The organism is Cobetia sp. PDI-12MA (assembly GCF_059507695.1).
Window position 1 is genome coordinate 1,605,027 of sequence record NZ_CM183351.1, and the last position, 229,587, is coordinate 1,834,613.

The following is a 229,587-nucleotide window of genomic DNA, read 5'->3' on the forward strand; positions in this document are numbered from 1 at the left end:
ATCTATATTTATCGCCGAGATTCAATGTTTGGTGCTGCCATCAAGAAGGACATTTGGATCAACGGTGACTGTATTGGTGAAACAGCCCCTGGGATCTTCTTCTATGAGCAAGTAAAAGGTGGCGAAGACTACGAAATATCGACTGAGTCTGAGTTTTCCCCTAACGCTTTGAACTTGGCTGTTCAGCCTGGTGCAAACTACTACATAGAGCAGTACATGAAGATTGGCATGTTTGTCGGTGGCGCTAATTTACGCGTGGTGGATGCTGATGAAGGTATGACCGAAGTGAGTAATCTGGATATGGCTGCCAAGGGTAACTGTAGCTAGATCACCTTTATCATGCGAACAGTGCTATATTATTAGTTATAGTTGTAGAGTACTTGGATTATAGGTGTTGCACCTGTTAATGGCGTTAAATATGTAGGAGTGTTTAATCACATGGCCAGTCTTTAGATGATATAAGAATGGTTGCTGTAATGGCACTGTCGATGACAGTGCCTTTTTTGTACTCAATCGTTCTTGATACTGTTCCAGTACTAGAGCCTCGGATAGACAAGTCCAGGAAGCATCTCCTCTAGCAACATGGCAGCGTGCATCACTTTCATGTCCTGGAATTTTCCTCCTACCAGATGCAGTCCGACAGGCAGCCCATTGTCATCCAATCCGCAGGGGAGTGATGCCGCGGGTTGTTGGGTCAGGTTGAAGGGGTAGCTGAACGGCGTCCAGTCCATCCAGTCAGTGTATTTCTCGCAGGGTGGGACGTTGTGCCCGGCGGCAAAGGGTGAAATGGGCAGGGTGGGGGTAACAAGCAGATCCCATTGCTCGTGGAAGGACTGCATGTGTGCGCAAAGTGCAGTCCGCTCTCGTCTTGCCGCCAGATACTGCGACAAGGAAATGTTGCTCCCTCGCTCTGCAATGTCCAGCAAGCCCGGGTCCATTTGCTTTCGCTGGCTCTCGGTCATCTTTTCGACCACCTGGGTGGCTCCCGCGAACCACAAGGTGTTGAAGATATCGAGGGGGCAGGCAAACCCGGGGTCTATCTCGATGACGTCAGCGCCCAGTCTCGAGAATAGAGCGACCGCTTCGTCCACTCGCAGGCGTATGTCCTGCGCAACGTCGACATACCCAAGTGTCGGGCTGTAAGCGATTTTCCATCCCTCAAGAGATAGCGGGGGTGGCGCCTTCCAATCGATGCCATGCGGGTTGCCGAGCAACCCGTCTCGGGCATCCGGTCTTGCCATGCTGGCAAGCATCAGGGCGCTATCGGATGCTGCCCGCGTCATCGGCCCCAGGTGTGAGAGGGTCGACATGGCACTGGTCGGCCACTGGGGAATCCAGCCAAACGTGGGTTTCAGGCCGAAGGTGCCGGTAAAGCTGCAGGGAATGCGGATCGAGCCACCCGCATCACTTCCCTGATGGAGCATGCCAAGATTCAGTGCAGCGGCTGCTCCAGCTCCACCCGAGGATCCACCGGAGGTCAGGTCGGTATTCCAGGGATTGCGTGTCACGCCGTGCAGTGGGTTGTCCGTCACTCCCTTCCAGCCATATTCCGGCGAGGCTGTCTTGCCGAGAAAGACGGCGCCTGCCCTGCGAAGGCTCGCGGCGACGGGGGCATCGACGTCACTGCCTCCGTCTGGTGATGTGGTGGCGGAGCCGTATCGGGTCGGCATGCCCCGGGACAGCGTCAGGTCCTTGAGGGTTGTCGGTACACCGTCCAGCGGCCCGCAAGGTGTGCCCTTCATCCAGCGGGCTTCGGCGTCTTTCGCCGCCTTCATTGCCCCATCATGGGCAATGTGCACGAAGGCATTGACCTTGGGATTGAGCGTATCGATACGTTCCAGACAGTCCCGGGTAAGCTCGACAGGGGAGAGCTCGCCTTGGCGAAATAGCGTCAGGGCATCAGTGGCGGTCAATTCAGATAAATGCGTGGGAAAAGAAGCTGGGGTCATGTCAGATCCTGTCCATTGGCTATCAAGTGCTGGCTATCAGGTGTTGTGATCACGTGTTTGCACGTGGGACGTTCTTGGCAAGTGAGATGTGCTCGGCAATGAAAAGGGCCTGCGCAATGCAGGCCCTTGTCGCTGGTCAGCGGGCTTCGATCACCTGAGGTGAGGGAGCTACATCATCTTCCAGCTGCTCCGGGTGATATTCCGCGGTGTAATCCCGACGCGCCTTGGCGAAGCGTTCCACCACCTCGGCATCCTTGCGCTGCAAGGCGAGGCTGAGGATGACGAAGGCTGACGCATTGAGGATCAGGCCCCAGATACCGGCATGCAGGCCAAGCGGGTTGCTGACACTGGCACCGTAGGATAGCCAGAGGACGGTCACGATGCCCAGAATCAGGCCCCAGAAGGCCGCTTGCGGGTGGGCCTTGCGCCAGGTGATGGCGCCCAGTGTCGGCACGATCAGCTGAGCGGTGCCCGCCAGTGCCGCGATCCCGATGGTGACAAGCAGTCCCGGTACGGTCAGTGCCAGGATGTAGGCCGCCAGAGAGAAGCCGACCAGGGACAGGCGACCGATATGGACGATGCGTTCCTGATTCGCCTGCGGGTTCACGTAGCGCTTGTAGATATCCATGGTGACGACGGTCGATACCGCATGAATCTGGGAGTTGGCCGTGGACATCGCCGCTGCCGCGCCAGCCGCCATGATCAGCGATGCCAGCAGGTAGGGCGCATAGTTCATCAGCATGACGGGCAGGATCTGGTCAGCATTCTCCAGGCCAGGCTCCAGCAGTACGCCGGTATAGCCCGTCAGTACCGAGCCGAAGTAGGCGAAGGCGGCGAGCCCCAGCAGGAAGGGCATCAAGCCGAACAGCTTGCCGCTTTTCACCGAATACATGCGCAGCCAGATCTGGGGACCCATGAAGGCGCCGATCGCCACGATCACGAACAGCGAAAACCACATGGAGTAGCCCATGTTGCCATTCGGCCCCGGTAGCGTCAGATGCGCGGGCGAGTCGCTGGCAAGCTGAGCGAACATGCTGGCCGGGCCACCTGCCTGGCCGGCGATGTAGTAGCCCGCATACATCATGCCGAAGAACAGCAGCGCCCCGTAGATCACATCTGTCCAGGCGATGGCGCGAATTCCGCCGACCCACACATAGACGATGATGATGAAGTAGAACAGCAGTGCGGCCAGCCAGAAGGGCACGACGCCCCCGGAGGCGACTTCGATCAGGTAAGCGCCGCCTGTCAGCTGGATCTGCAGATACGGCACGGTAAAGATCAGCGTGATGACGGCGACGAGGATTCTGAGGGCTTCACTGTTGTAGAAGTCGCCCATCAGGTCTGACGGCGTCAGGTAGTCGAAGCGCTTGCCGAGATACCAGACGCGCTTACCTACCCAGTAGTACATGAAGCCGAAGAGCAGGTTCCACGCAAGTGCGGTGAGATAGATCGGGCCACTGGTGTAGAAGGTGGCATTCGATCCCAGGAAGGCAAAGGCGCTCCACCAGGTGGCCGCCACCGTGAAGAATACGGCAATGCTGCCCATGGCCCGCCCCTGAACGAAGAAGTCTTCGCTGGTCGTCTGGGACTTGCGGGCCGAGACGAGCCCGACGATCAAGGGAATGATCATGAAGGCCGCGATGATCAAGATGCTTCCAGTCATGGTGAGCTCCTCAGCGCTTGCCGCCGGTGGAAGGGGCTCTGGCGCTACCCCAGTTGGTCAGGTAGGCATACAGGAACACGGCGGTGAGGAAGCCCCACCACACCAGGTTCCAGACGAGGAAGAACGGAACTCCCATCACCATGGGCTCGATCTTGTTGGCCATCAGCATCAATGGACTCTCGAGCATCAAGAATCCCAGCAGCATGCTGCCGTAGATGGCGACCTTGCGGGTCGTGAAGCGCTTTCTCATTGCATTCCCCTTTATTGTGGTTGGTGGGGCGTGTTGTGACCTGTCGTGGACAACGACAGGGGGCCAAGCATGGCAATGCATCAATTATTGTATTTATGCGTATAAATTAACCAATAGGTGACAATCCCCCTACCGTCAAGAAAGTCATGGCGTTTCGCTTTTCGCCTCACCCGCGACGCAGGCCCCCAAAATCTGGATAATGGCGGCCATCGCGTAGCCGTCTGACTGGCGTGCTGGCGCCCACACTCTTCACAGCGGTGTATCGTTCATGGAAATCAAGGTCAACTTTCTCGACAACCTGAGGCTCGAGGCGAAATTCGACGACTTCACGGTCATCACCGATCAGCCCATCCGTTACAAGGGTGATGGGTCGGCGCCGAGCCCGTTCGACTACTTCCTGGCCTCGTCGGCGCTGTGCGCGGCGTACTTCGTGAAGGTGTACTGCGTGGCGCGGGACATCCCGACCGAGAACATCCGCCTGTCGCAGAACAACATCGTCGACCCGGAGAATCGCTACAACCAGATCTTCAAGATCCAGGTGGAGCTGCCGGAAGACCTCTCCGACAAGGACCGTCAGGGCATCCTGCGCTCCATCGAGCGTTGTACGGTGAAGAAGGTCGTCCAGACCGGCCCGGGCTTCGAGATCGAGACGGTCGATAACCTCGACGAGGACGCCCAAGCATTGCTGATGGCGGAGCCGCCGGAAGGGCAGAGCACCTGGATCGAAGGCAAGGACCTGCCGCTGGAGCAGACCATCGCCAACATGACGGGCCTGCTGAATGATCTCGGCATGAAGATCGAGATCGCCTCCTGGCGCAACATCGTGCCGCACGTCTGGTCGCTGCACATTCGTGATGCCGCCTCGCCGATGTGCTTCACCAACGGCAAGGGCTCGACCAAGGAGAGCGCGCTGTGCTCGGCACTGGGCGAGTTCATCGAGCGCCTGAGCTGCAACTTCTTCTACAACGACCAGTTCTTCGGCGAAGCCATCGCTGACAGCGAGTTCGTGCACTACCCGAACGAGAAATGGTTCCAGCCGGGCCCGAACGACGAGATCCCGGAAGGCGTGCTGGATGACTACTGCCTGGAGATCTTCAATCCGGACGGCGAGCTGGGTGGCTCCAATCTGATCGACACCAATTCCGGGCGTGCGGATCGTGGCATCGTTTCCCTGCCGTTCACTCGCCGTTCGGACGGTGAGACGATCTACTTCCCGTCCAACCTGATCGAGAATCTGTATCTCAGCAACGGCATGAGCGCCGGCAATACTCTGCCGGAAGCCCAGGTGCAGTGTCTGTCCGAGATCTTCGAGCGTGCCGTGAAGCGCGAGATTCTCGAGCAGGAACTGACCCTGCCGGACGTGCCGCAGGAGGTGCTGGCCAAGTATCCGGAAATCGTCGAAGGCATCGAGGCATTGGAAGCCCAGGGCTTCCCGATTCTGGTCAAGGACGCCTCGCTGGGCGGCCAGTTCCCGGTGGCCTGCGTCACGCTGATGAACCCGAAGACCGGCGGTGTCTTCGCCTCCTTCGGCGCGCACCCGAGCTTTGAAGTCGCCATCGAGCGCAGCCTGACCGAACTGATGCAGGGCCGCAGCTTCGAGGGGCTCAACGACTTCATGCCGCCGACCTTCAACTCGCTGGCCGTGTCCGAGCCGAACAACTTCGTCGAGCACTTCATCGACTCCTCGGGCCTGGTCTCCTGGCGTTTCTTCAGCTCCAAGACCGATATCGAGTTCGTCGAGTGGGACTTCTCCGGCAGCAATGAAGAAGAAGTCGCCAACCTGTTCGGCATCCTCGATGAGATCGGCAAGGAGGCTTACATGGCGGTGCACGAGGATCTCGGCGCGCCGGTGTGCCGTATCCTGGTGCCGGGCTATTCCGAGGTCTATCCGGTCGAGGACCTGGTGTGGGACAACACCAACATGGCGCTGGATTACCGCGAGGACATCCTCAATCTGCATCGTCTCGATGATGAGCAGCTGGCGGACCTGGGCGAGCGTCTCGAAGAGAGCCAGCTTGATGAGCACATGGACATCAAGACGCTGATCGGCATCGAGTTCGACGAGAACACCATCTGGGGCCAGCTGACGATTCTCGAGCTGAAACTGATGATCAACCTCGCGCTGGGTCAGCACGAGGACGCGCTGGATCGCGTCGAGATGTTCCTGCAGTACAACGACAACACCGTCGTGCGCGGCCTCTATTATCAGGCCATGAAGGCGGTGCTGGAGATCACGCTGGATGACGAGCTGGAACTCGAGGACTACCTCTACAACTTCCGCCGCATGTTCGGCGAAGACACCATGGCTGCCGTGGTGGGCTCCGTGCAGGGCGAGGTGCGCTTCCATGGTCTGGAGCCGACCAACATGCAGCTGGAAGGATTGGATCGCCACCTGCGTCTGATCGAAAGCTACCAGAAGCTGCACGCCCATCGTGCTGCCTTGGCGGCCGAGCAGGCCTGATGCTCGCCTGCTGAGTCCTGTGGCATGACCTGTGGCATGAAAAGAACGGCCCCTCACTGGATGGTGAGGGGCCGTTTTCGTTTCCGGGGGCTTGCGTACGCGTACCAGTGGCTCAGGACAGTACCTTCTGATCCTCTGCCAGACGCTGACAACACGCGATGATCTGCTCCCTGATCCAGCGGTGCGCCGGGTCCTTCTGATAGCGGCGATGCCAGCTCAGATGGAAGGGGAAGGCGGCCAAGGCCACGGGTGGCGGCACGAGAGTGACGGCGAACTGACGACAGAAATGCTGGCACAGTCCGGTGGGCAGGCTCGCGATCAACGGCGAGCGTTCCAGCAGAGAGGGCACGGCCATGAAGTAGGTGACCGCCAGGGCCACCTCACGCTTGAGCCCCTGACCCTCGAGCTGCTTGAAGATGCCGCTTTTCAGGCGGGCATGCGGTTGAACCAGCACATGGGCGTGGTGCTCGAAATCCGCCTTTGTCATGCGGCCTTCATCATCCAGACGCTCCAATAGCGGATGTCCGTTGCCGACCAAACAGTCGATGCCTTCCGTGATCACCTCCCTGACCACCAGATTCTCGGGCGGATCGACCTGACGCCCGAAGGCGAGGTCCGTCGTGCCGCTCATCACGCCGGCTTCGCTCATGTCCTGCGAGAGACGGCGCACCTGGAGGGTGATGCCCGGCGCCTGTTCACGCAGGATCGTCGCCAGTTGCGGCAGTATCAGTACCTCGAAGTAATCGTTGGCGGCGATCTCGAAATGACGGCTTTCGGTGGTGTGGTCGAAGTGCCGCTCGCTGTTGATCAGACCATCGAGGTCGGTCAGCGCCGCCTCGATGGTCGGGAACAGGTGGTCGGCCTTCTCGGTAGGGCGCATGCGCTGGCGGTCGCGGATGAACAGCGGATCATTGAACAGCTCGCGCAGCCTGGAGAGCGCCGCGCTCACCGAGGGCTGACTCAGGTGCAGACGCTCGCCGGCGCGCGTGACGTTCTGCTCGAGATACAGCGCATGGAAGGTGCGCAGGAGGTTGAGGTCGTAGTTGAGCTTCATGATGACTACCAGAGCAGGCGGAGTGTCGCGGCTGCACTCGGGCGAGTGAGCACTATTTGTCTGGATGATAGCAGCTATCTGTACTATCGATTATCACGATGGCAAGTTCAGGCGGTAGGGTAGTAATCAGAACACGACGAGTGATCCAAGCGACCCACAGGAGTGAGCCATGAGTGATGTGAAGCGGACGCAAGCCGAAGAGGAAAAGATCGTGCTGATCACCGGCGCCTCAAGCGGTATCGGTGAGGCCACCGCGCGCACACTGGTGAAGGCCGGGCACAAGGTCGTCGCGACCGCCCGTCGCAAGGAGCGTCTCGATGCGCTGGTCGAGGAACTGGGCAGCGACAAGGTGCTGGCGATTGCCGCCGATGCTACGGACTACGATCAGCTTGCCAAGGTCGTCGAGCAGGCCATCGCCCAGCATGGCCGTCTGGATGTGGCGTTCGCCAACGCCGGTACCGGCGTCAGCCAGGCAGGCACCGAGAACGGTGATCCCGAGGAGTGGAAGCGAGTCATCGACATCAACATCAATGCGCTGCTGTGGACCGCCCACGCGACCCTGCCGCACCTGAGAGAGAGCAAGGGCCACTTCATCCTCACCAGTTCCGTGGCCGGCCGCGCCAATCATGCGGGCTCTATTTACAGCTCCAGCAAGTGGTTTGCCTACGGCTTTGGCCAGAACCTGGCGATGGAAATGGCCGAGTGGCAAGGCCGCTGCACCACCATTACCCCAGGCATGGTCAATACCGCCTTCTTCGACCAGCCCAAGCCGGACAAGCTGGACCCGCAGGATGTGGCGGATGCCGTGCTCTACGCCATCAGTGCCTCGCCGCGAGCCAATATCCGCGAAGTGCATCTGATGCCGACCTATTGAGCCGGTTGCCGGCATGCGGGTTGGCGAGTGAATGGGTCGATGAGCACGCTGGTGCAAGATAACTAATTGTGTGTGCGATAGTGGCTATCCGGACTATCGATTATGACGATGGTGGCGTGAGCAGTAAGCTTCATTCAACACAGGGCGAGCATCACTTGGTGGCCATCACGTGGTGACCATAACGTGGTGAGCATCACGTCGCCGACATCTTTCGTGAAGTAACCGTTGCGGGCTATCCCGCACGTTGAGGAGAGCATCATGAGCAAGGTTCTGGTAGTAGTGACATCCCACGATACGCTGGGTGATACGGGCAAGAAGACAGGCTTCTGGCTGGAAGAGCTGGCGGCTCCCTACTATGTCATGAAGGACGCCGGCATCGAGGTGACGCTGGCCTCTCCCAAGGGCGGTCAACCGCCGCTGGATCCGGCCAGTGAGGCCGAGGACTTCCAGACCGACGCCACGCGTCGTTTCGATCAGGATGAGGCTGCCAAGCAAGACCTCGCCACCACCGCCGTGCTGGCGGATATGAAGGTCGAAGACTTCGACGCCATCTTCTACCCGGGTGGCCACGGCCCGCTGTGGGATCTGACCAACGACGCGGATTCCATCCGTCTGATCGAGCAGTTCCATGCGGCTGGCAAGCCGGTCAGCTCCGTCTGCCACGCCCCGGCAGTGCTGTTGAACGCCCGCAAGCCTGACGGCACTCCCTTCGTGGACGGCGTGCGTGTCACCGGCTTCACCAATGGTGAAGAAGAAGGCGTCGGCCTCACCAATGTTGTGCCGTTCCTGGTCGAAGATGCCCTGCAGCAGAAAGGCGGCATCTATGAGAAGAAGGCCGATTTCACCTCCTTCGCGATTCAGGATGGCCTGATCATCACCGGTCAGAATCCGATGTCCTCCGAAGGTGTTGCTGAGCTGCTTATCGACAGCCTCAAGAAGTAAATCGTGCTAGTTCAGGCAGCATGAAAAACCCCGCGACCGGGTCACCGGTCGCGGGGTTTTCGTCTTTCAGGTGGCGGGTCTCAGCTGCGCCCGTCTGGTTCTGTAGAATGAGTCAGTCGCCTGATTTAGTAGAATGAGTCAGTAGAACGAGCCAATCGCCATCAGCCATTCGAGGCTTTCGCTGCCCGCGCAAGCTGGGTTACGTAGGCATCGAGCACTTCCGGCATCGATAGCGGTGTCGGGTTGGCCGCCGTGCCCATCGGGTCATTCTCCAGCAGGATAACCCTGTCGTTGCTGAAGGTGGGCAGGTCATTGTCCGCGAGGTGCTGGTTGAGGCGTTCAATCAGCGCTTGGCCGCCATAGGTCAGGATGATATCGACGTCGGCCAACTCCGCCAGTTGTTGCGGGGGCACTCGCCCGCCAATCTTGCCGTCGCTGGCACTTGCCGTCACGAAGGACGGTGAGGTCATTCCCAGCTCGGTAAGAAAGCGTACCCGAGTATCGTTGTCGTTGTAGAAGGCGATCAGGGTCGGGTCTTCAGGGTCGATATAGCGCAGGGTGATGGCCGACTTGCCCTTGATCTCCGGGTGGGTGGCGATGTTATCGGCGACCTGTGCCTCGAGACGCTCGATCAGCGCTTCCCCTTCCGCGGCCATGCCCATGCCGGCACTGTCGAGGCGAATCATGTCGCGCCAGCTGGAAGACCAGCGCGGCCCCGGGCGCGCCACGACCGGCGCGATCTTGCTGAGCTTGGCGTAATCGTCTTCGCTCAATCCTGAATAGGCGGCGAGGATGACGTCCGGCTGGCTGGCGGCCACGGCATCGAAATCGAGGGTCTTGCCCTGATCGAAGAGATTGGCTGAGTCGGCCCCCAGCGCTTCCAGGCGCGCCTTGACCCACGGCATCATGCCGTCACCATCATCATCCCCGAAGTCCTGACGGGGGAAGCCGACCGGCACCACGCCCAGTGCCAACGGCACTTCATGATTGGCCCAGGCGACGGTGGCGATACGTTGCGGCTTGTTCTCGATGACGGTGGTACCGAAGGCATGTTCGATCGTGAGCGGATACTGCGCCGTTGCCTCGGCGGAGGCGGCAGATGATCTGGCAGATGATGTGTGCGCAGTCGCTGATTCGTGTGCCTGTACGGCAGGCGTGAAGCAGGCGGCCATGACGGTGGTCAGGCCGATGGCGCAGGAAAGTCGCGTGAGTCGCAAGGGAGACTCCTTGTGTGATCGGCTGGCGGCAGACGCCGCTGGCCAGAGATGAGATGACAGCCCCTGGCGGGGAGGGGCTGTCAGTGGTTTGGCAAGCGTTACGTGTGGAGACGAGTGTCCTGTCGACAGGGCGGGCCCGTGCTCAGAAGTCGTAGGTCATGCTCAGCAGCGCACTGCGCGGTGCGCCGTACAGGTACTGGCTGTAGAAGCCCTGCTGCGTGTAGTACTCCTCATCCAGGAGGTTGGACACGTTGAGCTGGGTGCTGAAGTTGTCATTGAAGCGATAGCGCGCCATGGCGTTGGCGAGGAAGACATCGCCCTGGCCGACCTTCTCGGTACCGCTGGGCGTGTCGGTATCCTTGTAGGTATCACCCTGCCAGGTGCCACCAGCGCCCAGCGTCAGACGCGACCAGTCGCCGGGCAGCTGCCAGGTGGCGTAGACCTTGGCCTGCTGGCGCGGATAGCTGGTATTGAGCTGGGTGCCATCAGAGTCCTCGGCGTCCACCAGTGCGTAGCTGGCGGAGAGATTGATGCCCGGCGCGATTTCACCGGCCACTTCCAGCTCGAAGCCTTCGACCACGGCGCCGTCGGACTCGGTGTAGGCCTGATCGGTGGTGCCGGCGACATAGACGCCTGGTATCTCGACGGCCAGATTGTCCTGCTCGCTGCGGAAGACGGCGAAGGACACGTCAGCGCGGTCTTCGAACAACGCCGCCTTCAGGCCCGCTTCATAGCTGGTGCCCTCGAGCGGGTCGAGCAGGGCGCCATCGGGGGCACGTTCGCTCTGGGTGTTGAAGATCTGCGTGTAGCTGGTATAGGCGGTGAGGTTGTCGGTAATGTCGACGATCAGGCCGGCATAGGGCGTGAACTCGTCGTTGTATTCATAGCTGCGTTCGCCACGGTAGTCCTGGTCGATCTCCCAGTCGGTCAGGCGGGCGCCGATGATCAGGTGCACGGGGTCGGCCAGCGAGAAGCGCGTCACGGCGTAGAAACCGCTCTGCTCGGTTTCGGTGTCGTCGGTCAGGCCCCATTCGCCCCATTCCGGCTCGGCCAGCGCCGGGTCATCGCGATCGGTGAAGCTGCCCAGCGCCGGCACGGCGCTCGCCGGGGTGCGGCTCCAGATCTCGTACTCTTCCTTGAGCTGCATGTAGCCAAAGCCCAGCTGGTGCTCACGACCGAGCAGCTCGAAGGGACCCTCGGCGCTCAGATTCAGGTTCTTCTGGGTGCGATCACCGCGATAGTCGACCAGATACGAGGTCGTCGGTACCTGACGATTGCTGTCGTAGTAGAGGATGCCATTGTCACGATCCACATAGCCGCCACGGTAGTTGTAGGTCAGCCCATAGTTGGCATCACCATGACTGTAGGCGGCGGTCGCCTTCCAGCCGTTGGCGAAGTAGTGGGTCAGGTCGGCGAAGCCGCGCGTGTTCTCGGTGAAGAAGTGCGCCCATTCGGTATTGTTGGCGACCGACTGGTCGAAGTCGGTGCGCGTGCCGTCGGTGTAGTAGAGCGGCACGCCCAGATAGGCGCCATCCTGGTCATAGCGCTGATACTCGACCCCGACGTTCAGCTCGGTGTCAGGCGTCAATTCGGCGGCGATCACCCCGTAGAGGGTCTCGCGGTCATTCTCGACATCATCCATGAAGCTGTCGGAGCGGTCCTTGGCGGCCACGAAGCGCACGCCAACCTTGCCGGCATCATCCAGCGGCGTGCTGACATCCACCACGCCACGTCGTCGGTCCCAGCTGCCGACAGCGCCTGTCACGCTGGCCGCGGCTTCGTCCAGCGGCTTCTTGCGCACGAAGTTGACGGTGGCGGACGGATCGCCGACGCCTGTCATCAGGCCGGTGGCCCCGCGGACTACCTCGACGCGATCATAGATGGCGGTGTCCCACTCGGCGTCGCCGAACGGCCAGAAGCTGCTGGTGTTGCTCTGTTGGCCATCGAACTGGAAATTGCGGATGGTATAGCCGCGCGACTGGAAGCTGGCGCGGGTACCGTCCAGGCGATTGGAGGACACGCCCGGCAGGCGGTTGATCGCCTCCGTGGTGCTGGTCAGCGCCTCATCATCCATCTGCTGGCGGGTCAGAAAGCTGACAGACTGGGGTGTCTCGCGTGGCGACAGGGTCAAGCCATTGGCGCTGGTGCTGGAGTCGACCGTATACGCCTGAGTCTCTTCCGTGGTGCCGCCTTGCGCCTCACCGACGATGGTCATCGCCTCAAGCGTGCGAGTCTCATCCGCAACGGCGGTGGCACTGAGCAGTGAAGAGGTCGCGAGCGCGATGGAGAGGGCAAGTGGCGAGCGAGTGAAACCTGGACGGCGGAGTGAGTGAGCCAAGACTGCGTTCCCTAGTTGTTTATAATAATCATTATTATTTACCCGCTGGCGGCACTTTTGCTTTGCGAAATGCCAGACATACTTTGCGGGATGCCAAGAATGAAGATTTCGGGGAACTTCATGAGCCCGGCATGGTGCTATCGGGCGATGGGGCTGATCACGTGGCAGGACAGAACCGCTACCCGCTGACATGTACGAGCCCCATATTCGGGCCGCGCGTTCGATATATTCAGGCCACGCACGCAAGCGTCATACCGAAACGCCCCGCGACCGTTCATCCGGTCGCGGGGCGTTTCGTTTCAGATCTGTCGCTCTTTGTCTTGTGGTTGTCCCGTCCTGAATATAGTTGACACGTTCTGACCTATCTTTAGGGTGTAGTGGTCAAGTGCTTTTGGCCACCGAGCTTTGAGCATTCCAGTAGTTCTTTTCTGCCAAATTCGGCGGTATCCCATCGTTATGCTTGTGCGGCCGGAGGCTGCTGTAGTAACCGATCATATAATCAGTGACAGATCGCTTCGCCGCAGCAACATCGGGATAGCCGATCTCTGGTATCCATTCCGTTTTCAGGCTTCTGAAGAAGCGCTCTGTTGGGGCATTGTCCCAGCCATTGCCACGGCGACTGAGACTCAGTGTCATTCGGTAGCGCCAGAGCATCTGCCGGAATGCCCGGCTGGTGTACTGGCAACCCTGATCCGAATGAAACAGGATATTCCGTGGCTCTCCACGCGATTCGTAGGCCATGGTCAGCGCTTTCTTTACCAGCTCCGTGTTCGGCGATAGGGACAATGCCCACCCCACGGGTTTACGAGCATACAAGTCGATGACCACTGCCAGATAAGCCCAGCGTGCCCCTGTCCAAATATAGGTAATGTCGCCGGTCCATACCTGATTGGGCTGCTTTACATCGAACTCCCGATCAAGAACATTCGGTATATCCAGGTGTGGCTGATCAGCCTTCTTGTAGGCGTGCCTCGGCGGCTGCGAACTCATCAGCCCCAGCTGCTTCATCCGCCTGCTGGCCCGATAACGACTCAACTGTATTCCTGCCTGCGTGACCATTTTTGCAATGCTACGAGCGCCGGCAGAGCCGTTACAGACGGTATGCGCCTCGGCAACCTGATCCAGCAGCTTCTGCTCAGTCTCACAAGGTCTTCTATCCCGACTACGCCAAGCCCGGTAGCTACTGCGATGCACCCCAAACACCTGACACAAGTGCTGCACCGCGTAGCTCTCTTCAAGTCGCTCGATTATCGAGAATTGCTCAGGGAGTCCGACATCAAGAGAGCGGTAGCCTTTTTTAATATTGCCTTCTCTTCTTCCACTCGCCGCAGCTTGCGCTTCAGTTCCTGGATCTCACGCTGTTCCGGCGTCAGAGCCTCACCTTTCAGCGGCGCCTTGCCTGCCCGCTCAGCGCGAAGCCTGCGAACCCAATATTCCATGGTGGATTTGCCAACCCCCATGGCCTCACACGCCGCCTTCTGCGTGTAGCCCTGGTCGACCACGAGCTGGGCCGCTTCCAAGCGAAATTCCGGGCTAAACGTTCTCTTCTTCGTCATCATCTGCACCTGATTGTCTCTGTGAGCCATCATACACTCAAAGTCAGGTGGCCAGATTCACTGTGCCACTACAGGTCCGTGAGTCGATTGATATCTATAACCAGGCACGGCCTCACTTGGCCTTGAAATACAAAACGCCCGATGCGGTGCATCGAGCGTTTTGAGTTCCCAAAGTGTCAACCTATTTCAGGACTAGACAGTCGCGTAGCGCTTGGGTCAGTGGCTGCGCGTCAGACGAGTGGCCAGCCACCAGCCCAGCAGCATCGTCACCAGAAAGCCCGCCAATGGCAGACTCATGGCGCTGCTGGAGACGATGGCAGGCCCGGGGCAGTAACCGCTTAGCCCCCAACCGATACCGAACAGGGCCGCGCCGAGCAGCAGGCGGCCATCGATATCGCGACGCGTGGGCAGCTGGAAGCGCTCGCCCAGCAGGGGAGTGCCACGCCGCCAGACGAGGCGATAGCCGAGGAAGGTGGTGATGACGGCGCCGCCCAACACGAAGATCAGCGTGGGGTCCCAGTCTCCGGCCACGTCGAGAAAGCCGACCACGCGCGCGGGGTCGGTCATGCCGCTGAGTGTCAGCCCGAGGCTGAAGACCAGCCCGGTAAGAAAGCCGATGACCGTTTTCATGGTGTCTCCCCCAGTAGATTTTGGCTCACGAACACCGTCAGCATGGCCACAGCCACGAACACCACTGTGGCTACCAGCGAGCGGGGGGAGAGACGCGCGATACCGCAGACGCCATGACCACTGGTACAGCCGCCGCCGATGCCTGTTCCGATACCCACCAGCAGACCGGCGAACATCATGCTCAGCACCCCGCTGGCGGGATTGCCGATCAGCGTATCCGTGCTTGCGGCCACATTGCCCCAGTCGAGATTGAGCAGCAAAAGCACCATCGGGCCGCTGATCAACCCGAGCACGAAGGCGAGACGCCAGCGGCGGTCCGGGCCTGGTTCCAGCAGCGCGCCGCGCGTGATGCCACTGATACCGGCGATACGTCCCAGAAAGGCCATCAGCATCACTGCCGAAAGACCGATCAGGACGCCACCGGCGAGTCCTTTCATGCTGCTTATCATGTCCATGTCGTTCATCCTCATGTCGCGATCATCCTGCGGTGCGTCGATGATATGCTCGTGGCTGGCGAGCGCCAACCGGCTGTCTGGCCACTTGGCTGTACGACAAGGACGCCGACCTTTCGATTGAGGGCACCGCAGGAGCACCATGAACGAACTGACCCAACGCCTGCGCACCTTTCTCAAGGTGGCGGAGCATCATAGTTTCAATGTAGCGGCGCGAGAGCTGGATATCGCCAGTTCCACGGCGACGCGTCACGTCAATCATCTGGAGCGCCAGCTGGGCGAGCCGCTGCTGGTGCGCACCACGCGCCATGTACGGCTGTCGCCGGCCGGCGAGCGCGCCCTGATCCGCTTTCGCGCCATTCTGGCCGAGGTGGACCAGCTGGAGGATGAGCTGGAGACGCTGAGTGAGCGGGTCGCGGGGCCGCTGCGCATCTCGGTGCCGTGGCGCTATTCACGTCTCTATCTGGCGCCGCTGGTGAGCGAGTTCATGCAGTGCTATCCCGAGGTGGCGCTGGATATCGTCAGCAGCGACCAGCGGGTGGACCTGGTCGAGGACCACTTCGACGTGGCCCTGCGCATCGGCCATCTGGAAGATTCGAGCCTGATCGCGCGCCATATCAGTGATCAGCGCTTCGTGCTGGCTGCCGCGCCGGCCTACCTCGCCGCCCAGCCACCTATCCATCAGCCACAGGACCTGGAGCAGCACCGTCTGCTGACCTTCAGCTATACCACCGCCAATCATCACTGGCGGCTGGTGCAGGGCGATCGGGAGCATCGCATCTCGGTGCGCGCCCGCGCGCTGCGCACCAACAATGCCGACATTCTCACCCAGGCGGCGCTTGGGGGTGCCGGTGTGGTGGTACAGCCGCTCTGGGCCATTCGAGAAGAGCTGGCAAGTGGCCGCCTGCTGCCGGTGCTGGAGGACTTTCAGGTCACCTCATCGGATTTCGACACCGGTATCCACGTCGTCTTCGCGCGCGAGAATCAGCACAACCCGCGCGTACGTGCCTGGGTCGACTTCCTGCTTGCCCGCCGCGAGCGGCTGTCCTGCTGACAAGCCTTCTGAATGGCACGCAGGAAAACACGAAGGGCCCGGTCTCGAGAGATCGGGCCCTTCGTGTTTTCAGGCTGCGCGCTGGGCACCTACCAGGCGGTACCTACCAAGCGGCGCCTAGCCACTGATGCTCAGGCAGCCATCAGTAGAGGATATCGCTGCGGATGATGTACTTGGCACCGTCGCGGATCGGCTCGCTGGCATGCACGCAGTGCTGCGGATGCGACCCATGCGGGAAGCACAGTACGCCGCCCTTGGGCGTGGAGACCGAGACCTTCTGGATATCATCCTGCGACTGGGCCGGCTTGCCTGGGTCACGACGGCTGACCAGAAACTCGGTGCGCCCGCCGGTATAGCCATCGCTGAGGAAGATGAGGAAGGTGTACTGGCTCATCAGGCCCGGATAGGCGTCCTGGACGATCTCGCCATTGATGACGCGACTGCCCGGCCAGGCACCATCGGTGTGCGGCTTGAAGAAGTCGCCGGCCTCGTAGCGATAGACACGAAAGCGCGCATTGATGCCCTTGGCGCCTTCGCCCTGGATCTGCTCGGTCACCAGCGGCGCCGAGCGCTGCCAGATGACCTGATCGACCGCTTCACTGACGACCCAGTTGACGTTGTGGTTGTGGCGTACCGACCGCGGCAGGGAGACGGGCGCATCTTCCTCGAAGCCCATTTCCTCCAGGGCGGCGACGAAGTTGTCGGCCTCGGCGGGTGTCAGCACATTGAGCAGCTGGAAGGCACCCGGGACTCCCTCGACTTCCTGACGGACCACCTCTGGTGTCGCGTCGGCCTCAAAGAGATCAGACACGTCGCCGTTGTCGGTCCAGATGGGCAGGGGCGTGGGAGAGAAGCCGCGTTCGTGGCGGACGACATGGAAAGACAAGCTCATGGCAAAGCTCCTGAATGACGAAGAATGTGTGACGAGAACCTGGTGGCCGCCAAGCGGTGGCCGCCAGGCCTGCAAGGAGGGAGGCCTGGACGACGGTCATCTGGCGGCGAGTGCCGATAAGGTCGTGAGAGCGGCGAGAGGGGTAGCTACCCGGATGGGCCAGGTGTCTGCCATCTCGACCGCGGCGCTCAGTCGCCACCGACCAGTCTTTATCGACCAGCTGTTATCACCCAGCGGCCGTGACACCTCAGTCGGGATAGCGGACCAATACCCGCGTCTCGAGACTGGTGCGTGTCGGCGCATCGTCGGGCGTATCGAGCAGCTCGGCCGCGGTATGCGCGACCGGCGGCTTGCCGGCGCTGTCGAAGGCATTGAAGACGATGGCTTCGTCGGGGCGCATCTCGGAGGCGAAGTACCAGCGGTGAGCCGGATTGTGCACGAGGCCCTGGATCTGGCCGCAGCGGTCCGGATAGAGAATGTCGATGTTGACCCAGTCCTCGTGTTGCACGCTCTGGGTATCGGCGAAGGCCAGCGGGTCACGTGCGACTGCCTGCTCGACCGGCTGCCAGACATTGACGATGCCGTAGTGGCCGCTCAGCCACTGCTCCGCCTGCTCGGGCGGGAGCAGGTCGCGCACGCGCTGCGGGCCAGAACGCGGCGAGTAGTCGACATGCACATGCTGCGCCGGCACGCGCTCACCCTCGAAGCCGCGCAGGGTGTGGTCGAACACCTGCACTTCACTGACGCCGAGCTGCTGCTTGAGCAATGCCTCGATGGCCGGTGTGTGCAGGCGATCGCGCACCTTGGCATCGCGTACATCGACGGCAAGCTCGGGTGTGTCGAGAAACAGTAGCCCCTGGCAGGCGAAGCTGGGCGGTGTGGCGCGCAGGTCCTGCAGCCTGACGCCGCGGCGGTCGTGCTCCGGCTCGATGCGGCGACCAGTCTCGCCGTTCGGGTCCACCTTGATCTGCAGGCCTTCTGGGCGGTCGAGCTGATAATTGACGAACGCCATGCGGGTAGGGACGGGCGCTGACATGAACGAGACCTCCTTCACGATGGGTTGTCAGAGGATGCCGCAGGGACAGGCACTCAGGCGGGTGCCTGCGGTGCCGAGTCCGGGAGGCTGGTTCACGAGGCTAGTGCACTGGCGCGGGCAGAAAAAGACGCCGGGCGGCAATTGGTTATTGCACAAATGGCAATAATCAGCCGCCGACCGATCCTCAATGCCCGCCGGACAGGTGCAGACCGGCGATGGACAGCACGATGACGCCGATGCAGGCCATGCGGCGAAACGAGAAGTGCTCGCGCCAGAACAACACGCCAATGATGGCGCTGACCACGGTCCCGATGCCGGAGAACACGGCGTAGGCGATGCCCAGACTGATGGTGTCCATGGCCAGATACAGCAGGCTCAAGGAGGAGCTGAAGCCCAGCGCGACCAGCAACACGCCCATGCGGCGATGCTGATTGGCGTACTGGTTGAAACCGGTGACGCCGACGACTTCACAGCAGCCGGCGGCGATCAGATAGACCCAATCCATGGCGTCACTCCTGGTCATTCACTGAGGGTGGTCTGCGGTGTGGCACTCGCGCGAGGCAGCTTGTCGGCAGGCGCGCTGGGAGCCGTCTTGAGCACGATGATGCCGATCAGCATCAGCACCACGAAGCCCAGCGTGGACCACTGGAATTCGAGATCGAAGAACAGCAGGTCAGCGACCACTGTCCCCACCGTGCCCAGGCCGACGAAGATGGCGTAGGTGGTGCTGGCGGGCAGTGTCTTGGCGATCTGGGTGACCAGACTCAGGCTGATGATGACCAGCAGCATCGTCAGTGCCCATTCCAGCGGGCTGTCGGCGACCTTCAGGCCCGTGGCCCAGCCGATTTCGCACAGGGTCGAGATCAGGAAGTAGAGCGCGATGCGCATGAAGATCGGGCGTCCTTGTGAAGTGTCGGGAAAATGAGGCGTTCAATCGCCAGCGAAAGACGTGCGTTGCATGAAAGCGGGGCTATATGAGTTTTTGTTGATGTTTAGATTCAGGAAAAGGCGGAGTTAGCCCCTCCGCCTGGTGCCTGGCAAGTCGTTGGTACAGCCTCGTCTGACTTGCCTCCCCGTGAACAGAAGCTCTTGCGAACAGTGACCAGAACGCGTCAGGAGACCAGCGGCGTAGTCGTCGCCTGAAGGTCTGATTCCGCTTCGGATGGCGTCTCGGCCCCGGCAGGCTGGGCCAGGTAGGCTTCCAGCGAGTCATCCATCGCTTCAAGCCACGGCGTGTGATGCTTGGGTACCAGGGTGCCGGTCATCAAGGAGCGATAGCCGTGATCGCGGAAGGTCATGATGTTCTCGTGCTTGTGATGCTCCCATTCCAGGAAGGTACGATTCACGCCATCGATATCGAAGCTCGGGTAGTCGGTCTCCTCGATCAGCGATTTCACGTAATCGCCCTGGAAGAGAATCATGTCCTCATCACTCTCCAGCGTTTCCTCGCGGGCACGCCACGCCAGACTGTCTTCACGCATCGCGTCCCGTGACGGCAGGGGCAGGGTGCCGAGAATCGCATCACGCACCCACCAGGCCTGGGCATCGAACATGTTGAAGGTGTACCACTGGTCCTGCATGCCGAGATAGAACAGGCGCGGATTCTCTTCCCACACCACCCCCTTGTAGAGCCCCAGCGGCCACATGCGGTTCTGGGTCTTGAGGCGCAGCGACTCCTCGAGGAACGGGAAGTGGTGCAGATAGCCGGTGCACAGGATGATGGCATCGACGCGCTTGTGGCTGCCGTCACTGAAATAGGCGGTATCGCGATCGACCTTCACCAGCAGCGGCTTCTCTTCCCAGTTATCCGGCCACTTGAAGCCCATCGGCGCGGTGCGATAGCTGGTGGTGATGCTGCGCGCACCATACTTGTAGCACTGTGAGCCGATGTCCTCGGCGGAATAGCTGCTGCCGAGCAACAGCAGGTCCTTGCCCTTGAATTCCAGTGCATCACGGAATTCATGGGCATGTAGAATGCGCCCATTGAAGTTCGAGAAACCGGGGAATTCCGGCACATTGGGCGTCGAGAAATGTCCGGAGGCCACGATGACGTGATCAAACTGCTCCTGAACGACCGTATCGGCCTGCAGGTCATGGACACTGACGGTAAATTGCTCGCGGGTGTCGTCAAAGCTGACGTGGCGCACCGGGCAGTTGAAGCGGATATACTTGCGCACGCCTGCCTTCTCGACCCGACCCTTGATGTAGTCGAAGATCACCGCACGTGGCGGGTACGAGGCGATCGGGTGACCGAAATGTTCCTCGAAGGAATAATCCGCGAATTCCAGGCACTCCTTGGGGCCATTGAACCACAGATAGCGGTACATGTTGCCATGAACGGGTTCGCCGTTCTGATCTAGACCGGTGCGCCAGCTTTAATTCCACAGGCCGCCCCAGTCGCTCTGCTTTTCAAAACAGACTATCTCGGGAATGTCGATACCCTTGTCAGCGGCAGATTGAAAGGCGCGCAGCTGTGCCAGGCCACTCGGCCCTGCGCCAATGATCGCAATGCGTTTTGTCATGGGTATTTCCTGTTGAGACTGTGATGAGGTGTCTTGTTCAGTGATTTTCGTGTTGCATCATGTCATGTTGACGACATGATTTTTCCTATGTAGTTGTTGCGATAATAATAAAGGTTATCCAGCGCAGGGTTGGCATGGAAAGGTGATGAGTCCACTGGAATAGCCGCCCGTCATTTCGCTGATCCTGAATGCGTAAGCCATATTTCTCTTGCCTTGATAGTAAGCTAGGGCTCGCGAAACGTGAGGTATCCTCGCAGAAATGATGCGCCATCTCAAATGTGACTCATTGATTCCTGGTAGGTAAAGTGTACGCGATAATGAGAATATTTAGACTTTGATTGTATAGTTTTTGAGAATGTGTCTTTTCATGGCGGCCATTGTTGATGAAGTGATCTATCGGCTGATGGCTAATGATTAGATTCTACAAAATTTTGATTTTAAAGGGTTTTTATATATTGTTTGTTGTTTGTCTTGATCTGTTCTGCCCTATTTTCTGTGTGGAAAGAAAAGAGGATTGCCGTATTGCAGTGCTGATTCGAAGGTGAATGCCTTTCTGTCTATTCAAGACGTGCTAACTCAAGCGGGTAGTGGAATGAAATGATCTATTGGTCAAGAAGATTGGCGCTCATGATTTGGAGGTCTGGGGTAAGTAGGGTGTGAGATAGATGGAAAATAGGGCAGGTTAGTGAGTGGTGTATGTATGAAGAAAGAACAGGGATCAGGAGGGAAAAGGGCGCCAGATTAGCAAATGATTCTCTCTGGAGGATTTGCTGGGGCGCTGAAGGATTTTCTAGTGGATCTGCTGGACTATTCGCAGAATATTCGCTCACCAGACCAACGATGAGGGGAGAGGCGAAGGTTGATCACTCTGCATGTCGAAAGGGCGTATACTGCTCAGGTGATGGAGAAGCTACAGGAGAAGACACCATGACTCACAAGCGCAAGGTGCAGGACAACGCGCTCAAGGCGGTGCTGCGTACCCCGATGTTCAAGCAACGCGTGGTAAAGGCGCGCAAGGGAAAGGGCAGCTATCAGCGCCAGGGCAAGTTGCAGGGAAACAGGGGCGGCAGTGAAGCGCCTTCAGTCAGTGTGCACCACGCTGCCTGAAGACGCTTCATTGGTGTGGTTTCCCACGACCTGACTTGCATCACTGCAAGGGACTGAAACATGAACGCCGCAGCGTCAGCGCTGCGGCGTTTTGCGTCTGTCCTACTGAAAACGTCTCAGCTCGAGAAGTGCTCGTTCCAGGCCTCGGCGCGCGCGGCGTCGCGGGCTTCATAGTCGGCCAGCACCGTCTCCAGTTCGCCCAGTGATTCATGCTCACGATCCTCACCCAGCTGAGTCAGGCGCAAGGTATACCAGGCTGTCACCCCGCCTTCAGGTGGCGCGCTGAAACGGGGAAATTCTGGTGCGGGGCATTCTCCGGTTTGCCAGAGGGCGGGCAGTGATGGGTGTAGCGCCAACGGGCGGGCCAGGCCGACAAGGTCGACGGCTCCCTGTGCCACGGCGTCTTCGGCTTGGGCGAGTGTCTTGAAGCCGCCGGTCGCCATCAGGGGCAGGGTTGTCGCCTCGCGTGCACGCTTGGCGAATTCGACGAAGTAGGGGCCGCTGGCACTGGCATCTGACGCCGAGCTGGCGCCGGGGAAGTAGGTGCCACCACTGATGTCGATCAGATCGATGGGCAGTTCATCGAGTGCCGCTATCACCTGCAACGCTTCGGACTCCTCGAAACCGCCTTGCAGTTGGTCGCTGGAGTTGAGTTTCACCATGACTGGGTAGTCGTGGCCGACGGCCTCACGCACGGCAATGATCACTTCACGCATCAGCCGCATGCGGTTGTCGAGGCTACCGCCGTAGTCATCCGTGCGCTGATTGAAGAGGGGAGACAGAAACTGGCTGAGCAGGAAGCCGTGTGCCGCATGCACCTGTAGCCCGCCAAACCCGGCGTCACAGGCCAGGCGCGCCGTCGTTGCCATGGCCGCGGGCAATGCCTTGATGGCCTCCAGGCTCATGGCTTCGCAACGTAGCCCGGGAATATCCAGTGCACTGGGGCCATGCGCCGTGCTGGTCGGTGGGTAGGCCATCGCACCGGCGTGGCCAAGCTGCAGCCAGAGGTCTGCACCGTGCTGTTGACCGCGCTGGGCCAGTTGCGTGAAGGCCGCGAGATCGGACTGCGCGTTGAGCACCAGATTGCCGGGTTTCTCGGCGTGGTGGTGGTCAGGCTGTACCTCACCGATAAGCGACGCCGCCACGCCACCCTCTGCCCAGCGCTCGTAAAGGCGCAGCTGTGCTTCACTGGGGTGCCCCGTGCCATCGCCGAGAGAATCCGACATCGCAGCCTTGACGATTCGGTTGGCGAGCATTCGGCCGCTTGGCAGCGTGAAGGGCGTGAACAGGACGGAGGCTGTCGGCTGGTCTGTCATGGGGGATGTCTCGTTGGGGACTGAATCTGGCTCATAAGGAACAGATGTCATGATGGCATGCGCAGTGTCTGGTGATAATCCGTTGTCTGTGCACAGTATTCGTGAGCAAATGGAACATATGAAACCGCATACGGACCTCGACATCTTTCACGCCGTCGTCGACGCCGGCACCTTCACCGGGGCGGCGCGCCAGCTTGGCATTACCCACTCCGCGATCAGCAAGCGCATTGCGCAGCTGGAACAGCGCCTTGGTGCCCAGCTGTTGATTCGCTCCACTCGGCAGATGCGCTTGAGTGAAGCGGGGCAGCTCTATGCCCTGGAGACGCGTGAGCTGCAGGAGCGCCTGCACAATGTCGAGCAGGAGATTGCCGAAGGCAGCGGCGCACTCAAGGGGCGTATTCGCCTCTCGTGTTCCCATGCATTGGGCAAGCGGCAGGTGATGCCCCTGCTCTTGCGCTTCATGGAGCGTTATCCCGAGGTGATCGTGGACCTGACGCTGTCGGACGCAGTGGTCGACCTTGTCCATGAAGGGATGGATCTGGCGATCCGCAGCACCGCACAGCCCGAGCCCGGCCTGATCGCCAGGCGGTTGGCCACCAATCATCGCGTCATCTGTGCATCGCCGGACTATCTGGCAAGCCATGGCACGCCGCGCTCAGTACCGGAGCTGGCGGAGCATGTCAGCCTGATCCTGAATCTCCCCGGCGGCTTCAATGCCTGGGGACTCACGTCGTTGCCCGACATGCGTTGTGGCTTCCTCTCCAATTCTCTGGAAACGCTGCACGCCGCCTGTCTGGGCAGCCGCGGCATTGCCTGTCTGCCGCACTATCTCATTGCCGATGACCTCGCTTCCGGGCGCTTGATCCCGCTGCTGGAAGACGTACGTGGGGACGGCGCAGATACCAGCCTCTATATCGTCCGCCCGGAGACGTCGATTCTTCCTCGGCGAGTGAGGGTGCTGATGGATGCCTTGATAGAGGGCTTTGAAACCGGCTAGAAGGCGATTGCCAAGACCATGACGTATCTGGGGATCATCAGGGTCAATATATGACATATTATCTCCAAGAGAGATAACAGGATTTCAGTGACGTACATCATGGAGTGATACATGTCACAGATAGGACGCAATAGATTGGCGGTACTTATTGATGCTGACAATGCGCAGGCTGCTATCTGCGAAGCGCTGCTGGCAGAGATTTCAAAGCTGGGGGTCAGCACCATCAAGCGGGCTTACGGAGACTGGACGACGCCGAATCTTGCGCCATGGAAAGAGCATCTTCTGCGTCATGCCATTCATCCGGTTCAGCAGTTCAGCTATACCCAGGGCAAGAATGCAACTGACTCTGCGTTGATCATCGATGCCATGGACTTGCTGTACTCGGGGAACGTGGAGGGATTCTGCCTTATCTCTTCGGACAGCGACTTTACGCGCCTCGCGGCTCGTTTGAGAGAGAGCGGCATGCTGGTGTATGGCTTCGGCGAAGATAAGACACCTCAGCCATTCGTGTCTGCGTGTGACACGTTCATCTACAGCGAAGGACTGCGAAAGGTGGCTGAGAAGCCTGTCCCGGCCATGCCAGTCAGCAAATCAGCCGCTGAGCCGGTAGCGCTCGTCAAGCCGACCAAGGCACAGAGGCAGTTGAGGTCGCATATCTTGAATGCGGTGAATGAACTGCAACAAGTTGATGGTTGGGCTCCTTTGTCAGCAGTTGGTGGATATCTAAAGAAGAAGATGCCCGACTTGAAACCGTCTGATCATGGTGCCAGCAAGCTTGGGGCGATGATTCAGAAACTGGATTATCTAGATGTATGCCGTAGGCCTGTTAAAGGGGGAAGTATGCATTTCTATATCCGGAAAAAGGTTAGCCGGCCTGCAAAGGTCAGCTGATCAGGCAATCTCTAGCTAGTCAGTCACACAAGCCGATGAATAATAATCAGCGGGTCTTTCCAGATAATGAGCAGTCGTCGCTTTACTCAGCCGCCATCATTCGCTCCTACAGCCCATCCTTGAGCAGGCTGCGCTGGTGCTTAAGCTGGTGCATGGCGTCATCGCTGATCGGCGATCATCGACTTCCAGGGCATGAATCTCGGTGTCTATGCGGGTATACGCTTCCGCGATGCGGGCAAACCCTTCATTGCCATTGATCAGGCGCAGGATGAGTTCACGTTGCTGTGGGAAGTCGTTGCACAGGGAGTGGTCATCGATATGCATGGTATGGCTCCGAAATAGGGGTGGGAGAATCCAAAAATAGGGAGTGTTGCTACTCCCCGAAAGGGCATCCTTGCTTACGTTGCAGGACGTATTCTCAAACGATGGACTGGACGTCGATCACGATCTGGTCCCAGTTGCGCTGGGCGGTCATGTCGTTTTCGACATCGCTGTCATAGGCATTCTGGAAGCGCTTGATGGCGGCGGTCTGGCTGGTGGCCTGATAGAGCCAATAGGCTTCTTCCTTCAAGGCGTCTTCGATGGGCTTGTCGATGGAGGCATAGACGGCCTGTTTGCAGGCGTTGATGGCGGCTGATGGCCACAAGGAGATTCGCTCGGCCAGCGAGTCGACGAAGGGCCCGATCTCCTGCGGGTCCAGCGCACGATTGATGGTGCCGTATTCGGCGGCCTGATCGGCATCGAAGTCCTTGGCGCTGAGGATGATTTCCAGCGCTCGACCAAGGCCTGCCTGACGTGCCATGCGTGAGGCACCACCCCCGCAGGGCAGAATGCCCATCGCGACTTCCATCTGCATGAAACGGGCCTTGCCACGTGCGGCGAATCGCATGTCACAGGCCAGGGCAAATTCGTGACCATCGCCGCGGGCAAAACCCTCGATCTTGGCGATGGTCGCCTGGGGCAGGCGGCTTACGCGCTCGAGGACCACCTGCAGGTCCAGCAGCTTGACCTCACCCTGGTGAACCGCATGAGTCGACATGTCCTTGAGAAAGTCCACGTCGGCATGGGCGACAAAGATCTCTGGATGGGCTGACTGGAAGACCACCACCTTAATGTCGCTGTCTCGCTCGAGCTTCTGCGACAGCATGGTCAGGTCGGCCAGCATGGGAATGTCCTGAATATTGACCGGCGGATAATCGAAGGTCACATACAGAATGGCGCCTTTCTGTTCAGCCCGGAACGTCGTAAATTCCTTGTATATCATTATGTTATCTCGGTTCGTTCGCTGCCCGTCGTGTGTAATTAACGTTAGCACCGCGCCCGGGGATTGATTACCGAGATTGGAAGAAAGAAATTATTCGATTGCTTGAGAGTGGATATTCGCAAGAGGAATCAAGTGGTTATCGGGCAGCTTCAACAAGCGACAATAAAAAAAGTCCCGCGATAGTCGTGTCTGGCCACGACTTTCACGGGACTTTTGCCTACGAGAGGGTCACAAGCGTGAAGGGATGAGCCTAGCCCTTGCTGTCGTCGGCACTTTTGGCAGGCCCTTTGGCAGAGCTCGCGTCTTTATCGGACCGCTCGTGGACGGGTAAAGCACCTTCTTCAGGGCCGGCTTCATCACCCGGGGCAGTGTCCTCACCTGTAGCCGTTGCAGCGGAAGGCTGAGCGTTTGAGGTGTTGGCACCGATACGCTTAGTCCATCGCTGGCGGGCAAAGCGGCGCAGATTGGCCACGTTGTCCGTCTCGTCGATGATGTCTTCACCCAGGATCGTCTCCATCACGTCTTCCAGCGTGATGACACCCAACCAGTTGCCGAGGTTGTCGTAGACCACGCACAGATGCTGGCGTTCGCGCTGCATGAGTCCAAAGGCATGTTCGACGTTGTCTTCGGCGTGCAGCTCGCTGATCGGGCGCATCAGGTCCTTGAGCGGCGTAGTGGGCTCTGCCTGATGGGCATCTGCCCGGTGGATCATGCCCAGTGTTCGTTCATCGGTGGTCATCACCGGGTAGCGGCTGAAGGGCCAGATCGTCAGCTGGTCATTGAATTCGGCCACGCTCATCTCGGGACTGACCGTCTGGCAGACAGGGCGCGGCGTCAGCACGTCACGCACCTTCATCTCATGCAGATTGAGGATGTTGGTGATGACGCGCTGTTCATCGTTTTCCAGGGCTTTCTTGTCGAGCCCCATCTGGGCCAGTGCCTTGATCTCGCCACGTACATCGATGTCATGGGCATCCTTGCCGATGCGCGAGGTGATCAACTCCGACAGCCAGATCAGCGGCTTGAGCGCGATGACCATGGCATTGAGCACGCCGGGCAGCATCGGCGACAGCTGACGCCAATAGGTGGCACCGATGGTCTTGGGGATGATTTCCGAGGCCACCAGGATCAGCAGCGTCATCACCGCTGAGGCCACGCCCACCCAGGCTTCCCCGAAGACGACTGATACCTGCGCGCCCACCCCCGTGGCACCGACGGTATGCGCGATGGTATTGAGCGTCAGGATGGCGGCCAGTGGCTTGTCGATATTGTCCTTGAGCTTGGCCAGAGCGGCGTGGCGCTTGGGGTGCTGGTCTCTCAGGCTGGCCACATAGCTGGGGGAGAGCGACAGCAGCGCCGCCTCGAGCACGGAGCAGATGAATGAGATGCCAATCGCGATGGCGGCAAACAGGATCAACAGAAACATGAGGCGTGCTCCTTGGGGGAAAGGCATCCATTAGTGACATAAGGCGCAGCACTGTCAAACCCGTGAATTCTCGCAGGGTTTTCAGCCTGCTGGCCAATCTTGCCAGCCTGTGCCGCAAAGTGCCGTTGACTCGAGGGATGCAAGAGGGCTGTAAGAGGGCTGGAAGAGAGAACAGGGCTTTACATGAGACAAGATGCAATACTTATATGATAATGAGATTGTTTTGCTTTCGATATTCATTGTATTTTGTGAACGCAAGCCGCGGCCTGGCGTGGCCGCTGAGTGGCACCGTGCGCCCTTTCAGCCGTCAGTGCGACCCGCAGCAGGCGGCAGGCCTTCACCAGGATTCACCTTGCAGGGATTTGCAGCGTCATGTCACAGCCGCTTGGAGACATAGCCGACAGTCGGGCCACTCGCCGCGTTATGGCCTCACCTCAACAGCGCCCTTCATCGCTCAGCGAGCGGCGAGGCTGGCGAGCGGCGAATTATCCGTATTGCGAGGGGCAGGTGCAGAACCTGCATCCCTGGCGGGATGCGCATCTGACGCTGTGTGATCTAGAGGTGTCACGCGCCTATCACGGCCAACATCAGTTTCATGAGGGCCTTTATCTCTGCCTGGTGCTGGAAGGGCGACTGACACTATCAGGCCTGGACGGCGCGGGGATCGACTTGTCCGCGGGGCAAGGGGGGATCTTTCGCCCGGCGAGAACGCAGTCTGCGCCGCCGACGCTTAAGAGCTATCACCCTCAAGGCCGCCTGCGCTGTATCAGCTTGCATCTGGAGGGCGAGGCCAGCCAGTCCCTGCAGGTACGGCGGGGTCTGGCGAACTGGGATGCATTGCCGTGCGCGCGTCATTCCCAGCCGCTGGGCTGGACGCCGGGGCGCTGGCTTCATCAGCAACTGGATGAGCGTGTCAGAGCCCCTGATGGTGAGGGCCCACAACGAGAGTGCGAGATGCCAACGACCCCCGCCTGCGAGGGGGAGATGATGGAGTGGCAGGGGATAGCGCTGCAGTTGCTGGGGGCGGCACTCAAGCGCCGCGCTGGTGAGGCACAGGAGGTGCCTGCGTTCTCCGCAGCCCCCGCAGCCCCCGCAGCCCCCGCAGCCCCCGCAGCCCCCGCACCCCCCGCACCCCCTGCATCGCCATTAGTGTCCCCATCGCGCCCCCACGGCGCCTGTCGACATCTGGAGGCGGTGCGCCAGCGTCTTGCCGCCGTGCCGCATGGCACACACTCGCTGGAGGAACTGGCGCGGCTGGCCTGCATGAGCCCCTCCGGCTTGCGCCACAAGTTTCGCCAGACCTTCGGGCAGTCACTGGGCAGTTATCAGCGTGAATGTCGCATGCGGTGTGCCGAGCAGGCTCTGCGGCGCGGGGTGAGCATTCAGCAGGTGGCGCATCAGGTGGGGTATGCCCATGCCTGCAACTTCGCCACGGCCTACCGGCGTCATTTCGGGGTGTCGCCACAGGCGGCACGAGCCAGGTTTCATCGCGTCGATTGAGCCGTGATGGCGGCGAGCATCTGACAATGGGCTTGGGGTTGTCACAATATGCAAGCGGGCACCCAATGGGTGCCCGCTTGCATATGTCGTACTCGAGTGCTGCATTGTGCTTATGATGCAGTTGGCCTTACAGGAAGGGAATCATCGGCAGCACCACGTCATCCAGCAGACCCGTCGGGTAGTGCAGGTTCATCGCCGCCTGCATGCCGAGCAGGAAGACTGCCACGCCCAGCGCGAAGAGCCCTGCGAACAGCGGCGACTTGCGCGCGATGGTGAGCTGGAAGCCCAGGCAGAACAGCACGGCGGTGGAGACGAAGCCCAGCAGCGCACTGACGCCGATCAGCACGAAGAAGCCAAGTACCACACCCACTGCCTTGAAGGCCGGTTGCTTGACGAGAATCATGCCGCGACGCCAGCCGTTGAAGACCACGGCGATCACCGAGAGCAGCGTGATGAAGGCGGCCAGCGTCGGGAAGGCCTTGCCCAGCGGCATCAGGTCCTTGACGTCATAGAGCGCCCACAGGGCGGCTGCGCCCATCATCAACAGCAGCAGGAAGTCGACGCCACCGAAGCCACGCGATTCCAGCACATCCTCTTCCGGCGACGGCGCGGTCTCGACCACCTCATGGGTCTGGCGACGACGCATGATCGCCTTGCGGATCACCGGCAGGAAGAAGGCCAGCAGGATCAGGCCGAGGATGATCAGTACGCCCGGACGCAGGAAGGCTTCGGCGCCGTGGAACTGCATGCTCTGATAGAAGTAGTTCTCGGCGCCCGGTGCCAGCACGAAGCCGATCAGGAAGGCCGGACGCGACCAGCCAGCACTCTTGAACAGCACACCGATCATGCCGATCATGCCCAGCGCGGCCCAGTCACCCAGCGAGCGGCTGGCCTGATAGGCAGCGAACAGGATCAGCACGGTGATGGCAGGGGCCAGAATGGCGAAGGGTACACGCGTCAGCTGCGCGACCGGACGCGCTAGCATCAGACACAGGCCCGCGCCCAGGATATTGGCCAGCGCCAAAGACCAGATGATGGTGTAGGTCATGTCCAGATTGGTGGTGATCATCGACACGCCAGGTTCCAGGCCCAGCAGCAACAGCCCGCCCAGGAAGACCGCCGCCGTGCCGGAGCCTGGCACCCCGAACAGCAGTGTCGGCACCATGGCACCACAGGCGCAGGCATTGTTGGCGGATTCCGGCGCGATGACGCCGCGGACGTCGCCCTTGCCGAACTGGCTCGGGTCCTTGGCGGTCTTGACCGCGAAGCCGTAGGTGATCCAGTCGACTACGGAACCCGCCAGACCCGGAATGGTCCCGATCAGGCTGCCGATACCGGCACAGCGCGCGACCAGCCACTTGTTCTTGACCACATCCTTGATGCCGGCAGACCAGCCCTTGCCCAGGTCGGTGTTGCCGTTCTTGGCGATACTGCCACGTCCCAGCAGCAGCTCGACGATTTCCGGCAGGGCGAAGATGCCCAGACCCAGCACGATCAGCGGCACGCCGTCGTACAGGTAGTCGATATCCAGGTTCATGCGGTACTCGCCGGTCGCCGGTGCGGCGCCGATGGCACCGACCAGCAGGCCGAGGCCGCAGGCTGCGGTGCCCTTGAACAGGTTCTTGCCCGACAACACCGCCACCATCGTCAGACCCAGCAAGGTCAACACGAACAATTCGGCTGACGAGAAGGCCAGTACGAGGGGACGTGCGACGAGGATGAAGCCGGTCAGGATGATGGCACCGATCACGCCACCACACAGGGAAGACAGGAAGGCACTGGTCAGCGCGCGGGCTGCCTGGCCCTTCTTGGCCAGCGGGAAGCCATCCAGCACCGTGGCTTGCGACGCGCTGGAACCGGGAATGCCCATCAGGACAGAGGCGAAGGTATCGCCGGTAGGAATGACCGCGACCATGCCCATCAGCATGCCCAAGGCGTAACCCGGGTCCAGACCATAGAGGAAGGGCAGCAGCAGGGCCATGCCGGCGATGCCGCCCAGGCCGGGAATGATACCGACCAGCAGGCCGACGAAGATGCCGATCATCATGAACAGCAGATGCGTCAGCGTGAAGACGTGTCCAATGCTGGACAGGAGAGTGTCGATCATGGCGTTACTCAACCTCTTGTTCTTCTCTAGATGCTTCTCTAACACTCAGAGGCGGTGCCGGGGAGAGCATGGTGAGGCAGGGAGTGAAAGGCTCACGGGGCTGCTGGTCGGCAGCCCCGTGAGTGGGTCCCCATCACACCCGGGGGGCAGACCGTTACGGGTGTGATTGCGCGCCTCAACGAGATTGCAGGCGGATATTGTGGCGTTCCATCAGCCAGTTCTTGACCCATTCGTGCTCGGCTTCGCTCAGCTGCATGGCTTTCTGAAGCTGGGTCGCGGCGGCCTTGCCGACCATCAGGCCATAGGGCCCGACCTTCTCGGCGGCCTCCTTGAGGAACTCGGGGTCCTTGGCCAGATCACGTGCGGCCTGGCGGTAAAGCTCCAGCAGCTCCGGGTCCACGTCCTTCGGCACCAGCAGCATCTTCTGCATGGCGTAACCGGAGGCGAAGAACTTGTGGAAGATCTGGTAGGCCTCGTCGTCACGTGAATGGCCTTCCTGGGCCAGATACAGTTCGGAGAAGGTCGGCAGGTCCGGGAAGGACGGATCGCGCTCGATACGGCCTTCGTCATCCATCACGCCAAGGCTGAACAGCGGTACGGCCTGGCCGGCATCGACCAGCGGCGTGACGTTGCTCTTGTAGGCGGAGGTGGTCTGGAAATCGAGGGCGACTTCGCCACGTTCGAAGGCCAGACGGCCTTCACCACGGCTCTTCATGCCGAAGACCGGGTCGACCTGGAACTCGAGCAGATCGAAGGCCATCAGCACCGGCATCTCGAGCCCGGTCGGGTTCTGGCCGGCGAACTTCACTTCCTGGGAGGCGAGGGCCTCGAGCGCACTGGCGCTGTCCTTGCCCAGCGAGCTTGAGGCGTAGACGACACCCCCTGTCGGTGCGGCGAAGATCGGCTCCCAGTCGGCATAGTCATAGCGCACGCGCCGGTCGCGCAGCATGGCCGGATACTGGGTAGAGGCCGAGGTGACGACCATCTCGTCGCCGTCATCGCCGGCACGCTTGCTGAAGAGGTTGACGCCGGTGATGGAACCACCGCCCGGGACGTTGTCGATGACGACAGCCGGGTTGCCCGGCAGGTCCCTGGTCACCCAGTTGGACATGAAGCGTGCCCAGACATCCGTGCCGCCCCCGACACCGAACGGGACGGTCCAGGTCAGGGTGTCAGGGACTTCCGCTGCGGCGTGAACGGCTGAGGACAGTGGCATCAGGCCCATGACGGGCAACATGAAGGCCAATGCGGTGGTACGGGCATGACGCTTGAGGGTCTGGCGCTTGGGGGTAGACACGATGAGGGACATGGTCTGACTCCTGATTATTGTTGGAATGCGTTGTCGATCAGTGATGCGCTATCTGCATGGCGGCGCAGTCAGGCTATTTCGTTTAGCGAAAATTCATTGTAAATCAATATACTGCAGTACCTGCTCGTTGCCTGTTGACGAACTCTTCGCCTCTGGCGCTTGCCAGTGCGGTCGTCTGGCGTGTCATGCACGCCCAGGCATCTCCACCGAGTCGGGGAGGTTCAAGAACACCTCGCCACTCATGATCTTGCGTGCCGTGCGCAGCAGAGACACGCGGCTGGGGGTCATCGGGTCGGCATTGGCATGCTCGACCTCGACATCCAGAAATCCGGCGGGATGTTCCAGATGGACGTTTGCCGCTAGGCCATCCGGTGCCAGAGTGCCGGCTGCGAGTGCCACACGATTGGCTAGGGTGCCCGGGATGCTGGTCGCAACGGCCAGTGTGATGGCCCCCGTGACGGCCAGGGCACCATGGCAGCGGTGCGGCACGAAATAACGGGCGCACAGAGTACCGTCCTGAGTGCGCGGGGCGGAGAGAATTACCGGCTTGGGCAGCACCGAGCCGCTGACGTCGCCCATGCCCATCAACTCTCCCGCCTTGAGGCGAATCTGCTCGAGGCGTGCCATCGCCTCGCGGTTGGCGTCCATCTCGGCCGGCGCTTCGTTGCCTGCCCAGCCCAGACTTGCCGCTTCGATCAGTACCACCGGCGTGGCGGAGTCGAGGCAGGTCACCTCGACGCCATCGATCACGTCGACGATCTGGCCGCTGGGTAGCAACTTGCCTGTCTTGGCACCCACCGCGCCGAGGAAGCCCAGCTTGATGGCACTGCCGGCGCCGGGCACACCACTGATGCGCGTGTCACCCTGGTAGGCCACCGCGGCGTCGGGCGTCGGCACCTGGCTGTCGATCAGCGTGTGGGTATTGAGGTTATGAATCCGCAGACGCGTCAGGTCACCCTGCGGCGCGATCATGCCGGTCTCGATGGCGTAGGGGCCGACGGCGGCCAGCATGTTGCCGCAGTTGGGCGAGAAGTCGACCTTGTCGCCTTCTACGTCGACCTGAGCGAACAGGTAATCGACATCAGCCTTAGGATGACTGGGCGGGCCGACGAGGGCGACCTTGCTGGTCAACGAATTGCCACCGCCCAGACCATCGATCTGCAATGCGTGACCGGAGCCCATGACCTGACGCAGAACTTCGCGACGGCCTTCGTCATCGGCGGGAAGGTGATCCAGACGCAGGAAGGGACCCCGAGAGGTACCGCCACGTAGGATCATGCAAGGAAGTGAATGCATCATGTTGGAACGCGCTCCTGTCTGTTTGCGCCTTCGTGAAGCATCACAGCCGATGATCTATGCATCAAATGCAAATAAACCCTATACTGTCGTCATTATGCGCATTAATCCGAAAAGTGAACCAATAAGGTGGTTGCATGCATAGATTGGAGTTTCTGGATCTGTCGGCGTTCGTCGAGGTCGCCGAGAATCATTCCTTCAATGAGGCGGCAGTAAGGCTGCATATTTCGCAGCCGGCATTGTCGCGCCGTATCCAGAAACTGGAGGAGGTTCTGGGCGCCAAGGTGCTGGAGCGCACTACGCGAAGAAGTCGTTTGACGCCCATTGGGCGTGATTTCCTGCCCAAAGCCCGCAAGTTGCTCGAAGATTATGAGTCGTCTCTGGTCGGCGTGCGCGAGCTTGCCACCCATCGCAAGGGGGTGCTGACCATCGCCTGCCTGCCCACGGCAGCCTTCTACTTCCTGCCCAGTGTGGTGCGGGAATTCAATACCGCCTATCCCGGTATCCGGATTCGTATCCTGGATGTCAGTGCCAATGAAGGGGTCGAAAGGGTGGTTTCAGGGGAGGCAGACTTTGGTATCAACATGGTCAGTGCCCACCATCCGGCGGTAGATTTCACCTCCATCTATCGTGATCCCTTCGTGCTGGCCCTGCGTCGTGACCATCCTCTTGCACAGAAACAGCACGTGGAATGGGGCGATCTGGATGATGTGCGCCTGATCACGGTCTCGCGTGACAGCGGCAACCGCATTCTGCTCGACAACACTCTGCTGTCCGCCGGCCTGCATCTGGATGGCTTCTATGAGGTGCAGCATCTCTCGACGTCACTGGGTCTGGTCGAGAGCGGGCTGGGCGTCGCCATCCTGCCGTCGATGGCCATGCCGGGGCCGGAACACGAGGTGTTGTGTCAGCGTGAACTGCCCGAACCTCGTATCGACCGTACCATTGGGCTATTGCGACGGCGTGGTGAGTCCCTGTCGCCGATCGCGGAACTGTTCATCGAGATTCTGCTCAAGCGCTGGAACTGAGTCGCTCGTCTGGGGCGAAGAGGGCTAAGGTCAGGGTAGGCAGGAGTGCGGTGGACAGGGTCGCAATGTACAGAGCCATAATTGAGAGCAGAGTGGCAGGCACCTCTCGCTAGGGTTGGCGTGGCGTGGCCTAGTATATAAGATGGTTGTGTATAAGACATTCATGTTTCACGGAAAGGCCGATGAAACCGTCTTGATGTCGCGTGATCAGCTGCCGTCGGGCGCCGGTGAGGTTCTTCTTCTCATCGCTTGTCCCTGCGGCCATTGATGACGTGGCGTCTTGCCTAACACAAGGATGTACATGCCCATGAGTACCCGCATAGCCACTCACGCTACCTCTCGTCAGACGGCCCTCGCGCTGGGTCTGGCAATCGGGCTCGGCAGCGCGCTGCCTGTCAGCGCAGACGAGCCGATGGCTGCCGATGACACGGACAAGCGCGCACCGCAGGGTGAACATACGCTCAAGCGTGCCCAGCTGGTCAGCTTGATCGAACAGGGCCGGCAGGAGCTGGCGACGGACTTCAATGGCTTTCTGACACAGGTTGCCGAACGCAATTCGCAGGGCACAGCCGTTAGGGCCGCCATCGAGCAGTATCAGGCCGGTGAGACGCTTGAGGGCGATGCCTTCGTCAACATCTATCGTCTGCTGGGGGTCTACAACCGTCTGCAGTACGGCGATGACGTCCAGGCGCTGCTCAAGGAAATGGTCGCGATCCCGACCGCCAAGGTGGGGGAGAAGCCGCAATTCGAGAACCCGGAAATCGCGCGCTTCGGTGAGTTGATCAAGGCGCGCGCCGAGGCGTTCGGCCTGACGTTCCGTAACGTTGACAATCGCGTCTTCGAGGTTGAGCTTGAGGGAACTGGCGATGACGTGTTCGGCATTCTGACCCACGGCGATGTGGTGCCGGCAGGCGAGGAGGGCTGGACACTCGACGACGGTACCCATCTCGATCCGTTCGCGATGACCGAGATCGACGGCAAGCTCTACGGGCGCGGTACCGAAGATGACAAGGCCTCGATCGCCGCGGCGCTGTATGCCATGAAGTCGCTCAAGGAGAATGAGGTGCCGCTCAAGCGCACCATTCGCCTGATGATCGAGACCACGGAAGAGACCGGCGGTGATGGCTTCGAGTACTACAAAGCCAGAAATGACCTGCCGGAATACAACATCGTGCTCGATAGCGGTTATCCGGCGATCACGGCCGAGAATGGTTTCGGCACCATCGATGCGCGCTTCCCCTTGACGCCTAAGGCGGGCGAGGCGTCATCTGATCAGGCAGTCGACGCTCTGCCGACGATCACCGACTTCAAGGGCGGCCTGGCGACCAACCAGATTCCGGAGCGCTCCACCGCCACGCTGCACGCGGCTGATGCAGCGGGCGCCAAGGCGCTCAGCCACAAGCTTGAGACGCTCGGCAGCCGCTACGTCAAGGAGCATGGCCAGGACTTCAGCGTCGCCAGTGAAGTGGAAGGCGAAGAGGTCAGCGTGACGGTGACCGGCAAGTCGGCCCACTCCTCGGCGCCGGCCAACGGCGTCAATCCTGTCACACGGCTGGCGGGCCTGCTCGCCACCTCCGGCATCGATTTCCATGACAATGCCTATGAGGATGCCATCCATTACCTGAACGACAATTATGGTCTGGACTATCATGGCAAGCAGCTTGGCATCGCGTATTCCCATGATTTCATGGGGCCGCTCAAGGTGACGCCGACTTTCTTTGCCAAGGAGGACGATGCGCTGCGGGTCGCGGTCAATGTGCGTGCGCCCGCCGGCGAGAAATCACCTGAGGAATTGAGCCAGACGATTCAGGAAAAGCTGAACGCCTACGCCAGCGAGCAGGGCATGGACATGACGCTGAACGTTGAGATTCGTGACTGGATGCTGCGTGATCCCAGCGGTGCCTGGCTGCAGACGCTGCTCAATATCTTCGGGGATACCACCGGCATTGAGGCCGAGCCGCGTTCCTCCGCGGGCAGTACGACCGCCAAGCTGTTGCCTAATGCGATCAATTTCGGCCCCTCCATGCCGGGCGAGACCTATACCGGGCATACCTCTGAGGAGTTCAAGCGGGTCGATAATCTGATGCTCGACATCCAGATGTTTACCGAAATGATGGCGCGCATCGGCAATCAGGATTCGCTCAAGTAATTCCGGTATCGCTAGTCCGCCGGCGTCTATGTCGTCCGGGGGAGTGCTCGCGCCAGTTGTTGCCATTCATCGATGACGCCACGAATGCAGTGCTCGGTGAGGTAATGGCTGGCGCGTTCACGCACATGTGCGATCAGCTGATCTTGGCTCAGCTCGCTGGACCAGTCTTCGCCGTGGTGCCCGTTATCCCTGGTCTCGCAGTTGAGCGATAGCCATTTGGCGCACCAGCTGAGTGACCAGAGCCACATGGCGCGTCTCGCCTGCAGCAGTGTCTGACTGTCATGGAGTGCGGGGGCGGCACTCGTCGCCATCATCTGCTGACACCAATGACGATAGGCGTCGGCGACTTGCTCTGGCGTGAGGATGGCATGACTGGCGACATCCCAGGTCGTGGAGGTGTAGAGGGTGGCATGGGCGAGATCAAATCCCGGCAAGCCATAGCGGCACTTCTCGAGATCCACCAGTACCGCACGTGGGGGCGCGGAACCCGAGCGGTCTTCCTCGATGAGAAAGTTGCCGGGGTGGGCGTCGAAACTGATCAGGCTGATGACAGCAGGGGCCTGCTGCGCAGCGATGAAGACCCTCAGTGCCTGCAACTCGCTTTCGATCAATCGGTGACCCTCCTGGGTCAGGCCGGCGCTTTCCAGGTAGCGGCATTGGTGTTCGATCTCGTCGAGCATGGACTGCCATGGGCAGTCAGGTGCCGACAGAGGCGCACGCTTGTGCACGGCTGGCAGCGGTAAGGAGTGAATGCTGGCCAGAGCTTCAGTAATGGCGCGGAGATCTTCCGGCAGTCTGGCTGCGCGGCCCGCTATGGCTTCCACCAGCAGGCCGCCGCGTGGCAGAGCAGGCTGAGGCGCAAGGGCGCCCTCTAGCCGTGGGGTGTGATGGCTGGGCTGACAGCGCTCGAAACATGCTGCCTGGTAGGCAAGATTCTCGGTGGCCGAGAGGCGCATCTGACTCTGCTTGGGCAAGCGGGCGATCCACTCCTGCGCCTCGTCATGGCGCGCAGGGAGCAGTTCGAGACGAAAGTGGGCGTGCGCCAGGCCACTGTCGGGCAATGGCCGAATGGCGGAGGTGGCGATGCCGGCGTGATCGAGCGCCACCTCCAGGCCGTTGCGCAAACTGGCCAAATGCGCGCAGGCGTGCGTGTCTTGTGATGCAGGGGTAGCGGCTGCCATGGAAGCTCCCGGTCTTCATGTGACCCAGTGTGGCCACTTTGCATGTTGTTAAGCAGCATGACAGCCGTATGGATTCATGTCGCGCTGAAGGGCTCGGCGGGATGCGCCGTCGGGTGGGCATCCATATAGGCAGCGGCAGCCCGCAGCAGTCGCACGTCATCGTGCTTGCCACCTGCCAACTGAAAGCCGACGGGCAGTCCCTGAGACGTGAAGCCACAGGGCACCGACGCTGCAGGTTGGCCGCTCAGGTTGAAGGGATAGGAGAACGGTGCCCATTCCTCCCAGTCGTGCATCTGGCTATCCGGGGGTACCTGATGATTCAACGCGAAGGGGGTGACGGCGACGCTGGGAGTCAGCAATAGATGGAAATCCTGATTGAATTTCTCCAGCGCCTGGGTGATCCGGTAGCGCTCCTCAAGCGCCTTGAAGAGATCCAGCGACGACCATTCACGTGCACACATGGCATTCTCGACCAGCCCGGGATCGAGCTGTTCACGTTGCTGAGTATCGCAGTCATCCCAGAGCCCCAGTGAGGCGGTGAACCAAATCTTGCGAAACGTCTCGAAGCTTGTCTCGACCGGAGGGTCGACTGCCACGATGTCCGCGCCAAGGTTCGCCAGTCGCTGTGCGGCGCGCTCCACCAGGCTTGCGATCTCGGGGTCGACCTCGACATGCCCTAAACATGGCGAGTAGGCGATGCGAAGTCCTGCCAGTGACTTGCCGATATCCGCGCCCCAGTCCTCGGGTTGGCCGCGATTGGCGTAAGGGTCCTGGGCATCATGACGGCCGATCACATTTAACATGGCGGCGGCGTCACGGGGGTTGCGGGTCAAGGGGCCGATGCTGGACAGAAAGGCAGCCTTGGAGGGCGGCCACTGCGGTGTCCAGCCGAAGGTGGGTTTGAAGCCGAAGATGCCACTGAAGGCGGCGGGGATGCGGATCGATCCACCGGAGTCACCGCCCTGATGCAGCACGCCCAGGTTCAGGGCGGCGGCAGTAGCCGCGCCACCGGAAGAGCCGCCGGGCGTCAGTGTGGTATTCCAGGCATTGCTGGTGGTGCCATGCACGAGGTTGTCGGTGACAGCCTTCCAGCCGAACTCGGGGGTGTTGGTCTTGCCCAGTAGAATCGCGCCTGCCTCACGCAAGCGCCTGACCGGCGGCGCATCCTGCTGGCATGTCGTAGCCGGTGTGATCAGGGAGCCTGCTCTCGCCGGCATGCCGGCAACATCTGTCAGGCCTTTCAGTGAGGTCGGAATGCCATCGAGTGGACTCAATGGCTTGCCGGCCTGCCAGCGCTGCGTGGATTCACGCGCCTCCTTCAGCGCCGTGTCATGTGCGACATGTACATAGGCATTGACAAGCGGGTTGAGTCGCTCGATACGATCGAGCACCGCTCGGGTTACCTGTAACGGGTCGAACTCACCGCGTTGGTACCCGTGTGCCAGTTGCTCGGCGTCCAGCGCTGTCAGGTCATCCTTGGCATTATGGGGCGAAAGATGTTGAGGAAATTCGACGTCACGCATGGCGGCTCTCCCGCATTTGGATGGCGATATTATTGTGGGTCGTTGGCGATAGTCTGCTCGATGCCCGGAGGCGTTCTCGCGGAGAACGGCTATCTGCCTCTCCTGCATGGCCTTGGGTCAGAGAGGGCAAACTCAAGGCATCGTGAGGTTGAAAAGGGCGAAGGGGGACCGCATGGCTCATGGAGAGTGACAGCAAGCGGCATGGTCGAGCGCATGGCAGCCGATCATGGTTCACGATATTCGCCCAGAGGGAGGACAATCATGCCAGCCAAGTCCAAGGCACAGCAGATGGCAGCCGGGGCAGCACTGTCAGCACGTCGTGGTGAGCAGAAGGTCAGCGAGCTGGACGGGGCCGCTCGCTCGATGTATGACTCCATGAGTGAAGAGGAGCTCGAGAAGATGGCTTCGACATCACGCGAAGACAAGCCGCGACACGACAACCAGAGCTGATCACCAGGGGATGCCTATCGCGGCTTCCTGGCGCGATAGCTGAAACGACAAGGCGCCTAGCAATCAGTTGCCAGGCGCCTTGTCGTGGGGGAGTACCTTTTCGTGTAGCTGATTCACTGCGACCTAGCCTCAGCGGCTGTCGTTCAGGCTTTCCTGCGGCGGCTGGTGGGACTCGCTGTCAGGTGGTGTCGGGCCACCGTTGGCCTTGGGGCTGACATCGGGCAGCGGAATCTCTGCGCGTTTCTGGCGGCGCTCCTCGGTGCTGATGCCCAGGCGCTCATCACGACGCTTCATCAGTTCCTCATCGATCTGACCATCACGGGTGAAGGCCATCATCAGCTGCGGGATACCGTAGGGGAAATCGTCGCGGTCGATCTGCCAGGTGTGGAAGGTCTTGCCGTAGGTGGTGACGAGGTCTTCGAAGTAGCTGCGCTCCGCCAGTTCCGGAATCCCCGGGGCCACTAGGATCCCGGACTTTACTTCATAGTGATGGCTGTGCCAGAGGGGCTTTTCTTCCTCGGGCAGCTGCTCGTAGCGCTCGGCGCTGATGATGTATTCGATCCCGATCAAGCGGGCATCACTGCGATTGGAATCGAAGATCACGCATTGGTGCAGATCATGTTCCAGGTGGATGCAGAAGTGGCTGGCCTCCACCTGACGCCCCATGTCATCGGCATAATGGTGGAAGCCGTTGAGGTAGGTACTCATCGCTTCCATCGGATATTTGCGCTGCATGACCTGCGAGGCCGCATCGAGCACCTGATGCTTCAGCGGGTGGCCGCTGCTGACCTTGCGAGCACTGTTGAGGCGCCGGCCCAGAAAGAAGGCGGTCGCCGCGGCGGCGCCGGCCAGAAGGCCCGTGCCGAAGCCGGACGAGTGTGAGGGATGTGAGCATGTGCGGGAATGGCGATGACGCATACTTCCTCCTGCATGGGTGTCTTGATAAGGCAAGAATTCCTGTCATGACGTTGCCATTGCAGTGCATTACCCTTGAGCGCGTCAAGTCGCCTACCGACAGACATGGCTCGGGAAATCCTCGCTCATGTCTGCTGCAGAGTGTCGGGATTGCTTTTCAGTTTTCTGCCCTCATCAATGAGAGATATCACTTCTTGTGGCCGCTCTATGCCTTGCGCGACAAGGTGTCTTGTTCATCACGTGTTTCTGCCATCTTTTCTCGAATTGGAGCTCGCATGAAGCAACTTATCTTTGATTGTGACGGTGTATTGGTGGATAGCGAGATCATCGCTGATGGCGTGCTCAAGGAGAAGCTTCCCGTCTGGCTGCCAGACCTGGGGAGTGCAGAGCAGATCGAGCATGAGCTGGACCGCTGCCTGGGCATGATGACGCGCGATATCCTGCTGGATCTGGAAGCGCGCAGTCAGCACACGCTGCCCGTGGATGCGCTCGACCAGGTGCGCCATCTCGTCGATGCCCGACTGGCCGACTCGCTCAAGGCCATGCCCGGGGTGCGCGAGATGCTGGAATGGATCCGCGATCAGCGTCTACCGCTGGCGATCGTGTCCAACAGTTCTGAGCAGCGCATGAAGATCAATCTCGAGAGCTCGGGGCTGCGCGGCATTCTCGATGAGATTGCCGCGGCCAATGGCGACGAGCAGCTGCCGATCTTCACCTCCGATGAGGTCATGAACCCCAAGCCGGCACCAGACCTCTATCTGCTCGCCCTCAAGACGCTGGGACGCTCCGCCGAGGAATGTCTGGTAGTCGAAGACAGCCGCACGGGAATGCAGGCAGCCGTGGCCGCAGGTCTCAAGGTTGTCGGCCATCTGGGTGCCAGTCACATTCCGCCGGGCCACGCCGAGGTGCTGCGGACCACAGGCGCCTGGCAGGTCATGAAACACTGGGATGAATTCAGCCGCCTTTGCGCTGACGCCGGTTTCGTGGCCAATGAAGAAGCCGTCAGCCACTGAGGTGTTGCACTGATATGTGCGTTGACCATTCAGCTGGCATGTCCTGAAAGACGAGTGCTGATCACGTGGTTTCCTGATTCTTGTCATCGGTGAACAGCTTCATCGATGACAAGTCATCATTTCCTGTCACAGGCCCTCTCGTAAGCCCTGTCACGAGGCCAAGACTTGTCCTCGCCTCATCTGATCTTGCGTCATTTCCTCGAGTTTTTCCTGCTGTTAGACAATTTTGCAAACTATCGGTATTTTTACGTGATTCGCGTTATTTATCGTTACCTATGCGCTGTCATGGGTAACTAATACCTGGGTTGCCTGATGATCAATGCATTCATTCGAAGCGATACTTTCGAGAACAAGGGCAATTGGCTGCGCAAGCATATTGCGTGGTTCAGCCATCGCTACAATGCGCATTATGGAATCGCGCAGCTGTCGCCACAGAGCCCACGTTATCAGGTAGCCCGGGATTCACTTGCAGAGCTGCAGCGTGCGGCGTCACTCGGGTCCACCCCGGGAACGCCGGCGACTCAGTCACAAGCCCAACCCAAGATCATCTGGATGTACTGGGATGCTCCGCTGGAATCAGCGCCGGAAGTCGTTCGCCTGAGCGTCAGCTCGTGGCAGGCGCTGAATCCAGACTACGAAGTGCGCCTGCTCAGTGATGACAATATTCAGCAGGTACTTGGCTTTGATTTCCTTGCTGCCTTCGAGCTGTCGACAGTCAGGTTGAACCCCGCCATCAAGGCGGACGTATTGCGGTTGTATCTATTGAGTCGCTACGGGGGAGTCTGGGCTGACAGCACGACGTTCTGCCTGACGCCATTGTCGCAGTGGTTGCCTGTGGCACTGGGTGAACTGGGCTTTTTCACTTTTCGTCAAAGCAAGGCGCCCGCCAGGCCGATGGAGGTCTGGTTCATTGCGGCAGTGCAAGGGCGGGAAATCGTGACCCACACATTGGGCCTGTTTCTGGAGCATCTTTTCTTGCCACGGCGCAGTGCGATCTTCATTTCCAATCGTGCCAAGAATCACGCGAAGCTGGGGGTCGGTCGCCAACATCCTGAGCTGCTCTATGCGGATTTTGTCCGCCGTGCCGAGCGCTTTGGCTTCATGCCGTATTTCTCGTTCAGCTATTATCTCAATGACAGCTTGCGGGAATACCTGACCTCGGCGGATATCGAGCGCTTCATGTCGCTCGAGAATCGCTACGTCGGGAATGGAGAAGAATTTGAAGCATTCCAGGAGGCGCTGGTATCCAAGCAGACCTATAAACGAGATTACCAACAGCGTCCCGTATTTCTGAAGCGCAAGGACTACCTTCTGTCTCTGCTGGCTGACACCAAGGAGGCTGACGCTCGTGTCAGCGTGAGCTCTGTTTCAGCGTGAAGATTGGCTGGATACGATTCTGTCTAGAGAATGTTGGCTAGAGAAACTTCTGGATAGAGTGAGTGCTGAATGGAGTAAAAGGAAAAGAGCCTGTGGCCATTGGCTGCAGGCTCTTTTGGCTTGTCATCCGCCTCCCCGTCATTTGAAGGTCTTCAGCCTGATGGCCTCTCGCCGAGGTGCCTGTGTACTTGAAGTCGCAGGCTCTGACTTCCCTTGCATCGTGAGGCTGTTCCTCACTTGAAACAGATGCGCGTGCCCCAGGCGAGCAGTTCTTCCTGATTGAGGCTGCGAGATTCGACCCCGATCATTTCATCTCCCCATTGATCTGCCCAGGTCAGCACGCCGTGGCTGATGCCGCGTGCTCCCATCAAGTCGCGTATCTCACCGGTGCCCTTGAACCAGAGCGCGCTGTGGTCGTTGCGCGTCAGGTCCGAGATGCCGTGGCAATGATGAATCCTCACCTTGTAGATACCATCCAGTGACATGACCTCGACCACTGGCACCATTCCTTGTTGCAGTGCTCGTGCCAGCGACTCGAGTGTCATGCTGGTCGCGTCCTGGTGGGCGATCGACTGCTCGGCAACGGGACTCTGGTGCAGCGGAGTAGCAGACGACGCGTGAGTGGGGGTCACAGCGGTACGTGGCTGGTGTGTTGCAGTAGTGGGGGCAGGCATCGGGGATGTCCTCAGTGGTACGTCATGTCGGTGGTGAGTCGAGATTTATAACTATCGTACAAGTAATGTAGAGGTTGTCCTGCGATCTCGCCATCGTGGCTGGCAGGCCAGCTTGCCTGAGCTTTCTCGGCTTCCTGCTCTCTCGCCGCGTCCTTCCAAGGCCTGCACTGTCCTCCCACAGCCTGCACTGTCCTTTCAAAACCGGCTTTGTCCTCCCACGCGGAGGCTGTAGCTCGGCGGGAACAGGCGCCTGCCTCTATAAGCAGTGACAAATTTTCCTGTGTTGCTGGCGTCGCCTGCCCTTGAAGTTCTGGGGAATCAGGTTCATGTCTAGAAGGCACTGCGAATATTCGTTGGCGATACGCTACTCGTTTCTCGCTGGTGCGCGATCCACCTCACCGCTGTCACAGCTCACAGGGAGTAGCGATTTATGACATCTGGAGGAAAGCGCGTATTCAGCGCGTCGGTCATCATCATTCTGGGGCTGGTCGCATTGGGGGCAGGATTCCCCACCCGTTTCGGTGAATTGGCAGATCAGGCGCTCGGCGCCGTGACCAGCATGTTCGGCTGGTTCTATCTGATATCCGTCTTTGGTTTCGTGATCTTTCTCATCAGCCTCGCGTTGAGCAAGTACGGCAAGATCCGGCTCGGCCCGCAGGACAGCCGGCCTTCCTATACCTTCTTTTCCTGGGTCAGCATGCTGTTGGCAGCAGGGTTCGGCGTCGGGCTGGTGTTCTATGGCATGGCGGAACCCATGCAGCACTATCTGAAGCCACCGTTCGCCGATATGCCGGGTGAGACGCCCGAGTCTGCGCGCTATGCCATTCAATATGCCTTCTTCAACTGGGGCGTCCATCAGTGGGCTGCCTTCTCGGTGGTTGGCCTGATCATTGCCTATTTCCAGTTCCGCAAGGGACAGGCGGGGCTGGTGTCCTCGGTGCTGTCTTCCGTGACGGCCAAGCACCCCAAGGCACGCCGCTACGGCCCGGTGCTGGATGTCTTTGCAGTGGTGGCGACCGTGATGGGGGTTGCGACATCGCTGGGTCTGGGCGTGTTGCAGATGAATGGGGGGCTGCACTTCGTCTTCGGCGTGGAAGAGGGCTGGCAATGGCAGTTCATCATCATGGGCGTGATGTTCTGTGCCTACATGGCCTCGACTTGGTCCGGGCTCGACAAGGGCATCAAGCGCCTGTCCAACCTCAACATGAGCATCTGCATCGCGCTGATGCTCTATGTGCTGTTCACTGGCTCGACACTGGATATCCTCAAGACGATCACCCTGGGCATCGGCGATTATCTGCAGAACTTCATCGGCATGAGCCTGCGCATGTCGCCCTATGACGGCAATGATTGGAACAGCTCTTGGACCGTTTTCTACTGGGCATGGGTCATTGCCTGGTCACCCTTCGTCGGGACCTTCGTCGCGCGTGTCTCGCGTGGCCGAACCATCAAGGAATATGTGGTGGGCGTGCTGATCGTGCCGCCGCTGCTGGCGTGCCTGTGGATCGGCGTCTTCGGTGGTGCTGCGATCAATATGGAGTTGGCCGGTGATGCCGGTCTGGCGGCCGCGACGGATGCCAACATCACGTCTGCCTTGTTCGAGATGTTCGATCTGATGCCCTTCAGCAGCGTGCTGTCGGTGGTCGCGATCATGCTGATCTTCATCTTCCTGGTGACCTCTGCCGATTCGGCGTCCTACATCGTGGCGCAGATGACCGACGGCGGCTCGATCAATCCGCCGCTCTACAAGCGTATCGCTTGGGGCGTGCTGATCGCGGCCATCTGCTTGACGCTGATCTCGACGGGCGGTCTTAAGGGCTTGCAGTCAGCCTCGGTACTCTCGGCCTTGCCGTTCACCTTCATCATCTACGGGATGATCGTGGTGCTGGTGAAGGAGCTGCGGGCTGATCGTCGCCAGATGCTCAGTCAGCTGTATCGCCGTCATGGTGAGACACCGGTCGGTGCGGATATCTTCGAGGCTGACAGCCTGGCCGAGGAAGATCGCATCCGCCGTGCGCCGGACGTCAAGAATCGTCGCGTGAACCCGCGCGACCATCATTGAGCCGAGTCGAGGCATGAACTTATCGTTTTGAGCTCATCGCCTTGAGTTCATCGCCTTGAGTTCATCGTTTTAAGATCATCGCTTTCAGCTCATGACGTCAATGCGTGGCTTCACGGCAGGCTCAGAACGACAAGACGCCGCTCACAGGAGATGTGAGCGGCGTCTTGTCTTGGAAAGTCAGTCAGCGTGAAGGGGCTCACGTCATTGACTGGCGGCCGGCGTCCGGCGGCCGGCGACCTCGGCGAGTATCTCGTAGCTCTTCAGGCGGTCGGCATGCTCATAGAAGTCCGAGTTGAACATCAATTCGTCGGCCTGGGTCACCTCCAGCAGATGCTCGAGTTCGCTGCGAATGCGCTCAGGCCCGCCGATGATGGCAGCAGCCAGATTCTGGCCGACCATGGCTTCCTCGCGTGCTGACCAGTCCAGTGTCTCGCGTGGGGGCAGGGCGCGCGTGCTCTTGCCACGGATCAGATTGAGGAATTTCTGTTGCTGGGTGCTGGCCAGGAAGTGGGCGCGTTCATCGCTGTCGGCGGCGATCAGTGGCAGGCCGAGCATCACGTAGGGCGCGTCCAGCACCTCGGAGGGCGTGAAGTTCTCGCGATAGAGCTTGATGGCCTCCAGCATGTAGCCGGGGGCGAACTGACCGGCGAAGGCGAAGGGCAGGCCTTTTTTCGCTGCCAGGCGTGCGCTGTAGTCGCTGGAACCCAATAGCCACAGGGGAACATGAGTGCCTTGCCCCGGCATGGCCTTGACGCGCTGACCGGGTGAGGCCTCGCCCAGATACTGCTCGAGTTCGGCCAGCCGCTGGGGGAAGTCATTCACGCCGGCGGAAGGGTCGCGCCGCATCGCCTGCATGGTGATGCCATCCGAGCCCGGCGCGCGGCCAAGTCCGAGATCGATCCTGTCAGGGTAGAGCGTGGCCAGGGTGCCGAACTGTTCCGCCACCACCAGCGGGGGGTGATTGGGCAGCATGATGCCGCCCGAGCCGACCCGCAGGCGGGAGGTCTTGCCCGCCACATGGCCGATCAGCACCGAGGTGGCGGCACTTGCGATGCCATCGATGTTGTGATGCTCGGCCAGCCACAGGCGATGAAAGCCCAGCGCTTCGACATGCTGGGCGAGACTGACGCTATTGTGGAAGGTTTCAGCAACACTGCCGGTATCGCGAATGGGGGCAAGGTCCAGCACCGAGAGCGGGATCGTGCCCAGGCGTGAGGTAGGGGCTGTCGTCATGTGCGCTCCTGATAGCGAGTTGGCGTGCAGAGAGCAGCTGGGGCGTGGCCCCTATAGGCATGTAGCTGGTCTGCTGAATGGCGTCCAGCATAATGGACAGCCTTTTGTCTGACAGCGTCTCGCCTTACATTTCACTGTTTCTGATATGGCATATATGAGGCGGTCGATACGTCATGCCATTCACGGTGGTCAGTCATCCTGGGGAAGGTGAAGCCCAGGGCAGATGAGGGCCTGCATCGCGCACAGGAGGCGAACATGAACGGGTTGCAGCACAAGCAGCGTCGCAAAGGCTTGGGGCTCACGCTGATATGCCTGGTGCTCATCGGCCTGGGCGTTGCGATCCAGCGCGATATCATCGTGCTGGACCGCTGGATACCCGCTCACTATCTCCCGTGGGAGCCACTGCAATTGGAGGACCCGCCCGGCATGGTGACCGGCTGGAAGCTCTCACGCTTGAACGAGAACCCGGCCGCCTGTCGCGCATTTCTCGAGCGGGAAGCCCCGCAACGGGTGACCTTCCTGCCGGATCGCCCCAGCGACAACGGCTGTGACCTCATCAACAGCGTACGCATGCATTCGGCGTCAGGCGTGAGTGGTGAGCAGGGCGTTCGCTTCAACCAGTCCTTCATTGCCAGCTGCCCGCTGGCGGTGAGCTGGCTGCGCTTCGAGCGTCATGGGCTCAAGTCAGCGGCGCAAAAAGTCATGGGGAGCGAGGTGACGCAAGTGTCCCATGTGGGCAGCTACGCCTGCCGCAACATCTACGGACGAGAGAACGCACGTCGCAGTGAACATGCCACTGCGGATGCGCTGGATGTCACAGGCTTCACGCTGGCGGACGGCCGTCAGGTTCGCCTGCCGCGCGACTGGACGGCACCCGCAGATGAAGATGCCCCGGGCCGCTTCCTGCGTGCCGTGCAGGACGCCGCCTGTGAGAGTTTCGGTACAGTGCTGGGGCCGGATTACAACGCGGCCCATCGTGATCACTTCCACCTCGGCACGCGGGGCTGGCGATTCTGTCGCTGAGCAACACCTGATGCTGCGTCGGGCAAGAGTGCGGCAATGCGGACATCCGCGCACGCTGTCAGTGGGTCACTATTGGCTCGGCGTGATAAAGGGGACTCATGTTTGCCACGCCTGTCATCATTTGTCGGTGTCGCTGAAGAAGACTCGCGCTTGCATGGGGGAATTACGCTTGATCACGGGCAGATTCCTCGAATTTATTTGTTTTCACTAATACCCTGCGGACAAGAATGCCTTCCTTGGCACATATCGCGATAAAGCCTCTTGTTCAATGACAGGGAGTCAAGAATGACAGGAATGACGAAGGCATTATTGGCAGCTTCCATCACCCTCGTGATGGCCGGCTGTACCTCGGTGCAGGTTCAGCCTCTGGAGCGCATGTCCTATCTGGATACCGTGTGCATCGAGCGCAATGAAGCCGTGATCGTGCCCGGCTTCCTGAGTGTGATCAAACGGGGCTTCAGTCGTAATGGCCTGAATACGCGAGTCTATGACGCGCCAGTCCCCGGCCATTGTGAAGTGATATTGACCTATACCGCTTTGCGCTCCTGGGACGTCATGACTTATCTGTCACACGCAGAACTCTGGCTCAATGATCCGTATGGCGATGAAATCGCCTACGCGCAATATCATCTTGTCGCAGGGGGCGGTCTGACGTTCTCCAAGTTTGCCGGGGTTGAAACCAAGATGAACCCGGTCATCGATGACCTGCTCGTCAACTACTGACGTGTTTACCGTGATGGGCATCCAAGCCATTTCCTTGCACGCCTCACCAGAACGTCATTTCTCGCCATGATGGCGCACTTGATAGCGGGGCCGGCGCTCTTGTCATGCGCCGGCCCCAGCAAAGACTCTCGAGACATCTGGTGTGCTGGAATCTCAGGGTGCCATGCCCATGCCTCGGCTGATCGTCGGGGCGCAGCGCTCGGGGTTGATGCTGACCACGCGTAGGCGATGCCCATCGGGGAGCATGCAATCGAGCACCTGCCAGGCACAGCCGGGGGCGCTGCTGCCGTGACTCTCGATCAGATGCGCTCCCTGGGCCTGCCATTGATCGCGGAAGCGGGCAAAGTCCGTTCGCTCGATCTCAAGCGTCAGCTGGCGGCTGTCGGGTTGCTCGGCACTGCGCTGCAACAGCAATACGCTGGTCTGCTTGTCTCGGCGATGGTTCAGCTCCAGGGTCGCGCTGGTGGCGTTGCGCAACAGGATGGGCAGGGCGAGTGTTTCGGTGAAGAAACGGCAAGCGGCATCGAGGTCGCGCACTTCAAGGATGGCTGGGTGCAGGGAAAGGCGCTGAATCATGGCGAAGCCTCATGGCGTGAGGGGAAGAAGGGAATGGGGACTGGCTCCATTGCAGGAGCATGGAGACAGTGTCGTGTCCGTCCGGGCGAGGCGCACTTTGAATCTGATGATGATGGTGATGGCTTTACGCTATCTGGGGCCTTGTCGCGCCCGCTAAGCCCCGTGGGAATCGCTGTGGCAACTTGTCGCATTAGTGGTTTTGCGGGTGTGAATGGTTAGCATCCCTGTCTTCGACCCTGTTGCCTTTACCTTCTCTGCACGCCACGTTGGAGTGTTCATGTCGCCGCGCAAGCTGATCCTGATGGGACTCAGTGCTTTTGCCCTCGTCGTCATCGCGTTGATCACGGGGCTTTCCGCTTCGCATCAGCCGCGTGATGCGTGGCCAGCGACGCTCGAGCTGCCTTCCACGCGTGGACTGTTGCACTCGGACACCTTGTCCAGGGGGGAAGCGGGCCATCTGAGCGTGCTGGTTCCCGGTTTTACGCATTGCCCGGACATCTGTCCGTTGTCGCTTGCCCGGTTGCAGATGGCCTGGCAACGCCTTGACGAGACGTCACGCGCGCATCTGCATCCGATGTTCCTGACACTGGATCCGGCGCGCGACACCCTGCCAGTGCTGTCACGTTATCTGTCTGCCTTCAGCCTGCCGGTGACCGGCCTTCGCCTCCCGTCACATGACGATACGCGCCTGAAGGAATTCACTCAGCGCCTCGGTATCCAGTTCCAGCAGCGAGACCCCGAGCAGAGGCATCCCCCTGAACACGCGCAAGCGCAGTCGTCGGCCGGTGAGCCCGATTACATGATCGACCATAGTGTGGCGATCTTCGTGATCGATGACCGCGGACGACTGCGTGACACCCTGCCGCTCAGTCAGACGCCTGCGCAGCTGGCCGATCGCTTGACGTTCCTGCTTCAGTCCGTGGCCGCAGCGCCGTCTTCTGCCGATGTCGCGACCGTCAACACGAGCGCAAACACGAACGTGTCGGCAACGGGGGACGCATGACAGCGACTTGCCCCTCGACTCGCCACGCCAGGCGTGAATCCGTTTCCTATCATCGCGCCCTGTCACGCCTGACTGCGGCCAATGGGCATGTCGTCTTCGTGATGCTGATTGCGTTGGCCGCCATGCTGGTCATGCCGTTGGCGGCACCGCGTGTGGTGATGGTCGACGATCATGCCGTCTTCGAGAGCGTCGGTACCGGTCGTTGGGTGAGTGCCGATAGCGACTGGATAACGCGTGCCGCTCGCGAAAGCGGTTCGCAGGCGCAGATCACCCATAGTTCCGCTGCCTCGGATTGTCCGTTGGCCAGCATGGCGGCCTTCACGCTGGCATTGGTCGCCGTTGCCCTGTTGCTGGCGTTGGGGCGGTTGTCTCGCGACGCGGCCCCGCGTCCCTGCCTTGTCGCGTTCCGCGACATCAATGTCTATCTGCGTCCGCCCGGGCGCGCGCCACCTCACGATTCCCTCGCGCCATGAATTGCTGGGCTGCCTTGTGGCGGCTCTCCATAGTGTTCGGTGATCGCACGTTGACCGACGGACAAAGTATCCGTCGCGCGTCGTGGCACCTGTCGATGGGTAATCGTGATGAGTTCAACCACCAATACTGACTCCGCGGGTCGCGCCGCTCGTGGTTTCAGCGATATCTACCGCGCCGTGTGGCGCTGGCATTTCTATGCCGGCCTGCTGGTGCTGCCTTTCCTGATCTTGCTGGCCGTCACCGGCGGTCTTTATCTGTTCCGTGAAGAGATCGATCACTTCGTGCATGCCGACCTGATGAAGGTCAACACGCCGGTGGTGCAACAGGCCAATGGCCAGGCACAGGCGAGTGTCCCGCTGAGCGAGCAGGTGCGTGTCGCCGTGCAAAGTCTGCCCGGCAAGGCCGTGCGTGTTGTGCCGCCTGCGGCCAGTGACTTGACCACGGAGGTCGATATCGTGGCAGCCGATGGCAGTGGCAAGCAGGCGGTCTACGTCAACCCCTACAGCGGTGAAGTGCAGGGGCAGATGGCCTACCGGGACAGCATCATGTGGACGGTGCGCAATCTGCACAGCCTCGCCATCACCGGCCCCATCGGCAATGCCGCGATCGAGATCGCCGCCGGCTGGAGCATTCTGCTGGTACTCAGCGGCCTGTATCTGTGGTGGCCCCGGGGCCAGAAGGGCGGTGTCATCACGCTGCGTACCACGCCTGCGCGCCGTCTGTGGTGGCGTGACCTGCATGCCGTGTGTGGCATCTTCGCTGCTGGTTTCATTCTGTTTCTCGCCGTGACCGGCATGCCGTGGTCAATGGTGTGGGGTGCCAAGGTCAACGAGTTGGCCAACGGGCATAACTTCGGGTATCCCGATGGCGTGCGCGTGAATACGCCGATGTCCGATACGCGTCTGGTGGATCAGGAGAGGACGACCTGGTCACTCGAGCAGGCCGTTATCCCGTTATCCTCCTTGCCGGCGGCTGCGACAAGCCACGTCGTGGACGAGGGAGAGCATGCCGGACATGGCGGTGGTAGCACCAAGTCTGGTGCCGAGCAGGCCTCCGGCGCAGCGGGCGTGCCGCTGAGCGCCGCCGCGATTGCCCATGCCGATATCGGCCTCGATCAGGCTGAACGCATCTTCGTTCGCGAAGGCCTGGCACCGGGCTATGCCATCAATCTGCCGAGCTCGCCTCAGGGCGTCTACACCGGCTCCGTCTATCCGGATGCGCTGGAGCGCCAGCAGGTGGTGCATGTGGATCGCTATTCCGGCGATGTGCTGATGGACATGCATTACGCCGATTATGGCCCGCTGGGCCGAGCGTTGGAGTGGGGTATCAATGTCCACCTGGGGCAGCAGTACGGGCTGATCAACCAGCTGGTGCTGGTACTGGCCTGTATCGCGATGGTGATGATGAGCGTTGGTGCGGGCGTGATGTGGTGGAAGCGTCGTCCGGTGGGCGGTATCGGTATCCCGCCGCTGCCCAAGGAGCGCAAGCGTATCGCCGGTGTCTGGGGTTTGATGATGATCATCGGTGTCATCTTCCCGCTGGTCGGCCTCTCGCTGGTCGTGATGGGGCTGCTGGACTGGCTGTGGATTCGCCTCAGCATCAATAATGACAAGGCTGCTATGGAGGCCAACGCATGACCCATTTCTTCGTCGATTCTCGTATGCGTTCTCGTCGCCACGTGTCGATAATGTGCGCTTCGCGTTGTCGCCTCCCTATGGCGATTGCCACTGCCATTGCCAGCAGCAGTGTGCTGCCAGCTTATGCAGATGATGAGAGCATCAGCGTGTTGCCGTTGGTCAGCATCCAGGCACAAGCGCCGATGGCCAGCCCCGTCCACGCGGTAGATGAGGGGCACGCCAAGGGCAACATGGACCTCGGCGAACAGCTGCGCGAGGTCAATGGCGTCAGTGGTTCGCGCCTGGGTAGCCACGGTGTCTCGCCCATCTTTCGTGCCCAGGGCGGCGAACGCCTGATCCAGGAGGTGGATGGGGCCTCGCTGTATCCGGCCTGCCCGAGCGGCATGGACTCCACGCTCGGCTATGCCACCACCGGTAGCCAGTCGGATCTCACGCTCTACAAGGGTGCGCAGACCGTCAGCCGTGGCCCCAACTTTGCTGCGGGCAGCATCGAGGTGACGCGTCACACGCCAACGCGCAGTGATGATGACGGCGTGCATGGCACATTGGGCGCTGGCTGGCGCAGCAATGATGATGCCACCAGCGAGACTCTGTCACTGACCGCCAAGCAGGGCGATTTCTGGGCCGCGCTGGACTTCGAGCATTCTGAGCGCAACAACTACGAGGATGGCAACGGTGATACCCAGCCCGGCGCCTATCGCAGCGACAACGGCAGTCTCCGAGTCGGCGCCTTTGCCAGCGAGGATGTCGCCATTGAGGCGGGAGTCGCCGTGGTGCGCATCGATGATGCGCTGTATCCGGCGATGGATGCACCACGCAGCGATATGGACCGCCAGTATCTCAAGTTGACGGTCGACAACCTCGGGCCGTTCTCGCACACCGAGACACAGCTCAACCATGCTCGCGTCGTGCATGACATGGATAATGTCACCCTGCGTGACTTAGATGACTCCTCAATGAGCATGGATATGGGGTCGGGCATGGATATGGGGTCGGGCATGGATATGGGGTCGGGCATGGACATGAGTGACATGGCCATGTTCTCCAGCGCAACCACCGAGACCTGGTATGCCAGTACCCAGGGGGATATCCCGCTCACGATCGCCGGGCACGACTCTGTCCTGACGCTGGGTGTCGATGCCGAACGGCTCGAGAGCAACACCCACTCCAAGATGGGTATGTCACTGGATAGCCTGTCGGATAGCCAGACCTGGCCGGACGTCGTGCGGACGCGCGGTGGGATATTCGCGGAGCTGGATACCACCCTTGATGCCGACAACCGTCTCGTGACCGGTGCGCGCTATGACGTCTCCATCAGTGATGCGCGAGATGCCGATGAGGTGGTGGGCAGCAATGCCTCGGCTATCTCTGCCTGGCGTGCCCAGTATGGCGATGATGTTGAAGCCAAGCAGCGTGACGGGGAGTTCAGTGCGCTGGCGCGTCTGGAGCATCGCTTCAGTGATGAGGTGAAAGGCTACGCAGCCCTCAGTCGCAGCGTACGTTTTCCTACCGCCACCGAGCGTTATTACAATCGCCAATCGGACAGCAATGCCTGGTTGGGCAATCCGGAGCTCGACCCCGAAATCCATCAGCAGCTCGAGCTCGGGGTGGCGGTTAGGCAGGGCGCCTGGCGGTATTCGGCCGATACCTACTATAACCGGGTGCATGACTGGATCGAGTTGAGCGAAGGTGACTCACTGACTACCTACGACAATGTCGAAGCCGAGATCTACGGCCTCGAGTTTGAAGCCAGCTGGCAGCGAAGCGGCTGGCGACATTCTGCCGGCGTTGCCGCGACACATGGCACCAATCTGAGCGATGGGACGCCGCTGTCGCAGGTTGCCCCCTTCAATGGCTATCTGGCGACTCGTTATGATGCGGATCGCTGGTGGGCAGGTGCACGGCTGGATGCAGCCGCACGCCAGTCGCGCATTTCCGACAATGAAGAGGCGACGGCAGGCTTCGGTATCGTCGGGCTCGAGGGTGGCTACCGCGTCACGGATGCCATCGAGCTGAGTGCCGGTATCTCGAACCTGTTTGACAAGACCTACGCCTATCACGTCAATCGTTTCTATGACGATCCGTTGCAGGGCGATGTCCAGGTCACCGAGCCGGGGCGTATCTTCTGGACGCACGCCAGCTGGAGTTTCTGAGACTCGCACCCTCTCAATAGTGAGCGCTGGTCGCCGCTATTCGTTAGAACGCAAGAAGCCCGCCATCGGTCATGTCACCGGTGGCGGGCTTCTTGTATTACGAGCGGGCTCGAGTGCTTTCAGCGCTCGCAACTCATCTCTACGAGCCTTCAGGCGCGGCCGATGTGCTCGCGCAGGTGCGTGCGGTAGGCCTGGGTGTAGGCCTCCAGGTCAGGATTCTTGATCACATCAGTGGCTAGGTAGGTCGGCAAGGCCGTCATGCCGAGGAATTCCATCGCCTTGTGCACCGGGAAGTAGACGCCATCGATGCCCTTGCCCTCGAAGAAGTTGCCTTCTTCATCAAAGGCCTCAAGTGGCGCATTCCAGGTCAGTGACAGCATGTACTGGCGGCCCTGCATCAAGCCGCCAGTGCCGTAGCCCTGGGTCGGGCTGGTGCGATGACGGCCATCGCTGGCGTACAGCGCGCCGTGGCCCTCAGTCAGGATGTCATCGAGATACTTCTTCACGGTCCACGGCAGACCCATCCACCAACCTGGGGTCTGATAGATGATCAGATCCGCCCACAGCTGCTTCTCGATTTCCGCCTTGGCCTCGAAGCCTTCCTCGATGACGGTTTCACGCACGTCATGCCCCAGCTCGGCCAGCTCACCGCGCGCCAGTTCATGCAGCGTCGCGTTCAGCTCGCCATTGGAATGGGCAAAGGCCTTGCCGCCGTTGATCAGTAGAATCTTCATGCCGGGTACTCCACAACTGTTGGCTTTTCAGCAATGGCGCACAGCATGAGTGTTCGCAAGTCATTGATAAAGCGGCGCTGGCGTAAAACACCTTTGCTGTGGATGCAACAATCCGATCAGATTGCGCGCGATATCTACGCATTCACTCCCTTCATGCCTTATGCGGTATGAGCGCCCAGGAAAGGGATTGTATTGCTGATGGTTGGGACACTCGGAATTGTGCTCATAGCTTTCGGGCCAAGCCCACTAACGCAACCGCTTCAATTCCTGCCAGTTGGTGGTATAGCGGGCGCTGCGGTGGGCGCAGCGCAGTTGCCAGGCGGCGTCGGGGCGTGCGACACCCAGGCGCACGGTGCCGCGGCCCATCTTCTGATTCATGGCGTCCAGTGTCGCCATCAATTGCTGGCTGCGTTCGCGCTTGGCGATGTCTTCTTCGCTTTCCAGCAGCGAGAGCTGCTCGCGTGGTTGGTCGATGAGGTCGAGCAGCATCACGCCAGCCTTCATGAAGCGATAGCCGCGCAGGTAGATATGCTCCAGTGCCTGTTGCGCGGCGGCGAGTATCTCGCGGCTGTCATTGGTGGGGGCGGGCAGCTCGACGATGGTGCTGGGTGAGTATTGCGGCAGGTCGGGTCGGTGACGATTGCTCTTGAGGAAGACCAGCACGGCGCGTGTCAGGCTGCCTTGATGACGCAGTTTCTCGGCGCCGCGTTGGGCATGCTGGCGGATGGCGTCCCTGAGTTCATTCAAGTCACCGGTCATGCGCCCGAAGGAGCGCGAGGTCATGATGCGCTGGCGAGCCTCGTCGGCATCATTCATCTCGAAGCAGGGCGTGCCTTGCAGTTCGCGTGCGGTGCGCTCCAGCACCACGGAATAGCGCTGGCCGATGGCGCGCGGGTCGGCGCAGCGCAGGTCCCAGGCAGTGTGCAGGCCTTGCAGTGCCAGGCGTTCGACCAGACGTCGGCCCACACCCCAGACATCGCCCAGTGGCGTATCGGCCAGCAGGCGCTGGGTGCCGACCTCATCGGGTTCCAGCACGCAGACACCGCCGAATTCCGGACGCTTCTTAGCCGCGCGATTGGCCAACTTGGCCAGTGTTCGAGTTGGTGCGACCCCGACACACACGGGAATGCCGGTGAACTTGCGGACATTGCGGTGCAGGGTGCGGCTCAATGTCAGCATCGAGTTGCGATCAAAGCCATCGAAACGCACGAACATCTCATCGATGGAGTAGGGCTCGACCCCGGCGGAATATTCCTCCAGCACCTCTCGCACGCGCGCCGACATGTCGCCATACAGCTCGTAATTGGAGGAGAGCAGGTGGATGCGTCCCTCACGGACGAGTGACTGCAGCTGGAAGGCGGGGGTGCCCATCTCCACGCCCAGCGCCTTGAGTTCATTGGAGCGCGCGATCACGCAGCCGTCATTGTTGGACATCACGCCGACAGGGCGGCCCTCCAGGCGCGGGTCGAACACTCGCTCGCAGCTGGCGTAGAAGTTGTTGCAGTCGACCAATCCGATCATCGGCGTCTTCATACCGCGTATTCGTGGATGACGGAACGCACCACCCCCCAGACCTGGCATTCGAGGTCGAAGATCGCGACCGGCGGATACAGGGCATTGCCGGAGCTCAGGTAGGGGCGCTGACCGATCAGCTCATAACGCTTGACCACCACCTCACCCTCGATCAGTGCCACCACGATATGCCCGGGACGGGCATCGATGGAACGGTCTACCACCAGGGTGTCGCCCTCATAGATGCCGAAGCCTTCCATGCTGTCACCCGCCACCGTCATGAAGAAGGTCGCTGCCGGACGCTTGATCAGCCGCTCGTTGAGGTCCAGCGTGCGCCCCGCGTAATCCTCGGCCGGCGAGGGGAAGCCGGAAATGCCAGCGCGCCCCGTGATGTGAGGGTGCGGCAGTGCACAGGGCTCCGGTGCTGGATGAGGGCGAGCCAGCGAGGCGTGGGACGGTTGAGCGGCAGATACGGTCATGGGTGAGGTCTCCTTTCGATACTGTATTCATATACAGTATCGGCGCTGAGAAGCTCTCAGGCAACCGATAATCCCTGTGAGTGCTGCACATTCACGAGACGCAGATCAGATGAGGTGCACCTGTGTTCAATGGTGGACGACAGGTAAAGCTGCTAGCGGATATTGCTCGGCGGTATCTCACGAAAAAGCCCGGCCTCCAGGAGGCTGGGCTTTTTTGGGTCTTTCCCAATGCTGTTCTGTCTATCAGCCCGCCGGGCTCAGGATGCGGATATCGCCATCGGCGATCCAGTCACCGGCGTTGTCGCGGAAGCGCTGCATGTGTTCGGTCTCGCGGTGGGCCTGCAGGGCATCGTGGGATTCCCAGGCTTCTACCACGGTGATGGTGTCGGGACGTGGGTCGTTGTCCTTGTCGGCGGCGCGCTCGGAGTCCAGGCACGGATGGTAGGCGTGGCAGCCATCTTCTTCTCGCACAGTGGGCGCGACGGCGCAGAGTTCATTGAAGACATCCTGAACGTGGCCTTCTTTGGCGGTAACGGTGGCGATTACCCAGATCATCTTGGCTCCTTGTGACGGTACTGACCGTCGGTGTCATCGGGATTCTCGTGATGAGATGTCCTGACTATGTGGAGCCGTTTCTGGCCACTGCAAGGGGGCAGGGGCTGACTGTCGGGATGATCTCGCGTGGCGCGCACATGAAAGCGCCGGACAGCAGGGCTGTCCGGCGCAGTTGTTATCAAGCGATGATCTGTAATCGTGATGGATCAGGACGGGAAGGCGAACTGGGCGCTTTCACGCAGACCGGCGGAAGGCCAGCGCTGGGTGATGGTCTTGCGGCGAGTGTAGAAGCGCACCGCGTCCGGGCCGTAGGCGGACAGATCGCCGAACAGCGAGCGCTTCCAGCCACCGAAGCTGTGATAGGCAACCGGTACCGGCAGTGGCACGTTGATGCCGACCATGCCGACCTGGATGTGATCACTGAAGTAGCGGGCGGCTTCGCCATCACGGGTGTAGATGCAGGTGCCATTACCGTATTCGTGAGCATTGATCAGCTGCATGGCGGCTTCCATCGAATCGGCGCGCACGACCAGCAGCACCGGGCCGAAGATCTCTTCCTGGTAGCAGGTCATCTCCGGGGTGACGCCATCGATCAGGGTGCCGCCGACGAAGAAGCCGTTCTCGCCACCTTCGACCTGCGGATTGCGACCGTCGACCACCACCGTCGCGCCTTGCTGCTCGGCGCTGTCGATATAGCCGACCACCTTGTCGCGATGCGCTGCGGTGATCAGCGGGCCGAAATCATTGCCCTTGTCGCTGTAGATGCCGACCTTGAGGCCTTCCATCTGCTGCTTCATCTGCGCGATCAGATTGTCGGCGGCGTCATCGCCTACGGCCACCGCGACGGACAGTGCCATGCAGCGCTCACCGGAGGAGCCGAAGGCGGCGCCATTCAATGAATTGGCCACGTATTCCATGTCGGCGTCCGGCATCACGATGGCGTGGTTCTTGGCGCCACCGAGGGCCTGACAGCGCTTGCCGTTGGCCGCGGCGCGGCTGTAGATGTATTCGGCGATCGGGGTGGAGCCGACGAAGCTGACCGCCTGGATGCGCGGGTCGTCCAGCAGTGTATCGACGGCTTCCTTGTCGCCATTGACGACATTCATGACCCCGGCCGGCAGCCCGGCCTCCATCAGCAGCTCAGCGATGAACAGTGTGGAGGTCGGATCGCGCTCGGAGGGCTTGAGGACGAAGGTGTTGCCGCAGGCGATTGCCATCGGGTACATCCACAGCGGCACCATGGCCGGGAAGTTGAACGGCGTGATGCCGGCAACCACGCCCAGCGGCTGGAATTCGCTCCAGGAATCGATACCCGGGCCGGTATTGCGGCTGTGCTCGCCCTTGAGCAGTTCCGGGGCGCTGCAGGCATATTCGACATTCTCGATGCCGCGCTGCAATTCGCCCAGCGCATCATGACAGATCTTGCCGTGTTCCTGACCGATCAGACGAGCGATCTCGTCGGCGTGTTCTTCCAGCAGCTGCTTGAAGCGGAACATCACTCGGGCGCGCTTGATCGGCGGCGTGTTGCGCCATTCCGGGAAGGCCGCCTCGGCAGCCGCGATGGCTTCCTCGACCGTCGCCTTGCTGGCCAGGCGCACTTGGCCGCCGACTTCACCAGTGGAGGGATTGAAGATGTCCTGGGTACGGCCTTCGCTGTGATCGATGTTGCCGTTGATGAGATGTCCGAGTGTCTTCATTGGGCGGGTCTCCTGAGATGACTTGTGAAATGAATGGCGATGAATGAAGTGGTGTTGATCGTCAGTTCTGAATATTGATGGTCAGTCTTGAATGTCGATCGCCAGCCTTGAGCGTCGACAGTCAGTCCTGGGCGGCGAAGGCATCGCCGAGGGCATTGATCAGGCGGTCCAGCTCGTCGTGTTCGGTGATGAACGGCAGGCCCAGCTGGATGGTGTCGCCGCCGTAACGGACATAGAAACCGGCCTTCCAGCAGTGCATGGCAATCTCATACGGGCGCCGCGCCGGCTCGCCGGGGTAGGCCTCGACCTGCAGGGCACCGGCCAGGCCGTAGTTGCGGATGTCGCTGATGTAGCGCGTGCCCTTGAGCTCGTGCAGCTTCTTCTCGAAGACCGGACTCAGCTCGCGGACGCGGGAGATGAGCTGGTCGTTCTCGAGCACGTCGAGGGACGCCAGCGCCGCGGCACACGCCACCGGGTGGCCGGAATAGGTGTAGCCGTGGGGAATCTCCATCATGTAATCGGGGCCGCCGTTGTCCATGAAGGTCTGATAGATGTCGCCCTTGACGACCACGGCACCCATCGGCACGGCGCCATTGGTGATCTGCTTGGCGACGTTGAGGATGTCCGGCGTGACGCCGAATTCCTCGGCGCCGCTCATGGCGCCCATGCGTCCGAAGCCGGTGATGACCTCATCGAAGATCAACAGGATGTCGTGCTGGTCGCATATCTCGCGCAGGCGCTTGAGATAGCCCACTGGCGGCGGCAGCACGCCGGCCGAGCCTGCCATCGGCTCGACGATGACGGCGGCGATGTTGGAGGCATCATGCAGCGCGATCAGCTCCAGCAGCTCATCGGCGCGCTCGGCGCCGGTCGTGGGCATACCGGGCGTGAAGACATTTTCCTTGAGCAGGGTGTGCGGCAGGTGATCGGCATCGACCCCCTGGCCGTAGAGTGAGCGGTTGGCGCCGATGCCACCGACGCTGAAGCCGCCGAAGTTGACGCCGTGATAGCCCTTGCTGCGTCCGATCAGCTTGGTCTTGGTCGGCTTGCCCTTCTTGCGCCAGTAGGCACGCGCGATCTTCAGCGAGGTGTCGGCACTCTCGGAGCCGGAACCGGTGAAGAAGACGTGATCCAGCCCCTCGGGCATCAGCGTCTTGATGCGGTGTGCCAGTTCGAAGGCCTTGGGATGGCCGTACTGGAAGGCGGGCGCGTAATCCAGCTCGCGCAGCTGCGCGCTGACCGCCTCGGCGATCTCCGGACGGCAATGACCGGCACCGCAGGTCCAGAGGCCTGACAGGCCATCGAAGATCTGACGGCCCTGTGAGTCCGTGAAGTAGGCCCCCTGCGCCTTGGTGATGATGCGCGGGTCCTGCTTGAACTGGCGGTTGGCCGTGTAGGGCATCCAGTAGGCATCGAGCTGCTCCTGGCTCAAGCCTGCCTGGGCGGAAGGGGATGTATCGAAGGCGGTCATGATGTCTCCCACAGAGTGTGTTGTTGTTGGTTCTCGGCTCCTGTCGACTAGATTAGGAAGTCCTTTTGGTAAGATAAATGTCATTGTCTTTATCTTCAGGAAAGCATTTACTTAACTTTCCATGTCGTGAAACTCAGGAGGGCAGACCATGCGCAAGGACGGCATGAGGGGGCAGCTTGGCGATGCCGATCTGCGCTTGCTGCGTATCTTTCGCAAGGTAGTGGAGTGCGGTGGCTTCTCGGCGGCCGAGATCGAGCTCAACATCAGTCGCTCCGCCATCAGCATGGCGATGAGTGATTTGGAGACGCGGCTGGGCCTCAAGCTCTGTCAGCGCGGGCGCAGCGGGTTTGCTCTCACCAATGAGGGGCGGGAAGTCCACGAGGCCGCGATGCAGATGCTGGCGGCGGCAGAGGGCTTTCGCACACGCATCAATGGCCTGCATGCCTGGCTCAAGGGCGAGCTGAACATCGGCATCACCGACAATCTGGTCACCATGCCCGAGATGCACATCACGGATGCGCTGAGTGCGCTGAAAGGGCACGGCCCGGAGGTGATGATCAACATCCGCATGATTCCTCCCAACGAGATCGAGCGTGCCGTGCTGGATGGCCGCCTGCATACCGGGGTGATCCCGACGCTCAAGACGCTGCCGGGGCTCGAGTATCGCTCGCTCTACGAGGAAACCTCCTGCCTTTACTGCGCGCGAGGCCATGTGCTGTTTCGTGAACCCCGGGCGGGCGATACCCTCGCGCGGGGGCGTCCGGTGGGCGAGGAAGAGATTCGCCAGCATGATGCGGTGCTGCCGGCCTACGCGCAGACGCCTGCGATCAAGGCGCTGCACGAGCCACTCAAAGCCGCCGCTTCCGCGACCGACCGCGAGGGCATCGCCTTCCTGGTGCTTTCCGGGCGCTATCTCGGCTATCTGCCTACCCACTATGCCGAGCGCTGGGTGCGCGATGGCCAGATGCAGGCGCTCAGCCCGGTGGCCAACTCCTATGTCACCTATTACAGCGCCATCACGCGCAAGAGCCGCCCACCCAATCTGGTGCTGGAGCGTTATCTGACGGAACTGGATGCCCTGCGCCAGGCGAAACCGGCCCGAAGAGCGCAGGCGGCGAGGGAGAGCAAGCCATGAACAAGACCAGGCGTGCCGGGGTCAGGGAAGTCGCCCAGCTGGCGGGGGTGTCGGTCGCGACGGTCTCGCGGGTGCTCAACAATCCCGAAAAGGTAGTGAAGAAGACGGCTGACAAGGTGCTGGCGGCGGCCGACGCGCTCGATTTTCTGCCCAACAACGCCGCGCGTGTGCTGTCTCAGCATCAGTCGCGCACCCTGTGAATCGTGATCCCGACCTTCGAGAACCCGATCTACGCCAATTCCGGGATAGTCATGCTCATAGGCGGCGCCATCTTCTTGAGGGTGGCTTCCTTACGCTCTGTGGAATAACGCACGTTGATCACCTCTCAATCCGTTTAGGTGACAACTACGCTGGCAGATAGAGGTGTCGGCTCATGACAAACCTCGAGGGACGCCCTCCAGGACTCGGTATTCATGCAAGGTGACGAGGTAGATACGATGCGCAAGTTGACGATCGCAGCAGTGATGGTGGCCAGCATGGCCGGTTCCTCAGCACTGGCCGGCAATCCGACGCTTGAGGCTCACAAGGACAGCGCCAAGTCTCAGTACTCCCAGACCAAGAACAGCGCCAAGTCATTTGCCAAATCTCACAAGGCCACGGCAAGCAGCAAGGCATCGGCCAAGACATCGCACGCCAGCCAGGCGGCCAAGTCAGCCAAGTCAGCCAAGTCCAGTGCTAGCAACAAGACGAGCGATACCCAGTCTCGTTACCAGAAGAAGAACTACGCCGACGTGCTCAAGAACGAGCGCCACTGAGGCATGACATCGCTGCCTGATGGCAGCTGAGTGCCCCGGGTGATGAAAGCCCCCCGCAGCCTTTGGTTGCGGGGGGCTTTTGCGTTTCTGGCTATTGCGGATGCGACAGTGATTCGCTGAAGGTCTCGACCAGATGCTGGGCAAACGCCTGCACACGACGCGGTTGGGCGCGCACCGGCGGAAACAGCAGCTGCAGCGGCGAGGGCGGTGCGGCATGTTCCGGCAGCAGCTCGATCAGGCGACCCGCGTGGAGATCCTCCTTCACATCGACTTCCGATTTCAGGGCGATGCCCAACCCTTCCAGGCACCACTGGCGCACCAGTTCGCCGTCATTGGCGATCCGGTTGCCACTGACGGTGACGATCTGCGGCACCTTGTGACTACCGAAGCGCCACTCGTTGTCGAGGCTCTTGCCGAAGCGCATCACCAGGCAGTTGTGGTGCTTGAGGTCCACCGGCGTCAGCGGCGCAGGATGCTGCGCCAGGTAGGCGGGGGAGGCGCATATCAGGCGGCGTTTCTGGCCCAGATGTCGCACGCGCAGCGTGCTGTCCATGATGGTGCCGAAGCGCAGGGCAAGATCGATTCCCTGGCCGACGATATCCACGTAGCTGTCCGACAGCAGCAGTTCTATCTCGATGGTGGGGTGCAGATGCTGGAATTCGGTGATGGCACGTGACAGGGCATTGCGGCCCAGGTCGCTGGGCGCACTGACGCGAATGCGGCCGGTGAGGGTCTGGGCGCCCAGGCGGATGCGGGTCTCCAGTTCCGACACGCTGTCGAGCAGGCCGCGAGCTTCTTCCATCAGTGTCCGGCCTTCTTCGGTCAGGCTGATGGCGCGCGTGGTGCGGTTGAGCAGCACCACCCCGTAATAGGCTTCCAGCGCGGCGAGGCGCTCGGACACGGTGGTGGGCGAAAGCCCCGTCTCGCGTCCTGCGGCGGTCAGGCTGCCTTTCTCGATGATGGTCAGGAACAGGGCGATATTATCCAGCAGCATTGTACGGTTTTTCCGAATTATCTTTGCGTAAGTTGGATGTTTATACGGATGAGGCTTGTGGCTAGGATGACCACATCGCTTGCGCAACTCAAGCTTCCCGATCACGCCACGGAGTGTCTTTCATGACCCAGCTGACCATCATCGCCAATATCCACGCCAAGCCGGACCAGATCGAGCAGGTCAAGGCAGCGCTTCTGGCACTGGTGCCGATCACCCGTGCCGAGGAAGGCTGCCTTGGCTACACCCTGCACCAGAACAACGATAACCCGGCGCACTTCACCTTTCATGAGAATTGGGCCTCGCGGGAACTCTGGCAGCAGCACATGCAGGCCCCGCACCTGGAAGAGTATGTGGCAGCGACCGAAGGCGCGGTCAGCGAATTCACCCTGCATGAAATGACCGCCTTCGACTGAGAGGCGGGCCTGGGCCCTGGATATGGGCCCTGGCTTACCACCGCGGCCATGCAGGCCTGCTCGCTTTCTTTCTCCTTCAACAACCCACTCGAGGCAGTCATGACAGACCCCATCCGTATCGGCCATATCGCGTTGTCCTTCCATGAGGCCAGTGCTCAGGAAGTGGCACGTGTTCTGGAGAGCCACGGCCATGAGGTGACCTTCGCCTCTGCTCCCCACGAAGAGGCCTTCGCGATGCTGGGGCGAGGGGAGGTCGACATTCTGGCCTCCGCCTGGTTGCCGTCGAGTCATGAGGCCTACCTGGCCCCCATGCTGGAGGACGTCGACAAGATCGCCGTCATCTATGAGCCGTATTGCATCTGGGGAGTGCCGGATTACGTGCCACAAAGCGCGGTGGCAAGCGTCACGGACCTGCTGCGGGAACCGGCGCTCAGCAAGATGGAGCCCATCATTCAGGGCATCAATCCGGGGCCGGCATCAGTCGCTTCTCGGCCGAGATGATCAAGCAATATGGTCTGGACGCCGCCGGGTATGTCTTCCGCACCGGCAGCGAAGCGGACTGCTTCGATCGTTACGAAGCGGCGGTGGCGCAGGGGCGTTGGGTCGTGGTGCCGCTGTGGCATCCGCAGTTCCTGCATCATCGCTACCGGATTCGCGCCCTCAAGGAACCCAAGGGGCTTCTGGTTACCCAGGATGAGGCCACGCTGGTGGTGCGCAAGGAGGCTCGCCAGCGCATCGGCACCGCGGCCCTCAAGGTCCTCTCTCAGCTCTACATCGGCAATCCTCGCTTGAGCGAACTGGAAGACGACCTGAGTCGTCGCGCCTGATGCGTCGCACCTGATTTATCTCGCCTGAATCTCGACAAATCCCGGGCGATGGCCACGCCACCGCCCAGTCTCTTCATCTCATCATCATCGACCCTGCCGGTGCAGCGCATAGCGCCAACCGGCGGGCAAGGAGTCCCCATGCCATCCTCATCGCCTCGCTGGGCGTTGCCACTGTCGCCGGTGCCACTCAGGCGGCCGCTGACAGCACGGCTGTTAACCCCCAGAATGCGCAAGCCGCCTCCCTGCGCGACGGCACGCTGACCACCGTCGCCGAATATTCGGACACCCGCCCCGGCAACATCACCTTCACGCCGGATGGCCGCTTGATCATGTCCCAGCAGCCACTCGATGCACCGGCACTGCGCGTGGTCGAGATCACCCAGGACGGCAAGCGTGTGCCGTTCCCGAACCTGGACTGGGCCGATGGCCCGGAAAAGGGCGAGGTCGGCATCGCCTCGATCATCGGCGTGCACTCCGACAGTCAGGGCGTGGTGTGGATGCTCGACATGGGCAGCCAGGACAGCGCGCCCAAGCTGGTGGGCTGGGATACCCGCAGTGATTCGCTCAAGAAGGTGATTTCGCTTGCCGGTGACAGCGTGCTGCCGATCTCCTTCCTGCAGGATTTCGTCATTGATGAGCAGCGCGGCAAGATCTATATCGCTGACATGACCTTTACCGCGCCGGCCTCCAGTATAAAACCGGCTTTCGTGGTGGTGGATATCGCCAGCGGCAAGACGCGTCGCGTGCTGCAGAGCGATGAAAGGCTGATGCCGGTGGAACACGACATGGTCATCAATGGCCATCTGATGGCGGCCAAGGGCGACAAGAATGGTGAGCCGAAGCCCTGGTACCTGGGCTTGAATGCCATCGCCTTCGATCCGGCGGATGACGTCGTCTATTTCGGTGGCGTGAACGGCAGTGAGATCTATCGCTTGCCGGCGGCTGAGCTGGCCGATGATACTGCCACGGCGGCGGAACTGGCTCGCGCCATCACGCCTTACGCCTCCAAGCGTCCCAATGATGGCTTCATCTACGATACCAAGCGCGGCGGCATCATCGCCGGTGACGCGGAGCACAACGCACTGACCTTCTCATCGCCGGAGGGCATGTCGGTGATCGCCCGGGATGACGAGCGTCTGCGCTGGCCGGATGGCTTCGCCTTCGCGCCGGATGGCAGCCTCTACCTCACCACCAACCAGCTGAACGCCCATCCGGCACTCAACCAGGGCGTGGATGGCAGTGACAAGCATTACTACCTGCTCAAGCTGACACCCGCCAACTGACCCTTGCTCCCTTGGGCCTTGGGCAACACATTGCCTTGGCGCCATGGCTTTCTCGTTAGCCTGTGATCTGCGCAGGACGTGTCTCACGACCGTCCTGCGTTGTCGTTTTTGTGTCTGGCCGGCGTATCTCGCATCGCAAGCTGATCACCCGTCGGCGTCTACTTGCACGCAACACGCAAACTCGTCATACATTATCCGCTTTATCCGGATTAACCTTGCGGTCATGGGTTGTTTTTACGCCAAGGCCAGAGAGTTAACATGCTGTCATCGCATCACGGCAAGACCCTCAGCGCTGCCGTGACTGACCTGATCTTTAGGAGAGACTCTGATGAAAGCCATTGGTTACTACGCTGCCGGTTCCATTGATCGTGACGACGCCCTGGTCGATATCGAACTCGAGACACCGGTCGCCACCGGTCACGACCTGCTGGTCAAGGTTGCTGCGGTTTCTGTGAATCCGGTGGATTACAAGATTCGTGAGAGCCGCGAGCCGGCTGCCGGCGAAGCTGCCGTCATCGGCTGGGACGCCGTGGGCGAGGTCGTCGCCATCGGTGACCAGGTCACGGCCTTCGCCCCGGGCGACAAGGTCTGGTATGCCGGTGATATCACCCGCGCTGGCACCAACAGCGAATTCCATCTGGTGGATGAACGTATTGTCGGCCATGCGCCCAAGTCCGTGCCGGTTCATGAGGCGGCTGCGCTGCCGCTGACCACGCTGACCGGCTTCGAGATGCTGTTCGATCGCCTGCGTGTCACCGAGCCGGTGCCGGGTGCTGCACGGGCCATCCTGATCATCGGCGGGGCCGGAGGCGTGGGCTCCATCACCATCCAGCTGCTGCGTGAGCTGACCGACCTGACCATCATCGCCACGGCGTCACGCCCGCAGACCCGTGAGTGGGTGAAGTCACTGGGCGCGCATCACGTCATCGACCACAGCCAGCCGCTGCCGGCTCAGATCGAGGCATTGGGCATCGGTGCACCGGCCTTCGTATTCTCGACCAACTTCTCAGAGCGCTACGCGCCGCAGGTCGCCGAACTGATCGCGCCGCAGGGCCGTTTCGGCATGATAGATGACCCGGAGACCCTCGATGTGGTGCCGTTCAAGCCCAAGGCCGTGTCCATCCATTGGGAGCTGATGTTCACTCGCTCATTGTTCACCACCGCCGATATCACGCGTCAGGGCGAGATCCTCACCAAGGTGGCGGGTCTGCTGGACACTGGCAGAATCACCTCCACCGCAACGGAAACCTTCGGCACCATCAACGCCGAGAACCTCAAGCGCGCGCATGCCTTGCTGGAAAGCGGCAAGGCCAGGGGCAAGATCGTCCTCGAAGGCTTCTGATCGAAGCCACTGTTGAGGCGGTGATGTGAAAGGAGTGCGGCCGGTTACCCGGTCGCACTTTTTTGTGTGATCAAGGGCGACCAGGGTTCTGTCATGAGCGGCAGGCAGTCTGCTACCGAGTGTTCTCCAATCTTCTACCATCTTGGCCAGATGAGCGGTATCTGGCGTCAAGTGCTTGTCATTGAAGCGAAAGTCTCTAAACGGGAGGCGTATCCGACCGCAAATTGCGTTGCTGACACGTTATGCTGGTAGCGTGAATGGCGATTAACCCGTCTCGCTGCTTGATGGCAATCATTGTTGTCTGAACCAGACTCGGCACGCCAGAGGCATCCAGCCTGATGAGGAGGCAAGACATGAATAAAGGGGCTTTGCGAGGGCTGACTCTGGCGTTGGCTGTGTTGGGCGCTTCAGGGGGACAGGCCGCGGAAGACGGCAAGGACAGCGACGATCATCTCAAGAAGAAGCATGAAGCACTGGAAGGGCAGGCCAAGGCTCAGCGTGTCCAGGCCGAGCAGATGCGAGATCTCAAGAAGATCCAGAAGCAGCAACAGGCTCAGGAAGCTCAGGAGCAGCAGGAGGCTAAAGAGAAGAACCAGCAGCAGGGCGGACAGGAAGCTCTGGAGAGTGAGAAGCAGCAGGGGGCTCAGGAGAAGCACAAGGGGCCACAGGCAGAAAGGTCCGCCGCCAGCTCGGCGGAGCGTGGGCCTCTGCTCAGACGGGGTGACCAGCTGCCTGATGCACTGGCCTCCGATGAGAGTCTGCGGGTGAAGGACTGGCAGCAATCCCGACTGCCCGAACCTGGCGAAGGGCAGCGCTGGATCCAGCTCAAGAGCGGTTATGTGTTGACGGATATCCAAAGTGGCGTCATCGAAGAGATTCTTCTGGGGCCGTGACGCTGTGACTCTGGCCCGATGCCTACGCGCGAGGCCGAGGGTGTCGCTTTCTGTCAACATCGGCTGCCTTTCTTGCGACATACGCGGGCATATCGTCAGAAAAAGTGAAGAGGACGCGTGGGGCTTGCAGTTTTCCCCTGTAGCCCACAGAATTATGGAACAGTGTTTTGTAATTCTTGACATCCCCGTGTCCCGGCATGACAGGGAGAACGAACATGCGACACCGTACTCTGGCAGCCCTCGGCATGGTCATTGCGCTGATGAGCGCTTCCGTGGTTCAGGCGGCACCTGACGATCGTGGTAATCGCGGCCAGGATCAGCAACACCAGCAACAGCGAAAGCAGCCGCAAGGCAATCAGCAAGGACAGAAGCAACACGCCAAACAGCAACACGCCAAACAGCAACACGCCAAACAAGGGCATGGTCAGTCCCAAGCTGCACGCCATTCCAGTGGCCCCAATAACTGGAAGCGCGGCGACCACGTCTCGCGCGCTTACTACAACGACAAGCGTTACTGGGTCAGCGACTGGAAGGCCCATCACCTGTCCCGGCCGCCGGAACGGCACCGCTGGTTGAAGGTGGATGGCCGCTACGTTCTGACAGCGGTCGCGACCGGCGTGATCACCTCGGTCATTCTCGACCACTGATCCGATACAGTACGATTCGCTGGCATATCCTATCCAGCAGAAGAGACAAGAAGGGCCTCCCGCAGGGAGGCCCTTCTGCGTATTGCCAACAGCCGTTCATCCTCTGCGCGCTGTTGCAATGATTCAGCACGTCACTATCGCGCGAGCAGCGCCTCCAATGTCTCGGCGACGCGCAGCAGCGCCACATCCTGGCCCTGAGGGCGTGACAACATCAGGCCCAGCGGTTCTTCGTTCTGTGGTGCTGGCGCCGGAATCGAGATCGAGCTGGCATCCAGGTAGTTGAAGACACTGGTGTTGCGCAGCGCGCGCTTGTTGAGCTGGGCGAAGAGCGCGCCATCCTGCTCCAGCATGTCACGACGTGGGGCACGCATGGCAACGGTCGGCATCAGCACCGCATCGACATCCTGTACCTGCTGAGCGAAGCGTTGCTGGATGGCGGTACGCGGCCACAGGCGCGCCAGATACTCGCTGGCCGTGATGTCGCGCCCGCCGTTCAGGCGTTCGGCGATCAGCGGATCATACTGGGCTTCATGGGCAGCCAGCAGTTCGTGGTGCACGCCGGCCGCTTCCGGAATGACCAGCCCGCCGCGCTGATTGATGGCGTAGGCGGCCTCGATGGCCTCGACCGGCGCACGCTGGAGGCGAACCCCCAGCCCCTCGAGCCGTTCCAGCAGGGCGGCGAAGTCGGCGGCCACATCGGCGTCCACTTCACTAACCAGCTCGCTCTCCGGCACCAGCAGCGTCAGCGGGCGAGTGAGCGGCGTCGCGTCAGCGATCTCACCGCTCAGGACTTCCCACAGCGTGCGACAGCAGGCGACGCTGGGCGCGATGGGGCCGATGCAGTCCAGGCTCGGTGACAGCGGGAAGGCGCCATCTCCCGGCACGCTGGCCTGTGACGGCTTGAAGCCCGTGAGGCCACAGAAGGCCGCCGGAATCCGCAGCGAGCCGCCGGTATCGCTGCCCAGGGTCGCCGCGGCCAGCCCGAAGGCGACGGAGGCCGCCCCGCCGGATGTCGAACCGCCGGTGATGCGCTCGCCATCGTAGGGGTTGGGCGGCGTGCCGACATGCGGGTTCAGGCCCAGGCCAGAGAACGCGAACTCGCTCATGCTGGTGCGGCCGGCGTGCAGGATGCCGGCGGCTTTCAGGCGGCTCAGCGCCGGGGCGTCTTGACTGGCAGGAGCGCTTCCTGCCAGTGCCCGCGAGCCTGCCAACGTCGTCATGCCGGTCTCGTCGAAGAGGCCCTTGATCGAGACCGGAACCCCTCCCAGCGGCAACGACGTCGCAGCTGCCTTGAGTTGCTGCTGAGCGGTGGCCTGCACGCTCATGGCCGCATCATCACGGCTGATGATGCTGTGGCTGGCGGCCTCGCCCAGGGCCTGATGGCGCTCGGCAAGCACCGTGGCAGTCTGCTCGGGGCCGAAACTGCCTGTCTGATAGGCCTCCAGCAACTGCGTCAACGTGCGCTGGCGGGGCGGGCGCGCCCAGAATTCACGCGCCTGCTCAAGGCGCTTGTTCTCATCACTCATGCCACCACCTCAAGTTCTTCCACCTCATAACGGTGCTCGATGCGACGACCGGTCTGAGGGTCGATCAGGCGCATGGTAAAGCTCGGGCTGGGGCGGATGCCACCGATCGCCGGTACGGTGCCGCACAGCAGCACGCTGTTGGGGGCCAGGCTGCCGTCCTTGGCGATGGCGGCGGGCAGGCGCTCCATCAGGGTGGCGACCGGCAGCAGCTCGGCGAGAGTGCCCTGCTGATAGCGCACGGTCTTGCCGGCGTCTTCGATCTCGCTTTCGATCTCGAGGCTGTCCCAGTGGTCGATGATCTCACTGAGCTTCCAGGCGTGGCGGGCAATCGGCTTGGCGCACAGCTGCTTGGATTCGGCGACGCCGACGGCTTCGAGTTTGCGGTCGGTGTGGTCCGAGGCGATCGTCACCCACAGGGTGCCCTCGGCGTCGCTGACCAGACAGGTCTCGACCTCACCGGAGCCTTCGCCGCCGAGCATCGCGACTTGAGAGGCCTGGGTCAGGGTCTCGCGGGTCACGCGGTAGAACAGCGGGGTCTGGGAGTGCGGCGCCACGCCCAGCAGCTTGAGCTCGTCGATATGGTGCTGCACGCCCGGCTGGTCGCGTCCGGCCCAGCCGGCAATCGCGACTCGCTGGACATCAAGTGTGAATTCGCCGTTGTCATGGGTAAAGGTCAGCATGGAAATCGCTCCGTTATCGGGGGGTGTCGTTGTTCTATGCTCGAAGTCTTGAGTGAACAGTGTTGCGCCAGTGACACCTGCCGGCTTGCCAGCAGGTGTCAGGCAAAAGCGGCTTTACAGTGCCGAAGGCAGCCACAGCGCGATCTGCGGGAAGGCCACCAGCAGCGCGGCCATCACCAGCATCGCGCCCAGATATGGCAGGGTGCCGATGATGACGTCGGCGAAGGCTTCGCCACGCCGCGAGGCCTGCACGATGTAGAGGTTCAGGCCGACCGGCGGAGTGATCAGTGCCAGCTCGACGAACAGGATCATCACGATGCCGAACCACACCTTGTCGTAACCGGCCGCCGCGATCAGCGGGGTGACGATGGGAATGGTGATGACCATCAGCGACAGGGTCTCGATGAAGAAACCGAGCACGATGAACAAGACGATTACCGCCATCAGCAGCGCGAAGGGTCCCAGGTCATAGGCCTCAAGCAGGCCGGTGACCTGCTGGACCATGCCGGAGGAAGCTAGCGCGAAGTTGAGGAAGGAGGCCACCCTGGCCGAGGCTCAGGACTGGGTTCAGCAATTTACCGAGTGGTACAACCATGAGCACCGGCACAGCGCCCTTCGCTACGTCACGCCGAGCCAGCGTCATAACGACGAGGCCAAAGGCATTCTGACGCAGCGCCGAGAGGTCTTCGAGGCCGCGAAGCAGCGTCACCCGGAGCGGTGGTCAGGCGACATCCGGAAACTCGACCTGCCGGAGATAGTGCATCTGAATCCGGAGCGGGATCCGGTACCGCAGGCAGTAGGGCTTTAAAAAGCCAGAACCACTTCATGTGCCAACTATGTTGACAGATTCCGCCCCCGAGGAAGATTTTCAGAGCAACTTCCGTAACGCCTCGAAGGTGATAATGGTTACGTTGGTAGCGCACCAGAGTGGCTTTTGAATGCCTCAAGCCCGCTGCAATCGGGATATTACCCTTGATGGTTATGCGCCTCCTGATCCTGGCGGGCGATCTCGATGGCGAGTTCACACACGCCTTCGGCGAGGGCGCTTTCCATATGGGTCGGCCAGGAGGCGGTGAAGGTCAGTTCGGGCAGGTCGCAGGGCAGGCTGAGCAGGGTGCCCTGGCGGATTTCCTCGGCGACGATGCGTGGCGGGATGGCGCCGACGCCCAGGCCATCCAGCGTCATGCGCACGATGGTCCACAAGGAGCTTGAGCAATGCAGCTTCACGTCATCCAGCCCCATCTGATGCAGCAGCGAGCCAAGTTCATGGTGGGGCCGACTGTTGCGGGCAAACGAGATCAGCGGCAGAGAATTCAGGCGTCGCAACGAGAAGTTGTCTTCGGTAAAGCCCAGCGCGGGGGTGATCACGAAGCCCATCGTGTAGTTGCAGAGAAAACGATTGAGCACGCTCTCTGCCGTCACCGGCCCCATCAGAAAGGCGAGGTCGATATCGCCGGCGGTAAGCATGGCGGCAAGTCCCGGGGAGCTGTCGACCTCGAGTTCCAGCGTGAGGTCCGGATAGCGGCGCGCCAGTTCGGCCAGAAAACCGGGCAGCCAGCTATGCGCGACGGTTTCGACGACGCCCAGTCGCAGCACGCCCTGGAAGGGCGTATTCAACTCCATCATGGATAGCGCTTTCTGGCGCGCTTCCAGCAGTGCCTCGGCGTGGCGATAGAATTCGCGCCCCTTGAGCGTCGGCTGTACCGGTCGGCGAGTGCGCTCCAGCAGGCGGGTCTCCAGCGTGGTTTCCAGCTTGTTGATGCGTTCGGAAATCGAGGGCTGGGTCAGATGCAGGTGCTGGGCGGCTAGTCGGAACGACCCCAGACGCGTGATCCACACGAAGGCTTCCACTTCCTTGAAATCGAACATGGCCAGATCCTGTCGTGATTGATGCCGCAAGCTTGAGGCTCACATTACCACTCGTTGAGAAATTGCGTTCTCGATGGCGTACATTCCGGTACGATATGGAGCATCGAGAAATGCGTATTTTCATGAAAAGGAATGATGATGAAGTCTAGCGTGCGAGTTGTCAGCCTGGTGATGCTGAGTGCCCTTTTCGTGGCAGGGTGCAGTTATACACCGGCGCGGATCGATGCCGAGCCAATCATCGAGATCGGTGATGGACACCATGACCACAAGCGGGGAGGCGGTGACTTCTGCCCGCCGGGGCAGGCCAAGAAAGGTAACTGCTGATCACGTCGAACCAGAAGGAGCCGCTTATGCGGCTCCTTTTTCGTTGTCGATCGCTTCCCGATGTGGGCCTCTGGTAGTCGCTCGGTCTGCAAGGATACCCTGCGTGATCCGAGTCTTGCCTCTTTCTCCACTGTCGCTGGCGAGTACTGTCTCCATGCTCAATCCCAAGGCGCTGACGGCGCTGAATGAAATTATCCGCCGGGGCTCACTGCGGCGCGCGGCGCGGCATCTGAATCTCGACCCTTCAGCGGTGAGCCGCCAGATCAAGCAGCTGGAAGAAGAGGTGGGTGTCGCGCTGTGCGAGCGCAGCGAGACGGGCATGCGCGCCACCCAGGCCGGGGTGTTGCTGCTGGATCACTTTCATCGCCAGCAGGCGGCGGAGGCGGCAGCGCTCTCGCAGCTGAGCGCCTTGCAGGGCCTGCGCAGTGGTGAGGTGAGAATCGCGGTGGGCGAAGGCTTCATTGCCGATCTGATCTCGCTGCCGTTGCAGAGCTTCATGGCACGTCATCCCGGCATCGAGGTCGTGGTGCGTATGGCGGGGGTGAATGAGGCGACCGAACTGTTGCGCGACTTCGAGGTGGATATCGCGCTGCTCTATGCCCCGCCCGTCGATCCGATTCTTTGCTGCCATGTGGAGACCTGCCAGCCGCTGGATCTGATCGTACCGGCGGAGCATCCACTACTCGAGATCGCAGAGCCGTTGACGCTTTCGCAGGTGGCGCAGTGGCCGCTGGCACTGATCGATGAATGCACCGGTATGCGTCAGATGGTCAATCAGGCGGCGCAGCAGGAGCGGGTCTCGCTGCGCGCGCAGTTGCGCACCAATTCCGTGTCGGTGCTCAAGAATTTCGTGCGTTCGGGGATCGGCGTGACCTTCATGCCGGAGTTGAGCGTGGTGGAGGAGCTGTGGCGCGGTGATATCTGCCTGCTGCCGATGCAGCACCCCGCGCTGGCGACGACCCGTGCGCAGATGTGTACGCGGCGTGGGCGCGAGATGACCGTCGCCGTCGAGGCCTGCGTCACCCATCTTCAGCAGGGCCTGCGATTCTTTACCGCGGATGCGCCACGCCTGTTGAGCAAGTGACGTTCGCCACGTGATGTTCGCCATGTGATATTCAAGCAGCGTCGCTCGACGCACCGGTATGGGTATTGACGCTTACGGGCGGTTGCCCAGCTCTATCTCCTCACACGGCTGTCCCATTGCACAGGCCATCCTCTCGCTTAGTGCAGCATTTCACAGAACGTCCCGACTGCCCCGTATAGCCCATGCTGGCGGGGCAGTCGTCGTTAGGAAGGGCACTATTCAGGCGCTTTTTCAGGTGTGGACGAAAAAACAACACTCCGGCGATTGATTAGTCTACGGCGGCAACGCTACTTTCGAGGTGTGAAGGCGAAAGGAAAGTCCCTCACTTTGACTGGCCGCAGGGCCACACTGACACAGGCGGCGTCACTCCCGCCGCATACAACGAATATTTACAACAACAAAAGGGAATCCACATGTCCTTGTCCAAGACATCTCTGCTGCGCAAGACGCTCACCGGTTCCACTCTGGCGCTCAGCCTGCTGGCGGCCAGCGTGCAGGCCCAGACCATCAACCTCAGCTACAACGGTGCGCCGGATGCCGACAAGAACGCGGTGCATGTCTTTGCCAGCAATCTGAAGACCTTGGTGGAAGAGAAGACCGACGGCGAGCTGGAACTCAAGCTCTATCCCAACAGCATGCTGGGCGAGGAGCAGGAGCGCATGGAGCAGGTGATCAGCTCACCGAGCCTCAACATCGCCTCCTTCGCGGGCATGGCGCCCATCGTGCCGGAAGTCTATGTCAGCGCGACACCGTTCATGTTCGACGGCTTTGAGGATGCCCGCCGTTTCTTCGATGAAGGTCAGTACTGGCAGCAGGTGCAGCAGCTATTCAGCGAGCGCACCAATGGCGCCGAGATTCTGGCTGTCGTGGAGGAAGGGGGCTTTCTGGCCTTCACCAATGACAAGCGGCCGATCACCAGCCCGGATGACTTCGAAGGGCTTCGCTTCCGCGCGATGGACCCAAGCCAGGTAGCGCTCTATGAGGCCTTCGGTGCCTCGGGCACGCCGATTCCGTGGACGGAGGTCTACATGGCGCTGCGCACTGGGGTGGCGGATGGCCAGATGAACCCACCGATGTACATCCTGCTGGGCAGTCTGCAGGAAGTGCAGAAGTACCTGACGCTGGCCAACATCCAGTACTCCGATCAGTTCCTGGTCGGCAATGGTCAGCTGTTGGAGAGCCTGTCGGCCGAGGAGCGCACGGCACTGCTCGAGTCAGTCAAGGAAGCCAATGCCCAGGCCCGTCAGGACAACCAGAATCAGGTCGAGTCACGCATCGCCTCGCTGGAAGAGCAGGGCATGCAAGTGATCCGCCCGAGTGAGGCGGACCTCGAGGCATTTCGCAGCAAGGGCCAACCGGCCTATCTGGAATGGCTCAAGAACCAGGACATCGCCCCAGAGCTGATCGACACCGCGATGAAGGATGCTGGCCTGTCCTCGTGATGGCCCTTTGCGATGACCTGTCGCGATGGTCTGTTGCGATGAACTGACACGTTGACTCGGTGAAAGGCGAGTGACGCTCAGCATCAGTGAACCTCTCGCTGCGGTACCCGGTGCCCGGGCAAGGATAGTCCGGGCATCGAGGTTCTGAATTTCCCTCCTTGCTGGTGGATTGCGGTAAATGACTTCCATGACTCCTTCACGACAGCTTTCCCTGCGGGAAGGCCTGCTGCTTGCCTGTGGCCGCGTGACACTGGCGATAGCGGCAGTACTGCTGGCTTCCACGGTGCTGATCATGCTTTACGGCGTGGTGATGCGCTATGTATTGGGCGGCGCCCCCATCTGGGTCGATGAGCTGACCCGCTATCTCATCATCGCCAGTGTCATGCTGGCGATCGGCGTCGTCTGGGCAGAAGGGGCGCATATGCGAGTGGCGCTGCTGGAGCGGCGTCTGCCTCCGCGCATGGCCAAGGTACTAATCCATTACCAATGGTGGCTGACGCTGGTGCTGATGGCCGGCGCGACCTGGATGACCTGGCACTACGCCATGTCGGCAAGCATGTTTCGCACCATGGGGCTGGGTATCAGTCGCAGCGTGCCGATGCTCTCGATGCCGATCGGCTTCGCGTTGATCACGCTGCAGATCCTGCTGCATGGCCCACGGCCGCTGAGATCCCAGACACTGGAGATCGCACCGGACGAGGAGGCTGCCGGCCTTCCGGCGCATGATGAAAAGACAGGAGGACCGCGCACATGATCTGGGCAATGTTGGCCATCTTCGTCGTGCATGTCCTGCTGGGCCTGCCGCTGTTTCTCTCCTTGCTCGCCACCGCCGTGACCGGCTTCCTGTTCATCGATCTCTCGATGCTGGAGCGCCTCGGGCCACAACAGTTCTTCGGTGGCATCAATGCCTTCTCGCTGATGGCGATTCCGCTGTTCATCCTCGCTGGCAACCTGATGAACATCAGTGGCCTGACCGAACGCCTCATGCGCCTGGCACGCCTGATGGTCGGGCATCTGCGCGGTGGCATGGGCCATGTCAACGTCGTTTCCAGCGTGTTCTTCGCCGGTGTGAATGGTTCGGCGGTCGCCGATACCTCCGCGCTGGGCTCGCTGCTGGTGCCGGCCATGCGCAAGGAAGGGTATTCGACTTCCTTTGCCGCAGGCCTGACAGCAGGTAGCTCGTTGATCGGGCCGATCATCCCGCCCAGCATCTTCATGATCCTCTACGCCTCGCTGACCAATACCTCCGTGGGCAGCCTGTTCCTGGCCGGTGTCGTACCGGGTCTGGTACTGGCGGTGGCGTTCATGGCGATGAATGCCTGGTATGCCCGACGTCATGGCCTGCAGGCACGCGGTCAGGCACCGGCACGCAGCGAAGTGATTGCGGCGGTCATCGGTGCGCTGCCTGCGCTGGTGGCACCAGTGATCATCGTCTCCGGCATCGTGCTGGGCATCGTGACCCCGACCGAATCTGGCGCCTTGATCGTCGCTTACGTTCTGCTCTGCGGGTTGTGCCAAGGGCCGCTCAAGCTTGTCGAGGTGTGGGGTGCCATCAAGGATACAGCGCGTCTGACCAGTGCCATCTTCGTGATCATGGCGGTGTCATCCATCGTCAGCTGGCTGCTGTCCTATGCCCAGGTCCCCAATCAGTTCGTGGCATTGCTGACACCCTATATCGACAGCCCGATCCTGATCCTGTTGTTGCTCAGCGCCATCACCTTCGTCACTGGCATGTTCATGGAGGAAGTCTCGGCCTTGATGTTGCTGACGCCGATCTTCGTGCCCGTGGCCATGGCCGCCGGCATCGACCCCGTGCACCTGGGGGTCATCATCACGCTCAATATCACCATCGCGTTGATCACGCCGCCGATGGGCGCATGCGTGTTCGTGGCCGCCGCGGTCAGCAAGCTCGAGATCACCTCACTGTTTCGTACCATCTGGCCGTTCGTGCTGGTGGCGGTCGCGGTGCTGCTGATGCTGATCATCTTCCCGCCTCTTACCCTGTGGTTGCCGACCCTGTCTGGATAACAACTCATGACGTCAACATTGAACCGACCAATCCCTCCCATCCCGAGTCATGACGAGCCGGACTGGACACAGGTCACCCGAATCCCCGTCAAGGGCTGTGACAATACTCTGGTGCCGACCAGCCTCGGGCCGTCATGTCTGAAGGTCTATCCCGCCTATGCGCGCCTCGGTATCCCCGGGGCAGTCAATGAATGTCTGGTACGGCGCGCGGTGTATCAGCGCCTGTTGCAGGCCGCGCGCGCATTGCCGGAAGGGCTGTCGTTGGTGGTGATGGATGGTTGGCGCCCCTGGCGGGTGCAGCAGTACCTGTTCGAGACGCTATACCAGTCGCTCAAGACGCATGATCCTGAGCTGGATGAGGAGCAGCTGCTGGCACGTACGCGCGAATTCGTCTCCCTGCCCAGCCGTGACCCGGACGCGCCGAGTCCACATCTCACCGGCGGCGCCGTCGATGTCACCCTGTGTGACGCCGATGGCTTGCTGCTCGAGATGGGAACGCTGTTCGACGAGGCGACACCCGAGTCCCATGCGGATCATTTCGAGCGCCATCCGCCTGCCGGCGATACGCCCCAGGCCGAGGCACGCGACAACCGGCGTCTGCTCTATCACGTCATGACCGAAGCCGGTTTCACCAATCTGCCCAGCGAATGGTGGCACTTCGATTTCGGTGATCAGCTCTGGGCCTGGTACCGCGGCGAACCCGAGGCGCTGTTCGGTCCGGCGGAGATGGACAGCATCGAGAGTCTCTGGAAACGCTCACTGGCGTGAAGGTGTCAGAGCATGCCTGACAGCCGCTGGCCTGCAAGACACGAAAGCCCCGCTCGATGGCGACTCGAGCGGGGCTTTCGTTTCAGCAGCTTATATGATCAGCGTTCAGCGAGCCGTGCCTGATGCTCAGCTGACGATCTCGGCCTGATCGAGCATGGCATGGAAGAGTACGTTGCAGCCGGCGTGCAGGTCCTTGGGCGCGGCGTTCTCGATCTCGTTGTGGCTGATGCCGCCTTCGCAGGGCACGAAGATCATGCCGGCGGGGGCGATCCGGCCCATGAAGATGGCGTCGTGACCGGCGCCGCTGACGATGTCGAGATGCGAGTAGCCGAGCTGGTTGGCGGCATTGCGCACCGCGTTCACACAGTTATCGGCGAAGTGCTCGGGGACAAAGTCGGCGGTAGGGGTGAGCTCGAAGGCCAGGCGGTGACGTTGGCTGACGGCTTCGACGACTTCCTTGAGTTCGGCAACCATCGCGGTGAGAGAGTCGGGCTCCAGCGAGCGCAGGTCGATGGTCATGTTGACCTGACCCGGGATGACGTTGCGAGAGCCCGGATGGACCTGCATCACGCCCACGGTGCCGCGGCCATGCGGCGCGTGATCGATGGCGATGCGATTGACGGCGACGGTGATCTCGGCAGCGCCGAGCATGGCGTCCTGGCGCAGGGACATGGGCGTGGGGCCCGCATGGGCTTCCTGGCCGGTCAGCGACAAATCGAACCAGCGCTGGCCCAGTGCGCCCATCACCACGCCGATGGTGGTCTCTTCATCTTCAAGGATCGGGCCCTGCTCGATATGGCTCTCGAAGAAGGCGCGCACGTTCTCGCGGGGGATCTCATCGCTGCCGCGATAGCCGATGGCGTCCAGTGCCTCACCGGCGGTTACGCCGTCGCTGTCCTTCTGGGCGAGCATCTCATGCAGTGGCAACTGGCCGGTATGCACGCCGGACCCCATCATGCAGGGCGCGAAGCGACAGCCTTCTTCATTGGTCCAGACCACCACTTCAACCGGGCAGCGGGTCTTGATGTCGTGCTGGTTGAGGCTGCGCAGGACCTCAAGCCCGGCCATCACTCCGAAGCAGCCATCGAACTTGCCGCCGGTCGGCTGGGTGTCGATGTGGCTGCCGGTCATCACCGCCGGCGCATCCGGGTCGGTGCCGGCGCGGCGCGCGAAGATGTTGCCGATGGCATCGATACGGATCGTGCAACCCTCGGCCTTGCACCATTGAATGAAGAGGTCGCGCGCCTGGCGGTCCAGTTCGGTCAGCGCCTGGCGGTTGACGCCACCCTTGGGGGTGGCGCCCAACTCGGCCAGGGTCATCAATGATTGCCACAGGCGATCGCTGTCGGTGAGCAGCTCGCTCAGGGTATTCGCTGGCGATGTGTCCATCTGGGCAGTGGTCATCGGCTTGTTCCTTTCGTGGATATTGTTGTTGTGCTTTCGGCTCCGGTCTCGGCCCTGGTCCCGGTCTGGATTACGGCTTCGGGTCAGGTTCTGCTGTCAGCCATCAGTTGCGCCGGAGTGACGAGCAACTGATCGGCCATTTCCACCTCGAGTGCCGTCATATGGTGCTCGGCATCCTGCATGTGCTCCGTCATGAGCTGACGGACCTGTTCATGATCCTGCTGGCGGAACGCCGTGATCAGGCCGGTGTGGTAATGCTGATTGGCCTGGTCGAACTGCTTGCGTTCCGGCAGGTAAGCCTTCTTGATGACGACCAGCTCATGCAGCATGTCGTTGAGGAACTGGCACATGAAGCTGAGCAGCGGGTTGGGACAGGCGCGGGCCAGCACCTGATGGAATTCGATTTCCAGAAAGCGCTGGCGCCGCTGGTCCTCGTCCTGCGGTTGATGGCAACTGCAGTCATGGACATTGTTCTCAAGCGCCTCCAGGTCTTCTTCGCTGAGCAGGCCCACCACCGATACCGCCATCTCGACTTCCAGCAGTCGGCGTAACTGATAGACATGGGCGCCATTGAGCGTCTTGAAATGCAGGAAGCTTCTCAGCATGCGGCTGGCCGGTTCCATGCTCGGCGCATTGAGCACGGCGCCGCCATTGGGCCCCGTCTTCAGGGTGATCAAGCCCTCGACCTCGAGAATCTTGAGGGCTTCGCGCAGAGTGCCCTTGGCGCAGCCGTACTGGGCCATCAGCGCCTTCTCGTTGGGCAGTCGGTCGCCTTCGCTCAACCCGTCTCGCACGATGCTGCGCCTCAGATCATCACTGATCAACTCGGCCAGCTTCTGCCGCCTGGGCAGGGGAGTGCCAGAGGCGTTGGCGCTGGTACGTGAAGTGTCCGAGGGGGAGGGCGATGTCGGCATGCGATGTCCTGAGCGGCAGCGAGTCAGTTATATTTATTCGTATAAATAAGCTTTAGTCGCGGACTCGAGCGCTGTCAAACCCCAAGGTGGCTTCAAGCGTTGCGTAGACGATCACGCCCATGACGCGTCGCATCAAAGGCCGTGCATTGACGAAGCCATGCGTGCCAGTCTTGAAAAGCGGCTGGCCTGACATAAGGTTTTCATATTCGACCCCGCTAAAGGAGGCCCTATGGAAACGCATGATCCTCAGCGAACGCGCGATGCCGATATCATCATCGTCGGTGGCGGCGCCGGCGGACTGGAGCTGGCGGTTCGCCTTGCCAAGGAAGGCCACAAGGACGTCTTGCTGATAGACCGCGACACCAGTCATGTATGGAAGCCACGACTGCATGAGATTGCGGCGGGCCTCGGGCGGCGTCAGGTCGATGAGCTGGGGTATGCCGGCCTGGCCGAGCAGTGGGGGTTCCGCTATGAATGCGGCACGCTCGAAAGCGTCGATCCTGAACAGCAACAGATCACCCTGGCCGCGATTCCGGGCAGGGAAGACCAAGCGAGTGCCGAGGTGCCGACGCGAGTCAGGGGCTATCGTCAGCTGGTACTGGCCCTGGGCGGCGTGACGCCGGACATGGGTGTCGAGGGCGTGCTGGAGCATGCCTGTCTGCTGGATTCCCCCGACGATGCCGAGCGCATCGCCCAGCAGTTCTCGCGTGGCCTCTTGGCCAACCATGTGGCGATGGAAACAGCACCGACAGGCGATGCTGGTCTTTCAGCCAACCAGGGTGGTGCTCAGGATAGCGTCGAGGGTAGCGCCAAGGATTCCTCCGGGCGGCCGTATCAGGTGGTGATTGTCGGTTCCGGCGCCACCGGTGTCGAACTGGCCGCCTACCTGCATGAGGCGCGCGGCATGCATGATGCTCCTGCCCCCAAGGGCGCGAAGGTCGAGATCACGATTCTCGAGGCCACCGAGACCTTCATGCCCGGTGTCTCACAGGAACTGCGCGAGTCGATCCATCAGCGACTCGAGGAGCAGGGCATCAATATCGAACTGTCTCGTCAGGTCGCCAAGGTGTCCTCCGGCAGTGTAGAGATCAGTGAAGGCGATGAGTCGGTGACGCGGGACGCGGATCTGGTGGTCTGGGCGGCAGGGCGTGTCGGGCCTGCCATCGTCGAGGAAATCGATGCCCTGGAAAGCAACAAGAAGCGTCAATTCACGGTGACCCCCGGGCTTCAATGTCTCGGCCACGACAGCATCTTCGCGCTGGGCGATTGTGCCAACATCGATGAGGCACCGCTGCCGCCCACCGCTCAGGTGGCCAGCGAGCAGGCCGAGTTTCTCGCCGATGAACTGCCGCGTCGCCAGCAGGGTGAGCCGGCTCAGGCCTTCGAGTTCAAGGACCGCGGCACCTTGCTGTCACTCTCCAGCGCCGGCAGCGTCGGTGAGCTCAGCGGCAAGTTGAGTGACAAGCTTGGCAATGCCCAAGGCAGCAAGGGCAATGATGATCTGCAGGTGAGAGGACGCTTTGCGCGCGCCGCCTATCAAGGGCTGCAGCGCCAGCACCAGTTCCTGCTGCTGGGGCCGTTGAAGGGCTCCGCCGAGGTGGTCAGTGACGTACTACGCCGAAGTATGGGGCCGCGTCTCAAGGTGCACTGAGTCTTGAGCGGATCTTGAGTGTGCCTTGAGCGGGTCTTGAGTGACTCTTGAGTGAGCCTTAAGAGATTCGCCGCCCAGTGATGACAGGCCGACATGTGCCGTGGTGGATTCCACTGGTGCATGTCGGCCTTGTGCTTTTCAGGGCGTCATTGCTCCGCCGTCGTGTTCAGGAGGTCGTGCCCAGCGGGTCATGAGGCACCCTGCGGCGTGATTCTCGCGCTGCTTCGGCTCCACTCTGCGAGCTGGCCAGTGGATAGGTGCCGGGCCTGAGAATTCGCGTGTCCACGTCGTGGATATCACGTAGTCCGCACAGGGCCAGCGTGGTGTCGAGTTCCTTGTGTATGATCTCCAGGGACTTGGTCACGCCTTTTTCGCCCATGGCGCCGAGACCATAGAGGAAGGCGCGCCCCAGATAGACGCCCTTGGCACCCATCGCCACCGCCTTGAGCACATCCTGTCCGGAGCGGATGCCGCCGTCCATGTGGACCTCTGTCCTGTCGCCGACTGCCGCGAGAATGTCCGGTAGGGCGGAGATGGAGGAGGCGGCACCATCCAGCTGACGTCCGCCGTGATTGGAGACGATCACCGCATCGGCGCCCGCCTGCACGGCCAACTCGGCATCTTCCGGCTCCATGATGCCCTTGATGATCAGCTTGCCGCCCCAGCGGTCCTTGATCCACTTGATGTCGTCCCAGCTCAGGCTGGGATCGAATTGGCTGGCGGTCCATTTCGAGAGGGAGCTAAGGTTACCAGCATCCTTCACATGTCCGGCGATATTGCCGAAGGTATGGCGCTTCGTCTTTAGCATGCCGGAGCACCAGCGCCACTTGGTGGCCAGATCGAGCACGGTCGCCACGGTGGGGCGAGGGGGCACGCTAAGGCCATTGATCAGGTCCTTGTGGCGCTGGCCGATGATCTGCAGGTCAGCGGTGAGTACCAGCGCGGAACACTCCGCTGCCTTGGCGCGATCGATCAGCCGCCCGATATAATCCTTGTCACGCATCACGTAAAGCTGGAACCAGAAGGGCCGTGAGCTGACGGACGCGACGTCCTCGATGGAGCAGATGCTCATGGTCGAGAGCGTGAAGGGAATACCGAAGTCACTCGCTGCGCGCGCGGCCAGCATCTCGCCATCGGCATGCTGCATGCCGGTCAGGCCAGTCGGCGCGATCGCCACCGGCATGGCCACCTCCTCGCCGAGCATCTTCGTGCGCAGAGTGCGATTGTCCATGTCGACCATCACCCGTTGGCGCAGTCCGATCGCGGCGAAGTCGGCCTCGTTGGCCCGATAGGTGGACTCCGTCCACGAGCCGGAATCGGCATAGTCGTAGAACATCTTCGGCACGCGGCGTTTCGCCAGGCGTTGCAGATCATTGATGCAGGTGATGGTCATTCCGAACTCCATCTGTGGTGAGTAGCGCGAGGCTGATTTGGTCCCTTGCGCTACTGTCACCGAATCCGGTCTTGCCCAGCTATAAGCGATACGTCTAGTGGGAAGCGTCTGGAGGGTGGAATTCATTGAAGGAGAATGTTTCTGGTCGGCCGTGAGCGAAATAGATGATTGATCCAGCGTGTGTCGCTGATTGTCATCTTTGCGTGGAATACTGGGATATTGGGATGATTCCCCAGTGGATGGAGAGATGGCATGGATCAGGCCTGGCCTGAAAGCACGCGCGACAATCTTCGATTTCTGTGTTCGGAAGTGGATAGCCAATATGGCTGGCTGCAGGCCTTCGTGTCCGCGCCGACGGCGGCCATGGCGCGCAAGCAGCTGGAGCGCCAAGGGTACGCCGAGAACCTCTCCCAGCGTATCGAACAGGCATGCCCTGAAGCCCGAAACCACAAGCGCTCGCACGCGCGGGCCCGCTTTCAGCAGAGCCTGGTCGAGGTCGCCAGTGGTCTGGCACGGCTCAGTGAGCTGGCGCGCAGTTGTCTGGAGCAGCTGATTCGTGTCGATGATGTCCAGCTGGTCGATGATGTCGTGCTGGTCAAGTCGCTGCGCCGTGTGCGTCGCGGCATTCTGCGCAGCGAGATGTCGCTGGAGAACGGCTCCTTGTCCCTGGCCCTGAAGCTCGCGCGCAGTCGCGAGAAGCTGAAGCGGGACAGTGAAGGCCGCATCCGGGCACTAACCGGCCAGCTCAAGAAGAAGCGCGCTCCCGCCGAAGACCTGACACATCTGCTGTTCGTGGCCCGTGAAATCAGCCAGATGGGCGAGGTGCTGGGGCAGTTGGGTGAGGCGGTTATCTCGGCAACCCTCGGTCAGTCACTCAACTTCGAGCGCTATGCCTCGCTGACGCACCTGGTCAATGAACTCGGCGATGGCAGTCAGACGGCGGGCGAGATGCGCGTCGACACTCTGGCCGAGACACGCTCCGGCAGCCGGATCTCTGGGATTGCCAGCGAGAAGCCCATTGAGAGGGCTGTTGAGAAGGTCAGTGACAAGGGCAAGTCGGCCAACGACAAGCAAAAGGGCAGCAAGAACAAGGCGAGCGAGTCAAAGGGCAGCAAGTCAAAGGACCGCAAGACTGACGCGAGCAAGTCCAAGGGCAGCAAATCCAGGGACCGAAAGCCAACCGGTGATCTGCCGCTGACCTCGCCGGAGTATCTGGCCATCTTTAAGGATGGCCTGGGGCGCAAGGTCGAGGAGGAGCGGCAGGGCGTCGAGCGCTGGCACGACATCTATCCCGGCATCGCCCCCCGCATCCTCTCGCATCATCAGCAGGGCGACAGCGCGGCACTCTTGATCGAGCACCTGCCGGGCATGACCCTCGAGCATCTGTTGATCAACGAATCGTCACGCCTCAATCGTACTGCCCAGCAGGCGCTGGTCGAGACGCTACACTCGGTGTGGACCACCACCCGCCGCGACAAGCCGGTCACTGCAAGACACATGCGCCAGCTGCTCAAGCGGCTGAGTGATGTCTATCAGATCCATCCGGAATTTCGCCACTGCGGTTCCTCGCTGTGTGGGTGCGAGATGCCCTCGTTGGAAGCGTTGATTGAGCAGGTCGCAGGTCTGGAACGTTCGCTCGAGGCTCCCTTCGCCGTCTATATCCACGGCGACTTCAATGTCGACAACATCCTCTTCGATCCGGCGAAGCAGAGCATCCGCTTCATCGATCTTCACCGCTCGGCTTATCAGGACTATGTGCAGGACGTGTCCGTGCACATGGTGTCCCATTACCGTCTTCAATTGACGGATGCGGCGCTGCGGGCCCGTATTCTGGCGCTGGCCCTGAGTTTCGGTCAGCAGATGCGTCGCTTTGCCCATGAGCAGGGCGATACCACCTTTGAATGGCGTCTGGCACTTGGCCTGGCGCGCTCCTTTACCACCTCGACACGTTTCATCCTCGACGCCGGGCTGGCAGGGCGCATGTTCAACCGCGCACGCTTTATACTCGAGCATGTGCTTGGCGCCGACCCTGAACGGCCGGCCGATTACCGTATTCCCCTAGAGGAGTTGTTCGTTGACTGATTTCAAGATTGGCGTCGTGGGTATTCCCGGCAAGTGGTCGACCGAAGTGCTGGCGGATGCCATCGAAGCACGGACGGGCTTTCGTCTCGTGATCGACATGGCGGCTGTCTCGCTGGACCTGACCCGCAACTGCCTCGAATTCCATGACTCTGCCGGGGCGCGTCATGACCTGACCGAGCTGGATGCCCTGATCGTCAAGAAGATCAGCGCGGAATATTCTCCGGGCAGCCTGGACCGCCTGGAGCTGCTGCGTGTCGCCGAAGCCAGGGGTGTGCGCGTCTTCAGCAGCGCGGAGAGCATGATTCGCCTGATCGACCGCCTGAGCTGCACCGTCACGCTGGCCAATGCCGAGATACCGATGCCGGCCACGCTGGTCACCGAAGACGTGGCGGCGGCCTGCGAGGCCGTCAAGCGCTTCAAGGCCGCCGTCTTCAAGCCGCTTTTCTCCACCAAGGCACGGGGCATGTGCATCATCGAGGACACTGGCGATGATGCCGCGCTGGAAGCTGCCGTGCGTGAGTTCGCCGCCGAGCACCCGATGATGTATCTGCAGCAGCGCCTCGACCTGCCGGGGCAGGATTACGGCATGGTCTTCGTCGGTGGCCGTTATCTGTGCAGCTACGCCCGTGTCAGTGGGGGCGATGCCTGGAATACCACCATCCACGCCGGTGGCAAGTACGCGCCCTTCGGGCCCTCCGAGGAGCTGATTGCGCTGGCGCAGCGGGCCCAGGCACCGTTCAAGCTCGACTTCACCACCGTCGATGTCGCGCTGACCGATGATGGCCCGATCATCTTCGAAGTCTCGGCCTTCGGTGGCTTCCGTGGGGCGCTGGAAGGTGCCGGTGTCGATGCGGCGGCCGCCTATCTCGACCACGTGATGGAGTGTCTGGCATGAGCGCGACAACCTGTGACAGCCCGGGCAGCCTTGCCACGCTGCCCTTTGCAGAGTGGACGGCCTATGCCTGCTTCACGGCGCTGACGCCGTCGCGTCAGTGGCTGAGCGAGGCGCTGCTGTTCGAGGTGGATGACTTTCGCCTGTGCGTGATGACGGACATGCCTGGGCTGCTGCAACGACTGGCGACATATTTTCGCCATTGCTCGCGCATCGTGGCGCTCGACAATGTGCCGGGGGGAATCAAGCTCGTGCATGTGCTGAATGCGCCGGCACTCAAGGACACGCCAGCGGCAGCGAGACTCGGCATCGTGCCCGAGGCCTTTGTCGATTGGTTGCCGGAGCGCGGCAAGACACGCCGCAAGGACGCCATCATCGACCTGGCCGATGGACGCCTGATTCACAAGGTGCGCACGGGCATGGCCTTTCTGCGCAGCAACGACCACAACCTGGCGTTCGGGCCCTGTGAAGACAACGAGAGCCAGGTGATCAACTTTCTGCTCAATCTGCATATGTCGCACCTGCAGCAGAATGACGGCTTGATCTGTCACGCCTCAGCGCTGTCGAAAGGTGATCGCGCGGTGGCCATCGCCGCCTTCTCGGGCGGCGGCAAGTCCACCACCATGGTGAAGGCGCTCGATAATCCCGAGTTCGACTTCATCAGCAATGATCGGCTGTTCCTGGACCGGTCGGGGCGGGAGGGAACGCTGCGTGCCCGCGGCGTCGCCAAGTTGCCACGCATCAATCCCGGCACCATGCTCAACAATCCGCGTCTGCGCCCGCTGCTGGACCCCGCGCGTATCGCAGGCTATGAAGCGATGCCCCAGGAAGCGCTGTGGGACCTGGAAGAGAAGCACGATCTGATCATCGAGGACGTCTACGGCCCCGGGCGTATCCGTGCCAGCGGTGAGCTCGCGGCCATGGTGATACTCAACTGGACGCGCGGCAGCAAGGCGCCGCTCGAGGTGCGCGAGGTAGAGGTCAGCCGCAACGAAGCACTGATACGCGCGGTGATGAAGACACCGGGGCCCTTCCATCAGCAGCGGGATGGCCGTTTCGTGCCTAATGGCGCGAGCCTTGATCCCGCGCCGTATCTGAAGCGCCTGGCGGGGATCCGCGTGCTTGAGGTGACCGGGCGCGTGGACTTCGCCGCGCTGGTCGAGAATCACCTGACCCCCTTGCTGGAGGCTTGAACATGCGTCGTGAACTGCTATTGATGCGCCACGCAAAGTTGGACTGGTCAGTGGCAGCTGACGACTTTCATCGTCCGCTCAAGGAACGCGGCAAGCGGGGCGCCCAGCGCATGGGGGCCTGGCTTGCCCAGGAAGCGCTGGTGCCGGATGCCATCCTGAGCTCGCCGGCCCTTCGGGCGCGCGCCACGGCGGAAAAGTGTGTCAAGTCGATGGGCCTCGGCGTCGACATGATTGAGCTCAAGCCTGCGCTTTACTGCGAGGACGAGGCGCCGCTGCTCAAGACGGTTCGCGCCTGCCCGGACAGCGTGCAGCGATTGATGATCATCGGCCATAACCCGGCATTGGAAGATGCGCTGGTGTGGTTGACCGGCAAGCGGCCACGCCCGCCCAATGAGACCAAGCTGCTGCCGACGGCAGCGGTGATCAAGCTGAGCTTCGAGGGGCGCTGGGAAGACCTGCGCTCCGGCCAGATGAGCCTGGAGCTGATCCAGCGTGTGCGTGCCTTGCCGAATGGCTTTCCTTGGCCATTCCCGGACGGTGAGGAGCGCCGCGAGCGCCCCGCCTATTACTACCGCCAGTCGGCCGTACTGCCTTGTCGCCTGCAAGGCGAGGGCGATGATGCCCGGTGGGAGGTGCTGTTGATCGGCTCTTCCTCCAACCGTCACTGGAGCCTGCCCAAGGGAATCGTCGAGCCGGGGCTGAGTCCGCTCGAGTCCGCGCTCAAGGAAGCCCGCGAGGAAGCAGGCATCGAGGCAGAGGCAATGGACAACGCAGCGTTGGAATTCAGTTATGAGAAGTGGGGGGGCCCTGTCGCTGCCAGTCTGCACGCCGTGAGAGTCGTACACGAGCAGGAAGAAAGCGAGCGGGAGGAACCGCATCGCAGTCGGCGCTGGGTGGCGGCGGAGGTCGTGCCGAGCCTGTTGAAGAATCACGAGATGGGGCACGCCGCCATGGCACTGCTGGCAAGGCTTGAGCCGTCGCGCCAGGCGAAGTGATCGCCTGGACTGGCGCCACTGGTGCGGTACGTGTCGGCGCATGACGAGGACCGCCAACATGAATCATTACCGAATGAAGACGGGAAGAGCGACGGCCGATGACTGATGAACCGACAATCCGACGTGTGGCATTGATTCGTCATGCCGACTATCACCAGCAGATTGATACTCCAAGCGCACTGCAGCCGTTTCCCTTGACCCGGCGCGGTGAGCGTCAGGCGTGTGAGGGAGCCGAGGAAGTGCTGACGCTGTGTCAGACACATGGCTGGCAACCGGCCAGCACGGTACATGCCTCCAGCTTGTTGCGTGCCTGGCAGACGGCGCAGGTGATGAACGAGGTCATGGCGGACAGGACGGGGCGTGAGTTCTCGCTCATGACACACGATGCCCTGTGGGAACGCAGTCTGGGCAGCGCCGCCAATCTGACCACGGCACAGATCGCCGAAGCGGTGCGTCATGACCCGCGCGTGGATTTCCTGCCGGCCGACTGGAAATCCAACAGCCATTTTCGTTTGCCGCTGCCGGGGGCTGAATCCCTGATGCAGGCCGGTCAGCGCGTGGCCGACTTCATTGCGTCGTTGCCGGCTTCCCCATCATCTACTGCCTCGGCTCCCACATCAGCCCTCACATCGGGCGCCACGCTGACACTGATCGTCGGCCATGGTGCGGCGCTTCGGCATGCGGCACATCTGCTGGGAGTGCTGGACTTCGATCAGATTGCCGGGCTGAGCATGCATCATGCGCGGCCGGTGGTCATCGAGGAACATCTGTCTGGGTCATGGCGGCATGTGGCTGGCGAGTGGAAGGTGCGCCAGCGTCACGAGCCCGCGCAGGACTGAGTTGGCGGCCAGCCGGCGGAGTGCTGCGGAGCCGGAGGGGGCGGAGTCATTGACAGCAAAGAAGCAGCCCTACGCACCAGCGCGATGCGAGCCTGTCATCTTTCTGCGATCAAACGGTCATAAGCTTGTCGCACTGTGCTCGTGACCTCATCCCACACTGCGCATACCTCAGGCAGGTCTTCAAGGAGCGGCAAGACGCTTGCTTGCCACAAGCCGGTGAGTTCAACGAGGCAGGCAGATGCCACAAGGAGATGACCCAATGACCCTCAGCCCCACCATGAGCGACGCCGTACCGCGTTACCGAGGCCCGACGCGTTATCTGAAGGCGCTGCCCTGTCACGCGGCTCAGTGGCCCGAGACACATCAGCACCTGCGCGCCGGTGACAAGGTGTCCTGCGCCGCTCGCAAGCTGGGCAGCAAGGACTGGCCACGCCGCGATGTCATCTTCATCTCCGATGCGCATGCCGACGCGGAAGCCTTCATCGCATCTCTGGTGGCCAGTGGCGGCGTGCGCCTGACCTCACGGGACAACCTGGTGTTGACGGCGCGGGGCAAGCGCAGTGTCTTCGTCATCGGCGGTGACTGCCTCGACAAGGGCCCCAGCAATCTGGAGCTGCTGGAAGCCTTGCGCACCTTGATGCGCAGCGGGGCGCGTCTCAAGTTGCTGGCGGGCAATCACGACATGCGGCTGATGCTGGCGCTGATGCGGCTGAGTCATGATGATTCGGCGCGGACCGATCATCTGTTCGTGCGCATGGGCGCCAAGGGGCTGGCGCTGCTCAAGGAAGTCTTCGATCACTACCTGGCGGACAGACCTCGGGCGATGAAGAGCATTCCCTCGCGAAGTGAGTGTCGTCGGCGCCTGTACCCGGGGCCGGACTGGGCAGAGCAGTTTCGCAAATCGGCAGGCCATGTGCTCAAGGGGGAGGCGCTTGAGAAGGAGATCACTCGCCTGAGCGCCAAGGCCGATGGCTTCGAGCATACCTGTGAGAAACATGGCCTCTCGTTGCGTCAGACCTATGCCGCCGCGCTCAAGGCCCACGAGCTGTTTCTCAAGCCCGGCGGGCGCTTTGCCTGGTTCTTCGACGAGATGCGCCTTGCCTATCGCAGTGGCGCCTTCCTGCATGTCCATGCAGGCGTGGATGATGCCTTCGCCAGACGACTCGGCCTCCAGAAGGTCTCGCAGGTCAATCAGGAATTCCAGCGCATCCTGCGCGAAGACCCGTTTACCTTCTATTACGGTGAGCTGGCCAATGTACTGCGCACCAAATATCGCAAGGGTGACATGGTGCTGAGCGCCACCGGCGTCAAGTCCCTGCACAAGGTCGGCATTCGTGCCGTGATGCATGGCCACGTCAATCATCAGGCGGGCCAGCAACTGGGCTGGCGCCATGGGCTTCTGCATATCGAGGGCGACGTCACCCTGGATCGCAATTCGCGCCGAAAGGAAGGGCTGGATGGCGTGGGCATGGGGGCGACGCTGATAGAAGCCTGTGGACGTATCGTCGGTATCAGCAATGACTATCCCGAGGTCAAGGTCTACGCGCCTTGAAACACGCACAGGAGAGGCTGGTGAAAGACGAGAAGCAGGACAAGTCGCTGTTCCGACATGAATCATTGCAGTCCATCGATGGCGTCCAGGACATTCTCAAGGCGATCATCAAGGGGCTGGGCAAGGGACTTTTGTCATTTCGCGATGAGGACGGCGAGATACGGCTGGCACCGCGCGGCTTGATGACCCTCAAGATCACGGCGCGGCGGGAGGATGACCATCATCGTCTTGATATTCGCCTGTCATGGCATGCTAGGCCCGGTGCAAAGCGCAACAAGACGCTCAAGGTGCTTGATGAGTGAGGGCATCGTGCACTGGCATTGATCCAGATCAAGTCTCTGCCAGTCCGCGGCCCGTAGTGAGATGGCCGGCATGTCCGCGCTTAAGCGGCTATGTTACATGTAGCATTCTGCATATTAGTTGTGTCTGCTGCGACACGACCGCTCCTCATGATCAGGACATGTCATTGATGCCTTCATCCCCTCAGCGCCTGTGCGGTGCCGATCACCGCTCGTCTCCATTGCACTCTTCCAGCTTTGCGGTAAAGCTTGCTGTCAGGCCTTCAAGGTGCTGGAAACAGTGGCTGGCCGCCGCCGCGCTTGCCTGTCTGCCGCTGAGCGCACAGGCCGCTGACAAGCCGCTCTCGGCGTCGGCCATTCAGGCCATTGAATCAGAGGTCGGCGCGCGAATCGGCGTCACCGTTCTGGATACTGCCGATGGCACCCGTTTCAGCTGGCGGGGGAATGAGCGCTTCCCCATGAGCAGCACCTTCAAGGTGCTGGCCTGTGGTCATCTGCTCTCTCGGGTGGACGAAGGCCAGGAATCGTTGTCACGCAAGATGGCGATTCGCCCGGCGGATCTCGTGACCTACTCCCCTATCACCGAGAACCATACCCAGGATGGCGGGCTGACGCTTGAGGCGTTGTGCCATGCAACTATCACGACCAGCGACAATACCGCGGGTAACCTGATTCTCGACGCTCTGGGCGGCCCTGCCGCACTGACGGCCTATCTGCGGCGTCTGGACGATGACAGCACGCGGCTGGACAGACGTGAAACGGCGCTCAATGAGGCCACTCCCGGTGACCCGCGTGATACCACCACGCCACACGCGATGGCTGCCAACCTGCAGCGATTGCTGGTGGGGGATGCGCTGAGCGAGCCATCGCGCCTTGCACTGCAGGGCTGGATGCTGGCCAACACCACCGGGGATGACAAGCTGCGGGCGGCCTTGCCCGATGACTGGCAGATCGCGGACAAGACCGGCGGCGGGGGATATGGCACCAACAATGACGTTGCCATCCTGTGGCCACCGCTGCGTGCCCCGTTGATCGTGGCGGTCTATCTGACCGAAAGCGAGGCTGATCTGGCAGCGCGCAATGCCGCGATTGCCGATGTCGGGCGTCTGCTGGTCGAAGAAGTGCTGGAGGGCGAAGCGAGTCGCTGATGATGACGTTCCAGCAGGGCTTGCGTGAAGGATAGGCAACTCAGCGTTGCCGTCATTGCGGCCAACTTGCGCTTGTGGTGCCTCCCCGGTGCCCGCATTGTGCTTGCACTGCGTTGGCAATGTCAGCACGGCCTTCTCTCCATGTTCGCGCCTGCGCCTTGCCGAACCCGCCCTGTCTGCATCCAGAGGAATTCCATGTCCACACTGTTTTCACCGCTTGCCCTCGGCCCGCTCACGCTGGACAACCGCATCATCATCGCGCCGATGTGCCAGTACTCCGCCGAGGAAGGGCAGATGCAGGCTTGGCATGACCAGCATCTTGGCAATCTCGCCCAGTCCGGGGCCGGGCTTCTGATCTTCGAGGCCAGTGCCGTCGCCCCGGAAGGGCGCATCACCCACGGCGATGTCGGACTCTACGATGCGGCATGCCAGCAAGCCATGCAGGGTGTCGTCGAGCGTATACGTCGCTATTCGCCGATGCCGCTGGCGGTCCAGATCGGTCATGCGGGGCGCAAGGCTTCCTGTCAGAAGCCCTGGGATGGTGGCGCTGCCATCGCGCCCGGCAACGAAAACGGCTGGCAGGTACTCGCCCCCAGCGCGATTCCCTTCAGCGAAGGCGGGCCGTTGCCCGAGGCGATGAATGGCGAGCAGATCCGCCGCACCATCGCGGACTTTGTGGCGACGGCGCAACGCGCCGTCGACATCGGCCTGGATGGCATTGAGCTGCATGCGGCGCATGGTTATCTGCTGCACGAGTTCCTGTCGCCCTTGAGCAATCAGCGCGACGATGACTACGGTGGCTCGCTCGAGAATCGCATGCGTCTGACGCTTGAGGTCTTTGACGCCGTGCGGGCCGCGATCCCGGAGCACGTGATGCTGGGCATCCGGATCAGCGCGACGGACTGGGTCGAAGGCGGCTGGGACCTCGAGCAGAGCATCGAACTTGCCAAGGCGCTGGACCGTCGTGGCTGCCACTATCTGCATGTCTCCAGTGGCGGGCTCGGCGCGCAGCAGCAGATTCCGGTAGAGCCCAATTATCAGGTGCCGCACGCCGAGGCCCTGAAGGCGCAGGTGAAGATGCCGGTGATCGCCGTTGGCCTGATCACCGATCCGCAGCAGGCCGAAGACCTACTGGCGAACGAGCGTGCCGATGCCATCGCGCTGGCACGTGGCATCCTCTACGACCCGCGCTGGCCGTGGCACGCGGCTGCTGCGCTGGGGGATACCGTCAAGGCCTCGCCCCAGTACTTGCGTTGCCAGCCGCATGGCCTGAAGTCGCTGCTCGAGAATCAGCAGGACTGAGCCGTGTGAAGAGACATTAAGGACTGACGCCCGCGTTCACGAGCTCCTGCTCGCTGATCGCGGGCGTCTTGCTGTGCGAGACCTGACTTGAAGTTCGGTCTTTCCTTGACGTTCAGATTCGAGAGCGCCGAGCGCCGAGCGCCGAGCGCCTGACGCCATATCTTTCGTCTAACAAGAGCGCTGCCAGCGCATCACTCGAGTGCCGGATAACGCGGCTTTGCGCCATCATGGGGGTTCTGGAACGCGTCTTTGCGGCAATCGCGCCTGTTTCACCTTCAGCACAGGGTGCAAGACTTGATGGCGTGTTGGTGGGACGATGCCACCGATGATCAAGCAGAGCCGCTATCTGCCGTGGGGTGATGTTGCAGCGCGATACGCGCTTGATCTTGGCCGCCAGACCGCCTGGTGAATGTGACTTGAAAGACCAAGGGGGGCTGAGTGGACAATATGCGTGGCAGTGCTTTCATGGTCATCGCGATGGCAGCATTCGCGGTGGAGGATCTGTTGTTCAAGTTGGCGGCGGGGTATACCTCGACCGGTATCACCCTGATGCTGTTCGGCCTCGGCGGCATGCTGGTCTTCATGCTGTTGACCTGCCTGCGCGGCGAGTCTCTCATGCCTGCGGCGATCTTCTCGCGTCCGATTCTTTTGCGTGTCATCTGTGAAATCATCGCCCGCAGCAGCTTCGCCCTCGCCATCACCCTGATGCCGCTTTCCACTGCCTCCACCATCCTGCAGGCGACGCCGCTGGTCGTGGTGGCCGGGGCCGCAATGTTCTTCGGGGAGCGCGTCAGCCGCAAGCGCTGGTTGGCAATCGGTGTCGGCTTCATTGGCGTGCTACTGATCGTGCGTCCCGGCCTCGACAGCTTCAACATGACCTCATTGTTTGCGGTGATCAGCACGATCGGCTTCGCCGGACGGGATCTGGCGACGCGCGGCGCGCCGGCGTCGTTGTCCAACGTCCAACTCGGCATCTACGGCTTTCTCGCCCTGATTCCGGCGGGGGGGCTGATCGCTCTCTACCAGCAGACCCCGATTGTGTATGTCCCCGAGGCGACTTGGCTGATCGTGGGTGCCGTGATACTCGGGGTCATCGCCTACAACGCCTTGACGATTGCCATGCGCAAGGGCGAGGTCTCGGTGGTCACGCCATTTCGTTATACCCGCGTCCTGTTTGCCTTGGCGCTCGGGGTCATGGTGCTGGGGGAAAGCCTCGATGCCATGACCTTGCTGGGCGCCGCCATCGTGGTCGCAAGCGGTATCTACATCGTCACTCAGGGCAAGCAGCGCCCGCCAGTGGCGAAGGTGGCCTCGTTGTGAATCCCCTCGCTGCTATCAGGCTGGCAGCGGCAGGCTGTCATCACCGCTGACGCCAGCTTGGACCATCGACCAGATGACACATGTGAAAGGAGAGGCGCTTGCGCCTCTCCTTTTGTCGTTGTGGCGCGCATTTTTCATCCAGAACAGTGCGGTGACGGCAAAACCCCATCGATCAAGGCATTGGCAAGGCGATGAGGGAGCAGGGGAGCACGTGACGGTTGGCAGTAGTTATACGAGTGTGCAATAGTGAGGGTAAATCCATGGCAACCCACTCGCTGCCAGTCGTGTCACAAGGAGAGCCAATGCCAAGCCAAGCCCCGATACTCGGTGTCTACCTGAGTGAAACATTGGATCTGGATGCCTGCTATGGCGAGGCGCTGCGTCAGCTGGGCGATGATGTGGTGCTGCGTCGACCGCATGAGATCGAGGACCCCACGGAGGTCGCGTTCGCCATCTGCTGGCAGCCGGGGGAGGATGCCTTTGCGCTGTATCCGAATCTTCGGCTTGCGATGTCGATTGCGGCGGGAGTGGATGCCTTGCTGAGTCATCCAGGGCTCTTGGCCGAGGTGCAGATCGCACGGGTGCGCGATCCGCATCAGGCGTATCTGATGGCCGGTTTCACAGCGCATGAAGTACTGCATCGCGAGCGCGAGTTTGCCGTCATGGCCGACAATGCCACACGTGGCGAATGGCAGCCTTTGGCAATGCGCGCGCCAGAGAAGGCTAAGGTGGCCGTGCTGGGGCACGGCAGTATGGGGCGCGCCGTGGTCACTTCGCTGTCGACCCTGGGGTTCTCGGTGACGGTCGCCTGTCGCAGCGAACCGGCCGCGCCGGTGTCGGGCGTGCATTACCTGACCGGTGACACTGCCATCATGGCGGCGGCCGACGGTGCCGATTATCTGATCAATATCCTGCCGCTGACCCCGGTGACCGAGAACGTGCTGAACGCTGCCTTGTTCGCCCAGCTGTGTCGTGGCGCCTGGCTAGTGCAGATCGGTCGCGGTGAGCATCTGGTGGAAGCGGACCTTGAAGCCGCGCTCGACTCCGGGCAACTGGCAGGCGCGACGCTGGATGTCTTCCGCGAAGAACCGCTGGCGCCCACTCACCGCTGGTGGCAGGACGCTCGCCTGCGCATTACGCCGCATGTGGCCAGTGACTCGCTCCCCGAGGTGGTGGCCGAGCAGGTGGTGGCCACGGCGCGTGAGTTGCGCGATGGCCTGCCGCTCACGCTGGGCGTGGATCGCCAGCGCGGCTATTGAGGGCCGCAGCGCTTGAAACCCGCAGCGATTGAGGTCCGCGTCGCTTGAATCCCGAAGGTGGACGCTTCAATGCTTCTCAAGGCTCAGCCGAGCCTTTCTCGACCCCAGACAGCGACATTGTGACCATAGGAGACAGCAACATGCCGGCATCGACCATGAGTGACACTGAGTGGCAAGCACGCCTGGACCTGGCGGCCTGCTACCGGTTGGCAGCGCACTATCGCATGACCGACCTGATCTACACCCATATCACGGCGCGGGTGCCGGATGAGGAAGGGCATTTTCTGATCAATCCCTACGGCTGGCGCTGGGAGGAAATCACGGCGTCCTCGCTGGTCAAGATCGACGTCAACGGCCAGAAGGTCGATGACAGCGCCGCGCGGGTCAATCCGGCCGGTTTCACCATTCACTCGGCGATTCATGCGGCAAGTCACTCAGCCAGCTGGATCATGCATACCCATACGCGCGCCGGTGTGGCGGTGTCGAGCCTAGAAGAAGGGCTCTTGCCCCTGAATCAGATCGCCCTGCAGTTCCATGGCCGCGTCTCCTACCACGATTACGAGGGTATCGCGCTGGATCTGGATGAACGCGAGCGCATCGTGGCAAGCCTTGGCGACAATCCTGCGCTGATCCTGCGCAATCATGGCCTGCTGACCACCGGCGCCTCTGCCGCCGAGATGTTCAACAACATGTTCTATCTCGAGCGCAGCTGCGAGATCCAGGTCGCGACCCTATCCATGGGCCAGCCGGTGCGCCGTCTCTCGCCCGAGATCTGTGCGCATGTAGTCGGCCAGTACGATATGGCCATCCATGAGGATGGCGATCTGGCACTGGAATGGGATTCCCATCTGCGTCTGCTGGAGAGCCTTGGCAGTGACTATCGTCGATAAGCCGTCCCTCGATGCGCGGCCGCTGTCACCTGAGAGAGAGGCAAGTGCGGCAATCCGGGCGTTGAGTGAAGGAGAGACACCCAGATGAGTCGCAAGGCATTCCAACGGCTTTCCCAGGATCAGCGCCGTCGTGACCTGCTGGAAGCCACCCTGAGCTGTGTCGCACAGCATGGTCTGGCCGGCGCCAGCGTGCGCCGCGTGGCGGAGGCTGCCGGGGTCTCGCCAGGACTGATTCGCCACCATTTCGGCACCAAGGACGACATGGTGCGGGCCGCCTACGCCTACATGATGGGCCAGCTGACCTCCGATATCGCCGATGCCAGCCCGGCCAGTGATGAATCCCCGGCGTGTCGTCTTGCGCACTTCATCGCGGCGAGTCTCACGCAGCCCAACCTGGCCGCCCACAAGATCTCCCTGTGGGCGACCTTCATCGGCCGGGTGCGCCACGATGCCAGCTATTCGGCGGTGCACCAGGAAACCTATCGCGAGTTTCTCGACCTGCTCGCCCAGCTGGTCCAGCCGGTACTGAATGCCCACGCGCTGCCCGCCACCGAGAGCGATTGTCAGGAGCTGGCGATCGCCCTCAATGGCTTGATCGATGGCCTGTGGCTGGAAGGCGGGCTGGAACACGGCCTCTATCCGGTCGAGCGGCTGCCCGCGATCGCCATGCGGGCGGCAGAGGGCATTCTGCGGCTGCCACAGGGCACTTTGCTTGAGCACGTCGCTGTCACGACATCACCCCCACCTCACAGGAGTTGAGCATGCGCTACGCCACCATTACCGAACGACTGAGTGATCTGGGCGGTGACAAATGGGCCGTCCACAGCGCTGCCCGCCAGCGTATCCAGGCCGGCGAGCCGATCATCGAGCTGACCATCGGGGAGCCGGATATCGCCACGCATCCGGCCCTGGTCGAGCACTGTGTCGAGGCGTTGCGCGCTGGCCGTACCCGCTATTCCGATGGCCGTGGCGAACCGGGGCTGGTCGCGGCGCTGGCCGAGCGCTACGCAGCACGCATGCCCGAGATCAGCGCAGACAACGTGCTGTGTTTCCCCGGTACGCAGACGGCGCTGTTCGCTGTGATGCTGGCGCTGGTGGAGGAGGGGGCCGGCGTGCTGACCGGCGACCCCTACTACGCCACCTATGAGGGCGTGATCCGCGGCGCCGGCGGTGATCTGCAGCCGGTACCGCTGCGCATGGAGCATGGCTTCGTATTGCAGCCGGAAGATCTGGCCGCGGCCATCACGCCGCAGAGCCGTGTGTTGCTGCTCAATACCCCGCACAACCCCACCGGGGCGGTGATGGACCGAACGACCCTCGAGCACATCGGTGCACTATGTCGCGAGCATGATCTGTGGATCGTCTGTGATGAGGTCTATGAAGCGCTGATCTTCACGGGCGAATTCGTCTCGCCGCTGGAAATCGAAGCCCTGCGTGAGCGCACCGTGGTGGTGTCTTCCATCTCCAAGAGTCACGCCGCTACCGGCTTTCGCAGTGGCTGGGCCATCGGCTCCGCTGAATTCTGCCGTCGGCTGTTGCCGGTCTCCGAAACCATGCTGTTCGGCAACCAGCCCTTCATCGCCGACATGACCGAGGCCGCACTGCGCGGGAATTTCGATACTACCGAGCGTCTTCGCGAATCACTTGGACGTCGCGCGCATCTGGTCCACGAGGCGCTTGCGGCCATCCCGCAGCTGTCCTCCAGCCTGCCCCAGGGCGGCATGTTTCTGATGGTCGATGTCTCACGCACTGGCCTGGACGGTGAGCAATTCGCCTGGCGGCTGCTGGAACAGCAGCAGGTGGCGGTAATGCCCGGCAGCGTCTTCGGCGATTGCGGTACGCCACTGGTACGTGTCGCCCTGACCGTGCCGGATGACACCCTGCTGGAAGCGGTGCAGCGCATGGCGCTACTGTGTGATCAGCTCGAGGCCGCCGCAGTGATCTCAGATGTGACCTGAGGCTCGGCCTCGTCGGTACCGGGACTATCGAGCGATTCATCAGGTCAACGCAGACACGCCGCCCTCGGGCGGCGTGTCTGCGTTCAGCGAAGCGTGATTCACAGCGTCATTTCCAGCCCATCTGCCAGACATCATCTGCCTTGAGCTCGCGCCAGGCGAGGGTGTAATCCCTGCGTGTCAGCACCGCCTGCAGCACGACCTCGACCACATGTTCGTCCTGCTCATCACGAATCAGGCGCGTGACGATGAAATGGCGTTCACGCTCCCGGGGCGACACGGCGGTCCACTTGCTCTGCAACAGTTTCTCGGGGTTGATGCGATTCATAGTGGGCTCTTGGAAATGAAAAGTGATGAGAGGCTCACGATGTCATACGGCAGGCGGGCTCTCCTTGAGCAGTTGCCATAGTGCATCGGTCGCTGTGCTGTTGTTGTCATTGCGGCAATAGCAGGCTACCTCAAGGGTCGGGCCGCCCAGATCATCCAGCAGCGATACCAGCCTGCCGCTCTCGAGATCATCCTCGATCAATCCATGGGGCAGCCAGCCAACCCCCAGTCCGGCCATCACCAGTTCACGAATGCCCAGCGTGAAGGAGGTCTCGCAGATGATGTCGATGTCCTGGGCGCGCTGCAGATCCATCAGGTAAGGCGAGGCCAGAATCTGGCCCAGAAAGCTTTCCGGATCATAGGCGATCAAGGGCAGGCGTTGATCACTGCGTGGCAGGTGCAGGGGGCGACCCAGGGTATCTGGGGCACACACCGGCAGCAGGCGCTCCAGCCCCAGTGAGAGGCGATTGATACCGCAATTTCCCTCGAAGACGGGCGCGCCTTGAAGCTCGGAGCACAGCAGCAGATCGGCCTGCCCGTGATCGAACAACTGAAGGCATTCACTGCGGTCCAGCGACTTCACCTGCAGTCCGGCGTCGGGGGAGTTGTGCCGGAAATAGCGCAGCAACCGCGGCAGATAGCTGACGGTGAGGGTGTGCTGAGTGGTGATGATCGCCTTCGGCCCCTGGCGGGCCTCGCTGCGTAGCCGGCTGCGCAGCGTGTAGAGCCGCGCCAGCCATTCCCGCATTTCCTGCTCATATTCCAGCGCGTGCTCGGTGAGGATCATGCGCTGCGACTGGCGATAGACCAGCTCGACCCCCAGCCACTCCTCGAGCTGCCGTATTCGGCGCGAGAAGGCGGGTTGCGTTACGTTGCGTCGCTCGGCTGCCAGCGAGAAGGTCCCGGCCTCGATCAATGCGAGAAAGTCTTCGATCCATTCGATCTTCATGCGTCGCCTGAGGAGATGTCGGTTGTTGTTGGAGGTTGGCCATCATGCACCGCTTTCACATTGTGGTGAAGCCTGCAGCGACACCTGTGGACATGGCATGACGCTGACCGGGTGCCCCATGAGAACGGGGCTTTCGGACAATGGATATGACTGCCAGTCGGCGTTGCGGACATGTCGATCTTCTCGATATCTGAATTCGATCAGAGGATGGCACTGGCCATGCAGAAAAGTAACAAACTTTGAGAAACATGGCATTGGGACTGGCGAGATTCGCGGCTTACTGTTGTGAAGACCGCTCGGCGGCGTGCCGGAGTGATGTCACACATTCGACGAACGTCGTTATGAGAGTAATCCCTATGACAACAATGACTCGCTTGGAGGCTCGTATGCATCTGTCCCGTTTTCCCCGTGTTCGCCTTGGTCACCTCTCGACTCCGCTGGAGCCGATGGACAACCTGAGCAAGCTGTTGGGTGGGCCGCGTCTCTGGATCAAACGTGATGATTGCACCGGGCTTTCCACCGGTGGCAACAAGACCCGCAAGCTGGAATTTTTGATGGCGGACGCGCTGGAGCAGGGCGCCGACACGATCATCACCCAGGGCGCTACCCAGTCCAACCACGCGCGTCAGACCGCTGCCGCTGCCTGCAAGCTGGGCCTTGAGTGCCACATCCTGCTGGAAGACCGTACCGGCAGCGACGACCGCAGCTACAACTACAACGGCAACGTCTTCCTCGACCAGCTGCATGGCGCGACGGTCGCCAAGCGTGAAGGTGGGGCCGACATGGCCGCCGAGATGGAAGCGCTGGCCGACAAGCTGATCGGCAAGGGCAAGAAGCCTTACATCATCCCGGGGGGTGGTTCCAACGAGATCGGCGCGCTGGGTTACGTGAATGCCGCCCTCGAACTGCTGTCCCAGGCCAACGACATGGGCCTCAAGATCGATCACCTCGTGCACGCCACCGGCAGCGCCGGTACCCAGGCGGGTCTGGTGACGGGCCTGACCGCGTGCAACTCCGGCATTCCGGTACTCGGCATCGGCGTACGGGCACCGAAGGACAAGCAGGAAGGCAATGTCTTCGCGCTGGCACAGAAGACCGAAGCCAAGCTGGGCCTGTCTGACGTGGTCAAGCGTGAAGATGTCGTCGCCAACTGCGATTACGTCGGTGAAGGCTACGGCATTCCGACCGAAAGCATGATCGAGGCCGTTACGCTGCTGGCTCAGCAGGAAGGCATCCTGCTGGACCCGGTCTACTCCGGCAAGGGCATGGCCGGTCTGATCGACCTGGTGCGCAAGGGACACTTCAAGGAAGGCGAGAATGTGGTCTTCCTGCACACCGGCGGTGCCGTGGCTCTGTTCGGCTACCCGGATGCCTTCAACTTCGCGGATTACCAGGCCTGATAGCGTTTGCGGCCAGTGATGCGCCTCGCCTGATGACAGCGGCGTGACTGGCGCATCCCGTAACGACACGCTCCCGGGCCCAGCTGGCAAGGGAGCGTGATGATCACAGCAGTTTTCGGGGAATCACTATGACAATCAGACACCTCAAGCTGGCTGAAGCGGCCGACGGCGTGGCAGAGGAAGATCAGCGCACCACGGCCATCGTCCAGGACATGCTGCAGGACATTCGCTCGCGTGGCGAAGACGCCGTGCGCATGTATGCCGAGAAGTTCGACAATTGGAGCGGTGATTTCGTCCTCAGCGAGGAAAAGCTGGCCACGCTGATCGAGAGCGTGCCGCAGAGCGTCAAGGACGATATCGATTTCGCCCATCGCCAGATCCGTCGTTTCGCCGAAGCGCAGCGCGACAGCCTGACATCCTTCGAGATCGAGACCGAGCCGGGTGTCGTGCTGGGGCAGCGCGTGCTGCCCATCGATGCCGCGGGTTGCTACGTGCCGGGCGGACGCTACGCGCATGCCGCCTCGGCGCTGATGAGCGTCGCCACGGCCAAGGCCGCCGGCGTCAAGCACATCACGGCCTGTTCGCCGCCGCGCGGCGACAGCATCAATCCGGCCGTCGCCTACGCCATGCATGTGGCTGGCGCCGACCGCATCCTTGAGATGGGCGGCGTTCACGCGGTCGCCAGCATGGCCTACGGCCTATTCGGCGGGCGCGAAGCCGACATCCTCGTCGGCCCGGGCAATGCCTTCGTTGCCGAAGCCAAGCGTCTGCTGTTCGGCCAGGTCGGCATCGACGTCTTTGCCGGCCCTACCGAATCGGCGGTGATCGCCGACCACACCGCAGACCCGATGACCATCGCGGTGGATCTCGTCTCCCAGGCGGAGCACGGACCGAACTCGCCGGTCTGGCTGTTCACCACCAGTGAAGAGGTCGCGCGCCGCGTAATCGAGCTGGTGCCGCTGGTCGGCAACGACATGCCCAACGCCGAGGTCATCCACGCCGCCTGGCGCGACTACGGCGAAGTCATCCTGTGCGACACCCGCGAAGAAGTGGTCCAGGTCAGTGATCAGTACGCCTGCGAACACCTGCAGGTGCTGTGTGAGGACCTGGAATGGTGGAAGCAGAACCTCAGCAACTACGGCTCTCTGTTCCTGGGCGAAGGCAGCACCGTCACCCACGGTGACAAGTGTTCCGGCACCAACCACATCCTGCCGACCAAGCGCGCCGGTCGCTACTCCGGCGGTCTGAATGTCCACAAGTTCATGAAGGTTCTGACCACGCAACAGCTCAGTGCCGAAGCCAACCTCAAGTTCAGTGCCATCGGTTCGCGCATCTCGCGCACCGAAGGGATGGAAGGCCATGCGCGTGCCTGTGACTGGCGCCTCACCAAATACTTCCCCGAGCAGGATTGGGATTTCCCCGTCTATGCCCAGAAGCGGTATTGAGGAGGCCACATGCGTCGTTTTGCCAAGTCATTCACCCAGCAGGAAGCCATCTCCGACACCGCCATCGAGGCTGCCGTCGCCGTGATGCGCAGTGGTCGCCTGCATCGCTACAACCTGGCGGAAGGCGAGCAGGGCGAAACGGCGCTGCTGGAGCAGGAATTCGCGGCGAGTCTGGGCATCCCCCACGCACTCGCCTGTGCCTCCGGCGGCTATGCCCTGCAGCTGGCGCTGCGCGCCTGCGGACTCGAGGCCGGTGACAAGGTGCTGTGCAACGCCTTCACCCTGTCCCCGGTGCCCGGCAGCATCGTCGCCGCCGGTGGCGAGCCGGTGCTGGTGGACATCCTCGAGGACACCACGGTCGATCCGGAGGATCTGGCGCGTGCGGCAGATCAGAGCGGGGCCCGTTTCTTCATGCTCTCGCACATGCGCGGCCATATCGGCGACATGCACGCGATCATGCAGGTCTGCGACAGCCGCGGCATCACGGTGATCGAGGATTGCGCGCATACTATGGGCGCGAGCTACGACGGCAAGCCCAGCGGCACCTTCGGCAAGGTCGGCTGCTACAGCACCCAGACCTACAAGCACGTCAATTCCGGTGAAGGTGGCCTGCTGGCGACCGCCGATGATGAGGTGATGCGACGCGCCATCATCCTGTCGGGCTCCTACATGCTGTACGACCGCCACCTGGCGGCGCCGGCCGCGGAGAGCTTCGCCGAGACGCGCCTGCAGACCCCCAACATGAGTGGTCGCATGGACAATCTGCGTGCTGCCATCCTGCGTCCGCAACTGGGGGAGCTGGCAGAGCGTCGTGAGCGCTGGAATGCCCTCTATGCCCGCATGCAGGACCGGCTCGAGGCCATGGCGGGCGTCACGCCCATCCTGCGTGGCCCGCTGGAAGGCTACGTCGGAAGCTCCATCCAGTTCACGCTCGCGCAGTGCTCCCACGAGCAGATCGCCGCCTTCATCGCAGGCTGTGAAGCGCGTGGGCTACCGGTGAAATGGTACGGCAAGCCGCTGCCGGAGGACTACACCAGCCGCTACGACAGCTGGGCCTATCTGGGCGGCCATCGTGCTGTGCCCAATGCCGACCGGGTGTTGGCGACGCTGTGTGATCTGCGTCTCCCGCTGACCTTTGACGTGCAGGACTGTGAGGTCATCGCGGACTTGATCCAGGACGCTCTGCACAGTGCACGACCTGTCTCGACCGTCGCGTGACTATGCCCGGCGGCGGCACGTGACGGGGATGAACCCATAACGATAACGCTTTGAAAGCCACATGATCTTCAATCCGTATGTCCTGGTGACAGGCCATGCGGACCCGCAACCAGTGGAGTAATAACAATGTTCAATAAAGCTCTCTTGGCAACCGCAGTGATGTTGGCGATGTCAGCGACCGCTCAGGCGAAGACCTTCAAGGTTGGCATGGGCGATCCGATGGATTCGGATCAGGGCGCGCTTGCACAGCGCTTCGAGGAACTGGTCGAGGACCTTTCCGATGGCGAGATGCAGGTGGAGTTGTTCCCGGGCGGTCAGCTGGGCTCCGAGACCGGCATGATCCAGGACACGCGCATCGGCAAGCTGGACTTCGCGCTGATCGGCGTCGGCAACCTGACGCCCTACGCGCCGCGCCTCGGCGCGCTCACCATGCCCTATGCACTGCGTAGCCATGCGGATGCCGTCAAGGCCACCACCGGCCCGCTGGCGGATGAATGGAACCAGATCGCCGAGAAACAGGCCGGCGTCCATATCGTCAGCTGGCTGTATTCCAACTTCCGTTATCTGACCAACTCCAAGCGTCCGGTGACGTCGCTGGAAGACCTTGAAGGCATGAAGATTCGTGTGCCGCAGAACAAGATCATGCTCGCCACCTATCAGGCTTGGGGCGCCAGCCCGATCAGCATGTCGTGGCCAGAAGTCTTCACCGGTCTGCAGCAGGGCGTGATCGATGGCCAGGACAACCCGGACATCGTCAACTACACGATGAAGTTCCAGGAAGTGCAGAAGTATCTGACCGAGGTCCACTACCAGTATTCCCTGCAGCCGATCGTCATGGGGGTGCGTACCTACAACAAGCTCTCTGACGAGGAGCGCGAGATCATCGATCGCGCCGGCCTGGAAGCCCAGCTCTATGCGCTTCAATTCCAGCTGACCGAGGCCTCTAAGGCGCGTGCCGGCATGGAAGCGGAAGGGGTGCAGTCCGCCCAGCTGACCGACGAGGACAAGTGGATCAGCATTGCCAAGGAAAAAGTCTGGCCGCAGTTCTATGAAGAGATCGGCGGCAAGGAATCCTTCGACGAATTGCAGAAAGCATTGGGCCACTGAGCCCGAGTGGGCGGGGACGCTCGCGGCGACAGCGTGATTGACGCCTGAGCGATCCCCGCTGCGTTCAATGCTATCGAGCAGGGATACCAGACAGTGCTGGTATCCCTCTCACAGTTCATCGTGAAGGAGGCTCGCATGTTGGCCAGATTGAACAATATCGAGGATTACGCCTGCCGCTTTCTGCTGGCGGTCTTCGTACTCCTGCTGTTTTCCCAAGTGGTATTGCGTGTCGTGTTCGGTATCGGCATGGCATGGATGGAAGAGCTGGCACGCTACGCCTTCGTCTGGTTCGTTTTCCTGGGGGCTGCACACGCGGCTCACCTGAGTGCTCACAATCGGCTGCAGACCCATATCAATCTGCTGCCGCGCAAGGTGGCCAACGCCATTCTGTTGTTCGTCGATCTCATCTGGGCGCTCTTTAGTTTGATCATCGCCTACAAGAGCCTGGATCTGATCGGGCTTCTCATCGAGTTTCCCTATGAGTCACCGGCGCTCGGCTGGTCGCTCGCCTATGTCTATTACATCTTCCCCGTGGCCTTCACCTTGATGGCCTTTCGCGTATTGCAGGTGCAGTTCCTCAAGCTGGTCAGAGGCATCGAGCCCGGCAACGTGGATGACGAGGAAGTGAAGCGCATCACGGAAGCGGCCCCAGATGCCGCCGATGATACCCGCACCGCCAAGATGGGAGGCTGATGCCATGGCCGCGACTATTCTGTTCTCTCTGTTCGGTGCACTGCTGTTTCTGGGCTCACCCATCGTCGTTGCCCTTGGGGTGGCGTCCATGGCGGTCTATCTCGTCAATGGTGATGACATCACCTCGCTAGTGGAGCTGGCGTTCTCGTCGATCAACTCCTTCCCGCTGATGGCACTGCCGTCCTTCATTCTAGCGGGCGCTCTGATGGGCGATGCCGGCATCGCGCGGCGTCTGATTCGTATCGCCGAAGAGCTGGCGGGCCCAGCCGCAGGTGGCCTGGGGGCGGCAGCGGTGATGGCCTGCATGTTCTTCGGCGCCATCTCCGGCTCGGGTCCGGCGACCACGGCGGCCGTGGGCATGCTGGTGATTCCGGCGATGATCGAACGTGGCTACGGCCGCAGCTATCCGGCGGCGATCACCGCCACCGCTGGCGGACTGGGCGTCGTGATTCCGCCCAGCATGCCGTTGGTCATCTACGGGGTGACCGCCAACGAGTCGATCTCGGCGCTGTTCATGGCGGGTGTCATTCCGGGCATCTTGCTGGGGGCGGCCCTGATGATCGCCAACTACATCACCGCCAAGCGCAACGGCTATCAGGCCCAGGGCGAGCCGTACGACAAGGCACGTGTCTTCAAGGTGCTCAAAGAAGGCTTCTGGTCACTGATGGCACCGGTGGTCATCCTCGGCGGCATCTACAGCGGTCTCTTCACACCGACCGAAGCCGCCGTCGTCTCGATCTTCTATGCGCTGTTCGTCGGTGTCTTCATTCACAAGGAGTCCTCGCTGCTGGGCTTGAATGAAGCCTTCCAGAACACGACCTGGCTGACCGGTCGCGTGCTGATCATCATGTTCACCGCCACCGCCTTCGGTCGCATCCTGGTGGAGCACCACATTCCGGCCATGATCGCCCAGGGCATCCTCAACATCACCGACAGCCTGTGGCTGGTGTGGGTGCTGGTGATCGCCTTCCTGCTGATCGTCGGCATGTTCATCGAGATTCTGGCCACCATCATGATCGTCACGCCAGTGTTGTTGCCGGTGATGGTGGAGCTGGGCGTCGACCCGGTGCACTTCGGGATCGTGCTGGTGGTGAGTCTCGGGATCGGCTTCTCGACCCCGCCACTGGGCGAGAACATGTTCATCAGCTCCAGCATCGCCAACGTGTCCATCGAGAAGATCTCGGTGCGGGCGCTGCCGCTGGTCGGCACCATGGTGCTGATCGCCTTGCTGCTGGCCTTCGTGCCGCAGCTGACGATGTGGCTGCCGGACATGATGGGCTTCTAGCGGCGCAGCGGAGGGTAAACACAGCCCTTCGTGAACAGTGCCTCATGAAACAGTTTCTCGAGAGGATGCCGGCCACGTCGCCATCCTCTCGAGCCTTGATCTTCAGTGAGAGTTTTGTCGGAGAACGACCAATGAGAAGCTCGCATGACGCCTCGGGCGCAGAACATATCGTCGTGGGCGTGTTGGGCGGCATGGGGCCGGATGCCACGGTGGCCTTCATGCAGCAGGTGATCCAAGCCACACCGGCCGAGGATGACATCGACCATGTACACATGGTGATCGACAACAATCCCAAGGTGCCGTCGCGCATCAAGGCTCTGCTGGAAGGGGGCGATGTCTCTCCGGGGCCTGCCATCGCGGAAATGGCCCAGCGACTGGAGCAGTCCGGGTGTGATTTTCTGGTCATGCCCTGCAACACCGCCCACTACTACTGGCAGGATGCGCAGGACGCCGTCTCGATTCCGGTGTGGCATATCGTCGAGCGCACCCTGGACCGAGTGGCGGCGCAGTGGCCGGGCGCACGTATCGGCATGCTGTGTTCCCCGGCGCTGCGCAAGATTGGCCTTTACGAAGGCTTCATTGCAGCGCGTGGCCTGTCGCTGGCTTATCCCCAGGATGAGGACGCGATGCTGGAGGTGATCCGCAGCGTCAAGAAAGGCCAGGTGAGTGATGACGCCGTCGGGGGAGCCTTCCGTCAGGCAGCTGCTGACCTGGTGGCGCAGGAAGCCGATGTGCTGGTACTGGCCTGCACGGAGCTTTCCATTATCAGTCACCTGCTGGGTGATCGGCTGCCGATCGTGGATTCTGTCGAAGCGCTGGCCGTCAGCGTGGCGCAGGCGGCCACTCAGTAAGCGTCGCCGTCACGCGCCGCCCATGCCACTGCCCGAGCGGCGCTGCTCGCGTTCCTGCAGGTAGCGGGCGGGCGTGGTGCCGAGCAGCTTCTTGAACATGCTGATGAAGGCGTTGACGGACTGATAGCCGACGCCTTCCGAGACGCGCTGCACACTCATACCCTCGGCCAACAGGCGAATCGCCACCACCAGGTGCAGTTGCTGACGCCAGCGGCTGAAGCTCAGGCCGGTGTCACGCTGGATGAGTCGGGCGAGGGTGCGTTCGCTCATCGCCAGTTCGCTCGCCCACTCGGCCAGGGTGCGTCGGTCATCCGGGGTCTTGATCAGGGCATCGCTGATGCGGGTCAGCCGCGGGTCTTCGGGCAAGGGCAGATGCAGCCGTTCGCTGGGCATGCAGGCCAGCTCTTCCAGCAGCACACCGACCAGCCGCGCTGTCGGCCCCTGTTCAGGATATGGCTGGGGCAGCTCCGCCAGACGCAGCACCAGCTCACGCAGCAGGGGTGAAATTGACAGCGTGCAGCTGTGGCTTGGCATCTCGAGCGCGCCGGGCTCGATGAACAGGTGGCAGACCCGGCCGCCACGGGTCAGATGATTGCTGTGGGGCAGGTTGCCGGGAATCCAGACCCCGCTGTGCGGGGGCACCATCCACAGGCCTTCCGGCACGCGACTGGTCACCACGCCATGCAGGGCGATGACCAGCTGCCCCTTGCGATGCTGGTGGATCGGGACCTCCATCACCTGCTGGCCGGTCTCGACATGCAGGGCGCTGGCCGGAATCTCGTAGATGTCCGGGTCGTGCTCGCAGACGCTGCTCGAAAAGGGCACCTGATCGGGGCCACGGGTGCTGACTCCGGGCGATGACGGCAGGACGGGTGTGGTCACTGACATGGCGACTCGCAGATTGTCTGATTTCAGTGATCTGATGTCATGATGGCTCAATTCTGCAGTGGGCGAGGGGATTAAGCTAGCCTCACTCTGTATGCGGACTCACCTTTGGGTGTCATCCCGTCATTACCCCGTTTCACGATCGCTGCGAGCGCCTCATGACTGAACTCTGCCACTCGTCTCCTGTCCGGCGACTGAGCCACCCGGCCGTATTGATCGCCGGTATCCTGTTGATCGCCATGAACCTGCGTGCGCCCTTCACCAGTATCGCGCCACTGCTGGAGCGCCTGCAGGCGGCGCTGGGCTTCAATGCCACGGCGGCTGGCCTGTTGATGATCCTGCCGCTGCTGGCCTTCGTCGTCGTCTCACCCTGGGTGCCGCGCCTTGCCAGAGGTCTCGGGCTTGAACGCAGTCTTTTCCTCGCCTTGCTGACGATCGCCGCGGGCATCGTACTGCGGGTGCAGGGCAGCATGCTGGCCCTCTATCTGGGTATCGGCCTGATCGGGGCAGGCATTGCCGTGGGCAATGTGCTGCTGCCCAGTCTGGTCAAACGCAGCTTTGCGCAGCATGTCGCGCTGCTGACCTCCTGCTATGTGCTGACCATGGGCATCATGGCCGCCATCGCCTCGGCGCTGATGGTGCCGTTGGCTCAGGGCAGCAGCGCTGGCTGGCAGTACTCGATGCTCATAGTGGTCGTCTTGCCATTGGTGACGATGGGGGTGTGGTGGCCGCAGTTGTCACGTCGCTCCCTGCCGGCGGCGGCGAAGGAAGCCGAGAAGGTAGCAGAGAAGGGTGCCGCGCGGCCGGTGCGTCAGGCAGCCGTGTGGCGCTCGCCACTGGCCTGGCAGGTGACGCTTTTCATGGGCATCAATTCGTTGCTGTTCTATACCGTCAACAGCTGGCTGCCGAGCATGCTGGCGGACAATGGCTTCTCGGCCGAGAAAGCGGGCTCGTTGCATGGTCTGCTCCAGCTGGCTTCGGCCTTGCCGGGATTGATTCTGGTGCCCCTGATGCCGCGCCTGAAGGATCAACGCCTGATCGCCTTCGCGACGCCCTGTATGTCGCTGGCGGGGTTCATCGGGCTATGGCTGATGCCACAGTGGGCACTGGTGTGGGTGCTGTTGCTGGGCGCGGGCTCCGGGGCCAGCTTCATTCTCGCCTTGTCATTCATGGGGCTGCGGGCGCGCGATGCCATGCAGTCGGCGTCGCTGTCGAGCATGGCGCAGACGCTGGGCTATCTGCTCGCGGCCATGGGGCCGCCGCTGATCGGCGCGCTCTACGATATGCAGGGCAATTGGCAGCTGGCACTGATGGTCTGCGCCGTCCTCAGTGTGCTGATGGCGGGTGTCGGCTGGCTGGCGGGCAGGGACCGCCACTTGCCTGAGGCGTCGGCATCTGAATAATGGAGCGCTGCCCCCAAGGGGCACTGGCACATCCCCCCCATGACAAGGAAGTGAGAGATGGCGAATGCTTCATCGGCTAGCGAAGATCAACGGGCGTCTGACGCGCCAGGTGCTGCGCAATACCCCGGGCGTCGGCGCAAGCCGCATCTGCGGGCAGCCATCCTGGGCCTGGCCAGTCTCGGCGGTATCTTCATGATCGCTCAGCCAGCCAATGCCGCGACGCTGTCACTGCGCGTGATCGAGACCACCGACATCCACGCCAACGTGATGGATTACGATTACTACAAGGACCGCCCCAGCGTGCGCATCGGCCTGGTCCGCGCGGCGAGTCTGATCAAGCAGGCGCGTGCCGAGGTGGCCAACAGTGTGCTGCTGGACAATGGCGACCTCATCCAGGGCAGCCCGATGGGCGATTACATGGCGGCAGAAGGTCTCGAGGAGGGTGATGTCTTCCCGGCCTACAAGGTCATGAATCAGCTGGATTACGATGTCGGCAACATCGGCAATCATGAATTCAATTACGGGCTCGAGTATCTCGAACGGGCGCTTTCCGGCGCGCAGTTTCCCTATGTGAACGCCAACCTGCTGGACGCCACGACAGGCGAGCCGTACTTCACGCCCTACCAGATCACCGCCCATGCCTTCACCGACAGCGAGGGCAACACTCAGACAGTGAAGATCGGCTATATCGGCTTCGCGCCGCCGCAGGTGATGACCTGGGACCGCAAGCACCTCCAGGGCCGCCTGACAGCCGAGGACATCACAGAGAGCGCCAGACGCTGGGTGCCCGAGATGCGCCGAGCGGGCGCGGACGTGGTAATCGCCATCCCGCACTCCGGCATCTCGACTGACCCCTACCGGGTGATGGCCGAGAATTCGGTGTATTACCTCTCGCTGGTCGAGGGCATCGATGGCATCGCCTTCGGGCATGCCCATGCCGTCTTCCCCAGCGGGGAATTCGCCGAGGTACCGGGGGCCGATATCGTCAGGGGTACCCTGAATGGCGTGCCGGCGATGATGCCGGGCCACTGGGGCAGTCATGTGGGCGTGATGGATCTCGAGCTGAGCAATGCCTCGGGCCAGTGGCGGGTAGTGAGCGGCCAGACAGAAGCACGCCCGATTCAGGTGGGTGGCGAGGCACAGGTGGTGGAAGATGCCGAATTGGCAGCGCTGGTCGATCATGAGCACGACGCCACGCGCGAGTACGTCAATCGCAGCATCGGCCGCGCCAGTGCGGCGATGAAGAGCTATCTGGCGCTGGTGCAGGACGACCCGACGATCCAGATCGTCAATCGCGCTCAGGCCGATTACGTCAAACGCTTCGTCGAAGGCGACCCGGACCTGGAAGGCTTGCCGATTCTTTCGGCAGCCGCGCCATTCAAGGTCGGTGGCCGTCACAATGACCCGACTCAGTTCACCGAAATGGAGGCCGGCGAGCTGAGTTTCCGCAATGCCGCCGATCTCTATCTCTATCCGAATACGCTGGTGGCGCTCAAGGTCACCGGCAGGGAAGTGCGGGAATGGCTCGAGTGCAGTGCCGGCCAGTTCCATCGCATTGATCCGACGCTCGCCACGCCCCAGCCCTTGATCAACTGGGAAGGTTTCCGCAGCTACAACTTCGACGTGATCGACGGCGTGAAGTATCAGGTGGATGTCACGCAGCCGGCGCGCTACGACGGCAATTGTGCGTTGATCGACGCCGATGCTCACCGTATCCAGGGCCTCAGCTACCAGGGTGAGCCGGTCAAGGATGACGATGTCTTCCTGCTCGCGACCAACAACTATCGCGCCTACGGCGAGGACTTCCCCGGCACCTGTGAGTCGTATATCGCCTTCGCGTCACCGGATGAAAATCGCAGTATTCTGGCCCAGTACATCTCGCGCCAGACGCAGCAGCAGGGCGCGGTGGACCCCGCGGCGGATCACAACTGGCGGCTGGCCGCGATCGACACTGACACCCCGCTGGATATTCGCTTCACCACCGCCCCCGGCGAGGATGCGCAGCAGTTCATTGATGCTCAGGCCGTTTACCCGATGACGCTGGTAGATCAGGACGAGATGGGCTTTGCCCGTTATCGCGTCGGGCTGGACCGGATGGAATAGCCGAGGCAGCTCATTGTCGAGCACGTCGTTACTGGCCTGGATTCAGGTGGGAAAAACGCCAGTCAGCAATTGCTGACTGGCGTTTTTTTGTCACCAGACGCTACCCGTTATCTGTGTCATTACCTGCCTTGCCTCAAGGCTCTTGAGTGCTGCCTGACGGTGGGTCAGCGCCAGGGCGCGTGCAAGGCGATGCTAAGCAGTACGCGTTTGCCGCGCTCGATACGGCTGACGCTGTGTTCGTGAAGATCGGGGCGAAACAGTACCACGCGATCCGCGATACGAAAGAGGCTGCCATCGGTCTCGAAGACACCGCCCCGGCGGGGCTTCTTGAGCACGATATTGAGCTTGTAGTAGCTGCCGCTGCCCATCGGGTCGTTGTGGCGCATCACGCTGTGGCCTTCGGGGTAGGTCACCAGGTTGATGGTCAGGCGGCGAAGATCGAGCAGGCTGCGGTTGATGACACGGGCCATGGGCGTTTCCCTTGAATTTGATGGGGCCATTAAAGCGTATTTTGAGCAGTCAATCAAAATCATGCTTGAGTGATCGCTCAGGAATCATTAAGGTGGTCCTACGTTCACGACATCACCGCGATATAGCACTGTCTCGCCAGGCCGTGATTGAGTATTCATCAAGCGAAGAGGTCAGCAATGAGCCACGACAACGTGACAATGGAAGCCCTGAAAACCCGTTATGCGATGATCGAAGGTCACCGCATTGCCTACAAGGAAATGGGTGAAGGTCAGCCGCTGTTGTTGATCCACGGCATTCCGACCAACAAGCTGATGTGGCGTGATGTGATGCCGGAATTGGCCAGGCATTATCGTGTCATCGCCCCGGACATGCTCAACTATGGCGAGTCGGACATGCCGGTGGATGCTGAAGTTTCCATCAATGCCCAGACACGCATCTTCATCAAGCTGATGGATTCACTGGGTGTGTCGAGTGCGGATGTCGTCTCGCATGATATCGGTGGGGGTATCGGTCAGCTGATGGCCGTCAATCATCCGGAGCGTGTTCGCCGTCAGGTACTGATCGACAGCGTATGCTTCGATTCCTGGCCGATTCCGGAGTTCAAGCAGCTGCTGGAGCCGGGCGTAGAGGAATCAACCAGCGTCGAGGAATTCATCAGCACCATGCGCGGCTTTATGCCCAGTGGTGTGCATGATCCGGCGGTGGCGACCGAAGAGATGGTCGAGCGCTATGTGTCCCAGTGGAACAGCGAGCAAGGCAAGGCGGCTTTCTTCCGCAACATGCGTCGTCTCAACAAGGAATACACTCAGGCCATCGCCGGTGAGCTCAAGAATATCGAGATCAAGACTCTGGTGCTGTGGGGCGGCAAGGACAACTTCCAGAAGCCGGATTACGCCCCGATGCTGGCAGATGCCATTCCGGGTGCCGAGCTGATCTGGGTGAAGGATGCCGGTCACTGGGTGACGGATGAAAAGCCGCAGGATACCGTGCGTTATATCCTGGACTTCCTCGCCCGCTGAGGAGGTGCCCATCAGCCATCAGCGCAGTAAAATCTCACCCCATGATGGTGAATGCACCCTGAGCGACAATGCCCGGTCATATGGCCGGGCATTGTCGTATCTGGCGGAAATCGCACACAGGAAATCGCCTAATGCTGCGCGATGTTCCGCGTGGCCGGAGGGGACTGTCGCTTGCGCTTGGCGGTGATCGTCAAGGCCTCTTCATCGATAAATCCATCGATGATTTTGTCGAGAGGCGCATTGCCCGACAGGGGCGTGGGCGTATGATCATCCCGCGGGGAGAGCATCGGCACTGTCTGGAAGGAGAGAGGTCTTTCCAGCACCATGATGCTGCCATTGCGCGTCGGAGTGCACTGCTCATTGACCAGGGTGAAGCCGTGGCGCTGGTAGAGCGCCAATGCCGGGCTGTCGGAGAAGACTCTCAGGCGCAGCGCGCGCGCGCAGGGCTGAGCGCCCGGGGATAGCTCGGAGGCACGGTCTTTCACCAGCGACTGGCCGTACTCCTGTTGGGTTGCCAGCTGGATCAACCAGTTCAGGCAGGCGGAGCCGACACCGCGACCTTGCCAATGTGGTACCAGTTGCAGATCGCGAAGATACAGAATATCCGGCAGGGCCTTGAGGCTAATGAAGCCGACCCACTCGCCATTGATGCGTATCGCGTAGTTCTCGTTGTCTCGCCAGCGCTCGCTGAACAGCTCCTCGTCCCAGCTCATGCCATGCCGTTTGTAGGTCGCGAGCATGTTGCCGCAGCATAGTCGCCGAGCCGCGGCGCTCAGATAGCTGCTGCAAGCCGAATCGCTGATAGGGGTAATGCTGAGATCATCCATGATCCTGTCGCTTATTGTTGAGGGTAGGGGCACAGATGCGCGGACTGATGACTATGCGTCCCTGATAGCGGACCAGTCGGTTAGCGCATACTAATGTAATTTGCCATCTATCATCGGATGTTGGATTGCCGCTGACAAGTGAATGCCTGTCCAGTACTTGCCCAGCGCTTCTCAAGTACCTTTCAAGTACTTGTCCAGCTTTGCCCGGGCGCAGAAGGGAAGTCGAGAGTTGCCACAACGTAATAGTTACACTATAACATTGCGTTTTTTTGTTGGCCGGCGCCGGTCGCGCGCCGGCATCCATGCTCTTGCTCGGGACGCGCGATATCGATGGTCAATTTGCTCTCAAGGCTTCGGCGGCAATACCGAACCTTCCTTCACGATCGCAGCCAGCTGGCCGTCGCCAGCGTCGCGCTGAGCTTGGCCGTGGTGCAGTTCAGCCATGCGCAAGATGCCTCAGCTGCGCAGGCATCGGCGGCTGACACACGGCGTCTGGAGATCGTCGCACCCTTCGATATCAAGGGGGCGGACCCGCTGCTCAGCGGTATTCTTTTCCAGCGTATGCAGATCGTCGAGACACTGGTCGAGGTGGACGCCACGGGGGAGCTGCAGCCGGGGTTGGCGACCGATTGGGAGGTCTCGGAGGACGGCTTGCAGTGGTGCTTCACGCTCCGCTCCGACGTGCAGTTCCATGATGGCAGCCGTCTGGATGCTGAAGTCGTGCGTCAGAGTCTCGAGATCGCACGTGCCAAGCCGGGCATCCTGAAGTCGGTGCCGATCGAGCGGATCGTCGCCGAAGATGTCCAGACGCTGGTGATTGCCCTCGACGAGCCCTTCGCCGCGTTGCACGCCTATCTGGCCGATTATCGCCAGCAGATTCTGGCACCCAAGTCCTTCGATGAGTCAGGTACTGCCCAGCAGGTCATCGGTACCGGCCCTTATCGCATGCTGCGCATGACGCCACCCTTGAGCCTTGAAGTCACCGCCTTCGAGGACTACTGGGGCCCGCAGCCAGAGGTGCGCCAGGCGCGCTATCAGGCGGTGAGCCGCGCCGAGGGCAGGGCATTGATCGCCGAGAGCGGAGATGCCGACTTCACCTATGGGCTGGACCCCGCCAGTCGTAAGCGTCTCTCCCAGTCACCGCGCGTGACATTGGCGGCGGCTGCGACGCCGCGCACGATGCTGCTTAAGGTCAATGCCAATCACCCGGCCTTCCAGGACCCGGATGTGCGGCGCGCATTGAGCCTGGCGATCGATCGCACCGTCATCGCGCAGGTGGTGCTGCGTTACCCGCGCGGGGCCAGTCAGCTATTCCCGCCGATGGTGGAAGGCTGGCATGACCCCGCGCTGCCCGAGCTGCATCAGGACGTCGCCGAAGCGCGCGCGCTGCTGGATGCCGCTGGCTGGAAGGTCGCGGAGGATGGCGTTCGTCAAAAGGACGGTCAGCGCCTCGCGATCAGCCTGATCACCTTCTCGGACCGACCGGAGCTGCCGCTGGTCGCCACGGTGCTGGAGCGCCAGTTCCACGCCATCGGCATCCAGACGCGTCTGGACATCACCAACTTCTCGGCGATTCCGGCCGGCCACCACGACGGCAGCCTCGACATGGCGCTGTTCGCGCGCAATCTTGCCATGGTGCCGGACCCCATCGGCAACGTGCTGAGCGATTACGCGGGAACGCCTGAATCCCCCGGTGGCGACTGGGGCGCGATGGGCTGGTTCGATGCGAACTTCACCGCAGAGCTTGAGCGCATGGCCCGCGAGGGCTATGGACCCACCCCCGAAGGTGAGGACCCGCGTGCCCGGGCCAGCGGCGTGATCCAGCAGGCATTACCCGTGATCCCCATCGCCTGGTACTACCAGAATCTGGCGATCTCCAATCGACTGCAAAGCGCTCAGGTAGACCCCTGGGAGCGTAGTTTCGGCCTTTCAGAATTGCGGTGGGTACAATGAATATCCCTTCACGTCTGTTGCAGCTATTGATGGTGGTGCTGATGGTTGGCGGCGCCAGCTATCTGATGATGCAGAGTCTGCCCGGCGATGCCGCCTGGCGCATCGCGGCCGGTCGCTATGGTTATGACGCGTTGGATGCGGCCGCTGCGGCCTCAGTACGCGCCGAACTGGGCCTCGAGGCACAGGGCGGCATGCACTTCCTTTACTGGTTGGGCGACATCCTGCGCCTGGAGCTTGGCACCTCGCTGATTTCCGGGGAATCGGTATGGGTAGAGATTCGTCATCAGCTGGGCAACTCCCTGTCGCTCGCCGGCGCGGCGCTGGGTATCTCGCTGTTGATCGGCCCGCCGCTGGGGTTGCTGGCCGGTCTGCGTGCCGGTGGCTGGCTCGATCGCAGCTTACTGGCCGTCTGCAGTCTGCTGCGCGCCACGCCGCAGTTCCTGCTGGCGTTGGTGCTGATCCTGCTGATCTCCGTGGAGATGGGCCTGCTGCCGGCCGCCGGCCACGGTGAGCCGCAGCACTTCATTCTGCCGGCGATGACGCTGGCGCTCGGGCTGGCAGCGGTATCGGCACGCCTGGCACGTGATGCCATGGCCGCCGTCACCCAGACGGCTTTCCATGATTTCGCGCGCTGGAAGGGCCTCAGCAACGCCCAGACCTTCTGGCGTCACGGCCTGCGCCACGTGGCCTTGCCGCTGGTGACCTACCTGGGACTGCAGTTCGTGACCCTGGTGGAAGGGGTGGTGGTGATCGAGAGCATCTTCGGCTGGCCGGGCATCGGCCATGCGCTGGTGCACGCCATCTTCTCGCGCGATGTGCCGATGGTGCAGGGCACCGCCCTGGTGCTGGGCGTCGGCTTTGTCTTGATCAATCTGCTGATCGATCTGCTGGGTCGCCAACTGGACCCACGGGGTGTGAAATGAATCAGGTGGTGGAAGGGCTTGCGCCGCAGCGCGTGGAAGCCGCGCGTCGTCCACGTCTTGACTGGCCGTTGCGCCGGGTGATCGGGGCCGCGATGGTCGCCAGTCTGGTGCTGCTGGCTCTGCTGGGCAATCTGGTGATACCGGGGGACCCGCTGGAGCAGCACCTCTATCGTGCGCTGCAGGGCGCGGATGCCGTCGGTGCCTCTGGCGCCGGTGAGGTGATCACCAGCGCCCCGCTGGGCTATGACCATCTTGGGCGATCCCTGTATCACCGTCTGGTGGCGGCGCTCGGGCTATCGCTTTCCATTGCCGCGGGGGCGGTGATTCTGGCCGCGTTTTCAGGCATCTCGCTGGGTCTGCTGGCCGCGGGACGCGGTGGCTGGGCCGAGCGCCTGTTGAGCCTGTTGGCAGACAGCCTGCTGGCATTGCCGGGGTTGCTGCTGGTGCTGATGGTCAGCGTCATCCTGCCGTCGACGCCGCTGGCATTGTGGTTGGGCCTGTCTCTGGTGCTGTGGGTGGAGTTCTTCCGCCTGGCCCGCGCCACCGGTCGCAGCGTGCTGGCGAGTCCCGGCGTCGAGGCCAGCCGTCTGCTGGGCTTCGGGGCCTGGTACCGTTTTCGTCATCACCTGTGGCCCGAAATGGCGCCCGTGATGATGACGGCGATGGCCTTCGGCATGGCCAACGCCCTGATGGCGATTGCCGCGCTGGGCTTCGTGCACGTCGGCATTCCGGAGCCCACGCCAGAGCTGGGCACCATGATGGTCGAACTGTTGCCGTATTGGCGTGAAGCGCCGTTCGCGCTGCTGACGCCGGTGCTGGTCACCTTCCTGCTGTTGCTGGGGCTGTTGCTGATGTCCGGCAGCAAGGCCAGAACGTCAACCGCCGCGGTCACCCTCGAAGGAGCGCGCCCATGAATGTCGCGACAATGACCACACCTTCTTCTCACACGCGGCTTGGGGCAACGGCGGATGATGTGGTGCTGAGCGCCGAGGACGTGAGCGTGCGGGTCCAGGGTGCGCAGACGGCGCTGCTGGCGCCTGTCTCGCTTGCGCTCAAGGCGGGCGAGCCGCTGGTGGTGATCGGTGAGACGGGATCCGGCAAGAGTCTGCTGGCTCAGGCACTGCTGGGCACGCTGCCCCCGGAGCTTGTGGCCTCCGGCAGTCTGTGGCTGGATGGAGAGCAATATCCTCTGCATACGCCGGAAAATCGTCGCCCCCTCTGGGGTCGCCGCCTGGCGGTATTGCCCCAGGAACCCTGGCTGGCGCTGGACCCGCTGATGAAGGTGATTCGTCAGGTCGGAGAGGCATATCGACTGGTCGCGGGGCGTTCGGCGCAGGCCTCCCACGCGGCCGCGCGCAGTGATCTGGAGCAGCTGGGGGTCGCCGCGGCCAGCGAGCAGCTGCCGGGCAAGCTGTCCGGCGGCATGGCGCAACGTGTGGCCTTTGCCGCCGCCCGCGCCGGCGGCGCGCCGCTGTTGATCGCCGATGAGCCGACCAAGGGGCTGGACGCCGCCCGCGTGAGCGAGATCGGCGAGCTGCTGCTCAAGTCACTGGCCGAGACACCGCGTGCCGGCTTGATGGTCATCACCCATGACATGGCGCTGGCGCACCAGATCGGCGGCCGCCTGATGGTGATACGCAGGGGGCAGGTGATCGAGCAGGGCGCGACGCGTGACGTGCTGGCCGCGCCGACACATGCCTATACCCGACGCCTGGTGAATGCCGCGCCTCAGGCCTGGCCGGAGGCTGCCTTCAAGCCGACAGCCGACAGTGCGAGCCGTGATGGCAAGGTGGCAGGCGAGCCCATCATCCGCGCCGAGAATCTGACCATCGCGCGCGGGGACACCTCGCTGCTGCGTGACGTGGAACTCAGCGTGAAGGGCGGTGAGATCATCGGCATCCAAGGCGCTTCAGGCTGTGGCAAGTCATCGCTGGGCGATGCGCTGCTCGGCCTGTTGCCGCCGCATTCAGGACGCGTGGTCCAGCATGCCGAACGCCTTGAGTATCAGAAGCTCTATCAGGATCCCGTGGCGACCTTCCCGTCACGCCGGACACTGGGTCGCCTGTTGAAGGATCTCAGCGCACGCCATCGTCTCGACGACAGCCAGCTGCCGCAGCTGATGGAGCAACTGAGCTTGGCCCCGGAATTGCTCTCGCGTCTGCCGGGACAGGTCTCGGGTGGCGAGCTGCAGCGTTTTGCGCTGTTGCGTCTGATGCTGATCAAGCCGCGCTTCGTGTTCGCCGATGAGCCGACCTCACGCCTCGACCCGCTGGTCCAGCAGGAGGTGATCGCCTGCATGGTGAAGATGGTGCGGGAGCAGGGCACGGCGCTGGTGCTGGTCAGTCATGATGCGGCACTGCTGCGCAAGGTCGCGGATCGCGTGCTGGTAGTAGAGGAAGGTCGTTTGAAGGCGCTCTGATCGCTCACCTGCCCGCACCGCTGCATCATCGCAACCGCAAGACGAAGCTTCATAAGACAACGCCCGGCCGAGACTCTGCAGGAGTCTCGGCCGGGCGTTGGCGTTTGGTGTCTGCGGGGGATGTTCAGGCGTCGGTGGCCGAGCGCAGGCCGCTCATCTGCCGTCAGGGGGATCGTTGACGGCTCACCCGCCCAGCAGGGCGGGATTGGCCTGCCAGACGGACCAGGTCAGCGCACTGGCCAGCGTCACCCACGCGAGATAGGGCAGCATCAACAGCCCGGCCAGGCGACTGATGCGCCAGAACGCCACCAGGGTGACGGCGATCAGCGCCCACAGCACCAGTACGTCGATGAACGCCGCCTGTCCGAGGTGCCAGGCGAAGAACAACCAGCTCCACAGCCCGTTGACGATCAGCTGCACCACGAACAGCCCGAGCGCCAGTCGATGACGCGGACGGAAGCCATTTCTGGCATGCAAGCCATCGCGCGCGACACGCCAGGCGGCGAGCGCCATCATCACGAACAGCGCCGTCCACACCGGCCCGAAGGCACCCGCCGGCGGGGCCCATGCCGGCTGGGTGAGGCTTGCATAGAAGGTCTTCGCATCCACCGAGGCCAGCGCGCCGATGGCGGCAGTAAGGAAGCTCAGCCCGAACCACACCACCATCTGGGCGGTGGAGCGCGCAGCGGAGGGTGAGGAAGACGCGGAACGTGGCGAAGTCATCTGGCGGTCTCCTGTCTCGAAAAGCGTGATAGAGAAAGACACGATATCCCACGCTGCGTCTTGATTCACTGTCCTGTGAGAGGTGCACCTGAACGATTCAGCAGCAGATGTCGGGCTCGCCCTCAATCGGGCACCGGGCCATCGAAGACTTCCTTGCTGCGACCGGTCAGCGTCGTGCCTACCGAAGCGGCGATGACCAGGCCGATGGCGAGCCACTGGAAGATGCCCAGCGCCTGACCGAGGAACAACAGGCCGGAGAGCGCCCCGATGGCGGGCTCAAGGCTCATCAAGGTGCCGAAGGTATGGGTCGGCAGACGAGGCAAGGCCACCATCTCGAGAGTGTAGGGCAGCGCGGTCGAGAGCACCGCAACGGCCAGTGCCAGCGGCAGGATATCGAGGGAAAACATGGCGCTGCCGGCCTCCATCAGGCCGACGGGTGCGACGACCAGCGCCGCGATCGTGATGCCAAGCGCCGCGCTCTGGGTGCCATTGCCTGCCCCGGCCTTCTGGCCGAACAGGATATACAGCGCCCAGCACACGCCGGCGCCGAGTGCGAAGGCGGCACCGACCGGATCGATCGGTGCCGCGGTGTTCTCACCCAGTAACAACAGCAGTACTAGTCCCGTAATTGCCAGCGCCACCCAGCCAAGGTCAAGCCAGCGGCGCGAGCTCAGTAACGCCACGGCCAGCGGGCCGGTGAATTCCAGAGCCACGGCGATGCCCAGCGGTACTGTCTTGAGGGCCTGGTAGAACAGCAGGTTCATCACACCCAGCGCCACGCCGTATAAGGTGATGGACTTCCAGGCCTTGCGTGTCACCGGCTTGCGCCACGGACGCAGAATGGCCAGCAGTAGAATCGATGCGATGATCAGACGAATTGCCGTCGCGCCCGCCGCGCCGATCATCGGAAACAGCGAAGTGGCCAGCGAAGCACCGCTCTGGATCGAGCACATGGCGACCAGCAACATGGCGACGGGCCACAGACGAGAAGAGGAGGCTGCGACAGCAACGGACATAGGGGGCTCCTTGAGCGATCCAGTGGATGACGGGCATGGTCAGTCAAGAACACATGCGGCATGATTCAGGGACATTGAGGTAGCAAGGGGAGGGAGCTTGAGGCCAGTCATATGCCGGCTTCCCTCATCGTCAGCGGGATTGTACGGATGCGCACTATATTGCACAACAGTAAAGGTCGACCCGATGTTCTGGTCCATGTCGCGGCCAATGTTCGCCGTCTGCGTCTGGCCGCCGAGCTGAGCCAGCAGGCACTCGCGGATCAGGCCGAGATCAGCCGGCGCATGCTGGTGAACATCGAGAAGGGCGACGTCAATGTCAGTCTCGGCACGCTCGACAAGCTCGCCGAGGCACTCGGGGTGCTCTTCTACGCACTGGTGCAGCCTCCGGAAAGCGAAGATTCGGCACGCATCAATGAGGTGGCGTGGGTCGGGCAGGCGCCCGAAAGCCGCGCCGTGCTGCTGGCCAGCAAACCGGCGACCCAGGAAGTCGAGTTATGGGACTGGACCCTCGCCCCCGGCGAGCACTATGACTCCGCGCCCGATGATGCCGGCTGGCACGAGATGCTGGTGGTCACGCAAGGCGAGCTGACCCTCACGCTGGAACGTGAGGAAATCGTCATTCACGCCGGGGATTTCCATGTCTATCCCAGTGATCAGGCCTACCGCTACCACAACACGGGCACCGGGATGCTGCGCTTCATTCGCAATGTGCTGCACTGATCGCCCGGCATGACGTGAATTGCCACTCGCCCGGGCTCCTGCGCTGACTCTTCGGTTCATGAAGACGGTGCAGAAGGCCGGTGCAGAGGATCGGTGCAAAAGATCAATGCGTGCCCCTTTATCGCCCACTTGCCGATCACACGCTTGCGCCCCCGCGCAGCGCTGGCGTCAGTCCTGCCTTCACCCGCCAGCATCAACCCGGCGTTTCACTTGTCCGCATGCGCCCCTGCAAGCCTTTGCAGGGGCGAGTGTCGAACCGCGTTCTGCCTCAAGGCCCCAGCTCAGCGAGCTTTCGCAGCTGATGCCACTCGCCAGGACGGCCTCTTTCCAGGACTGTTTTTCGCCAAGGCTGTCTCTCACCAACACTGCCTCGCGGCAACGCTGATTGATGCGGCGGCACCCTGACAGATCACTGGCCTGTTAGCGCTTTAGTATGTGAAATTCCTGATTTTCTAATGTTTGGCAGAGAGATTGCTTGGTCATGTGAAAAAGTAATCGCTTGCCACTGATTTTGGCATTGGTCGTCACGCAAGTGGCTCGCATAGCCTGTGGCTGTCTGGCTGGGGCCTGGGCCGTCATGTGCAGGCCCGCCAGGCAAGGATGACTCCAATAACAAGACTCGCGTGTGAGGGACAGGAATATGCAGCAACAGGACATGAAGGAACTGGTGTTTCGGGGTGGTGTGGTGGGCGCCCTGGTGCCGCTGATGATGCTGGTGGCGGGGCTGATCTACCTCTCGGTATTCGAGCGTGCAGGCACCCAGCCTTTCTGGGCCTGCGCCTGGCTGGCGATGGGGGTCGGGCTCTTTCTGTGTCGTGACCGCTCGGCTTACTGCGAGAGCCTGCTGCGTGGCATGGGCAACCACACCGCGACCGCCATCATTGCCCTATGGCTGCTCGCCGGGGTCTTCGGCAAGCTGATGATGGCTGGTGGGCTCATCGATGGCCTGCAGTGGATTGGTGCCTCGATGGGCGCCACCGGAGGTGTCTTCGTGGTGCTCGTCTTCGCCATCTGCATGGTGTTCTCGCTGGGTACGGGCACCAGCGTGGGCACTGTCATCGGCCTTGGCCCCGTGATGTATCCGGCCGGCGTGATGCTGGGCGCGGACCCTACGATGCTGGCGGTCGCACTGCTCTCGGGCGCTGCCTTCGGTGACAATCTGTCGCCAGTCTCGGATACCACCATCGTGTCCTCCTTCACCCAGGGGGCGCAGGTCGCGGATGTCATTCGCACGCGTCTGCCGCTGGCACTGTCCGCGGCGGCCATCTGCGTGGTGATCTTCCTGGTGGCCGGTGGCAGCGAGACGGCGCTGGCCGAGGTGCCTGCGCTGGCATCAGGCAATGCGCTCGGCCTGGTCATGCTGTTGCCTCTGGCCGTGGTGGTCGGCTTGGCCCTCAAGCGTCGCCATATCATCGAAGCGATGTTCTTCGGCAATCTGGTCGCCATGCTCTGCGCTCTCGTGATCGGCGCCATCAGTCTGGACGATATCTTTGCGCTGCCGGCACAGCGCGGTGAAAGCACCGGCTTGATCGAGAATGGCATCGCCTCGGTGACCGGCGCCGTGCTGTTCGCCCTGATGGTGCTGGCGCTGACACAGGTGATTCTGGATGCCGGTCTGATGCGTCGTCTGCTCGACAAGGCCAACGAGAGTCTCATCAAGACACGCACCGGTGCCGAGACCGGCATTGTCGCCGTGACAGTGGCGGCCTCCATTCCATTGTCTGCCAATGCACCAGCGCTGCTGCTGGTCGGGCCGGGACTGGTGCGCAAGCTGGCCGAGAAGTTCGGTATCGCGCCAGAGCGCAGTGCCAACCTGATGGATTGCGCCGTCTGCACGGTCTTCTTCCTGCTGCCCTGGCATATCGCGGTGGCCGTCTGGCAGCAGGTGATCGCTGCCAGTGCCGCCGAGGCGGGCGTCGCGGCGCCGAGTGCCATGGCGTCCTTCTTCACGCCTTACCCCTGGGCGATGCTGGTGGTGCTGGCCATCTCCATCACCTGGCGTGCGCGCAGCGCTCGCAAGCAGGGCACTCACGCACAGCAGGCCGCTGGAGGTGGCAATCACGAGACGGTGCTGGCGGCGCCGGCCAGGGAAGTGTGAGCCGCACACGCTAGCCTGTACGTAAGCCAGCGTCCTGACGTTTGTGGCTTGATGCATACAGCGCCCCGCGATACTCCTGACTGATGGAGTCTCGCGGGGCGCTGTGGTACCAGGCAGACGCTTTTCTGCTTCTGTCCCAGTCTCTGGGTATGCCCCTGTTATTGGCCTGCCTGAGACAGGGCGGCATGCATTGTCCCGAACTCAATCCTGCATGGCCTGTCCCAATGTCATGACGTTTCATTTCAAGGAGCCATGCATGGCGAAGGTACGTATCACGCAACAGGGCACGATCCATTGTTTTCCGGCCGGCTTGAAGGATGAGGAGGGCAAGCTGGTGAACGCCGAGATTTCCGCCGTGGCCTATGACGGCGAGCGTCTGTTGATGGCGAGTGACAAGCCGATTCCGGGCGAGGGACGCTCGGCGGTCTTCTCCTTGCCTCTGGATTCGCAAGGGCCCGATGACAGTCAGCTCGAGTATCTGACCACGCCGTTGATCCGTCAGGCGGTCAAGTATGAAGACTTCGCGCTGACCACCGATGGCCGTCACATGTTGGCAACCACCGGGTTTGATCGTATCGACAGCGAGAGCCATGCCCTGAATGCCTACAACCACCTGTTGATCTGGCCGCTGGGTGAGCCGGGCAAGGTGCAGGTGGTCGACCCGGACCCGCGTGACGGGGTCGAGGGCTCACTGGAATTTCGTCAGAAGTTGGAGGCGGCCATTGGCCAGCCGTACTACAAGATCGAAGGTCTGGCGGTCGTTCCGAGTGACAAGGGTGATGGGCTGATCCTGTTCGGGGTGCGCGAACAAGGCAACTCGCATGATGACTTCGCGTACGTGCGACGCGTCATCGGGGCGCGCTATGCCATGACCGACAGCGACAATATCGAGTTCATCGAGGACCTTCACGACGTCTATGCGTTTGATCCCGCCGAGTATGAGGGCGTGAATCACGAGTGTGGTCTTTCGAGCCTGGAATATGACCCCTATCACGCACGCCTCTATCTGGTAACCAGCTTCGAGACCGAGCAGGGCAGTGAAGAGGTGATCGGGGGCTATCTGTGGGTGCTGTCGCTGGCCGACTTCCATGCAGGCAAATCCCCGACGCTGGTGACGCATGAGGATGGTCGCGTGCTGGAGTTCGAGCACAAGGCGGAGGGGCTTGCGGTACTGGATCGCGAACGGCTCTTCGTGGTCTATGACAATGATCGCAATCATGAGCTGGGTAGCGTGGATGAACGCGATGAGCGCCACTCCTGTGAAGCGCCCTATACGATGCTGGCGCTGGTCTGACGGCAGCTCGCTGGATCAGAGATCGGTTCACAGGCCGGGGGAATGATCTCACGGCTTTGGCACCGAAATGGGAGGCTTGACCGTCTTCGTGATGGCCTCCCTGATCACCTCTTTTAGCGTCGCTGTTATCGCCTGCATGATCACCGGATTTTGCTTGTTCAATTTCATGCTGAGTCGTCATTTCCCCGCCGGGATTGATGACGACAAAGCCCCGACATGCCTATGCATGTCGGGGCTTTTCATGATCGCACCTTCCCTGTGTCAATGCGCTTTGTCACACGACATCGAGTGGTGAATCCATTCTATTCAAGGCTTGAGATTACATGGCCTTGTAGAACAGATAATCGGCCTGGTACATCACGATTTCGACCTTGTCCTTGTGAGCATCATCACAGGCCATGTCAGGTGCGGCACCGCCCTGGGTATTGAGGCGCTGAACATAGGTGACGCCCTGCATATGCCCTTCACCTTCGGCCGGGTTGGCTTCGACCAGCTGCAGCGGAATATTGCCCTTGCCGTTGGGCTCAACCGCCAGCTGTGTGCCGGTGATCTTGGAGCCATCCATGGATTCCCAGGTGGCGGGCGGACCATAGTATTTGCCGACCTGCTTGCCATCGGCATCATTCAGGGCGGCATCCGGACCCTTGAAGACCCAGCCCATGGTGCCATCGTCCTTGGCTTCGCAGGCCCATTTGATCTTGCCGACACCGACGGTTTCCATGGCGACTTCGTTGCCTTTTGGCACCGTGACGCTCTCGGGAACCTCCATGGCTTGAGCCAGCGGGCTCAATGCGAGGGCAGCGAAAATACCAGAGATACAGGCGATTGTTTTCATCTTGACGACTCCGTAGACAGATAAGGTTCAGCTAGCGGTTGCAGGTGTGTCGTTGTCTCCCTTGCACTGTTCATAACGCTGGCCTTTCTCGTCTGGATGTCACGGGATCATATTTTTTTCGTGGTTTTTTCGTGGCCTGTTTTCAGCACCTATCAGCGGCGTCATGAAAAGAGACCAAAAGCGCAAAGCGGGCGAGGTGAAGGCCAGGTGGCAAGCAACAGGCCCAGATATACAGACGCCCCGCAGCACGAGGCTGCGGGGCGTCTGTGTGACGGCGTGAACCCTGAAGGATTCAGTCGTAATCGCGGGTGCCGCGAATCGGGTAGTCGTTATCCGGCTTGCGGATGAACTCGATGCCACCGACGAGAGTATCCAGATCAGGGCGCACGAAGGGCGCGTTGGCGATCTCCTGAATCTGGATCTTGCCTTCGCCATTGACGATGAAGAAGGCAGGCTCCGGGAAGTCGTGATCGGTTTCCTTTTCGCTGCGCGGCGTCGAGATGAACAGTCCCAGCGATTGCATCTGTTCGAGGGTCAGCCCATACGCGAGCGGGAAGTTGACCTCCAGCGACTCGCGATGCTGCGTGAGCTGCTGCTCATCATCGGCAGACACGGCGACCAGATCGACGCCCTGGGCGCTGAAGCGCTCGCGATAGCTCTCCAGCTTGTTGAGAAACTTGGTGCAGATCGGGCAATGCTTGCCGCGATAGACCACGACCAGCTGCCAGTCATGCTCGCCCTGGGGCTTGCCGAGGGTCAGTGCCTCACCGTCGCTGCGTTTGACCTGGATGGCCGGGAATTCACTGCCTGGATGAAGCTTGCGTGTATACATGCAATCTGGCTCCCTTTGGAAGATCACGGCGTTGGCTTTCATGTCATCGCTGATCAGGCGGCGGATATCACGTGTCTTTGATACCACGTGTCATCAATATCACGTGCCTGGATATCAAGCGCCTTGAATGACCAGCGACAGAATACGCCATGTGTCCCCCTTGAATGACGCCATTGTCAGGGTTTTCAAGGGGGCCCTTGGCGCAACGCGAGGGTGCGTACATCGCCAGGGGCCACCACGGGGCCGTTCGGGGTGCTTTTCAGCAGAGGATCAACCCAGGTAGCCGGTGTGATCCAGCAGGATGGTCGTGCCGATGCCGATCAGCACCAGGCCACCGATGATTTCCGCGCGCTTGCCGACCATCTTGCCCAGCACACCGCCCAGCATCACGCCGGTGGTGGCCATCACGAAGGTGGCGGTGCCGATCGCCAGCGCAGTGGTGACGATGTTCACGCCCGCAAAGGCAAGCCCGGCACCCACGGCCATGGCATCGATACTGGTGGAAAGGCCGGTCAACATCAGGCGGGGCAACGACTGCGGCGTGGTGCAGTCCTCGTCTTCCTCGTCCTTGGAAAGCCCCTCATGAATCATGTGCAGACCGAGCAGCAGCAGCAGGGCGAAGGCGATCCAGTGGTCCCACTGTTCGACGTAGACGGCCAGTGAGCGACCGATCAGCCAGCCGATCATGGGCGTGATGGCTTCGATGACCCCGAAGATGAGGCCGATACGCAGGGCGTCTTTCAGAGAGGGACGACGTATGGCGGCTCCCTTGCACAAGGCGGCAGCAAAGGCGTCGCAGGACATGGAGAAGGCGAGCAGAAATGTCGGTAGCAGAGGCATGAGTCAGGATGTTCCAGGCCGGTTGCGAGTCAATAACAGAAAGACACCACCGGCCGGAAGCGTCTGACTGTCATTGGTCTCGCCGAACCTCGTCCTGACTGATCACGGGCATGATCGGATAGGCGGGTCCTCGGTGCCACGGCAATGCCTGCCGACCATGTTGACATCCGAGACTCTCGTTGGGTGACGAGAGCGGGCTACTCCCCAAAAACTGGTGGCATACTAGCAACAAAATCTTGTCATTTCATCCCCTTGTGTCACGAGCGCTTGACCTTCATAACTTGTCTACCGAGTCAGAGCGGCACCAAGCCGACGTGTCTGACGTCACCGAAGTCTTGAAACTTCAGTCTTGAAGCTTCAACAGGATGCCAAGGAGTCAAGGGTATGAGCGACAGTTATCAGCCACCCAAGGTCTGGACATGGGAAAGCGAGAGTGGCGGCAAGTTCGCCAGTACCAATCGGCCGATCGCGGGCCCGACGCATGACAAGGAGCTGCCGGTCGGTGAGCATCCCTTCCAGCTTTACTCCATGGCGACACCCAACGGCGTGAAGGCCACCATCATGTTCGAGGAGCTGCTGGCGCTCGGGCATAGCGGCGCCGAATACGATGCCTGGCCGATCCGTATCGGCGAGGGCGATCAGTTCGGCAGTGATTTCGTCGCGATCAATCCCAATTCCAAGATTCCCGCGCTGATGGACAGAAGCGGCGAGACGCCGATTCGCGTGTTCGAATCCGGCTCCATCCTGCTGCATCTGGCCGAGAAGTTCGGCGCCTTGATCCCCAAAGACCCCGCCAAGCGTGTCGAAGTCATGAACTGGCTGTTCTGGCAGATGGGCTCTGCGCCGTACCTGGGCGGTGGTTTTGGCCACTTCTATGCTTACGCCCCGGAAAAGCTCGAGTACCCGATCAACCGCTTCGCGATGGAGACCAAGCGTCAACTGGACGTGCTGGATCGTCAGCTGGCCGACAATGCCTACATCGCCGGTGACGAATACAGCATCGCGGATATCGCCATCCACGCCTGGTATGGCGCACTTGTCGAAGGCAAGCTCTATGACGCTGCCGAGTTCCTCTCCGTGCAGGACTACACGCACGTGCAGCGCTGGGCCAAGTCGATTGCCGAACGCCCGGCGGTCAAGCGGGGTCGCATGGTCAATCGTTTCTGGGGAGAGCCGCAGGAGCAGTTGATCGAGCGCCACTCGGCGAGTGACTTCGAAACCAACACCGAAGACAAGCGTAGCGACTGATTATCGCGACGTGATCGTTAGACAGAGATCGTCTGGCAGTGACCGTCGAGTAATGACCTTCAAGCAATGCCCGTCGAGTAATGACTGCCGAGCAATGAGCGTTCAGTCACAGGAAGGGCTACCCATCGGGTAGCCCTTTTGCGTTCTGGCCAGTCGTCCGAGCAGGGCGCTTTCAGTCCTGACGGACCTTGAGCACGACCTTGCCCACGTGACCTTTCTGCTGGAAGACCTCCTGGGCGGTGGCTATCTCGGCCAGCGCGAAGGTGTCAGCGACCAGCGGCTTGATGTTGCCTTGCTCGATATGGCGCACGAGATTGGGGAAGACCTCCGGTTCCAGCACCGTGCAGCCGAAGAAGCTCAAGTCCTTCAGGTACAGCGTGCGCAGGTCGAGTTCCACCATCTCGCCACCGATGGCACCCGCGACGGCGTAGCGCCCCTTGTAGCCCAGGATATCCAGCAGTTGCGGCCATTGCGGGCCGCCCACCAGATCGATGACCACCTCGACACTGTGGCCCTTGAGCGCCTCGTCGAGAGGCTGATCGCGCAGCACGATGTCATCGGCTCCGAGATCGCGCAGGGCATCGGCCTTGGCCGCGCTGGTGACGGCAATCACATGGGCACCACGGGCCTTGGCGAGCTGGACGGCCGCGGAGCCGACCCCACCGGAGGCGCCGGTGATCAACACGCGCTCGCCCTTGGCAAGCTGTGCGCGAGTCAGCATGTTCTCGGCGGTGGAGTAGGAGCAGGGGAAGGAGGCGAGTTCCACATCGCTGAGTGAGCTCTCGACGCGCAGGGCATGGCGCGCCGCTACCCGGGTGTATTCGGCAAAGCCGCCATCGCATTCGGCGCCGATATACCAGGCGGACTCCAGCGTCTGGCCGTTGTGCTCCCTCAGGCAGGGCTCGATCAGCACACGCTCGCCGAGGCGCGTCTGGCTGACGTCTGAGCCGACCGCGACGATCTCGCCGCAGATATCGGCCCCCTGGATGCGCGGAAAATGGATCGGCTGCCCGGACCAGCTGGCATCCTCTGCCTCGCCATCGCCCTTGGAGTACCAGGCCAGCCGCGTGTTGAGGTCGGTATTGTTGACGCCAGCCGCGCCGACCCGCACCAGCACGTCACGCGGGCCGGGAGTCGGGCGAGGAATGTCGTCACGCACTTCCAGCACTTCCGGGCCGCCATGGCCGGTCAGGTAGACGCCGTGCATGCTGTCTTTGCTTGTGGCAAGTGAGCTCATCGGTGGGGTGCTCCCAACAGGGTCAGTGTGGTGGAAAGTGCGGCATCGATGGCCTTCTCGCCCAGCACCAGCCAGGCGGAGGAGGCGCCTTCATGGATCAGGAACAGCTCGGTGGCGAGGTCTGCGCGGCGGCTGCGTTGGCCGAGCCACTCGAGAATCTCGTGCTTGTGGCGGTCGACGGCCTCGCGCACCTGAAGGTTATCGGGAAAGGCCGCCAGGGCATTGACCGACATGCAGCCATTGGGCGCCTCGAACGCCATCCAGTGGCCCAGCCGCTGGTAGAGGTGGCTGAGCGCCGCAGCGCCATCCTCGGGCACTCCCTCTTCTAGGAAGGCCATATAGCGCTCGTGGCGATGCTGAAGCGCACCGATCACCATGCTCTCCTTGGAGGGGAAGTGGCGATAGAGGGTGCGCAGACTCACGTCTGACGCTGCCTTGAGCTCGGCAACACTCGGCTCTGCGAAGCCGCGCTGGCTGAAGAGCGTCTCCAGGCGGGCGGCGATATCGTGCTGAATCATGTCGGTGCCATGGTCGAATCAACGAGGGAGAGTGTTCGTTCTACTTGTGCAGGGTAGAGCGCCCATTCTCCCTGTGTCAATGCGGCGTTTCCAAAGCCTTGTGTCATTGCGCCCATGTTCTGACGTCGCGCATTGCGGGTGTGACGCTTCGATGTCAGTACAATTACGCAAATAGAAGTTTGCTGAGCGTTAAATAAGACAAAGCTCAGGTCATTACGCGGAAAAATCACGCATTTTTCGTTGCGGTAGCATTTGATAAAGATTAGCATTCGCGACTCATTTACTGGCGCGGGGGGCGTCAGTCATGGCCACTTTCTGCTCATCGAGCAGAGGAAAGGTGTGGTTCAGCAGGACGCTGTCGCATCGCGTACAAAGGGTTTTCAGGTGCCAAATCATTCTCGGGATAGCGCTGCAAGCATGAACAAGGGACATTTCTCCTGCCTGATCTTCAGCCTGATGGCATTGCCGGCCACTTCGCTGGCGGCAGAGGGTGCCACCTCAAGCGAGTCGCCAGTCGCGAATTCGGTGATCGTGGTGACCGGAGAGCGTGAAGGCGAAGTGGCGCCGGGCAGCTACCGCGCCGAGGCCTCGAGCCTGGCCAACAAGCAGTCGGTGGACTTCCTCGAGCAGGCGCGCACCATCAATGTCGTGACCCAGCAGGTCATGCATGATTTCAATCTGGATGATCTGGAAGAGGCGCTGCAGCCGGTCGCGGGTATCCAGCTGGGCAACACCCTGGGGGGCACCGAAGACGGCTTCGTCAAGCGAGGCTTCGGCAGCAACAGTGATGGTTCGATGCTGATCGATGGCATCCGTCAGCCACGCCGTACCTACACCACGGCGACCGTGGACCGCGTCGAGGTGCTCAAGGGGCCGTCATCACTCTTCCAGGGCCAGCAGAACCCCGGCGGCGTGATCAACATGGTCACCAAGCGCCCGCAGTACGAGACGCACACCGAGATCAGTGGCGAGGTCAGCTCCTTCGGCGGTGGCAATACCACCCTGGACACCACCGGTCCCATCGAGGATACCGGCCTGGCCTATCGCTTCATCCTCTCGCATGAAGATGAAGACTCCTGGCGCGAGTACGGCAATGAGCGTCGCACCACCATCGCCCCTTCACTGCGTTGGGAAGGCGAGCACAGTAGTGCCCAGATCAGCTACGAGTACCAGGACTACGAGCTGGATATCGACCGTGGCACCGTCTTCTACAACGGCAGCGCCGCCAACGTCACGCGTGGCACGCGTTTCGATGAGTCCTGGAACCGCGTCTATGGCCATGACGAGTCCGTCAATGCCTGGTGGAAGCAGGAAGTCACCGACAACTGGGACATGAAGCTGACCTACGGCTGGACGCGTCGCCAGTACAGTGACGCGCGCGCCAATATCACCGACGTCAGTGACAGCGGCGATGTGACCGTGCGCGCCGAAGAGAACCAGGGCTATGATCGCAGCGAGCACTACACGGCGCTGGATGCCATGGGCGATGTCGAGATCGCGGGGCAGCGTCACCAGCTGGTCATCGGGGCGGACTACGAGACCACACGCGACTATCTGGATGAGCGCTATTTCGGCGATTCCGTCACGGTCTCCACCGTCACTGACGTGAACCACGGCCAGCTGGCCCAGGTGACCTCCGACGACATCAATACCTCGCGCAGCAATCGTCTCGACGAGACCCAGGCCATCGGGGTCTATGTCAGCGACCGCTGGTATCTGACCGACAAGTGGATTCTGGGCCTTGGCGGGCGCTACACCTGGTTCGATCAGCAGAGCGGGCAGGGCGAGGACTTCGTGTCCGACCCCGATTACAGCGACGATCTGTTCCTGCCTTCCGCGAATCTGCTCTATCGCATCGACGATGCCAGCTCCGCCTACATCAGCTACAGCGAATCCTTCGTGCCGAACGGCAGCGACAGTGACAGCGGCGAGAGCCTCGACCCCGAGCTCGGCAAGGGCTACGAGATCGGCTACAAGCGTCAGTGGAATCCGCGTCTGGCGACCTCCGTGGCGCTTTACCAGATCCGCAAGGAAAACGTCGCAGTCACTGACAATGGTGTGACTCGCACCATCGGTGAAGCCGGCTCGCAAGGCCTGGAATTCAGCCTCGAAGGGGCCCTGACGGACCGCACATCCTTGCTGTTCAGCTATGCCTACACCGATACCGAAGTGCTGGAGGATACCGAAGGCACCGAGGGCAATCGTCTGCCGAATGCGGCGCTCAACGCGGCCAGTCTCTATCTGGCACATGATCTGGCGATCGATCCGTCCTACGGCGAGTGGCGTGTCGGCGGTGGCGTGCGCTATGTCGGCGAGCGTGAAGGCGATGACGACAACAGCTTCTCGATGGATGCCTATACCGTCGCAGATGCCTTCGTCGGCTGGCGTCACGACTTCTTCGGCCCGGACACCGAATTCAAGCTGAATGCGAAGAACCTGTTCGATACGGGTTACTACTACGGCAGCGGCGGCGATACCCGCGTGCTGGTGGGTGACCCGATGGAAATCACCCTGTCGGCCAGCGTCGGCTGGTAATCCGGCTCCCTCTGGCTAGCTGACTCGCCAGGGGCGGCTAGATGCCAGGATAGTCACGGCATATAGACAGTCACGACATCCAGACAGGCAAGACAGACGATATAAGCCAGTTACGGAAGTCGGGTGAACTGATGATCTAGAAATAAAAAGGGGCGCACATCAGCGCCCTTTTTGTATGCGTTATCTAACGCCGAGGATCTTCACGCGCCATCTGTCGTCTTGAAGACCTTGTGACAGAAGCCGTCGATGCGGCTGGTAGACTGCTGGCATGATGCTCCGTGACTGACTGTCTTTGATCGCGTGTCTTCGATTGAGTGTCTTGGCGTGCCTGCCTCGGTGTTCCCTCTCGACATCACACCTCTGGAGAGCCCCATGCTCGAGTCGCTTCCTCTGGCCGATATTCGTGCCTTCGTCATGACGGCGGATCATGGCAGCTTCACCCGCGCCGCCGAGCAGTTGGGCGTGTCGCGGTCGCAGGTCTCCAAACAGGTGACTGCGCTTGAACAGGCACTGGGCGTGTCGCTGATGCAGCGTTCGACACGCTCGTTGCGACTCACCGAGAGCGGTCATCTGCTGCATGCCCAGTGTCGCAGTGCGTTGGGCGACATCACCCAGATCGTCACGCTGGTACGTGAGGAGCGCAATGCCATGCGCGGACGGCTGCGCATCAACAGCGTCGGCGGACCGATCGGCGAGCGGCTGCTGGCACCCGCCGTGCACGCCTTCATGCAGACCTGGCCGCAAGTGCAGGTGGAGCTGGATTTCAGCAGTCATCGCGTGAACCTGATTCGTGATGATTTCGATATCGCGCTGCGCATGGGCGCCCTCGAGGATGCCGACTTCATCGCGCGTCCGCTGATGACATTGCCCTACGTGGTGGTGGCCAGCCCCGACTATCTCGCTCGCCATGGCGCGCCGAATACGCCCGGCGAGCTGGTGGATCACCGCTGCCTGGTCGGCTCGGTCTCGCGCTGGTCCTTCACCGCACGCGGGGCAGAGTCTCGCGAATTGCAGGTGGATGTCGGGGCTCAGCTTGAGTGCCGCAACGGGCATGTGCTGGTCAGTGGTGCCATCGCCGGCAACGGCATCATTCGCGTGCCTAGGCTCTACTGTGAATCAGCCATCGCGCGAGGGGAGCTGCAGGAGTTGCTGAGTGACTGGCAGCCGGCGGATGTGCCGTTGTCATTGATCTATCATCGTGAGCGCCATCGCCCGCTGCGCACGGTGCGCTTGATCGAGCATCTGCTGGAATGGTTCGCGAGATAATATGCGCGCGTCTCTGAGCGCGGTATGCGTCATGCTGCAATACGGATGAGGCAAGGATTTGATGAAGGAAACATTGAGGCACATCATTATTATCGCCTAATATTCATCAAGTACTTTTTATCACGTGCTGTCTATCAAGTCCTTTTTAGCAAGTGCAGGGTCTTGGAAGAGCTGGTCTTCAAAACGGATATGAAGGCACGAGCTTGCGAGACGGATGTGAAACACAAATCTAAAAAAACGAACGAGAAATAGGCGTTCGTCACTCTGGGCTGATGCGACCCTATCTGGCGCATCGATCATGCGCCCCCTGATGACTCACGACCCTTGATAGGCAGATTGAACAGGGAGCCCCCATGAAACATGCCCTGTGCGCGACGCGATTCGCGCCCGCCGGTGATGCCCCCTTGCCGGATTACCTCTTCAAGCCGCCCCCCGGGGCGAAGACGCTCGAACCCGGGGTCCTGGCCCTGGCGCGCCTCCTTCATCGTCATCATGGTGATACCCTGGCGCATTCCTGGCGGGTAGCGGGGCTGACGGTATTTCTCTACGCAAGGCTGTTGCCGTCCGGTCAGCGCAAGGTGCCACTGCATGACCTGCATAGCGCGGCCTTGCTGCATGATATCGGCAAGGTTGGCATCTCGACGGAGCTTCTGAATGCCCCGCGTGCGCTCAGTGATGAGGAGCGTGTCACTATGCGCGATCATGCCAGTCATGGCGGACGCCTGTTGTTTACGCTGCGCGGCCCCCTGAGAGCGCTGGCCAGCCTGGTGGCGATTACCCACCACGAGGGCTGGAATGGCCAAGGGTATCCTGCCGGGTCCGCCGGGGGTGCCTTGCCACTGCATTGTCAGGTGGCCGCGATGATGGATGTCTTCGATGCCCTGGCCTCGCCGCGCGCCTACAAGCCGGGCTGGTCGTTGAAGCGTCTGGTCGGATTGTTCAGCGAGGAATCCGGCAAGCAGTTTGATCCTCGCCTGATTGCCCGCATGGCGCCGCTGTGGACATCGCTGCACGCCGAACATCGCCGTTTGTATGAGCAGACAAGCCAAAGGTGAGGCGGCGATGTCCGCACAAAAGGCAAAGCCCCCTGTCGAGAGTCTCGGCAGGGGGCTTTGTTACATCAGTACCCGCTAAAGGCGATCAGCGTGTCAAAAAGCCGCATCAGCAGCAGCGTTCACGCTTGATGGCGGCCCAGTCGGTGGTGGGGTGCTGGCGGCCGTGATTGCCGGCGTAAGCCGCGACCTTGGGCGACTCCCAGCCTGCGAGCACGTCGCCTTCCAGTCGATAGATCTCGACACCGAGCGGGTTGCAGGTCTCGAGCGGGTCACGCGCATCAGGGCCCCACAGGTCCACTGACAGATCGCCACCCGGGCAGCAGGACATCGCGCACAGCAGGTCCGTCTCGGCGAAGAACTCCAGGTAATCGCCCTTGCGTGCCGGGCAGGCCTTCATGAAGTACTTGTCTTCATTGTTGAGGCCGGTGCACTGGAAGATGTTGAGCACATCGTGGATATCGAATTCGGTCAGGCCCCAGGGCTCCACTGCGCGCACCAGATTGGAATGGCAGTGGTGATCGAAGTCCTCGCCGGTCAGCAGGCGATTGACGTAGGGGTCGCAGCGCGTGCCCAGCAGGTCATGCACGCGACCGCCTTCTGCATCGACGCCATAGTCGGCGAGGGTGTCATCGATGATGGTCGCCATCGGGCGCAGGTAGGGCAGTGTGGACCACAGGCGATCATAGGTACTGACATGTGCACGCTGCAGCTGGCGGGTGCGAGACGCCCACATGCGCTCACGCGGGTTTTGCAGGTTCCACATGTTGAAATCGCCGACCTGTGAACCCTCGGTGATCTTGATGCGCAGCACGTGGCCCGCCGGCACTTCCCACGCCAGGCCATCGCGCAGCGGCACGGTATGGGTCGCGACCAGGGTGCGCTCGGCCTTGCCTTCGGTGAGGCTGTCGTAGAAGTCGCGATCGACGTCCAGAATCGAACCCTTGCTGGCTTGATAGGCGGCAGGTACATCACTCATGACAGGACTCCTCGTGAGTCGAAATTGGATCTGATGACCAGGCCGGACTGCCTGGAATTCGCTGCCCGGCTGGGGGCTTTCGTGCACTGCCGGCAAGAGTCGTGGCCGGCAGTGGCGGTATCTGCAGGGCACAGGGGGAGGTTGTCGGTCCCACTGCGCGGGGTCATGCCTGTTCGCGGCGCCAGTGCTTCATCAGACGGTCGAAGCAGGCGCTGGCGGCAGGTTCTGCGTTCATGCGGCTGACGAGGACGACGGCGATCAGGGCGAACAGGAAGCCGGGTACGACCTCGAACATGTCGAATATCTCCAGCGGGCCGCCGCTCAGCGGCTTCCAGATCGCGACGGTAAGGGCACCGACCAGCAAGCCGGCGATGGCGCCATTGCGGGTCATGCCACGCCAGAACAGTGACAGCAGGATGACGGGACCGAAGGCGGCGCCGAAGCCACCCCAGGCGTAGGACACCAGGCCGAGGATGCTGCTGTCACGCTCGCTGCCCATCACGGTGGCGAGCAGTGCGATGCCGATCACGCTGGCACGGCTCAGCCAGACCAGCTCCTTCTGCGTTGCCTTGGGGTGAATCAGGCCACGGTAGATGTCTTCGGCGATGGCGCTGGAGCAGACCAGCAGCTGGGAATCGACGGTGCTCATGATCGCGGCCAGGACGCCGGCCAGAATGAAGCCTGCCACCCAGGGGTTGAGCATGATCTGGCTCAGGGAGATGAAGACACGCTCGCTGTCCGTGAGACCGCCACCCAGCTCACCGCCGAACCAGTAGTAACCCAGCACGCCCACTGATACTGCAGCCGCCATGGTGATGGCGGACCACAGCAGGGCGATACGCCGCGACACCTTGATATCTTCACGCTTGCGCACGGCCATGAAACGCACCACGACGTGTGGCTGGCCACAGTAGCCGATCGCCCAGCCGGCCAGCGACAGCATGCCCAGGAAGGTCACGCCTTCCATCAGGCCACCGATGGGGGCGACATCCTGCGCCGCTGCCGGGGCGGCTGCGCCATCGCCGAACAGCGCCACTGCCGTCATGGCAGCCACGGCACACAGCGAGGCGGCCATCATCAGGCCCTGGATGAGGTCGGTCCATGAGGCGGCGAGGAAGCCACCGAGGAAGGTATAGCCGACGATGACCAGCGCGCCCAACCACAGTGCGACGCGGTAATCGATGTCGAAGAGCCCTTCGAACAGCACGGCACCACCGACCAGACCCGCCGAGACATAGAAGGTGAAGTACACCAGCATGACCACGGAAGACAGGGTACGCAGCACGCGTGAGCGGTCTTCGAATCGCGCTTCCAGATAGTCCGGCACCGTCAGCGCATTGCCGGCCGCTTCGGTGAACACGCGCAGTCGCTCGGCGACCAGGGTCCAGTTCAGGTAGACGCCGACCAGGGTCCAGACCGCGATCCAGGCTTGCGAGAGGCCACCACTGAAGATGGCGCCGGGCAGGCCCATCAGGGCCCAGCCGCTGAGATCGGAGGCGCCGGCACTCAAGGCCGCGACGCTTGGCGGCAAGCCGCGTCCCCCGAGTATGTAATCCGACAGATTGTGGGTGATGCGATAGAAGTAGATGCCGATGCCCAGCATCAGCAGCAGATAGAGCCCGAACGACAGCAGGACAGGTAAGTTCATCCTAGGAGACCTCATGGTGACGCCGAGGCGTCTTGTTATTGTTCACCAGTGGTGTCGTGTTGCAGCAGGCTTACGCGGAACAAGCAGCGGGGAGCTGGCAATATCACTGACACCTTCACCTTAGCCATGAGGTGGATTGCAGAAAACTGACCATTTTTCGTATAACCTATGACTTCATATCATGGGTTGCCGTCACATGCTGGTTGACGCCTTTCTTCCATCAGGGCGCTCGCAAGCACTCAGCACAGCGCTTGGCACAGGAACTCGGCACCCAGTTTCTGGCACCCGGTTTCTGGCACCCGGCCAGGCCAGTCATCAAGGACATCCCATGCGACCCAGTCTGTCATCGCTCAATGCCTTCGAGGTCGTGTCACGCCTGGGGAGCATCACCGCGGCTGCGGATGAGCTCAACATCACCCAGTCGGCGGTGAGTCACCAGATCCGTCGCCTGGAGGCCACGCTGGAGGTCAGTCTGCTGGAGCGGGCCGGACGCGGCGTGGTGCTGTCACACGCCGGGCGCCGACTGGCCGATGGCCTGCAGGCCGGCTTTGCCAGAATCGAGCAGTCGGTGGCCGAATTCGAGGTCGACCCACAAGGCGTGCATCAGCGGCGCCAGCTGCGTGTCAGCTGTCTTCCCTCGGTGGCGGTGCGCTGGCTGATCCCGCGGCTCAACAGCTTTCGCGAGCAATGCCCCGATATCGCGGTCAGCCTGCAATATGCCGGCATCAGTGCGCGGGGATTGTTGCCGGAGGTCGATGTGATGATCACCTGGCAGGACGAACTCCCGGACAAGGCGTCACAGGCGTTCCGCTTGTTCTCGGGGGCCACCCAGCCGGTGGCCAGTCCGCTGTATCTGGAGCATCACCGCCGCCCATCCCAGCCGGCGGACCTGTTGAAGCTGGAGCTGATCCACGATCAGTCGCGCCAGCCCTGGCATGACTGGTTCAACAACTGCGGGTTGTATCCCTCCCAGCTCGACAAGGGCGACCTTTATCAGGATTTCAGTCTGCTGAGTGCTGCGGTGGTCGCGGGGCAGGGAGTCGCGCTGTGTCCGCCACGCCTGATCCGCAAGGAGCTTGAGGACGGCACCCTGGAATGCCTGTTCGAGATGGCCGCCAATCCCCAGCGTGCCTACTGGCTGTTCCATCATCCGCAGCCCGCCAGGCACGTGCAGCAATTCTGCGACTGGATGCGCGCGGAGATCGCCGCCGAGGGAGAAGCGGCCGACAGTGGAGTCATCGTCAGCCGCCGCCAGCCCTGACGGCGGGCATCTCACTGCCAGTCAATGCCGCACGCAACGCAAAAGCCCCGCCGGGATTCGGCGGGGCTTTCTTGTGCAAGTGGTCATGTCATGACGGCCTGAGCCATGGCCCTTGGCCAGGAGATGGCGGCCTCTCAGCCGTTGAGCACGCCCAGCCAGGCCCACAGGCCGAGCAGGGTGGCGATCAGCACCGGCGGCGTCAGCACCAGGCCGACCTTCATGTACTGCCCCCAACTGATGTGATGGCCTTTCTGATCGAGCACATGCAGCCACAGTAGTGTGGCGAGACTGCCGATCGGGGTGAACTTGGGCCCCAGATCATTGCCGATCACGTTGGCGTAGACCATCAGCTCACGCGTCGCGTCACTGACCTGCTGCGCGGTGAGGTGGTCGATGGCCAGCGCGCCGATCAGCGTGGCCGGCATGTTGTTCATCACCGAGGCGGTGACGGCGGCCAGCACGCCGGTGCCAAGGGTGGCGACCAGCTCGCCCTGACTGGCAAGCCAGGCGAGGATGTCGCTGGCGTGATCGGTCAGGCCGGCATTGCCCAGCCCGTAGACCACCAGATACATGCCCACCGAGAACAGCACGATCTGCCACGGCGCGCCGCGCAGTACCGGGCCGAGTTCGATCACGGCATCACCGCTGCCCAGCCAGCGCCCGGCGATGGCCAGCAGAATCAGCGCGGCGCTGCCGGTGACGACGGCGAGCGGAATGCCCAGCGGCGCGGTCACGAAGTAGGACACCAGCAGCACCCCCAGCAGCGGGAAGGCCGCGCGGAATACCTGGCGGTCCTTGATGGCGCTCGACGGTGCCTCGAGCTTCTCCAGCGCGTAGTGCGAGGGCAGCTCCTTGCGGAACATCAGCCACAGCACGATCAACGTGGCGGCCAGCGCGATCAGATCGACCGGCACCATCACGGCGGCGTAATGCGTGAAGGAGATGTCGAAGTAGTTGGCGCTGACGATGTTGACCAGATTCGAGATTACCAGCGGCAGGCTGGTGGAGTCGGCCACGAAGCCGGTGGCGATGATGAAGGCCAGCGAGGCAGCCGCCGAGAATTCCAGGCGCACCAGAATCGCGATCACGATCGGGGTCAGCAGCAGTGCCGCACCGTCATTGGCAAAGAAGGCCGCGATCACCGCGCCCAGCAGCACGATGAGCGGAAACAGCTTGCGTCCGTTGCCGCCGCCCCAGCGCGCGACATGCAGTGCGGCCCAGCTGAAGAAGCCCGCCTCATCGAGGATCAGCGAGATGATGATCAGCGCCACGAAGGTGAAGGTGGCGTCCCAGACGATATCCCAGACCACCAGCACATCCGGCAGATTGACCACGCCGCAGGCCAGCGCGATCACGGCGCCGCCGAGGGCGCTGGTGCCGATGCCCAGCCCACGTGGCTGCCAGATCACCAGTGCCAGCGTGATGGCGAAGATTGCCAAGGCAAGCATGACGTCTCCTTGTCGAGGGTGAAGAGTAAGTGAGAAGCCGCGTGCGCGACCGCGGATTACGTCAGATCGTGCTCTGATTGACGCGTCGGGAGACCTCTTCGGCGCTCTCGACACGCTCCGAGTAGCGCTCGGTCAGATAGGCGCTGCGGTCGCGGTTCATCCAGGTGAACTTCATCAGCTCTTCACAGACATCGACGATGCGCAGATACAGCGGCGACAGGCGCATGCGGCCATGCTCGTCGAATTCATTGAAGGCCTTGGGCACGGATGACTGGTTGGGGATGGTCAGCATGCGCATCCAACGGCCCAGAATGCGCAGCTGGTTGACGCTGTTGAAGCTCTGGCTGCCACCACTGACCTGCAGGATGGCCAGCGTCTTGCCCTGGGTGGGGCGCACGCCGCCCAGTGACAGGGGAATCCAGTCGATCTGTGCCTTCATGATCGAGGTCATCGCGCCGTGGCGCTCCGGGCTCGCCCACAGCATGCCCTCGGACCACTGGGCCAGCTCGCGCAGCTCCTGCACCTTGGGATGATCGGCCTCGCAGTCATCCGGCAATGGCAGGCCGGCTGGCGAGTAAAGGCGCACCTCAGCTCCGAATGCACGCAGCAGGCGCGCCGCTTCCTCGGCGGCAAAGCGCGAGAAGGAACGCTCACGCAGGGAGCCGTACAGCACCAGAATGCGCGGTGCATGACGCGGGGCATCCGGCCCGACCAGGCGATCGATCTCCAGCGGTCGCCAGTGTTCGGCATCGATATTGGGCAGGTCGGCCAGTGCCGCTTTCATCTCATCGGTCATGGTGTCGCCTGTGGGCAGGTGAGACGTGTCGGGAGTGTGTGCGTTCATGATTCAGGTCCTGGGGGCGTGGACGACGTCGCCGTCTTCCTTGGTGTATTGCGCGACCGGGTTGTCCAGCAGCTCCAGTACCGCCTCCGACGGGCGGCATAGGCGCGTGGCCTGCGGCGTGACCACGATGGGGCGATTGATCAGGATCGGGTGGGCCATCATGGCGTCGATCAATGCCGCATCGCTCAAGGTCGGGTCATCCAGATTGAGCTCGTCATAGGGCGTGCCCTTGCGGCGCAGCAGCGGACGCGGGCCGCCCCCCATGGCGGCAATCAGGGATTCCAGCGTCTCGCGCGTCGGCGGCGTGACCAGATACTCGATCACCTCCGGTGTCTCGCCGGAGGCCTTGAGCATGGCCAGCACATTGCGTGACGTACCGCAGGCCGGGTTGTGATACATCGTGATCTTGCCGGAAGAACGGACGGAATCAATCATCGTTGCCAGGCTCCTGAGAAGCACAGGGGGTAGAAGAGGCGCTGCAGTCGGGCACGGTGAGCGAGGCCAGCAGTGGGTCGCAGACCACCGAGGAGCCCGCGCAGCAGTCGCGTACCAGAAACTGCACGGTGGCGAGCATGTGCTCGAGGTTGGCGCGGTAGATTAGCGAACGGCCTTCGCGCTGGGAGTGGATCAGCCCCGCGCGGCTCAGTACGCCCAGATGGGTCGAGAGCGTGTTGTGCGGCACCTCGAGACGACGGGCGATCTCGCCGGCGGGCAGCCCTTGTGGCTCGTGGCGGACCAGCAGGCGAAACGTGTCCAGACGCGTGGCCTGGGACAGCGCCGCGAAGGTGTCCAGCGTGGCCTGCGGGTCGGGCAGGCTGTCGGAGTCATTCATTTGATCCGTCCATATGTCGAGACTTGTCGAAATGACGATGGTGCGATGATAGATCAGCGTGCCGCAGATGGGAAGATTCACGAGACGATCCCGGGGATGCATTCCGGTCAGGCATTTGCCCGGCAGTATTGGTAGCATGTGCGCCATTGATTACCGGACAAGGGAAGATGGCACGATGATGATGGTATTGCAGATTCTGGGCGGCTTCGTGCTGACTGCAGGGGTACTGCTGGCGGCAGTGCCGGAGCTGGTCAACCGCTTCAAGGGGCCGAACGACACGCCGCAGACCGTACCGAAGGAGACCGGCGCGGCGATCTCGCGGCGCATTCGTTGGGGCTGGGTCATCGCGGTGGGGTATCTGCTGATGTATCCGCCGATCGGCCTGGGTGTGTTGCCGGTGCTGGTGACGCTCGCGGTGGCAGGTATCGCTGGCATCATGACGGCCCGTCTGATGGGGCTGATGCTGGATGGCATCGAGATGCGCCATCTATTCCGCTTCGCCGCCGAGTCGCTGATTCTGGGCGGCCTGTGGACCTGGTTCGTCAAGCTGTCTGCCTGACGCCATTGCCGCGCACACTGTGCCGTCAGATCGCCAATTACTGCATTCCGGGAGTCGTCCATGCCGCTCAATGCGTCTACGCAAGCCTTGTTGGCAGGGCTGGAGCGATCGCGCCCGGTACTGGTGATCGGCGCGACCGGCTATGTGGCGGGGCAGCTGATTCGTCGCTTGTTGGAAGAAGGCCTGACGGTGCATGCCGCCGTGCGCGATCCCGGCAATAGCGAACGTCTGGCGGCGCTCATGGCGCTGGCCGATCGCTTGCCGGGGGAGCTACATGTCTTCGCCAGCGATCTGCTCAAACCGGGTTCCTACGCTCAGGCGATGGCAGGCTGTGGGGTGGTCTTTCATACCGCTTCGCCCTTCGTGGTCAGTGTCCAGGACCCTGAGCGCGATCTGGTGCGTCCGGCAGTGGAGGGCACGCGCAATGTGCTGGAAGAGGCCAATCGTCAGGCCAGTGTCGAACGGGTGGTGCTGACCAGCAGCTGTGCCGCCATCTACAGCGACAATGCCGATGCGCAAGACACCCCGCGCGGCTGTTTCGACGAGAGTGTCTGGAACACCACGGCGTCGCTTGAGCATCAGGCCTATTCCCATTCCAAGACGCTGGCGGAACAGGCCGCCTGGCAGATTGCCGAGCGGCAGTCGCGCTGGCGGCTGGTGGTGATCAACCCCTCGCTGGTGCTCGGCCCCGCGATCAGCGATGACACGCGCGGCGAATCCTTCAGCCTGATGACGCAGCTATGTGATGGCACGCTCAGGATAGGCGCGCCGGATTACGGCATGGGCGTGGTGGATGTGCGGGATGTGGCCGAGGCGCATCTGGCGGCGGGATTTCTGCCCACGGCCAATGGGCGTCATCTGGTCGCCGGGCATTCCTCAAGCTTCATTGAGCTGGGGCGGGCCTTGCGCCGTCACGCCGGCCCGCAGTACGCGATTCCCACTCGCCAGCTGCCCAAATGGCTGGTGTGGCTGGCGGGTCCGCTGGCCAACAAGGCCGTGACCCGCAAGGTCGTCGCGCGCAACGTGGGCCATCCCTTCGTCTTCGACAATACCCGCAGTCGCGAGCAGCTGGGTCTGATCTACCGGCCCCTCGAGGCGACGCTGCACGACATGTTCGATCAACTGGAGGCCAGCGGCCGCCTGTCGTGATTTTGGTCAATACATTGTCGGGAAAAGCCCCAGTGTTCCGCTTGGGTCATACCCCATTCTATAGCGTATTGTTGTATTGGGAGTAATGGTGTCTTTCACTTCTTTTACTCCAGTCTCACAAAGCCCTTGATCCGCTGAAGCGCTGACGATATATGTACCCGGAGTAAGATCCAGCGAGACAGTTTCTGCAGGGTCAAGCTTGGCGGTTAGAACTCCATTGATTTTTACAATGATCCCGCAAGCGCTGCCTAACAGCCCACTATCACGGGTCAGAGTCAATGTCCCATGCTCCTCCTGTAAAGGTTGATTGTGTGCATAGATTCGTTCAGGAGGGACGGGGTCGGCATCTAATGATGAAATTGGCGTAGTAGAGCAACCTGTAATGGTAAGCATGAGTACAGTTGTTATTAGTGTGCGTGTCATGATTGCCTCAGAAATGGTGGGCATGAAGTTAGGAGCATGCAAAGACCATCATATATTTTGGTTGCTCGCAGGTATATTTAAATCAACTTAATCGACAGCATAATTCTCTTTGGCTTTAGCGTTTTCTCAACGGCTCCAGCAGCGCATTCAACCCGTTGTGATCAATCTCGTGCATCAGCGCGAGCAGGCGACCGATCTCGCCCTGCGGGAATCCCTTGCGCGCAAACCAGCCCAGATAATCCCCGGGCAGGTCGGCAATCAGGCGTCCGGCATACTTGCCATAGGGCATCTGGCGGGTCGTCAGTTTCTGCAGGTCTTCAGGGCTCATCCTTTGACTCTCATTCGGTTTCGGTAGGGGGGATGCTCTCAGTTGGCGGTGCCATTCTGGCATAGCTGAGTTGCGGTGGTTGGGTTTTGCCACACTATCGCCATGTCTCCTATAACCCCATAGCACGGAGAGACTCATGCCTCGCGATTACCAGAACCTGGAGCAGCTACCTCTCGCCGGTGAATGGCGTGCCGGACGAGCCGGCAAGACGCTTGAGGTGTTGGACCCCTTCGATCAGAGCTCGCTGCTCTCGATTTCCATGGCCAACGCCGAGGATCTCGACGCCAGCTATCGCAAGGCGCGCGATGCCCAGCCTGACTGGGCCCAGACGCCGGCAAGCGAGCGCGCGGGCGTGATGCACAAGGCGGTGGAGCTGATGGACGAGCGACGCGAGGAGCTGCTCGGCTGGTTGATTCGTGAGTCCGGCAGTACTCGCATCAAGGCGCAGGCGGAACTGGCCGCGGCTCGCGCGATCACGCTGGAATCTGCCGCGATGGCCAACCGCGTGGCCGGAATGGCGATGGAGGCTCAGGTGCCGGGCAAGGAGAGCCGTATCTTTCGCAAGCCGCTGGGTGTCATCGGCATCATCAGCCCGTGGAATTTCCCGCTGCATCTGACCCAGCGTTCCCTGGCACCGGCATTGGCGCTTGGCAACAGCGTCGTCATCAAGCCGGCGAGTGACACGCCGCTGACCGGTGGCCTGCTGCTGGCCAGATTGTTCGAGGAGGCGGGCCTGCCTGCCGGCGTCTTGAGCGTGGTGGTCGGTTCCGGCAGCGAGATCGGCGATGCCTTCGTGGATCACGAGGTGCCGCGGCTGATCTCCTTCACCGGTTCCACCCAGGTGGGCAAGGGCATCGGCGAGCGCGCCGTCGGTGGTGATCATCTCAAGCACGTTGCCCTGGAACTGGGTGGTAACAGTCCCTTCGTGGTGCTGGATGATGCGGATATCGAGCAGGCGGTGGACGCCGCTCTGGTCGGCAAGTTCCTCCATCAGGGGCAGATCTGCATGGCCATCAACCGCATCATCGTCGATGAGTCGGTCCATGACGCCTTTGTCGATCGCTTCGTGGCGCGTGCCCGTGCACTCAAGGTCGGCGATCCCGCACAGGACGATACCGTCATCGGGCCGATCATCAATGCCAAGCAGCGTGATGGTCTACTCGAGATGATCGAGACGGCCAAGGGCGAGGGCGCCCAGGTGATGCTTGAGGGCGAGACGCAGGGTCAGCTGGTGCCGCCGCATGTGTTCACCGAGGTCACCAATGACATGAGTCTGGCCCGCAACGAGATCTTCGGTCCGCTGGTCGGCATCCAGAAGGCCCGTGATGAAGCTCACGCGCTGGAGCTTGCCAATGGCACCGAATATGGCCTTTCGGCGTCCGTCTTCACCGCGGATATCGCACGTGGCGAGCGCTTCGCGCGCCAGGTCGAGGCTGGCATGGTGCACGTCAATGACATGCCAGTGAACGATGACCCGCGCGCGCCCTTCGGTGGCGAGAAGAACTCCGGCCTTGGGCGCTTCAATGGCGACTGGGTGCTTGAGGAATTCACCACCGACCAGTGGGTCAGCCTGCAGGTCGAGCCCCGCCAATATCCGTTCTGATGTCTCTGACCTGTAGTTGACGCATGACAAGCAGCGCCCCGCTCAGCCTGATGCCTGAGCGGGGCGCTTTTGATGGTAGGTAATGCTGACGTGTCATGATGGACGAGGTAGGCAAAGAGCCAGCTCAGTGTGACACCCAAGGCATCCCTGTCGAGAGGACAGGGACACATGCTGTGATCATCAGCGCGACCGCCAGATGAGCCGTGCGTGAGAAGCGGATCAGGGCGCGCCTGACGGCGGATCAATGACTGATCAGAGAAGCGCTACCCAGCCAGGCAAGCCTGAGCGCCAGCAATGACAGCGCCCATTTGAACAGGCCATCGAAATGCCGGTTGGAGACGCGATCCAGAAAGCGCAGTCCGAGGCGGGTACCGATCAGGCCCGCGCCGATCATCAGCACGATCAGGGGCAACCACTCCTGGAAGAGAAACCCTGCCATGCCGAAGATGAAGGCTTTGGTGAGGTGCTGCGCGACCATGCAGGCCGCGAAGGTCGCCACCTTGGCGTGACGCTCGCCGCCGCCTTGCTTGATGAAGCTCGCGACCAGTGGGCCGCTGGCACCGATCAGACTCGAAAGGAAAGTCGTGATGGCTCCGGCGATCAAGGTGCCCGTGCGGCTCAAAGCTCGCTTAGGCAGTGCCGGCCCCCAGCAGGTGAACAGCACGAACAGCGCGATGGAAAGCTCCAGTACCCCTTCAGGCAAGCGGATCAACACCCAGGCCGCGACCAGCGCACCCAGCGCCACGCCGGGCAGAAAGGCCAACAGGCGGCGCATGTCGATATGGCGCCACGTCATCGCCATGCGCCCGCCGTTGGAGCCCAGCTGCACCATGCCATGCACCGGAATCAGGGCAGCGGCAGGCATCAACTGCGCCATGAACATGATCAGCAGGGTGCCGCCGCCGACCCCGACAGCTGCGGACATGGCTGACGTCAGCAGGGCAAGCAGCAGCAACGTGCAGACGATAGATAGCGAGAGCGGGAAATACTGCGCGAGGCCCTCAAGCAGGCTTGCGAGGTAGGGAATATCGGCGGGACTTGCGAGCATTGCGGGCATCCTGTGCAATTAGCCAATAGAGAGAGAATAGGGGCTCAGGCAGCCGACATGATGCATGTCCTGCCTGACAGGCGTGCAAGGCTACCGTGACCAAGAGGCGCTATCCAGCCAAGCGTGCGTGGCTGGATAGCGCCTAGGAGATTCGAGCGGCTTCGCGTGTTGGTGAAATTGCATGTTGCTGTCTTTTCAGCTAGAGATCAGCTTTCCCCTATAGGATGGTGAGGCTTACCATGGCATGTTGGTTTAGCCATATGCCGCAGTGTTCAGTGGGTGTTTTGTGGATCAGGAGAAAGCTGGCATGAAGCTGTTGTTGCTTGAAGATGATGACCTGCTGGCGGAAAGCCTGGCCGAGCTGCTTGAGGACAATGGTTATCGACTGGATGTCTCCTCCAATTTGAATGATGCGCAAGCCTTCATGGCAACCGAGCAGTACGCGCTGGCCATTCTGGATCTGGGACTACCGGACGGCTCCGGGTTGGATTTGCTCAAGCGCTGGCGTCAAGGTCAGGTGGATATTCCGATACTGATTCTCACGGCCCGTGACACGTGGGAAGACAAGGTCGTCGGTTTGCGCAGCGGGGCAGATGATTACCTGACCAAGCCATTTCATGAAGCAGAGTTGCTGGCACGTCTTCATGCGCTGCTTCGGCGTCGTCAAGGGGCAAGTCATGGGTATCTTCAGGTGAGCGGAATTCAGCTGGATGAAGAGGCGCAGCGTGTGTGCTGTGATGGAGAGCAGTGGGCGAGCTTGACGGCCACCGAATTTCGCCTGTTACGGTACCTCATGCATCATCCAGACAGAGTGCACTCCAAGACACAGTTGCTGGATCAGCTATATGCCCTGGAGCAGGACGCCGCGGCGCCCAATCTGGTAGAAGTCTATATCGCTCGCCTTCGCCGCCGCCTGGGCAAGGACTTGATACAGACCCGCCGCGGACAGGGTTATCTGCTTGTTTCACATCGATCGTCGTAGCCTTCGTTTTCGCCTGCTGACCCGCCTGGGAGGTGCATCCCTCGCGGTGGTGTTGTTTGCCTGGTATCTGCATGGCTTCTTTCTCCACGAGCTGGCGAAGGACTTTCTTGGGGAGCGTCTCAAGGATGAGGCATCGCATATCGTCACCTTGCTCAAGAAGGATGAGCGGCCTGTTGCCCAGCTCATGGCAGCGGCCCGTGAGGAATCTCTGAGCTTTCATCATTTCTATGTGTTGCGAGTCGGGGAGAAGGTCAGTACCTCGTTGCCTGCCTTGCCGACGCAGATGCTCCCTTTGCTTGAGGGCAAGGGGGATGCGTTATTCATGCATCAGTTTCAGCAACAGCCACTGTTGGTCTATCGGCACGTCTTCGATATCCGCGGGGACGCGGTGCAATTGTTGATTGCCGAGAATTTCTCGCCAGTGGAGCAGGGCTTGACCCGAGTTCATTGGTGGATCGCCGCCAGCGCCATCCTGTTGTGGGGGATTCTGATATCACTCAATCTGCTGGCGGTAAGGCGGGGGCTCAAGCCGTTGAGTGTCCTGCGCCATCAATTGAGTGAACTTCAGTCCGGGTATCGAAAGCGGATTGTGCTTGAGGCCCCTTCCGAGCTTGATGCGCTGGTATCACAGCTCAACACCTTGCTGGATGAGTTTGATCTTAGGTTGACTCGTTCACGAGAGTCTGTGGCGAATCTGTCCCATGCGCTCAAGACACCTCTGGCGGCACTGACACAGGTGCTGCGTGGCAAGCGACCGATCAATGAGGTACGTCGTGGCAAGATGCTGCAACGTGTAGAGACGATTCATTCCCAGCTGGAGACAGAACTCAGGCGAGCCCGCATTGCTGGCCCGCGCGCCGGTCAGACAACACGCCCGGCTGAAGAGGCCCAGCGCTTGATCGAGATGTTCCAGGGGATCTATCCGCAGCGTACCTTCTTGCTGGAGTGTCTGGGCGTATCTAATGAGCATGCGGATAGCTGGGTGAATGTCGAGACACAGGATTTCACCGAAATGCTCGGCATATTGCTGGATAATGCGGGCAAGTGGTCTGTCAATCAGGTGCAATGCCGATTGACGATAGAGAGTGACCAGATCGTGCTCTGCGTCGAGGATGATGGTCCGGGGGTGCCGCAGGCACAGTTGGCCCATCTTGGCGAGCGTGGGTGGCGTCAGGACGAAACTCACCCGGGTTATGGGTTGGGGCTCTCCATTCTTGCCCATCTCGTCAAGCATTACGCTGGTTGCGTGAGCTACTCAACAGCCGGCGCAGGGGGATTGAGAGCCGAGGTGCATCTGCCCACACGCAAATAGGCACTCCATTCAGGTTCGTTTCAGCTTGCCGTGGCTTCATCCATGTCATGACTCTTCATTCATGACTCGGGAGCAGCAACGGCCATGGCACCAAAACCGTCTGAATTTTCTGTATCACGTCGTCAGTTGCTCAAGGGAGGTTCTGCCCTGGGGCTGGGCGCAATGGTGTCAGGCGTGGCACCCGCCTGGGCCAACCCCTGGGGGCGCACATCAGGTTACTCCCAAGGGGTTGAGCATGGGCCCGAGATCTCTCTTGTCATTCGACGTGAAGACATCGACATTGCCGGGCAATTCGCTCGTCCTATCAGCATCAATGGCAGTAGTCCCGGGCCCATGGTGCGCTTGAAGGAGGGGCAGGATGCTGTCATCAAGGTGACAAACCTGCTCGATGAGCCAACCTCCATTCACTGGCATGGCATCATACTTCCTCCGGAAATGGACGGCGTGCCGGGTATCAGCTTCGCAGGGATAGCACCGGGCGAAACCTTTACCTACCGGTTTCCTGTCACTCAGAGCGGTACCTACTGGTATCACAGTCATTCAGGCCTCCAGGAGCAGGAAGGCCACGCAGGACCATTGATCATCGACTCCGCAACACCCGAAGCCTTCACCTATGATCGTGAGCATGTCCTGCTGCTGACTGACTGGACATTCGAAGACCCCAAGTCCGTATTTCGCAATCTCAAGACCATGGAAGGCTACTATAACTACCAGGAGCGCACCGTCGCTGATTTCTTTGCGGATGTACGACGGGGTGGTTGGGTGGACACGATCGAGTCGCGCAGCATGTGGGCAGAGATGCGCATGAGCTCACGGGATATTGCCGATGTCACCGGCAGTACCTATACATATCTTCTCAATGGTCATTCACCAGAAGAAAACTGGAGCGCGCTATTCAAGCGTGGGGAAACAGTGCGTCTGCGTGTCGTCAATGGCTCGGCAATGAGCTACTTCGATTTACGCATTCCCGGCTTGAAGATGACCGTGGTGGCGGCAGATGGTCAGCCAGTGCAACCGGTTGAAGTGGATGAGTTCCGTATTGCCGTGGCGGAAGCCTACGATGTGCTGGTAACACCGGAAGATGACAAGGCGTACACCATCTTCGCCGAAGCCATGGACCGCAGTGGCTACGCGCGAGCCACGTTGGCACCCCGCCCCGGAATGGAGGCGCCCGTACCTGAACGACGGCAGATCGCTGATCGCGGGATGGAGGCCATGGGCGCTCATGCTGGAATGGACCATTCGCAGATGGCAGGCATGGATCATTCGCAGATGGCGGGCATGGATCATTCGCAGATGGCGGGCATGGATCATTCGCAGATGGCGGGCATGGACCATTCGCAGATGGCGGGCATGGACCATTCGAAGATGGCAGGCATGGACCATTCGCAGATGGCGGGCATGGACCATTCGAAGATGGCAGGCATGGACCATTCGAAGATGGCAGGTATGGACCATTCGCAGATGGCGGGCATGGACCATTCGCAGATGGCAGGTATGGACCATTCGAAGATGACTGGCCTGCAAGCCGATGCAGCCCAGGGCGGCATGCTGATGGCGGGTGCTGCTCAGCAAGGGGCTCGTTATGACCAGGCAGGAATCGGTCTGGACCAGTCGCTGCGTCGTGTACTGGTCTATCAGGATCTCAAGGCCTATTCACCATGGCCGGACAGACGTGGGCCCATGCGCGAGATGGAGTTGCATCTGACCGGCAATATGGAACGTTATATGTGGTCCTTCGATGGCAAGAAGTTCAGTGAAGTCAATGGCCCTATTCATTTTCATAAAGATGAGCGCCTCCGTCTCATCTTGATCAATGACACCATGATGGAGCATCCCATTCATTTACATGGGATGTGGATGGAGCTCGAGAATGGCCACGGTGACCTGATCCCTCGCAAGCACACCTTGAATGTCAAACCCGGTGAGCGCGTCTCAGCGTTGATCACTGCCGATGCAGAAGGTAGCTGGGCTTTCCATTGTCATCTTCTGTACCACATGGATGCAGGTATGTTCCGTGTCGTAAAGGTTTCCTGAGGAGTCATCATGTCAATCAGTCAGCATTCATTTCGTCTTGCCTGCGTGACGGTATGTCTATTCTCCAGTGCTGGTGCCTCCCAGGCATTTGCCCAGGATGGATATGATGCCCCGGCGTCATGGCCATCGCCCATGGCCGAACATCTCCAGTGGAGCGCAGTTTTCGATCGCCTGGAATATAGCCTTCCGGACAAGGGAGAGGACTCCCTGGTGTGGGATTTTCAGGCCTGGTATGGCGGAGATACCCACCGCGTCTATCTCAAGTCAGAAGGGGAGAATGTCCAAGGCGATGGTGAAGAAGCCGAGTTTGAATCCCTTGAGCTTCTCTACAGTCGCCTGGTTGCCGATTTCTGGGAGTTCCAGGTTGGAGCTGGCTATCAGGGTGGTGTGTTCAACGATGATCATGATGAAGGCGTATATGGGGTCTTCGGCTTTCAGGGGACCGCCCCCTACCGGATCGAGACGGATGCCGCAGTGCAGTACCGAGAGGAAGGTATCGTGACTGCCAGCCTGGAGCTTGAACATGATGTGCGCCTGACCCAGCGCTGGTATCTACAGCCACGTAGTGAAATGGTGTTCGCTGCCAATGAGTCCAGGCAGCAGGGGATTGGGGCGGGCCTCAACTCAGTACGAATCGGCTTGCGTGCACGCTATGAGATAACTCGGCGGGTAGCGCCTTACGTCGGCATGTACTGGCAGAGAGAGTATGGCGAAACCGCCGATATGCAGCGTGAAGAAGGTGAGGATGTGGAGGATACGGCTGTCGTGGTCGGTGTGCGCATGATGTTCTAGAGGTGTCAGGATGGCAGTGACATTTTTCAATTGAATAGCGGTGGTGTAGTTGCGTGATCATGTTTTACATGAATATGCAGAATGGCCTTTTGATTGGGAGACTATGTCTTATGGTTTTGTACAGTGATGATAATCTATTCCATTTTCAGGATGTTTTCAGGTTGTGTTGCCATGATGATAAGTGAACCCATAAAAAGATGATTTTCATGAAAACATCAACGCTGTTACTTGCTGCTACCATGACTTTTTTTACCGCTGTGACGCAGGCCAATGATGAGCATAGCCGTCTTCCGACTCTTTCGGCTGGAGTTTCAGAAACATATGGACTTGTGGCTGGAAAGCCATTGCGTTTCCAAATAGCCGTTGAACATGATGCAGTTCTAAAGATCAGCAGTCGACATTTTGCAGCTGATTCGAGTAAGAACAACCTGATGACTGCTGTGCTACGAGACCCACAAGGAAATGTCGTCGCGACAGCCTCTGATGATAATGGGCATTTTTCACTGGAGCAGGATGTCCAAGAAGGCTATTACCAATTGGAGGTCGCAGGAAATTCAATAAGTGGTTCGGCTGACGAAAATGGGCGTAGCTATTCTCTAAATGTTGCTTTTGAATAAGAGGTGGTTATGGCGAAAGATGATCAATGATAGGTTTAATGTAAATTGCTGAGCGATATTTGAAAATTATTCATTGATGTTGTGTTGTAAATAAGGCGTCACTCTGGATCGTGTTGATGGCCGGCATTCGTCGGCCTTTTTTTTCGCTTTGGTTGACAGCCTTGTCATTGACTATTCTTGCCGCCTAAAAGGGGGGCGACATGAAGAAATTATTGTTGGGGATGTGTCTGGCATTCATGGTGCTGCTGGCAGCAGGGGCCGGAGTCATTTACTCCGGCGTCGTCAGTGTCGCGGCAGATGATCCGCATGGGTCATGGGTCCATGGAATTCTTGAAACGGCGCGTGAACGTTCGATCGAAAGCCACGCGAGTGATATCGCCGCGCCACCCCTCGATGATGAAGCCATGAAAGTGGCGGGGGCCGGCAATTATGCATCGATGTGTGCCTCCTGCCATCTCGCGCCAGGCATGCAAGAGACAGAGCTCAGCAAGGGGCTTTACCCCAGTCCACCGAATTTTGTATCTTCGGATATGCATGGTGAGCCTGAAGAGCGCTTCTGGGTCATCAAGCATGGGATAAAAGCCAGCGGAATGCCGGCATGGGGCAAGAGCATGCAGGATGAATATATCTGGCAGATGGTCGCTTTCATGCAAGAGCTACCGGACATGAGTGCTGCTCGTTATACGGCTCTTGTGGCAGCAAGTGATGGTCATCAACATGGCGGAGGGGAGACTGCACAATCACCGTCATCGCATCATGACGATGACACCCGCCAACCACATCACGCTAGGGAAGCTGATGGGCCTGCTGATTTACAAGACAGCCATGAGCCGGAGGGCAGTCATGAGCCGAAAGAGAATCATGAGCCGAAGGACAGTGGCCGGGCTGAGGATCATCCTCACTCATCACATGATGCAGAGCATCAACATTGAGGCCAGGGCCAGCATCAGGCATCGGAAGTGACGTACACGGCCAGCCGCAAACAACATGGCGTGCCTGACCGGCGTGCAATGCCAGAGCCGGCCTCTGTTACGATGGCGACCCTTTCATGGCCACGCTTGCAGGTGACACCTTGGCAGTCTCACGCGATGAGGATCTCTATTCAGGTAGCGTCGACTGGAACGCCATCTATCGTGAGGGCTATCCACTAGAGCGCATTGCCCGGCGCCTGGCGCGGTTGTTGCCCGACGATCAGGGCCAGCCAGTGCTGATGGCAGGCTTTGCCGAGGTCGCCGCGATCCTGTCACGTCAACATGACGTGCGATTCGTGGAATATTCCCAGTACATGGTGGAGGAGGCGCGGCGGCACTGGCCTCAGCTTGACGAGGTGGTGCACGGCGACATTCTCGATGTGCTGGCAGAGACGCCGGCATCCTGCGTGGCGATCAGCTGTCGCATCAGTGCCAACTGGCAGCAGGGCGAGCAACTCGCGAGACTCGTCAAGGCGATTCTTCGTCATCCACGCCTGCGAATCGTGATCGATGCCTTTGATGTCGAACGTCTGCCGTTGTCCACACGCATCGTGTCGGGCAGCGGTCGTCATCAACTGGCCTGGCAGACCCTGTCACGTCACATGCTGGAGCCGGAATGGGGCATGCATGCCGTCCACTGGCGGGGCGAGAAACCTGACATGCCGGCATGGGTCAGCGCCTTTGAACCTGCGACGCTGACCCGATGTCTTGCCCGCCAGTTGCCCGGTCATGAGGTGCGTTGTCTGCCGCCCCTGATCCCGCTGGACCCCGGCTTCACGCTCGTCATCACGCCACGCACGCCCTGATTCCCCGCACGTTCTCATTCTCATGCCGGCCATCGGCGTGAGCTGATGTGTGAGCCAATGCGCGAGCAGAGGCACGCCGTGCCGAATCACACCGTCTGGGTGGCTTCCTCGACCCGCTCGGCGCGTTCGGCACGCTTGAGCATGCGATAGCGAGAGCGCACCTCGTCACGCTCCAGATAGCAGCCCTGCAACCAGCGGCTGCCGCTGTCGCCCTCGAAGGCATCGCGGGCGTGCAGCAGGCGACGATTGTCGAAGATGACCATGTCGCCGGGGGCATAGGTGAAGCGCATGGCGAAGCGCGGCTCACGCAACATGCGCTGCAGCGTCATCAGTGCTTCATAGGCGCTCTCGGTCTGCTCGAACGGTGCCATCATCGGCCCGCGCAGGAAATCGGCGATCCGCACCTCCAGCAGTTCTCCTGCCTGACCCAGCACGATCATCGGCGAATACCAGACGTGATCGGTGTTGCGCGAGGTATTGGCGTAGCGCCAGTGCACCGTGGTGAGTGTCTCGTAGGCCTCGGGGTGTTCTTCCTTCAGCGCCGCCGCGATGGCGAAGCCGTCCATCATCACCGCCATGCCACCTTCCACGGTGTTCTCGAGACAGTAGAGGCACTGCAGGCCCGGCTGATATTCCCGGGTTGGCAGGTCCACATGCGGCGGCAAGGCGATGGAGGTGTAGGCGTTGGAGTCCGGATTCTGGATCGCGCGGACATTGAAGAGGTGGCCGAAGTTGGTGGTGCGGATCGAACCGATACGTTCAGCGACCTTTTCGATGGCGCCTTCCTCCGTCGGCAGGTTGCGCAGGCGGACCAGTCCCTTGCCGAGCAGTTCGTGCAGGGTGGGAGACAGAATCTCCGCCTCCTGCGCACTGCCATGATCGGCCTCGGCCAGGCGGGCGGCATCGATGGTCGGCGGCTGTTCCAGCTGCTCGCCGTGCCAGAGCGTCAGTGGTGGCAGTTCCGACGGTAGCGCGTCCTGGTTGTCATAGTCATTGGCGCGCAGGAAGCCCGGGTGGAAGCGCAGATGGCGGTCTTCGGGCGTGAACAGCACGCTGAGTGCGCCGTCCTCATCGATACTTGCATCGGCGATTTCCGGCCAGGCGGGAATCTGGGAGAGGTCCAGAATGCGTTCGCGGGTCGCCGGATTGACGGTGGTGTCGTCCGCGGCATTCTCGCGCAACCAGACACTATGAAAACGGCTGATGCGGCCATCACTCCAGGTCACGCTCAGGTAGCGTGCTTCGTGAACGACCTTCACGAGAGTCTCGTCAATTGGCCAGCTGTCGTAATCGGGTGTGATCGGGAGCGCCATGGAGGGTCCTTCCTTCTGTCAGGTGAGCGATTCCCCGACAGAATGGCAGCCAATGGCGCTCGCTACTGTGCCCAACTCGACACTGACTGTGCCCAATTCGACATCGCAATGCGGTTCACGTGAGAAGATCATCCCAAGGGACGCGGTGGCTGGCGGCGTGCCTGGGTCGGGGTGATGCCGAAGCGACGGCGGAAGGCGCGAGTGAAGCTTGAGTGAGACGTGAAACCGCAGGCCAGAGCGATATCGGTGACGCCGTGGCGGGTATCGTGAAGCAGACTGCGTGAATGCAGCAGGCGGCACTCACCGTGATAGGCGCGAGGTGTACAACCGAGCCCTTGCTGGAAGCGGCGCTCCAGCTGACGCCATGAGAGGCCGAGTTCATCGGCGAGTGCCTCGATGCTGAGCGGGGCCTCCAGGGTGTTCTCCATACGCGTGATCGCACGTCTGAGCAGCGGGTCGGCCAGGTCGGCCGTCTGCTGGCTGATGCCGCGCTGGCGACTGGCCGGCAGTCGTCCCTGGTCGAGAATCAGCTGTTCTCGTACTGCCTGATAAAGCGTCTGACCATGCTGGCGGCGGATCAGCTCCAGGCTCATGTCCAGCGGAGCGCTGCCGCCGGCGCAGAAGAAGCCATCGTCACTGATTTCATACAGTGACTCCACGGCGTCCACCTCATCGAAGCGCTGGCTGAATTCCGGCAGGCTTTCCCAGTGCAGCGTCACCGTCTTGCCGGTGAGCAGGCCGGCGCGCGCCAGCACGAAGCAGCCGGTATCCACGCCGCCGAGCTGGCAACCGCTATGAGAGCGCTCCTGTAGCCAGTGCAAGGTGCGGTCTTCCAGATAGGCTTCCGGGGCAAAGCTGGTGCACACCACCAGCTTGTCCACTGCGGCGAGCTCATCATGTGCGGTATCCACCGGCAGCACCATGCCGTTGGAGGCCTTGACCGACGCGCCATCCTGGCTTGCGAGTGTCCACTGATACAGGCGTGTTCCGCGCAGTCGATTGGCGATGCGCAGCGGCTCGATCATCGAGAACAGCGCGACCATCGCGAAGCCCGGCAGCAGAAAGATGCCGAGTTGGTGACGATCAGCGGGGGCAGGCGAGGCAAGGGTGGCGGTCAAGGGCGCGATGCTGGTGGGCTGGTCAGACAACACGCCGTCTTCCGGAAGGCCGAAGGCATAGGACGCATCGGGCGGCGTAGCGCTTGAATCGTTTGAAGGCATGAGAGTAGGCAACGACGACGTCGGGTGGCTCAGCAGGAGAGGCTGAGTTTGACCTTAGCGTGTTCGTTATCTGAGTGCGAGGGCGCTGCCAGTTGGGGAGCACGCTTTCGCGCCTGACACGCTTCGCCCCTTGCGACTCCCTGATCAGGGCCAGCAAGGGGCGATAAGTGGTGTATTACAGCATCTTGAGGCAGTTGCGCCCGGCTTCCTTGGCGGCGTACATGGCTTCATCCGCACGCGCGATCATCTGTTCGCGTGTCAACGTGGCATTTGGTTCTAGGCAGGTGAGACCAATGCTCAGCGACAGTGGTAAGCGTTGGCCATTGTGCTCCACCACGCTGTCTTTTATGCGCTGACGTAACAAGTTGATACGCGTGGCCGAGTCACTGAGTAGCGAGTTGGGCAGGATAGCCAGAAACTCTTCGCCGCCCCAACGTGCGAGAGTGTCGCTGGGCAGCAGAATGTCCTTTGCCATTTCCCCCAGCTGCTGAAGCGCGAGATCACCGGCATCATGGCCGTGTTTGTCGTTGATCTGCTTGAAGTGATCGAAGTCCAGCAGTGCCACGCACAGTGGCTCAGATAATTCACTAGTGGCAAAGGACGCCAGGTTCTCATCCAGCATTTCTTGAGCGTGGCGTCGGTTATAAAGGCCGGTTAGCGGGTCGGTGATGGAGATTTTTTTCAGCGCCTGATGGGCCTCTTCCAGCGCATTGATATCATTGGCACGCGCTATCTCATGACCTGCCCATAAGGCAATGAGACGTACCAGCTCGATATCCTGCTGGGTGAAGGGTTTTACCTGATCGGGGCTTGAAAAGTTGAAGGTACCGTAGCGCTCGCCATCCACAATTACTGGCGCGCCGATATAGGCTTCAAGATTGAAGTTGGCATAGCAGGGATGGTTGCGAATCTCGCTACTACCCACGTGATGGAAGGCCTGGACGCTATCTGCTTTATAGACGTGATCACAGTAGGTGTCGCTGAGCGCAAAACTCAGTCCTGGCTCCAGCAGGTCCTCCGGATGGCAGGCGCGCTGAACCACGTAATTTCCGCCTTCGATACGGCTGAATATGCCAATGGGAAGGCCGAAATGTGAACAGCCAAGCTTGAGCAGCTCGTCAATACGCTCATCAAACCCGAGGTTGCGGGAGGACGTGATGGCGTGCAGCTTCTGCAGCATGTGTTCTGCTGTCACGCGGCGCGAGACATCGCGTATCAAGCCGAACATGAAGAGCTCATCACTGTCGGGGTCCTTGATCGGACCGCCAATGGTTTCCCCGTAAAAGAAGGTGCCGTTACTGCGACGATAACGGATGACTCTGCCTTCGCTTTCTGGTTTGGCATTCTTGCTGAAGCGTCTTTCTCCTTGGCGATCAAATTCATCGCTGTTGGCGTAAAGCAATCGCGGCTGCTGACCGATCAACTCCTCGCGTGGGTAGCCGAAGGCCTTCACCGCACTGTCATTCATGTAGGTGATTCGGCGCTGATCGTCGGCGAACAAGATGATATCGTCAATTTGACCCATCATCTGGCTCAGTAATTTTTGAATCATCTCAAAGCTTTGCATGTGACATGCTCCTTGAATCGTGCCGCTGTCTTGGGAGAGGCATTCCTTGCCGCAGTCATCAATTTTGTCGCTGGGAAGGCGCGGACGTTTTCGCCATAAAGCTCAGGCTGCATGACGGATGTAGTACTATACAGAATTAATATTAACGTATGAGGATGTGATCGCGTCTTGATCTCATTCTGCTCGGCATTCGTGTATTCAACGTAAAGGTAATGCTGTGCCAGAAGCCGCACCCGAAGTGTCCTGCCAAGCTCGTGCTTCTCAAGTTGAGCGCAAGGCTCCCCCCGCTTTGCCGACCCCGGCTGTGCCAGAGCTTCCTGTAACAGAGCTTCATGGTTTCGTGCTGACACGCCATTGGCTGGATACGCCCGAGGGGGTGGTGGTCAGCTTCTGGATTCGTACTGACGAAGGCGCCGTACATGTCGAATGTGCGCCTCAGGAAGTCGTCGCTTTCCTGCCCGCTGAACACCAGGTGTTGGCTCAGACACTAGTGAGCTTTGAGGCCGGCGCTGAGCTGCGTCCGCTGGTGCTGGAAGACTTCCACCACCGCCCGGTGGTGGGGCTCTACTGTCGTGAATATCGCACCCTAGGCCAGCTGGCGCGCCGTTTGAAGGCGATTGACGTCGACGTCTATGAAGCGGATGTTCGTCCGACGGACCGCTACCTGATGGAGCGTTTCATCAAGGCAGGCGTCACGGTGCGAGGCGAGCATCAGCCTGATGGCAGCGTGACTAATGCGCGCCTGACACCGCTTGAGGGCTATCGTCCACCACTGCGCTGGGCATCGCTGGATATCGAGACCGATGCCCGGGGCAATCTGTATTCCATCGCGCTTGAAGGCTGCGGCCAACGTCAGGTCTACATGCTGGGCCCAGCGAAAGGTGAGACGACTGCCCGATGCGATTTCGGGCTCGAGTATCGGGACAGCCGGCGTAAATTGCTGCAGTGCCTGATCGACTGGGTGGCACGCCATGATCCGGACGTCATCATCGGCTGGAATGTCATCCAGTTCGATCTGCGCATGTTGGTACGGCTCTCGGAGGCCGAGAATCTGCCTCTGCGCCTGGGACGCGATGGCAGCACAATACAGTGGCGAGCGCATTCGCGTCAGGCGGAGCATTATTTCGCCGAAATTCCCGGCCGGTGGGTGGTGGACGGCATCGAGGCGCTCAAATCGGCCTTCTGGCATTTCGAGTCGTTCAGTCTCGAGAATGTCTCGCGTGAACTGTTGCAGGAAGGCAAGGCCATCGATGACCCCTATGGCCGGCTGGACGAGATTCTGCGCATGTTCGCCGAGGACAAGCCTTCCCTGGCGCGCTACAACCTCAAGGATTGCGAGCTGGTCACGCGTATCTTCGCGAAGACGCGGCTGATGGAGTTTCTGCTCGCGCGGGCGGCAGCCACGGGGCTCGAGGCAGATCGCAGCGGTGGTTCGGTGGCGGCCTTCACGCATCTGTATCTGCCGAGGTTGCATCGGCTGGGCAAGGTCGCGCCCAATCTGGGTGACGTGGTGGGGGAGGACAGCCCCGGCGGCTTCGTGATGGATTCCCAGCCCGGCCTTTACGACTCGGTGCTGGTGCTGGATTTCAAGAGTCTGTATCCCTCCATCATCCGCACTTTCCTGATCGACCCGCTGGGCCTGATCGAAGGGCTACGTGGGTCGGAGAACCGCTCGGATGATGCCCCTGAGGCCGGTGTGCCCGGCTTTCTCGGCGCGCGGTTCTCGCGTGATCGACACTGCCTGCCGGGCATCGTCGCCGAGATCTGGCAAGCACGTGACGCCGCCCGCGCGGCGGGTGACGCCCCGCTGACCCAGGCGCTCAAGATCATCATGAATGCCTTCTACGGTGTGTTGGGGTCACGCGGTTGTCGTTTCTTCGATCCACGGCTGGCGTCCTCGATCACGCGGCGTGGTCATCAGATCATCCAGCAGACGGTGGAATTGATCGAGGCGCAGGGCTATCGCGTCATCTATGGCGATACTGACTCCACCTTCGTGTGGCTGGGCGCTGCGCATGACGAAGCCGAGGCGAGCCGGATCGGCCATGAGCTGGCGGCCCATGTCACCGACTGGTGGCGACGGCATCTCAAGGACAGTCTCGATCTCGACAGCGCGTTGGAGCTGCAGTTCGAGACCCACTATCAGCGCTTCGTGATGCCGACCATTCGCGGGGCCGAAGAGGGTAGCAAGAAACGCTACGCCGGACTGCAACAGACTGGCTGCAGCGGCCAGACGGAACTGGTGTTCAAGGGACTGGAGTCGGTGCGCTCCGACTGGACGCCGCTGGCCAAGACCTTCCAGCAGGGACTCTATCGCCGCATCTTCGAAGGCAGCCCCTATCAGGAGTACCTGAAAGGCTACGTGCAGGATTACCTGCAACGCCATGCCCATGGCGCGGCGGACGCCACGGATGTCGAGGCCTTGATCTACCGCAAGCGACTGCGGCGCAAGCTCGACGATTATCAGCGCAACGTGCCACCCCATGTCCGTGCGGCGCGTCTGGCGGATGACGAGAACCGCCGACGGGGCCTGCCGTTACGCTATCAGCGCGGCGGCTGGATTCGCTATGTGATGACCACCTCCGGCCCGGAACCCGTCGAGTATCTGCGCTCGCCCATTGATGTCGAGCACTACCTGAGTCGTCAGCTCAAGCCCGTCGCCGATGGCATCCTGCCGTTCGTCGACGATGGTTTCGATCGCCTGCTGGATCGTCAGATGACGCTGTGGTGATTTGCACGTTTCGGCGCTCCAGTTCCTGCTACCACATCGCCTGCACCCGGTTATCGAAGCGCCAGAGGCCTGCCTACATCAGCGCCAGGTGATTGTCCCAGTGGGTATTCGCCAGCCGCACCGGGCCAAGCGCCGGCAGCCCCTCCTCATCGATCAGCAGCCACTCGCCGCGACCATTGCTGACCACGAAGCCTGCAGGCGTCTGCTGCGTGGCCGGCACCGCCAGCACGCCTGCGCAGTCGGCGAAGTCCAGAGTCGTGTCCAGCTCTCCCGTCGCGAGATTCCAGAGCGTGATCAGATTGCCGCGTGGGGCAGTCGCCACGGCCAGTCGCCCATCGGGGGAGACGGCGATACTGGCGATGTACTGCTTGAACTGCGCGACGTAGTCCCGCGGCAACGGCAGTTCCTGCAAGCGGTCACTGCCGGGATGCTTCATCACCACCAGCGGGCGGTGATCCGCCGCGGAGCCCTGGTACTGATAGCCCGCGACGATGACGCCCTCGCGGCTGACGTCCAGGTGGCGCAGTGACAGCTGGTGATGGGAGGGCTCGCCTTGCCAGCGAATCTCGCCCGAGACACGGTCGAGCAAGGTCAGATTCGACTGCATGCTGTCCAGGTTGAGCTTGATCCGACCGGTTTCAGGCCGCGTCAGAATCCCGCCATTGGCGATGATCAGCTGTTGGCCATCCGGATGCAGGCGAATTTCATGCGGGCCGACCCCGCCACTGGCGAACTCACCGATACGCGCGAAGTCATGATTCACGTCGTAGATGCCGATGCGGCCTTCTCCGGGCGCGATGGCATTCTCGGTGGTGTAGAGCAGGCCGCCATCCGGGCTGAACACGCCATGTCCATAGAAGTGACGGTCCGGTGCGGCTTCGATGCGTGCGATCCGCTCGCCACTGTCGAGGTCGAAGACATTGATTTCCGTCCCCGGGCGCCGTGAGAAGATCAGCGCCCACGGCTTGTGAGGATGCCGGGTGGCGCCGTGGGCGCGCTGGCGTATCGGCTGGCGCCAGCGCTCCGCTCCCTGATAACTGGTGCAGCTGGCAAAGTGCTGCCCCGTGTCATCATCACATGCCGAGATGGCCACCCCGAGTGGCTCGCGCCCCTGGGCACTGGCGGCGTTGTTGCCGCCCGCCACGGCCATGCCGCCGAGCAGTCCCATCAGTGGCGTGCAGGCCAACGCCTTGAGCAGCCGACGTCGCTGGCGGGCGTCGGCTGCGTGTGTGTCTGTCATGCCGTGAGGCATCTCGCCTGGCCCCTTGTCAGTTGTCATTCGCCGCTCTCAATTCCTCAGTCACCATCGGTGCTGTTGAAGCCCAGTGACAGGCCAAGCGCCGGGTTGAGCGTGTCGGCAAAGCCGGCCTGCAGGGTCTCGACATGGATCATGGCCTGCTGCAGCTCACCATTGCGCGGATCATCGCGCAGTATGCCGGCGAGGTCATTCGGCAGGGCGGCGAAGGCCTGGCGCGCATCGACAAAATCGCTTGTGGTGGAGGCCACCATGCTCGGGTCGACCTGGCCATTCAGATAGCCTTGAATGCCTGCGACATCGTCATTGCCAAGCCAGAGGCGTTCCATCATCGCCAGGGTCGCCGCAATGTTGGCAAGCCCCATGCCGCCACGCCAGGACTCAGCCGCATAGGGGTTGGCCGTGCCGCCGTTGTCGAGGCCGATCGGTCGGCGCAGTTTGCGGTCCTTGATGGCTTCCAGCTGCACGGTCAGCGCGCGAACCAGAGACAGCACGGCGTCACGTGAATCGCTGAAGGCGCCAGTGCCTTCGGCCAGTTGTGGTGCGAATTGCTGCCACTCATCACGCAGCGTCTTGCCGGTATTGGCGGCGTAGGCGGTGTTGGTCGTCATCAACTCGCAGCGACGTGAGTCGGCCGTCAGGGGCGAGTCGGCATAGCGGGCATCGAACAGCTGATACTCCACGCTGCCCAGCCCCTGCATGACGATAGATTGCTCCGCCAGACTCTCGACCGTGATCGGGGCATCACCGGCGAGCAGGGCGCGCGTCTTGCGCGCGACCAGATCCTTCTTGTCCGGCCAGAAATACAGCTGCCATTGACGCGAGTTCTGCAGTATCGGGCCCATTTCCACCCAGTTGACCTGATTCAGTCCCAGCATGGCGCTGCGCCAGTCCTGCTTGAGGGTGTCGAGGGTCACGTCATCCTCGGCGGAGCAGAACGCTTGAGTATGCTGCGCGAGCTGTTGCAGGCGGCTGGCAAGTTGCTGGTGCGCCTCGCTCAGCGTGTCAGCGGCATACTGGCTGACGGCCTTTGCGCTGGTGGTGTCTGTGTTGGCGGCAGAAGAGCCCGTCGCCGCCAGTGTGCTCGTAGGCAATAGCGCGGCGCCCAGCAGTGTCATGCCACAGGCCATCAGGGCCAGGGGCGAGGTCTTGCGCTGGGCAGGTTTCATCGGGGTTGCGGCAGGTGTGAAGGTGTCGCGAGGCATGAACGGGTATTCCTTGTCAAAGAGTCTCGAGGAAGCGCAACAGGGCTTCACGCTGGTCAGTCGGCAGGGCCACGACGGCATCGCGGCTGGGCTGGGCTTCGCCACCATGCCAGAGCACGGCCTCGAGCAGGGTGCGGGCACGGCCATCATGCAAGAAGCCCGTGGCAGGGTTGACCGTCTGGGCCAGGCCGATGCCCCACAGGGGCGGCGTGCGCCATTCCTGGCCGCTGGCCTCGAATTCGCGGCGATCATCTGCCAGTCCTTCGCCCATGTCATGCAGCAGCATGTCGCTGTAGGGCCAGATCGTCTGCTCGGCCAGTTGTTCCGCCACGCCGCCGGACTGGGTGGTCAGGCGTGGGCGGTGGCAGCTGGCGCATTCAAGCTCGCGAAACAGTTGCTCGCCTTGGCGCACCGTCGGGTCATCGATATCACGCCGGGTGGGCACGGCCAGATTGCGCGAGTAGAAAGCCACGTTGTCCATTACGTTGTCGTCGACCTCGATCTCCCCCCCATCGGGCAATGTCTCGCACTTCTGAAGCGGGGTGCAGTCGGTGGAGCTGACCAGATTGGAAGTCAGCCCCATGTCACCGGCGAAGGCCTTTGCGCTCTGCTGTCGCACATCGGGCTGGCCGGCCTTCCAGCCGAAACGGCCCATGACCTCGCGTTGCTCGGCGAGTGACCAGACAGTATTGGCGCGCCCGCTGATGCCGTCGCCATCCGCATCCTGCGGGTCGGCCCACTCGAGCAAGGTCTCGTCACTGACCGCCTCGAGCAGCCCCAGCCCCACCATGCCGGGGGCGAGACGTGGGGAGAGCGCGATGGCGCCCGGGTCACCGAAGCCGGGCTCGACGATGGAATAGCGCGGCTTGCGCAATGCGATCACTTCCCCGTCCGCCAGGGTCACCGTCACTTGCTCGTAATCCACCTGCATGCGGCCTTCGCGCTCGATGCCAGGCACGGCGGCATTCTGCAGCTGGGTGCCATAGACAGGATGCGGCATCACCCCAGCGATACGTCGGAATTCACGCTCCTCATCGCTCCAGCTGTCCTCGTGGCTGTCCGGCATGCCCAGGCGCAGGAACAGGCCCACCGAGGGATCGCCATCGGCCGGCAGACTGCCGCGACCATCCTTGACGTGGCAGTTCTGGCAGGCATTGGTGTTGAACAGCGGGCCGAGGCCATCACGCGCCGTGGTGCTGGCGGGCGCGATCACCCAGGGGCTCTTGAAGAAGCTGTTGCCGACGCTGAAGGACAGACGTTGATCGAAGCTCAGGTTCTTGGCCGGCAGGGAGTAGGCATTGGTATCGTGCTTGCGCACGCTGCCCTCGCCACCGCTTCTGGCGGTGTCCTGCAATGGCAGGGAAGACAGATAGCTCATCACTGTCATCGCGGAATCTGCCGTGGGCTTGGCATGATATGCCAATGCCGCCTGAGCAGGCAGACACGCCAGGGCGATGGCAAGTGGCAGGGAGCGGGTCAGGGAAGGACGCAGCATCATGTCGTGGTGCAATATTGGCATATAGGGTTTTCCCGGCTTGCGCGGTCAGGCTGCTCGAAGAGTCGCCTCTAAGGACTCTATCGGCAGACGCGCATGAAAAGCTGGCGCAAGAACCATCAACGCCCGAACCTGTCGTGAGAGAGGTTCGGGCGAGGATATCAGCGCGACGCGAGGCAGCTTGGGGTCTTCAGCCAACTCACGCTTGGCAATGTGGAGCAGTTGATCAGAATTCGTGATCTGCCGTGTCGGCTTCCAGGCCATCGATACCGACGGTGTCGGCAATTTCTTCGATCAGACGGGTCTGGGCGACCAGATCCTGAATGCTGGCATTGATGATCTCGGCGCCTTCGGCATTGCCCGGGGCGATCATCTGGTCAAACTTCATGCCGCCGTCGGCTTCTGCCGTGTCGACCATCACCTGCAGCTGGCCCATGGTAGTGTCCAGTGCCTCGTGCATCTTCTCGGCCAGTTCCGGGTCATTCTGGGCGACGAGTGCATGCAGTGACGGGCCTTCGAAGGTGCGACCGTCCAGGGCCACGTACTTGCCTTCGTAGACGTTCTGGATGCCCTTGGCATTGTAGAAGTGCGAGTAGTGGGTGTTGTCGGAGAAGCAGTCGTGCTCGTCTTCATAGGAGTTGGCTTCCAGCGCGACCTTCATGCGCTCACCGGCCAGCTCACCCAGTGACAGGGAGCCCATGCCGAACAGCATCTTCTCGAGGCTTTCCCCGGCCGGCAATGAAGTCAGTTCCGCGCGGTAGTTGTCCTTCTCGCCCTGTGCCCACTGGCCGACCATGTATTCCAGGTCGCTGATCAGCAGGTCGTTGGCGGCCAGCAGGTAGGCGCCACGACGGTCACAGTTGTCGGCGGTACAGGCATCGCCCTTGGCGAAGTCGGACGCCGGGCGCTCGCCGGCACCGGCCTCAAAGCCGTGCATGTCCTGGCCCCAGAGCAGGAATTCGATGGAATGGTAGCCGCTGGCCACGTTGGCCTCGAAACCGCCCAGCTCGTTGAGGGACGCCAGCAGCTCCGGTGTGATCTCGGTGGTGTCGATCTTGTCGGCACCGATCTGCACGCTGTCGCTGGCGATGATATTGGCGCTGGCACCCGGGTTGCCCAGCTCTGCCTGATAGCCGTCGCCTTCGACGTAATCGATCAGCCCTTCATCCAGCGGCCAGGCGTTGAGCTGACCTTCCCAGTCATCGACGATGGCATTGCCGAAGCGGAACACTTCACTCTGCTGATACGCCACGCGCGCCTGCTTCCAAGCGGCACGTGCCGCGGCCAGCGTCTCTTCGGACGGCGACTCGATCAGAGCGGCATTGGCGGCGCGCAGAGCATTGGCACTGGCCAAGGCATCGCTGTAGGTGGCATGCGCGACGTTGGCGTACTGGGCGACGACAGCGTCGGCCGTCAGCGCCTTGTCATGCGCCTCGTCATGATGCTCTGCCAAAGCGGCACTGGTGAACATGGAGGCTGACAATGCGATGGCAGCTGCCAGCGGCTTGCGTGAGGCAAAACGGAAAGAGGCAGTCATGTGAATCCCTTGATCGGTCTGTTGTTATGCAGTGCGCGCAGAACGGCAGTGCGTGGGGTCGCTCGAGAGAGGGAAGTCATTACACGGTCTCTCGATGGTCGGACCGCATCTCACGGAATCATATTGAGAACCTTTATTATTTGCAATCGACAAAACGTGAGTCTTGCAACGCAGGGGTGCACCGACTGCAATGCGGCAATGCTAAGCTCATCAACTCTGGCTACCCGAGCAGGTCGATCGTCATGCACGGGCGGGTCAGGTCAGCCAAGCCAATTGGCTCTGGTCAGGCCATGACAGAGCGTGTCAGGCCAGGCCCGCCGCCGCGATCAAGGCACGCGTATAGTCCTCGCGGGGATTGCCGAGCACTTCTGACGTCGTACCCGTTTCCACCAGGCGTCCTTCACGCAACACCATCACCCGATGGGATAGCGCGCGTACCACCGCTAGGTCATGACTGATGAACAGATAGCTCAGGCCTCGGCGTGTCTGGAGTTCACGCAGCAGAGCAATCAGCTGTTTCTGCACGCTGCGGTCCAGTGCCGAGGTGGGCTCATCGAGCACCAGCAGTCTGGGTTCGAGGATCAGGGCGCGTGCCAGGGCAATACGCTGACGTTGGCCGCCGGAGAACTCGTGGGGATAGCGATCGGCACATGCCGAGGGCAGTTCGACTTCCTCCAGCACCTGGGCCACACGCAGGCTAACCTCGTCGTCGCTGAGCGTTGGATGATGAAAGCGCAGACCTTCACTGATGATGTCCGCCACCGGCATGCGCGGCGACAGTGAGCCGTAGGGGTCCTGGAAGACGATCTGCATCTGACGGCGACGCAGGCGCAGCGTGTTGCGATCCAGCGTATCGATGCGTTCGTTCTCGAGGTGGATCTCGCCCTTGGCGGCCTGCAGTTTCAAGAGTGCCAGGGCGAGTGTCGTCTTGCCGGACCCCGATTCCCCGACCACGCCGAGCGTCTCGCCGCGCGCCAGTGTCAGATCCAGCGGATGAACGGCGACGAAGTCAGCGGGGCGCTTCTGGAATAGCTTCTTGCTGCGCGCGAAGCGCACCTCCAGCTTGCACGCGGCGAGAACCGGTGTCGCGGCGTCCTCGGCACTCAAGTCGCTGGCGAGGCCTTCGGGTTCGGCGGCCAGCAGCTCGCGGGTGTAATCGGACTGTGGCGCATCGAATACCTCGTCGACGCGCCCTTGCTCGATGCATTCCCCGTCGCGCATCACGATCACGCGGTCGGCATGCCGGCGCACCAGATTGAGGTCATGGCTGATCAGGACCATCGCCATGCCCTGGTCGCGACGCAGGCGATCCAGCAGCTGCAGTATCTCCTGCTGCACGGTGACATCCAGCGCCGTGGTCGGCTCATCGGCGATCAACAGCGGTGGCTGATTGGCCATCGCCATGGCGATCATCACGCGCTGGCGTTGCCCGCCGGAGAGCTGGTGTGGCCAGGCGTCAATCAACTCCTCGGGACGTGGCAACTGCACCTGGCAGAGCAGTTCCAGTACGCGCTGGCGGGCGGCATTGCCGCGCAGCCCCTGCTGGAGGCGCAGGCTTTCACTGATCTGTTCGCCGACACGCGTCAGCGGGTTGAGCGAGGTCATCGGCTCCTGGAACACGAAGCCGATCTGTCCGCCGCGCACCCGCTGCCACTGGCATGGCGTCAGGGCGGCCAGATCCAGCGTCTTGCCGTCCGGCCGCGTGAATTCGCGCTGTCCGGTGACATGGGCATGCCCCGGCAGCAGGCCGAGACTCGCCAACAGGCTGACGGACTTGCCCGACCCGGACTCGCCGACGATGGCCAGGCATTCCCCCCGTCGGACCTCAAGGGAGAGATGCCTGACCACGGGTGTCTGGCCGAAGCGGATACAGAGGTCGTCGAGTCTCAGCACGCTGGCAGCGGCGCCGGTGTTGTCCGCAGGTGAAGTGGGATGACTCATGCGTTCTGCTCCCGGGCACTGATATGACGTGGGTCGAAGGCATCGCGTAGCCCTTCGCCGATGAAGACCAACAGCGTCAGCATGATGCCGAGGCTCAGGAAGGCGGTCATGCCCAGCCACGGTGCCTGCAGGTTGTTCTTGCCCTGAGCGACCAGCTCGCCCAGCGAGGGGGAGCCGGCCGGAAGTCCGAAACCGAGGAAATCCAGCGCGGTCAGGGTGGTGATGGCGCCGGTGAACAGGAAGGGGATGAAGGTCAGGGTGGCGACCATCGCGTTGGGCAGCACATGACGCCACATGATCAGCCGCGACGGCAGGCCCATGGCCCGAGCGGCGCGCACGTATTCCAGATTGCGCGCGCGCAGGAATTCGGCGCGCACGATATCGACGATGCCCAGCCACGAGAACAGCAACATGATGCCGGTCAGCCACCACAGGTTCGGCTCGACGATGCTCGCGAGAATGATCAGTAAGAACAGCACCGGCAGGCCGGACCACACCTCGATCAGACGCTGGCCGATCAGATCGACCTTGCCGCCGAAGTAGCCCTGCACGCCACCGATCACCACCCCCAGTACCAGCGAGCCCGCCGTCAGTACCAGCGCGAAGATCACCGACAGCCGGAAGCCATAGATGACGCGCGCCAGCACGTCACGTCCCTGATCATCGGTGCCCAGCCAATGCCGGCCATTGGGAGCCGACGGCGCCGGAGAGCCCAGATTCAGATCCAGGGTGTCGTAGGAGTAGGGAATCAAGGTGTTGAGCATGAAGCCCTGCGCCTCGATGGCCTCGATCACATAGGGGTCGCGATAGTCGGTGGCGGTGGGCAGGAAGCCGCCGAAGGTGGTCTCCGGATACTCGTGCAGCATCGGCAGGTAGGTCTCGCCCTGATACTCGACCAGCAGCGGGCGGTCATTGGCGATCAGCTCGGCCCCCAGCGAGAGCACGAACAGCACGCCGAAGATCAGCAGCGACCACCAGGCGCGACGGTTGTCACGAAAGGCCGCCATGCGCCGTCGGGTGATGGGTGACAGGCGTGAGGTGCGCGGGCGTTGCTTCGCTTGCTGGCTTTCGTCGCTCACGTCATGAGCGGGTGTCTCGTGACGCTTTGTTTCGTGAACCGACGTTTCGTGAACCGTTGTCTCGTGGCGCATGTCAGGCCTCCCGTGTCGCGAAGTCGATGCGCGGGTCGATCCACACATACATCAGATCAGAGACCAGCTTCAGGATCAGACCGATCAGGGTATAGAGATACAGGGTGCCGAAGATCAGCGGGTAATCGCGCTGCAGGACAGCCTCGAAGCCGAGCAGTCCCAGCCCGTCGAGGGAGAAGATCACCTCGATCAGCAGCGAGCCGGTGAAGAATATACCGACCAGCGCCGCGGGCAACCCGGCGATGATGATCAGCATCGCGTTGCGGAAGACGTGCCCATAGAGGATGCGGTTCTCGCTGGCCCCCTTGGCGCGTGCCGTCAGGACGTATTGCTTGTGGATCTCGTCCAGGAAGCTGTTCTTGGTCAGCATCGTCAGGGTCGCGAAGCTGCCGATGGCGGAGGCCAACACGGGCAGGGCGATGTGATGGAAGTAATCCAGAATCTTGCCGGCGGTGGACAGCTGCTCGAAGTCCGGCGAGGTCAGCCCCCTGAGGGGGAACCAGTCCAGATAGCTGCCGCCGGCGAATACCACGATCAACAGGATCGCGAACAGGAAGCCCGGAATGGCGTAGCCGACGATGACGACGCCGGAGGTCCAGATGTCGAAGCGCGAGCCATGCACCAGTGCCTTGCGAATGCCCAGCGGGATCGAGACCAGATAGACCAGCAGCGTGGTCCATAGCCCCAGCGAGATGGAGACCGGCAGCCGCTCCAGCATCAGGTCGATCACCGGGCGATCACGGAAGAAGCTGTCGCCGAAATCGAACTGCGCGTAGTCGACGACCATGTCGGTGAAGCGCTCCCAGACCGGCTTGTCGAAGCCGAACTGCTGCTCCAGCTCCTCGATCAAGGCCGGGTCGACCCCTGAGGCGCCGCGATAGGTCGAGGAGCCCCCGCCACCGCTGGTGACGCCATCACCGCCGCCACTGTTGAGACGGGTGCTGGCACCGGCACTCATGCCGTCCAGACGTGACATCAGTTGTTCGATCGGGCCTCCGGGGGCGGCCTGAACGATCAGAAAATTCAGCAACAGGATTCCGAGCAGCGTCGGAATCATCAACAGAATCCGGCGCAGAATATAGGCACCCAATGGCAATCTCCCTGCGTGCCCCTCATCGCCGGCATCTGATGTGCGGTGCAAGGGACATCGGTTATTGGTGTCGTGAACGCATCAGCAAGGCGTCAGTCCCGCCAGGCGTCTATGCCTGGCATATGCGCCGAGCGTGTTCTTCAGGCTTGTTGACCAGACTTATTCGCTTGGCTCATTCACCCGGCTCCAGCGAGGCATCCTTGTCGGGCTCGATCCACCAGCTGTCCAGGCTCAGCTGATATTCCGGGAAGGGCTGCGGATAGCCGAACTTGTTCCAGAGCGCGATGCGCGTCGCCGCCAGGTGCCACTGGGGCACGACATGGAAGCCCCAGCGCAGTACGCGGTCGAGAGCCCGTGTCGCGCTGAGCAGGTCTTCGCGGGTCTGCGCCTGAATCAGGGCATCGGTGAGCGCGTCCACCACCGGGCTTTCCAGCCCGATCAGATTGCGGGAGCCGGCCACGTCGGCATAGTCGCTGGTCCAGTATTCACGCTGCTCGCTGCCGGGACTGTTGGACTGCGGATAACTGCCGACCACCACGTCGAAGTCGAAGCTGCGACGGCGGTTGATGTACTGATTGACGTCGACGGTGCGAATCCGCGCCTTGATGCCGATGCGCGCCAGATTGCGAATCCACGGCTGGATGATGCGCTCGAACTGGGTGTCGTAGTTGAGCACCTCAAGCGTCAGCGGCTTGCCGCTGCTGCGGCTGACCAGCTTGCCCTTGACCACTTCATACCCCGCTTCGCGCAGCAGCCCCAACGCCTTGCGCAGGCGAGGGCGCAATTCCTGTGGCTCATCGATCGGCAGGGGCTTGTCGAAGACCGCGCTGGGCAGCTCATCCTTGAAGGGCTCAAGCAGCGCGAGTTCCTTGCCGGTGGGCATGCCATCCGCGGCCATGTCCGAATTCTCGAAATAGCTGTGGGTCTGCTGGTAGGCACCGTAGAAGAGGTTGCGGTTGATCCAGTCGAAGTCGAAGACCAGCGCCAGTGCCTCACGGACCCTCGGGTCCTGGAAGCGCTCACGGCGCTCGTTGAGCACGAAGCCCTGCATGCCCGCCGGGTTGCTGTCCGGGACTTCCAGCTTCTTCAGGCGCCCCTCGTGCAGCGCGGGAATGTCGTAGGCGGTCGCCCAGTTCTTGGCGCTGCTTTCGACATGCAGATCAATGCTGCCGGCCTTGAAGGCTTCCAGCGACACGGTCTGGTCCCGGTAGTAGTCGTAGACCAGCGTCTGGATGTTGTGGCGGCCCTTGTTGACCGGCAGGTCCTTGCCCCAGTAATCGTCGACACGCTCATAGCGAACCTGGCGGCCGGCGTCCAGAGACGCCATGCGATAGGGGCCGGAACCCAGCGGGAGTTCCAGGGTGGCGCGCGTGAAGTCGCGGCTCTTCCAGTAGTGCTCCGGCAACACCGGCAGCTGGCCGATGATCAGCGGCAATTCGCGCGCGGCGCCTGGCGCCATCTCGAAGCGCACGGTGTCGGCATCGATCACGCTGACGCCGGTGACATCGTGGTAATAGCTCTTGAAGAACGGCAGGCCTTCATCCTTGAGCAGGCGATAGGTGAAGACGACATCTTCGGCAGTCACCGCCACGCCATCGTGAAAGCGCGCCCGAGGGTCGATATCGAATTCGATGGCGCTGCGGTCCTCGGCCAGGCGGACGCCACTGGCCAGCAATCCGTATTCGGTGAAGGGCTCATCGGCGGAGGGGATCATCAGGGTGTCGTAGATCAGTCCCCCGAAGTAGTTGAGTCCCGCCACCGAATTGCCCTTGAGGATGAAGGGATTGGTGGAGTCGAAACTGCCGATGGCGGCGCGCGTCATGCGCCCGCCGACCGGCGCCTCTGGATTGACGTACGGGAAGTGCGTGAAGCCGGGCTTGTGGGCGGGCTCGCCGTAGATGGCCAGGCCATGCACGGTCGGGACGTCCAGCGGTGTCTGCACGTTCGAGGTGGGGATACTGGTTGCCTGCGCGCTGGTTGCCTGCGTGCCTGACGCCGTCTCGGCGCTGGGGCGTGAATCGGCAGATTGCTCGCTATTCGCATTGGGCCCGGCTGCATTGGGCTCAGCCGCGTTGGCCGTGGCAGTGAACGAGCCGCTCACCATCAGCGCCCCCAGGCATAGCGCACGTAGCGCGGCCCAGCGACAGTGGGTGAGTGAAGAAACACGCTGCATCGAAGACTTCCTTGACTGAATGACCCGGGCCTCGCGGCCGTGATGAAATGACCGGCATCTGGGCAGCGGCTGGTTTGCGCCTGACTCGCCATCAACTCCGCTGGCTTGGGTGGCCTCAGCGGCTGACTGCACAGCTGTCGACCGTGAGCTGCGATGAGCTGATGGAGAACTGCAGAAGCGGTGCAGAAGGTCTACGCCACGCGCCGGGCTGCGGCCGGTCTCCTTGCATCGACCCCGCCAAGAGTAACGAAGTTCCCTGTCAGCGGCCATGCTGCGGCGTTTGAATCGCAAACGCCCCCACCATCGCAGATGGCAGGGGCGTTGAGGAATCGCCTATCAAGCGTCGTGCAACGACGCGTGAATCGACTGACTCAGTTGGCGCTGTAAAGGGTCAGCATCTGACCGGGGCGCAGGTAGTCCGCAGATGACAGCTTGTTCCAGCGCGCGAGCTGGCGAGTGCTGACATTGTGACGTGCGGCGATCAATGACAGGGAATCGCCACTCTTCACGCGCACCTTCTTCTCACCGTTGGCCGAGGCCAGCTGGGTGGCCACCGAGGCGCCGCGGTCCGGCACCATCAGTGCCTGGCCGATGCGGATGGTGTTGCCCGAGAGGCGGTTCTTCTGCTTCAGCTCGGAGAGCGTCAGGCCATTGCGGCGCGCGATGACGGACAGGGTGTCGCCGCGCTTGACGCGATAGCTGGCCCAGCTCTGGCGCGCTTTTTCAGGCAGCGTGGCCAGCTGGCTGAGGAAGGTGTCGCGGGCGGTGGCGGGAATCACCAGTGAGCTGTCACCCGGCGTGGTGGCCCAGCGCTTGTAGGCCGGGTTCAGGGCGCGCAGCTCATCTTCACTGATGCCGGCCAGCTTGGCGGCGGTGGACAGGTCCAGTTGTCCGCCCGTCTCGACGGCCGCGATTTCCGGCCTGTCGTCAATCTTTGGCAACGACAGCCCATATTCCTCAGGGTCGCGAATCACCGCGGCCAGTGCCAGAAGCTTCGGCACGTATTCCATGGTCTCGTTGGGCAGCTTGATGTTCCAGTAATCCTCATCGCCACCGGCGCGGCGGCGTGCACGATTCACGGTGCCGGCACCGGCATTGTAGGCGGCCAGCGCCAGCTCCCAGTCGCCGTCATACCAGCGCTCGCCCTGGGTTTCCAGGTAATCCAGCGCGGCGTCCGTGGACAGCAACACGTCCTTGCGACCGTCATACCAGCGGTTGCGTGTCAGCCCCATGGCGTCACCGGTGCGCGGCATGAACTGCCACATGCCGGTCGCACCGCCCGGATGCGCGGCATCCGGATCGTAGGCGCTCTCGATGAAGGGCAGCAGTGCCAGCTCTGCCGGCAGGCCGCGTGCTTCGGTGCGCAGTGTCACGTAGCGAATCCAGGGGCGGGCCTGTTCCGCGATACGCTCCACGTGGTGGGGGTGCTCCTGATACCAGCTGATCCATTTGCGCACGCGTGGGCGACCGGTGTCCTGCTGCAGCTGATAGCCGGCGCGCAGGCGCTCCCAGACGTCGTCGTAGTGCGCGGGAATGGCGTCGACGGCCTCCATGAAGTTCAGCGGGGCGCGCTGATATTCACTGGTGGGCGAGACCCCGGACACCATCGCTGAATTGGCGCTGGCGGTCAGCGGCATCAGGCACAGGGTGGCACCCAGAGAGGCGAGGCGAATCAGGTGACGCAGTCGAGCCGGACGGAAGGGGGCCTGGGTCGGAGTGACACGACACGGCGTGTCGGCGGCCATCTGGCCGTCGGTACGGAGGTCTTGCTGATGCATTGACGAAATACTCTCTGGCGAGCCGCGGCTGGATGGGGCAGCAGCGGCTCGGCTGGCCGGTCATGCCGGCACGAATCAGTGACTGCGGGGGCTGATCGAGATCAGGAATGTTCTCGACCCGCTGTCACGCGAAATGCCATTCACGCCGCGCTCCAACCGCTCACCTGGGGGGCGTCGGAACGGGGGCAATGGCACGCGGGCAGCAGGGCTAGAAGTTGTCCTTCCACTGACGCAGTGCCGTGAAGGCCGCCAGTGGAGAATCTTCCTGACCCGAGGGTGCCGAGAGGCGTCCTTCCTGTTCGAGGTGGCGTTGCAGCGCCACCTCATCACTGCGCAGGAACGGATTGATCTGCTTTTCTCGACCGATGAGGGTGGGCAGCGTGGGGCGGCCCAGTGAACGCAGCTGTTCACATTCTGCGTTGAGGGTGTCTCGCGCCGGGTTGTTCGGCTCGGCGGCACTGGCGAAGGCCAGGTTGGCCAGCGTGTACTCGTGTGCCGGGAAGACGAGCGTCTCTTCCGGCAGGGCGGCGAGGCGCGACAAGGAGTGATGCATCTGCTCCGGCGTGCCCTCAAACAGGCGACCGCAACCGCCACTGAACAGGGTGTCGCCGCAGAACAGCAGTCCCGGCATGCCGGAGCTGACAAAGGCGATGTGATCCAGCGTATGGCCCGGCACTTCCATCACCTCGAAGAGACGGCCCTGCAGGCGGAAGCTGTCGCCATCGCCGACACGCTCGTCGATACCGTGGATGGCCGGATTGTGCGGGCCAACCACGCGAGGCTGATAGCGTTCGATCAGCTCCGGCAGGCCGCCGGTGTGATCCTGGTGGTGATGGGTGATGAGGATGGTGTCGAGGGTCAGACCTCTGGACTCCAGGGTCTCCATCACCGGGCGTGCATCACCGGGGTCGACGACCGCCACGCGGGGGTTGTCGTCGCTCTGTATCAACCAGATGTAGTTGTCCTGAAAGGCCGCTATGGGCGTTACGCTCATCATGGTGGTCAGGTGCTCTTGATGTCTTGCAGTCGTCGATCGAGGCAATGACAGGCCAGTGACGCTAAAAGGGGCTTCATACGTCCTCGCCGAGGAATCGGCCAGGCTGAAGCAGATGAACATGGCATGTCATCGTCGCCTGCAATGCTGATGGGCAGGCGGTTCCATCGACTCCTTACTGAGAGTTAGTTGTCGAAAGCGGCATAAGATCATGCTCAGAGACGGCTCAGGACGGTCGTGCTCCTGGCCGCTCCCCTGGCCGCATATGTGGGCGGGAGGGGCATTCCGTATGCTCTATGATCGACAACGCATATTTATGGGTCATTCGCAGGATGTTGGGCAACACCTTGCTTCACTCTATCCTGAGTGTCGGGCCGGGCGTGTCGAGACGCTCGGTGCCCGCAGTCCTGTTCAAGACTCGCTTGTCGGCATTTCGTTCCCGGTCAGACTCGCCGTGTGCGATCAGGCGCCGAGTGGCTGACGCAGAGCCCAACAAGAAGAGTCCAGCAGGAAAAGTCACGACTGGCCGCCGGTGCCAAAGTCCATGAGCGCCATCAATCGCAAGGCCAATAGCCAGCACGGTGATGCCCAGTGGATTGATTCGTGGCGGGAATCTGAATTTTCCGGATAACAAGCCTGACGAGCCAGCAGGTAAGTGTCAAACCTCTTATGGTGTGAGAATGTAGACAAGTGTCAAAGCCTGTCTATGCCGTGGGGAGTGTCTCCCCGCCTGAAGCCCGGGAGATGCAAGATGTGGAAAGGCCCCTTTGGTGTGAATGACTCCGGTGCGGACAAGGCCAGCGCGTCCCTGACCGCCGAGGAGCGCCAGCGCCAGCATGCGCGCCAATTGAGTGCCCATGTGCGCGCCATGCGTGCCTTTTTCGAGGGCCCGGATGGGCAGGACATCCTGACGGCGGAGCGCGAGATGCTGTCGCCGCTGTTCGAGCGCTGCTTCGGTTTCCACAGCCTGAACCTGGGCCCGGGCGGCAATGACCTCCTGTCACTCTCCGCCATTCGCCATGCCATCCAATGGAGTTCCGAGGCGGCGCTTGCCGAGTCGCCATCCACCTTGATCTGCCCGCTGACGCAGCTGGCTTTGCCGGACGAGAGCATGGATCTGGTGATGCTCCACCATCTGTTGGAGGTCGCGCCGGAGCCGCACCGACTGCTGCGTGAGGCGGCCCGTGTGTTGCGCTCCAGTGGCTGTCTGGTCATCGTCGCCTGGCAGCCGTTATCTGGCGAGGGGCTGCTGCGTCTGGACCCGCGCCGCCGGCACATCACTCCCTGGGAGGGTAGCTGGCGCACACCGGCAGCCCTGAGGGACTGGCTGGCCTTCGTGGATTTCGAGATCGAGCGTATCGACTATGCCGGCTTCCATCTGCCGGGGTTACGCCTGCGACACGGTTGGCTTGAACGCATGGGGCGCCGCTACAACCTGCCGCTGGGAAGCCTGATGTTGATACGGGCGCGGCGCAATGTCGGGTACGTGCAACCCTTGAATGCCAAGCGACCGCGAGTCGCCATTCCCGGTGTCTCCATCGGCCAGGCCACGCGGGTGCATTCCCGGGAGGGGCATGTGAAGCGTGAGTCGCGCAGAGATCTGTCCGAGCGTGGCTAGCTCGAGGGCTCCCTTTTCTTCAAGGCTTCAGTCTGGCGGAAGCTGTAAAAAAACACAGGGACTTTGGCCATGCTGCATGCGAGTGGGTAGAATGGCGCTCATTGTGGCGAGGCCTGCTGTTGCCGCGGGAGGGCTACCGGAGAGTGATTGTCAGGGGCCGGTTTCCAAGCCCCGCCTCTGCGGGCCAGGCTTGCCCCTGTCGTGACAGCCAGCGCCGTCGCACTTGCCCGTCTTCGTTTCCTTTGTCGAGAGTGCCGTTTGTGAGCCAGAGTGCATCCACGCCCGAATCCCAGAATCCCTCCGCTGCTGCGACGTCCGAATCCAAGGCGGCGCCGACTCGCGTGGTCATCCACACCGATGGTGCCTGTCGTGGCAACCCGGGGCCGGGTGGCTGGGGCGCGATTCTGGTCAGTGGCAAGCATCGCAAGGAACTCAATGGCAGCGAGGCCCAGACGACCAACAATCGGATGGAGATGATGGCGGCGGTCGAGGCGCTCACGGCGCTCACCAAGCGCTGTCAGGTGGTGCTGTGGACCGACTCCGAATACGTCAAGAACGGCATCACCAAGTGGGTGCATGGCTGGGTCAAGCGCGGGTGGAAGACGGCAGCCAAGCAGCCGGTCAAGAATGAAGATCTGTGGAAGGCACTGCTGGCCCAGAGTGAGCGTCATGATATCGAGTGGCGCTGGGTCAAGGGTCATAGCGGCGATGAGGGCAACGAGCGCGCCGATGCGCTGGCCAACGAGGCCATCGACGAGATGCAGCGCCGCCGCTGAGCGCCTCGGCTGGCAGACACGCCGAGCGCGGTGGCCAGCCGTGTTTGAGCACGGACATGCAGGATCCGATATTGAGGCACCCTGATGCGCGGCCCGAAGGTGAGGGCAGATGCCGATCAGGGAGCTGTCACTGTTTACCAAGAGGTCTGAGATGCGTCAGATTATTCTCGATACCGAAACGACAGGTATCGATCCGAAGGAAGGCCATCGCCTGATCGAGATCGGCGCGGTGGAGATGATCAACCGCCGCCTGACCGGACGCACCTACCATCAGTACGTCAATCCTGAGCGCTTGATCGATGCAGAGGCGATCGGGGTACACGGCATCACCGATGAGCGAGTCGCCAACGAGCCGGTCTTCGCCGAGATTGCCGATGCCTTCTGGGACTTCATCAAGGGTGCCCAGCTGGTCATCCACAATGCGCCCTTCGATGTGGGCTTCATCGATCACGAATTCGGGCTGATCAATCCCGGGCGAGCCAACCCGTTGGGGCCGGTCGCCGATCACTGCGCCATTCTCGATACCCTGAAGCTGGCCCGAGAGAAGCACCCCGGACAGCGCAACAATCTGGATGCGCTGTGCAAGCGCTACGATATCGACAACGGGCATCGCGTGCTGCACGGCGCCTTGCTGGATGCCGAGATTCTCGGCGACGTCTATCTGGCGATGACCGGTGGCCAGACGGCGCTGGGCCTGGACGTGATAGAGGAAGGCGATGGCGAGGAGGGCGGTATCGTCGGGGTTCGTCGCCTGCGTGCCGATCGCCCACGTCTGGTCACGCCCGGGCTTTCCGAGTTGGAACTTGAGCGTCACTCGGCCTGGTGTGAAGAGATTCGCGGCAAGGCGGATGAGTGCCTGTTCGATCGCCTCTCGATCGATGCCTTGGGCAGTCTTGATAGCGCCAGTCTGGACAGCCGAGGCAACCGCGGAGACGACGCCTGATGTTGATTCGTGATCTCTCGCGTGTGACCCAGCGCCATGGTTATCTGATCCGCGTGGGGCGTGATGGCGTAGCACCTGCGCCGGATGGCGGCATCATCCAGCCCATCGCGGACTGGCCCAGCGGCGCCGTGGCCCTCGGGGAATGGCAGGGCGCGCCGATTGCGGTGTTCGGTGAGAATGGCAGTGCCGATTGGCCCGCCGCGCGTCAGTGGCTGCATACGCTGCCCCGCGATCAGTTTCCGCTGCTTTCCAGTGCGTTGCAGGTGCTCAAATGGCTGCGAGACCATCGATTCTGTGGCCGTTGTGGCAAGCGGATGAAGCGTCTGGAGCATGAATTCGCCATGCACTGCACCGGTTGTCAGCATCGCAGCTACCCGCGTATCTCGCCGTGCATCATCACGCTGATCACCCGGGGCCGCGAGATGTTGCTGGCACGCAGTCCGCGCTTCGGGCCGGGCATGTATTCTACCCTGGCGGGCTTCATCGAAGCCGGTGAAAGTGCCGAGGAAGCCGTGCGGCGTGAGGTGCACGAGGAAGTCGGTGTCGAGGTCGGGCGAGTCAGCTATTTCCAGAGCCAGTCGTGGCCGTTCCCGCACTCGTTCATGCTGGGCTACTACGCGGAATATGCCGGTGGCGACATCACCATCGATGGTGTCGAGATCGAGGATGCCCAGTGGTTCACGCCGGAAGACTTGCCGGGGCTGCCACCGAAGTTCTCGATCTCGCATGCCTTGATCGACAACTTCCTGCGCTCGGTCGCGACGGGCCGCTGAGATTGTGAGCCTCTCCCCAAAGAAAACGCCCCGACCATTGGCCGGGGCGTTTTCTTTGGCTGGTGCATCAAGCGAACCTTTCCATCGGGCTTGTTCGCAACGATGCACCTGCTCAAGCAGACGCTTACTTGTTCGGGAACAGAGACGTCAGCTTGGTGGCCAGCATGATGTTGCCGGTGGCTTTCAGGCGGCCTGTCATGAAGGCCTGCATGCCGTCGACTTCGCCCTTCATCACGCCCTTGAGGGTGTCGCTGTCGGTGCTCAGGGTCACGGACGGGTCATCGTGCTCACCTTCGCCGACGTCCAGAGTGCCGTCCTTGACGACCATGTAGTAGTCATCGCTGTCGGTGATGTTGAATTGAAAGACCTCATCCATGCCCTTGGCGGCTTCGGGGTTGAAACGGCTCTTGAGCATGTCGATGACGGCGTTGGCGTCGGCCATGGTGATATTCCTTGTCAGTGCTAGCGGTGGAGAAAGGCCAATGATCACGGGGAAAGATGACGTACATGGCGAGGAGTGGGGTGTCGTTCATCACCTTGCTCACCATGAAGTGATCACGCTGCTGACCTTCAAGACTGACATCAGACTATTTCAAACGAGCGTTCCAATCAAGTCGTGTGATCGATCTGGCGTGTTCCGCGCTTCAGCGCTCAGCTCTGAACCCTTTAGAGATAGCGTGCAGAGATAATGTGCAGAAGTAACGTACAGGGATAACGTACAGATCGCGTCCAGGTCACCTGGAGAACCCGCACAGGCGGTACGTCAGTCCCATGACAATATGAGCAGTGTGAAATCTGCCCAGGTGCCTGCCAGCCTTGCAGGCGGGCAAGCTTGCCCCCATATCGAGTACCATCCCGCACCGGCCCTTTAGCCGGTGATTTCGTTATGGGGTCCTGGTCGTGTGGCAGATGTCTTGACCTTCTGCCTGACAGCCATGCACTCGAGAGCGAGCGTTCGTCGCTCACGTGCAGGCGAGAGATCAGACACCTTCTTCAATGTTTCAGGAGCAAGTGCATGCAATGGATTTCACAGTACGGCCTCTTTCTGGCCCAGGCGATCACCGTAGTGGTCGCGATCGCGGCCATCGTGCTCATCATTGCACGTGCACGACAGGGGGAAGCGGGGGAGCGCCAGGCCAAGCTTAAGATTCGCCCCTGGCATGAGCGCATCAAGGGCTATCAACGCGAATTGAGCCACGCTGGCCTTGAAGAGGCCGAGTACGCCGCCAAGGAGAAGGCGCGGGCCAAGAAGCACAAGCAGGAAGCCAAGGCGCTCAAGAAATCGCTCAAGGCCAAGGCGAAAGCCAACAAGGGCGGCAATGCGGACAAGGACGATGCGCCGGCCAGTACGCGTGGGCGTCGGGTCTTCGTGCTCGACTTCGTCGGCGACATCAAGGCCAGCGGTGTGGAAAGCCTGGCGGAGCAGATCACGGCGCTGGAAGGCGTGCTGGGTGAGCAGGATGAGGTCGTGCTGCGACTGGAGTCCGGTGGTGGCCTGGTGCATGCCTATGGCCTGGCCGCGGCACAGCTTGACCGTCTGCGTGCCAGTGGCGCGCGCCTGACGATCACGGTCGACAAGGTCGCGGCCAGTGGCGGCTACATGATGGCCTGTGCGGCGGACCACGTGGTGGCAGCGCCCTTTGCGGTCATCGGCTCGATCGGTGTCGTGGCTCAGGTGCCCAATGTGCACCGTCTGCTCAAGAAGCATGATGTGGATGTCGAGATTCTGACGGCGGGGCGTTACAAGCGCACCTTGACCATGCTCGGCGAAAACAGTGAAGAAGGGCGTGAGAAGTTCCTGTCGGACCTGGCGCGCACCCATGAACTGTTCAAGCAGCATGTCGGCAGCCGTCGTCCGCAATTGGACGTCGAGGCAGTGTCCCAGGGCGATATCTGGTATGGCAGTGAAGCCATCGATATCGGTCTGATCGACGAGGTCGGTACCAGTCAGGCGTTGCTGGCACGCTATCTGAAGGAAGAGGTCAAGATCTTCGAGGTGAGTCTCGAGAAGCCGCGCCGCGTGATGGACCGTTTCGGCAAGGGCGTGACATCGAGTCTGGATCGTGTGCTGGACCGCGTGCTGGAGCGCAATGCGGAGTCGCGCTGGCATCAGCAATAAGCGACAGATTGCCGTCGCGGGCGAAGAGAAGAGGCTTGGAAGGCCATTCCGTGGCCTGCCCGATCTTGTTGGAGTCGGCGAGTGATACAGATGTATAGCGGGTCACGATCAGCGTGACTCAGCGACATTCCCCTCAAAGGGCGTCAGTCACCGGCTGGCGCCCTTTTTCAGTTATAGAGATCCTGCAGGGCACGAATGACACCTGCGGCGTTGGGGCCTTGCAGCGAATAGTAGATGGTCTGCGAAGCGCGGCGCGTACGCACCATGCCTTCACGACGCAGAATCGCCAGATGCTGCGACAGCGCGGACTGCGACAGTTCCAGGCGCGAGTTGAGCTCGCTCACCGACATTTCGCTGTCGCTGAGCAGGCACAGGATGCGCAGACGATTCTCGTTGCCCATCGCCTTGAGCAGGGCAGTGGCTTCTTCGATGACGCGGTCACCGGCCTGGTGCAGGGTGATGGCATCGCTGGACACTGGCATGGGGTTATTCCTTGCAGCTGTAGAAAGTGTTGCGTTCATGCGGTCTCTCCCGGTCGGTCTATCTTGGTGCATCCCGAGGGACGCAATGGGCCATTGGCATGTTGTTATGACCTAACCTTGTTTTAGTGAATGATCAATAACTCCGCGTGCTACGTCCAAGACAATCTTAAACGATAAATCATCGACTTTGTCGTTCTCAGGCTTTGACTTTTTGTCGCATCTGCTGTGAGACCGCGTTCAAGCGTATGTTTTATTGCGCGAATGACGCCTTTCACGCTGTCAGCTCGTCTGCGACCAAGGATTGAGTATAAGACCATCAGACGCTGAAAACGGTGAGCCGAGCACGTTTGAAGGGCGATTTTTGGCCTAAGGTTTCAACGTAACTATCGGTTAAGGCATCTCTGTCCTGCCTGTCCTTCCTCCATCGTCGTCTGTCGCATCGCCGTTGGCGAGCGACGTCAATGACGACATGAAAAGAGGTCCGGTCAACGGGCCCCGGAGACAAGGCCTTGCGTCAGGACTGGCAAGAGATGCCCACAAAGCCATTCGTGGATCACGAGGTACGCCATGCCCGACGCCAATCACTCCTGTGCACGCGAGCGTTATCTAGCTCTGACGGCGAGAGCCAACGAGACGCCAGAAGACTTCTGGGCTGAGCAGGCGCAACGCATCGCCTGGTTTCGCCCGCCGCAGACCATTCTGGCCTGGGATGAGCAACAGCATGCACGCTGGTTCATCGATGGCGAGATGAACATCTGCCATGCCGCGCTGGATCATCATGTCGCCAATGGGCGCGCGGATCAGGTCGCGTTGTACTGGGATTCGCCGGTCACGCAGAGCAAGCGGCAGTACACGTATCGTGAGCTGCGTGATGAGGTGGCCCTGCTGGCGGGGGCGCTGCGCAATCTCGGGGTGGAGAAGGGCGACCGTGTCGTGCTCTACATGCCGATGGTCGCCGAGGCCATGATGGCGATGCTGGCCTGTGCACGTCTCGGGGCGGTGCACTCAGTGGTCTTCGGCGGCTTTTCCCCCAAGGAGCTGGCGGTACGCATCGATGACGCCGCGCCCAAGGTGATCATGGCGGCGTCCTGCGGGGTGGAAGTCGATCGCATCATTCCCTACAAGCCCTGGCTGGATGAAGCCATCGAGCTTGCCGAGCATACACCGCAAGCCTGTCTGATCCTGCAGCGTGAACAGCAGCGGGCGACACTCGGGCCGCGTGATCATGACTGGCATGAATGTCTGGCCAGCGCCCAGGCCACCGAAGCAGTCAGCATGCTGGGCAGCGAACCTCTCTATGTCCTCTATACCTCCGGCACCACCGGCAAGCCCAAGGGAGTGGTGCGTGATCACGCCGGTTACGCCGTGGCGCTGCATTATTCAATGGAGCTTCTCTATGCGACCCGCCCCGGGGATACCTTCATGGCGGCCTCGGACATCGGCTGGGTCGTCGGCCACTCCTATATCGTCTATGGCCCGCTGCTGATGGGAGCCAGTACCGTCATGTATGAAGGCAAGCCGGTCAAGACCCCGGATGCCGGAGCCTTCTGGCGCTTGATCGAGGAATACCGCATCAACTGCTTTTTCACTGCGCCGACGGCATTTCGCGCCATGAAGAAGGAAGATCCGGAAGCCAGTCATATGGCCGATTACGACCTTTCCAGCCTGCGCAGTCTGTTCCTGGCCGGAGAACGACTGGACCCGCCGACCTATCACTGGCTCGCCGATCTCCTGCCGGTGCCGGTCGTCGATCACTGGTGGCAGACCGAAACCGGCTGGCCCATCGCCGGCAACCTGCTGGGCCTCGACATGTTCACCGAAGGCAGCCACGAGGTGAAGGCGCCGGTCGAGGCGCGTGCCGGTAGCGCCACCTGGCCGTTGCCGGGCTTCAATGTGCTGATTCTCGATGGCATGGGAGATGAGGTGCCCGCGGGAGAGCAGGGCAATGTCGTGTTGCGTCAGCCGTTGCCGCCGGGCTGCCTGACCGGACTCTATCAGGACCCCGGACGCTTCCATTCTGCCTATCTTGCTGCCTACCCCGGCTATTACCTGTCCGGTGATGGCGGCTACTTCGATGAGCAGGGCTATCTGTTCGTGATGGGACGCATTGATGATGTCATCAACGTGGCGGGGCACCGTCTGTCGACGGGTGAGATGGAGCAGGTGCTCGGTGCACACGCCGCGATCGCGGAATGCGCGGTGATCGGCATCGAGGATTCGCTCAAGGGCGAGATGCCGTTGGGGCTGGTGATTCTCAAGGATGGCTGGCAGGGGGATGAAGCCAGCCTGTGCGCCGAGCTTGCCCAGCGGATACGCCAGGAAATCGGGGCCTTTGCCTCGCTCAAGGAGGTGCTGATCGTCGAGCGCCTGCCCAAGACGCGCTCCGGCAAGATACTGCGCAAGATGATCCGTCAGATCGCCGCGGGCGAGCAATACCAGGTGCCCTCGACGATAGATGACCCCTCAAGCCTGGAAGATGTGCGTGAGGCGCTGAGCGAGGCCGGCGTCGGTCAGGCGAGTGAGGCACGCAGCGCATGAGCCGGAGAGCTGAACCGATGCAGTGATATCGCGGACGCATGACGCGGTCCGTGCTGCTCCCACAAGGCAAAAGCCCCCGCCATGAGACATGGCGGGGGCTTTTTTCAGCAAGGCAGCATTTATTGCATCACGTGCGTGCCACGACCGGATCGGCCATCTCGCGGCGTGCAAGCCATGCAATGCTGATGACCAGCAGACCCGCCAGGCTCAACCAGCCGAACAGGGTGCTGTCGGTCACGCCCATCACCAGGTAGGCGATCAGCGAGATCGCGGCACCCAGCAGGGCGTAGGGCAACTGGGTGATCACGTGATCGATATGGTGGCAGCTGGCACCCGTCGAGGACAGGATGGTGGTGTCGGAAATCGGCGAGCAGTGATCCCCGAACACGGAGCCGGCCAGCACCGCCCCCATCATCGGCAGCATCATGGCGAGCTCGGTGGCGGCCGCCATGTCACCGGCAATGGGCAGCATGATGCCGAAGGTGCCCCAGCTGGTGCCGGTGGCAAAGGCCATCAGGCCGGAGAGCACGAACAGCAGCATCGGCAGCCAGGTCGGAGACACGACGCCCTCGACCAGTGTGGCGAGGTACTGACCGGTCCCCAGAGAGCCGATGATGCCGGTCAGCAACCAGGCGAAGACGAGGATATAGACGGCAGGCAGCATGGAACTGGCGCCCTGGGCGATGGCGCTGAGACTGCGACCAGCGCCCATACGATGCCGAAGCAGCATCGCTACCGCAGCCAGCAGACCGATGGCGCCGCCGATGATCAGCGATTTGGCGACATCCGTCAGTTCAAAGGCGCGAATCAGGCCGAAGGCCTCACCCTCGGCGGCCAGTGCGCTGGCGCCGGTCTGCACGATCATGAAGAAGGTTGCGATGACCAGCACGATGATCGGGATCAGCAGGTCCATCGGGCGGCCACGCTCGGACTCTTCCACGTGGGTGTTGCCCGGCGGATTGCCGCGCTTGGCATCGAAAAGCTCACCGTCGCGCGCCGCGATGGCATGACGACGCATGGCACCGAAGTTGATGTCGAACCAGGCGGAGGCGATCACCAGCACCAGCGCCGCAATCGCGTAGTAGTTGAAGGCGGATAGCTCAAGGAAGGCACCGAACGGGCTGACATCCGTGATGTGGTGGGTCGCCAGAATACCGGCGATCAGGCTGATGATGTAGGCACCCCAGCTGGAGATCGGCGTCAGCACGCAGACGGGAGCAGCGGTGGAGTCGATAAGATAGGCCAGGCGCGCGCGCGATAGCCCCTGACGATCGGTCAGTGGACGACAGATGTTGCCCACGGCCAGGCTATTGAAATAATCATCGATGAAGATGAATACCCCCAGCAGCACGGTCATCAGCTGCGAGCCGCGGCGGGTAGTGACTCGCGCCCGCGCCCAGTTGCCGAAGGCTCGGGTGCCGCCTGCCAGCGTGATCACGCCGACCATGGCACCCAAGGCCAGCAGGAACAGCAGAATATAGACATTCCAGCTGTTGAGGCTGGCATCGGCAAGCTGACCGCTGTCCGGCATCTCGATGAAGACGGCAATCAGCTGCTGCCAGAGATAGTGGAGCGTGACGAGCGGCGAGAAATCATTCAGCAGCAGGGCGCCTGACACGATACCCAGCCCGAGGGAGAGCATGACACGACGTGTCAGTATTGCGAGACCGATGGCTATGATCGGGGCGAGCAGCGAAAGCGGGGACGCCGCGTAGCTGGTCAGTTCCATGTATCACCTGTAATCAAAGGCAGGCGCCGGGACAAAGCGCGCTACCGGGTGCCGTGATGGCGGTTATGGTGCGTGGGTGTCAGGGAGTTGCACCGCCTGATCGCAGCGCACACTCACGGGATCGCCGTTGCGCAACGGCAATCGATGAGTCGCGAGCATGCGCCCGACAAGTCCTGGGCCGCCACTGGCAGGCGGCGACTTCCGGAAGGGGGCGCATTATGCCCGAGCCAAACAAGACGTGAAACATTACCGTGTTCATCTAAAGTCTAGGTTTCAGTGAAAAACACCGCCATTACGCTATTTCTCCCCTAGAATCCGGGCGTAGAAGACCACTTTACAGTGGGCTCTTCTTGCTTATCCCCGTGGGATATGAAGAATGGCGCTCACCAAAACATGTCGAGCAACCTGATCGTAGTGGTTGCTCGCTGTCAGTCGCAGGAAAGTCATGGGCTTTCCGGTGCCCTGGCAGCGTCGACAAGACCAAAAACCCGCCAAAGCGAGACCGACATGTCGGAAACAACGTCCATCATTCCAGCGCCGATTCTGGCGCTGATCGATGCAGGCAATGGCCTGCTGTGGGGCAGTGTATTGATTTACCTGCTCATCGGAGCGGGTCTCTTCTTCACGGTCATGACCAAGGGTATCCAGTTCCGTTATTTCGGACACATGTGGAAGCTGCTGGCCACGTCTCGTCAGGGCAGTGAAGGCGGCATCTCTTCCTTCCAGGCGCTGGCCACTTCTCTGGCGGCGCGCGTCGGTACCGGTAACCTCGCCGGTGTCGCCGTGGCGATTTCACTGGGTGGCCCGGGCGCCATCTTCTGGATGTGGATGACGGCGCTGGTTGGCATGTCCACCAGCTTCATCGAGTCCACCCTGGCGCAGGCCTACAAGGTCTCGCATGAAGACAATACCTTCCGTGGTGGCCCGGCCTATTACATCGAGAAGGGCCTCGGTCAGCGCTGGATGGCCATCCTGTTCTCAGTGTGTCTGATCATCGCCTTCGGTCTGGCCTTCAACTCCGTGCAGTCCAACTCCATTGCGCTGGCCATGGAGCAGGCCTTCAGCGTGCCGCCGTGGATCATGGGCGTGGTGCTGGTCGTGGTCATGGTGCCGATCATCTTCGGTGGCATGAAGCGCATCACGCGTACCGCTGAGCTGATCGTGCCGATCATGGCACTGCTCTATCTGCTGCTGGCCATCTTCGTCGTGGCCATCAACATCACCGAGCTGCCGGCGGCGCTGGGCACCATCTTCCGCAGTGCCTTCGGTCTTGAGCAGGCCGCAGGTGGCGCGCTGGGTTACACCATCGCCCAGGCGATGATGAATGGCATCAAGCGGGGTCTGTTCTCCAACGAAGCAGGCATGGGTTCCGCCCCGAATGCCGCCGCGATGGCGACCACCAAGCACCCGGCCTCCCAGGGCTTCGTCCAGATGCTCGGCGTGTTCATCGACACCCTGGTCATCTGCACCGCGACCGCGGCCATCATCATCATGAGTGGCACCCTGGGCAACGATGGCGGCAATGACGGCATCCAGATCACTCAGGCGGCGCTGTCCTCACAGGTCGGTAGCTGGGGTGGCGGCTTCGTGGCGATCGCCATTCTGCTGTTCGCCTTCACCTCCCTGGTGGCGAACTACTCCTATGGCGAGTCCAACATCGAGTACATTTCCGGCAAGAAGAACGCCAAGGCCGTCATCATGGTCTACCGCTTCGCTGTTCTCGGCATGGTCATGCTCGGTGCTGTCGCCAGCCTGAAGAACATCTGGAACTTCGCTGATCTGTCGATGGGCGCGATGGCCTTGATCAACCTGATCGCCATCCTGCTGCTGTCGCCGCTGGCCTTCCGTATCTTCAAGGATTACGACCGTCAGCATAAGGCCGGCAAGGAGCCGACCTTTGATCCGGAGCAGTTCCCGGAGCTCAAGGGCAAGGTCGATGCCAGCATCTGGAAGAAGTGACTCTGGCACTCGCTTTCATTGCATGAATTTCATTGCAACACTGTCTTTGCAGCATAAGGGCCGCCTAGGGAGACTGATGGCCTGACCATCTGGCCAGATTTTCCCCGCAGGTACCTGTCAATGGCCGCGCATCGTGATACGATGCGCGGCCATTTTGTGTTCTGGCGATGTGCAAGCCTTGCTGTGACTGTCAGTGAAGCATGCCGGTTGCGCCATGCCTGCGGCGCTCGATCGCTACGACATGGCGTCAGGCCGATGTCAGGCCATGGCTGCTGATGTCAGCATCGACGACGCAAACATCAACACGCTCGTGACAGGGTTCCCTCACCCCTGGACGACGGCTTTGATCCAAAAAGGACCTGCAATGCTACTCCTCTCGTCAGCCCAGACGCAGCGCGCACTCGTCGCACTGTCCCTGTTTCACATCCTCATCATCACCGCCAGCAATTACCTGGTGCAGTTGCCGATGACCCTGTTCGGCTTCCATACCACCTGGGGCGCCTTCAGTTTCCCGTTCATCTTCCTGGCAACGGATCTGACGGTGCGTCTGTTCGGCAAGTATCAGGCGCGGCGCATCATTGCGGTGGTCATGCTGCCGGCGCTGTTGGTCAGCTATATGGTGTCGGTGATGTTCCAGGCGGGCAGCTTTGCCGGGGTAGAGGCATTGGCGGACTTCAACCTGTTCGTGGCCCGTATCGCGCTGGCAAGCTTCATTGCCTACGTGATCGGTCAATTGCTCGACATTCAGGTGTTCGATCGACTGCGCCGCAATGCCCACTGGTGGATCGCACCGTTGGCGTCGACATTGTTCGGCAATCTCGCTGACACCTTTGCCTTCTTCTCGGTAGCGTTCCGCAATGGGCCTGATGCTTTCATGGCGGCTCACTGGATCGAGATCGCCTGGGTGGATTACGCGATCAAGTTGGCCATCTCGATCTTGCTGTTCCTGCCGATGTACGGATTGTTGCTCAACCGCCTCACGAACCAGTTGATCAAGCGCGGCCTGGTCGATGAGCGAGAGCCTGTTTGACATAAAACGGTCATATCATTTTCTCCCGTTTCGCCGTGGTCAGTCAGGGACATGGCACTGGATTGTGCTAACGTTGCACAAACTGGAATGACGGGAGGGAGCCATGAAAATCGCTGCGGTGTACAGCATCAAAGGGGGCGTGGGCAAGACTGCTTCTGCCATCAATCTGGCGCATTGTGCCGCCAACAGTGGCCTGCGTGTGTTGCTGTGGGATCTTGATCCGCAGGCCGCTGCGACCTTTTATGTGCGTACCAAGCCCAAGCTGAAGGGTGGGGTCGAAAAACTGATCAGCGGCAAGCAGGACATGTCCCGCGTCATTCGTTCCACGGATTATCAGAACTTGGATGTCCTGCCGGCGGAATTTTCCTACCGCAATCTCGACCACATTCTCGAGGAAGAGAAGCGAACCCGACTGCGCAAGGTCCTAAAGCCGGTTCGCGATGACTACGACCTTGTCATCCTCGATTGTCCGCCGAGCATTTCCAGTCTTTCCGAGCAGGTCTTCGCCTCTGCCGATACCCTGCTGGTGCCGCTCATTCCCACGGTCCTGTCGTTGCGTACCCTGGAGCAACTGAACGCCTATCTGGCCGAAATCGATCTCGATGTGCCTGTCTGGCCGTTCTTCACTCTGGTGGATCGCCGCAAGACATTGCACAAGGGTGTGATGGAATCGCTCAAGCAGGATTATCCGTTGCAACTCAGTGGCTATATCCCGTATTCCAGCGTGGTCGAGCGTATGGGAATCGAGCGCAAACCCATCGGGACTTTCTCGCGCAACAGCTCACCAGCGGTCAGCTATCGCAGCCTGTGGCAGGAAATCGGCCAACGCCTGAGCCTGCTCAAGGAGCCGACGGTGTCGCCAGCCGCCGCCAAGGCTGCTGAGGCTGAATCAACTGCCACCGCGCCTCAAGGTGCTGCCAACGGCAAGGCCAGCGCCAAAGGGGAGGCGGCCAGCAAGCCAGCCGCCAAGCCTGCCAGCAAGAAAGCGGGCGGCGCTGACAAGAAACCGGCGAGCAAGCCTTCCGCCAGTAAAGACTCCCGCAAGGCCTCCAGCAAGTCGGCCGCCAAGGGCAAGAAGAAGGGCGGTAACTTGGGCGATTGATGCCGAGTGTCAGCCAGCCAGAAACACAGAGCCCCGCCAATTGGCGGGGCTCTTGCGTATTGCAGCGGCAGTCTGTCATTGAAGTCACGTCATGAAAGTCATGTCATCACAGTCGCGTCACTACAGTCTTTGACGAAGCACTTCGCTACAGCCCCGGCAGCCCTGAACTGGCATCGGCCTCTTCCAACAGACGCTTGAGCGGAGCATGCAAGGCTGGTGAGGCCACCACGATATTCTCGCCATAAAGCTCATCGGGAATGCCGTCCGGACAGCGATACAGGTGCCCCGTGCGTGCGCCGGCTTCACGCGCGATCAGAAGGCCCGCCGCAAAGTCCCAGGGGGAGACGCTTTCGTAATAGGCATCCAGGCGTCCACACGCCACATCACAGAGATCCAGCGCGGCACTGCCGTTGCGGCGCACGTCCTGGCAGACCAGCAGCATGGCCGAGAGGCGCTTGAGCAGCGGCGGACGGCTGTCACGGTTGTAGGGGAAGCCGGTCGCGACCAGTGCGCGGCTCATTTCATCGGTCTCACTGACTGAAATGCTCTCGCCGTTGAGCCAGGCCCCCTTGCCGCGGATGGCGGTGAAGGTCTCGCCAAGGAAGGGCGCATGCACGACCCCCATCTGGATCTTGCCGCGCTCGCACCAGGCGATGGACACGGCGACATGGCGCAGGCCATGGGCAAAATTGACGGTACCGTCGATGGGGTCGATCACCCACAGGCCACCCTTGGTACCGATCACGTCCCGCTCGGGCGACAGCTCTTCGGTAAGGCGCGCATCCTCGGGAAATTCGGCTTCGAGCGCTTCCGCCAGGAAGGTATCGATCGCCACGTCGATGTCGGTGACCAGCTCATCGCCTTTCTTGTAATGGTGCGCGAAACCCTGTTCCTCGCGCGCTTGCACCATGCGTTCACCAGCCTGTCTGGCCAGTTCCGTTGCTCGTTCCAGGCGTTGTTCCAGCGTCATGTAGCTCTCCGGCAGCGATGATCAGGTCGGATGAGGCAACCCTCACTCATCCGATGTCTCCTTGTATAACAGACTCATGTGGCGAGTTCAGCCTCGGGCAGTGGGCCGGCGCATGAAACAGATAATGAAAGCGTCGATTCATCTCATTCATGCCCCGTCATGGTGCCTGGCAGGCAAGGCATGCACTGTCAGAGCGATACTGGGCAGTGTGGTCAGCAAGATTATAGCGTTATCTTGGAGCCATGCCGTCTTTTGCCGAGGTGCCTTTCTGTCACTCGGTTATCAGGTTGCCTGGTTGCCTTTTGCCCCTCGATGCCCACGCCATGACAGGGAGGTGGCGCCCGTCAAATACACCGGCAATTCAACATTTGTTTCATTTCTGAAATTCTGGCGCACTTGTTGCAGTGGTCTGGGCATGAGGCTCGGCGAGTTGGCGAGTCTTTCCGCATTCCATGCCCTGCTGCACGAGGAGCGACCGTGAGCTCGACCTTTGACCAGATTCATCCTCCCAAACGCCTGCTGATGGGCCCCGGTCCGATCAATGCGGACCCGCGTGTATTGCGAGCGCTTTCCGCTCCCTTGATCGGCCAGTACGACCCGGCGATGACGCACTACATGAACGAGACGATGCAGCTCTATCGCGGCGTCTTCGAGACCACCAATGATGCCACCCTGTTGATCGATGGCACCTCGCGTGCCGGTATCGAGGCGGTGCTGGTCTCGTTGATCCAGCCAGGGGAGCGTGTGCTGGTGCCGATCTTCGGCCGCTTCGGTCATCTGCTGCGCGAGATCGCCGAGCGCTGCGGTGCCGAGGTGCATACGCTGGAATGCGAGTGGGGGCAAGTGTTCCGCCCGGAGCAGATCGAAGCCGCCATTCGCGAGGTCAAACCCAGCGTGCTGGCTATGGTGCAGGGCGATACCTCGACCACCATGTGCCAACCCCTCGAGGAGATCGGCGCCATCTGTCGCCGCGAAGGCGTGCTGTTCTACAGCGATGCCACGGCCTCGCTGGCGGGCAATCCGCTCAAGACGGACGATTGGGGGCTGGACGCCGTCACCGCCGGCTTGCAGAAATGCCTCGCCGGTCCGTCAGGCAGTTCGCCGTTGACGTTGTCGCCGCGTGCGGTGGAGGTGGTGCATTCGCGTCGCCATGTCGAGGCCGGCATCAGCAGCGGGGCGGACCGGCTGGCGGAGCCGGGCGCACGCATTCGCTCCAACTATTTCGATCTCTCCATGGTGCTCGATTACTGGGGTGAGCTGCGCCTCAATCACCACACCGAAGCCACCAGCATGCTGTATGGCGCACGTGAGTGTGCGCGCCTGCTGGTCAATGAGGGCATGGACAACGCCATCGCGCGCCATGCGTTGCATGGCCAGGCGATGGTCGAGGGCTTGAAGGGGCTGGGGCTCGCGCTGTTCGGCGACCAGGCCCACCGCATGAACAACGTCAGCGCGGTGATGATTCCCGACGGCCTGGATGGCGATGGCCTGCGCCGCAGCATGCTGGAGGACTTCGGCATCGAGATCGGCACCAGTTTCGGCCCGCTGCATGGCAAGGTCTGGCGTCTCGGCGTGATGGGCTACAACGCGCGTCGCGATACCGTGCTGACCACGCTGGCGGCGCTGGAGCAGACCCTGCGCCGTGGTGGCGTCAAGACTCTGCCCGGCGGTGGCGTCGGCGCCGCGCTGGACTTCTATCAGGAGCATCAGGGTCAGGCGGCCAATGGTCATGTCAATCCCAACACGGGAGGCCAGCCATGAACGATGCAGGATCCATGAGGGCAGACGCCATCGCGCCGCTGGAAACGGCCGCCGATGTGCTGACCGCCTGCGACACACTGGCGGCGATCTCACGCAGCGAAAGCGGGATAGACCGCCGCTATCTGACGCCGGAACACGCCGCCGCCAACGCCACCACGGCTGGCTGGCTCAAGGCCGCCGGTCTGCGCAGCTGGCAGGATGGCGCCGGCAATCTCTGGGGCCGCTGGTGTCCACCCGCTCTCACCGCTGCCGCTGACAGCGAAGCCGGCGTGCCGCGTCTGGTGATCGGCTCGCATCTGGACAGCGTGCCGGACGCCGGCCGTTATGACGGCATTCTTGGTGTCCTGCTCGGGGTGGCCGCCTTGACGCATTTCAGGCAGCGTGTCGATGCGGGCGAGCAGAGCTTGCCCTTCGCGCTGGAAGTGGTCGGTTTCGGTGATGAAGAGGGTACCCGCTTCGGTGCGACCCTGCTCGGCAGCCATGCCATCGCCGGACGCTGGCAGTCGGATTGGGAGCGGATAGAGGATGAGGACGGCATCACGCTTGGTGACGCGCTCGAACGCTTCGGGCTTTCCGGGCAGGCGGCCGCCGGGGCCAGCCTGCAGGCTAATCCGCCGCTGGGCTATCTGGAAGTCCACATAGAGCAGGGCCCGGTGCTGGAAGCCGAGAATCTGGCGCTGGGCACCGTGACGGGGATCGCTGGTGCGCGACGCTTCGCGGTCAACTTCGTCGGCCAGGCGGGGCATGCCGGCACCACGCCGATGGCGCTGCGTCAGGATGCGCTGTGTGCGGCGGCGGAGTGGACACTGGCGGTGGAAGCCCTGGCGCGTGATGTCCAGGCGGGCAAGCGCGCTGACATGGCGGACCACTCGCTGGTCGCGACCGTGGGCTGTTGCGAGCTGCATCCCGGGGCGGTGAATGTCATCCCCGGGGGGGCAGCGCTGAGTCTGGATATCCGCGCGCTGGACGATGCGCAGCGGGACCGAGCGCTGGATGAACTCTTGAACGAGGCGCACCGAATCGCGGCGCGACGGGGCCTCACCTTCCACTGCGAGCAGACGCATGCGGCCGACGCCATGGCCTGTGACGAGGGATTGATGCAGGCCGTCGATGCCGGCATCGCCGTCACCGGTCAGGTGCCATTCCGGCTACCGAGTGGCGCCGGACATGACGCCATGGCGGTCAGCCATCTGTGTCCGGTGGGCATGCTGTTTCTGCGCTGCGAGCGCGGTATCAGCCACCACCCGCTGGAGGCGGTGACCGAAGACGATGTCGCCAAGGCCCTGGCGGCACTGATCGCCAGTATCGAGGCCGTGGCCGTCAGGTACGTGTAGGACAGCACGCGGTAGACAGAACCTATTAGCGGCCGCAGGGGCGCTGGTCACTAACTGGCCTCGAGCAGCCCCGGCAGGCGCACTGCGGCGATCGCATTTATCTGGGCCAATGCCTCCTGGTATTCCGCCTCGGTGGATTGCGGCAGACGGCGCTCCAGTTCCTCGAGAATGCTGGTGGCGCTGTGGCCCTTGACGCAGATGATGAACGGAATGCCGTGGCGGGCCTGGTAGTCGGCATTGGCCGTCAGGAAGCGTTCACGGGTGGCGTCATCGAGCTGATCCAGCCCTGCGCCACGCTGCTCGCCCTGCGAGGCGGGCGTCAGGGTCTCCAGCTTGCCGGCAGCCAGCTCAGGATGGGCCAGAATCAATTGGTGGCGCTCGACATCATTGGCCTGGCGTACCGCATTGGCACACGCCGTCAGCAGGACTTCCATGCTCGCGAACGGACGCTCTGCCGCGGCGCGTTCCACCACCCAGTCCGAGTGCTCATAGAGACCACTCAAGCGTCGTGCCAGCGCCTCGGGTGGCAGGGCGTTGAGCGTGTCCAGCATCACCAGGTAGTGCATCGGGGTCTCGATTGGCATGCGCCTTGCTCCAGAGAGGGGGATAGGTTTGAAAAGCTCACGGAATCATCAGCTTGCAAGGCGCATGCCGTCGCTGGCAACGCGTCTGACCAACGCTGTGTCACACGCTGCATCGCCATGCCAGCGGTTGACGACAAGGCTGTATTGCCACCGGCTTGCCTGACGGCGCCGAGCGGGATCCGCCATGGGGCGATACGGTCTGCACCTTGACCGATCGGTCAGGATGCAGCAATGCACTCATCGGGTGCAATACCACCAACCGCTGACGAAAGGACTGAACAGAGAGGCAAGAACACGCCAAGCCAGAAAAAAGAAACACGGTCTTCATTCGTACAGCTTTTATTCCTAGAGGGGCTGTTCATACAGGGCTAAGTCGTCCCGCCACATCCACACAAGAACAGGAAATCGCCATGCCCAGACTGACGACGCATGTGCTCAATCAGGCCGAAGGCATCGCTGCCAGCGGTGTGCATATCATCCTGGAGCGCCAGGATGCGCAGGGCCACTTTCACGAGATCGCGCAGGCCACGACCAATGCCGATGGGCGTCTCGATGCGCCGCTGCTTGAGGAAACCGACGCTTCCGCTGATCTCTCCGGCGTCTATCGTCTGACGTTTCAGGTGGGGGATTACTTTGCCAGCCGCGCGGTGGGCCAGGGCATGCTCGGCCGCGTGCCGGTCGAGTTCACCCTCGAGGCCAGCGGCCATTATCACATTCCGCTGCTGGTCACCCCGTGGGCCTACAGTGTCTACCGCGGCAGCTAAGGAGCCGGCATGAGCGCATATCTTCTCGATTGGGCGATGCTGCTGACCCGCTGGCTGCATGTCATGGCGGGGATCGCCTGGATCGGCGCATCGTTCTTCTTCATCTGGCTCGACAATCGGCGAAAGCCGGCCACTCATGCGGTGGATGGCCGCCCCGGCGGCGAGCTGTGGGCGGTGCATGGTGGCGGTCTCTATCATCTGTTTCGTCATGATGGGGTCAGCGAAACGCTGCCCAGCGAGATCCACTGGTTCAAGTGGGAGGCCTATGTCACCTGGTTGTCCGGGATGGGGCTGTTCACGCTGATCTACCTGCTGCAGCCGCATGCCTACCTGATCGACCCGCGCGTGTTCGAGATGAGCGGCACCCTGGCCGTGTGCAGCGCTCTGGGCGTGCTCGTCGGTGGCTGGCTGGGCTACGAGGCGCTGTGTCGCAGCCCCTTCAAGCGCCATGCCGGGGCGCTGTTCGTCGCGGTCGGTGTGTGGCTGACGCTGGCGGCGTGGGTCGCGACCGAACTGTTCGCGGGGCGTGCCGCCTTCCTGGTGATGGGCGCGCTGATGGGCAGCATCATGGCGGGCAACGTCTTCAATGTGATCATCCCGGGTCAGAAGGCGCTGCTGGCCGCTGCGCAGCGTGGGGCAACGCCGGACCCGGTCCACGGCCAGCGCGCAAAGCAGCGCTCGGTACACAACACCTTCATCACGCTGCCTGCGGTGCTGATGATGATCAGCAACCACTACCCGCTGCTGTATGCCAATGACTCTCGCCTCGGCGTCATCCTGCTGTTGCTGGTGATGGGCGGTCTGATCCGCATCGCCACGGTGGATCATCACAAGGGCGTCAAGCGCCTTTGGGTGCCCGTGGGGGCAGTGTTGGCGTTGATCGGCGTGATCCTGCTCTGCGCGCCGCGCTCACAGACGGTGCCCGCTACCGCCCAGACTACAGCGTCTTCAGCATCTGTCACGGCCAGCAGCGCTGCGGTCAACCAGGGCCCGGGGGAGAATCAGGCCCTGCGAGACAAGGTCAGCCATATCGTCGAGCAACGCTGCGCCGGCTGTCACAGTGACACGCCGAACTTGATCGGCTTGACGGCCCCGGCGGCCGGCGTGGCCTTCAATGGCTGGGATGACATCCAGCGTCAGGCCATGCGTATCCATCAGCGCACGGTGGTCGACAAGAGCATGCCGCTGGCCAACATGACCCAGATGACCGATGCCGAGCGCCAGCTGCTGGATGACTGGTGGCAGACGAGACGCTGAGGGGTAATGGATGAGACGCAATGGATGTGGGACAAGGGATAAGTGAGGCATGAATGAGGCATGAATGAGGGGGTACTGATCAGCGGCACCCCAAGGCCCCGCCGGCCAGCCCCCCCCTTGTCAGTGCCAACTCTTCAGCTCCCACTCGTCAGCAGGATCGCTACAGTTCTGAGTCCGGTGGCCGATAGACGTGATACTTCTCTCTTGGATCGGGGTATCGCGTAGTGATGACAACAAGAAAGCGTCTGGCCCGCGCCAGTGTCGGCAGCAAGCTCGCCTTGCTGGTATTGCTGTTGATGATGGCAGCCTTCACGGCGCTGGGCCTGGTGTTCTCGACGGCCAGCAAGATGCAGGTAGAAGAGGGCACCGAACGCGCTCTCACTCAGCAGCAGCAACAGATCACCAACACCATCGAACTGTTCGATACCACCATGCAGTCCAGCGTGACGCGCATGCTCAATGCCTTCCTGGCGACCATTCCTGACAACTTCACGTTGATCGAGGACCGACGTCTGCCGATCGGCGAGCGCGATGCGCCGGCGCTGCTCAATGCCGGCTTCATGCTCAACAATCAATCCGGTTATCTGGCTGACTTCGCCAATCGCACCGGTGCGCCGGTCAGCTTCTTCGTGCGCGATGGTGAGGATTTCGTGCGCATTGCCACCACCCTCAAGACCGAAGATGGCTCAAGCCTGCTCGGGCTGACGCTGAGTGGTGGGGTTAAGGATGCGCTGAATGCCGGCCAGCCCTATACCGGCATGCTTTATCTGGCGGGCCGTCACTACATGACGCGCTATCGTCCGATCACCGACTTCAATGACAACCTCATCGGGGCCTCGTTCATCGGGGTGGATGTCGGCGAGCAGATCGATGAGCTGTATGCCACCATCACCAATATCCAGTTGCATGAGAAGGACTTCAGTCTGGTGGCGAGCACGGCGCCGGGCCAGCAGGGCAAGGTGCTGACGACGGGTCAGTGGCAGGGCCGCTCGCTGATGGACTTCAATAATGCGCAGGGCGAGCCGGCCTTCGCGCCGCTCTTTGCCGCTGACAGCGGTCAGATCGATTACCGCCTGGCGGGCGAAGACAGTGATCGTATCACCAGCTTCCAGCACTATCCGGCTTGGGACTGGGTCGTGGCGACCACGATCGACAAGCAGGAAGTGACGGCGGGCATCACGCAGGTCCGTAATCAGGTCTTCGGGCTGGCACTGCTGTTGGCGCTGGTCGTGGCCGGCATCCTCTACTTCCTCGAACGTCGTCTGATCAGTCGTCCGCTGGATGCGCTGGTATCACTGGCTCAGGCGCTGGCGCGGGGCGATCTGTCCCAGCGCATCACCAGTCAGCGTCAGGATGAGATCGGCAAGCTGACCGCGGCCATGAACAGCGTCGGCGAGGACCTGAGTCGAGTGGTGGGTCAGGTACGGGGCACGACGGGCACCGTCAATCAGGCCGCCGGCGAGATTGCCCAGGGCAACGAGGAGCTTTCGGCGCGCACCGAACAGTCCGCCTCCAGCCTGCAGGAAACCTCGGCCTCGATGGAGGAGATCACCACCACCGTGCAGCACAGTGCCGATTCCGCCCAGCAGGCCAGTCAGCTGGTCAATTCGACCTCCGAGCAGGCGCGCCGCGGCAATGACGACATGCGCAAGGCCCAGGCGAGCATGGAGGATATCAACCGCTCCGCCGAGCGCATTAGCGAGATCATCAGCCTGATCGATGGCATCGCCTTCCAGACCAACATCCTGGCGCTGAATGCTTCGGTGGAAGCGGCGCGGGCCGGTGAGCATGGGCGTGGCTTTGCGGTGGTCGCGCAGGAAGTGCGCACCCTGGCGACGCGCTCGAGCGATGCCTCCCGCGAGATTCGCGGTCTGATCGATGAGTCGATCTCGCACACGCAGCAGGGCGTGGCGCAGGTGAAGGACGCTAGTCAGGCGATGACCGAGATTCTTTCCAGTGTTGAGCGTGTCAACGACATGATCGCCGAGATCAGTGCCGGGGCGCGTGAACAGAGTGCCGGCGTCGGCCAGGTGAATACCGCGGTCAGCGAGCTGGATACGATGACGCAGCAGAACACTACTCTGGTCAATCAGGTCAGTGGCGCGGCGCGCAGCATGAGCGCCCAGGCTCAGGCACTGGAGCAGCTGATGGCAGGCTTCAAGGTGGCGGGTGGTCAGACCATGACTACACACGCCATGTCGCATCAGTCCCTGTCGCATCAGTCCATGTCGCCTATGAGCACTCAGCCGATGGCGGATGCCGAGCAGACAGCTTTCCCGCCGCCGGCAAGCGCCCCGCGCGGCTCCCAGCGTCGTGAAGAGGAAGAGTGGGAAGCCTTCTGAGCTGTGTGACCCTGTGTTCAGGTCTTGATCGAGCGCCATTGAACACAGCTAGCCGTTGACGTTTCTGCCAAGCCCTTGCCGACCGCCGTCGGTGAGGGCTTTGTCCTTTCAGGCCGGATGTCGGGCCGCGAAGCGTGCCAGCTCCTGAGGCTCGCAGCGTTTGCCGACGAAGACCTCGACATACTCGGCGACGCGGCTGATGCGCTCGCTGACGCTTTCCTGAGTGCGCATCGACAGATAGCCGATCTGGGTCAGATAGGTAGTGCGTGCCCGCACGTTCGCCAGTTGCTCGGGCTGGCCATAGCGCATCAGCATGGTGGTCAGCGCTTGAATACGTGCCTGGTCGGCGCGGGCGACGGCAGCGGCGACCTCTGCGTTCTGAGAGGCCCAGTTGCGGATCGCCAGCTCGAAGCGTGAATCGAACAGTGACGCATCCAGCCAGCAGTCGAAGACATTGAGCATGGCTTCCACCACCGTGGCGGCGTATTGATCGCAGCGGCCGATCAGGCCGGCGGTATTGTGGGCATCCCAGCGCGCGAGCAGCGCGGTGAGCAGGGCGTCGCGGTCCTTGAAGCTCCAGTAGAAGCTGGTGCGTGACAGACCCAATGTCTTGGCCAATGTCAGGACGCGCACCGAATCCACGCCGCTCTGCAACAGCTGCTGATAGGCGGCTTCCAGCCAGTCCTCGGCCTTGCCGCGTCCGGCAGTCTGGGCGCCGTCACTTGCTGGGGGGACGCTTGGGGGCTCTGGCATGGGCGGTCTCCTGAAAGGCGGGGGTAGTGGGGCTCATGTGAGGGCGATCGCGCGATAACACCGAGAGCATGCTGTTTACGACAGCGGCGAGTCTGGCTGCGTCAGGCGGGCGAGAACGGTGTTTCCAGCGACGCATGGACTGAAGCCTAGGACTATAGTCAGCGTATGTACACAGGTGTACTCAATAAAGACACCCCTGTTCTCGCTGTCTGCTCATCAGGAGGCCACATGGCTCAGGACCCGCTGCTCATGCCATTCACGCTCAAGCATCTGACCCTCAAGAATCGCTTGATGATGACCTCCCACGAGCCAGCCTACCCGGAAGATGGCATGCCCAAGGCGCGTTATCGCGCCTATCACGAGGAGCGTGCGCGCGCCGGCATCGCCCTGACCATGACGGCGGGCTCCGCCTCGGTGGCGAAAGACAGCCCTCCGGTCTTCAACAATATCCTCGCCTGGCGCGATGAGGTGGTGCCCTGGCTGAGTGAGCTGACCGATGCCTGTCATGAGCACGGCACCGCGGTGATGATCCAGCTCACCCACCTGGGACGCCGCACACGTTGGGACAAGGCCGACTGGTTGCCGGCAGTCTCGGCGTCCCATCGTCGTGAGGCGGCGCATCGCGCCTTTCCCAAGCGGGTCGAGGACTGGGATATCGCACGGCTGATCCAGGACTACGCCGACGCCGCCGAGCGAATGCAGGCAGCCGGCCTCGACGGTATCGAATTGCAGGCCTATGGCCATCTGATGGATCAGTTCTGGTCGCCGCTCACCAATACCCTGGAGGGCCCCTACGGCGGCAGTCTCGAGAATCGACTGCGCTTCACCATGGAAGTGTTGGGTGCAATTCGCGCACGGGTAGGCAACGAGTTCATCGTCGGTGTTCGCTACACCGGAGATGAGTGTCTAAGTGGTGGGCTGGATGCCAGCGATGGCCTGGAAGTCTCACGTCTGCTGCGCGATAGCGGTCAGGTCGATTTTCTCAATGTAGTGCGCGGCCATATCGATACCGATGCAGGCCTTACCGATGTCATCCCGATCCAGGGCATGGCCAGTGCGCCGCATCTCGACTTCGCCGGACAGATTCGCGAGGCGATGGATTTCCCGACCTTCCACGGCGCCAAGATTCAGGACATCGCCACCGCACGTCACGCCATCGCCACCGGCAAGGTCGACATGGTCGGCATGACGCGCGCCCACATGGCGGACCCGCACATCGTGCGCAAGCTGATAGCCGGTCAGGAGGAGGCCATCCGCCCCTGTGTCGGGGCCAACTATTGCCTCGATCGCATCTATCAGGGCGGCTCCGCCTACTGTATCCATAACGCTGCGACCGGGCGGGAGCTGGAGCAGCCGCATGATATCCCCCCGGCGGATGTCGCCAGGAAGGTCGTGATCATCGGAGCGGGACCCGCTGGGCTGGAGGCGGCTCGTGTCGCCGGTGAGCGCGGGCATCAGGTGGTGGTGCTGGAAGCGGCTGATCAACCGGGTGGCCAGATTCGCCTGACGGCCCAGAGCGAGCGGCGTCGCGAGATGATCGGCATCATCGATTGGCGCATCAGTCGCTGTGAGGCACTCGGCGTCGAGATGCGCTACAACGTCTTCGCCGAGGCCGAGGATGTGCTGGCGGAGCAACCCGATGTCGTCATTGTCGCCACCGGTGGCTATCCCGAAGAAGACATGCCGCAGGTCGGCAGTGAGCTGGTCGTCTCCAGCTGGGACATTCTCTCCGGCCATGTCACGCCTGGCCGCAACGTGCTGCTGTTCGATGACGCGGGGGACCACGCCGCACTTCAGACCGCCGAGATGATCGCCAACAGCGGGGCCAGGCTCGAGATGATGACGCCAGACCGCACCTTCGCGCCGGAAATCATGGCCATGAACCTGGTGCCTTACATGCGCAGCCTGCAACGTCGTGCCGTCACCTTCACGCCGACCTATCGCCTCGGCGGTGTCACGCGCAGTGAGGAGGGCCAGCTCATCGCCCATATCGGCAGTGATTACCTGGATGATGCCGTAGCGCAGGGCAAGGGCGCTGGTGCCTACGCGGATCAGCGCCTCGTCGACCAGGTAGTGGTCAACTACGGCGCCCGTCCGATGGAAGATCTCTACTTCGAACTCAAGCCTCACTCACGCAATGGCGGGGCAGTGGACTACGACGCCCTGATCGAGGGACTCGCCCAACCCGCAGACGGCCCGAGTCCGGCACATACTGAGCGCTCGGAAGGTGGCAAATTCCAGCTCTACCGCATCGGCGACGCCGTCGCGACTCGCAATACCCATGCGGCGATCTATGACGCGCTGAGACTGATGAAGGTGGTGTGAGGGGGGAGGACAGAGAAGGGGCACCACTGCAGAGACATGACACGGGCTGGGGAAGTCTCACATGGGGGATCTTATCTGGTGTCTTGGGAGAAGGAGTGGATTACCCGCCCCTGTATCAATTCTCGCCTCAGCAAGCCCATCTTTTTAGAAGAGGTACTGTCAGGATGGGTGCCTTCCAGCCATAGCATGCCGTCTGGCTGGATCTTGCAGATACGCTTGATTATGCGGCCATAGTGAGGGTGCTGTGCCACCACGATATCCCCGACGCAATAGCGTGATCTCCAGCGTTTCAGCGTCACGCCGTAATCTCCCGGCGCAAGGCCGGGAGACATGCTGACACCATTGACGCGATAGAGTCCGATGGGCATCCGTTCACTCTTGATCAATCTTTCTGCGCGTCATGTCGCTGAATTAGTCCATTACGATAGCCTCGATATGAGCGCCTAACATGAGGCGAAAAGAGATGAAGCTGCGCTTTACTGCATTGTCTGAGACGGGCTTGTGGATGGCCTTGAGGCCTTTGCCCCACGAGATGCGAGAGCGGTATTGTCATGAGAAATGGCGGGGCTGATGACGCAACGCCAAGGACTCCGCCACGCTACCTTCGCAGAGGGGTATCAGTCGCCAATTGCAGATACTGAGGGTGATATGGTTTATGCCAGCAGGTCATGCCCTTCGGGGATTGGAAGGGGGCTGGCGCAGCAATCAAGGAAAGAATGGGGAAGGTGGTAAAGCCGCCAGGCAAGGAATTCATGGCAGGAAATTAATGGCAGGGCATGCACGGCTGGGAATGCACATTCATGATCTGTGTCAGGCGCAGCATGAAGATTGATGCAGTGTCTTGCGATGCAGTGCATCGGTGTTCAGAGTCCGAGGTATGATGCAATGCAAGAGCGAATATCGAGCACAGGAATCCATTTCATGTGGCTCGCAACAAGGAGAGAACGATGGCACTGAAGATTCTGGTCTTTCTGGGGTCGGTGCGGACCAGTACACCCCCCGCACCTGCACGTCTTGGGGAAAGGGTTGCCAGGTGCTGCGTCACACAGCTCGAGGAAAGTGGCCATGAGGCGGTATTGATCGATCCACTCGATTACGATCTGGCAGACCCCTTCAAGCCGCTGTTCTCCTATGCGCAGCGCAATGCCCCCCAGGACTTGCTCAACCTCGCCCAGCAGATCGAAGCGGCGGATGGTTACGTGATGGTCAGCCCCGAGTACAACCATTCCATGAGTCCGGCGCTGGCCAATCTCCTAAATCACTTCGGCAGCTCGCTTTACTCCTACAAGCCCTCGGTGATTGCGACTTATTCCGCAGGACAGTGGGGCGGGGTACGCGCAGCGGTCAACATGCGCACCTTCCTCTCGGAGTTGGGCTGCTTGCCGGTCTCGGCGATGATTCACGTGCCTCGGGCGCAGGAAGTGCTCAATGAAGATGGCGGCTACGCCGAGAGTCAGGATGCCCGGGAATGGGGCGGCTATCTCGACCGCGCCTTCGAACAACTTGCCTGGTGGGCGAATGCCGCCAGGCGTTATCACGAGAGCGAAGACGGTGAGAAGCGCCCCGGCGCCTTCACGCGCAGCCCCTCGCAGCGCAACGCGCCTTGAAGGAGTGATAGCGTTCTTTGCCTCGATAAATGGGTGACGCAGCAAAAAGGGACTGCCTGAGCAGTCCCTTTTTGCATTGATAGTCAGTCACGTTTCGTCACGTCATTGACTGCCGGCTCACTCGAAGTAGCCACGCACCTTGTCCATGTCATCAGTCTCCGTCAGCGCCAGCGAGAGCAGAATGCGCGCCTTCTGAGGATTGAGGGCGCCACTGCCGATGCCTTCTTCCTTGGCACTGACGATACCATTGCCGGTACGGGTGCTGCGCACGACCGGGATGCCATCCGCCATGGCCTGCTTGACCAGCGGCTTGACGGTCTCCGGAATCGAGCCATTGCCGCTGCCGGCGATCACGATGCCCTTGGCGCCGTTGTCGAGGGCGGCGGTGAACAGCGCCGGGTCCATGTCCTGGTGGGCGTAGATGATATCGACCTTCGGCAGGCCATCGAGGGACGTCACGTCAAAGTGAGGCTTGTCGGTCGGTGTCGCCGGTGTGTAATAGAAGTGCGGCTTGCCGCTGATGAAGGCACCGAGGTAACCCTGCTCGGTCGCCTTGAAGGTGTCCATCATGATGGCATTGGTCTTGGTGGTGTAATACGCCGAGCCGATGCGGTCGTTGAGCACGATCATCGCCCCACGTCCCTCCGCACCTTCATCGGCTGCCAGGGTGACCGCCTCCAGCAGGTTGAAGGGGCCATCGGCACTGATGGCAGTCGCCGGACGCATGGCGCCGACCATTATCACCGGCTTGTCACTGTCGACGGTGAGATCCAGGAAGAAGCCGGTCTCCTCCAGCGTGTCGGTACCGTGGGTGATGACTACGCCGTGGGTGGCGTCCGTCGCGAGCTCTTCATTGATCGCCTTCGACAGTTTGAGCAGGATTTCCTGATCGATATTGCTGCTGCCGGTGTTGGCGATCTGTTCACCGGTCACCTCGGCGACATCGGCCAGTTCTGGTACGGCGTCCAGCAGCGCTTGCACCCCCAGGCTGCCGGATTCGTAGTTGGTGGTGTCCGTGGAGGAGGCAGAGCTACCCGCAATCGTGCCGCCGGTGGCATAGATCTTCACCCCCGGGTGTTCCGCGGCGTTGGCCTGAATGCCATAGGCCAGTGAACAGGCGGCGATCGAGATGGCAGCTACAAGGCGGCGGGGAGTCATGAAGTCAGCTGTTGTCATTGTGGTGAGTCGCTCTGTCGTTGTTATGAGGGCAAATGAAGGTCGTGTCTCAATCTTTCATTATTCATGAATAAGGAATATCTAAATTTAAGAGGTCAGTTCTCCTTGTCATCTTGTGTGGCGATTGATGCTCAGCATGGGGTGGAGGCGGGAGTCAGGCGGAAGGCTTCATCCCCCATCGAGTCAAGCAAGAAGCCGGCCAGTTCGTGACATGACACTGGCCGGTTTTCATCACGTCAGCGCCGCGCCACCATCACTGCGTGGGTCGTGGGCTGCCTCGACCTGACCGTCCGGGTGGCGCATCACGGCGCCGGCGTGCCCTAGGGTGTCGCTGAAGGCTTCATCGAGGACTTCCACCTCATGGCCCATGGCCGCGAGTGTCTGAGCCATCTCACCCGCGAGGCGTGATTCGAGCTTGAGGCTGGTGCTGACATCGCCCCAGGTGCGGCCGAGCAACCAGCGTGGGGCGCTGATGGCGTCCTGGAGTGACATGCCGTGGCGGGCGATGCGCGTGAAGACAGCCGCCTGGGTCTGCGGCTGGCCTTCACCGCCCATGGTGCCGAAGGCCATCACGCGGCCATCATCGAAGCAGGCCAGTGACGGGTTGAGGGTATGGAAGGGCTTGCGGCCCGGCGCCAGGCTGCGCAGTCTGTCCGGCGCCAGATCGAACGCCAGCCCACGGTTCTGCCACATAACGCCACTGCTGGGCAGCACCATGCCACTGCCGAATTCCCAATAGACGCTCTGGATGAAGCTGACGGTGGTGCCGTCACTATCCGTGGCGCCCATCCAGATGGTGTCGCCCTCGGCGGGCTCGTAGGGCCAGCCAAGGGCGATCTGCATGTCGACCCTGGCTGCCTGTTCTGCCAGAGCCTCCGCGGCGAGATGCCTCTGCTGAGTCGCGACACTGCCCGCCAGGCCACCTTCGAGGCATTCCGGTGAGGTGATCAGACTGTCACGTACCAGGAAGGAACGCTTGGTGGCTTCGATCAGCGCATGCAGATGACGCGGTGAATTGCCATCCGCCTCGCTGATGCCATGCCTGGCGCTCAATTCATCGTAGAGCCCCAGAATCATCAGCGTCGCGAGGCCCTGGGTAGGCGCTGGCAGGTTGTATACCTCACTGTCACGCAGGCGTACCTTGAGCGGCGTGACGCGCTGGGCGCGATAGCCGTTGAGGTCTGCCAGGCGCAGCGGGCTGCCTGCGGCTTCCAGCTCCTGTGCCATGTGCGTGGCAAGTTCACCACGATAGAAGTCATCGAGTCCGGCATCTGCCAGACGTGAGAGCGTCGCGGCCAGCGCCGGCTGACGCAGGCGTGCGCCTTCTTCCAGCGCGATCGGCTCACCTGACTCGCTCTGGCCCAGATAGCGCTCAGCGAAGCCGGGCTGCTGCGAGAGCACAGTCAGGTGTTTTTCGCTGAGAGCCTTCTGGCTGGCGCTGACAGCCACGCCCTCATTGGCATGCCGAATGGCATGACCCAACAGTGTCGCGAGCGCCATGGGCGAGCGCCCATCCGCCGAGGTTTCGGCAGAGAAGGCCAGCGCCTCCTGCCAGCCGCCGATGGTGCCGGCCACCGTCAAGGCCGACAGCGGGCCGCGGGTCGGGATGCTGCTGCCGTTGGCCAGGGGGGCGGCCCCCTCACTGTCAGCCGCGTAGCCATGGCCGTGCTCGGCATAGAACTCGCGGCTGGCAAGCCCTGCCGCCGGGCCACAGGCATCGATCGCCAGTGGCGCCAGCCCCGGGCGCTTGATCAGCCAGAAGCCATCACCGCCTATACCGTTCATATGGGGGTAGACCACCGCGATGGTCGCGGCCATCGCGACCATCGCCTCGATGGCGTTGCCACCATCGCGCAGAATATCGCGGCCCGCTTGCGCCGCCAGATGATGGGGCGCGGCGCAGGCGCCGCCAAAACCACGTCGGGTATGAATCATGGCGTCTTGCTCCTGAGGATTCCGTTGTTGTTATTGAGTGTCCAGTGCGTCTCAACTACCGGTGAACAGGTCGTAGAACATGCGCAGTGCCGTGAACATCAGGAAGATGGCGAAGACCTTCTTGAGCTTGGCGGCGTCCATTGCATGGGCCAGCTTCGCACCGATCGGAGCACACAGCATTGTCGCCGGCACGATGGCGGCGAAGCCGAGCAGATTGACGTAGCCGATGGAGCCCGGCAGCAGGTTCGGTTCGCCGATGCCATTGAGCAGGAAGCTGGCGGTGCCCGGCAGGCTGATGACCAGACCCAGCGCCGCGCCCGTGCCGACGGCCAGGTGCATCGGGGTGCCCAGGGTGCTCAGGGTCGGCACGCTCAGGGTGCCGCCGCCGATGCCCATCAGCGTCGAGACGCCACCGATGAAGGTACCCAGTGCGCCGCTGCCCAGCGGGCCCGGCAGGCCAGAGCCCAGCACGGTGGATTGACGGCGGAACATGTTGAGCGCGACCAGGAAGGCCACGGTGGCAAACAGCCCCATCAGTACCGCACCGCTGAACAGGTTGGATAGCAGGCCGCCGATGATGACGCCGATGATCACGCCCGGCAGCAGGCGCTTGAGAATCGCCGGATCCAGATTGCCCTTGGCGTAATGCGCCCTGGCCGACATGATCGAGGTGGGAATGATGGTCGCCAGTGAAGTGCCGACGGCCTGGTGCATGCGCACCGCTTCATCGACGCCCAGCAGGCTGAAGAGGTGAAAGAGCACGGGCACGATGACGATGCCGCCGCCGACCCCCAGCAGGCCGGCCATCACGCCGGCAATCATGCCGGTGACGATCAGTGCGGCGATCAGGCCGAGAATCCAGTGCAGTGGATAGGCTGAGAACAGTTCCATGGTGTTTCCTTGTCGTCCCCGTATGGCGCGGGGTGGTTCATTGCTGATGAAGGTTGCCGATGAACGCCATCGGCAGTCGATGCATGTCCCCTGAAGCACTGCCTGAAGCCTGGCGGGTGTACTGTCTTCAGGGAGGCGAGCCGATGGGCAGGCCACAAGACATTACGCGTTGCTGAATTACCTTGCCAATGGCCTTTGCGCTGAATCACCCGTCAAGTGTCTCGAACCGCGCCGGTACATGGCTGGCCGGCTTACCAACCGATCGCTTCCGGCAGCCAGGTAGCGAGCCCCGGGAAGCAGAACAGCAGCACGACTGCCGCAGCCTGCAGGCCCACGAAGGGCAGCACACCGAGATACAGATGGCGGGTGGTGACCTCTGGCGGGGCGACGCCCTTGAGGAAGAACAACGCCCAGCCAAAGGGCGGCGTCAGGAAGGACATCTGCAGATTCATCGCCACCAGCACGCCCAGCCACACCATGTCGGTGCCATAGCCGATGAAGACCGGCAGGAACATCGGCAGCGCGATATAGCTGATCTCGATCCACTCGAGGAAAAAGCCGAGCACGAACAGTATCACCATCAGAAAGATCAGCGCGCCCAGCTCGCCGCCCGGCAGCAGGTTGAACAGATCATGCACCATGTTCTCGCCGCCAAGGCCGCGGAAGGCCAGTGAGAAGGGCTGCGCACACAGCAGGATGAAATAGACCATGGCGGTGATGGTCAGGGTCGAATGCAGACAGGCCTTGAGCATGGTGAAGTTGAGACGCCGGGCCAGCAGCGCGATCAGCATGCTGCCCAACGCGCCCATCGAGGCCGCTTCGGTGGGAGCGGCCACGCCGCCCAGAATCGAGCCGAGTACCGCGAACACCAGCATCAGCGGCGGAATCACGCTACGCGCCAGGTCACGCAGCAATTCCTTCATGCCACCGGCGGCGGCGCGTTCCTCTTCCGGGATGGCCGGGACGAGGTCCGGTTTCCACCAGCCCAGCACCAGCAGATAGACGATATAGATGACGGCGATGGCCAGCCCCGGCACGAAGGCGGCGGCAAACAGGGTGCCGACGGATTCGCCGAGAATTTCCGAGAGCAGGATCAGCACCAGGCTCGGCGGAATGATCTGCCCCAGGGTGCCGGAGGCGCAGATGGTGGCCGAGGCCACACCCGGGTGGTAGCCACGCCGCAACAGGGTCGGCAGCGTCAGCATGCCGACGGTGACCACGGTCGCGCCGACGATGCCGGTAGAGGCGCCCATCAGCACGCCCACCAGGATGATCGCGATGCCCATGCCGCCATTGACGCCACCCATGGCCCGCCCGATGGTCTCGAGCATGTCCTCGGCGACCCGCGATTTCTCGAGCATGACCCCCATGAAGACGAACAAGGGAATCGCCAGCAGGGTGTAGTTGGTGACCACGCCATACAGACGGGCCGGCATCAGACTGAACAGCAGCGGGCCAAAGCCCGCAAGCCCCGCCACGAAACCGGCCACGGCCAGGGAAATCGCGACCGGAATCCCGATCAGCATCAGGACCAGAAAACCGCCGATCATGGCCAGCGCGATCCACTCGTTCGGGCTCATGGCGTCACCTCGCGTTCCAGGTCACCGTCGACGGGCTTGCCCGACAGCACCAGCAGCGCGCGCAGGCAGTCTGCCACGCCCTGCAGCGCAAGCGCGGCGAACCCGAGGGGAATGAAGGCCTTGAGCAGATAGCGATAGGGCAGGCCGCCGGGGTCGGGCGAGCCTTCCATCAGCTGCCAGGACTGCTCGGTGTAGGTCAGGCCCAGCCAGGCGATGGCGGCGCCGATGGCGATGGTCATCAGCGCACCGATCAGATCCACCAGCGCGCGGCCCTTGAGGGAGAAACGGTCGTAGAAGACATCGACGCGAACGTCGGCGCGATGCTTGAGGGCGTAGGAGATGCCAAGCAGCGCGATGGGAGAAATCAGGTGCCACTCGAATTCCTGGAGTGGCACGGGGCTGATGCTGAAGAAGTAACGCAGCAGCACGTTACCGCCGACCAGTAATACGAGCGCCAGCAGCGAGTAACGGGCGATGACGCCCAATCGCTCGATGATGCCCTCGAGAAAATGGATGATGTACAGCATGACATGGCCTCGTGAACGCCACGACGGGACAGGTCGTGGCGTTGGACAGGGAAGCAGGGATGACACCAGCGATGACTCGCTCAGGCACTGGGGCGTGAGCTGAAGTAGCCGCGACGGAGAGGGAAGTTCGATGTCAGCCGTCAGAGCGCCAGGAAGGTCTTCTCACTGACGGCGGCCCATTCCTTGTGCTGGTCGCGGAAGGTCATGAAGGACTCGTGGACGCGCGCGGTGTCCGGATCGACCGCCGCCATGTCGGTCAGCGTCTTCTCGGTGACTTCCTTCAGGCGCGCTACCACCTCGTCCGGCAGCGGCTGGGCGATGACGCCTTCGTTGTCGACCAGATCATTGAGCGCCTCGGCATTCACCGACTCGCACCAGGCCTGGCTCTCGACGTTGCACGCCTGGGCGGCAGCCTTGACGATGGCCTGCAGGTCTTCGGGCAGGCCCTCCCAGGCCGCCTTGTTGATCATCAGCTCGGTAACGTTGGTCGGCTCGTGCCAGCCGGTGGTGTAGTAGTACTTGGCGGCCTTCTGCAGCCCCAGACGGCGATCCTGATAGGGGCCGACGAATTCGGCGGCATCGATGACGCCACGCTCCAGTGCCGGGAAGATCTCCCCGCCGGGCAACAGACGCACGGCCACGCCCAGTTCGGCGTAGACCTTGCCGGCCAGCCCCGGGATACGCATCTTCAGGCCCTTCAAGTCCTCGACCGTATTGATCGGCTTGCGGAACCAGCCGGTCATCTGCACGCCGGTATTGCCCATCGGGAAGGCGATCAGCCCCTTGGGGGCATAGAGCTCATGCCACAGCTCCAGACCGCCACCGTGATACAGCCAGGCGTTCATGCCCTGGGTATTCATGCCGAAGGGCACGGTAGTGAAGTACTGGGCGGCGGGAATCTTGCCAGCCCAGAAGTAGGCATTGCCGGCGTTCATCTCCACCACGCCACTGGCGACGGCATTGAAGCCCTCCAGGGCCGGAATCAGCTCACCGGCCGCGAAGTGCTGGATCTTCATGCGCCCGCCCGACATGGCCTCCACCTTGCGACAGAAGTCGGTCGGACTGCCCGGACCCTCGACATAGAAGGGCGAGCCCGGACTATAGGCATTGGTCATCTTCCATTGATAGGTCTTGTTGGATTCCGCGCGCACGATGGCGGGCGCACCCATCACGAGTCCAGCGGTTGAGGTTGCCAGTGCGGCACCCAGGAACTTGCGACGATCGAATGTCATGGGAGGATCTCCTGCGGACGGATGACCAGTAATGCCCTTGCGACAGACTGCTTTGAATGCTCTGTGTGAAAGAGTCTTCTGTCTCAAGGGGTGCCTGTACGGCATGCCGACATCGAGGCCGGCGATCTTGTTGTGTAGGTGTTTCTGCATGTTCTTGAGTAGCGTTGCCTGTCATTTGTCAGCCAGGAGGCTGCCATTTGTCAGTGGGCTACACGGATGACTTTGCAAGGCGTGTGCCATTTGGCGCGCAGGGAGATTTGTTCTTTATTTTCAATCGATTGCATGGAGATTCTGGACGCTGTGTTCCGCTGATGGAGCGTGAGTGCGCCCCTGGCGTTGCCCAAGTGAGGCCGTGGCAGCGCTGATTGGCAAAGTTCAGGGCCTGACAAATGTCAGAAGATGACGCCTGTCGCGGCATTTGTTCACCGATAGCGACGGGGAGGGTGACATCTGGCTCACGAATGTGGGGTGGGGATGATCAATTGTCATGCTCGCGACCTGATGGTGCGCGCGATCGATCATGGTGCGCCTGGATAGGGGCGCTCAGAGTCGGTCAATCAGCGTCGGTCAATCAGAGCCGGTTCGCCCACCTCTAGTCTTCATGCGAGGCGCCACAGACGACAGTCTGACGGGTCGGTGGCATCATGCGGCTTTGTCCTGATGGAGCGTTAGATGTCACCTCATGAGCCTGAAGAGCCTACCGCCCGCTCGAAGTCTTCGCCTGCCGCCGTACCCACCTCCGTGACGAAGACTGCCGGGCCGCGCCTGCCCGTCAAGCCCGGGACGCCGGAAGGGGCACAGGTACCGCGCATCCTGCTGGTCGCCATCCTGGTGGTGATGGCGGTGCTTGCCTGGTGGGAAATGCCGCAGCAGTGGGCGCTGGATTTCCTCGACGCCACTCTGGGCCAGGCGTTCAGTGCCTTCGCCACCGCTAAGGGCCTGAACGCGACCATCTCGGTGCTGCAGTCCTCGACCATCGACCTGCAGGTCTTTCAGGTCTCGCCCGGGGAAGCGCTGGACCCCGCCAATGACATGATCGAGCGCTTCTCGTGGGTGATGTTCGCGGCGACTGGCTCGCTGGCGCTGCAGAAGCTGCTGCTGGGCATCTCCGGTTCCGTGATCATCAAGGTATTCGCCAGCGGTACCTGCCTGCTGGCGGCACTCGGGCTGCTCACGGGCAGTCGCCAATCGGTCGATGGCGTGCATTCCCGGCAGCGCTGGTGGCAGGTGGCCATACTGCGCCTGGCTCTATGGGGCCTCGCACTGCGCTTCGCGGTGCTGAGTGTCGCGCTGGCCAGCGGCGCCGCGGGTCAGGCCTTTCTCGATGACAGCCGCGATACCCAGATGGCGCAGCTGAGCGTGACGCAGCAGCAGTTGGCGGAAGTGGCCGACAAGCAGGTAGGTGGCGCGCACGAGGAGCGCAGCTGGTGGCAGCAGTTCAAGGGCAGCATGGAAGGCTGGGTCGGAGGGCCGATCACCAGTGTCACCCAGGGCTTTGATGCGATGACCGACAAGGTGATCGACCTCACCATGCTATTCATCACCCAGACGGTGCTGTTCCCGCTGGGCTTTCTGTGGATCGCGCTACGGCTGCTGCGCGGGCTGGGAAGATTGCAGTGACGCTTGAGGTGATACTGGAGATGACGATTGAGATGACAGCCCTGGCGCCGGTCGGGGCTGCGGCGTCAGAGATAGAGGCAGAAACAGAGGCGTTATAGCCGCGCACCGCCACGCCGGTGCTTCACGCGAGTCATCAGCGACTTGCAGTCGACGGAGAGGATCTCGTCGCGATTGAAGATATGCGCACGCACGAAGGCATCGAAGGCCTCGTAGCTGTCGGTGAGGGTGTGGATGTGCAGGCTTTTCAGGTCGCTCATGATGTAGAGGCTGACTACCTCGACGCAGGCGGAAAGCTCCTCGGCGATACGTTCGATGGCGCTTGGGGCGACGGTCAGATCCACGAAAGTGGAGGTGCCCTTGCCGAGCTTGTCGGGGTTGATGACGGCGGTGAACTGTTCGATCACGCCGCTCTCGACCAGCGCCTGGACGCGACTGCGGGCATGGGCACGTGAAATGCCGAGCTTGCGGGCGATATCGGCATAGGACATGCGACCGTCCCTGATCAGCAGGTTGAGCAGTTCACTATCGGTGCGGTTGAGGTTCATGGGCCAGGGTCTCGATGGTCTTTGTTGTAGTGGTGCACCTGTCTTATCAAACCTGTGCGACCCGCACTTGTATAGTCCGACTTCCGCCTCTGGCGAGAATATTCCCGCTCTGAAAACGACAACGGGGCGCCAAGGCGCCCCGTTGTCATGTGCATGCTGTATGACAGCAGCAGCCTCAAGCGTTACTGATAGACGATCTCGCCCTGAGGCGCGAATGCCTCGACGTCGATCGGGCTCTGCTCGGCAAGATAGGCCTTGAGCACATCGGCATCGACGAAGCCGGTATCCAGGTAACCCGGCAAATCAGTGACCCTGGGATAGCCATCCCCGCCGGCGGCATTGAAGCTCGGGATGGTGAAGCGATACTGGGCGTCCATGGCCAATGGCTGGCCCTGGATCTTCACGTCGGACACGCTGCCTTCTGCTCGATTTACGCGCAGGCTGATGCCGGCGAACTGGGCATAGGCGCCGGAGTCCACCGGCTGGGTCGCCACGGCATTGAGGTAGTCGAGCACCTCGCTGCCCGACATGCTGACGACCCCCACGGTGTTGCCGAAGGGCAGTACGGTCAGCACATCCTTGTAAGTGATCTCGCCCGCGGGCAGGGAGGCGCGCACGCCACCTGCGTTCATCACTCCGAAGTCGGCCTTGCCGGCCTGCATGGCGGCGGTGGCGATCAGGCGGCCCAGGTTGGTCTGGGCAAAGCGCACCACATCGCGATCTCCTTCGAGCTTGCCGTTGCTCTGAGCGACCGTGACGTTGAGCTGCGCCTGGCCCTTTTCCTGATAGGGGCGCAGGAATTCGCGCAGTTCGCTGTCCTCGGCAATTTCCTCTGCGACCAGCACCTTCCTGCGCTCGCCGTTCACTTCGACGGTCTTCTTGATATTCACCGGAATCAGCTGATAGTTGCGCATGGTCAGCTCGCCATTGCGGAACTCGTAATCAGCGCGTCCCACGTACTTGCCCCATTCATGCGCTTGCACGATGTAGGTGCCGTTCTGGCGGTCCGGCTGGCAATCATCGCCGGGCGCAAAGTCCGCCATCCGGTTGATGCCCTCCATGCAGACCGGCTCCTGGGAGTGGCCACCGACGATCATGTTCAGTTCGCCGTAGGGCAGGTAACGCGCCAGCGAGACATCGCCCGGCGCATTGATGCCATGTTCGGCGTTCTGATAGTGGCCCATGTGGGTGACCGCGAAGATCAGGTCCGGCTGCTCTTGCTCGTTGAGCTGCTCGATGGCCTTGCGCGCCTCTTCCTTGGGGTCACGGAAGTCGAGATTGCTGAAATATTCGGGATTGCCAATGCGCACGGTGTCTTCGGTGGTCAGACCGATCACCGCGATACGGACACCCTGCTCATCGAAGATCTTCCAGGGCGCGAATAGCCGCTTGCCGGTGGTCTTGTCGTAGATGTTGGCGGCCAGCATCGGGAAATCGGCCCAGTCGCGCTGCTTGAGCAGCACCTCCAGCGGGTTGTCGAATTCATGGTTGCCCACCGCCATGGCGTCGTAGCCGATGCGATTCATGCTCTTGAAGTCGGGCTCAGCCTGCTGGAGGTCGGATTCCGGCACGCCGGTGTTGATGTCGCCACCCGACAGCAGCAGCACGCTGCCGCCTGCGGATTCCACCTCGGCGCGGATACGGTCGACCAGCGTCTTGCGCGCCGACATGCCGTATTCGCCATCACTGCTGCGCCAGAAGCGGCCGTGATGGTCGTTGGTATGCAGTACCGTCAGATGATAGGTGGTGTCTGGCTGCCACTCCGGGGCCTGATGGATGGCACAGGCATTGAGAGTGCTCAGCAGGGCGGCTCCCAGCAGCGTCCGGAGTGCCATGCGCTTCAGCGACGGGGAGCGCAGGGCATCTGCCCGCGTCGGGAAGGATCGAGCATTCGTCATGAGAGGACATTCCTTGTGCCTTGCGTCATCGTGGACTTGCCGGCTGACAGCACGCCGAGGTGCCTGTCATTCAGCGGTGAACGGGAAGGGATCGGAGCGGATACCGCCATGGCCGGTAGCCTGTCCCACAATGATGAATCATAGATGAATGAAAAGGAAAGTTCTTGCATTTCCGTGGCTTGCAAGAAGTCTTCACAAGGCGGACAGGTGCCGAAGCGGACAGGTAGTAAGGCGGACAGATGCTTCGACAGGAAGGCGTCTGCAGGCCGGGCATCCCGGGGGCGCTGATGCAAAGACACCGGCTTGGGGGGCGCTGATGCAAAGACACCGGCCTGTACTGCGCCGGTGTCGATTTCGCGTGTCGAGATGGTGCGGATCAGGTCGCCTGACTCATGTCGCCTGGCTCATGTGGCATAGCCAGTCGTCGGCCTCACGCACAAGGCCTTGAGGAGAAGCGTGCCGAGAGCCTCAGGCGTGTTCCTGGTCCGCGCTGATGCTGTCGGTGGATTCACGCTCACTCGCTTTTGGGTTGAACACCTCGGCGTCTTCCATCTTCGGCAGCAGCAGCTCGGCGATGATGGCGGTCAGGCCGCCCATGGTGATCGGCGAGCGCAGCGCATCGGCGAAGGCGCCCGGAATGGCGTTCAGCACATCCGGCACCATGCCGACGCCAAGCCCCAGCCCCAGGGCCAGCGCGATGATCATCATCTCGCGCCGTCCGATGGGCTGCGCCATCAGGATGCGGATGCCAGACACCGCGATCAGCGCAAACATCAGCGTGGTGGTAGCACCGAGCACCGGACGCGGCATCTGGGTCAGCAGGGTGGCGATGAAGGGCGAAAGGCCCAGCAGCAGCAGGAATCCGGCCACGTAGCGGCCCACATGGCGGCTGGCGATGCCGGTCAGCTGGATCACGCCGGTGTTCTGGCTGAAGGTGGTGTTGGGGAAGGTGCCGGCCAGCGCGCCGAGCGCGGAATTCAGGCCATCGCCCAGTACGCCGCCGCGCAGACGCTTCTGGTGCAGCTCATCATCCACGGCGAGCCCCGAGGCACGTGCGCTGCCGGTGAGGTCACCGACCGTCTCGATGGCAGTGATCATGAAGATGAAGGCCACCGGCAGGAAGGCGGCCAGCGAGAAGTCGAAGCCGGTATTCAGGGTCGCCGGATGCGGCAGGGCCAGCAGGGCGGCATCGGCCAGCTGCGGTGCATCATAGAGGCCGCCGATGGCGGCGATGATGCAGCCGACGGCCATGCCGATGAAGATGGAGGCGATTCTCAGCCATGGATGACGTGAGACCTGACAGGCCAGCACCGTGATCAGCACACAGCCGGCCAGTGCCAGATTGGCCGGTGCACCGAAGTCCTCGGCGCCGAAGCCGCCGCCGATGTCCGTCATGCCCACCTGGATCAGGCTCAGGCCGATCAGCATCACCACCACGCCGGTGACCACGGGCGTGATGACCCGCTTGAGCCACGGCAGCACCGTGCCCAGCGCCATCTCGATCAGGCTGCCGGCCAGGCAGGTGCCGAACAGTACCGCCAGTACCTGCTCGTCACTGGCATTCTGCGATCGTGCGATCAACCCTGCAGTGATCAGCGCGGACACGAAGCTGAAACTGGTGCCCTGGATGCTCAACAGCCCCGAGCCGAATGGTCCCAGGCGCTGGGACTGGATCCAGGTAGCGACACCGGAGATCACCAGCGCCATCGACAGCAGGCTGGCGGTGTAGGCATCGAGGCCCAGCGCGCTGGTGATGATCAATGTCGGTGCAATGATGCCGGCCAGACTGGCCAGCAGATGCTGGGCGCCAGCGAGTGCCGAGATTGGGACCGGAGGGCAGCTTTCGAGGCCGAGCAGTGGTTCGTCGATCCCCTTGGAATCGGAAGAGGATTGGCTCATGTGACGCTCCTTGTTCTGCTCGCGGTGCAATGGCGGAAATGGTGTCGGGCACTGGAGTGTTCAGCGCGGGCAGTCAATTATAAGCAAGATGTGAACCAAGTTCAGTGCACGTATCGATTTTTCTATCACTTGTTGCGTGCCGCGCGGCCAGCCAGCGGATGAGCAAGCCAAGCCCGTGTGCCACAAATGCAAGATCCCCGCCGGGCGTGAAGCCCGGCGGGGATCTATCTGCGCTCTCGTGGCGCCTTGTCTGAGCGAAAGTAAGCTCAGCGGCTCAGGGCGTCAGCAGGCGCTGGATCTTGAGGCCGATCTCGCCTTCCGAAAAGGCCCCCAGGAAGCCTTGGAAGTGCTCGGATGCCACGTGGGCTTCCAGCGCTTCTTCATCCCACCATTCCTCCAGTACCACGAAGTCGCCTTCCGGTACCGGCTCGCCTTCCTCGACCTGCTTGTCTACCGCGAAGAGTTCATATTGCAGACACCCCTTGTCGGACTGACTCTTTTCGACCAGATCGGCGAGAATGTCACGGGCCTTTTCCTGCTGGTCGGCGGGGAAAGTCAGAGTCGCGATAAGCTTGAGAGACATGGCATGAATCCTTTAGTGAGCGAAAATGATGACGAGTGAAGCCGATGCCCCACGTGACCGGCAGACGATGGGACATGAGCAGAAACGGTGTCATGTCCGATGTGCGGTTGCAATGCGGCAGGCACGGGTCCCCTCGGGTGAATGCGATGCCCGCCGCTCGATGACACCTGCGCTTACAGGCGAGTGAAGATCTCGTCTGCCGGCAGACGGGACTTGGGCAGCTCGGCATTGAAATCGCCAGCGGCGCGGTAACCCAGGCTCACGGCGACCAGGGCGTTGAAGCCCTTCTCGCGCAGGCCGAATTCCGCATCCAGCGCTACCGGGTCGATGCCTTCCAGCGGCACCGCATCGATGTTCAGGCTGGAGGCCGCATACAGCAGGCTGCCGTAGTTGAGGTAAACCTGCTTGTCCATCCAGTGCTGCAGGTCCTTGAGATCATGACGGTGCAGGTCGATGAACAGACGCCGCGCGCCGTCCATCATCGCGCTGAACTCGTCATCCTTCTTGAAGCGGCCATCAGAGGCTTCGGTGTCCAGCAGGTGGTTCAGGTAGTCGTCGTCCAGGGTGGAGCGAGTGCAGAACAGCACGACGTGAGACGCATCGGTGATCTTCGGCGAGTTGAAGGCGTACTTGTCATCGGTACCGGCGCGCGCGAAGCGCTGCTTGGCATCGTCAGATTCCAGCACCAGGAAGTGCCACGGCTGGGAATTGACGCTGGAGGCGCTCAGGCGCATCACGTTTTCGAGTTCCTGCCAGTCGGCGGCGCTGATCTTGCGTGCCGGATCGAAGGCCTTGGTGGAATAACGGCGTTGCATGATGGCGGTGGGAGTCATGATGACGGTCCTCGTAGTGGCAGGCCAGTCGCTGAGCGCCTCTGACCTTGTGGAAGAAGATGTCGCCATCATAACGAGTGGATTCAGCGTTGAGTATCCGCGTTGCGCGCATCTTTAAGATGAAAAAATGGCACCAATTCCGAGGATTGGCGCCATATGTCAATTACTTGTCATCGCTGTGATGCTTTCATGGCATTAATGCTGCGGCAGGCTCTCTGGATGGCGTATCAGAAGAAGCACTCAGCATCAGGCCGTGCAGCTTGCGGCACTGGCCCGCCACATGGACTTCGCGTATCACGCGGTCGTCGCCCAGCATCATCAGCGCGAACAGAACCTCCTGCAGCGATACCTGGCTGGACTGATCCCAGCGAGTGCGCCGTGCCAGCAAGGGCGTGGCGGCGGGGTCGAGCACGATGACATCGGCTTCCATGCCCGGACGCAGGTTGCCGACCTTGTCTTCCAGACGCATGGCGCGCGCATTGCCCAGCGTCAGTTGATAGAAGCCCTGCCAGGGTGTCAGAGGTTGATTGGCGCGTGACTCAAGCCTCGCCACATCATGGGCGACGGCGCCGTGAAGCTGACCGACCTGATAGGCGGCCTTGAGGCTCTCCAGCTGACACAGGCTGGAGCCACCGCCGACATCGGTGGCTATGCTGATGTTCATTTTCATGGCGCGGGCACTAGCGCGATCGAAGAGTCCGCTGCCGAGGAATAGGTTGGAGGTCGGGCAGAAGGCGATGCTGGCGCCCTGATCCGCGATGCGCTGGCGCATGCCATCGTCCAGGTGGATGCCGTGGGCGAAGGTGGTGCGCTCATGGCTCAGCCCGACATCCTCATAGACCGCCAGATAATCCCGAGCGTCGGGGAACAGCTCGGCGACCCACTTCACCTCATCGAGATTCTCGGCCAGGTGGGTCTGCAGGTGCAGGTCCGGCTGGCTCTTGAGCAGTTGGCCGGCAGCCTTCAGCTGCTCGGGCGTGGAGGTCGGCGCGAAGCGCGGCGTCAGCACATAGCCGAGGCGGTCACGCCCGTGCCAGTCGGCGATCAGGCGCTCATCGTCCTTGAGCGCGGTGACCCCGGAGTCCAGCAGAGCGGGCGGGGCATTGCGGTCCATCATCACGCGCCCGGCGTGTACGCGCATGTCGCGCGCCCGGGCAGCCCGGAACAGGGCATCGGCACTGGTGGCATGTGAGGTGGCGAACACCTGGGCGCTGGTCGAGCCATGACACAGCAGCGCATCGAGGAAGGCATCGGCGACCTCGGCGGCATGTGCGGGGTCGGCGAAACGCTGCTCGGCGGGGAAGGTGTAGGTATTCAGCCAGTCGATCAGGCAGTGGCCGTAGCTTGCGATGATATCCAGCTGCGGGAAGTGCACATGGGTATCGATGAAGCCCGGCATCATCAGGCCTTCGACGTTACGCGGCGGAGACAGGCGCATCAGCTCGCCCACGGCCTCATGTCGGACAAGCGAGCGATGATCCCCCACGGCGACCACATGGCCTGCATGCATCACCAGCAGCGCATCGGTGTAGTGTTCGACGGCGCGTGCCAGGGTCGCCGCCATGTCAGAGGCTCGGCTGTTGCTGTTTCCTTGATTGCTATCTTGCTTATCGTTGCCATCGCTCGAGACCGCCTCACTCAGCATGGCGTCTGCAGGGTCGGCGACGAAATGCAGCAGCGCTCCGCGCAGTAGGCTGACGCAGGAAGCGTCCTTGGCGGCCGCGCGCAGGGCAGCCGTCAGGCGCTGCTCATCCAGGTGGCAGGCCGCAGTGTGCGACGTGTCTTGGTCAGTCATCATTCGGCCTTCTGTGTCGTTTCTGTCTGGTGCATCGCGTCAGGAGCAAAATGGGCGCGCAGCTGGCGGGCACCCTGACGCGTCAGCCCATGGCTGTCCAGTGACGTGCCCTGGGCTGACGTGCCTTGGAGAGACGCGCCATGTCCGGTGGCCTTGTCGGGCGAGTTCACGGCCGCTTCGTCACTGCGCCGCGCCTCGATCTGCAGCAGTTCCGCGACGACGCCAATCGCGATTTCCTCAGGGCGTTTGCCGGGAATGCCGGGCACGCCAATCGGACAGCGAACGCGGGCGATCTGATGCTCCTCGAGATCGCTGCGCAGGCGCTGGCGAAAGCGCGCCCACTTGCTGCTGGAACCGATCAGCCCCAGCGAGGCCAGGTCATCACGTGGTGCGAGCGCGGCGATCAGCGCCTGGTCCTCGACATGGTCATGGGTCAATACCAGCACATGGCTGCCCGCCATCACGGGCAGTGATTCACTGGCGGGCGCGGCTTTCGCGGTCGGCAGGTCAGTCAGGATATTGAACGCCTGACGTTCTACACGACCCTCGCAACCCGCGGGAGTCGTGGCGGCCGTGAGCTGCTCGGGGCGTGAGTCCCGCCAGTCGATCTGCCAGCCCAGCGGTGCCAGCAGCGTGACGATCGCCTGCCCGACATGGCCGGCGCCGAACAGGGCCAGCCGTGGCGCAAGTGCCGGGTACAGCTCGATCAGCACCTGCACATGGCCGCCACAGCATTGCTGGGCATGCTGGCCGAGCGCGATCTCCTCGAGCAGGCAGCCAGATTGTCCCCGGGCCAGCATCCCGCGAGCGCGCTCCACCACCAGCTGCTCCAGCCGACCGCCGCCGAGGCTGTCGTGCAGCGTATCGGGGGTGATCAGCATCTTGCTGCCGGCACCACGCGGGGCAGAGCCCGCCACCGTCACCACGGTGGCCAGTGCATGCGCCGTCAATGCTGCCTGGGCCTCGGCGAGCGCCTGATACCAGCGGCCGGTCGCGGCACTCTTTGCATTCATGACGGCACTCTTGTCGACATTCATGACGGCACCTGCGTTGGCTCTGCGCCAGCAGTGTCGTGCTGCTCCTGCCAGTCACGCTGTTCGCGCGCCGCCAGCATCACGCGCTCCGGCGTGGCCGGGGTATCCAGGCGCACCGCGCGGCGATAGTCGGTCAGCGAGGCCAGCGCATCGCGCAACGCCGCCCACACGCTGATGGCGAGCATGAAGGGCGGCTCGCCGACCGCCTTGGAGCGATAGATGCTGGCGGCCGAGTTGGGATGTCCCTCCAGCAGGCGCACCTTGAGCGCGCCAGCCGGCACGTCACTGATCGCCGGAATCTTGTAGGTCGCCGGGCCATCGGTGAGCAGCCGGCCATCCTCGTTCCACTTGAGCTCCTCCGTCGTCAGCCAGCCCATTCCCTGCACGAAGCCGCCCTCGATCTGGCCGATGTCGATGGCCGGATTGAGCGAATCACCGACATCGTGCAGGATCTCGGCGCTTTCCAGGCGGTATTCACCACTCAGCGTATCGACGACCACTTCGCACAGCGCCGCGCCGAAGGCGTAGTAGTAGAAGGGGTGACCGGTGCCGCTGGCGCGATCGTAATGGATATCCGGGGTGGCATAGAAGCCCTTATCGGACAGTGAGATGCGTTCCAGGTATGCCGCCTGGATCAGCTCGCCCCAGGTCATCAGTACACCGCTCGGGCCATGCAGCTCGCCATCCGTGAGGCTCAGGCTGACGCGTGGCTGGGCGAGATGCTCGGCGGCGAAGTCGAGCAGGCGCATCTTGAGGCGCAGGCAGGCATCACGCGTCGCCATGCCGTTGAGGTCCGCGCCGGAGCTTGCCGCCGTCGGCGAGGTGTTGGGCACTTTGTCGGTGCGGGTGGCGGTGATGCGTACCTTGTCCACGCTCAGCCCCAGTTCACGCGCCGCGACCTGGGTGATCTTGGTGTGCAGGCCCTGGCCCATCTCGGTGCCGCCGTGATTCACCTGCACGCTGCCATCGGTGTAGACATGCACCAGGGCGCCTGCCTGATTGAGGTGCTTGGCGGTGAAGGAGATGCCGAACTTGACCGGTGTCAGCGCCAGCCCCTTCCTGACCACCGGATTGGCGGCATTGAAGGCGCGTATCTCGGCGCGGCGCGCCCAGTAGCGGCCACTGTCCTCGAGCTGATCGATCAGGGTCGCCAACAGCGGGTGCTGATTGACGTGTTGGCCATAGTGCGTGGTCTCACGGCCCTCGCAGTAGAGATTGCGCTTGCGGATCTCCAGCGGGTCACGCCCCAGACGCCGGGCGATATCCTCCATCGCGGACTCGACCGCCAACATGCCCTGAGGGCCGCCAAAACCGCGGAAGGCGGTATTGGACGCCACATTGGTGCGTGCGCGAATGCCGCGCACGTGGGCATTGCCGAGGTAGTAGGCATTGTCGGCATGGAACATGGCGCGATCGACGATGGCATCCGAAAGATCCGGCGAGTGGCCGCAGTCGCCGGTCAGCTCGATGATGGCGGACTCGATGCGCCCGCTGTCATCGACACCGAATTCATAGCGGTGGTGGAAAGGGTGGCGCTTGCCGGTCAGGCGCATGTCATCTGCGCGTGCCAGCCGCAGGCGTGCCGCGCGGCCCGTGCGCCGAGCGATCATCGCGGCCAGACAGGCCACCGGTGCGGCCTGGGTTTCCTTGCCGCCGAAGCCGCCCCCCATGCGGCGGGTCTCCACCGTGATGGCGTGGAAGGGCACGCCGAGCACTTCGGCGATCAGCTTCTGGACTTCGCTGGGGTGCTGGGAGGAGCTGTGCACCAGCATCTCGTCATCTTCGCCGGGCAAGGCCAGTGCGGCTTGACTCTCCAGATAGAAGTGTTCCTGGCCGCCGCTTTCCAGCTCACCGCTCAATTGCCAGGCGGATTTGGCGAGTTTGTTGCTGATGCTGTCGAGATCGCCGGCGCGACCATTGGCAAGCCGTGCCTGGGTGTGGGTCGGGCGCACCAGATCACCGCGGTTGGCCGCCTCGCGCGGGTCGAGGCACACCGGCAGGGGCGTGGTGGCGACCTTGGCCAGTCGCGCCGCCTGACGTGCCGCGCGCTCGCTGTCGGCGGCGACCACGAACAGTGCCTGACCATGATGGCTGATGATGTCACTGACCAGCAGCGGGTCGCCGGGGAAGACCGGCCCCACATCGCTGTGACCGGGGATGTCGGCGGCGCTGAGCACGCAGACCACGCCGGGGGCACGGCGCACCGCTTCGAGATCCAGCGCATCCAGAGTGGCGTGCGCGACCTCGCTCATGCCGATGGCCAGATGCAGCGTGCCGGTGGGCAGTGGCAGGTCATCCACATAACGCGCCGAGCCGCTGACATGGCGCTGGGCGCTTTCATGCTGACGTGACTGGAGAACGGGGGCGGCCGGCGCGGCGCTGGCGTCGGACTCAAGACTGTGCAAGGTACGCATCGAGGCTCTCCAGTGGCGTGAGGGAAGTCGTGGTCTGACGCTCATTCAGGATGCGCTGGGCCACGCGGGGAATCAGATGGCTGGCGGCCAGCAGGCGATACTCGCGTGAGCCGCGCACGTCACTGAGCGGTGAGAAATCGGCCTGCACGGCCTGCTCGATCTGCTGGCGAGTCTGCGCCGTCAGCCTGGCGGGAGTGAGAGATTCCAGCGCTTGCAGCGTCAGCAGTGCTTCCAGGTGCGGGGCGCGGGCCGGAACCCCGGCCATGCCGCCGAAGGCCACGCGCCAGTGCTGGGCGCGCCCGCTGGCGTCACGCCGCCAGGCGAAGACGCCGAGCAGGGTGGAGATGTCATCGTCACGCCGCTTGGACAGCTTGTGTACCGCCAGCCGCTGGTTGGGCAGCGGGCGCGGCAGGAAGACCGAGTGGATGATCTCGTCCGGCATCAGCTGGGTACGCTTGTAGTCGAGGAAGTAGTCCTCGAGCTTCAGGATGCGCTCGTTGTCCTGGCTCATCAGCTGGATATAGGCGTCCAGCGCGATCAGCAGCGGCGGCATGTCACCGATGGGCGAGGCATTGCCGATATTGCCGCCCAGGGTGCCACGATGGCGGATCTGTTCACTGCCCAGTCGCGTGAGCAGCTCCGCGCCATCCGGGTAATGCTCCCGCAGCAGCGGCATCAGCTGGTGATAGCTGACCGCTGCCCCGATCCACCAGCCTGCCTGACCGGCGTGCTCGCCTTCCTCTATCTTGCCAAGCGCCGCGACCTGGGTGGTGTCGATCAAGGCCGGGAAGTCGCGCAGGCGCTGGGTGTGCTCCAGCATCAGGTCCGTGCCACCGGCGATCAGCGTGGCATCCGAGCGCTCGGCGCGCAGCGCCAGCAGGGCCTGCAAGGTGACTGGCCGATAGAAACGCCCGGTGTCTCGCTCGTCATCAGGGGCGGTGTCGTGCGCTTCCGCTGTGCTATCGCCAGCGTCCTGCAGGCAGGCTGGCCCGAATTCGCCTTGCAGCAGACGGTGAGCGGCCTCGCGGATCGGGCGATAACCGGTGCAGCGACACAGATTGCCGCCCAGTGCATGGTCGATCATGGTGTCGCGTTGCCGGGCATCGATCACTTCGCCCTGATCGATCTGGCGCTGATGACGGGCATGCAGCACCGCAAGGCTCATGGCGATGCCCGGGGTGCAGAAGCCACATTGGCTGGCGTGTGTGCTGACCAATGCCTGCTGCACCGCCGAGAGGGTTGGCGCCTGGCTGGCATCCGCCAGACCCACGACGGTGATCAAGTCACAGCCGGCCAGCTGGTGGGCGGGCATCAGGCAGGCGTTGGCGGTGCTCACATTGTGGCCCGGCCCCTGCAAGGCAATGGTGCAGGCGCCGCAGTCGCCGGAGGCACAGCCTTCCTTGGTGCCGTCTTGCCCAAGTGAGGTGCGCAGCAC

The 229,587-nt window shown here is 61.7% G+C and carries 198 protein-coding genes and 2 pseudogenes (2 of these 200 running past the window's edge); 102 read left to right on the plus strand and 98 right to left on the minus strand.

The genetic code is table 11. The features are described from left to right. Positions 1-327: the 3' portion of a DUF2846 domain-containing protein gene (locus AC5WNI_RS06925; protein ID WP_487886389.1), read on the plus strand. Its footprint begins 135 nt before the window's first position; 327 of the gene's 462 nt are visible here — the last part of the coding sequence; its start codon lies beyond the left edge, outside the window; the stop codon is at positions 325-327. Positions 328-536: 209 nt separating this feature from the next. Here AC5WNI_RS06925 and AC5WNI_RS06930 read toward each other — a convergent pair whose 3' ends face one another. From AC5WNI_RS06930 to AC5WNI_RS06940, 3 genes are all read right to left on the minus strand, one after another. Next, positions 537-1,949 carry an amidase gene (locus tag AC5WNI_RS06930; protein ID WP_487886388.1) on the minus strand — a complete coding sequence of 471 codons (1,413 nt, stop codon included), beginning with the start codon at positions 1,947-1,949 and terminating at the stop codon, positions 537-539. Between the two features lie 136 nt (positions 1,950-2,085). After that, positions 2,086-3,612: a sodium:solute symporter family protein gene (locus tag AC5WNI_RS06935; protein ID WP_487886387.1), complete on the minus strand. Its 1,527-nt coding sequence runs from the start codon at positions 3,610-3,612 to the stop codon at positions 2,086-2,088. Positions 3,613-3,622: 10 nt separating this feature from the next. Next, positions 3,623-3,862, minus strand: a complete 240-nt coding sequence (locus AC5WNI_RS06940) for a hypothetical protein (RefSeq protein ID WP_107335026.1) — start codon at positions 3,860-3,862, stop codon at positions 3,623-3,625. Positions 3,863-4,130: 268 nt separating this feature from the next. Here AC5WNI_RS06940 and AC5WNI_RS06945 point away from each other — a divergent pair, with 268 nt between their 5' ends. Then, positions 4,131-6,323 carry an OsmC domain/YcaO domain-containing protein gene (locus tag AC5WNI_RS06945; protein WP_487886386.1) on the plus strand — a complete coding sequence of 731 codons (2,193 nt, stop codon included), beginning with the start codon at positions 4,131-4,133 and terminating at the stop codon, positions 6,321-6,323. A 112-nt stretch (positions 6,324-6,435) separates the two neighbouring features. Here AC5WNI_RS06945 and AC5WNI_RS06950 read toward each other — a convergent pair whose 3' ends face one another. Continuing rightward, a complete protein-coding gene (locus AC5WNI_RS06950) occupies positions 6,436-7,377 on the minus strand; it encodes a LysR family transcriptional regulator (RefSeq protein ID WP_495928974.1) in 942 nt (313 codons plus the stop codon). Between the two features lie 169 nt (positions 7,378-7,546). On the opposite strand from AC5WNI_RS06950, the gene AC5WNI_RS06955 reads away from it, so the two are divergent. Beyond that, positions 7,547-8,251, plus strand: coding sequence for an SDR family oxidoreductase (locus AC5WNI_RS06955; protein WP_487886465.1), 705 nt, complete (start codon positions 7,547-7,549; stop codon positions 8,249-8,251). Positions 8,252-8,509: 258 nt separating this feature from the next. After that, on the plus strand, positions 8,510-9,193 hold the full coding sequence (locus tag AC5WNI_RS06960) for a type 1 glutamine amidotransferase domain-containing protein (protein ID WP_043332240.1): 684 nt from the start codon (positions 8,510-8,512) through the stop codon (positions 9,191-9,193). Positions 9,194-9,354: 161 nt separating this feature from the next. Here the strand turns inward: AC5WNI_RS06960 and AC5WNI_RS06965 are convergent, their stop codons facing one another. The 5 genes from AC5WNI_RS06965 to AC5WNI_RS06985 form a co-directional block, all read right to left on the minus strand. Beyond that, positions 9,355-10,410 (minus strand): ABC transporter substrate-binding protein, encoded by a 1,056-nt coding sequence (locus AC5WNI_RS06965; protein ID WP_368448806.1) that lies wholly within the window; start codon positions 10,408-10,410, stop codon positions 9,355-9,357. Between the two features lie 142 nt (positions 10,411-10,552). Further along, on the minus strand, positions 10,553-12,748 hold the full coding sequence (locus AC5WNI_RS06970) for a TonB-dependent siderophore receptor (protein ID WP_368448808.1): 2,196 nt from the start codon (positions 12,746-12,748) through the stop codon (positions 10,553-10,555). Between the two features lie 381 nt (positions 12,749-13,129). Continuing rightward, a protein-coding gene (locus AC5WNI_RS06975) for an IS3 family transposase (protein ID WP_368448809.1) occupies positions 13,130-14,304 on the minus strand; the annotation gives its coding sequence in 2 pieces (ribosomal slippage) (positions 13,130-14,049 and positions 14,049-14,304; 1,176 coding nt in all). Positions 14,305-14,520: 216 nt separating this feature from the next. Then, entirely contained in the window at positions 14,521-14,934 is a 414-nt protein-coding gene (locus tag AC5WNI_RS06980; RefSeq protein ID WP_131431856.1) for a DUF6691 family protein, read from the minus strand. Continuing rightward, the gene (locus AC5WNI_RS06985; RefSeq protein ID WP_368448811.1) at positions 14,931-15,389 is read right to left on the minus strand and encodes a YeeE/YedE family protein; all 459 of its coding nucleotides are present in this window, start codon (positions 15,387-15,389) and stop codon (positions 14,931-14,933) included. Before AC5WNI_RS06985 ends, AC5WNI_RS06980 begins: the two co-directional genes overlap by 4 nt. 139 nt (positions 15,390-15,528) lie before the next feature. Here AC5WNI_RS06985 and AC5WNI_RS06990 point away from each other — a divergent pair, with 139 nt between their 5' ends. Beyond that, positions 15,529-16,440 carry a LysR family transcriptional regulator gene (locus tag AC5WNI_RS06990; protein WP_368448813.1) on the plus strand — a complete coding sequence of 304 codons (912 nt, stop codon included), beginning with the start codon at positions 15,529-15,531 and terminating at the stop codon, positions 16,438-16,440. Between the two features lie 142 nt (positions 16,441-16,582). Here AC5WNI_RS06990 and AC5WNI_RS06995 read toward each other — a convergent pair whose 3' ends face one another. The 5 genes and pseudogenes from AC5WNI_RS06995 to AC5WNI_RS07015 all read right to left on the minus strand — a co-directional run bounded on the left by AC5WNI_RS06995 (position 16,583) and on the right by AC5WNI_RS07015 (position 20,890). Continuing rightward, positions 16,583-17,332, minus strand: a complete 750-nt coding sequence (locus AC5WNI_RS06995) for a 2OG-Fe(II) oxygenase family protein (RefSeq protein ID WP_368448815.1) — start codon at positions 17,330-17,332, stop codon at positions 16,583-16,585. A gap of 247 nt (positions 17,333-17,579) precedes the next feature. Then, positions 17,580-18,368 (minus strand): CmcJ/NvfI family oxidoreductase, encoded by a 789-nt coding sequence (locus AC5WNI_RS07000; protein ID WP_368448817.1) that lies wholly within the window; start codon positions 18,366-18,368, stop codon positions 17,580-17,582. A gap of 184 nt (positions 18,369-18,552) precedes the next feature. Next, positions 18,553-18,873 (minus strand): DMT family transporter, encoded by a 321-nt coding sequence (locus tag AC5WNI_RS07005; RefSeq protein ID WP_043332225.1) that lies wholly within the window; start codon positions 18,871-18,873, stop codon positions 18,553-18,555. A 14-nt stretch (positions 18,874-18,887) separates the two neighbouring features. Next, positions 18,888-19,256: a DMT family transporter gene (locus AC5WNI_RS07010; RefSeq protein WP_368448819.1), complete on the minus strand. Its 369-nt coding sequence runs from the start codon at positions 19,254-19,256 to the stop codon at positions 18,888-18,890. A 224-nt stretch (positions 19,257-19,480) separates the two neighbouring features. Then, positions 19,481-20,890: pseudogene (locus AC5WNI_RS07015) on the minus strand (trimethylamine monooxygenase). Positions 20,891-21,817: 927 nt separating this feature from the next. Between AC5WNI_RS07015 and arfA the strand changes: the two are divergent. Next, positions 21,818-21,997 (plus strand): alternative ribosome rescue factor ArfA, encoded by a 180-nt coding sequence (gene arfA / locus AC5WNI_RS07020; protein WP_368448821.1) that lies wholly within the window; start codon positions 21,818-21,820, stop codon positions 21,995-21,997. A 116-nt stretch (positions 21,998-22,113) separates the two neighbouring features. On the opposite strand, the gene AC5WNI_RS07025 is transcribed toward arfA, so the two are convergent. Beyond that, positions 22,114-23,313: an oxidoreductase gene (locus tag AC5WNI_RS07025; protein ID WP_495928979.1), complete on the minus strand. Its 1,200-nt coding sequence runs from the start codon at positions 23,311-23,313 to the stop codon at positions 22,114-22,116. A gap of 118 nt (positions 23,314-23,431) precedes the next feature. Here AC5WNI_RS07025 and AC5WNI_RS07030 point away from each other — a divergent pair, with 118 nt between their 5' ends. Both AC5WNI_RS07030 and AC5WNI_RS07035 read left to right on the plus strand, forming a co-directional pair. Next, positions 23,432-24,310 (plus strand): LysR family transcriptional regulator, encoded by an 879-nt coding sequence (locus tag AC5WNI_RS07030; protein ID WP_368448825.1) that lies wholly within the window; start codon positions 23,432-23,434, stop codon positions 24,308-24,310. Positions 24,311-24,421: 111 nt separating this feature from the next. After that, complete coding sequence (locus AC5WNI_RS07035; RefSeq protein ID WP_368448827.1) at positions 24,422-25,201, plus strand: NYN domain-containing protein; 780 nt, start codon at positions 24,422-24,424, stop codon at positions 25,199-25,201. A gap of 96 nt (positions 25,202-25,297) precedes the next feature. Here AC5WNI_RS07035 and AC5WNI_RS07040 read toward each other — a convergent pair whose 3' ends face one another. The 3 genes from AC5WNI_RS07040 to AC5WNI_RS07050 form a co-directional block, all read right to left on the minus strand. Then, complete coding sequence (locus tag AC5WNI_RS07040) at positions 25,298-25,525, minus strand: HP1242/YdcH family protein (protein ID WP_368448829.1); 228 nt, start codon at positions 25,523-25,525, stop codon at positions 25,298-25,300. Positions 25,526-25,619: 94 nt separating this feature from the next. After that, positions 25,620-26,465, minus strand: coding sequence for an enoyl-CoA hydratase/isomerase family protein (locus AC5WNI_RS07045; protein WP_368448831.1), 846 nt, complete (start codon positions 26,463-26,465; stop codon positions 25,620-25,622). A 250-nt stretch (positions 26,466-26,715) separates the two neighbouring features. Further along, on the minus strand, positions 26,716-27,891 hold the full coding sequence (locus AC5WNI_RS07050; protein ID WP_368448833.1) for a CNNM domain-containing protein: 1,176 nt from the start codon (positions 27,889-27,891) through the stop codon (positions 26,716-26,718). 507 nt (positions 27,892-28,398) lie between these two features. Between AC5WNI_RS07050 and AC5WNI_RS07055 the strand changes: the two genes are divergently transcribed. Then, positions 28,399-29,391 (plus strand): helix-turn-helix transcriptional regulator, encoded by a 993-nt coding sequence (locus tag AC5WNI_RS07055; RefSeq protein ID WP_495928982.1) that lies wholly within the window; start codon positions 28,399-28,401, stop codon positions 29,389-29,391. Between the two features lie 127 nt (positions 29,392-29,518). Here AC5WNI_RS07055 and AC5WNI_RS07060 read toward each other — a convergent pair whose 3' ends face one another. From AC5WNI_RS07060 to AC5WNI_RS07070, 3 genes are all read right to left on the minus strand, one after another. After that, positions 29,519-31,498 (minus strand): tripartite tricarboxylate transporter permease, encoded by a 1,980-nt coding sequence (locus tag AC5WNI_RS07060; protein WP_368448836.1) that lies wholly within the window; start codon positions 31,496-31,498, stop codon positions 29,519-29,521. 175 nt (positions 31,499-31,673) lie between these two features. Next, positions 31,674-32,807, minus strand: a complete 1,134-nt coding sequence (locus AC5WNI_RS07065) for a tricarboxylate transporter (protein WP_368448838.1) — start codon at positions 32,805-32,807, stop codon at positions 31,674-31,676. Positions 32,808-32,990: 183 nt separating this feature from the next. Continuing rightward, entirely contained in the window at positions 32,991-34,106 is a 1,116-nt protein-coding gene (locus tag AC5WNI_RS07070) for a 4-oxalomesaconate tautomerase (protein ID WP_368448840.1), read from the minus strand. 134 nt (positions 34,107-34,240) lie between these two features. On the opposite strand from AC5WNI_RS07070, the gene AC5WNI_RS07075 reads away from it, so the two are divergent. Continuing rightward, entirely contained in the window at positions 34,241-35,131 is an 891-nt protein-coding gene (locus tag AC5WNI_RS07075; protein ID WP_368448842.1) for a LysR family transcriptional regulator, read from the plus strand. A 307-nt stretch (positions 35,132-35,438) separates the two neighbouring features. Then, positions 35,439-37,280 (plus strand): dipeptidase, encoded by a 1,842-nt coding sequence (locus AC5WNI_RS07080; RefSeq protein ID WP_368448844.1) that lies wholly within the window; start codon positions 35,439-35,441, stop codon positions 37,278-37,280. A 26-nt stretch (positions 37,281-37,306) separates the two neighbouring features. Here the strand turns inward: AC5WNI_RS07080 and AC5WNI_RS07085 are convergent, their stop codons facing one another. Both AC5WNI_RS07085 and AC5WNI_RS07090 read right to left on the minus strand, forming a co-directional pair. Further along, positions 37,307-38,461, minus strand: coding sequence for a phosphotransferase (locus tag AC5WNI_RS07085; RefSeq protein WP_368448846.1), 1,155 nt, complete (start codon positions 38,459-38,461; stop codon positions 37,307-37,309). A gap of 74 nt (positions 38,462-38,535) precedes the next feature. Next, positions 38,536-39,984 (minus strand): amidase, encoded by a 1,449-nt coding sequence (locus AC5WNI_RS07090; protein WP_368448848.1) that lies wholly within the window; start codon positions 39,982-39,984, stop codon positions 38,536-38,538. 261 nt (positions 39,985-40,245) lie between these two features. Between AC5WNI_RS07090 and AC5WNI_RS07095 the strand changes: the two genes are divergently transcribed. Continuing rightward, positions 40,246-40,434, plus strand: coding sequence for a DUF3008 family protein (locus AC5WNI_RS07095; RefSeq protein ID WP_043332182.1), 189 nt, complete (start codon positions 40,246-40,248; stop codon positions 40,432-40,434). Positions 40,435-40,563: 129 nt separating this feature from the next. On the opposite strand, the gene AC5WNI_RS07100 is transcribed toward AC5WNI_RS07095, so the two are convergent. Further along, positions 40,564-41,352, minus strand: a complete 789-nt coding sequence (locus AC5WNI_RS07100) for an OBAP family protein (protein WP_368448850.1) — start codon at positions 41,350-41,352, stop codon at positions 40,564-40,566. Between the two features lie 272 nt (positions 41,353-41,624). On the opposite strand from AC5WNI_RS07100, the gene AC5WNI_RS07105 reads away from it, so the two are divergent. Together AC5WNI_RS07105 and AC5WNI_RS07110 are read left to right on the plus strand one after the other, a co-directional pair. Beyond that, complete coding sequence (locus AC5WNI_RS07105) at positions 41,625-42,362, plus strand: HAD family hydrolase (protein WP_368448852.1); 738 nt, start codon at positions 41,625-41,627, stop codon at positions 42,360-42,362. A gap of 312 nt (positions 42,363-42,674) precedes the next feature. Next, on the plus strand, positions 42,675-43,739 hold the full coding sequence (locus AC5WNI_RS07110; protein WP_495928986.1) for a capsular polysaccharide synthesis protein: 1,065 nt from the start codon (positions 42,675-42,677) through the stop codon (positions 43,737-43,739). Positions 43,740-43,972: 233 nt separating this feature from the next. Here the strand turns inward: AC5WNI_RS07110 and AC5WNI_RS07115 are convergent, their stop codons facing one another. Next, entirely contained in the window at positions 43,973-44,413 is a 441-nt protein-coding gene (locus AC5WNI_RS07115; protein WP_368448856.1) for a hypothetical protein, read from the minus strand. Between the two features lie 430 nt (positions 44,414-44,843). Here AC5WNI_RS07115 and AC5WNI_RS07120 point away from each other — a divergent pair, with 430 nt between their 5' ends. After that, positions 44,844-46,475, plus strand: coding sequence for a BCCT family transporter (locus AC5WNI_RS07120; protein ID WP_368448857.1), 1,632 nt, complete (start codon positions 44,844-44,846; stop codon positions 46,473-46,475). 201 nt (positions 46,476-46,676) lie between these two features. Here the strand turns inward: AC5WNI_RS07120 and AC5WNI_RS07125 are convergent, their stop codons facing one another. Beyond that, positions 46,677-47,708 (minus strand): LLM class flavin-dependent oxidoreductase, encoded by a 1,032-nt coding sequence (locus AC5WNI_RS07125; protein WP_317291892.1) that lies wholly within the window; start codon positions 47,706-47,708, stop codon positions 46,677-46,679. A 255-nt stretch (positions 47,709-47,963) separates the two neighbouring features. Between AC5WNI_RS07125 and AC5WNI_RS07130 the strand changes: the two genes are divergently transcribed. Both AC5WNI_RS07130 and AC5WNI_RS07135 read left to right on the plus strand, forming a co-directional pair. Then, positions 47,964-48,731 carry an extensin-like domain-containing protein gene (locus AC5WNI_RS07130; RefSeq protein WP_487885717.1) on the plus strand — a complete coding sequence of 256 codons (768 nt, stop codon included), beginning with the start codon at positions 47,964-47,966 and terminating at the stop codon, positions 48,729-48,731. 285 nt (positions 48,732-49,016) lie between these two features. Beyond that, positions 49,017-49,454 carry an Sbal_3080 family lipoprotein gene (locus AC5WNI_RS07135; RefSeq protein ID WP_368448859.1) on the plus strand — a complete coding sequence of 146 codons (438 nt, stop codon included), beginning with the start codon at positions 49,017-49,019 and terminating at the stop codon, positions 49,452-49,454. A gap of 153 nt (positions 49,455-49,607) precedes the next feature. On the opposite strand, the gene AC5WNI_RS07140 is transcribed toward AC5WNI_RS07135, so the two are convergent. Further along, positions 49,608-50,030 carry a VOC family protein gene (locus tag AC5WNI_RS07140; protein WP_368448860.1) on the minus strand — a complete coding sequence of 141 codons (423 nt, stop codon included), beginning with the start codon at positions 50,028-50,030 and terminating at the stop codon, positions 49,608-49,610. 277 nt (positions 50,031-50,307) lie between these two features. On the opposite strand from AC5WNI_RS07140, the gene AC5WNI_RS07145 reads away from it, so the two are divergent. The 4 genes from AC5WNI_RS07145 (at position 50,308) to AC5WNI_RS07160 (ending at position 55,297) form a co-directional block, all read left to right on the plus strand. Further along, a complete protein-coding gene (locus AC5WNI_RS07145) occupies positions 50,308-51,033 on the plus strand; it encodes an SCO family protein (RefSeq protein ID WP_368448861.1) in 726 nt (241 codons plus the stop codon). After that, complete coding sequence (locus AC5WNI_RS07150; protein WP_368448862.1) at positions 51,030-51,506, plus strand: hypothetical protein; 477 nt, start codon at positions 51,030-51,032, stop codon at positions 51,504-51,506. Before AC5WNI_RS07145 ends, AC5WNI_RS07150 begins: the two co-directional genes overlap by 4 nt. 108 nt (positions 51,507-51,614) lie before the next feature. Further along, complete coding sequence (locus tag AC5WNI_RS07155) at positions 51,615-53,144, plus strand: PepSY-associated TM helix domain-containing protein (protein WP_368448863.1); 1,530 nt, start codon at positions 51,615-51,617, stop codon at positions 53,142-53,144. 77 nt (positions 53,145-53,221) lie between these two features. Further along, positions 53,222-55,297, plus strand: a complete 2,076-nt coding sequence (locus AC5WNI_RS07160; RefSeq protein ID WP_495928990.1) for a TonB-dependent receptor domain-containing protein — start codon at positions 53,222-53,224, stop codon at positions 55,295-55,297. Positions 55,298-55,446: 149 nt separating this feature from the next. Here the strand turns inward: AC5WNI_RS07160 and AC5WNI_RS07165 are convergent, their stop codons facing one another. The 6 genes from AC5WNI_RS07165 to aptA form a co-directional block, all read right to left on the minus strand. Then, the gene (locus AC5WNI_RS07165; RefSeq protein ID WP_368448865.1) at positions 55,447-56,031 is read right to left on the minus strand and encodes an NAD(P)H-dependent oxidoreductase; all 585 of its coding nucleotides are present in this window, start codon (positions 56,029-56,031) and stop codon (positions 55,447-55,449) included. Between the two features lie 246 nt (positions 56,032-56,277). Continuing rightward, complete coding sequence (locus tag AC5WNI_RS07170) at positions 56,278-57,552, minus strand: Y-family DNA polymerase (RefSeq protein ID WP_368449847.1); 1,275 nt, start codon at positions 57,550-57,552, stop codon at positions 56,278-56,280. Positions 57,553-57,560: 8 nt separating this feature from the next. After that, positions 57,561-58,022 carry a LexA family protein gene (locus tag AC5WNI_RS07175; protein WP_368448867.1) on the minus strand — a complete coding sequence of 154 codons (462 nt, stop codon included), beginning with the start codon at positions 58,020-58,022 and terminating at the stop codon, positions 57,561-57,563. Between the two features lie 243 nt (positions 58,023-58,265). Continuing rightward, positions 58,266-58,577, minus strand: coding sequence for a putative quinol monooxygenase (locus AC5WNI_RS07180; protein WP_043332154.1), 312 nt, complete (start codon positions 58,575-58,577; stop codon positions 58,266-58,268). Positions 58,578-58,783: 206 nt separating this feature from the next. After that, entirely contained in the window at positions 58,784-60,274 is a 1,491-nt protein-coding gene (locus AC5WNI_RS07185; RefSeq protein ID WP_368448869.1) for a CoA-acylating methylmalonate-semialdehyde dehydrogenase, read from the minus strand. A gap of 121 nt (positions 60,275-60,395) precedes the next feature. Further along, the gene (gene aptA, locus AC5WNI_RS07190) at positions 60,396-61,745 is read right to left on the minus strand and encodes an omega-aminotransferase AptA (RefSeq protein WP_368448871.1); all 1,350 of its coding nucleotides are present in this window, start codon (positions 61,743-61,745) and stop codon (positions 60,396-60,398) included. 148 nt (positions 61,746-61,893) lie between these two features. Here aptA and AC5WNI_RS07195 point away from each other — a divergent pair, with 148 nt between their 5' ends. The 3 genes from AC5WNI_RS07195 to AC5WNI_RS07205 all read left to right on the plus strand — a co-directional run bounded on the left by AC5WNI_RS07195 (position 61,894) and on the right by AC5WNI_RS07205 (position 63,635). Beyond that, positions 61,894-62,880, plus strand: a complete 987-nt coding sequence (locus AC5WNI_RS07195; protein WP_368448872.1) for a LysR family transcriptional regulator — start codon at positions 61,894-61,896, stop codon at positions 62,878-62,880. Next, positions 62,877-63,080, plus strand: coding sequence for a LacI family DNA-binding transcriptional regulator (locus AC5WNI_RS07200; RefSeq protein ID WP_368448874.1), 204 nt, complete (start codon positions 62,877-62,879; stop codon positions 63,078-63,080). The genes AC5WNI_RS07195 and AC5WNI_RS07200 overlap by 4 nt, the downstream gene beginning before the upstream one ends. A gap of 237 nt (positions 63,081-63,317) precedes the next feature. Beyond that, on the plus strand, positions 63,318-63,635 hold the full coding sequence (locus AC5WNI_RS07205; RefSeq protein WP_368448876.1) for a hypothetical protein: 318 nt from the start codon (positions 63,318-63,320) through the stop codon (positions 63,633-63,635). A gap of 91 nt (positions 63,636-63,726) precedes the next feature. On the opposite strand, the gene AC5WNI_RS07210 is transcribed toward AC5WNI_RS07205, so the two are convergent. After that, positions 63,727-64,629, minus strand: coding sequence for a LysR family transcriptional regulator (locus tag AC5WNI_RS07210; RefSeq protein ID WP_368448877.1), 903 nt, complete (start codon positions 64,627-64,629; stop codon positions 63,727-63,729). A gap of 122 nt (positions 64,630-64,751) precedes the next feature. Between AC5WNI_RS07210 and AC5WNI_RS07215 the strand changes: the two genes are divergently transcribed. The 6 genes and pseudogenes from AC5WNI_RS07215 to AC5WNI_RS07240 all read left to right on the plus strand — a co-directional run bounded on the left by AC5WNI_RS07215 (position 64,752) and on the right by AC5WNI_RS07240 (position 70,034). After that, positions 64,752-65,042 carry a putative quinol monooxygenase gene (locus tag AC5WNI_RS07215; RefSeq protein WP_043332148.1) on the plus strand — a complete coding sequence of 97 codons (291 nt, stop codon included), beginning with the start codon at positions 64,752-64,754 and terminating at the stop codon, positions 65,040-65,042. A 99-nt stretch (positions 65,043-65,141) separates the two neighbouring features. Next, positions 65,142-65,869: pseudogene (locus tag AC5WNI_RS07220) on the plus strand (glycine betaine ABC transporter substrate-binding protein). A 329-nt stretch (positions 65,870-66,198) separates the two neighbouring features. Further along, positions 66,199-67,152, plus strand: a complete 954-nt coding sequence (locus AC5WNI_RS07225) for an L-dopachrome tautomerase-related protein (RefSeq protein WP_368448879.1) — start codon at positions 66,199-66,201, stop codon at positions 67,150-67,152. 328 nt (positions 67,153-67,480) lie between these two features. Then, positions 67,481-68,494 carry a zinc-binding alcohol dehydrogenase family protein gene (locus AC5WNI_RS07230; protein ID WP_368448881.1) on the plus strand — a complete coding sequence of 338 codons (1,014 nt, stop codon included), beginning with the start codon at positions 67,481-67,483 and terminating at the stop codon, positions 68,492-68,494. 353 nt (positions 68,495-68,847) lie between these two features. Next, positions 68,848-69,387 (plus strand): RcnB family protein, encoded by a 540-nt coding sequence (locus AC5WNI_RS07235; protein ID WP_487885716.1) that lies wholly within the window; start codon positions 68,848-68,850, stop codon positions 69,385-69,387. 215 nt (positions 69,388-69,602) lie between these two features. Then, positions 69,603-70,034, plus strand: coding sequence for an RcnB family protein (locus AC5WNI_RS07240; protein ID WP_368448885.1), 432 nt, complete (start codon positions 69,603-69,605; stop codon positions 70,032-70,034). Between the two features lie 134 nt (positions 70,035-70,168). On the opposite strand, the gene AC5WNI_RS07245 is transcribed toward AC5WNI_RS07240, so the two are convergent. From AC5WNI_RS07245 to AC5WNI_RS07255, 3 genes are all read right to left on the minus strand, one after another. Then, entirely contained in the window at positions 70,169-71,560 is a 1,392-nt protein-coding gene (locus AC5WNI_RS07245) for an amidase family protein (RefSeq protein ID WP_368448886.1), read from the minus strand. Next, entirely contained in the window at positions 71,557-72,240 is a 684-nt protein-coding gene (locus AC5WNI_RS07250) for a DUF2848 domain-containing protein (protein WP_368448888.1), read from the minus strand. Before AC5WNI_RS07250 ends, AC5WNI_RS07245 begins: the two co-directional genes overlap by 4 nt. 114 nt (positions 72,241-72,354) lie before the next feature. After that, positions 72,355-72,783, minus strand: a complete 429-nt coding sequence (locus AC5WNI_RS07255) for a TRAP transporter large permease subunit (protein WP_368448890.1) — start codon at positions 72,781-72,783, stop codon at positions 72,355-72,357. Between AC5WNI_RS07255 and AC5WNI_RS07260 the strand changes: the two genes are divergently transcribed. Next, positions 72,767-73,048, plus strand: coding sequence for an integrase core domain-containing protein (locus AC5WNI_RS07260; RefSeq protein WP_368448892.1), 282 nt, complete (start codon positions 72,767-72,769; stop codon positions 73,046-73,048). The genes AC5WNI_RS07255 and AC5WNI_RS07260 overlap by 17 nt on opposite strands. A 158-nt stretch (positions 73,049-73,206) precedes the next feature. On the opposite strand, the gene AC5WNI_RS07265 is transcribed toward AC5WNI_RS07260, so the two are convergent. After that, positions 73,207-74,109, minus strand: coding sequence for a LysR family transcriptional regulator (locus AC5WNI_RS07265; RefSeq protein ID WP_368448894.1), 903 nt, complete (start codon positions 74,107-74,109; stop codon positions 73,207-73,209). A 132-nt stretch (positions 74,110-74,241) separates the two neighbouring features. Between AC5WNI_RS07265 and AC5WNI_RS07270 the strand changes: the two genes are divergently transcribed. The 6 genes from AC5WNI_RS07270 to AC5WNI_RS07295 all read left to right on the plus strand — a co-directional run bounded on the left by AC5WNI_RS07270 (position 74,242) and on the right by AC5WNI_RS07295 (position 79,755). Beyond that, on the plus strand, positions 74,242-74,433 hold the full coding sequence (locus tag AC5WNI_RS07270; RefSeq protein ID WP_043332127.1) for a hypothetical protein: 192 nt from the start codon (positions 74,242-74,244) through the stop codon (positions 74,431-74,433). A gap of 115 nt (positions 74,434-74,548) precedes the next feature. Continuing rightward, positions 74,549-75,517, plus strand: coding sequence for a LysR family transcriptional regulator (locus tag AC5WNI_RS07275; RefSeq protein WP_495928996.1), 969 nt, complete (start codon positions 74,549-74,551; stop codon positions 75,515-75,517). Positions 75,518-75,930: 413 nt separating this feature from the next. Next, positions 75,931-76,959 carry a TRAP transporter substrate-binding protein DctP gene (gene dctP, locus AC5WNI_RS07280; protein ID WP_368448898.1) on the plus strand — a complete coding sequence of 343 codons (1,029 nt, stop codon included), beginning with the start codon at positions 75,931-75,933 and terminating at the stop codon, positions 76,957-76,959. A gap of 187 nt (positions 76,960-77,146) precedes the next feature. Next, positions 77,147-77,713 (plus strand): TRAP transporter small permease, encoded by a 567-nt coding sequence (locus AC5WNI_RS07285; protein ID WP_368448900.1) that lies wholly within the window; start codon positions 77,147-77,149, stop codon positions 77,711-77,713. Continuing rightward, the gene (locus AC5WNI_RS07290; protein ID WP_368448902.1) at positions 77,710-78,987 is read left to right on the plus strand and encodes a TRAP transporter large permease; all 1,278 of its coding nucleotides are present in this window, start codon (positions 77,710-77,712) and stop codon (positions 78,985-78,987) included. Before AC5WNI_RS07285 ends, AC5WNI_RS07290 begins: the two co-directional genes overlap by 4 nt. Before the next feature lie 6 nt (positions 78,988-78,993). Then, positions 78,994-79,755: a M15 family metallopeptidase gene (locus tag AC5WNI_RS07295; RefSeq protein ID WP_368448904.1), complete on the plus strand. Its 762-nt coding sequence runs from the start codon at positions 78,994-78,996 to the stop codon at positions 79,753-79,755. Positions 79,756-79,881: 126 nt separating this feature from the next. Here the strand turns inward: AC5WNI_RS07295 and AC5WNI_RS07300 are convergent, their stop codons facing one another. Then, positions 79,882-81,159: a Zn-dependent hydrolase gene (locus AC5WNI_RS07300; protein ID WP_368448906.1), complete on the minus strand. Its 1,278-nt coding sequence runs from the start codon at positions 81,157-81,159 to the stop codon at positions 79,882-79,884. An 83-nt stretch (positions 81,160-81,242) separates the two neighbouring features. After that, positions 81,243-82,073 (minus strand): FadR/GntR family transcriptional regulator, encoded by an 831-nt coding sequence (locus AC5WNI_RS07305; protein ID WP_368448908.1) that lies wholly within the window; start codon positions 82,071-82,073, stop codon positions 81,243-81,245. Positions 82,074-82,302: 229 nt separating this feature from the next. On the opposite strand from AC5WNI_RS07305, the gene AC5WNI_RS07310 reads away from it, so the two are divergent. Further along, positions 82,303-83,724, plus strand: coding sequence for an NAD(P)/FAD-dependent oxidoreductase (locus tag AC5WNI_RS07310; protein ID WP_368448910.1), 1,422 nt, complete (start codon positions 82,303-82,305; stop codon positions 83,722-83,724). A 166-nt stretch (positions 83,725-83,890) separates the two neighbouring features. On the opposite strand, the gene AC5WNI_RS07315 is transcribed toward AC5WNI_RS07310, so the two are convergent. Continuing rightward, entirely contained in the window at positions 83,891-85,117 is a 1,227-nt protein-coding gene (locus AC5WNI_RS07315) for an alpha-hydroxy acid oxidase (RefSeq protein WP_368448912.1), read from the minus strand. A gap of 252 nt (positions 85,118-85,369) precedes the next feature. Between AC5WNI_RS07315 and AC5WNI_RS07320 the strand changes: the two genes are divergently transcribed. From AC5WNI_RS07320 to AC5WNI_RS07385, 14 genes are all read left to right on the plus strand, one after another. Then, complete coding sequence (locus tag AC5WNI_RS07320) at positions 85,370-87,199, plus strand: aminoglycoside phosphotransferase family protein (RefSeq protein WP_368448914.1); 1,830 nt, start codon at positions 85,370-85,372, stop codon at positions 87,197-87,199. Further along, on the plus strand, positions 87,192-88,094 hold the full coding sequence (locus AC5WNI_RS07325) for a GAK system ATP-grasp enzyme (protein ID WP_368448915.1): 903 nt from the start codon (positions 87,192-87,194) through the stop codon (positions 88,092-88,094). Before AC5WNI_RS07320 ends, AC5WNI_RS07325 begins: the two co-directional genes overlap by 8 nt. Beyond that, on the plus strand, positions 88,091-89,284 hold the full coding sequence (locus tag AC5WNI_RS07330) for an HprK-related kinase B (RefSeq protein WP_368448917.1): 1,194 nt from the start codon (positions 88,091-88,093) through the stop codon (positions 89,282-89,284). The genes AC5WNI_RS07325 and AC5WNI_RS07330 overlap by 4 nt, the downstream gene beginning before the upstream one ends. 2 nt (positions 89,285-89,286) lie before the next feature. Further along, the gene (locus AC5WNI_RS07335) at positions 89,287-90,279 is read left to right on the plus strand and encodes an NUDIX domain-containing protein (protein ID WP_368448919.1); all 993 of its coding nucleotides are present in this window, start codon (positions 89,287-89,289) and stop codon (positions 90,277-90,279) included. Between the two features lie 98 nt (positions 90,280-90,377). Then, on the plus strand, positions 90,378-91,118 hold the full coding sequence (locus AC5WNI_RS07340) for a histidine phosphatase family protein (protein WP_368448921.1): 741 nt from the start codon (positions 90,378-90,380) through the stop codon (positions 91,116-91,118). Positions 91,119-91,377: 259 nt separating this feature from the next. After that, positions 91,378-92,670 (plus strand): metallophosphoesterase, encoded by a 1,293-nt coding sequence (locus AC5WNI_RS07345; RefSeq protein WP_368448923.1) that lies wholly within the window; start codon positions 91,378-91,380, stop codon positions 92,668-92,670. Positions 92,671-92,690: 20 nt separating this feature from the next. After that, entirely contained in the window at positions 92,691-92,972 is a 282-nt protein-coding gene (locus AC5WNI_RS07350) for an amphi-Trp domain-containing protein (protein ID WP_368448925.1), read from the plus strand. Positions 92,973-93,139: 167 nt separating this feature from the next. After that, on the plus strand, positions 93,140-94,117 hold the full coding sequence (gene bla, locus AC5WNI_RS07355) for a class A beta-lactamase (protein ID WP_368448927.1): 978 nt from the start codon (positions 93,140-93,142) through the stop codon (positions 94,115-94,117). A gap of 195 nt (positions 94,118-94,312) precedes the next feature. Continuing rightward, a complete protein-coding gene (locus AC5WNI_RS07360) occupies positions 94,313-95,419 on the plus strand; it encodes an NADH:flavin oxidoreductase/NADH oxidase (RefSeq protein ID WP_368448928.1) in 1,107 nt (368 codons plus the stop codon). A 447-nt stretch (positions 95,420-95,866) separates the two neighbouring features. Further along, entirely contained in the window at positions 95,867-96,739 is an 873-nt protein-coding gene (locus AC5WNI_RS07365) for a DMT family transporter (protein WP_368449849.1), read from the plus strand. 302 nt (positions 96,740-97,041) lie between these two features. After that, complete coding sequence (locus AC5WNI_RS07370; protein WP_368448930.1) at positions 97,042-97,998, plus strand: NAD(P)-dependent oxidoreductase; 957 nt, start codon at positions 97,042-97,044, stop codon at positions 97,996-97,998. 140 nt (positions 97,999-98,138) lie between these two features. Further along, entirely contained in the window at positions 98,139-98,888 is a 750-nt protein-coding gene (locus AC5WNI_RS07375) for a class II aldolase/adducin family protein (RefSeq protein ID WP_368448932.1), read from the plus strand. Between the two features lie 84 nt (positions 98,889-98,972). Further along, a complete protein-coding gene (locus tag AC5WNI_RS07380; RefSeq protein WP_368448934.1) occupies positions 98,973-99,647 on the plus strand; it encodes a TetR/AcrR family transcriptional regulator in 675 nt (224 codons plus the stop codon). A gap of 2 nt (positions 99,648-99,649) precedes the next feature. Continuing rightward, positions 99,650-100,846, plus strand: a complete 1,197-nt coding sequence (locus AC5WNI_RS07385; RefSeq protein ID WP_368448936.1) for a pyridoxal phosphate-dependent aminotransferase — start codon at positions 99,650-99,652, stop codon at positions 100,844-100,846. A gap of 106 nt (positions 100,847-100,952) precedes the next feature. Here AC5WNI_RS07385 and AC5WNI_RS07390 read toward each other — a convergent pair whose 3' ends face one another. Both AC5WNI_RS07390 and AC5WNI_RS07395 read right to left on the minus strand, forming a co-directional pair. Further along, positions 100,953-101,171 (minus strand): TIGR02450 family Trp-rich protein, encoded by a 219-nt coding sequence (locus tag AC5WNI_RS07390; RefSeq protein WP_368448938.1) that lies wholly within the window; start codon positions 101,169-101,171, stop codon positions 100,953-100,955. 42 nt (positions 101,172-101,213) lie between these two features. Beyond that, the gene (locus AC5WNI_RS07395) at positions 101,214-102,119 is read right to left on the minus strand and encodes a LysR family transcriptional regulator (RefSeq protein WP_213114123.1); all 906 of its coding nucleotides are present in this window, start codon (positions 102,117-102,119) and stop codon (positions 101,214-101,216) included. 386 nt (positions 102,120-102,505) lie between these two features. On the opposite strand from AC5WNI_RS07395, the gene cuyA reads away from it, so the two are divergent. From cuyA to cuyB, 7 genes are all read left to right on the plus strand, one after another. Beyond that, positions 102,506-103,519: a D-cysteate sulfo-lyase gene (gene cuyA, locus AC5WNI_RS07400; RefSeq protein WP_213114124.1), complete on the plus strand. Its 1,014-nt coding sequence runs from the start codon at positions 102,506-102,508 to the stop codon at positions 103,517-103,519. A gap of 128 nt (positions 103,520-103,647) precedes the next feature. After that, entirely contained in the window at positions 103,648-104,964 is a 1,317-nt protein-coding gene (gene hisD, locus AC5WNI_RS07405; RefSeq protein ID WP_495929002.1) for a histidinol dehydrogenase, read from the plus strand. Positions 104,965-104,973: 9 nt separating this feature from the next. Further along, positions 104,974-106,182, plus strand: a complete 1,209-nt coding sequence (locus AC5WNI_RS07410; protein WP_487886163.1) for a DegT/DnrJ/EryC1/StrS family aminotransferase — start codon at positions 104,974-104,976, stop codon at positions 106,180-106,182. A 168-nt stretch (positions 106,183-106,350) separates the two neighbouring features. Beyond that, positions 106,351-107,289, plus strand: a complete 939-nt coding sequence (locus AC5WNI_RS07415; RefSeq protein ID WP_495929004.1) for a TRAP transporter substrate-binding protein — start codon at positions 106,351-106,353, stop codon at positions 107,287-107,289. Between the two features lie 135 nt (positions 107,290-107,424). Then, positions 107,425-107,982, plus strand: a complete 558-nt coding sequence (locus AC5WNI_RS07420) for a TRAP transporter small permease (RefSeq protein WP_487886165.1) — start codon at positions 107,425-107,427, stop codon at positions 107,980-107,982. A 4-nt stretch (positions 107,983-107,986) separates the two neighbouring features. Then, positions 107,987-109,267 carry a TRAP transporter large permease gene (locus AC5WNI_RS07425; protein ID WP_495929005.1) on the plus strand — a complete coding sequence of 427 codons (1,281 nt, stop codon included), beginning with the start codon at positions 107,987-107,989 and terminating at the stop codon, positions 109,265-109,267. Between the two features lie 131 nt (positions 109,268-109,398). Further along, a complete protein-coding gene (gene cuyB, locus AC5WNI_RS07430) occupies positions 109,399-110,118 on the plus strand; it encodes a cysteate racemase (protein WP_487886167.1) in 720 nt (239 codons plus the stop codon). Positions 110,119-110,127: 9 nt separating this feature from the next. On the opposite strand, the gene AC5WNI_RS07435 is transcribed toward cuyB, so the two are convergent. Then, positions 110,128-111,006: a helix-turn-helix domain-containing protein gene (locus tag AC5WNI_RS07435; RefSeq protein ID WP_487886168.1), complete on the minus strand. Its 879-nt coding sequence runs from the start codon at positions 111,004-111,006 to the stop codon at positions 110,128-110,130. Between the two features lie 155 nt (positions 111,007-111,161). Here AC5WNI_RS07435 and AC5WNI_RS07440 point away from each other — a divergent pair, with 155 nt between their 5' ends. Then, on the plus strand, positions 111,162-112,406 hold the full coding sequence (locus AC5WNI_RS07440; RefSeq protein WP_487886169.1) for an MFS transporter: 1,245 nt from the start codon (positions 111,162-111,164) through the stop codon (positions 112,404-112,406). Between the two features lie 57 nt (positions 112,407-112,463). Next, entirely contained in the window at positions 112,464-114,509 is a 2,046-nt protein-coding gene (locus AC5WNI_RS07445) for a bifunctional 2',3'-cyclic-nucleotide 2'-phosphodiesterase/3'-nucleotidase (RefSeq protein ID WP_487886170.1), read from the plus strand. Between the two features lie 164 nt (positions 114,510-114,673). Here the strand turns inward: AC5WNI_RS07445 and AC5WNI_RS07450 are convergent, their stop codons facing one another. Then, entirely contained in the window at positions 114,674-114,979 is a 306-nt protein-coding gene (locus tag AC5WNI_RS07450) for a hypothetical protein (RefSeq protein ID WP_487886171.1), read from the minus strand. A gap of 177 nt (positions 114,980-115,156) precedes the next feature. On the opposite strand from AC5WNI_RS07450, the gene AC5WNI_RS07455 reads away from it, so the two are divergent. Beyond that, positions 115,157-115,999, plus strand: coding sequence for an alpha/beta fold hydrolase (locus tag AC5WNI_RS07455; protein WP_495929008.1), 843 nt, complete (start codon positions 115,157-115,159; stop codon positions 115,997-115,999). 128 nt (positions 116,000-116,127) lie between these two features. Here the strand turns inward: AC5WNI_RS07455 and AC5WNI_RS07460 are convergent, their stop codons facing one another. Continuing rightward, entirely contained in the window at positions 116,128-116,826 is a 699-nt protein-coding gene (locus AC5WNI_RS07460; protein ID WP_487886173.1) for a GNAT family N-acetyltransferase, read from the minus strand. A gap of 330 nt (positions 116,827-117,156) precedes the next feature. Here AC5WNI_RS07460 and AC5WNI_RS07465 point away from each other — a divergent pair, with 330 nt between their 5' ends. Genes AC5WNI_RS07465 through AC5WNI_RS07480 form a run of 4 tightly spaced genes read left to right on the plus strand, consistent with a single transcriptional unit; the run spans position 117,157 to position 122,121 of the window. Continuing rightward, entirely contained in the window at positions 117,157-118,779 is a 1,623-nt protein-coding gene (locus tag AC5WNI_RS07465; protein ID WP_495929009.1) for an ABC transporter substrate-binding protein, read from the plus strand. Further along, the gene (locus AC5WNI_RS07470) at positions 118,776-119,702 is read left to right on the plus strand and encodes an ABC transporter permease (protein ID WP_487886175.1); all 927 of its coding nucleotides are present in this window, start codon (positions 118,776-118,778) and stop codon (positions 119,700-119,702) included. The genes AC5WNI_RS07465 and AC5WNI_RS07470 overlap by 4 nt, the downstream gene beginning before the upstream one ends. Then, the gene (locus AC5WNI_RS07475) at positions 119,699-120,616 is read left to right on the plus strand and encodes an ABC transporter permease (protein WP_487886176.1); all 918 of its coding nucleotides are present in this window, start codon (positions 119,699-119,701) and stop codon (positions 120,614-120,616) included. Before AC5WNI_RS07470 ends, AC5WNI_RS07475 begins: the two co-directional genes overlap by 4 nt. Then, complete coding sequence (locus tag AC5WNI_RS07480; protein WP_487886177.1) at positions 120,613-122,121, plus strand: ABC transporter ATP-binding protein; 1,509 nt, start codon at positions 120,613-120,615, stop codon at positions 122,119-122,121. The genes AC5WNI_RS07475 and AC5WNI_RS07480 overlap by 4 nt, the downstream gene beginning before the upstream one ends. 183 nt (positions 122,122-122,304) lie before the next feature. On the opposite strand, the gene AC5WNI_RS07485 is transcribed toward AC5WNI_RS07480, so the two are convergent. Both AC5WNI_RS07485 and rhtA read right to left on the minus strand, forming a co-directional pair. Next, entirely contained in the window at positions 122,305-122,844 is a 540-nt protein-coding gene (locus AC5WNI_RS07485; RefSeq protein WP_254627158.1) for a TspO/MBR family protein, read from the minus strand. Positions 122,845-122,966: 122 nt separating this feature from the next. Continuing rightward, on the minus strand, positions 122,967-123,860 hold the full coding sequence (rhtA, locus tag AC5WNI_RS07490; RefSeq protein ID WP_487886285.1) for a threonine/homoserine exporter RhtA: 894 nt from the start codon (positions 123,858-123,860) through the stop codon (positions 122,967-122,969). Between the two features lie 147 nt (positions 123,861-124,007). Here rhtA and AC5WNI_RS07495 point away from each other — a divergent pair, with 147 nt between their 5' ends. The 3 genes from AC5WNI_RS07495 (at position 124,008) to AC5WNI_RS07505 (ending at position 127,972) form a co-directional block, all read left to right on the plus strand. Next, positions 124,008-124,580 carry a helix-turn-helix domain-containing protein gene (locus tag AC5WNI_RS07495; protein WP_487886284.1) on the plus strand — a complete coding sequence of 191 codons (573 nt, stop codon included), beginning with the start codon at positions 124,008-124,010 and terminating at the stop codon, positions 124,578-124,580. A gap of 640 nt (positions 124,581-125,220) precedes the next feature. Further along, on the plus strand, positions 125,221-126,678 hold the full coding sequence (locus AC5WNI_RS07500; RefSeq protein WP_487886283.1) for a Na+/H+ antiporter NhaC family protein: 1,458 nt from the start codon (positions 125,221-125,223) through the stop codon (positions 126,676-126,678). 256 nt (positions 126,679-126,934) lie between these two features. Further along, entirely contained in the window at positions 126,935-127,972 is a 1,038-nt protein-coding gene (locus tag AC5WNI_RS07505; RefSeq protein ID WP_153635649.1) for a hypothetical protein, read from the plus strand. 319 nt (positions 127,973-128,291) lie between these two features. Here AC5WNI_RS07505 and AC5WNI_RS07510 read toward each other — a convergent pair whose 3' ends face one another. The 3 genes from AC5WNI_RS07510 to AC5WNI_RS07520 all read right to left on the minus strand — a co-directional run bounded on the left by AC5WNI_RS07510 (position 128,292) and on the right by AC5WNI_RS07520 (position 130,479). Beyond that, positions 128,292-128,807 carry a DUF3455 domain-containing protein gene (locus tag AC5WNI_RS07510; RefSeq protein WP_279836280.1) on the minus strand — a complete coding sequence of 172 codons (516 nt, stop codon included), beginning with the start codon at positions 128,805-128,807 and terminating at the stop codon, positions 128,292-128,294. A gap of 292 nt (positions 128,808-129,099) precedes the next feature. Further along, the gene (locus tag AC5WNI_RS07515; RefSeq protein WP_248378679.1) at positions 129,100-129,639 is read right to left on the minus strand and encodes a redoxin domain-containing protein; all 540 of its coding nucleotides are present in this window, start codon (positions 129,637-129,639) and stop codon (positions 129,100-129,102) included. A 270-nt stretch (positions 129,640-129,909) separates the two neighbouring features. Beyond that, on the minus strand, positions 129,910-130,479 hold the full coding sequence (locus AC5WNI_RS07520) for a manganese efflux pump MntP (RefSeq protein ID WP_153635651.1): 570 nt from the start codon (positions 130,477-130,479) through the stop codon (positions 129,910-129,912). Positions 130,480-130,863: 384 nt separating this feature from the next. Between AC5WNI_RS07520 and yghU the strand changes: the two genes are divergently transcribed. Further along, positions 130,864-131,727 carry a glutathione-dependent disulfide-bond oxidoreductase gene (yghU, locus tag AC5WNI_RS07525; protein ID WP_487886282.1) on the plus strand — a complete coding sequence of 288 codons (864 nt, stop codon included), beginning with the start codon at positions 130,864-130,866 and terminating at the stop codon, positions 131,725-131,727. A gap of 172 nt (positions 131,728-131,899) precedes the next feature. On the opposite strand, the gene AC5WNI_RS07530 is transcribed toward yghU, so the two are convergent. From AC5WNI_RS07530 to AC5WNI_RS07540, 3 genes are read right to left on the minus strand one after another with little or no spacing between them, the layout of a single operon-like run. After that, positions 131,900-132,964, minus strand: a complete 1,065-nt coding sequence (locus tag AC5WNI_RS07530) for an alcohol dehydrogenase family protein (RefSeq protein ID WP_287024567.1) — start codon at positions 132,962-132,964, stop codon at positions 131,900-131,902. After that, positions 132,961-133,482, minus strand: a complete 522-nt coding sequence (locus AC5WNI_RS07535; protein ID WP_284726143.1) for a TetR/AcrR family transcriptional regulator — start codon at positions 133,480-133,482, stop codon at positions 132,961-132,963. The genes AC5WNI_RS07530 and AC5WNI_RS07535 overlap by 4 nt, the downstream gene beginning before the upstream one ends. Beyond that, on the minus strand, positions 133,479-133,751 hold the full coding sequence (locus AC5WNI_RS07540; RefSeq protein WP_487886281.1) for a hypothetical protein: 273 nt from the start codon (positions 133,749-133,751) through the stop codon (positions 133,479-133,481). The genes AC5WNI_RS07535 and AC5WNI_RS07540 overlap by 4 nt, the downstream gene beginning before the upstream one ends. Positions 133,752-133,899: 148 nt before the next feature. Between AC5WNI_RS07540 and AC5WNI_RS07545 the strand changes: the two genes are divergently transcribed. The 3 genes from AC5WNI_RS07545 (at position 133,900) to AC5WNI_RS07555 (ending at position 138,338) form a co-directional block, all read left to right on the plus strand. Further along, positions 133,900-136,017 (plus strand): TonB-dependent siderophore receptor, encoded by a 2,118-nt coding sequence (locus AC5WNI_RS07545; RefSeq protein WP_286988542.1) that lies wholly within the window; start codon positions 133,900-133,902, stop codon positions 136,015-136,017. 372 nt (positions 136,018-136,389) lie between these two features. Beyond that, on the plus strand, positions 136,390-137,283 hold the full coding sequence (locus AC5WNI_RS07550) for a LysR family transcriptional regulator (RefSeq protein ID WP_131431945.1): 894 nt from the start codon (positions 136,390-136,392) through the stop codon (positions 137,281-137,283). A gap of 353 nt (positions 137,284-137,636) precedes the next feature. Continuing rightward, positions 137,637-138,338 carry an HD-GYP domain-containing protein gene (locus AC5WNI_RS07555; protein ID WP_175090241.1) on the plus strand — a complete coding sequence of 234 codons (702 nt, stop codon included), beginning with the start codon at positions 137,637-137,639 and terminating at the stop codon, positions 138,336-138,338. A gap of 106 nt (positions 138,339-138,444) precedes the next feature. On the opposite strand, the gene AC5WNI_RS07560 is transcribed toward AC5WNI_RS07555, so the two are convergent. Beyond that, positions 138,445-139,314, minus strand: coding sequence for an urea carboxylase-associated family protein (locus AC5WNI_RS07560; RefSeq protein ID WP_279830468.1), 870 nt, complete (start codon positions 139,312-139,314; stop codon positions 138,445-138,447). Between the two features lie 163 nt (positions 139,315-139,477). Continuing rightward, positions 139,478-140,962, minus strand: a complete 1,485-nt coding sequence (putP, locus tag AC5WNI_RS07565) for a sodium/proline symporter PutP (protein WP_495929015.1) — start codon at positions 140,960-140,962, stop codon at positions 139,478-139,480. Positions 140,963-141,290: 328 nt separating this feature from the next. On the opposite strand from putP, the gene AC5WNI_RS07570 reads away from it, so the two are divergent. Further along, positions 141,291-142,223 (plus strand): LysR substrate-binding domain-containing protein, encoded by a 933-nt coding sequence (locus AC5WNI_RS07570; RefSeq protein WP_175090238.1) that lies wholly within the window; start codon positions 141,291-141,293, stop codon positions 142,221-142,223. Positions 142,224-142,357: 134 nt separating this feature from the next. Here the strand turns inward: AC5WNI_RS07570 and AC5WNI_RS07575 are convergent, their stop codons facing one another. From AC5WNI_RS07575 to AC5WNI_RS07590, 4 genes are all read right to left on the minus strand, one after another. Next, the gene (locus AC5WNI_RS07575) at positions 142,358-143,671 is read right to left on the minus strand and encodes an arsenic transporter (protein WP_175090237.1); all 1,314 of its coding nucleotides are present in this window, start codon (positions 143,669-143,671) and stop codon (positions 142,358-142,360) included. A gap of 61 nt (positions 143,672-143,732) precedes the next feature. After that, the gene (gene arsH / locus AC5WNI_RS07580) at positions 143,733-144,455 is read right to left on the minus strand and encodes an arsenical resistance protein ArsH (RefSeq protein ID WP_378080066.1); all 723 of its coding nucleotides are present in this window, start codon (positions 144,453-144,455) and stop codon (positions 143,733-143,735) included. A 63-nt stretch (positions 144,456-144,518) separates the two neighbouring features. Then, the gene (arsC, locus tag AC5WNI_RS07585) at positions 144,519-144,950 is read right to left on the minus strand and encodes an arsenate reductase (glutaredoxin) (RefSeq protein ID WP_495929017.1); all 432 of its coding nucleotides are present in this window, start codon (positions 144,948-144,950) and stop codon (positions 144,519-144,521) included. Further along, positions 144,943-145,347 carry an ArsR/SmtB family transcription factor gene (locus AC5WNI_RS07590; protein WP_107334903.1) on the minus strand — a complete coding sequence of 135 codons (405 nt, stop codon included), beginning with the start codon at positions 145,345-145,347 and terminating at the stop codon, positions 144,943-144,945. Before AC5WNI_RS07590 ends, arsC begins: the two co-directional genes overlap by 8 nt. 175 nt (positions 145,348-145,522) lie before the next feature. Between AC5WNI_RS07590 and AC5WNI_RS07595 the strand changes: the two genes are divergently transcribed. Together AC5WNI_RS07595 and AC5WNI_RS07600 are read left to right on the plus strand one after the other, a co-directional pair. Continuing rightward, complete coding sequence (locus AC5WNI_RS07595; RefSeq protein WP_043332759.1) at positions 145,523-145,906, plus strand: hypothetical protein; 384 nt, start codon at positions 145,523-145,525, stop codon at positions 145,904-145,906. Between the two features lie 60 nt (positions 145,907-145,966). Then, positions 145,967-147,055: an NAD-dependent epimerase/dehydratase family protein gene (locus AC5WNI_RS07600; RefSeq protein WP_487886158.1), complete on the plus strand. Its 1,089-nt coding sequence runs from the start codon at positions 145,967-145,969 to the stop codon at positions 147,053-147,055. A 6-nt stretch (positions 147,056-147,061) separates the two neighbouring features. On the opposite strand, the gene AC5WNI_RS07605 is transcribed toward AC5WNI_RS07600, so the two are convergent. Together AC5WNI_RS07605 and AC5WNI_RS07610 are read right to left on the minus strand one after the other, a co-directional pair. After that, positions 147,062-147,478 carry a hypothetical protein gene (locus tag AC5WNI_RS07605; RefSeq protein ID WP_152965372.1) on the minus strand — a complete coding sequence of 139 codons (417 nt, stop codon included), beginning with the start codon at positions 147,476-147,478 and terminating at the stop codon, positions 147,062-147,064. A gap of 115 nt (positions 147,479-147,593) precedes the next feature. Further along, the gene (locus AC5WNI_RS07610; protein ID WP_175090234.1) at positions 147,594-147,806 is read right to left on the minus strand and encodes a DUF3820 family protein; all 213 of its coding nucleotides are present in this window, start codon (positions 147,804-147,806) and stop codon (positions 147,594-147,596) included. Positions 147,807-147,942: 136 nt separating this feature from the next. On the opposite strand from AC5WNI_RS07610, the gene AC5WNI_RS07615 reads away from it, so the two are divergent. After that, positions 147,943-149,409 carry an aldehyde dehydrogenase family protein gene (locus AC5WNI_RS07615; protein ID WP_495929020.1) on the plus strand — a complete coding sequence of 489 codons (1,467 nt, stop codon included), beginning with the start codon at positions 147,943-147,945 and terminating at the stop codon, positions 149,407-149,409. Between the two features lie 241 nt (positions 149,410-149,650). Here AC5WNI_RS07615 and AC5WNI_RS07620 read toward each other — a convergent pair whose 3' ends face one another. Continuing rightward, positions 149,651-150,457, minus strand: coding sequence for a sulfite exporter TauE/SafE family protein (locus AC5WNI_RS07620; RefSeq protein WP_175090232.1), 807 nt, complete (start codon positions 150,455-150,457; stop codon positions 149,651-149,653). A gap of 307 nt (positions 150,458-150,764) precedes the next feature. On the opposite strand from AC5WNI_RS07620, the gene AC5WNI_RS07625 reads away from it, so the two are divergent. From AC5WNI_RS07625 to AC5WNI_RS07655, 7 genes are all read left to right on the plus strand, one after another. Beyond that, on the plus strand, positions 150,765-151,439 hold the full coding sequence (locus AC5WNI_RS07625) for a response regulator (RefSeq protein WP_153635664.1): 675 nt from the start codon (positions 150,765-150,767) through the stop codon (positions 151,437-151,439). A gap of 148 nt (positions 151,440-151,587) precedes the next feature. Beyond that, the gene (locus tag AC5WNI_RS07630) at positions 151,588-152,751 is read left to right on the plus strand and encodes an ATP-binding protein (RefSeq protein WP_495929021.1); all 1,164 of its coding nucleotides are present in this window, start codon (positions 151,588-151,590) and stop codon (positions 152,749-152,751) included. 84 nt (positions 152,752-152,835) lie between these two features. Next, complete coding sequence (locus AC5WNI_RS07635; RefSeq protein ID WP_495929023.1) at positions 152,836-154,788, plus strand: copper resistance system multicopper oxidase; 1,953 nt, start codon at positions 152,836-152,838, stop codon at positions 154,786-154,788. A gap of 9 nt (positions 154,789-154,797) precedes the next feature. Further along, positions 154,798-155,580, plus strand: a complete 783-nt coding sequence (locus AC5WNI_RS07640) for a copper resistance protein B (protein WP_279836302.1) — start codon at positions 154,798-154,800, stop codon at positions 155,578-155,580. A gap of 206 nt (positions 155,581-155,786) precedes the next feature. Then, positions 155,787-156,197 (plus strand): hypothetical protein, encoded by a 411-nt coding sequence (locus AC5WNI_RS07645; RefSeq protein WP_153635667.1) that lies wholly within the window; start codon positions 155,787-155,789, stop codon positions 156,195-156,197. A 200-nt stretch (positions 156,198-156,397) separates the two neighbouring features. Next, a complete protein-coding gene (locus tag AC5WNI_RS07650; protein ID WP_153635668.1) occupies positions 156,398-157,129 on the plus strand; it encodes a c-type cytochrome in 732 nt (243 codons plus the stop codon). Positions 157,130-157,245: 116 nt separating this feature from the next. After that, positions 157,246-157,974, plus strand: a complete 729-nt coding sequence (locus tag AC5WNI_RS07655; protein WP_279836305.1) for a class I SAM-dependent methyltransferase — start codon at positions 157,246-157,248, stop codon at positions 157,972-157,974. An 86-nt stretch (positions 157,975-158,060) separates the two neighbouring features. On the opposite strand, the gene AC5WNI_RS07660 is transcribed toward AC5WNI_RS07655, so the two are convergent. The 3 genes from AC5WNI_RS07660 to AC5WNI_RS07670 form a co-directional block, all read right to left on the minus strand. Further along, the gene (locus tag AC5WNI_RS07660; protein WP_495929025.1) at positions 158,061-159,287 is read right to left on the minus strand and encodes a TauD/TfdA family dioxygenase; all 1,227 of its coding nucleotides are present in this window, start codon (positions 159,285-159,287) and stop codon (positions 158,061-158,063) included. Between the two features lie 128 nt (positions 159,288-159,415). Beyond that, complete coding sequence (locus tag AC5WNI_RS07665) at positions 159,416-160,438, minus strand: GlxA family transcriptional regulator (RefSeq protein ID WP_495929026.1); 1,023 nt, start codon at positions 160,436-160,438, stop codon at positions 159,416-159,418. A gap of 244 nt (positions 160,439-160,682) precedes the next feature. Next, positions 160,683-162,074, minus strand: a complete 1,392-nt coding sequence (locus AC5WNI_RS07670) for a bifunctional diguanylate cyclase/phosphodiesterase (protein WP_495929028.1) — start codon at positions 162,072-162,074, stop codon at positions 160,683-160,685. Between the two features lie 304 nt (positions 162,075-162,378). On the opposite strand from AC5WNI_RS07670, the gene AC5WNI_RS07675 reads away from it, so the two are divergent. Then, complete coding sequence (locus tag AC5WNI_RS07675) at positions 162,379-164,805, plus strand: DNA polymerase II (RefSeq protein ID WP_495929030.1); 2,427 nt, start codon at positions 162,379-162,381, stop codon at positions 164,803-164,805. A 73-nt stretch (positions 164,806-164,878) separates the two neighbouring features. Here the strand turns inward: AC5WNI_RS07675 and AC5WNI_RS07680 are convergent, their stop codons facing one another. The 10 genes from AC5WNI_RS07680 to gloB form a co-directional block, all read right to left on the minus strand. After that, positions 164,879-166,045: a DUF1513 domain-containing protein gene (locus AC5WNI_RS07680; protein WP_495929031.1), complete on the minus strand. Its 1,167-nt coding sequence runs from the start codon at positions 166,043-166,045 to the stop codon at positions 164,879-164,881. 56 nt (positions 166,046-166,101) lie between these two features. After that, positions 166,102-167,265: an imelysin family protein gene (locus AC5WNI_RS07685; RefSeq protein ID WP_495929033.1), complete on the minus strand. Its 1,164-nt coding sequence runs from the start codon at positions 167,263-167,265 to the stop codon at positions 166,102-166,104. A gap of 16 nt (positions 167,266-167,281) precedes the next feature. After that, a complete protein-coding gene (locus AC5WNI_RS07690; RefSeq protein ID WP_495929034.1) occupies positions 167,282-168,784 on the minus strand; it encodes a di-heme oxidoreductase family protein in 1,503 nt (500 codons plus the stop codon). Between the two features lie 202 nt (positions 168,785-168,986). Further along, positions 168,987-170,297 carry an imelysin family protein gene (locus tag AC5WNI_RS07695; RefSeq protein ID WP_495929036.1) on the minus strand — a complete coding sequence of 437 codons (1,311 nt, stop codon included), beginning with the start codon at positions 170,295-170,297 and terminating at the stop codon, positions 168,987-168,989. A 303-nt stretch (positions 170,298-170,600) separates the two neighbouring features. Further along, positions 170,601-172,238 carry an ABC transporter ATP-binding protein gene (locus tag AC5WNI_RS07700; protein ID WP_495929038.1) on the minus strand — a complete coding sequence of 546 codons (1,638 nt, stop codon included), beginning with the start codon at positions 172,236-172,238 and terminating at the stop codon, positions 170,601-170,603. After that, complete coding sequence (locus AC5WNI_RS07705) at positions 172,235-173,317, minus strand: ABC transporter permease (protein WP_342357181.1); 1,083 nt, start codon at positions 173,315-173,317, stop codon at positions 172,235-172,237. The genes AC5WNI_RS07700 and AC5WNI_RS07705 overlap by 4 nt, the downstream gene beginning before the upstream one ends. A gap of 73 nt (positions 173,318-173,390) precedes the next feature. Next, on the minus strand, positions 173,391-174,479 hold the full coding sequence (locus AC5WNI_RS07710) for a microcin C ABC transporter permease YejB (protein WP_084589313.1): 1,089 nt from the start codon (positions 174,477-174,479) through the stop codon (positions 173,391-173,393). Positions 174,480-174,651: 172 nt separating this feature from the next. Then, a complete protein-coding gene (locus AC5WNI_RS07715) occupies positions 174,652-176,652 on the minus strand; it encodes an extracellular solute-binding protein (RefSeq protein ID WP_495929040.1) in 2,001 nt (666 codons plus the stop codon). Positions 176,653-177,023: 371 nt separating this feature from the next. After that, entirely contained in the window at positions 177,024-178,430 is a 1,407-nt protein-coding gene (locus tag AC5WNI_RS07720) for a LysM peptidoglycan-binding domain-containing protein (protein WP_225348027.1), read from the minus strand. A gap of 208 nt (positions 178,431-178,638) precedes the next feature. Beyond that, positions 178,639-179,427: a hydroxyacylglutathione hydrolase gene (gloB, locus tag AC5WNI_RS07725; protein WP_279838371.1), complete on the minus strand. Its 789-nt coding sequence runs from the start codon at positions 179,425-179,427 to the stop codon at positions 178,639-178,641. A 748-nt stretch (positions 179,428-180,175) separates the two neighbouring features. Here gloB and AC5WNI_RS07730 point away from each other — a divergent pair. From AC5WNI_RS07730 to nudC, 4 genes are all read left to right on the plus strand, one after another. After that, positions 180,176-181,042 (plus strand): class I SAM-dependent methyltransferase, encoded by an 867-nt coding sequence (locus AC5WNI_RS07730; RefSeq protein WP_495929042.1) that lies wholly within the window; start codon positions 180,176-180,178, stop codon positions 181,040-181,042. Between the two features lie 341 nt (positions 181,043-181,383). After that, entirely contained in the window at positions 181,384-181,818 is a 435-nt protein-coding gene (gene rnhA, locus AC5WNI_RS07735; protein ID WP_054556047.1) for a ribonuclease HI, read from the plus strand. A gap of 151 nt (positions 181,819-181,969) precedes the next feature. Next, positions 181,970-182,761: a DNA polymerase III subunit epsilon gene (gene dnaQ / locus AC5WNI_RS07740; protein ID WP_495929043.1), complete on the plus strand. Its 792-nt coding sequence runs from the start codon at positions 181,970-181,972 to the stop codon at positions 182,759-182,761. Further along, entirely contained in the window at positions 182,761-183,534 is a 774-nt protein-coding gene (gene nudC / locus AC5WNI_RS07745) for an NAD(+) diphosphatase (protein ID WP_107334885.1), read from the plus strand. Before dnaQ ends, nudC begins: the two co-directional genes overlap by 1 nt. Positions 183,535-183,658: 124 nt before the next feature. On the opposite strand, the gene AC5WNI_RS07750 is transcribed toward nudC, so the two are convergent. Next, a complete protein-coding gene (locus AC5WNI_RS07750) occupies positions 183,659-183,976 on the minus strand; it encodes an SCP2 sterol-binding domain-containing protein (RefSeq protein WP_043332726.1) in 318 nt (105 codons plus the stop codon). Between the two features lie 573 nt (positions 183,977-184,549). Between AC5WNI_RS07750 and sohB the strand changes: the two genes are divergently transcribed. Beyond that, complete coding sequence (gene sohB, locus AC5WNI_RS07755; protein WP_054556049.1) at positions 184,550-185,653, plus strand: protease SohB; 1,104 nt, start codon at positions 184,550-184,552, stop codon at positions 185,651-185,653. 167 nt (positions 185,654-185,820) lie between these two features. Here the strand turns inward: sohB and AC5WNI_RS07760 are convergent, their stop codons facing one another. Further along, a complete protein-coding gene (locus tag AC5WNI_RS07760; protein ID WP_054556050.1) occupies positions 185,821-186,135 on the minus strand; it encodes an ArsR/SmtB family transcription factor in 315 nt (104 codons plus the stop codon). Between the two features lie 567 nt (positions 186,136-186,702). Here AC5WNI_RS07760 and AC5WNI_RS07765 point away from each other — a divergent pair. After that, entirely contained in the window at positions 186,703-188,673 is a 1,971-nt protein-coding gene (locus tag AC5WNI_RS07765; protein ID WP_495929045.1) for an acetate--CoA ligase, read from the plus strand. Positions 188,674-188,800: 127 nt separating this feature from the next. Here AC5WNI_RS07765 and AC5WNI_RS07770 read toward each other — a convergent pair whose 3' ends face one another. Beyond that, positions 188,801-190,402: a Na+/H+ antiporter NhaC family protein gene (locus tag AC5WNI_RS07770; protein WP_495929047.1), complete on the minus strand. Its 1,602-nt coding sequence runs from the start codon at positions 190,400-190,402 to the stop codon at positions 188,801-188,803. Positions 190,403-190,909: 507 nt separating this feature from the next. Here AC5WNI_RS07770 and AC5WNI_RS07775 point away from each other — a divergent pair. The 3 genes from AC5WNI_RS07775 to AC5WNI_RS07785 all read left to right on the plus strand — a co-directional run bounded on the left by AC5WNI_RS07775 (position 190,910) and on the right by AC5WNI_RS07785 (position 194,493). Beyond that, entirely contained in the window at positions 190,910-192,361 is a 1,452-nt protein-coding gene (locus AC5WNI_RS07775) for an alanine/glycine:cation symporter family protein (RefSeq protein WP_175088694.1), read from the plus strand. 364 nt (positions 192,362-192,725) lie between these two features. Beyond that, positions 192,726-193,391, plus strand: coding sequence for a 7-cyano-7-deazaguanine/7-aminomethyl-7-deazaguanine transporter (locus AC5WNI_RS07780; protein WP_495929178.1), 666 nt, complete (start codon positions 192,726-192,728; stop codon positions 193,389-193,391). A 103-nt stretch (positions 193,392-193,494) separates the two neighbouring features. Continuing rightward, complete coding sequence (locus tag AC5WNI_RS07785) at positions 193,495-194,493, plus strand: ParA family protein (RefSeq protein ID WP_495929049.1); 999 nt, start codon at positions 193,495-193,497, stop codon at positions 194,491-194,493. A 145-nt stretch (positions 194,494-194,638) separates the two neighbouring features. On the opposite strand, the gene AC5WNI_RS07790 is transcribed toward AC5WNI_RS07785, so the two are convergent. Further along, complete coding sequence (locus AC5WNI_RS07790; RefSeq protein WP_043332713.1) at positions 194,639-195,463, minus strand: inositol monophosphatase family protein; 825 nt, start codon at positions 195,461-195,463, stop codon at positions 194,639-194,641. A gap of 477 nt (positions 195,464-195,940) precedes the next feature. Between AC5WNI_RS07790 and AC5WNI_RS07795 the strand changes: the two genes are divergently transcribed. Together AC5WNI_RS07795 and AC5WNI_RS07800 are read left to right on the plus strand one after the other, a co-directional pair. Further along, the gene (locus AC5WNI_RS07795) at positions 195,941-197,224 is read left to right on the plus strand and encodes a pyridoxal-phosphate-dependent aminotransferase family protein (protein WP_495929051.1); all 1,284 of its coding nucleotides are present in this window, start codon (positions 195,941-195,943) and stop codon (positions 197,222-197,224) included. Then, positions 197,221-198,558, plus strand: coding sequence for an allantoate amidohydrolase (locus AC5WNI_RS07800; protein ID WP_495929053.1), 1,338 nt, complete (start codon positions 197,221-197,223; stop codon positions 198,556-198,558). Before AC5WNI_RS07795 ends, AC5WNI_RS07800 begins: the two co-directional genes overlap by 4 nt. Before the next feature lie 50 nt (positions 198,559-198,608). Here AC5WNI_RS07800 and uraD read toward each other — a convergent pair whose 3' ends face one another. Continuing rightward, complete coding sequence (gene uraD / locus AC5WNI_RS07805; protein ID WP_054556056.1) at positions 198,609-199,142, minus strand: 2-oxo-4-hydroxy-4-carboxy-5-ureidoimidazoline decarboxylase; 534 nt, start codon at positions 199,140-199,142, stop codon at positions 198,609-198,611. A gap of 410 nt (positions 199,143-199,552) precedes the next feature. Between uraD and uraH the strand changes: the two genes are divergently transcribed. The 3 genes from uraH to AC5WNI_RS07820 all read left to right on the plus strand — a co-directional run bounded on the left by uraH (position 199,553) and on the right by AC5WNI_RS07820 (position 203,505). After that, entirely contained in the window at positions 199,553-199,906 is a 354-nt protein-coding gene (gene uraH, locus AC5WNI_RS07810; protein WP_495929055.1) for a hydroxyisourate hydrolase, read from the plus strand. 9 nt (positions 199,907-199,915) lie between these two features. After that, complete coding sequence (locus AC5WNI_RS07815) at positions 199,916-201,163, plus strand: urate hydroxylase PuuD (RefSeq protein ID WP_495929057.1); 1,248 nt, start codon at positions 199,916-199,918, stop codon at positions 201,161-201,163. A gap of 227 nt (positions 201,164-201,390) precedes the next feature. Then, positions 201,391-203,505 (plus strand): methyl-accepting chemotaxis protein, encoded by a 2,115-nt coding sequence (locus AC5WNI_RS07820; RefSeq protein WP_495929059.1) that lies wholly within the window; start codon positions 201,391-201,393, stop codon positions 203,503-203,505. Positions 203,506-203,613: 108 nt separating this feature from the next. Here the strand turns inward: AC5WNI_RS07820 and AC5WNI_RS07825 are convergent, their stop codons facing one another. Further along, positions 203,614-204,258, minus strand: coding sequence for a TetR/AcrR family transcriptional regulator (locus AC5WNI_RS07825; protein ID WP_495929061.1), 645 nt, complete (start codon positions 204,256-204,258; stop codon positions 203,614-203,616). A 228-nt stretch (positions 204,259-204,486) separates the two neighbouring features. Here AC5WNI_RS07825 and AC5WNI_RS07830 point away from each other — a divergent pair, with 228 nt between their 5' ends. Then, the gene (locus AC5WNI_RS07830) at positions 204,487-206,583 is read left to right on the plus strand and encodes an oxidoreductase (protein WP_495929063.1); all 2,097 of its coding nucleotides are present in this window, start codon (positions 204,487-204,489) and stop codon (positions 206,581-206,583) included. A gap of 71 nt (positions 206,584-206,654) precedes the next feature. Here AC5WNI_RS07830 and sodX read toward each other — a convergent pair whose 3' ends face one another. After that, complete coding sequence (gene sodX / locus AC5WNI_RS07835; RefSeq protein WP_495929065.1) at positions 206,655-206,951, minus strand: nickel-type superoxide dismutase maturation protease; 297 nt, start codon at positions 206,949-206,951, stop codon at positions 206,655-206,657. Positions 206,952-207,530: 579 nt separating this feature from the next. Here sodX and AC5WNI_RS07840 point away from each other — a divergent pair. Continuing rightward, positions 207,531-208,190, plus strand: a complete 660-nt coding sequence (locus AC5WNI_RS07840; protein ID WP_199852340.1) for an NADPH-dependent FMN reductase — start codon at positions 207,531-207,533, stop codon at positions 208,188-208,190. A gap of 117 nt (positions 208,191-208,307) precedes the next feature. Here the strand turns inward: AC5WNI_RS07840 and AC5WNI_RS07845 are convergent, their stop codons facing one another. The 6 genes from AC5WNI_RS07845 to AC5WNI_RS07870 form a co-directional block, all read right to left on the minus strand. Continuing rightward, the gene (locus AC5WNI_RS07845; protein ID WP_495929067.1) at positions 208,308-209,348 is read right to left on the minus strand and encodes a type II asparaginase; all 1,041 of its coding nucleotides are present in this window, start codon (positions 209,346-209,348) and stop codon (positions 208,308-208,310) included. Positions 209,349-209,597: 249 nt separating this feature from the next. Further along, positions 209,598-211,301 carry a gamma-glutamyltransferase family protein gene (locus tag AC5WNI_RS07850; protein WP_495929069.1) on the minus strand — a complete coding sequence of 568 codons (1,704 nt, stop codon included), beginning with the start codon at positions 211,299-211,301 and terminating at the stop codon, positions 209,598-209,600. 51 nt (positions 211,302-211,352) lie between these two features. Continuing rightward, positions 211,353-212,192 (minus strand): sulfite exporter TauE/SafE family protein, encoded by an 840-nt coding sequence (locus AC5WNI_RS07855; RefSeq protein ID WP_043332700.1) that lies wholly within the window; start codon positions 212,190-212,192, stop codon positions 211,353-211,355. Between the two features lie 251 nt (positions 212,193-212,443). Then, the gene (locus tag AC5WNI_RS07860) at positions 212,444-213,772 is read right to left on the minus strand and encodes a TRAP transporter large permease (RefSeq protein ID WP_131431987.1); all 1,329 of its coding nucleotides are present in this window, start codon (positions 213,770-213,772) and stop codon (positions 212,444-212,446) included. Continuing rightward, positions 213,769-214,299: a TRAP transporter small permease subunit gene (locus AC5WNI_RS07865; RefSeq protein WP_495929071.1), complete on the minus strand. Its 531-nt coding sequence runs from the start codon at positions 214,297-214,299 to the stop codon at positions 213,769-213,771. The genes AC5WNI_RS07860 and AC5WNI_RS07865 overlap by 4 nt, the downstream gene beginning before the upstream one ends. Positions 214,300-214,439: 140 nt before the next feature. After that, positions 214,440-215,531: a TRAP transporter substrate-binding protein gene (locus AC5WNI_RS07870; RefSeq protein ID WP_495929073.1), complete on the minus strand. Its 1,092-nt coding sequence runs from the start codon at positions 215,529-215,531 to the stop codon at positions 214,440-214,442. Positions 215,532-216,203: 672 nt separating this feature from the next. On the opposite strand from AC5WNI_RS07870, the gene AC5WNI_RS07875 reads away from it, so the two are divergent. After that, on the plus strand, positions 216,204-217,151 hold the full coding sequence (locus tag AC5WNI_RS07875; protein WP_495929075.1) for a hypothetical protein: 948 nt from the start codon (positions 216,204-216,206) through the stop codon (positions 217,149-217,151). Between the two features lie 92 nt (positions 217,152-217,243). Here the strand turns inward: AC5WNI_RS07875 and AC5WNI_RS07880 are convergent, their stop codons facing one another. From AC5WNI_RS07880 to AC5WNI_RS07920, 9 genes are all read right to left on the minus strand, one after another. Beyond that, positions 217,244-217,696 (minus strand): Lrp/AsnC family transcriptional regulator, encoded by a 453-nt coding sequence (locus tag AC5WNI_RS07880; protein ID WP_495929076.1) that lies wholly within the window; start codon positions 217,694-217,696, stop codon positions 217,244-217,246. 182 nt (positions 217,697-217,878) lie between these two features. Continuing rightward, positions 217,879-219,531 carry a bifunctional UDP-sugar hydrolase/5'-nucleotidase UshA gene (gene ushA / locus AC5WNI_RS07885; RefSeq protein WP_495929180.1) on the minus strand — a complete coding sequence of 551 codons (1,653 nt, stop codon included), beginning with the start codon at positions 219,529-219,531 and terminating at the stop codon, positions 217,879-217,881. Between the two features lie 531 nt (positions 219,532-220,062). Further along, positions 220,063-221,493, minus strand: a complete 1,431-nt coding sequence (locus tag AC5WNI_RS07890; RefSeq protein WP_495929078.1) for a uracil-xanthine permease family protein — start codon at positions 221,491-221,493, stop codon at positions 220,063-220,065. A 274-nt stretch (positions 221,494-221,767) separates the two neighbouring features. After that, the gene (locus AC5WNI_RS07895) at positions 221,768-222,076 is read right to left on the minus strand and encodes a putative quinol monooxygenase (RefSeq protein WP_131431992.1); all 309 of its coding nucleotides are present in this window, start codon (positions 222,074-222,076) and stop codon (positions 221,768-221,770) included. 173 nt (positions 222,077-222,249) lie between these two features. Continuing rightward, on the minus strand, positions 222,250-222,909 hold the full coding sequence (gene nfsB / locus AC5WNI_RS07900; protein ID WP_495929080.1) for an oxygen-insensitive NAD(P)H nitroreductase: 660 nt from the start codon (positions 222,907-222,909) through the stop codon (positions 222,250-222,252). 187 nt (positions 222,910-223,096) lie between these two features. Continuing rightward, positions 223,097-224,707: a guanine deaminase gene (gene guaD, locus AC5WNI_RS07905; RefSeq protein ID WP_495929082.1), complete on the minus strand. Its 1,611-nt coding sequence runs from the start codon at positions 224,705-224,707 to the stop codon at positions 223,097-223,099. After that, positions 224,704-225,741 carry a xanthine dehydrogenase accessory protein XdhC gene (gene xdhC, locus AC5WNI_RS07910; RefSeq protein WP_225348052.1) on the minus strand — a complete coding sequence of 346 codons (1,038 nt, stop codon included), beginning with the start codon at positions 225,739-225,741 and terminating at the stop codon, positions 224,704-224,706. The genes guaD and xdhC overlap by 4 nt, the downstream gene beginning before the upstream one ends. Next, a complete protein-coding gene (gene xdhB / locus AC5WNI_RS07915; RefSeq protein ID WP_153635707.1) occupies positions 225,738-228,152 on the minus strand; it encodes a xanthine dehydrogenase molybdopterin binding subunit in 2,415 nt (804 codons plus the stop codon). Before xdhB ends, xdhC begins: the two co-directional genes overlap by 4 nt. Next, positions 228,130-229,587, minus strand: partial view of a xanthine dehydrogenase small subunit gene (locus tag AC5WNI_RS07920; protein WP_495929084.1) — the 3' portion only. 72 nt of this gene lie beyond the right edge of the window; 1,458 of the gene's 1,530 nt are visible here — the last part of the coding sequence; its start codon lies off the right edge, out of view; it ends in the stop codon at positions 228,130-228,132. The genes xdhB and AC5WNI_RS07920 overlap by 23 nt, the downstream gene beginning before the upstream one ends.

Excerpts from the sequence above, each read along its gene's own strand:
- AC5WNI_RS06930 (WP_487886388.1), bottom strand. The coding sequence starts at position 1,949 with ATGACCCCAGCTTCTTTTCCCACGCATTTATCTGAATTGACCGCCACT.
- AC5WNI_RS06935 (WP_487886387.1), bottom strand. The coding sequence starts at position 3,612 with ATGACTGGAAGCATCTTGATCATCGCGGCCTTCATGATCATTCCCTTG.
- AC5WNI_RS06940 (WP_107335026.1), bottom strand. The coding sequence starts at position 3,862 with ATGAGAAAGCGCTTCACGACCCGCAAGGTCGCCATCTACGGCAGCATG.
- AC5WNI_RS06945 (WP_487886386.1), top strand. The coding sequence starts at position 4,131 with ATGGAAATCAAGGTCAACTTTCTCGACAACCTGAGGCTCGAGGCGAAA.
- AC5WNI_RS06950 (WP_495928974.1), bottom strand. The coding sequence starts at position 7,377 with ATGAAGCTCAACTACGACCTCAACCTCCTGCGCACCTTCCATGCGCTG.
- AC5WNI_RS06955 (WP_487886465.1), top strand. The coding sequence starts at position 7,547 with ATGAGTGATGTGAAGCGGACGCAAGCCGAAGAGGAAAAGATCGTGCTG.
- AC5WNI_RS06960 (WP_043332240.1), top strand. The coding sequence starts at position 8,510 with ATGAGCAAGGTTCTGGTAGTAGTGACATCCCACGATACGCTGGGTGAT.
- AC5WNI_RS06980 (WP_131431856.1), bottom strand. The coding sequence starts at position 14,934 with ATGAAAACGGTCATCGGCTTTCTTACCGGGCTGGTCTTCAGCCTCGGG.
- AC5WNI_RS06985 (WP_368448811.1), bottom strand. The coding sequence starts at position 15,389 with ATGGACATGATAAGCAGCATGAAAGGACTCGCCGGTGGCGTCCTGATC.
- AC5WNI_RS06990 (WP_368448813.1), top strand. The coding sequence starts at position 15,529 with ATGAACGAACTGACCCAACGCCTGCGCACCTTTCTCAAGGTGGCGGAG.
- AC5WNI_RS06995 (WP_368448815.1), bottom strand. The coding sequence starts at position 17,332 with ATGAGCTTGTCTTTCCATGTCGTCCGCCACGAACGCGGCTTCTCTCCC.
- AC5WNI_RS07000 (WP_368448817.1), bottom strand. The coding sequence starts at position 18,368 with ATGTCAGCGCCCGTCCCTACCCGCATGGCGTTCGTCAATTATCAGCTC.
- AC5WNI_RS07005 (WP_043332225.1), bottom strand. The coding sequence starts at position 18,873 with ATGGATTGGGTCTATCTGATCGCCGCCGGCTGCTGTGAAGTCGTCGGC.
- AC5WNI_RS07010 (WP_368448819.1), bottom strand. The coding sequence starts at position 19,256 with ATGCGCATCGCGCTCTACTTCCTGATCTCGACCCTGTGCGAAATCGGC.
- arfA (WP_368448821.1), top strand. The coding sequence starts at position 21,818 with ATGACTCACAAGCGCAAGGTGCAGGACAACGCGCTCAAGGCGGTGCTG.
- AC5WNI_RS07025 (WP_495928979.1), bottom strand. The coding sequence starts at position 23,313 with ATGACAGACCAGCCGACAGCCTCCGTCCTGTTCACGCCCTTCACGCTG.
- AC5WNI_RS07030 (WP_368448825.1), top strand. The coding sequence starts at position 23,432 with ATGAAACCGCATACGGACCTCGACATCTTTCACGCCGTCGTCGACGCC.
- AC5WNI_RS07035 (WP_368448827.1), top strand. The coding sequence starts at position 24,422 with ATGTCACAGATAGGACGCAATAGATTGGCGGTACTTATTGATGCTGAC.
- AC5WNI_RS07040 (WP_368448829.1), bottom strand. The coding sequence starts at position 25,525 with ATGCATATCGATGACCACTCCCTGTGCAACGACTTCCCACAGCAACGT.
- AC5WNI_RS07045 (WP_368448831.1), bottom strand. The coding sequence starts at position 26,465 with ATGATATACAAGGAATTTACGACGTTCCGGGCTGAACAGAAAGGCGCC.
- AC5WNI_RS07050 (WP_368448833.1), bottom strand. The coding sequence starts at position 27,891 with ATGTTTCTGTTGATCCTGTTTGCCGCCATCGCGATTGGCATCTCATTC.
- AC5WNI_RS07060 (WP_368448836.1), bottom strand. The coding sequence starts at position 31,498 with ATGATCGACACTCTCCTGTCCAGCATTGGACACGTCTTCACGCTGACG.
- AC5WNI_RS07065 (WP_368448838.1), bottom strand. The coding sequence starts at position 32,807 with ATGTCCCTCATCGTGTCTACCCCCAAGCGCCAGACCCTCAAGCGTCAT.
- AC5WNI_RS07070 (WP_368448840.1), bottom strand. The coding sequence starts at position 34,106 with ATGATGCATTCACTTCCTTGCATGATCCTACGTGGCGGTACCTCTCGG.
- AC5WNI_RS07075 (WP_368448842.1), top strand. The coding sequence starts at position 34,241 with ATGCATAGATTGGAGTTTCTGGATCTGTCGGCGTTCGTCGAGGTCGCC.
- AC5WNI_RS07080 (WP_368448844.1), top strand. The coding sequence starts at position 35,439 with ATGAGTACCCGCATAGCCACTCACGCTACCTCTCGTCAGACGGCCCTC.
- AC5WNI_RS07085 (WP_368448846.1), bottom strand. The coding sequence starts at position 38,461 with ATGGCAGCCGCTACCCCTGCATCACAAGACACGCACGCCTGCGCGCAT.
- AC5WNI_RS07090 (WP_368448848.1), bottom strand. The coding sequence starts at position 39,984 with ATGCGTGACGTCGAATTTCCTCAACATCTTTCGCCCCATAATGCCAAG.
- AC5WNI_RS07095 (WP_043332182.1), top strand. The coding sequence starts at position 40,246 with ATGCCAGCCAAGTCCAAGGCACAGCAGATGGCAGCCGGGGCAGCACTG.
- AC5WNI_RS07100 (WP_368448850.1), bottom strand. The coding sequence starts at position 41,352 with ATGCGTCATCGCCATTCCCGCACATGCTCACATCCCTCACACTCGTCC.
- AC5WNI_RS07105 (WP_368448852.1), top strand. The coding sequence starts at position 41,625 with ATGAAGCAACTTATCTTTGATTGTGACGGTGTATTGGTGGATAGCGAG.
- AC5WNI_RS07110 (WP_495928986.1), top strand. The coding sequence starts at position 42,675 with ATGATCAATGCATTCATTCGAAGCGATACTTTCGAGAACAAGGGCAAT.
- AC5WNI_RS07115 (WP_368448856.1), bottom strand. The coding sequence starts at position 44,413 with ATGCCTGCCCCCACTACTGCAACACACCAGCCACGTACCGCTGTGACC.
- AC5WNI_RS07120 (WP_368448857.1), top strand. The coding sequence starts at position 44,844 with ATGACATCTGGAGGAAAGCGCGTATTCAGCGCGTCGGTCATCATCATT.
- AC5WNI_RS07125 (WP_317291892.1), bottom strand. The coding sequence starts at position 47,708 with ATGACGACAGCCCCTACCTCACGCCTGGGCACGATCCCGCTCTCGGTG.
- AC5WNI_RS07130 (WP_487885717.1), top strand. The coding sequence starts at position 47,964 with ATGAACGGGTTGCAGCACAAGCAGCGTCGCAAAGGCTTGGGGCTCACG.
- AC5WNI_RS07135 (WP_368448859.1), top strand. The coding sequence starts at position 49,017 with ATGACAGGAATGACGAAGGCATTATTGGCAGCTTCCATCACCCTCGTG.
- AC5WNI_RS07140 (WP_368448860.1), bottom strand. The coding sequence starts at position 50,030 with ATGATTCAGCGCCTTTCCCTGCACCCAGCCATCCTTGAAGTGCGCGAC.
- AC5WNI_RS07145 (WP_368448861.1), top strand. The coding sequence starts at position 50,308 with ATGTCGCCGCGCAAGCTGATCCTGATGGGACTCAGTGCTTTTGCCCTC.
- AC5WNI_RS07150 (WP_368448862.1), top strand. The coding sequence starts at position 51,030 with ATGACAGCGACTTGCCCCTCGACTCGCCACGCCAGGCGTGAATCCGTT.
- AC5WNI_RS07155 (WP_368448863.1), top strand. The coding sequence starts at position 51,615 with ATGAGTTCAACCACCAATACTGACTCCGCGGGTCGCGCCGCTCGTGGT.
- AC5WNI_RS07160 (WP_495928990.1), top strand. The coding sequence starts at position 53,222 with ATGGCGATTGCCACTGCCATTGCCAGCAGCAGTGTGCTGCCAGCTTAT.
- AC5WNI_RS07165 (WP_368448865.1), bottom strand. The coding sequence starts at position 56,031 with ATGAAGATTCTACTGATCAACGGCGGCAAGGCCTTTGCCCATTCCAAT.
- AC5WNI_RS07170 (WP_368449847.1), bottom strand. The coding sequence starts at position 57,552 with ATGATCGGATTGGTCGACTGCAACAACTTCTACGCCAGCTGCGAGCGA.
- AC5WNI_RS07175 (WP_368448867.1), bottom strand. The coding sequence starts at position 58,022 with ATGACCGTATCTGCCGCTCAACCGTCCCACGCCTCGCTGGCTCGCCCT.
- AC5WNI_RS07180 (WP_043332154.1), bottom strand. The coding sequence starts at position 58,577 with ATGATCTGGGTAATCGCCACCGTTACCGCCAAAGAAGGCCACGTTCAG.
- AC5WNI_RS07185 (WP_368448869.1), bottom strand. The coding sequence starts at position 60,274 with ATGAAGACACTCGGACATCTCATCAACGGCAACATCGATCACAGCGAA.
- aptA (WP_368448871.1), bottom strand. The coding sequence starts at position 61,745 with ATGACCGCCTTCGATACATCCCCTTCCGCCCAGGCAGGCTTGAGCCAG.
- AC5WNI_RS07195 (WP_368448872.1), top strand. The coding sequence starts at position 61,894 with ATGCGCAAGGACGGCATGAGGGGGCAGCTTGGCGATGCCGATCTGCGC.
- AC5WNI_RS07200 (WP_368448874.1), top strand. The coding sequence starts at position 62,877 with ATGAACAAGACCAGGCGTGCCGGGGTCAGGGAAGTCGCCCAGCTGGCG.
- AC5WNI_RS07205 (WP_368448876.1), top strand. The coding sequence starts at position 63,318 with ATGCGCAAGTTGACGATCGCAGCAGTGATGGTGGCCAGCATGGCCGGT.
- AC5WNI_RS07210 (WP_368448877.1), bottom strand. The coding sequence starts at position 64,629 with ATGCTGCTGGATAATATCGCCCTGTTCCTGACCATCATCGAGAAAGGC.
- AC5WNI_RS07215 (WP_043332148.1), top strand. The coding sequence starts at position 64,752 with ATGACCCAGCTGACCATCATCGCCAATATCCACGCCAAGCCGGACCAG.
- AC5WNI_RS07225 (WP_368448879.1), top strand. The coding sequence starts at position 66,199 with ATGTCCCAGCAGCCACTCGATGCACCGGCACTGCGCGTGGTCGAGATC.
- AC5WNI_RS07230 (WP_368448881.1), top strand. The coding sequence starts at position 67,481 with ATGAAAGCCATTGGTTACTACGCTGCCGGTTCCATTGATCGTGACGAC.
- AC5WNI_RS07235 (WP_487885716.1), top strand. The coding sequence starts at position 68,848 with ATGAATAAAGGGGCTTTGCGAGGGCTGACTCTGGCGTTGGCTGTGTTG.
- AC5WNI_RS07240 (WP_368448885.1), top strand. The coding sequence starts at position 69,603 with ATGCGACACCGTACTCTGGCAGCCCTCGGCATGGTCATTGCGCTGATG.
- AC5WNI_RS07245 (WP_368448886.1), bottom strand. The coding sequence starts at position 71,560 with ATGAGTGATGAGAACAAGCGCCTTGAGCAGGCGCGTGAATTCTGGGCG.
- AC5WNI_RS07250 (WP_368448888.1), bottom strand. The coding sequence starts at position 72,240 with ATGCTGACCTTTACCCATGACAACGGCGAATTCACACTTGATGTCCAG.
- AC5WNI_RS07265 (WP_368448894.1), bottom strand. The coding sequence starts at position 74,109 with ATGTTCGATTTCAAGGAAGTGGAAGCCTTCGTGTGGATCACGCGTCTG.
- AC5WNI_RS07270 (WP_043332127.1), top strand. The coding sequence starts at position 74,242 with ATGATGATGAAGTCTAGCGTGCGAGTTGTCAGCCTGGTGATGCTGAGT.
- dctP (WP_368448898.1), top strand. The coding sequence starts at position 75,931 with ATGTCCTTGTCCAAGACATCTCTGCTGCGCAAGACGCTCACCGGTTCC.
- AC5WNI_RS07285 (WP_368448900.1), top strand. The coding sequence starts at position 77,147 with ATGACTCCTTCACGACAGCTTTCCCTGCGGGAAGGCCTGCTGCTTGCC.
- AC5WNI_RS07290 (WP_368448902.1), top strand. The coding sequence starts at position 77,710 with ATGATCTGGGCAATGTTGGCCATCTTCGTCGTGCATGTCCTGCTGGGC.
- AC5WNI_RS07295 (WP_368448904.1), top strand. The coding sequence starts at position 78,994 with ATGACGTCAACATTGAACCGACCAATCCCTCCCATCCCGAGTCATGAC.
- AC5WNI_RS07300 (WP_368448906.1), bottom strand. The coding sequence starts at position 81,159 with ATGACCACTGCCCAGATGGACACATCGCCAGCGAATACCCTGAGCGAG.
- AC5WNI_RS07305 (WP_368448908.1), bottom strand. The coding sequence starts at position 82,073 with ATGCCGACATCGCCCTCCCCCTCGGACACTTCACGTACCAGCGCCAAC.
- AC5WNI_RS07310 (WP_368448910.1), top strand. The coding sequence starts at position 82,303 with ATGGAAACGCATGATCCTCAGCGAACGCGCGATGCCGATATCATCATC.
- AC5WNI_RS07315 (WP_368448912.1), bottom strand. The coding sequence starts at position 85,117 with ATGACCATCACCTGCATCAATGATCTGCAACGCCTGGCGAAACGCCGC.
- AC5WNI_RS07320 (WP_368448914.1), top strand. The coding sequence starts at position 85,370 with ATGGATCAGGCCTGGCCTGAAAGCACGCGCGACAATCTTCGATTTCTG.
- AC5WNI_RS07330 (WP_368448917.1), top strand. The coding sequence starts at position 88,091 with ATGAGCGCGACAACCTGTGACAGCCCGGGCAGCCTTGCCACGCTGCCC.
- AC5WNI_RS07335 (WP_368448919.1), top strand. The coding sequence starts at position 89,287 with ATGCGTCGTGAACTGCTATTGATGCGCCACGCAAAGTTGGACTGGTCA.
- AC5WNI_RS07340 (WP_368448921.1), top strand. The coding sequence starts at position 90,378 with ATGACTGATGAACCGACAATCCGACGTGTGGCATTGATTCGTCATGCC.
- AC5WNI_RS07345 (WP_368448923.1), top strand. The coding sequence starts at position 91,378 with ATGACCCTCAGCCCCACCATGAGCGACGCCGTACCGCGTTACCGAGGC.
- bla (WP_368448927.1), top strand. The coding sequence starts at position 93,140 with ATGCCTTCATCCCCTCAGCGCCTGTGCGGTGCCGATCACCGCTCGTCT.
- AC5WNI_RS07360 (WP_368448928.1), top strand. The coding sequence starts at position 94,313 with ATGTCCACACTGTTTTCACCGCTTGCCCTCGGCCCGCTCACGCTGGAC.
- AC5WNI_RS07365 (WP_368449849.1), top strand. The coding sequence starts at position 95,867 with ATGCGTGGCAGTGCTTTCATGGTCATCGCGATGGCAGCATTCGCGGTG.
- AC5WNI_RS07370 (WP_368448930.1), top strand. The coding sequence starts at position 97,042 with ATGCCAAGCCAAGCCCCGATACTCGGTGTCTACCTGAGTGAAACATTG.
- AC5WNI_RS07375 (WP_368448932.1), top strand. The coding sequence starts at position 98,139 with ATGCCGGCATCGACCATGAGTGACACTGAGTGGCAAGCACGCCTGGAC.
- AC5WNI_RS07380 (WP_368448934.1), top strand. The coding sequence starts at position 98,973 with ATGAGTCGCAAGGCATTCCAACGGCTTTCCCAGGATCAGCGCCGTCGT.
- AC5WNI_RS07385 (WP_368448936.1), top strand. The coding sequence starts at position 99,650 with ATGCGCTACGCCACCATTACCGAACGACTGAGTGATCTGGGCGGTGAC.
- AC5WNI_RS07390 (WP_368448938.1), bottom strand. The coding sequence starts at position 101,171 with ATGAATCGCATCAACCCCGAGAAACTGTTGCAGAGCAAGTGGACCGCC.
- AC5WNI_RS07395 (WP_213114123.1), bottom strand. The coding sequence starts at position 102,119 with ATGAAGATCGAATGGATCGAAGACTTTCTCGCATTGATCGAGGCCGGG.
- cuyA (WP_213114124.1), top strand. The coding sequence starts at position 102,506 with ATGCATCTGTCCCGTTTTCCCCGTGTTCGCCTTGGTCACCTCTCGACT.
- hisD (WP_495929002.1), top strand. The coding sequence starts at position 103,648 with ATGACAATCAGACACCTCAAGCTGGCTGAAGCGGCCGACGGCGTGGCA.
- AC5WNI_RS07410 (WP_487886163.1), top strand. The coding sequence starts at position 104,974 with ATGCGTCGTTTTGCCAAGTCATTCACCCAGCAGGAAGCCATCTCCGAC.
- AC5WNI_RS07415 (WP_495929004.1), top strand. The coding sequence starts at position 106,351 with ATGTCAGCGACCGCTCAGGCGAAGACCTTCAAGGTTGGCATGGGCGAT.
- AC5WNI_RS07420 (WP_487886165.1), top strand. The coding sequence starts at position 107,425 with ATGTTGGCCAGATTGAACAATATCGAGGATTACGCCTGCCGCTTTCTG.
- AC5WNI_RS07425 (WP_495929005.1), top strand. The coding sequence starts at position 107,987 with ATGGCCGCGACTATTCTGTTCTCTCTGTTCGGTGCACTGCTGTTTCTG.
- cuyB (WP_487886167.1), top strand. The coding sequence starts at position 109,399 with ATGAGAAGCTCGCATGACGCCTCGGGCGCAGAACATATCGTCGTGGGC.
- AC5WNI_RS07435 (WP_487886168.1), bottom strand. The coding sequence starts at position 111,006 with ATGTCAGTGACCACACCCGTCCTGCCGTCATCGCCCGGAGTCAGCACC.
- AC5WNI_RS07440 (WP_487886169.1), top strand. The coding sequence starts at position 111,162 with ATGACTGAACTCTGCCACTCGTCTCCTGTCCGGCGACTGAGCCACCCG.
- AC5WNI_RS07445 (WP_487886170.1), top strand. The coding sequence starts at position 112,464 with ATGGCGAATGCTTCATCGGCTAGCGAAGATCAACGGGCGTCTGACGCG.
- AC5WNI_RS07450 (WP_487886171.1), bottom strand. The coding sequence starts at position 114,979 with ATGGCCCGTGTCATCAACCGCAGCCTGCTCGATCTTCGCCGCCTGACC.
- AC5WNI_RS07455 (WP_495929008.1), top strand. The coding sequence starts at position 115,157 with ATGAGCCACGACAACGTGACAATGGAAGCCCTGAAAACCCGTTATGCG.
- AC5WNI_RS07460 (WP_487886173.1), bottom strand. The coding sequence starts at position 116,826 with ATGGATGATCTCAGCATTACCCCTATCAGCGATTCGGCTTGCAGCAGC.
- AC5WNI_RS07465 (WP_495929009.1), top strand. The coding sequence starts at position 117,157 with ATGGTCAATTTGCTCTCAAGGCTTCGGCGGCAATACCGAACCTTCCTT.
- AC5WNI_RS07470 (WP_487886175.1), top strand. The coding sequence starts at position 118,776 with ATGAATATCCCTTCACGTCTGTTGCAGCTATTGATGGTGGTGCTGATG.
- AC5WNI_RS07475 (WP_487886176.1), top strand. The coding sequence starts at position 119,699 with ATGAATCAGGTGGTGGAAGGGCTTGCGCCGCAGCGCGTGGAAGCCGCG.
- AC5WNI_RS07480 (WP_487886177.1), top strand. The coding sequence starts at position 120,613 with ATGAATGTCGCGACAATGACCACACCTTCTTCTCACACGCGGCTTGGG.
- AC5WNI_RS07485 (WP_254627158.1), bottom strand. The coding sequence starts at position 122,844 with ATGACTTCGCCACGTTCCGCGTCTTCCTCACCCTCCGCTGCGCGCTCC.
- rhtA (WP_487886285.1), bottom strand. The coding sequence starts at position 123,860 with ATGTCCGTTGCTGTCGCAGCCTCCTCTTCTCGTCTGTGGCCCGTCGCC.
- AC5WNI_RS07495 (WP_487886284.1), top strand. The coding sequence starts at position 124,008 with ATGCGCACTATATTGCACAACAGTAAAGGTCGACCCGATGTTCTGGTC.
- AC5WNI_RS07500 (WP_487886283.1), top strand. The coding sequence starts at position 125,221 with ATGCAGCAACAGGACATGAAGGAACTGGTGTTTCGGGGTGGTGTGGTG.
- AC5WNI_RS07505 (WP_153635649.1), top strand. The coding sequence starts at position 126,935 with ATGGCGAAGGTACGTATCACGCAACAGGGCACGATCCATTGTTTTCCG.
- AC5WNI_RS07510 (WP_279836280.1), bottom strand. The coding sequence starts at position 128,807 with ATGAAAACAATCGCCTGTATCTCTGGTATTTTCGCTGCCCTCGCATTG.
- AC5WNI_RS07515 (WP_248378679.1), bottom strand. The coding sequence starts at position 129,639 with ATGTATACACGCAAGCTTCATCCAGGCAGTGAATTCCCGGCCATCCAG.
- AC5WNI_RS07520 (WP_153635651.1), bottom strand. The coding sequence starts at position 130,479 with ATGCCTCTGCTACCGACATTTCTGCTCGCCTTCTCCATGTCCTGCGAC.
- yghU (WP_487886282.1), top strand. The coding sequence starts at position 130,864 with ATGAGCGACAGTTATCAGCCACCCAAGGTCTGGACATGGGAAAGCGAG.
- AC5WNI_RS07530 (WP_287024567.1), bottom strand. The coding sequence starts at position 132,964 with ATGAGCTCACTTGCCACAAGCAAAGACAGCATGCACGGCGTCTACCTG.
- AC5WNI_RS07535 (WP_284726143.1), bottom strand. The coding sequence starts at position 133,482 with ATGATTCAGCACGATATCGCCGCCCGCCTGGAGACGCTCTTCAGCCAG.
- AC5WNI_RS07540 (WP_487886281.1), bottom strand. The coding sequence starts at position 133,751 with ATGCTAATCTTTATCAAATGCTACCGCAACGAAAAATGCGTGATTTTT.
- AC5WNI_RS07545 (WP_286988542.1), top strand. The coding sequence starts at position 133,900 with ATGAACAAGGGACATTTCTCCTGCCTGATCTTCAGCCTGATGGCATTG.
- AC5WNI_RS07550 (WP_131431945.1), top strand. The coding sequence starts at position 136,390 with ATGCTCGAGTCGCTTCCTCTGGCCGATATTCGTGCCTTCGTCATGACG.
- AC5WNI_RS07555 (WP_175090241.1), top strand. The coding sequence starts at position 137,637 with ATGAAACATGCCCTGTGCGCGACGCGATTCGCGCCCGCCGGTGATGCC.
- AC5WNI_RS07560 (WP_279830468.1), bottom strand. The coding sequence starts at position 139,314 with ATGAGTGATGTACCTGCCGCCTATCAAGCCAGCAAGGGTTCGATTCTG.
- putP (WP_495929015.1), bottom strand. The coding sequence starts at position 140,962 with ATGAACTTACCTGTCCTGCTGTCGTTCGGGCTCTATCTGCTGCTGATG.
- AC5WNI_RS07570 (WP_175090238.1), top strand. The coding sequence starts at position 141,291 with ATGCGACCCAGTCTGTCATCGCTCAATGCCTTCGAGGTCGTGTCACGC.
- AC5WNI_RS07575 (WP_175090237.1), bottom strand. The coding sequence starts at position 143,671 with ATGCTTGCCTTGGCAATCTTCGCCATCACGCTGGCACTGGTGATCTGG.
- arsH (WP_378080066.1), bottom strand. The coding sequence starts at position 144,455 with ATGAAAGCGGCACTGGCCGACCTGCCCAATATCGATGCCGAACACTGG.
- arsC (WP_495929017.1), bottom strand. The coding sequence starts at position 144,950 with ATGATTGATTCCGTCCGTTCTTCCGGCAAGATCACGATGTATCACAAC.
- AC5WNI_RS07590 (WP_107334903.1), bottom strand. The coding sequence starts at position 145,347 with ATGAATGACTCCGACAGCCTGCCCGACCCGCAGGCCACGCTGGACACC.
- AC5WNI_RS07595 (WP_043332759.1), top strand. The coding sequence starts at position 145,523 with ATGATGATGGTATTGCAGATTCTGGGCGGCTTCGTGCTGACTGCAGGG.
- AC5WNI_RS07600 (WP_487886158.1), top strand. The coding sequence starts at position 145,967 with ATGCCGCTCAATGCGTCTACGCAAGCCTTGTTGGCAGGGCTGGAGCGA.
- AC5WNI_RS07605 (WP_152965372.1), bottom strand. The coding sequence starts at position 147,478 with ATGACACGCACACTAATAACAACTGTACTCATGCTTACCATTACAGGT.
- AC5WNI_RS07610 (WP_175090234.1), bottom strand. The coding sequence starts at position 147,806 with ATGAGCCCTGAAGACCTGCAGAAACTGACGACCCGCCAGATGCCCTAT.
- AC5WNI_RS07615 (WP_495929020.1), top strand. The coding sequence starts at position 147,943 with ATGCCTCGCGATTACCAGAACCTGGAGCAGCTACCTCTCGCCGGTGAA.
- AC5WNI_RS07620 (WP_175090232.1), bottom strand. The coding sequence starts at position 150,457 with ATGCTCGCAAGTCCCGCCGATATTCCCTACCTCGCAAGCCTGCTTGAG.
- AC5WNI_RS07625 (WP_153635664.1), top strand. The coding sequence starts at position 150,765 with ATGAAGCTGTTGTTGCTTGAAGATGATGACCTGCTGGCGGAAAGCCTG.
- AC5WNI_RS07635 (WP_495929023.1), top strand. The coding sequence starts at position 152,836 with ATGGCACCAAAACCGTCTGAATTTTCTGTATCACGTCGTCAGTTGCTC.
- AC5WNI_RS07640 (WP_279836302.1), top strand. The coding sequence starts at position 154,798 with ATGTCAATCAGTCAGCATTCATTTCGTCTTGCCTGCGTGACGGTATGT.
- AC5WNI_RS07645 (WP_153635667.1), top strand. The coding sequence starts at position 155,787 with ATGAAAACATCAACGCTGTTACTTGCTGCTACCATGACTTTTTTTACC.
- AC5WNI_RS07650 (WP_153635668.1), top strand. The coding sequence starts at position 156,398 with ATGAAGAAATTATTGTTGGGGATGTGTCTGGCATTCATGGTGCTGCTG.
- AC5WNI_RS07655 (WP_279836305.1), top strand. The coding sequence starts at position 157,246 with ATGGCCACGCTTGCAGGTGACACCTTGGCAGTCTCACGCGATGAGGAT.
- AC5WNI_RS07660 (WP_495929025.1), bottom strand. The coding sequence starts at position 159,287 with ATGGCGCTCCCGATCACACCCGATTACGACAGCTGGCCAATTGACGAG.
- AC5WNI_RS07670 (WP_495929028.1), bottom strand. The coding sequence starts at position 162,074 with ATGCAAAGCTTTGAGATGATTCAAAAATTACTGAGCCAGATGATGGGT.
- AC5WNI_RS07680 (WP_495929031.1), bottom strand. The coding sequence starts at position 166,045 with ATGACAGACACACACGCAGCCGACGCCCGCCAGCGACGTCGGCTGCTC.
- AC5WNI_RS07685 (WP_495929033.1), bottom strand. The coding sequence starts at position 167,265 with ATGCCTCGCGACACCTTCACACCTGCCGCAACCCCGATGAAACCTGCC.
- AC5WNI_RS07690 (WP_495929034.1), bottom strand. The coding sequence starts at position 168,784 with ATGCCAATATTGCACCACGACATGATGCTGCGTCCTTCCCTGACCCGC.
- AC5WNI_RS07695 (WP_495929036.1), bottom strand. The coding sequence starts at position 170,297 with ATGACTGCCTCTTTCCGTTTTGCCTCACGCAAGCCGCTGGCAGCTGCC.
- AC5WNI_RS07700 (WP_495929038.1), bottom strand. The coding sequence starts at position 172,238 with ATGAGTCATCCCACTTCACCTGCGGACAACACCGGCGCCGCTGCCAGC.
- AC5WNI_RS07715 (WP_495929040.1), bottom strand. The coding sequence starts at position 176,652 with ATGCAGCGTGTTTCTTCACTCACCCACTGTCGCTGGGCCGCGCTACGT.
- AC5WNI_RS07720 (WP_225348027.1), bottom strand. The coding sequence starts at position 178,430 with ATGCATCAGCAAGACCTCCGTACCGACGGCCAGATGGCCGCCGACACG.
- gloB (WP_279838371.1), bottom strand. The coding sequence starts at position 179,427 with ATGATGAGCGTAACGCCCATAGCGGCCTTTCAGGACAACTACATCTGG.
- AC5WNI_RS07730 (WP_495929042.1), top strand. The coding sequence starts at position 180,176 with ATGTGGAAAGGCCCCTTTGGTGTGAATGACTCCGGTGCGGACAAGGCC.
- dnaQ (WP_495929043.1), top strand. The coding sequence starts at position 181,970 with ATGCGTCAGATTATTCTCGATACCGAAACGACAGGTATCGATCCGAAG.
- nudC (WP_107334885.1), top strand. The coding sequence starts at position 182,761 with ATGTTGATTCGTGATCTCTCGCGTGTGACCCAGCGCCATGGTTATCTG.
- AC5WNI_RS07750 (WP_043332726.1), bottom strand. The coding sequence starts at position 183,976 with ATGGCCGACGCCAACGCCGTCATCGACATGCTCAAGAGCCGTTTCAAC.
- sohB (WP_054556049.1), top strand. The coding sequence starts at position 184,550 with ATGCAATGGATTTCACAGTACGGCCTCTTTCTGGCCCAGGCGATCACC.
- AC5WNI_RS07760 (WP_054556050.1), bottom strand. The coding sequence starts at position 186,135 with ATGCCAGTGTCCAGCGATGCCATCACCCTGCACCAGGCCGGTGACCGC.
- AC5WNI_RS07765 (WP_495929045.1), top strand. The coding sequence starts at position 186,703 with ATGCCCGACGCCAATCACTCCTGTGCACGCGAGCGTTATCTAGCTCTG.
- AC5WNI_RS07770 (WP_495929047.1), bottom strand. The coding sequence starts at position 190,402 with ATGGAACTGACCAGCTACGCGGCGTCCCCGCTTTCGCTGCTCGCCCCG.
- AC5WNI_RS07775 (WP_175088694.1), top strand. The coding sequence starts at position 190,910 with ATGTCGGAAACAACGTCCATCATTCCAGCGCCGATTCTGGCGCTGATC.
- AC5WNI_RS07780 (WP_495929178.1), top strand. The coding sequence starts at position 192,726 with ATGCTACTCCTCTCGTCAGCCCAGACGCAGCGCGCACTCGTCGCACTG.
- AC5WNI_RS07785 (WP_495929049.1), top strand. The coding sequence starts at position 193,495 with ATGAAAATCGCTGCGGTGTACAGCATCAAAGGGGGCGTGGGCAAGACT.
- AC5WNI_RS07790 (WP_043332713.1), bottom strand. The coding sequence starts at position 195,463 with ATGACGCTGGAACAACGCCTGGAACGAGCAACGGAACTGGCCAGACAG.
- AC5WNI_RS07800 (WP_495929053.1), top strand. The coding sequence starts at position 197,221 with ATGAACGATGCAGGATCCATGAGGGCAGACGCCATCGCGCCGCTGGAA.
- uraD (WP_054556056.1), bottom strand. The coding sequence starts at position 199,142 with ATGCCAATCGAGACCCCGATGCACTACCTGGTGATGCTGGACACGCTC.
- uraH (WP_495929055.1), top strand. The coding sequence starts at position 199,553 with ATGCCCAGACTGACGACGCATGTGCTCAATCAGGCCGAAGGCATCGCT.
- AC5WNI_RS07815 (WP_495929057.1), top strand. The coding sequence starts at position 199,916 with ATGAGCGCATATCTTCTCGATTGGGCGATGCTGCTGACCCGCTGGCTG.
- AC5WNI_RS07820 (WP_495929059.1), top strand. The coding sequence starts at position 201,391 with ATGACAACAAGAAAGCGTCTGGCCCGCGCCAGTGTCGGCAGCAAGCTC.
- AC5WNI_RS07825 (WP_495929061.1), bottom strand. The coding sequence starts at position 204,258 with ATGCCAGAGCCCCCAAGCGTCCCCCCAGCAAGTGACGGCGCCCAGACT.
- AC5WNI_RS07830 (WP_495929063.1), top strand. The coding sequence starts at position 204,487 with ATGGCTCAGGACCCGCTGCTCATGCCATTCACGCTCAAGCATCTGACC.
- sodX (WP_495929065.1), bottom strand. The coding sequence starts at position 206,951 with ATGCCCATCGGACTCTATCGCGTCAATGGTGTCAGCATGTCTCCCGGC.
- AC5WNI_RS07840 (WP_199852340.1), top strand. The coding sequence starts at position 207,531 with ATGGCACTGAAGATTCTGGTCTTTCTGGGGTCGGTGCGGACCAGTACA.
- AC5WNI_RS07845 (WP_495929067.1), bottom strand. The coding sequence starts at position 209,348 with ATGACTCCCCGCCGCCTTGTAGCTGCCATCTCGATCGCCGCCTGTTCA.
- AC5WNI_RS07850 (WP_495929069.1), bottom strand. The coding sequence starts at position 211,301 with ATGATTCATACCCGACGTGGTTTTGGCGGCGCCTGCGCCGCGCCCCAT.
- AC5WNI_RS07855 (WP_043332700.1), bottom strand. The coding sequence starts at position 212,192 with ATGGAACTGTTCTCAGCCTATCCACTGCACTGGATTCTCGGCCTGATC.
- AC5WNI_RS07860 (WP_131431987.1), bottom strand. The coding sequence starts at position 213,772 with ATGAGCCCGAACGAGTGGATCGCGCTGGCCATGATCGGCGGTTTTCTG.
- AC5WNI_RS07865 (WP_495929071.1), bottom strand. The coding sequence starts at position 214,299 with ATGCTGTACATCATCCATTTTCTCGAGGGCATCATCGAGCGATTGGGC.
- AC5WNI_RS07870 (WP_495929073.1), bottom strand. The coding sequence starts at position 215,531 with ATGACATTCGATCGTCGCAAGTTCCTGGGTGCCGCACTGGCAACCTCA.
- AC5WNI_RS07875 (WP_495929075.1), top strand. The coding sequence starts at position 216,204 with ATGTCACCTCATGAGCCTGAAGAGCCTACCGCCCGCTCGAAGTCTTCG.
- AC5WNI_RS07880 (WP_495929076.1), bottom strand. The coding sequence starts at position 217,696 with ATGAACCTCAACCGCACCGATAGTGAACTGCTCAACCTGCTGATCAGG.
- ushA (WP_495929180.1), bottom strand. The coding sequence starts at position 219,531 with ATGGCACTCCGGACGCTGCTGGGAGCCGCCCTGCTGAGCACTCTCAAT.
- AC5WNI_RS07890 (WP_495929078.1), bottom strand. The coding sequence starts at position 221,493 with ATGAGCCAATCCTCTTCCGATTCCAAGGGGATCGACGAACCACTGCTC.
- AC5WNI_RS07895 (WP_131431992.1), bottom strand. The coding sequence starts at position 222,076 with ATGTCTCTCAAGCTTATCGCGACTCTGACTTTCCCCGCCGACCAGCAG.
- nfsB (WP_495929080.1), bottom strand. The coding sequence starts at position 222,909 with ATGACTCCCACCGCCATCATGCAACGCCGTTATTCCACCAAGGCCTTC.
- guaD (WP_495929082.1), bottom strand. The coding sequence starts at position 224,707 with ATGATGACTGACCAAGACACGTCGCACACTGCGGCCTGCCACCTGGAT.
- xdhC (WP_225348052.1), bottom strand. The coding sequence starts at position 225,741 with ATGAATGTCGACAAGAGTGCCGTCATGAATGCAAAGAGTGCCGCGACC.
- xdhB (WP_153635707.1), bottom strand. The coding sequence starts at position 228,152 with ATGCGTACCTTGCACAGTCTTGAGTCCGACGCCAGCGCCGCGCCGGCC.